The following is a 226,376-nucleotide window of genomic DNA, read 5'->3' as shown; positions in this document are numbered from 1 at the left end:
CAGCTTGCGCAGTTTCCGCAGATCGACACGATGATCGTCGAGCCCAAGCCCGGCCCGATCGAAAAGGGGCAGGCCGATGGGGTGAACACCCGCACGATGGAGATGTTTCAGGCCTTCGGCTTTGGCGAGAAGGTCAAGCGCGAGAGCTACTGGGTGAACCAAACGGCCTTCTGGTCGCCCGACCCGGCCAACCCCGGCCACATCCACCGCATCGGGCGGGTGCAGGATGTGCCCGAGGGCAGCTCCGAAATGCCCCACACCCTGCTCAACCAGGCCCGTGTGCATGAGCTGTTCCTTGATGTGATGCGCAAATCGCCCGCGCGGCTGGAGCCGGATTACTCGTGGTCGGTGAAGGATGTTCAGGTGGACCGGGAGGCCAGTGAACACCCGGTGACCGTGACGCTGGAGAACACCGGGATCAACGCGGGCGAGGTCCACGTGGTGCGGGCCAACTACGTTGTCGGCTGCGATGGTGCCCGCTCCAACGTGCGTCGCGCTATCGGCGGCAAGCTGCATGGCGACGCGGCGCATCAGGCCTGGGGCGTGATGGATATTCTCGCCAACACCGACTTTCCTGATGTGCGCCAGAAGTGCCTGATCACCTCGGCCAGCGAGGGCAACACGCTGATCCTGCCGCGTGAGGGCGGCTACCTCTTTCGCATGTATGTCGAGCTCGACAAGCTGAACCCCGATGAGCGGGTGGCGCAGCGCAACTTCACCGCCGATCACCTGATTGCCGCCGCCAACCGCATCATGGCGCCCTACAGCATCGACGTGAAAGAGGTGGTCTGGTGGTCGATCTACGAAATCGGCCACCGCCTGACCGACCGGTTCGATGACGCGAGCGAGGGCCACGGCCCCCGCGTGTTTACCGCTGGCGATGCCTGCCACACCCACAGCCCCAAGGCGGGGCAGGGGATGAACGTGTCGATGCAAGACAGCTTCAACCTTGGCTGGAAGCTGGCCCATGTGCTCACCGGGCGGGCCGGGCCGGAGCTGTTGCGCAGCTACTCCGCCGAGCGCTGGGCCGAGGCCAAGCGGCTGATCGACACCGATCACGAATGGTCGCGCATCATGTCGGCCCCGCCCGGCGAGTCCAAGCTGGACGGAGGCGACATGCCGCGCTTTCAGAAGGCCTTTATCGAGAACCTCATGTTCACCGGCGGGCTTGCGGTGAAGTATGATCCTTCCCGCCTCACTGCCGAGTCGGTGCATCAGGCCCTTGCACCCGGCTTCGAGATCGGCCGCCGGTTTCACTCCGCGCCGGTGGTGCGGGTGGCCGATGCGATGCAGATGCACCTTGGGCACGTGGCCGAGGCGGATGGGCGCTGGCGGATCTATGCCTTTGCGGGGCAAGACCCGCGCGGCCTTTACGATCTGGCGGAGTGGTTGGGCACGGCAGACACCAGCCCGGTCCTGCGCCACACCCGCGAGGGCGAAGACATTGACGCGGTGATCGACCTGCGCGGCGTGCTGCAAGGCACCTTCGATACGGTCGCCTACGACGCCGCGCCCGCGATGTTGAAGCCGGTGAAGGGGCCGCTTGGCTTGCAGGATCACGAAAAGCTCTTCTGCGTGGATCACAAGGGCGCAGGCGACATCTTCGAGATGCGCGGGCTGGACCGGGCGCAGGGCTGCATGGTGGTGGTGCGCCCCGATCAATACGTGGCCCATGTGCTGCCGCTCGACGCCCGCGCCGAGCTTGCCGCCTTCTTCGAGGGCGTGTTGCTGCCCGCCTGAGCGCTTGACGCTGGGCCTCGGTCGACCATAACGCAGGGCAACCAACGCGCCCACGCGCCCTTTCTGCCGCTCATGGAGGCTGCCGCATGCCATTCGACCGTTCCATCAAGATCGCCCCCTCGATCCTCTCTGCCGATTTCGCCAACTTCGGTGCCGAGATCCGCGCCATCGAGGGGCAGGGGGCCGATTGGGTGCATGTGGATGTGATGGATGGCCATTTCGTGCCCAACCTCACCTTCGGCCCGCCCGCGGTGAAGGCCTTTCGCCCGCACGTCAAAACCTTCATGGACGTGCACCTGATGATCGCCCCCGTCGATCCCTACATCGAGGCCTATGCAGAGGCCGGGGCCGATATGATCGTGGCCCATTGGGAGGCCGGGCCGCACCCGCACCGCACGCTTCAGGCGATCAAGGCGCAGGGCGTTAAATGCGGCATCAGCCTCAATCCCGGCACGCCCGCCAGCGTCATCTCCGAGCTGCTCGACCTTGTGGATATGGTGCTGGTGATGAGCGTGAACCCCGGCTTCGGCGGGCAAAAGTTTATCCCCTCCAGCGTGGCCAAGGTGGCGCAGGTGCGCGAGATGATCGGCGACCGCGAGGTGCATATTCAGGTTGATGGCGGGGTGGACCCGTCCACCGTTGGCCCGCTGGTCGCGGCGGGGGCAGATTGCTTTGTGGCCGGGTCGGCGGTGTTCAAGGGCGGTTCGGTGGATAAGCCGGAGGTCTATGGCCAGAACATCCGCGCCATCCGCGAGGCGGCCGAAGCGGCGCAAGCCGGCTGATGGCCCGCATCGTCTTTGATCTCGACGGCACGCTGATTGACTCCGCCCCCGACATCCACGCCGGGGCGAACGTGCTGCTGGAGGCCGAGGGCGTGGAGCCGATCACCCTTGCCGACACCCACAGCTTTATCGGGCAGGGGGCGTCGGTGTTTATCGAAAAGGTCCGCCGTGCACGCGGCATCGCGGAGAGCGAGCACGCCCGCATGCTGGCGGCCTTCGTGGCAAGCTATGAAACGCTGGTTACGCGCACAAAGGTTTATCCCGGCGTGGTGGCGGCGCTGGAGGCCCTGCGCGCGGGCGGCCATAGCCTCGGGATCTGCACCAACAAGCCGCTCGTGCCCTGCAAGGCCGTGCTCGCCCACCTCGATCTCACCCGCTTTTTCGCCACCATCCTCGGCGGCGACAGCCTGCCCACCCACAAGCCGGACCCGGCCCCGCTGGAGGCCGCCTTTGCCGCGCTGGGCGAGGGCCCCGCGATCTACGTGGGCGACAGCGAGGTGGATGCAGAAACCGCGCGCCGCGCTGGCGTGCCCTTCCTGCTCTTCACCGAAGGCTACCGGAAAGCGGAGGTGGCGGCGCTGCCCCACCGCGCGGCGTTTTCCGATTACACCAAACTGGCCGGTCTGGTGCGCAAGCTGGAGGCTGAGGCGGCGTAAGGCCGGGGTGGCCTTACGCCATTGGTTCAGGCCGGGCGCCGCAGCACAAGGATCAGCCCGCCCAACAGCGCCAGCCCCGCCAGTTCTGCCGCAAGGCTCAACGCGTCGCCGACCGGCCAGACAAGCGCCACCGTCGAAAGCGCGGCCACCGCGACGAAGCCCGCGCGATGAGCAGCCGTCAGAGGCTTTATCAACCAGCCCGTCAGCGCCGTGCCTGCGGCAAAGGTGCCCGCAAAGGCCGCCACCGTGGCCAGGGCGATGCCAGTCGGCGTGCCGATCAGCAGCAGCTCGGGCGCGTAGACAAAGAGGAAAGGCGCGACGACCTTCACGAAGCCCAGCCGGATGCTCTCCATCGCCGTCTCGTTCGGCTCCGCCCCGGCAATCGAGGCCCCCGCATAGGCGGCCAGCGCCACCGGCGGGGTGATGGCCGACAAGAGCCCGTAGTAGAAGATGAACATATGCGCCGCGATCACCGGCAGGCCGAATTGCTCCAGCGCGGGGGCGATGAGGATCGCCAGCAGCAGGTAGGCCGCCGATGTGGGCATGCCGAGCCCCAGCACGAAGCTGGCCACCATGGTCAGCAGCAGCGTCAGAAACAGCGAGCCCGCCCCGGCGGTGAGGATCAGCGAGGAGAGCTTCAGCGCCATGCCGGTGAGGGTGAGCACGCCGATGAGCATGCCCGCAATCGCCACGGCGGCGACGATGGGCAGCACGTTCTTCACGGTTTCCATCATCACCGTCAGCAGCCCCACCGGCCCGATCCGCGTGGCCTTGCCGAAGAGCGAAACAACGAGCGTGGTGGCGATGCAGAGCACGGCGGCGGCGGAGGGGGTGTAGCCCACGGCGAGGAAGACGATCAGCCCAACGAGCGGAATGAGCAGGTGGCCGCGCTTCATCAGCACCTCGCGCAGCGCCGGGATCTCGGCAGGGTCGGCGCGGCCAAGGTCAAACTTGCCCGCCTCTTCACGCACGCCCACCAGCAGGGCGAAGACGTAGAGCAACGCCGGGATCAGCGCGGCGGCGGCGATGGTGGCATAGGGCGTCTGGGTGACCTCGGCCATGAGGAAGGCGGCTGCGCCCATGACGGGGGGCATGATCTGCCCCGCCGAAGAGGCCGCCGCCTCGATCGCCCCCGCCACCTTGGGCCGGTAGCCGGTGCGCTTCATCAGCGGGATGGTGAAGGTGCCGGTGGTGACAACCCCCGCCACTGCCGAGCCGTTGATCGAAGAGAACATGGTGGAAGAGACAACCGCCGTCAGCGCCGGGCCGCCCTGAACACGGCCCGTGGCGGCATGGGCCAGATCAACGAACACCTGCCCCAGCCCGGTCTTCAGCAGCAGCGTGCCAAGCAGCGAGAACAGCAGGATATATTGCACCGCCACGCCCATCGGCAGGCCAAAGAGCCCCTCGGTGCGCAGGAACAGGTTGGAGGTGACGCGGCTCAGCGAATAGCCCGCGTGGCCATAGGTGCCCGGGATCATGTCGCCGAAAAACGCATAGGCCAGCGCCACCACGCCAAGGCCAACCATGACCCAGCCGATCAGGTAGCGCGCCAGCACCAGCACCGCGACGCTGCACAGCGAGAAAAGCACCATGTCGAGCTGGCTGGCGATGCCGCCGGAGCGCACGATGGCAAGGTAGTTGAGCCAGAGGTAGGGGCCGGGGATGAGCACGGCGGCGGCCAGCGCATAGATCACCACCCGCAGCCATCCGGGCCGCTCTGTGGCCACAACAACGAGGCCGGCGGCGACCATCAGCGAAAAGAAGGTGGAGCGCAGCACCAGCGCGGTGATGTCGCCAAACCACGCCGACCAGATGCAGAGGGCGGTGACGAGCGCAGAGAGCAGCGCCAGCGCGGCGGTAGCGGCGAGGCGTTCCCAGCGGGGCAGAGCGCTGCCGGGCAAAATATCGGTGAGTGGGGTCATTATGGGGGTGTTCCTGCCGCCATGGGGGCCAAAGAAGTGCGGGAGGGGTGGGCGGGGCCTTTCAGCGGCCCCGCCAGAGAGGCTTATTGCCCGTCGAAATAGGTCTGCGCGCCGGGGTGCAGATCAATCGGCGTGGAGGTGGCCTTTTCCTTGGTGATCTTCTTGGCCGCCGGGTGCACCGCGCCCAGCTCTCCAAGGTTGTCAAAGAGCGTGGCGGTGATGCTTTCGATCAGCGCCGGGTCGGCATCGGCGGCGGCAAAGAGAATTGCCGGGTCGCCCACGGCCACAACGGCCTCGGATTCGCCTTCATAGGTGCCGCCGGGGATTTCGACGACCTCGTAAAAGGGGAACTCCTCGATCAGCCCGGTCACGTCATCGGCCACCACGGGCACCAGCTTCACGTCTTCGGTGGTGAACAGTTCGATGAAGGCCGAGGCCGGGGTGCCTGCGAGGATCATCGAGCCCTCAAGCTGCCCGTTCTTGATTGCCCCGGTCGCCTCGCCGTAGCTCAGAAAGCTGACGTTGCCGACGTTGAACGCATCCTGCGAGGTCAGCAGGCGCTCGGAAAAGACCGAAGAGTTGGAGCCGGGAGGGCCGACGGAGATTTTCAGATCGGCGAGGTCTTTCACCCCGGCGGCGCCGCTCGCTTCGGTGGCGGCGATCTGGAGCACGGCGGGGTAGAGATAGGCGATGGCGGCCACGTTCTGGGCATCGCCGTCAAAGGCACCGCTGCCGTTCTTGGCCTCATAGAGCGTGGAGGCCGAGGAGAAGCCGATTGTCATCTCGCCGGCGGAAACGCGGCGGATGTTTTCGATGGAGGCGCCGGTAACTTCGGCATTGGCGCTCACCCCGTCGAGCTTGCGCGACAGCAGGTCTGCCATGCCCGCGCCCACGGCGTAGAACACGCCGCCGGTGCCGCCGGTGCCGATGGAAACCCGCTCTTGCGCCGCCGCCCCGAAGGCGGAGGCACCGATGAATGCGGCCGCGAGGCCGATGTGTTTGATCATGATGACCCTCCCGTCATTAGTTTTTGTTCGTCATGTTACATTCGGGGCCAACAGGCGATTGGTCCCGGGCGACACATGCTAGATGATATGCAGGGGCGTGTATCCAGTTCATTTTCCGTCGGGCCTATTCAAAAAGGGCAGGGGGAGGGGCGCTGTCAGGCCCGCAACGCCGCCCTCTGGCCACCGCGCCCGGCCCGGCATAGGCTCCCGGCACACCATCGCGGAGGCCCCCATGAGCGACGACACCCACGCCAAGACCCACGCCCTCGTTATCGGCGGCACCCAAGGGCTGGGCCGCGCCATTGCCGAGCGCCTCCGGGCCGAGGGCTGCACCAATCTCGTCATCGCGTCGCGCAATGTGGCGCGCGGCGAGGCCGTGGCCGAGGAAATCGGCGCCAGCTTCATGCCCGTCGATCTGCTGGATACCGAGGCCACCGTGGCTCTGGTCGAAAAAGCCGCCGCCCAGATGGGCCGCCTTGATGCGCTGGTGAACTCGGCGGCGCTCACCGACCGTGGCACCGTGCTCGACACCACCCCCGAGCTCTGGGACAGGCTGATGACAGCCAATGCCCGCTCGCCCTATTTCGCCCTCCAGCGCATGGCGCAACTGGCCATCGAAGCGGGGCACCCGGCGTCGATCGTCAACATCCTCTCGATCGTCGTGCACGGCGGGCAGAGCTTCCTTTCGCCTTATGCGGCCTCCAAGGCGCTCATGGTCAATGTCACCAAGAACGCGGCCAACACCCTGCGCCACAACCGCATCCGGGTGAACGGCATCAATTGCGGCTGGATGGACACGCCGGGAGAGGATGAGATTCAGCGCAAGTATCACGATGGCGGTGATGACTGGCTGGAAAAGGCCGAGGCGAAGATGCCCTTTGGGCAGTTGGTGAAGCCCGAGCATGTCGCCCATCTTGCCAGCTATCTGCTGAGCGAGAAGGCGGGTGTGATGACGGGGGCCTGCGTTGATTTCGATCAGGTCATTCCCGGCGTCTATCCCGAGTAGGGGCCGGTTGCGGGGGCTGCTCCCTTGCCCTTTCGGCGCTCCCCGCAACTGCGATGAGGGGCCAAAGCGCCCCGAAGAGCTGCCCCGTTATGGCGACCCGGGCGCCGAGCCCATGGCCCGCGCGGCCAGCGTGGCCTGTCGCTCCGGCGTCATCGCCTGTGTGCGCAGTCGCCCCTTGCCATCGCGCAAAAATCGGATCGTCGCGCCGCTGTCCGGGTCGGGGGCCCAAAAATCCGTCACCCGGGCAAACCACGGGCCGATGTCTCCCTCATCGGCCATGCGCATCATCGGCACAAAAACCCTCGGGTCGTAGTAGCGAAACAGCACCGGCTGGCCCGTCGGCAGCATCACCTGCTGGCATTTGCGCAGGCTGTGGCGCACCTCGCGCAGCGGGGCGGGGGAGAAGCAGGCGATGCCCCAGAAATCGCCCCAGCCCTCGGTCTGGAACGCCTGCTTGAACGCCGTGCCGGGGCGGATCGGCACGATCCACGGGGCGGCGGCGGCAAGGGCGGGGGCGATTTTGCCGCCAAACAGCGAGCGGGCCTCGGGCTCGCTCTGCACCAGCGGCCAGATATTTGGCGAACGGGCCGCGTCTATGAGCGCATAGCGTGGCATGGCTCAGGCGCCCGCCCCGCTGCCGGGGTAGCTGTCGCCATAGGCGCTCATCTCGGCGCCCTCCTTTTGGCGTTCCTTCTCGGCCTCCTCCTGCTGGCGGTCCTGCGCCGGGCCTGCGGCGCAGCAGGCCTCGACAAAGGGCACGCCACTTTCGGCGGCCTCGCGCAGCCTGTCGGCCTGGGCCTCCACCTCCGACATTGATGCAGCGTCAGAGGCGCTCTCGGGCACCATGCAGGCCACGCCACTTTCGCCGCTTTCAAGGCTGCCAGTGCCGATCCAGCCTTCGATCTGGTTCATCACCCATTGCGCAAAGCCTGCCAGCCCGCCCATGCCGCCGCCGCCCGCGCCGCTGGTGCCGATCAACACAGTGGGCGCGCCGGTGGTGATGACACCGCCATGAATGGTGCTATCGCCCATTCGCGCGGCGGGCATGTTGCCGATCAGCACGTTGAAGGCCCCGCTCACCACCATGTCCGGCACGCCCGCGCAGAAACAGGTGTCGCTGACCCGCGCCGCCGGAGAATAGGAGATCAACACATTGGGCTGCCCGCTCACCACCGGCCCGCCGATATGCGGCACCGGCGGCAAAAACGGCCCCGGAGGCAGCACCAGCGGGCAGGTGTGAAAGTCCATGATCCGCGCGGCAGGTTGGCTCATTGGCGAAACACCTCCACTTTGCATTTCTCCAGCGGCAGAGCGAGCTGGCTGTCGCGCAGGGTAACTGCCGCGTCGGGGAACCGCTCCGAAATTTCCACCTCCATCGCGATCCGGCCAAGCTCCGCCGGGCGGGCCTCGGCGAACCGCGAAAGGGCCTCGAAACTCTCCTGCGGATCGAAGGTGACATGGGCCATGCGCACCTCGCCGCCCGCCGTCTGCCACGAGGCCCTCAGCGCCTCGGGCGCGGACCGGTCTGGCCAGGGGTCTTCCCATTCCGGCGCGGCGTAAATCTCGCGCTCGCCGTTCAGGCCGTCGATCCACAGGTGGCGCGGCGTTTCGGGGCAGGACAGGGAGGGCGTCCAGCCAAAGCGCCGCCGCCACCGGCCCCATTGGCCCAGTGGCGGGGCGGTGTTCAGCACTCGCTCTCGTTCTGCCTCCGGCACGGCGCGTGCCCAGGCTTCGCGGCAATAGGCCTCGCGCTCGGTGCCGGGCTCGAAGCTGGCCCAATCCTTCTCCACGGGGTTGGCGGTAAAGCCGATCACCGAGCGGCACACCGCGCCATCGGTGCACCACACCGTCACGTCGCCGCCCGGCGCAGTGCCTACGGCGATGTGCAGGTAGGGCAGCCGCCCCGCTCCGAAGGCGTCTTCGATGCCCTCGCGAAAGAGCCGCGCGATGCGTGACTTCGGCAGCTTGAAGGCCCCGCTGTAAAACCGCGCTTCGGGCACGGAGAGCCAGCTGATCTCAAGCTCCACGGGTAAGGGCTTCAACGCCTCCCCGATCACGCGGGTCGAGCCGATCCGGCCCCAGCCGTTGGCCACCAGCTTGCCCGAGGGCACCCGGTGCCCGCTGCCATCTTCGAACCACAAGATGCCTTCCACGATCCGCGCCGGGTAATGGCGCGGGGCGCATTCTGTCGGGAGCCATTCATACTGCGCCATGCTGCCTAGGCCCCCCGTCCCGCGCTGGCTTCCTCATCCTGATCGACATGGGCCCCCGGTGGCCCTGCCTCGATCCCGCCCGGCCCTATCCGGCGCCGCCACCGCTTTGCGATCCGGCTGCCCTCGCGCACGAAGTAGGGCCGCATCGGAATGCCCCCGAAGCCCGGCAGGCGCTCTTCAAAGCTGTAGTTCGCCGACATGTGCAACTCGTTGTAGCGCAAGCTGAAGAAGGGCTCGCCTGTCTCGTTGATCCAGTCGTCCGGGTTCGAGGGCGCGCCGCCTTCGACCGCCACGCAATAGCTCATCAGCCGGTTGAACATTGGCTCCAGATCGGGCTGCACCTTGTTCTCGGCGTTGTTCAGTTGGGCGAGGTCATAGATCACGCCGTGGTAATCGGCGAAGACGGCCATGATGTGCAGCGGAATCCGCGAGTAGTAGCCGCGCACGTTGCTTCGCTTTCCCCGGGCCTGCTGGCCGACGTAGGTTATATCGTCCTCGCGATACCAGCCGCTTTCCACCAGCCAGTCGGTGTCGTCGACCTGCGCTTCCCAGGCCTCGTCTACCCACCAGAACTGCCGGTCAAACACGGCAACGTCTTCTGGCGTATTCACGTTGTAGCCCCCGCCTACATCCGAATGCGCGCCGGGCAGATAGGCCTCAAAGCCGTTCGCGCCGTAAAACGGGTTTAGCGAGAAGTTGATGCGATACTCTTCTGCCGCGGCCAGATGCACCACGAAATCCGCGCGCGAGATCGCGCCCAGCCCGAGCTGGTTGTAGTCGTCTGCGTGGCTGAATTTTCCGTAGGCCGCCACGGTGTCGTAGATGCCCACGAACACCGGCTTCACATCGGCCCCGCCCGCCAGCCACGCATAGAGCGTGCGGCTGACCTTCGCGCTGCCGTCAAAACAGGCATAGACCGCGTAGCGCGCCGCCGCCGCGCCCCGGCTGAAGCCGAAATAGTCGAGATGCAGCTTCGAGACGTATTCCCCGCTGCTGCGCGATTGCCCGGCCACCCAGCGCTCCATCCATAGCTTGCCCCGAAATGTCTTGCCCTTCACGCCGGTGCCGCCCTCGCCGGTGGCCGAGCCAAGCGGATCGTCCGGCCCGCCGTCAATCGTGCCGATGCCTTCCACGTAGATGGCGGTGGAGCCGTCATAGCCGATGTAGTCCATCGCCGCCCGCTCCAGCCGCTCCACGTTGGAGTAATCCGAGCCATAGCTGGCCGACCAGTCCTTGCGGCGATAGTCCTCCTCGTCCAGCCCCGCCTCCCGGTCTTCCTCGTCGGCGCGGCGCCCGGCGGTTACATTTGCGCGGTTGTTGCCAGTGCCATCGTAGTAGAGCCCCACGCGCAGGGTGATCTGCTTTTTCTCTACCGGAATATCCTGGGCGCAGTCCTGCACCGGCAGGCTTTGGCCATCGCCCGCGTTCGGATCATCCACGCTCATCTGCTCCTCGGGCGGGCTGATGCTGGATTCACCGCCGGTGAAGGGCACATCGTCGAAATAGTCGCTCAGCTCGTTTTGGGCTTTACTCACCGCGCGGCCCTCATGGCTGGCAGATCGTCTCCCATCGACACCAGTTCGGGCTGCTCGCCCGTCAGCACCGCGCGGGTCAGCCGCATCACACGCTCCTCCTCGGAAAACCCCGCGCGGCGGAGCAGGTGCGCCTGCCAGCGGGGCAGCGGGATGGCAAAGCCGGTGCGCAGTTGCAGCACCATCAGCTTTTGCACGTTGATCTCGCGAAAAACCCGGTGGCGCACTGCAAACTGGCTGATCCGGTCGATATAGCCCCTCAGCGCCGCGTCATCCTCGCGCCCGGCCGTATCGGGAAAGCTCTGCCGCAGGAACGGCAGGGTCTTCTGCACGAACCGTTCATAGGAGGCGGCCGACAGGCCGGAAAGCTGTGAGTCGGACAATCGAAACATGAGTGCGCCTTAAATCAATGGCTTGAGCTTAGGCGGCGCCCGCGTGGCGGGGCAAGTGACTTTCCCCGTCATCCAGGCGCCCCTTGCGCGTGATGCTTGACGGTGTCAGGCTTTCGGCAACAGCAAGAGAGACCCCCATGACAGATTGGCCCGCCCCCCGCATTTTCGACGGACATAACGACACGCTTCTGCGCATTCTGCGCGGGCAGGTCACACCCGAGGACGTGGCCAAGGGCCTGCCAGACGGCCATATCGACCTGCCCCGCGCCAAGCAGGGCGGGTTTGGTGGCGGTTTCTTCGCCATCTTCGTGCCCAGCCCCTCCGACAAGGCGGTGCGCTACGAGGTGATGGAGCGCCCGCCCTATGATCTGCCGTTGCCGGAGCCGATCCCGCAGCCCGAGGCCTGGGACTTCGTGATGCGCGGTTTTGAGGCGCTGACCGGGCTGGAGCAGGCCGGGGCGATCACCGTGTGTAGCACCGCGGGAGAGATCGAGGCGGCGCTGGGCGGCGAAACTATGGCCGCGGTGCCCCATATCGAGGGCGCCGAGGCGGTGAGCGAGAGCTGCGCCGAGCTGGAAGAGCTGCACGCCATGGGCCTGCGTTCGCTCGGCCCGGTCTGGTCGCGGCCCACGGTCTTTGGCGAGGGCGTGCCGTTTCGTTACCCCTCCACGGGCGACATTGGCGGCGGGCTGACCGAGGCCGGCAAGCGGCTTGTCGCCGAGTGCAATCGGCTGAAAATCATGCTCGATCTCAGTCACTTGAACGAGAAAGGCGTGGATGACATCGCGGTGCTTTCAGATGCGCCACTGGTGGCCACACACTCCAATGCCCATGCCATCACGCCCCATTCGCGCAACCTCACAGACCGGCAATTGAGCCAGATCGCCGAGAGCGGCGGCATGGTTGGCATCAACTACGCTTCCGCCTTCCTGCGCCCCGACGGAAAGATGCTTTCGGAGTTTTCGCTTGACCTGATGATGCGTCACCTTGACCATCTGATAAAATTTCTCGGTGAAGATGGCGTTGGCTTCGGGTCGGATTTCGATGGCGCGCTGGTTCCCGAAGAGATCAAGGATTGTGCAGGCATGGTCAATCTTCGGGCCGCGCTGCGCAAACATGGGGTGGATGACGCGATGATGCGCAAGCTGGCCCATGGTAACTGGTTGCGTGTGTTGCGCGCGACGTGGGGAGAGTAACCCCACGGATAAATGAGGCGGCAGGCAAATGACCGCATCAACAACAGGGAGTTCCAACTGATGACACATCGCAAATTGCTGCGAACCACGGCCATTGTGGCCGCTCTGATGGGCGGCGTGGCTGCCCCCGCGCTGGCCGAGACCCCGCCCAACATGCTGGTGATCGCCAACCGCATCGACGACATCAAAACCTTCGACCCGCAGGAGAGCTTCGAGTTCGCCGGGGCCGACGTGTCGCGCAACGTCTACCAGAAGCTTGTCAACTTCGACCCGATGGACCTCGACGCAGGCTACCAGCCCGACATCGCCGAGAGCTGGGAAGTGGCCGAGGACGGAAAGTCGATCACCTTCACCATCGCCGAGGGCAACACCTTTGCCTCCGGCAACCCGGTGACGGCGGAAGACGTGATCTTCTCGCTCCAGCGCGCGGTGAAGCTCGACAAGACCCCGAGCTTCATCCTCACCCAGTTCGGCTTCACGCCGGACAACGTGGAAGAGATGATCACCGCCGATGGCAACAAGGTGACCATCAAGCTCGACAAGGAATACGCGGTTTCCTTCGTGCTCAACTGCCTGACCGCCACCATCGGCGGCATCGTCGACAAAGAGACCGTCATGGCCAATGAGGTCGATGGCGACATGGGCAACGAGTGGCTGCGCACCAACACCGCAGGCTCCGGCCCCTACAAGGTGGTGGACTGGAAGCCCTCCGAAAGCGTGCTGATGGACCTCAACCCCAACTACGGCGGCGAGAAGCCGGCGATGGAGCGGGTGATCGTGCAGCACATTCAGGAAAGCGCCACCCAGCGCCTTCAGCTGGAGCGTGGCGACATCGACGTGGCCCGCAACCTTAGCCCCGAAGACATCGCCGGGCTGGAGGGCGTCGAGGGTGTGAAGGTCGTCGACGAGCTGCGCGGCCGCCTGATGTACTTCTCGGCCAACCAGAAAAACGAGATGCTCTCGGACCCGAAGGTGCTGGAAGCCCTCAAGCTGGCGACCGACTACGAGGGCATGGCGAACAGCTTCCTCAAGGGCCAGTACACCGTGCATCAGGCCTTCCTGCCGCTGACCTTCCTCGGCGCGCTGGAAGACAAGCCCTTCTCCTACGACATGGACGCCGCCAAGGCCGCGCTGGCCGAGTCGGGCTTTCCCGATTGCGGGCCGATCAAGATCTCGGTGCGTGAAGCGCAGGAGCGTCTCGACATCGCGCAATCGCTCCAGAACACCTGGGGCCAGCTTGGCTGCGACATCGAGCTGATCGTCGGCACCGGCGCCCAAACGCTGGACCGCTATCGCGCCCGTGAGCACGATATCTACCTCGGCGCATGGGGCCCGGATTATCCCGACCCCAACACCAACGCCGGCACCTTCGCCTACAACCCCGACAACTCCGACGAGGCAGGGGCCACCGGCCTTCTGGCGTGGCGGAACGCATGGGATGCAGGCGACATGAGCGACGCCACGCTGGCTGCCGTTCAGGAGAACGACACCGACAAGCGCCGCGAGATGTATCTGGAGATCCAGAAGGAGCACCAGCAGGTGTCGCCCTTCGGCGTGATGTTCCAGCAGATCGAGCAGAACGGCATGGGTGCCTCGGTTGAAAACTTCGTTGCCGGTGGCGCGACCACGGCTGTCTCTTACTGGGTTATCACGAAGTAAGTGGCTGACATTTCACACAATTCGGAGGACCGGCGCGGGCCGGTCCTCCCTCCTTGGCTCAAGAAGCTGGCCGCCACGATCCTGACCGTGGCCGTCACCTTGTTGGGTCTGCTTTTCGTGACCTTCATGATCGGTCGCGTCATGCCGATCGACCCGGTTCTTGCCGTCATCGGCGAGCGGGCGACGCAGGCGCAGTATGATGCGGTCTATCTGGAGCTCGGGCTCGACAAGCCGCTGATCCAGCAGTTCTTCATCTATGTCAGCGACGTGTTGCAAGGCGATTTCGGCAAATCCATCCGCACCGGGCAGGAGGTGACAACCGACATTGCCCGCGTCTTCCCCGCCACGCTGGAGCTGGCCACGCTGGGCACCATCTTCGGCATCGTGCTGGGCGTGCCGCTGGGGGTGATGGCGGCTGTTTATCGTGGCTCGTGGATCGACCAGCTGGCCCGCTTTGTCGGCCTCATCGGTTACTCCATGCCGATCTTCTGGCTCGGCCTCGTGGGGCTGCTGATCTTCTACGGCATCCTCGATTGGGTCGAGGGGCCAGGCCGCCTTGGCGTGTTCTATCAGGGCCTCGTGCCCGAGCGCACCGGCCTGCTGCTGGTGGATAGCGCCATCGCCGGCGACTGGACGGTGTTCAAGGACGCCTTCGGCCATATCATCCTGCCCGCCTCGCTGCTGGGCTATTATTCACTGGCCTATATCAGCCGGATGACCCGCTCCTTCATGCTGGAGCAGCTGAATTCGGAATATGTCACTACGGCGCGGGTGAAGGGCCTGTCGGAGCGCAAGGTGATCTGGCGCCATGCCTTCCGCAACATCCGCATTCAGCTCATCACCGTGATCGCGCTGGCCTATGCCAACCTGCTGGAGGGCTCGGTGCTGACAGAGATCATCTTCGCATGGCCCGGCCTTGGCAGCTATATCACCACCTCGCTGCTTGCGAACGACATGAACTCCGTGCTCGGTGGCACCGTGGTGATCGGCACCATCTTCGTGGGGCTCAACATCTTCTCCGACCTGCTCTACCGCTTCTTCGATCCGAGGGCCAAATGAGCGATCTGCCAACACCCCAACCCGGTGAGCAGCCAACCGACCGCCCGAGTTGGCGCGACTGGCTGATGACAGACGCCCCCGCCTCGCGCCGTCAGGCCCGGGCGGCGGCATGGTATGCTGGCTGGCTGGCGCTGCGCGGCAACACGCTGGCGATGTTCGGCCTGCTGGTGCTGATCTTCCTGATCCTCTGCGCCGCCTTTGCTCCGCTGCTGGCCACGCAAGACCCCTTTGCGCAGGATCTCGGCGCACGGCTCCTGCCGCCGGGCAGCGAGGGCTATATCTTCGGCACCGACTCGCTGGGCCGCGACATTTACTCCCGCCTGCTCTACGGCGCGCGGATCTCGCTTTATATCGTGGCGCTGGTGGCGCTGGTCGCCCCGCTGCTGGGCCTCATCATCGGCACCATCGCGGGCTATGCGGGCGGCTGGCTCGACGTGGTGCTGATGCGCTTCACCGATATCTTCCTCGCCTTCCCCCGCCTCATCCTCGCGCTCGCCTTCGTGGCGGCATTGGGCGCGGGCATCGAAAACGCGGTGCTGGCGATCTCGCTCACCGCATGGCCGCCTTATGCCCGGATCGCGCGGGCCGAGACGCTGACGATCCGCAACTCGGACTATATCCACGCCATCCGCCTGCAAGGCGCAGGCGCAATCCGCATCATCACCCGTCACGTCTGGCCGCTCTGCATTTCCAGCCTCGTGATCCGCGTCACCCTCGACATGGCTGGCATCATCCTCACCGCCGCCGGCCTCGGCTTCCTCGGCCTCGGCGCACAGCCGCCCTCGCCGGAATGGGGGGCGATGGTCTCTGAAGGGCGCAAGTACATCCTCGACCACTGGTGGGTCGCCACCATTCCGGGCCTCGCGATCTTTGCCATTTCGCTCGCCTTCAACCTGCTCGGCGACGGGCTGCGCGATGTGCTGGACCCGAAGGAGAGCAAATCGTGAGCGACGATACCCTGCTCGATGTCGAGAACCTCTGGGTCAAGTTCCCCACCCGCACCGGCATCTTCGATGCGGTGCGTGGCATCTCGTTTTCGCTCGGGCGTGAGCGGCTCGGGATCGTGGGCGAAAGCGGCTCGGGCAAGTCGATGACCGGCCGCGCCCTGCTCAAGCTCATCCGCAAGCCCGGCTTTGTAGAGGCCGACCGGATGGAAATGGGCGGCACCAACCTGCTGACCGCCAGTGAAAAGGACATGCGCGCCATTCGGGGCCGCCACGCCGCGATGATCATGCAAGACCCGAAGTTTTCGCTGAACCCGGTGATGACGGTGCAGCAGCAGATGGTCGAGGCGCTGACCACACATGAGCGGGTGAGCAAGCGGCAGGCCCGTGCCCGCGCGCTGGAGATGCTCGATGCAGTGGCCATCCGCGAGCCCGAGCGGGTGCTCAAGCTCTACCCGCATGAGGTGTCGGGCGGCATGGGCCAGCGGATCATGATCGCCATGATGCTGATCCCCGATCCCAAGATCCTCATCGCCGACGAGCCGACCTCGGCGCTCGACGTCTCGGTGCAGCTTCAGGTGCTGGAGATCATGGACAAGCTGGTGAAAGAGCGCGGCATGGGCCTCATCTTCATCAGCCATGACCTGAACCTCGTGGCCAATTTCTGCGACAGGGTGGCGGTGATGTACGCAGGCCGGATCGTGGAAGTCTGCGAAGCGGGCAAGCTGCACGAGGCGCAGCACCCCTACACCCGCGGCCTGCTCAACGCCGTGCCCAACCTCGAACACCCCCGCGAGCGGCTCGAAGTGCTGGCCCGTGACCCGGCCTGGCGCGAGGCACCCTCGGTGAGTGCGCGGGCAGGGCAGGGGGCGGCATGAGCGCGGCGCTGGACATCCGCAATCTGCACGTCTGGTTTGGCGAAGGCGCGGCTCGCAACATGGCGGTGAAGGGGGTGAACCTCGCCGTCGAGGAGGGCGAGAGCTTTGGGCTGGTGGGCGAAAGCGGCTCGGGCAAATCCACCGTGCTGCGGGCGATTGCCGGGCTGGTTGAAAGCTGGGATGGCGCGATTGACGTGGCGGGCGAAAGCCTGAAGCCCCGTGGCCGCTCCAAGCAGTTCTACAAGACCGTGCAGATGGTGTTTCAGGATCCCTACGCCTCGCTCCACCCGCGCCACACGGTCGACAGGGTGCTGGGCGAGACGCTGGCCCTGCATGGTTTTTTCGACATCGACGCCCGCATCGCCCGCCTGCTGGAAAGCGTGGGCCTCGGCACCGGCTTCCGCTTCCGCTACCCCCACCAGCTGTCTGGCGGCCAGCGCCAGCGCGTCGCCATCGCCCGCGCCCTCGCGCCCGAGCCGCGCATCCTGCTGCTGGATGAGCCGACCTCGGCGCTCGATGTGAGCGTGCAGGCCGAAATCCTCAACTTGCTCTCCGACCTGCGCAGCCAGATGGGCCTGACCTACCTGATGGTCAGCCACGACCTTGGCGTCGTCGGCCATATGTGCGGCCAGATCGCGGTGATGCAGCAGGGCGAGATCGTCGAAACGCTGGGCGTGGCCGAAATGCGCAAGCTCCAGGCCAACCACCCCTATACCCAACACCTGCTCGAAAGCTCGCTGGGCGCGATCCGCTGAACCCGCAGCGCGGGTGGCAGGCGAGGGATTGGATATTTTCAGCAAGAGAATGAGCAGGGGCGCCAAGCCTCTCGCCATGCGCGGAATGTGGGCGTTTCGCCTATCTTTTGGGCAGCCCATGGCCCCCGCCCGGCGCACGCCGCCCCCGCCCCCGCATCCTCTTGCTGCCCCCCCGTGGCCCGGCCTAGGCAGGGGCGGCCAACGCGGCCCCTTGCCAGACCGGAACGCCCTTACATGTCCGACAAGCTCTCTATCATCGTCGTCGAAGCCGACCGTGAGCGCGCCCTGCTCATCGTTGACAGCCTGCGCGAGGCGGGAGATTTCGATGTGGCGGTCATCTCCGAAGTCACCGGCCTGTCGCGCCGGATCTCCGAGAAAAACCCTGATGTGGTGCTGGTCGATGTCACCTCGCCCTCGCGCGACATGCTGGAAGAGCTCACGCTGGCCTCCGGCCCGATGGACCGGCCCGTGGCGCTCTTCGTGGACCGTGATGACAATGGGCTGACCCGCGCGGCGATCGAGGCCGGGGTTTCGGCCTATGTGGTGGACGGGCTGCGCCCCGACCGGATCAAGCCGATCATGGATGCCGCCATCGCCCGGTTTCACATGTTCTCGCAGATGCGCGCGGAGCTGATGGCCACCCGGCAGGCGTTGGAAGAGCGCAAGATCATCGACCGCGCCAAGGGCCTGCTGATGAAGGCCAAGGGGCTGGATGAGGATGCCGCCTACGCGCTGCTCCGCAAGGCGGCGATGGATCAGGGCGTCAAGCTGGCCGATGTGGCGCAAAGCCTTGTTACGGCGGCGGGGCTGCTCGCATGAGCGCGCCACTGTCGGTCGGGTTTATTCCGCTGGTGGATGCTGCGCCGCTGGTGATCGCTCATGAGATCGGATTTGCCGAAGAAGAGGGGCTGGCGCTGGACCTGAGGCCCGCCGCCTCATGGGCAACGCTGCGCGACATGGTTTCGCTCGGGCAGGTCGAGGCCGCGCATATGCTGGCCCCGGTGCCGGTGGCTATGGCACTGGGGCTGGGCGGCTCTGGCATTCGGCTGGATGTGTTGCAGGTGCTTTCGGTCAACGGCAATGCCATTGGGGTATCAACCACGCTGGCCGAGCAAATGCGCGCGGCGGGGCATCCTTTTGATTTTTTCGACGCCACCGCCGCCGGGCAGGCGCTGATGGCGGCCAAGCCCGAGGGGCTGCGCATTGGCGTGCCCTTCCCGTTCTCGGGCCATGCGGAGCTGCTCTATCATTGGTTGGGTGCGCTGGGCTTTGCCGCGCCGCAGGCGCTTTCGGTGCACACCGTGCCGCCGCCGCTGATGGCCGAGGCGCTGGCCGCAGGCGAGGTGGATGCCTTCTGCGTCGGCGCGCCCTGGGGCACGCTGGCGGTGGAGAGCGGGGTCGGGGAGTTGCTGCTGCCCGGCACGGCCATCCGCCGCTTCAGCCCTGAAAAGGTGCTGGCTGTGCGCCATGACTGGGCCGAGGCCGAGCCAGAGCTGACGGGGCGGCTGATGCGGGCGATCTGGCGGGCGAACCGCTGGCTGGGGCAGGGGCAAAACCTCACCACCGCCTCCGAGATCCTCGCCCGCAAGCCCTACCTCGACACACCCGCCGAGCTGATCGAGCGGGCGCTCTCGGGGCGGCTCATCGTGACCCAGAAGGGCGAGATGCGCACGGTGCCGCGCTACGTCACGTTCTTCGAGGGGGCAGCCACCTTCCCCTGGCGTTCCTCCGGCGCGCTGATCGCCGACCGGATCGCCGCGCGCACCGGGCTCGACAGGCCCGCCGCCCGGGCCGAGGGCGCGCGCGTCTTCCGCTCCGATCTCTACCGCCAGCACCTCGCCCGCACCACTGCCGACATGCCCGGCGCCTCCGAGCGGATCGAGGGCGCGCTCTCCGAAGACACCCCCGTCGCCTCCCCCTCGGGCCGACTCACGCTGCCTGCGGACTCGTTCTTTGATGGCTTCATTTTTGATCCTTCCGGCGAAGAGTGACGCGGAAATGGGCAGAAACCGGGGGGTTTCCTCTCGAAGGCCCATGCTGCGCTGCGGAAAATAGGAACTTCTTGACCCTCTCCGCAGGCTTGGTCAGATAGGCGGCAGATGAGGCAAGGGCGTCTCATCCGAAGAATTCACCCTCGAAGATGCGGGTAACCCGAGCACAGCCGCTCGACCCATTGCGCCTAAAACGCGCGATGTCGGTCAGCGGCTTTTTTGTTGTTTCCGGGGCTTCGAACAGCCCTCAATCCAAAGGACGACCCCAAAGATGAAACACCTCTTCGGAATCGTTGCCACCACGGCAGCCCTTCTGACCGGCACCGCCTTCGCCCAGTCGCTGGAGCTGGAAAAGGACGAGCTGACCTTCGGCTTCATCAAGCTCACCGACATGGCGCCGCTCGCCGTGGCCTACGAACAGGGCTACTTCCTCGACGAAGGGCTCTTCGTCACGCTGGAAGCCCAGGCCAACTGGAAGGTGCTGCTGGATGGCGTCATCGGCGGCCAGCTCGACGGCGCCCACATGCTTGCCGGTCAGCCGCTTGCCGCCACCATCGGCTTTGGCACCGAGGCCCATATCATCACCCCCTTCTCGATGGACCTGAACGGTAACGGCATCACCGTCAGCAACGAGGTCTGGGAGGCGATGAAGCCGAACATCCCCGTGGGCGATGACGGCAAGCCGGTCCACCCGATCTCCGCCTCCGCCATGGCGCCGGTGGTCGAGGACTACAAGGCGCAGGGCAAGCCCTTCAACATGGGCATGGTCTTCCCGGTCTCGACCCACAACTACGAGCTGCGCTACTGGCTCGCCGCCGGTGGGCTGCACCCGGGCTTCTACTCGCCCGAGAACATCTCGGGCCAGATCGGCGCCGACGTGCTGCTCTCGGTCACGCCCCCGCCGCAGATGCCCGCGACCCTGGAAGCGGGAACCATCTACGGCTACTGCGTCGGTGAGCCGTGGAACCAGCAGGCCGTGTTCAAGGGCATCGGCGTGCCGGTGATCACCGACTACGAGCTGTGGAAGAACAACCCCGAGAAGGTCTTCGGCATCACCGCCGAGTTCGCGGAAGCCAACCCGAACACGACGAAAGCGGTCGTGAAGGCGCTGATCCGCGCCGCCATCTGGCTCGACGAGAACGACAACGCCAACCGGATGGAAGCGGTGGAGATGCTCTCGAAGCCCGAATACGTGGGCGCCGACGCCGAGGTGATCGCCAACTCGATGACCGGGACCTTCGAATACGAGAAGGGCGACGTGCGCGAGGTGAGCGATTTCAACGTGTTCTTCCGCTACAACGCGACCTACCCGTTCTACTCCGACGCCGTGTGGTACCTCACCCAGATGCGCCGCTGGGGCCAGATCCCCGAGGCGAAGTCGGACGCGTGGTATGCCGAAACGGCGGCCTCGGTTTACCGCCCCGACATCTACCTCGAAGCCGCCCGCCTGCTGGTGGACGAAGGGCTGGCGAACGAGGCCGACTTTCCGTGGGACAGCGACGGCTACAAGGCCCCGACGCCCGCCGCCGACATCATCGACGGCATCCCCTACGACGGAAAAGCCCCCAACGCCTACCTCGACAGCCTGCCGATTGGCCTGAAGGCCGAGCAGAAGATCGTCGGCAATGAGGTGCAGGGCTGAGGCCCGGATGGCGGGGGGCGCTCGCGCTGCCGCGCATCGCCCCACCCGCCATCCCGCATCACCGCACGTTTCCGCCCGTCCGGGTGCGTGCTCCCCGTTAACAGGTGCCCGGTATGTCGGATGACGTCTGCACAGGTTGTGCACAGGTTGTGTACCGGATGTGCCTCTGAAGTTTTCATAGTTAACCCGGCTGCAACGGCGTGGCCTCAGCAAAAACGCACATAGCAAAGAGACCCGAAATGACCGCTATCGACCCTCAATCGCTGGACGCCGCAGCCGCCGCCAAAGAGGCCCGCCGCGCCCGGCTCTTCACCCGGATCAACAAGGCCGACAAATGGTTTTCCGTGCTTGGCCTCGCCTGGATCACCCCCATGCTGAAGGCCGCCGCCGGAGACAACCCGCGCGCGCAAGCCTCTGAAATCTGGAAACTTCTCGGCGTGCCCCTGCTCGCCATCGCCGCCTTCCTGCTGCTCTGGGGCACCCTCGCGCCCCGGGTGCAAACCTCGCTCGGCGCGGTGCCCGGCCCGGCGCAGGTCTGGGAAGAGGCCGTCAACCTGCACCAAGACGCCGTCGCCACCGCCGCAAAGCGCGCCAAGTTCGAGGCCATGGTGGCCAAGCGCAATGAGAAGCTCATCGCGGAAGGCAAGGAAGATCAGGTAAAATCAGTCGCTTACACCGGCTCGCCCAGCTACTACCAGCAGATCTGGACCTCGATCAAAACCGTGTTCTTCGGCTTCCTGATCGCCTCGCTGGTCGCCATCCCCCTCGGCATCGCCGCCGGCCTCTCCGCCACCGCCAACGCGGCGCTCAACCCGTTGATCCAAATCTTCAAACCGGTCTCCCCGCTGGCCTGGCTGCCGATCGTCACCATGATCGTTTCCGCCGTCTACGCCACCAACGACGGGCTGTTTTCCAAGTCATTCCTCGTTTCGGCCATCACCGTCACCCTCTGCTCGCTCTGGCCTACACTGATCAACACCTCGCTGGGTGTGGCAAGCATCGACAAGGATCTGGTGAACGTCTCCAAGGTGTTGAAAATGAACACCTATACCAAGATCACCAAGCTGGTGCTCCCCTCCGCTCTGCCACTTATCTTCACCGGCCTGCGGCTCTCTCTCGGGGTTGGTTGGATGGTGCTGATCGCCGCCGAAATGCTGGCGCAGAACCCGGGGCTCGGCAAATTCGTCTGGGACGAGTTCCAGAACGGCTCTTCCAGCTCACTCGCCAAGATCATGGTCGCCGTCTTCACCATCGGCATCATCGGCTTCCTTCTGGATCGGGTGATGTATGCCCTCCAGTCCCTCTTCACCTTCTCCAACAACCGGTGATCCCCATGGCCATCCTGAAATTGCAAGACGTTTCAAAGAGCTACGGCGAGGGGATCCATGAAACCCCGGTGCTGCAAAACATCAACCTCGAGGTAGAGGAGGGCGAGTTTTTGGTGCTGCTCGGCTTCTCCGGCTCGGGCAAGACCACCCTCATCAACCTGCTCGCCGGGCTCGACAGCCCGACCAAGGGCAGCGTCACCTACAAGGGCGCAAAGATCACCGAGCCCTCGCCAGAGCGCGGCGTGATCTTCCAGAGCTACTCGCTCATGCCCTGGCTCACCGTGGCGGGCAATGTGGGGCTGGCGGTCGATACCGTGTTCCCCAATCTGAGCAAGGCCGAGAAGGCCGAGAAGGTGGCGCATTACGTCAAGATGGTCGGCCTTTCCCACGCCACCGCGCGCCGCCCGGCCGAGCTTTCGGGGGGTATGCGCCAGCGGGTCAACGTGGCCCGTGCGCTGGCGATGAACCCGGAAGTTCTGCTGCTGGATGAACCGCTTAGCGCACTTGATGCGCTGACGCGGGCCAACCTTGCGGATGAGATCGAGGGGATCTGGCAGGAAGAGAAACAGACCTGCGTGCTCATCACCAACGACGTTGACGAGGCGATCATCCTTGCCGATCGGATCATCGCGCTCAACCCCGACGGCACGCTTGGCGAGGAGTTCAAGGTGAGCATTCCGCGCCCCCGCGAGAGGGGCGAGATGAACCATGACGAGACCTTCAAGAAGCTGCGCGCGCAGGTGACCAACTACCTGATGGACGTGGGCATCGAGGCTAAGGCCGAGGGCATGCGCAACCTGCCGCAAGTCACCCCGATTCACGGGGTTCCGGCGGCGCAGGCGAAGGCGCAGGAGGGGATGATTGACGAGCGCTTCCTCGATTTCTCCCAACTCCACAAGGTTTATCCGACGCCGAAGGGGCCGTTAACGGTTGTTGAAGACTTCAACCTCAAGATGGACCGTGGCGAGTTTATCTCGCTGATCGGCCATTCGGGCTGCGGCAAATCCACCGTGCTCACCATGGCGGCCGGGCTGAACGAGATCAGCAAGGGCGCGATCAAGCTCGACGGGCGCCACGTGATGGGGGCCGATCCGGAGCGCGCCGTTGTGTTCCAATCGCCCAACCTCTTCCCGTGGCTCACCGCGCGGGAAAATTGCGCCATCGGGGTCGACAAGGTTTACCCCAACGCTTCCCAAGCCGAGCGGCAGGAGGTGGTTGAATATTACCTTGAGCGCGTCGGCCTCGCTGACGCGATGGACCGTGGCGCGGCCGACATGTCCAACGGCATGAAGCAGCGCGTCGGCATCGCCCGCGCCTTCGCCCTCTCCCCCAAACTCCTCCTGCTCGATGAGCCCTTCGGCATGCTCGACAGCCTCACCCGCTGGGAGCTGCAAGAGGTGCTCATGGAGGTCTGGGACCGCACCAAGGTGACGGCCATCTGCGTCACCCACGATGTCGACGAGGCGATCCTGCTGGCCGACCGGGTGGTGATGATGACCAACGGCCCGCAGGCCACCATCGGCAAGATCGTTGACGTTGACCTGCCCCGCCCGCGCAGCCGCAAGGCCCTGCTGGAGCACCCCGATTATTATCTCTACCGCGAGCAAGTGCTTAATTTTCTTGAGGAATATGAGCGCGGCGCGAAGGGCAAGACGGAACAGAAAAGTGAGAAATCCGGCGCGAAGAAGGCGGCCTGAACGGGCTGGCGATGAGCACGCATTTCTCAGTGATCCCGGGCGGACGCAGCAGCGCGCCCATGCAGCAAAAGGGAGACGGCATCATGGATGTCGCGATCGACACACCAACCAACACCTTCATACAGGTCGCCGAAATCTGGGTGCCCGAGGGCGAGACGCTGGTGCACGGCGGGGGCAGCTACGGCGACTTTTCGGCCTTCGAGGCCGCCTCGCGCCGCGAGAGCTTTGCCAAGGGCGAGGGCCTGCCGGGCAAAGCCTGGGCCGAGGCGCGCCCGGTAGTGTTGAAGGGCTTTGACGGCAGCTATTTCAAACGCACCGAGGCCGCCACCGAGGCCGGGCTGACAACGGCGGTGGCGATCCCGGTGTTTGCGGGCAAGACCCTGAAGGCGGTGCTGGTGGTGCTTTGCGGCGACGATGAAAACCGCACCGGGGCTATCGAGGTTTGGAAAGAGGCCGAGGGCCTGCTGATGCTGGATGACGGCTACTACGGCGCCGCCAAGCACTTCGAGTGGGTCAGCCAGCACACGCATTTCCCGGCGGGGCAGGGGCTTCCCGGCGGGGTCTGGGCCTCTGAAACGCCGATGCTGATGCGCGATCTTGGCTCGGGCTACCGCTTCATCCGGGCCGACAGCGCGGGCAAGGCGGGGCTGACAACCGGCCTCGGCGTGCCGATCCCCGTGCCCGGCCAAAACACCTTCGTGCTCACGCTTCTCAGCGCCCGGGGCACCCCCATCGCCCGCCGGTTCGAGCTGTGGGATGCCCGCGCCGCCAAGGTCGGCAAAAACGGCGGCGCGGCGCTGGTGGATGGCATCTGCGCCCGCGAAGGCGCGCTTTGGGATCCGGAAAACGCCGGTAAGGAACGCCGGGCGGAGGCCTGGCAGGGGAGCATCGGCAAGGTGCTCGGCTCCGGCCTGCCGGTTGTCGAAAGCGGCGCGCCCGGCCTTGCGGCTGGCTATTCGTCGATGGTTGCGCTGCCGATCTACCTCGGCGGCGAGATGGCCCACATTGTCGCTTGGTATGTGTAAGGGGCTGACGATGCTTGATTTTCTCGCCCACCTTCTCCTCGGCCCGCCGGTGCCCCCCAGCCCGGTGCTCGTGCCTGTTGAAACGCCCTCGCAAGGAGGAACCCGCAAATGACCGAGAAACTTGTTGTCATCGGGGCCGGCATGGCCTCTGGCCGCCTGCTCGAACATCTCTTCGATGCCGCGCCCGATGCCTATGATGTGACCCTCTTCAACGCCGAGCCGCGCGGCAATTACAACCGCATCATGCTCTCGCCGGTGCTGTCGGGCGAGAAGAGCTATGACGAGATCGTCACCCATGACGAGGCTTGGTATGAGGCCAATGGCGTGACCTGCCGCTTTGGCGAGCGCGTCACCGCGATTGATCGGAACCGCAAGGTGGTGATCGCCCCCGAGGGCGAAGTGCCCTACGACAAGCTGGTGCTCGGCACCGGCTCCTCGGCCTTCATCATCCCCTGCCCGGGGCATGACCTGCCCGGCGTGGTCGCCTTCCGCGACCTTGAGGACACCGAAGCGATGATGGAGGCCTCTGGCGGGCCGGGCGCCCGAGCCGTGGTGATCGGCGGCGGGTTGCTGGGGCTGGAGGCGGCGGCGGCGCTGCGGCTGCGCGGCATGGAGGTGACGGTGCTGCACCTCGCCGGCCACCTGATGGAGCGCCAGCTTGATGAGAGCGCGGGCTACCTGCTTCAGAAAGACTTGGAAAAACGGGGCATTACCGTGCTCACCAAGGCCTCGACCAAGGCGATTGAGGGCGCGGGCAAGGTGGAGCGCGTGGTGCTGGAAGATGGCACCGTGCTGGAGGCCGATATCGTCGTCATGGCCGTTGGCATCCGCCCCGCTGTTTCGGTTGCTGCCGATGCGGGCCTTGAGATGGGGCGCGCGGTGAAGGTGGACGCGCAGATGCGCACCTCCGACCCAGACATCTTTGCCGTGGGCGAATGCGTGGAGTTCAACAGCCAGCTCTTTGGCCTCGTTGCACCGCTCTACGATCAGGCCAAGGTGCTCGCCAAGACGCTGATCGGGGAGGAGGAGGCCTTCACCCCCAAGGAGCTGTCGACCAAGTTGAAGGTGACGGGCTGCGACCTGTTCAGCGCGGGCGATTTTGCCGAGGGCGAGGGGCGCGAAGACATCGTGTTCCGCGACCCGGCGCGCGGCGTTTACAAGCGCCTCGTCATCGAGGGTGAAAAGCTGGTTGGCGCAGTGATGTATGGTGACACCGCCGACAGCAACTGGTTCTTCGGTCTCATCAAGGACGGCACGGACATCGAAGAAATGCGCGAGACGCTGATCTTCGGCCCCGCCTTTCAGGGGGGCGGCTCCGTGGACCCTATGGCGGCCGTTGCAGCCTTACCGGCTGACGCAGAAATCTGCGGCTGCAACGGCGTGTGCAAAGGCCAGATCGTGGAGGCCATCGAGGGCGGGGCAACCACCCTCGGCCAGATCAAGGCCACCACCAAGGCAAGCGCCTCCTGCGGCACCTGCACCGGCTTGGTCGAGCAGGTCATGGCGGTGACGCTGGGCGATGGTTTCGAGCTGCCCAAGGCGCAAAACATCTGCGGCTGCACCGACCTTAGCCACGAGGACGTGCGCCGGCTGATCAAGGCCAAGGAGCTGAAGAGCCAGCCCGCCGTTTGGCAGGAGCTGGGCTGGAAAACTGTGAACGGCTGCCATGTGTGCCGCCCTGCGGTGAACTTTTACCTGCTGGCTGACTGGCCGCTGGATTATCAGGACGACCCGCAGAGCCGGTTCATCAACGAGCGGGTGCATGCCAACATCCAGAAGGACGGCACCTACTCGGTCGTGCCCCGCATGTTCGGCGGCATGTGCACCCCCGACGAGCTGATCGCGGTGGCCGAGGCGGCGCGCAAATATGGCGGCACGCTGCATGTCACCGGCGGCCAGCGCGTTGATATCCTTGGCATTCGCAAGGAAGATCTGCCCGCGATCTGGGCCGATCTCAACGCTGCCGGGCTTGTCTCTGGCCACGCCTATTCCAAGGGGCTGCGCACCGTCAAAACCTGCGTCGGCACCAACTTTTGCCGCTTCGGTACGCAAGACAGCACCGGCCTTGGCATCAAGCTGGAGCAGAAGCTCTGGGGCAGCTGGACGCCGCATAAGGTCAAGCTCGCCGTCACCGGCTGCCCGCGCAACTGCGCTGAGGCGACCTGCAAGGATATCGGCGTGGTTTGCGTGGATTCAGGCTTCCAGATCGGCGTTGGCGGTGCGGCCGGGATGGACGTGAAGGAAACCGAGCGGCTGGTGGACGTGAAGACCGAGGAAGAGGTGATCGAATGGGCCACCGCCTTCCTTCAGCTTTACCGTGAGCACGGCAAATACCTCGACCGGCCCTACAAATGGCTCGCCAAAGTGGGGCTCGACTGGGTGAAGGAGGTGCTCGCTGACCCCGCTGAACGCGCGGCGCTGAACGAGCGCTTTGAGGTCTCCCAATCCGTTTACCGCAAGGATCCGTGGGCCGAATTGGCCAAACCCGAACCGGCGAAGAGCTTTTTGCCCGTCGCCGACCTGACCCAGGAGGCTGCCGAATGAGCTGGATCGACATCTGCGCCATCGAAGACATCCCCGAGCGCGGCGCGCGCATTGTGAAAACCGCCGAGGGCTGTGTCGCGGTCTTCCGCACCGGGCCTGACGAGGTCTTTGCCACCTCGAACAGCTGCGCCCACAAGGGCGGCCCGCTCTCCGAAGGCATCGTGCATGACCGCAAAGTCACCTGCCCGCTGCACAACTGGGTCTACTCGCTTGAGACTGGCGAGGCCCAGGGCGCCGATGAGGGCCGCATTGCCACCTATCCCGTCCGGATCGACGACGGGCGCGTGCTGCTGGACGCCGAGAGCCTTGCGCGGCGCTCGGCAGCCTGAATGTGAACCGGCCGCGCAACGGCGTGCGGCGACACCATCCACCGTCAACGGCGACGGCGTGAAGACCCAATGAAACCAGAACTTTAGGGGACTGCACCCATGTCTTACGTCATGCCCAAGGAATTCGCGGCCAAAATGGTTGATGCCGGCGAATCCAAGATCTTCATGTCCACCAAGGATACCCTCATCCGCGCCTTCATGGCCGGGGCCATCCTGGCGCTGGCCGCCGCCTTTGCCGTGACGATCGCCGTCAACACCGGCAACTTCCTCGTCGCCTCGCTGCTCTTCCCGGTCGGCTTTTGCATGCTCTACCTGCTCGGCTTCGATCTGCTGACCGGCGTGTTCACGCTTTGCCCGCTGGCGGTGATCGCCAAGCGCCCGGGCTGCACCTGGAACGGTGTGTTCCGCAACTGGGGCCTTGTCTTCGTGGGCAACTTCGCGGGCGCGATGACCACTGCCGTGATGATGGCGGTGATCTTCACAATGGGCTTCAGCCAAGAGCCAAATGACGTGGGCCAGCGCATTGGCGTGATCGGTGAAAGCCGCACCGTGGGCTACGCCGCCGCAGGCGCTGCGGGCATGCTGACCGTCTTCGTGCGGGCCGTGATGTGCAATTGGATGGTGTCCACCGGCGTTGTCGCGGCGATGATGTCGAGCTCGGTCTCGGGCAAGATCATGGCGATGTGGATGCCGATCCTCGTGTTCTTCTACCTCGGGTTCGAGCATTCGATCGTCAACATGTTCCTCTTCCCCTCGGGCATCATGCTGGGCGGTGAGTTCACATGGTTCGATTACCTCGCCTACAACGAGATCCCGGTGATCCTCGGCAACCTCGTGGGCGGACTGACCTTTGTTGGCGGCATGATCTACATGACCCACTTCCGCGAGAGCCCCAAGCGCAACGCGCATGTGAACGCCGACACCGGCCTGCCGGCTGAGTAACGCACCCCTGCCGGGCTCCGCGCAGCTGCGGAGCCCGAAATCCCACCCAACCCGGAGCGCATCCATGCCGAAGGACACCACAGCTCGCGAGACAATGCGCGTGAGCCTTGGCCAGTTCTCCACGGCCGGGCGCAAGCCGGTGAACCAGGATTTCCACGGCGCGAAAGTGCCCACCGGGTCCGCGCTCACGATGAAAGGCATCGTGCTGGCCGTGGCCGACGGCATCAGCTCCTCGCCCGTCAGCCGCGAGGCCTCCGAGATGGCCGTGAAGGCGCTGCTGACAGACTATTACGCCACCGCAGATGCATGGTCGGTCCAGACCGCGGCGAGCCGGGTGATCTCGGCTACCAACGCCTGGCTCCACAGCCAGAACGCCGCCGCAACGGATGACATCAACACCGGCCGCGTCTGCACCCTTTCGGCGCTGATCCTCAAGGGCAGCGAGGCGCATATTTTCCAGATCGGAGACAGCCGTGTGTCACGCCTCACGGGCGGCAGCCTCGAGCCGCTGACCCGCGATCACCGTGTCACCTGGTCAGCGGGCCAGCACCATCTTGCCCGCGCCATGGGCGCCGCAGCGGAAGTGGAGATTGATTATCACGCGCTGCCGGTGAAGGCGGGCGACATCTTCGTGCTCACCACCGATGGCGTGCACGAGCATCTCGGCTTCCACGCCCTGCGCGACAGCATGGGCCAGCCCAGCCTCGATGCTGTGGCCGAGGCGCTGGCAATGTCCGCGCTGGCAGCCGGGAGCGACGATAACCTGACCGTGCAAGTGCTGCGCATCGACGCGCTGGCTCAGGATGACGCAAGCCTCGCGCTCGACCGCGCCATGCTGCCGGTGCCCCCCTTGCCGAAGTCGGGCCAGCAGATCGACGGCTTCCGCATCGTCCGGCCCGTGCAATCCACCGCCCGCAGCCACGTGTTTCTGGCGGTAGACGAGGCGGGCCGGCAGGTGGCGCTGAAGGTGCCCACCCGCGAGATGGCCGAAGAGGGCGATTACCGCCAACGGTTCGCGCTGGAAGAATGGATCGCCCGCCGCATCCGCAGCCCCCACGTGGTGTCCGCCTCCCCCGCGCCCGACCAGCGCAGCTGGCTCTACTCCGTCACCGAATGGGTCGAGGGCGTCACCTTGCGCCAATGGATGACCGACACTCCGCAGCCCTCCCATGACGAGGTGCGCGACATCATCCGCCAGATCGCCGAAGGCCTGCGCGCCCTCCACCGGCGCGACATGCTGCACCAGGACATCCGCCCCGAGAACGTGATGATCGACGCCGAAGGCACGGTGAAGATCATCGACCTCGGCTCCACCACCGTCGCCGGGGTGGAAGAAGCGGCGCATGGGGCGCTGGGCGTGATGCCGGGCACCTTCCAGTACACCGCGCCGGAGTATCTTTCGGGCGACACCGTAAGCTGGCGGTCGGATCAATATGCGCTCGCTGTCATCGCCTACGAGATGCTCACCGGCCGGCTTCCCTATGGCACCCAGGTCGCCCGCATCCGCAACCGTACCGACCAGCGCCGCCTCAGCTACATGCCCGCCCATGATGACGTAACCGGCGTGCCGCTCTGGATGGATGCCGCCCTTGGCCGCGCGCTCCACCCCGACCCGCTGCGCCGCTACGACGCGCTCTCGGAATTCATCGCCGATCTCGCCCGCCCCGGCGCCGCCTACAAGGCGCGCCATCACGTGCCGCTGGCCGAGCGCAACCCGCTTCGTTTCTGGCAGGGCGTTTCCGCGCTTCTCGCGGTGCTCTGCGTGATCCTCACCCTGCAACTCGCAAACTGACCCCTCCGGAGGAAGACCATGAAAGACGTTATCGCCGCTGAGATCCTGACCAAGGAAGACGTGACCGCGCTGATCATCCAGTCCAAAAAACAGGCGGGCCTCACCTGGGAAGGCATCGCCGAAAAGATCGGCATGTCCCCGGTCTGGACCCACTCCGCCTGCATGGGAATGAACGCCTTCGCCCCCGAAAAGGCCGCCGCCCTCTGCGCCCTTCTCGAACTGCCCGAAGGCGCGGCGGAGGTGCTGGAAGAGAGCCCAACCAAGGTCTGGGCGCAAACCGTGCCCACCGATCCCTGCATCTACCGCTTCTACGAGATCGTCGGCGTCTATGGGCCCACGCTGAAGGCGCTGATCCACGAGGAGTTTGGCGACGGCATCATGTCGGCCATCGACTTCGACATGAAAGTCACCCGCATCCCCAACTCCAAGGGTGACCGGGTGGAGGTGACGATGTCGGGCAAATACCTCGCTTACAACGCCTGGTGATCCCATGACCATCGCGCGCCCCTGCCAAATCAAGACGACCTGCCCCTACTGCGGCGTGGGCTGCGGCGTGCTGGCCGCGCCCGATGGGGCAGGGGGGCTCAAGGTGACGGGCGACAAGGCCCACCCCGCCAACTTCGGGCGGCTCTGCTCCAAGGGCTCGGCCCTGGCCGAGACGGTGGGGCTCGATGACCGCGTGCTGACACCGCGCATCAACGGCGCCGATGCAAGCTGGGACGATGCGCTGGGCGTGGTGGCCGACCGCTTCCGCGCCACCATCGCCGAGCACGGGCCGGACTCCGTGGCCTTCTACGTGTCCGGCCAGCTCCTGACCGAAGATTACTACGTGGCCAACAAGCTGATGAAGGGCTTCATCGGCTCGGCCAACATCGACACCAACTCCCGCCTCTGCATGGCCTCCTCGGTCGCCGGCCACAAGCGCGCCTTTGGCACCGATACCGTGCCCGGCACCTATGAAGACCTCGAAGAGGCCGATCTTGTGGTGCTCACCGGCTCCAACCTCGCGTGGTGCCATCCGGTGCTCTACCAGCGGATCGTGGCGGCCAAGGCAGCGCGGCCTTCGATGAAGATCGTGGTGATCGACCCGCGCCGCACCGCCACCTGCGACGCCGCCGACATGCACCTGCCCATCGCGCCGGGGGCTGATGTGGCGCTTTTCAACGGATTGCTGCGCCGTATCCGCGATGTCGGCGCCGTGGATGCGGCCTTTGTGCGCAGCGCAGTTGACGGGTTTGACGAGGCGCTCTCGGCGGCGACCAGCAAGATCGACGCAGAGACCGGGGTGGATGGAGACCTGCTGCGCCGGTTCTACGACCTCTGGGTGCGCACCGAGAAGGTGGTGACGGTCTACTCTCAAGGCGTCAACCAATCCTCACAGGGCACCGACAAGGTGAACGCCATCCTCAACTGCCACCTTGCCACGGGCCGGATTGGCAAGCCGGGCATGGGGCCGTTTTCGGTGACCGGGCAGCCCAACGCGATGGGCGGGCGCGAGGTGGGGGGGCTGGCCAATATGCTCGCCTGCCATCTCGATATCGAGAACGCCGCCCACCGCATGACGGTGCGCGACTTCTGGCAGGCCCCCGCGATGCCCGAGAAGGCAGGGCTGAAGGCGGTGGAGATGTTTGATGCCATCGAGCGCGGCGCGATCAAGGCGCTCTGGGTCATGGCCACCAACCCCGCCGTCTCGATGCCCGAGGCCGACCGGGTGCGCGCGGCCATCGCGGGCTGCGACTTTGTGGTGGTCTCCGACATCACCGCACAAACCGACACCGCTCGCCTCGCCCATGTGCTGCTGCCCGCCACCGGCTGGGGCGAGAAGGAGGGCACAGTCACCAACTCCGAGCGCCGGATCAGCCGCCAGCGCGGGGCGCTGCCCGCCCCCGGTGCGGCCAGACATGATTGGCGCATCCTCTGCGATTTCGCCGCCCACATGGGGTGGGGCGCGGCGTTTGATTATTCCTCGCCCGCAGAGATCTTTCGCGAATATGCCACGCTATCGGGCATCGCCGCAGGCATGGGCAAGGATTTTGACATCTCAGGCCTCGCCGGGATTTCGGATGCGGAGTATGCAGACCTCGCCCCGGTGCAATGGCCCGTGAGTGCTACGCGCAGCGGCGGGCGTTTCTTTGGCGATGGCCAGTTTTTTACCGAGAGCGGGCGGGCGAAGATGCTGCCGGTGCGCACCACGGCCCCGGCCACGGCGGCGGATCGGCGATATCCGTTCCGGCTCAACACGGGCCGTGTGCGCGACCATTGGCACACCATGACGCGCACCGCCAAATCACCGCGCCTCAGCCAGCACATGGCCGAGCCTTACCTTGAAATTCACCCTGACGATGCCTCGCGCCTTGGCCTTCGGCCCGCGGGGATTGCCGATGTGGAAAGCCGCGCCGGGCGCGTGCTGGCCCGGGTGATTGTGACCGACCGGGTGCGCCCCGGCGAGGTGTTCGTGCCGATGCACTGGACGGCGGAAACGGCGGCGCTGGGGCGCGTTGATGCGCTTGTAGCCTCTGTGGTTGATCCCGTCTCGGGCCAACCCGACAGCAAGGGTGCGGTGGTGGGCATCGCGTCGTTTGCTGCCGGGTGGTTCGGCTTTGCCGTCTCGGTTGCCAAGCCGCGCCTGGATGCGCCCTATTGGGCAATGGCCAGAGCGCGCGATGGCTGGCGGCTGGAACTGGCGGGCGTGGAGGCGCCGGAGGATTGGGAGGCCTGGGGCCGCGCGGTTTTTGGGCTGCCGCCCGAGGCCGAGGCGCTTGTCGTCAGCGATGCTGCCCGCGGTGGCGCACGCCTCGCCTTTCTTTCCGAAGGCAGGTTGCAGGCCGCGCTTTTCGTGTCGGCCCAGCCTGTCGCCGTTTCGCGCAGCTTCATGGCCGGTCAACTCGGCGCGGCGGCGGCCCCCGCGCACCTCTCAGGCCAGCCGGGGCAGGACGTGCCCGATCCGGGCGCAACCGTCTGCGCCTGTTTCGACGTGGGGGTGAACACCATCCTCGCCTCGATCGAGAGCCAGCAGCTTGCCAGCGTCGAAGCCATTGGCGTGGCGCTTCAGGCGGGCACCAACTGCGGCTCCTGCCGCCCGGAGCTGGCGGCGCTGTTAACATCCACTCTCCACCGGGAGGCCGCCGAATGAGCTTTGCACCCTATGTCCGCATCCTTGGCCGTGGTCCGGGCCGCTCACGCTCGCTGACGCAGGAGGAGGCCCGCGAGGCCATGGCGCTGATCCTCTCTGGCGAGGCTGCGCCCGAGGCGGTGGGCGCGCTGTTGATGCTGATGCGGTTCCGGGGCGAGACGGCGGGGGAGGTGGCCGGCTTTGTAGAGGCTGCCCGTGCCACGCTTGCCCCTTGGCCCGGCGCGGCGCCCGCGCTCGACTGGCCGAGCTATGCCGCAGGCCGCACCCGGGGCTTGCCGTGGTTCCTGCTCTCGGCGCGCCTCGTGGCGCAGGCCGGGGCGCCGGTGTTGCTGCATGGCTGGAATTCGCACCAGAAGGCGGCCGCCTCGGTGCGGGCCGCTTTGCCAGCGGCAGGAATTGCCGAGGCAGGCTCTATGGAAGAGGCCAGCGAGGTGATCGCACGCGATGGCATTGCCTATCTGCCGTTGGAAGCCTTTGCGCCGCGCCTGCTGGAACTGCTGCGCCTGCGCGATGTGCTCGGCCTGCGCTCTGCCGTCAACACCGTGCTGCGCGTGCTCAACCCGGCCCGTGCCCCGGCGGCGGTGCAGGGCGTTTTTCACCCGCCGTACCGCGACCTTCAGGCGGATGCCTGCGACCTGCTTGGCCAGCCCGCGATGACCGTGCTCAAGGGCGGCGGCGGCGAGTTTGAGCGGCACCCCTCCAAGGAGATCGCGCTGTTCGGCACGCGGGGCGGCACCCGCTGGGAGGCTTCGGCCCCGGCGCTGGAGGAAGAGACCCGCCGCCTAGCCGATGAGGCCCCCGACCCAAGTGACCTTGCCCGCCTGTGGCGCGGCGAGAGCGAAGATGACTTTGCCCGCGCGATCGTGCTGGGCACCGCCGAACTGGCGCTGGAAACCTGTGGCTTTGCCCCCGGGCTGGCGCAGGAGCTTTGGGCCAACCGCCACGCCGCCCGCGCGGCCTGACAGGAGAGACGAAATGAAGACCTTTCCAATGTTTCTTGCCATGGCGGGCCGCCGCGTGGTGATTGCGGGGGGCGGCGAGCAGGCCGCGCAAAAGGCCCGCTTGATGCTGAAAACCGAAGCGAAGCTGGTGTTTCTGGCCGAAACGCTGGAGGACGAGCTGGCCGCGTTAGTGGCCTCGGGCCGGGCCGAACACCACGCAGGCGGGGTGAGTGTGGATGCCTTTGCAGGCGCGGCGCTGGCCTTCATCGCCACCGGCTGCCCGGGGCGTGATGCGGCCCTTGCAGGCCTCGCCCGCGCCGCCGGGGTGGTGGTGAACGTGGTTGATCAGCCAGGCCTCTGCGATGCCTACACCCCCTCCATCGTCGACCGTGACCCGTTGGTGGTGGCCATCGGCACCGAGGGCGCGGCCCCGGTGCTGGCGCGGCAGGTAAAAACCCGCATGGAAGAGATGCTGGAGCCGCGTCTGGGGGACTTTGTGGCCATGGCAGGCCGGATGCGTGAGGCCGTGGCCCGCCGCGTGCCCCGTGCCGGGCGCCGGGCCTTCTGGCGCTGGGCCTTCTCCGAAGCGCCCCGCCGGTTGCATGCCTCTGGGGCAGAGCGCGAGGCGGCCTCGGCGCTGAAGCAGGCGATTGCGGCAGGCGGCGCGCCCGATGTGCAGGGCGAGGGCCTGATAAGCCTTGTCGGTGCCGGGCCGGGCGCGCGTGATCTGCTGACGCTGCGGGCCGTTCAGCGGCTTCAGGAGGCCGATGTGATCTTTTATGACCGGCTGGTGGACCCGGAGGTGCTGGAGCTGGCCCGCCGTGATGCCGAGCGCGTGTTTGTCGGCAAAGAAGTGGGAGCCTGCGCATGGCCGCAGGAGCGGATTGACGCGGTGATCGTCGCGGCTGCCCGCAAGGGGCGCCGGGTGGTGCGGCTGAAGTCGGGTGATCCGGGCATTTTTGGCCGCGCCACCGAAGAGCTGGCCGCCGCCCGCGCGCAGGGCGTTACGGTTGAAATCGTGCCCGGTGTCACCGCCGCCTCTGCCGCCGGGGCTGCCATGGGCCGCTCGCTCACCGAGCGCGGCGAGACCGATCGCGTCGTTTTTGCCACCGGCACCTGCCGCGAGGGCGATGCCGCGCCGGACTGGGGTGCCATTTGCGCCCCGGGCACCACGCTGGCGCTCTATATGGGGGTGCGCAAGGCGGGGGAGATAGAGCACAGCTTGCTATGTGCGGGTGTGCCGGGTGGATCGGAGGTAGAGATCGTCTGCTCGGTGTCGACCGCGCAGGAGCGCCACGTGGCCTGTCGGCTGGACCGGCTGGCCAGCACCGTGGCGGGGCAGGGCGTGAAAAACCCGGCGATCATCTTCGTGCGGCACCCCAAACCGCGGGTCGAGGCGCTGGACGCCGCGCAACCGGCCCGCCGCCTCGCCGTCGCTGGCTGATCGGCTCGACAGTCGCGGCCATTCGGGCGACCGTGCCTGCATGAGCCCGCAAAAAGACCTCGCCCAAACTGCCGCCGCGCTTCTCGGGGCCCGTTGTTCGCGGGTCGAGCCGCTGCATGGAGGCGACCTGAGTGAGGTGCTGCTGCTGCACCTCGGCGATGGTCGCAAGGTGGTCGCAAAATCCGGCCCTTCTCCGGAGGCCGAGGCCCGGATGCTGGCGGAACTGGCGCGTGCCAGGGCGCCGGTGCCGGAGGTTCTGGCAGTTTGCTATAGGGCATTGGTTCTCGGCCATGTGGCGGGCAGCGGCGGGCTTGGGGCCGAGGGCTGGGGTGATCTGGGGCAGGCGTTGCGGCAGGTGCATGACTGCAAGGCCGCAGGCAATGGCTGGCCAGAGCCCTATGCCTTCGCATCGCTGGTAATCGACAACACGCCGGAGCCCACGTGGCCTGCCTTCTGGGCCAAGCGCCGCCTCCTTGCGCATAGCCAGCAACTGCCCCCGGCCCTTGCCGCACGGCTGTGCAACCTCGCCGTTGAACTCCCCGAACATCTGCCCGGGCAGGCCACGTCGCTGCTGCATGGCGACCTCTGGGCGGGCAATATCCTTGCCCGAAACGGGCGGCTCGCCGCCCTTATCGACCCGGCCAGCTATTACGGTGACGGTGAGGTTGATATTGCCATGCTGCACCTCTTTTCCACGCCCGGCCCTGCCTTTGCCGAGGGTTATGGCCCGCTGCCGTCCGGCGCCACAACGCGCCGCGCGATCTATCAGCTTTGGCCCGCCATCGTGCATGCCCGGCTTTTTGGCGCCGGGTATAACGGGCTGATCGACCGTCTCCTCACCGCAACCGGCCATTGAGACAAGGTTTGCCCATCAAACAGGCAGTTTTGACCTGTGCATCACTTGCAGCCCGCCCCTGCCTTGAAAGCGCTTTGGCTTTGATGCTTTACCTGAACCGATGCCTCCAGCCCGGACCCCCTGATGCAAAAACCGACTCCTTCAGTCAAATCCAAGACAGCGACACTGCTGGAACAGATCTATCCTGAGCATGATTGCGAGGCGCTGGCCGCCGCGGTGCAAGAGGCGTTCTGGCCGGAGGGCAGCCATGCCCGCTCGCGGGCGCGCACGGCGGGCAACAACCTGTGGAGCGAGGCGGATACCCTCGTTATCACATATGCCAACAGTCTCGTGGATGGGCATCACAAACCGCTCGATCTGCTGCGCGACTTTCTTACCCATTATCTGCAGGGGGTGATCTCGGGCGTCCATATCCTGCCCTTCTTCCCCTTCACCTCAGATGATGGTTTTGCGGTGGTCGATTACCGCGCGGTGAACCCCCAGGTTGGCGACTGGCCCGACATTCAGCGCATCGCTGAAGAGTTCAAGCTGATGTCGGATCTGGTGCTCAACCATGTTTCCAGCTTTTCCAAGTGGTTCCACGACTACCTTCAGGGGCACGAACCCTATGACAAGTTCTTCTTCGAGGCCTCGCCGGAGGATGACCTGAGCCAGGTGGTGCGCCCGCGCACCTCGTCGCTGTTGCGCGAGGTGCAAACGCCGGACGGGCCAAAGCACGTGTGGTGCACCTTCTCGCACGATCAGGTGGACCTGAACTTCGCCAACCCCGAGGTGCTGCTGGAATTTCTGCGCATCATCCGCCTGCATATCGACAATGGGGTGCGGGTGATCCGCCTCGATGCGGTGGCCTTCCTTTGGAAGGAAATCGGCACCAACTGCATCCACCTGCCGCAAACCCACGCCATCGTGCGGCTGATGCGGCTGCTGTTCGACTATGCCGTCGAACCGGTGATCCTGCTGACCGAAACCAATGTGCCCAATGCCGAGAACCTCAGCTATTTCGGCAACCGCAACGAGGCGCATGCGATCTACAACTTCTCGCTGCCGCCACTGGTGCTGCATGCCTTGCTCACCGGGTCGAGCCGCGCCCTCAACCAATGGCTCATGGCCATGCCGCCCGCCCAACTGGGCTGCGCCTACCTCAACTTTACCGCCAGCCATGACGGCATCGGGATGCGCCCGGCGGAAGGGCTGCTTTCGGAGGAGGATATCGAGGATGTCATCGGCGCGGTGAAGGCCAATGGCGGGCTGCTTTCGATGCGCACGCTGCCGGGGGGCGGCGAAAAGCCCTATGAGCTGAACATCACGTATTTCGAGGCACTGAAGGGCACGGTAAACGGGCCGGACGCGCATCAGATCATGCGCTTCCTGTGCAGCCAGACGATTGTGCTTTCGCTTGAGGGGATTCCGGCTTTTTACATCCACTCCCTGCTGGCCACGCCGAATGACCACGAAGGCGTGGAAAAGACCGGTGTGAACCGCGCGATCAACCGTCATCGCTGGCACTATCCGACGCTGCGAAAGGCGCTGGACGATCCGGAGACGATCCATGCGCAGGTTCTGTCGCGGCTCAAGCGCCGGATCAGCATCCGCACACGTCAGCCCGCCTTTCACCCCAATGCCACGCAGTTCACGTTGCAACTCGGCGAGGGGATTTTTGGCGTCTGGCGGCAAAGCCTCGACCGCTCCCAGTCTATCTTTGCGATCCACAACCTGACGGATCAGACGATCACCCTGCCGGTGTTCTCGATCAACCTGATTGGCGGCGAGAACTGGATCGACCTGCTTTCGGACGAGATCATTGATGCCGCGCGCGGTGAAATCGAGCTGGCCCCCTACCAGTGTCGGTGGATCTCAAACAGGCACTAAGGGGCGGGCGTGCATGGCAGTGCCATGAACTGTCCTCAATATGGGCCGGTTGCTCTGGCTCCAGTGCGTTTGAGAATGTCTAGCGGGGTCACGATGTGAAACAGGCAAGCGATAAGACGACCATCATTTCTGTCTGTGTCGCGGTGCTCGTTCTGTTGGGCACGATGGCGGCGGTGTTCGGCCAGTGGGTGGGCGGCGAACCGAAGACTCTTGGCGCCCAGATCGAGCAAGAGTTGGCAAAACCGGTCAACTGAGACGGCACGGGAGGGGCAGGCGCTGCACCGCACGCTCAGGCCGATGAAGCGCAGCTGAAGAGGCCCCGCCCGCCGAGCGCAGCGAGGCCACCGAGAGCCGGTTAGCTGGCTGCAAACTCCGCATTGTCTTCGCGGATGGCGGCCGCCATGTCGCGCATGAGGTCGGGATCGGCGGAGTGGACGCGGCTCCAGTTGGGGATGAAGGGCGTTTCCATCGGGTTTTCCAAAAAGATCTGCCCGGCCTCGACGATGTTGGAGGCAAAGAGCTCCACCGTCGTCTCTTCCTTGTGCCGGTCCACCGAAAGCCCGTTCATCCATGCGTCGTGGGCATAGATCTCGATCATGTCGAGCGCGGTCCGGTAGTAGGTGGCCTTCAGCGAGCGGAACATGTTGGGGGTAAACACCGTGCCATCGGCGGCCAGTTTGCGATAGAGCGCCTTGCAGATGTCGATCGACATGCGGCTTAGGCCCTTGGTCTTGTCGTCCTCGCTGACCGGCTGGTGCTTGTGGTCATAGCGGTCGGAGATTTCGGCCTGGCACACCGCCTTGGGGCTGAGGTTGCGCCAGGCTTCCGAGAGCACGCCAATCTCCAGACCCCAATCGGAGGGGATGCGCATATCGGGCAGGATGCCGGTGCGCATGGCGAATTCGCCCGCGAGCGGGTAGCGGAAGCCACGCAGGTAATCGAGATAGTCGTGATCGCCGATGACTTTCTTCAGCGCCACCAGCATCGGGCTCACCAGCAGGCGGCTCACCCGGCCATTCAGCTTACCGTCGGCAATGCGCGGGTAGAAGCCCTTGCAGAGCTGATAGGGAAAGTTGGGGTTGGCCACCGGGTAGATCAGCCGAGCCAGCATGCCGGCGTCGTAGGTGAGAATATCGCAATCGTGCAAAGCGATCACCGCGCTGTCGGCCTGAGCGAGCGCGTAGCCCATGCAAAACCACACGTTGCGGCCTTTGCCCGGCTCCTGAGGCGATAGGTTGAGGGCCTGTAGCCGCTCGTCAATCGCGGTCAGCCGGGGCCCGTCGTTCCAGAGCACGGCATGTTCTTGCGGAAGGCGCGCGAAGAACTTCTTGGCGGCGCGGTATTGCGCCTCGTCGGCGCGGTCCAGCCCGATGATGATCCGGCTGATAAAGCGCACCTTGGAGAGCTCGTCGAGGATGGCAGGCAGCGCATCGCCCTCCAGCTCGGAAAAGAGGGAGGGCAGCACCAGCACGATTTTGCGGGTGACGGCGATGGTTTCCAGCTCGCGGGCCATGGCCGCCGTGTCGAGCGTGCGCAGGTTGTGCAGGGTGGCGACGCTTCCGCTCTGATGAAAATCGGCCAATCTTCGGGCTCCTTGTGGTTTGCTCTGGTCTTCTGTGCGGTCAGTCCCGCGGCCTGTGAGTGGCCATCTTGTCAATCATTTCAAGCACTGCTTCGTTCCATCCCGTGGGGCCGGAAACTGTGGTGCGTCGGATTTTACCGCTGGATTCGCCCGGCAGTGTATCAATTCCTGGGCCATGTGGGTTGGCGATGATGATGCCCGTATCGGCGGCCTCCAGCATCCCGATGTCGTTTGGCGCATCGCCAAGCGCCATCACAGTGGCCTGCGGCGCGATCTTGTCGACCACCTCGCGCATTCTGTCGGCCTTGTCGGCGCCAAAGGAGAGGGTCAGGTAGCGCCCCCCCTGACGCGCGGTGATGCCCGCCTCGGCGAGGGCCGCAACAAACGCCTCGCGTTGCGCGGCGTCGCCGCGCCAAAGGCCCGGCTCGGAATACTCGCGCTGGGCGGCCAAGGCGGCTTGCTCGGGCGGCAGCCCGGTTTCACGCGCCACACCTTCCGGCCCCCAATCGGTGAAGCCTTCAAAACCGTTCCGAAGCGCGGGGGGCAGGGCGTTCAACGCCTCCATCAGTGCCGCATGTCGGGTGCTGGGCGCGGCATCCTGCCCGCGCCAAACCACGCCTGCGCCGTTCTCTACAATCAGAGCGGGCACGTCAGGCGGCAAATCTTGTGCCAGCGATTGCATCTCATGCGAGGTTTTGCTGCTTGCCAGCACCAATGCCACGTTTTTTCTCTTCAGCGCCTGCAATGCGCTCTGCGCTGCAGAAAAGCTGTAGGTTTCATGATCGAGAAGGGTGCCGTCCAAGTCGGAAAAGACGATCAGGCGGTGACGCAAGGTGTCGGATTCGTTGGACATCTGCTTTGAGCCTACCGGGTTCTTTTGGTCTTGGCCACAGCTGCGAGGGCCAAGGTGAGATGCGGTTTTGTGCCCCTGAACGGCGTATTTCTCGCTGCGGCGCGGCGGATAGAAGCCTTTGGGAATACAAAAAAGCGTCGTAGGATTGCCTAGTTTCTCAGTAATTTCAGTCAATAAGGTACCCGAAGCCCGCCCTGCCGTAACCAAGTGTTAGTGAGAGCCATGCAAAGTTTTGCGCCATCATTTGACTGGGAGTTCGAAGTGCAGTTCCTCAACCTAGCCATCCTTCTGGTGTTCGGCTTTGGAACCGTAGGCCTTGTTTCGCACTTTGCCTCACCCCACTGGCTTTGGCTGATCCCCGCCTATTGCGCCGGAAACCTGCTTGGCCTTGCCGTGATATGGCTAACCTACGTATGGCCTCTCCGCGCCCGCCCGCTGTGCGACACCAACGTGCAGGATACGCCGATCAAGCCCGTCGAAACCGGCTCCTGAACGCCAAGGTTCTGGCTTGCCCCTCCGTCCAAGGGCACTAGGGTGCACGGCGACTTCAGACGGCAAGGGACGATCTTCAGATGAAAATGCAAAGGCTCGGCAAGAGCGACCTTGAGGTGCCGATCTGGTGCCTCGGCACGATGACCTTCGGCAACCAGACCTCCGAGGCGGAGGGCCATGCCCAGATTGATGCGGCACTGGAGGCGGGGCTGAACTTTCTCGACACCGCCGAGATGTATCCGGTGAACCCGGCGAAGGCCGAGACGGTCGGGCGCACCGAGGAGATCATCGGCAATTGGGTGGCAAAGTCGGGCCGCGGGAGCGACGTGGTGATTGCCACCAAGATCGTGGGGCCGAGCAAGCTGGCGCGCGACGAGAAGGGTATTACAGCTGCGACCCTGCGTGAGGCGGTCGATAGCTCGCTGCGGAGGCTTCAGGTCGATGTGATTGATCTCTACCAACTTCACTGGCCCCAGCGTGGCTCCTATCACTTCCGCCAGCATTGGTCTTTCGCCCCAGAGCAGCAGGACCGCGCCGCCACCCGTGCCAATATGGAAGAGGTCATGGCCGAGATGGGCCGTCTGCGCGAGGCGGGCAAGGTGCGCCACTTCGGCACGTCGAACGAGAGTGCATGGGGCATGACCCGCTGGAACCAGTTGGCCGCAGAGCTTGGCGGCCCCCGGATGGAAACGGTGCAGAACGAATACAGCCTGCTTTGCCGGATGTATGACACCGATATGGCCGAGATGTCGCATCAGGAAGAGGTATCGCTGCTGGCTTATTCGCCGCTGGCAGCTGGGTTGCTCACTGGCAAATACGAGGGCGGTGCACGGCCCGAAGGCAGCCGCGCGTCGATCAACGGCGATCTGGGCGGGCGGATCACCGCGCGGGCCGAAGCCGCGACCGACGCCTATGTGGCCTTGGCGCGAGAGCATGGTGTGGACCCGGTGCATATGGCGTTGGCTTGGGCGGCAGAGCGGCCCTTCATGGGGTCGGTGATCTTTGGCGCAACGACGATGGCGCAGTTGCAGCACATCCTTGCCGGCACGGAGTTTACGCTCACCGAGGCGCTGCGCGAGGGGATTGCCGAGATATACCGGGCCCATCCCCTGCCGTATTGAGGATCACTTTGACGTCAGCACCCCATATCTAGCGGTTCGTGCTGGACTTTCAGCGCATATCTGGCAGTCTCCCGGCGAGATGTGAGGAGACTTTGCGTGGTGCGAAAGGTGTGGATTGGCGCGATGGGGCTGGCGCTTTGCTTGGCGCTCGGCGGCTGTCAGCTGCCGGGCGGATCTGGCGCATCCTCCGAGAGCAGCGCCGAGGACGCCAAGGCCGGGCCGGACGACCCGCGCCCCAAGCCGCGCCCGGGCAGCGAGGCTGCGAAAGCCGCAAAGGCGGCCAACTCCGCCGCCCCGCGCTCGCCGGATCTGGAGCCTCCAGCCCCGGCGCGCACGCCCGATGCGGATGACGATCTGCTGCCGCAGGCCGATGAAGCGAAGGCCGAAGCTGCTGAGGAAAAACCTTCGGCACCGGAACTCCCTGACGAGATCTATCAGGCTCCCGAGCCACCGCCCGTGCCCGCTGCGCTGACCGGGCAGGCGGCGCAATGCACCAAGACGAAGGGCCGATTTGTGCAGCGGGGCGAGGGCGGCACCTTCACCTGTGTCCGACCGACGCGCGATGCCAACAAAAGCTGCGACGACAGCTCGGATTGCGAAGGGCTGTGCTTTGCCAAGTCCCGCACCTGCGCCCCGGCGACCCCGCTCTTTGGCTGCTATGATGCGCTGGAAAGTGGCCGGGTGGTGAAAATATGCACCGAGTGATCCCGGCGCTTTTGCTGGCGGGCTGCATGGCCGCGCCTGCGCCCCAAGCCTACCGCGATACCACGGCCCCCATCAGCTCTATCGCGCTGTTTGATGTCGCCCGGTTGCAGGGTGGGGAGTGGCGCGAGGTGGCCTCCTTCCGCGAGGATGGCGCCTGCCTGATCTGCCGCGCCGGTTTTACCCCCGATGGCGGGGGGGTGAAGATGGTGAGCGGTGCAGGCACGGCGCAGCTGGTGCCCGCCGGGCCGGGGCGGCTCGCGCCGAAGGGGCTTGATGGCGCATTGGCGCAACCGTGGTGGGTGCTTTGGGTGGATGCGGATTATCGCACGCTGGTTATTGGCACCCCATCGGGCGAATTCGCCGCAGTGCTTGACCGGGGCGAGATCGGCGCAGATCGGCGCAAGGCGGCAGAGGAAATTCTGCGGTGGGCCGGGTATGATGTGGCGCGGCTGAAGCCTTCAAGACTGTAACAGGGGCCCGGCGCGGGGCGATGACCTAGGTGAAAGGGTCTTGAGGGTAATCGACGCTGCGAAGGTAGAGCCCGTAGGGCGGGCAGACGGGGCCGCAGGCAGCTCTATCTTTTGCCTCAAGCGCGGATTTCACATCTTCCGGGGCCCATGCTCCCGCGCCAACCCGCTCCAATGTGCCGACGAAGCTGCGCACCTGATTGTGCAAAAAGCTGCGGGCCGAAAGCGAAAATCGAAACTCGCGTCCACCGGGATAGGATAGCTCTTCGATGTCGAGTTGGTCGAGGGTTTTGACAGGTGATTTTGCCTGACATTCCGAGGCCCGAAAGGTGGTAAAATCATGCTGCCCAAGCAGGTGCGCGGCCCCGGCCCGCATTGCAGACAGGTTCAGCGGTTGCATCACCCGCCACGCCAACCCCGCGTCATGGGTGAGCGGGGCGCGGCGCACCACGAGGCGAAAGAGGTAGTGCCGGGCCTCAGCCGAGAACCGCGCGTGCCAGTCGTCCGCCACCCGGGCGCAGGCCACCACGCACACCGGATCGGGCTTGAGGTGGTAGTTCAGAGCTTCGGAAAGCCGAAAGGGCTGCCACTCTCGCTCCATATCGCAATGGGCGACCTGCCCAAGCGCGTGCACGCCGGTATCGGTGCGCCCTGCTGCGGCAATCGTATGCGGCCCCGGCTCCAGCTTGGCGAGCGCCGCCTCCACAGCGCCCTGAACCGAGGCCAGCGCGGCCTGTCGCTGCCACCCCGAGAAGGGGGCGCCGTTATATTCGATTTTCAGAGCGTAGCGGGGCATTGCGGCGGTTTACGGCGGTGTGCGGCTGCACGCAATCATTTGCGCGGTTTGGCCCGCAGGGTGGGATCGGCCACTGTTGGGTCTTCGGGCCATGGGTGCTTGGGGTAACGGCCCCGCATGTCTTTGCGTACATCGGCATAGGAGGTGGACCAGAAGCCGGGGATATCCATGGTGGTTTGCACCGGGCGGCCTGCGGGAGAGAGAAGAGTGACGCGCAGGGGCTGTCCCGCCACGGTCGGGTGGGTGGTTTGGCCGAACATCTCTTGCAGGCGCAGCGAGATTTCGGGGGCCTCGCCGGAGTAGTCAATTGGAATGGCCCGCCCGAGCGGCGTGGTGAAACTGGGCGGCGCGGCGCGGCCCAGCCTTTGCATCCCATCCCATCCAATGCGGGCTTTGAGCGGTTCTGTAATGTCGAATGCGGCGATATCGGCGGCGGTGCGGATTGGGCCGAGGTAGGGCAGCAGCCAATCTTCAGCTTCGGCAAGCAGGGCCTCTTCGGAGCAGTCGGGCAGTTCGGGCAGGAGCGCAATGCGGGCCAGCAGGCGGTGGGCCTTGGCGCTGATCGGCAGCCCGAGGTCGCGCACCCCGTCGAGCGCGGCGGCGGCGAGGGACTCATCGGGGGCGTCCTTCCAGTGCCGGTCATCCAGCACCAGCGCGCCCAGCCGCTCCTGCCTCCGCGCCACCACCCGGCGCTCGCGCTTCGACCACTCGGCCACGTCTTGCCATTCGGGCGTGATGCCGGGCGTGTCACGCAGCTCACTTTCGCTGATCGGCAGGGCGAGGCGGATGCGGGCATCGCGCCCCTCGCCCTCGATATCGGCCACCACAATGAGGCGTTGGCCGGCCAGATCATCCTCGGCCCAAAGTTGCGCCCCCCGTCCGCCCGAGAGCAGAAAGCGCGGTGCATCGCCGGGGCGGCGCAGGCCGATGCGGTCGGGGTAGGCGAGGGCGAGGGCTTGGGCATCTGAGAGATCAGAGGCGGGGCCTGCAAGCCGGGCAAGGCGCTTGGCCTCCTGCGAGATGCGTTTCAACGCGCCCCGCGCGGCATCTGGCGCGGAACCGGGGTTTTGCAACGCTCTCAGACGCTTGGAGAGATCGGCGCCCGCACTGCGCATTGGGTCGCGCTCGTTGAGCAGGGCGGCGAGCGGCGCGGCGGCGGGGCCTGCGAGGGCGAGCATATGGCCGAGGCGGGGATGAACGGGCAGGGCGGAGAGCGCCTTGCCATGGGCGGTGATCCGGCCACCCGACAGCGCGCCAAGGTCTTCCAGCAAGCGCTCTGCCGAGGCCATGGCCCCCTCGGGCGGCGGGGTCAGAAACTGCAAGCCATCGCCACCGCCCCAGAGGGCCAGCTCAAGCGCCAGCCCGGTGAGGTCTGCGGCCTCGATTTCGGCGGGCGGAAAGGCGGGCAGCGCGCCGTGGCCGCCCTTTGTCCAGAGGCGATAGACCCGCCCCTCTTCGACCCGCCCCGCGCGGCCCGCTCGCTGGGTGGCCTCGGCGCGGCTCACCGGCTCGGTCACAAGCCGCGACATGCCGGTGCCGGGGTCGAACTTGGCGCGTCGCGCGCGGCCGGAGTCGACCACCGTGCGAATGCCGGGAATGGTCAGGGATGTTTCGGCAATGGAGGTTGCGAGCACGAGCTTGCGGGTTTGCGGCCCGCCCGGCCGCAGAGGCTGCATAACCGCGCGTTGCTCGGCAAATGGCAGGGCACCGTAGAGCGGCATCACCGCCACCGTTTCGGGCAGGCGGAGCGCGGAGGTGAGGCGGCGGATTTCGCCCTCGCCGGGCAGGAAGGCCAGCATGTCGCCCGTGGTTTCGCCCATGGCGCGTGCGATCAGCTCGGCCATCGGGCCTTCCAGCCGGGCGCCCGCAGGCAGCGGGGCATCGGCCCAGTGCTCCTCAACCGGAAAGCTGCGGCCCTGGCTTGTGATCACCGGCGCATCGCCCATCAGTGCGGCCACGGGCGCGGCGTCGAGCGTGGCCGACATGACGAGAAGTTGCAGATCGGGCCGCAGCGCCTCGCGGGCTTCCAGCGCCAGCGCAAGGCCGAGGTCGGCCTGCAGGGAGCGTTCGTGAAATTCGTCGAAGATCACCGTGGACACGCCCGAAAGCTCTGGGTCGGACTGGATCATCCGGGTGAGAATGCCCTCTGTAACTACCTCGATGCGGGTGGCGCGGCTCACCTTGGCCTCGCCGCGCATCCGGTAGCCCACGCCCTCGCCCAGCTTTGTGCCAAGGGTCTGCGCCAGCCGCTCGGCTGCGCCGCGGGCGGCAAGGCGACGGGGCTCCAGCATCAGGATCCGGCCAGCCTCCGCCATGCCCGCCTCCCAGAGGGCCACGGGCACGCCGGTGGTTTTGCCTGCGCCGGGCGGTGCCTGAAGCACGGCCATGCCGTTTGTCCGCAGGGCGTCCAGCAGATCGGGCAGCGCTTCTTCTATCGGCAGCTGCAGGGCAAAGGGGTCGTCAACCTTCTGCATGGGCTGGACATAGCCCGCCGCGCCGGGGCAAACCATGGCAAAACGAGAGGGAGGCGGCGTGGACATCGGCGATCTGGCAGAGCGGGTGAAGGCAGGCGAGCGGCGGGCGCTGGCCCGGGCGATCACGCTGGTGGAAAGCGCGCGGGCCGATCATCGCGAGGCGGCGGCAGAGCTGGTGGCCGAGGTGGGGCAGGGCGGGCGGCAGGCGCTTCGGATCGGCCTTTCCGGCACTCCCGGCGTTGGCAAGAGCACCTTTATCGAAGCCTTTGGCCTGTTTCTGGTGGAGCGCGGGCTGAAGGTGGCGGTGCTGGCGGTGGACCCGTCTTCGGCCCGTTCGGGTGGCTCGATCTTGGGGGACAAGACCCGGATGGAGCAGCTTTCGCGCCATCCCGATGCCTTTATCCGCCCTTCGCCCAGCCAAAGCCAGCTCGGCGGCGTGGCCCGCCGCTCCCGCGAGGCGGTGGCGCTTTGCGAGGGCGCGGGGTTTGACGTGGTGCTGGTAGAAACGGTGGGCGTGGGCCAGTCGGAGACGATGGTGGCCGGGATGGTGGACCTCTTCCTGTTGCTGCTGGCGCCTGCTGGGGGCGACGAGCTACAGGGCGTCAAGCGCGGGATCATGGAGATTGCCGACATTCTGCTGGTTAACAAGGCGGACGGCCCCTTGAGAGACGTCGCCCGCCGCACCTGTGCCGATTATGCCGGGGCTCTGCGGCTGCTGCGCAAGCGCCCGCAGGATCCGGAGGGATTTCCCAAGGCGCTGCTGGTCTCTGCCGTCGAGGGCACCGGGCTGCAGGAAGCCTGGGGCGAGATGGAGGCCCTCGTGGCGTGGCGGCGGGAGCAGGGGGCATGGGCGCGCACCCGGGCCGAGCAGGCGCGGCACTGGTTTGAGGAAGAGGTGCGCCACGGGCTGCTGCGTCGGCTGACGGATGACAAGGCACTGGCCGCGCGGATGCGGGAGCTGGGTGAGGCCGTGGCCGGGGGCGAGCGCAGCCCCGGTGAGGCGGCATCGGAGATACTGGCGCGGCTTGGCTGACGCGCTTCAGCCGATGTCGTTGTATAGTTTCGGGAAGGTGATCTGGATCGCGAAGCCCTTTTCGGCTTCCAGCACCGTCAGCTTGGCCCCATGCCGCGTGGCGATGGCCCGCACCAGCGCCAGCCCCAGCCCGTGGCCTGCCACCTCGCGATCACGCTCGGCGCGGGCGAACCGCTCGAACACCGCCTCGCGCTCTTCGGCGGGCACGCCCGGCCCGGTGTCTGAGATGCTGAGGATGTGCCGCTCTGCAGTTTCCTCCAGCGATATGGTGATCGCATCGCCCTCGCGGCAAAACTTAATGGCATTGTCGACGAGGTTGGAGAGCAGCTGCGCAATCAGGTTGCGGTCTCCCAGCACCTGACAGCCCGACTCGATCACCGCGCCATAGGCCAGCGCCTTCTCCTCGGCGAGCGGCTCATAAAGCTCTGCCACCTCCCGGGTGATCTTGCTGAGAGACACCGGCACCAGCCCGGTGCCGCCACCGCTTGCGGCCTCGGCGGATGAGATTTCGAGCAGGCTGTCGAAAATGCGCACGGTGCCCCTGATTTCTGACGAGACGGCGGCAACGGCCTCCGGGTCGCCCTCTAGCTTGTCGAGCTTGCCCTGAATGCGGTTGAGCGGCGTGCGCAGCTCGTGGGCGATGGTATCGGACAGGCGGCCGTGGGCGCGGGTGAGGTGGCTGATCCGGTCGAGCATGGTGTGAATATGCCGCTCCAGCGCGCCAAACTCATCGTCGGCGCGGGGGCCGGGAAGGCGTGCCGAAAGATCGCCCGCTGCAACCTGATCCGCGAGACGATTGAGGCGGTCGATCCGGCGCATGATGAAGCGGGACGCCAGCCAGCCCGCGGCAAGCGAGAGGGCGATGAGCACAAGTGCGGTGGCGAAAATCTGTGCCCGGGTCGCGGCCAGTGCAGCCTCGGTGGGCGCGCGGGAGCGGGCGACGAGCATGGGGAAGCCCCCGCGCAATTCGCGGGCAACGCCAAGGTAATTCGTGCCGGAGAGGGTGAAGGTTACGGGGGCGGTGGCGTCTATCTCGCCGGGGATGGGGGTTACACCTTCGGGCAGAGCCTCGATATTGCCCGCCAGCCGCGTGCCGTCCTTGCCCTCCAGCAGATAAAGCATCCCGGTTTCCGGCGCGGCAGCGGAGCGGAACTCCATCGCCTGACGCAGCGCGATGATCCGGCGTTGGTCATAGAGCGCCGCAAGACCAGCGAGATCGGCCGCCAGAAGGCTGCGTTCGCGCCGGTCCAGTTCGGCGGCTGTGGCCCGATATTGCAGAGCCATTGCGCCGAGCGAGAACAGGATCAACAGAGCCGAAAGCCCAAGTGCCAGCCGCAGCGAGGCTTTGCCGCGAAGCCGCCGCACGCTTGCCTCAGGCCTCGGGCGCAAAGACGTAGCCTTCGCCCCGCGCCGTCAGGATAACGGGGCGCCCGGCTGCCGCCTCAAGTTTGCGTCGCAGCCTGCCAACGTGGACATCGACCACATTGGTTTGCGGATCGAAGTGCAGATTCCAGACATTTTCGAGCAACTGCATCCGGGTAACGGTTTCTCCGGCATTGCGGGCGAAAAAGGTAATCAACTCAAACTCTTTCGGGCTGACCGCAACGTGGGTTTGGCCAATGTGAACGGTGCGGGCCTTGAGCCTTATTTCAACATCGCCAAAGGCCATGAGGTCATTGTCGAGCACCACCATCTGGTTGCGCCGCAGCAGCGCACGCAGGCGGGCTTTCAACTCGTCGCCATCGAAGGGTTTGGCCAGATAGTCATCGGCCCCCTTCTCCAGCCCTTCGATCTTGGCGCCCGAGGTGCCAAGCGCGGAGACAACGAGCACCAGCGCCTTGGAGCCGCGCCCGCGCATCTTGGCAATCGCGTCCACCCCATCACCGCCGGGCAGCATCCTGTCCATCACGATGACGGCAAAGTCGGCCAGCTCTGCCGCCTTCAGCCCGCTCTCCCAATCGCGCATCACCACCGGCTCGCAGCCCAAGGCCTCGACGGCCTCGGTGATGGTTTCGGCTGTGGCGCGGTCATCCTCGACGATGAGAATGCGCGGGGTGGTTTCGGTTTCGGTCGTTTCCGGGGCGGTCTGTTCCATGGTCAGCATCTCAGAGCACCACCACGTCGGGGTCAAGCACGTTGCCACCGCCGACGGGGCGAAGGCGTGGGGTTTTGTCCCACGGGTCCAGATAGATATGCTCGGTGCGGCCCTCGGCGTGGCGTACCAGAAGCACCATCGGCTCGGTGATCCGCAGCCCGGCGAGCCCGCCGTCGATTTCGCTCAGGGGTTTGCCATCGACGGCGAGCACCTCGTCGCCCCGGCTGAGGCCCGCAAGATAGGCAGGCGAGTTTTCAGAGATGTAGGTAACCTCCGCCCCCGCGAGCCGCACGCCAAGGCGGGAGAAGGTGAAGGCGGGGCGGGCCGCGGGCAGGGTGGCACGATCTATGCCTGCGGTTTCGAGGTGCTCGGCACGGTCGAGCGGCATGGTGGCCAGAACGGTCTCTCCAGCCCTCAGCAGGTGCACCGCGATCCCGTCGGAGCCAAGCACGGCTTCCACCGCGAAGGCCACATCGCCCGGCTGCGCAACGTCGCGCCCTGCGACCGAGATAATCACGTCACCGGCCCGGATGCCGGCCCGGTCTGCCGGGGAGGCCTCGGCCACGCTATCGACCAGAACCCCCTTGGCGGGCACGCCCAGTGCCTCGGCAAGTGCCGAGTCTATCGGGCGGACCTGAAGGCCGAGGGTGGGCATCTCTTTCAAGGTGCCTGCCACCAGTTGCGGCACGATGCGGTCGAGATCCGAGGCGGAGATGGCATAGGCCACGCCTACGTAATGTCGGGAGCCATCGGCGATTTGGCTGTTCATTCCAAGGAGTTGCCCTGCGCCGTTTACCAGCGGGCCGCCCGAGCTGCCGGGATTGACGGCCGCATCGTGCTGCACCAGCCGGATCGGCACCGCTGCCTCAACCTGGCGGGCCATGGCGGAGATGACGCCCCGTGTCAGGGTGAACTCGATGCCAAGCGGCGCCCCGAGCGCATAGACCTGCGTGCCTAGGCTGGCGGGCGCAGGCGCAGGCTCCAGCCCCGGCCCGAAGGCGCCGTCGACCGCGAGAATGGCCACATCGCGCACCGCGTCGCGGGCCAGCACCTTCACCTTTCGCCGCTCGCCCGTGGCGCTGACCAGATAGACCTCGCGGGCGCGGCCAACGACATGGGCGTTTGTCACCGCCCATGTGCCATCGCGCCACAGAAAGGCCGAACCAAGGAAGCGTTCGTGCCCGTCGGCGGAGCGGACGATGAGCGTGGCATCCATCGCGCGGTCAAGCTCTCCGGCCCGGACGGAAACGGGCAGGGCGACCATGAAGATGAGGAAGAAAGGGAGAAAGAGGGAGCGCATTTGGGTGGTCCTTCAGGCATGTGTCGTTTGATCCATGGCTAGCAGCGGCCCTGCGCCAAGCCACGTGACAAGTCTGGTCATGAAAGGGAAATTCAGCTCGGCGCAGTTGATCGGGGGGCACGGGCGGGGCAGTCTGAGGCTCGAAAACAACGCTCTTGCTGGAGACCCGATAGATGTTGCGTGCAAGCCTTCTGGCCCTGTCCTTGGCGCTTTCTGCCGCCCCCGTGCTGGCGGATGGCGAGCTGCCGCCACTGCGCGCGATGGAGATCTCGCGCGCGCTCTTCGAGGCGGGCCGGGCGGGGCGTGATCCGTTGATGATGGCCGCCGCGGCCCAGCTGCGAAAAGCGGTGCCGCTGGAGGCCGTGGCACGGGCCGGGAGCGCGGGCAAAGCCGTGACCGGTGCCAGCCCGATGGGCTGGGAAGAGATGCTGGATGCCGCGGAAATGGCCGCAGGTGAGGATGAGGCGATGCGCGCGGTGATCGCGGATATTCGTGCCACCGCCACCAAGGGTGTATCAACCGGGCCGGTCTATTCGATCTCGCGGCTGGAAGGGAACAAGACAGACACCTACCAGCCCTTCCCCTTCGATGGAGGCAAATATGCCGAGGTCTATGTGGAGGGCGGGCGCGAGGCGGATCTGAACCTTTATGTCTATGACGCCGCAGGGATGCTGGTGTGCGCCGATACCGACCCTTCGGAGGTGGCCTATTGCGGCTGGCGCCCGGCAGAGAGCGGGGAATTTACCGTGCTTGTCGAGAACAAGGGCGCTGCCACCGACCAATATTCGCTGATGACGAACTGAGGATTTACCGATGAAACTCAAGGCTTTGTTTCTTGCCGGTGTTGCCACCCTGGCCGCTCTCCCGGCGCTTGCACGGGAAAACCACGCGCTGCTGGTCGGGGCCTCTACCTACCCGGCGCTGGATGAGAAATTTTGGCTCAAGGGCCCGGCGAACGACGTTGATCTGGTGCAGACCTATCTGCTGACCAATGAGTCGATCCCGTTTGACGCCGAGGATGTGATGGTGCTGGCGGATGGGATCGAGGGCAAGCAGGCGCCGACGCTGCAGGCGATCCGCGATGCCTTCAAGGAGCTGGCCGAGAAGGTGCAGCCGGGTGATTTTGTCTATCTCCACTTTTCCGGCCACGGCTCGCAGGCGCCGGCCAAAGACCCGGATAGTGAGCTGGACGGGTTGGATGAGCTGTTTCTGCCGGTGGACATCGGGCCGTGGAATGACTCGGTGGGCGAGGTTGAGAACGCGCTGGTCGATGACGAGATTGGCGAGCTGATCGCGATGCTCCGGGCCAAGGGCGTGGACGTTTGGGCGGTGTTTGACAGCTGCCACTCGGGCACGGTGACACGGGCCGCGCCAACGGGTGCGGACGAGGAGAAGATGCGCAAGCTGGAGCCCGGGGCGCTGGGCGTGCCGCAGGCGGCGATGACGGATGCCGAGGGCGCCTCGCGGGGGCTGGAGAGCCCGCGTGACCGGGCAGATGCGCCGGTTGCCGAGAGCGAGGAGCGTGCGGAGGGGGAGGGCAGCTTTGTGGCCTTCTTCGCGGCGCAAACCAATGAAACCACACCGGAAAAACTGATGCCGCGCTCTACCAAGGATCGGCTTCAGGGGGTGTTTACCTACACGCTCTTCGAGACATTGGCCGAACGTCCGGGGATCACCTATCGCCAGCTTGGGCAGGAGGTGCTGCGCAAGTATTCGGTGAAGAACCTCGCTCGCTCGACGCCGCTGTTTGAGGGCGATCTGGACGGGGTTGTGTTTGGCTCCGGCGAGACGGCGGATGTGCGGCAATGGCCGGTGGAGAAGGGTGAGACGAAGCTGCGGCTGAAGGCCGGGAGCCTGCATGGGCTGGCCAAGGGCGAGCGGCTGGCGGTGATGGCTTCACCGGCGGATTCTACTGATGACGCAATAGGTTATGTGACAGTTGAGACCGCGAGCACCTTTGGGGCGACTGCGGTTTTGGAAGAGGGCAAGACGCTGGAGGATGTGCCGCGGGGAGCCTTCCTGCGCAAGATCGACGCGGGTGTGGACCTGACGCTGCGGGTGGCCCTGCCGGAGGGCGAGGGTGCGGCGCAGGAGGCGATGCGCGCTGCGGCGCGAGCCATTGCAGAAAAACAACTTCTTGGTGGCCGCTTTACCTTTGTTGCGCCCGGGGAAGAGGCGGACATTCGGCTGGCGGTGATCCCCGAGAGCCCGCGCCCCGATGCGATCTGGATCCTTGATGGCTCCGGCGCGGTGCCGGTGGCGGATCGCTCCGCGCAAACCGAGGGGCAACCGCCGGTGCTGAACTTCTCAACCGTGCCCAGCGTATCCACCGGCGACAAGGACGGCGAGGCGCTGGCCGAGGTTATGGCCGAACAGTTTGCCCATATTGGCAAGGCGCTCAACGTGCTGCGCATTGGCGCGGCCAGTGTGGGCAACGGGCTGAACGTGCCGGTGGAGCTGCACCGCGCCCGGTTTGACGCCGATGCGGGCGTCATCATTGAAGAGAGCCGCGCCCCGATGGAAAGCGGCAACGTGCCCCGGATGATCCCCGGTGACACGGTGGGCGTGCGGGTGGAAAACACCACCGATCAGCCTTTGGACATAAATGTTCTCTATGTCGGGGCCGACTATTCGATTACATTCATGGGCAAGGGACGGATGCAGCCCGGCGGGATCTACAATGAAGACCTGTCGTTAATATCCGATGAATCTTTCGGCCGTGACCGTCTCGTGGTGATCCTGTCGCCTGCGGGAGAGCAGAGCGACGTGGAGGATTTGAGTTTTCTTCAGCAGAACCCGCTGGTGCGCACAAGGGCTGTGAGCGCCGGGCCCGAGGGCTTCAAGGGGCTGCTCGACGAGGCCGGTTTTGGCCAGAAAACAAGGGCTGCGCTCCCACTCGGCGGCAAGAAGAAGGGCCCCGAGCCAGTGATCCTGCAGTTCGAGATTGATACCGTGCCGGGTGAAGGTTGAGTGGTGGCAATCCGAGCCCTGAAGGCTGCGGTATCAAGCGGAGGGGTTGGGCCTGTTTGGCGGCTCGGCCCCTTCGTCTGTCAGCCATTTTGTGAGGCTGTGCTCGGGATCAAGAAGAAAGTCTATCACGTTGAAATGATGGAGATCGGGCAGCTCGGTGACCTCTGCGCCGGGCCATTGCAATGCGTGGGCCTGGGCGATGAACGAGGGCCGTTCGGCGGCGCCGACCACGGTGTGGACTGGGGTTAACGGGGCGGGCTGAAAGGCGGGGCTTTCGGATTTTGCCTCGGTTTCAGTGAGTTGCAGCGTGTCGTTCAGCGGAACCTCCCGCAGGGGGCGCAGGTCTGTCAGCGGGGAGATCGGCAGGCAGCGGGTGATGCGAGCGCGGGCTGCGCCGAGGTTGAGCGCCGGGTCGAGCATGCGCAGGGCCAGATGGCCGCCTGCAGAATGGCCGGTGATGGCAATATTTCCCTTTGTTTTCAGGGCAATGGCATTGACGGCCTTTGCCATTGAAACGGTGATTTGGGCCACGCTCACCTCGGGGCAGAGAGGATAGGAGGGCATCGCCACGGCCCAGCCTCGGGCGGTGGCTCCGGCGGCGAGGTGAGACCAGTCGCTGCGGGTGAAGGCACGCCAGAAGCCGCCGTGAATGAAGATCACGGTGCCCTTGGGCTGCGCCGTGGCTGGGAAGAAAAGATCATACTTCTCAGAGGGATGCGCCCCGTATGGCTCATTCAGGCGGGCGCGGCCGAGGGCGGTTTCGACAGAGCGGTAATCACGCGCAGCTTCGGCCCAACGGTCGGGATAGCTGGCCCCCTCCGGGATAAAAGGGGCGTTGTCGAAGGCTGTGGGGTCGGTCATGCGGAAATGCCTGTATGGCGGGGTGCGGAGGGTGTTAACCCGCAGAGGTTAACGGGCCACAAGTGATGCACAACCCATGCACATCCCATACCTATGCGTTTTTGCAAGACGGCGAGAAGTTAACGGGCCGCACGCTGCGGATTTGGGGCGCACGGCATGTTTGAGGTGCTGGTGTGGGGGGAGATCCTCGGGTCGGGGCCCGAGGATGACGTTGGGGCGGGGCCCGAGGATGACTTTTGCGGGGGAGGTGTCAGACGCCGTAGGGGATCCAAACGGTTTTGATCTCGGTGGCGGCTGCCAGCATTTCGCGCCCCTCGGTGGCCGGGTCTGTCCAGTCGGGGAAGAGCGAGAGGGTGCGTTTGAGGTTGCCCGCGCTGGCCTTTTCGATCCCGGCGGTGAGGCTTGGGGAGGAGAAGTTCCAGACGCTGTCGACTTCCATGTGCTCGGCGAGGGTTTTGGCGAGGTCGGCGTGTGGGCCGGTAACGATGTTGACCACACCGCCGGGCACATCGGAGGTGTCGAGCAGTTGGTAGAAATCGGTGGCGATGAGCGGGAAGGGCTCAGACGGGCAGGCGATGATGCGGTTGCCCATCGCGATGGCGGGGCCGATGGCGGAGACGAGACCGAGGAGGGGCTGGGCGGGAGAGCAGAGCGCGCCGATCACGCCGCAGGGCTCGTTGAGGGCGAGCGCGGTGCCGCGCAGGGGGACGGGCTTGGCGGCGCCGTCCAGCTTGTCGGCCCAGGCGGCGTAGGCGAAGAGGCGGGAGATTGCGGCCTCGACCTCGGAGGTGCCGGGTTTGCCGGTGAGGGCCTTGATCCGGTTGGCGAATTCCGCGCTGCGGGCGGAGAGGTTCTCGGCCAGGTAGAAGAGGATTTGGGCGCGCAGGTGGGCGGAGGATTTGGCCCAGCCGGTGGCTTTGGCGGCGGCTTCGACGGCGTTGCGGATGTCTTTGCGGGAGCCTGTGCCGACATGGCCGAGCAGATCGCCCTTGGGGCCGTGGATGGCGGTGGAATAGCCGGAGTCTGGCCGGGCCTGCTTGCCGCCGATGTACATTTTCGCTGTGCGGTCGAGCGGGTCGGCGGGGGCGCCGTTGCCGGTGGAGGCGGTGGGCGTGGTGGCTTTTTTCGGGGCTTTGGCGGGTTTGGAGTAGGCCAGCAGGCCCTCCCATCCGCCCTCGCGACCGAAGCCGGATTCGCGGACCCCGCCGAAGCCTGCGGCGGCGTCGAACATGTTGGTGCCGTTGATCCAGACCACGCCTGCCGCCAGTTGGGGGGCGACGTGGAGGGCGAGGTTTATGTTTTCGGACCAGAGGGTTGCGGCGAGGCCGTAGCGGGTGTTGTTGGCGAGTTGGATCGCCTCGTCGGGGGTGCGGAAGGTGCAGGAGACGAGGACGGGGCCGAAGATCTCTTCCTGCATCAGCGTCGCCGAGGGGGCGAGGCCGGTGATGAGGGTGGGCGGGTAGAAGCAGCCTTCCGGGAGGTCGGTGCTCGCCACGTAGGTTTCGCCCTCGGTGTTGGCGGCGACCATCTCGGTGATGGTTTTCAGCTGGGTCGGGTCGACGACCGCGCCCACGTCGATGCACTTGTCGAGCGGGTCTCCGATGCGCAGGCCGTCCATCCGGGCCTTGAGCTTGGCGTGGAAGGCGTCGGCGATGCCCTCCTGCACCAGAAGGCGCGAGCCAGCGCAGCAGACCTGGCCCTGGTTGAACCAGATCGCATCGACAAGGCCTTCGACGGCGGAGTCGATGTCGGCGTCTTCGAAGACGATGTAGGGGCTCTTGCCGCCCAGCTCGAGGGTGAGGGGGATGCCCTGGCCTGCAGTGGCCTCGCGGATGCGGCGGCCGACGGCGGTGGAGCCGGTGAAGGCGAGTTTGTCGACGGGCGCGGCCACGAGGGCCTCGCCGGTGGCGCCGTCGCCAGTGACCACGTTGAGCACGCCTGGCGGCAGGCCCGCCTCTTGCGTGATTTCGGCGAAGAGGAGGGCGGTGAGGGAGGTGTATTCGGCGGGTTTCAGCACCACGGTGTTGCCCATCGCTAACGCGGGCGCGACCTTCCAGGCGAGCATCAGGAGCGGGAAGTTCCACGGGATGATCTGGCCAGCGACGCCGAGGGGGGCGCGGTCTGGCAGCTCGGTCGGGGCCAGTTGGGCCATGCCGGCGTGGTAGTAGAAGTGACGCTGGGCGAGCGGCACGTCGATGTCGCGGGACTCGCGGATGGGTTTGCCGTTGTCGAGCGTTTCGAGCACGGCGAAGAGGCGGGAGTGCTTTTGCAGCAGGCGGGCGAGGGCGTAGAGATACTTGGCGCGCTCATGGCCGGTGAGGGCGGCCCATTTGGGCTGGGCCTTGCGGGCGGCTTTGACGGCCTTCTCAACGTCCTTGGCGGTGCCTTGGGTAATCGTTGCCAGCTTGTCGCCGGTGGCGGGGTTCTTCGTTGGGAAGCCTTTGGCGGGCTTGGTGAAGGCCCCGTCGATGAAGTGGCCGAACTTGCGGTTGTGCTTTTCCAGCCATGCAGAGGCCTCCGAGGCGGACTCGGGGGCGGGGCCGTAGGCGAGGGTTTCGAAGATTTCGGGGACGTTCATATCGTGAGTCTTTCCGTTGCGGCGCCGCGCGGGCGTGTCAGGGGGTTCCCTTTGGGCGTTGGGTGCATCCTCGGAGCTGTCGGCAGAGATCCTCGTTGGTCTCCGTCGGGACGCTCATTCCGGCTGCCTCGCGCAGTGTGGAGGACGTGTGGGTGGCCGATTGCAGGACACCCCGGAGCAGGGCAAAGCGGAGGAAGGTCGGGTGGATATCATAAGCTGCCAGATTACCCGTTTCGGCCAGTTTGGTTGCGTGGAAAGTCAGGAACATGTCGAGCGAAATGGCGAGGTCTCGCAACTCGTTTTCAAGCCTCCAATGCAAGGGCCATTCCCGTTCGGCCCATTTGGTCATGTGGTCAAACTCCCGCGCCACGATGGCCTGATCGTGGGTCAGAGGCGATGGTGCAGGGGCGTCGTCCATTACGGGTTCGGGTCCACAGCGTTTGTCCGGGGAGGATGGGGGAGGCTCATCCCATCGCGTGCCGGTAGGACGCCGAGTAGGCGCCGGTGAGGTGGTGTTCGAGTTGGCGCTCGATGTCGCCCAGCAGGGAGGAGGCGCCGAAGCGGAAGAGGTCGGGCTGGACCCAGCGGGGGCCGAGTTCGTCCTTGAGCAGCGCCAGATAGAGCAGCGCGTCTTTCGCCTTGGAGATGCCGCCTGCGGGCTTGTAGCCGACGCGGTGGCCGGTGGCTTCGAAATAGTCGCGGATGGCGCGGATCATCACGAGGCTGACGGGCAGGGTGGCGTTGATGTTTTCTTTACCCGTTGAGGTTTTGATGAAGTCGGCCCCGGCCATCATGCAGACCAGCGAGGCGCGGGCGACGTTTTGCAGCGTGCCCAGCTCGCCGGTGGCGAGGATTGCCTTGACGTGGGCCGGGCCGCAGGCGGCGCGGAAGGCGCGCATCTCGTCGTAGAGCGCCTGCCAGTTGCCGGTGAGCACGTGGCGGCGGGAGATGACGATGTCGATCTCTTCGGCCCCGGCCTTCACGCTCTCCTCGATCTCGGCGAGGCGGAGATGGAAGGGGGAGAGCCCGGCGGGGAAGCCGGTGGAGACGGCGGCGACGGGGATGTTGCTGCCGCGCAGGGCCTCGACGGCGGTTGGGACCATGTCGTGATAAACGCAGACGGCGCCTGTTGTGATGCCCACCTTTCCATGCCCTACCGCTTCGCTACTTGAGGGTGCCATGCCGAGCGCCTTGAGCAGGTCGGCGCGCACCGGCTGGCGGGCCTTGGCGCAGAGGCGGCGGACGCGGCCCACGGTGTCATCCCCGGCCAGGGTGGTGAGGTCGATCAGGGTGATCGCCTTGCAGAGCCATGCGGCTTGAAACGCCTTTTTGACCGAGCGGCGGCCCGGAAGCGTAACCGCGCGGCGCTCGATGGCGGAGGTGTTGGCCTGCGCCCGCATGACCCAGTCCATATCCAGCTCCAGCCCCGGATTGCGGGCGAGGGTGAGCTGGGGCAGGTGGGCCGTGTCGGCTTTGGCTTCGGTCTTGGTGGTCACGGGCGGGGCCTCCTCGGCGCAAAGCGTGGCATGGGGCGGGGGTGTTGGCAACGGGGTGAATTTTACCAGACGGTCAAATCGGCCACAAGGTTGGGCTTTGGGCGCGCTGCGGCGGGTGGCGGGCAGCGCTCGATGGGAGGCAGCGCATCGGGCAGGCCGCAAATCTCCGACGCTGGCAAAACTTCCTTAACACAGTTCTGCGACACCTTCGGCCAAAGTGAGTATGGAGACGCGAAATGGGCTTTGCAGGATTCGGTCGCAGCCGGGAGGTTGAGCGCGACCCGATGGTACTTCTTGGCGAGGCGGTTCAAGCCACCTATGCGGTGATCTGGTTTTCTCCTGACGGCACGATCCTTGATGCGAACGAAAATTTTTGCGCCGCCGTCGGGTATGGCCACGGCGAGATTGTGGGGCAGCATCACCGCATGTTCGTGCAGCGCGGCTATGCGGCGAGCGAGGATTACAAGGCTTTCTGGCAGCGCCTCGCCCGGGGCGAGAGCTTTACTGCCGTCTTCCCGCGCATTGCCAAGGGTGACCGAAATATCTGGATCGAGGCGGCCTATGTGCCGGTGCGCAATGCGGCGGGCGAGGTTGAAAAGGTTGTGAAATTTGCCACCGATGTTTCGGAGCGGGAATTTGCGGCCATCGACTCGCAACGCAAGCTGGTGGCCTTGGACAAGAGCCAGGCGGTGATCGAGTTTGAGCCTGATGGCACGATCGCCTCGGCCAACCAGAACTTCCTTGATGCGGTGGGCTATGAGCTGGACGAGATCGTTGGCCAGCATCACCGGATGTTTCTGCGCGAAGACATGCGCGAAACGGCGGAATACCAGACGTTCTGGGATGATCTGGCAAAGGGCGAGGCCAAGGTTGGCAAGTTTCGCCGCTTTGCGAAGGGCGGGCGCGAGATGTGGCTTGAGGCCACCTACAACCCGATCATCGACAATCGAGGGCAGGTGGTGAAGGTGGTGAAGGTTGCCGCCGACATCACCGAAACGCGGCTGAGGGCGATAGATTCGCAGGGCCAACTTGCCGCGCTGGGCCGAAGCCAGGCGGTGATCGAGTTTAAACCCGATGGCACGGTGGTGGAGGCGAACGACAACTTCCTGAAGACGCTGGGATACACCGCCGAAGAGATCGTGGGACAGCACCACAGCATGTTCGTGGACCCCGAAGAGGTGGAAACCGCGGCTTATGAGGCCTTTTGGCAGGATCTCGCATCGGGCACCTTCAAGGCGGCGCAGTTCAAGCGGATTGCCAAGGGCGGGCGCGAGGTGTGGATTCAGGCGAGCTACAACCCGATCTTCGACTCCGACGACAAGGTTGCGAAGGTGGTGAAGTTCGCCACCGATATCACCGCCCAGAAAGTGGCGATCAGCGCCTTCCAGAATGCGGTTTCTCGGTTGGCGAGCCATGATCTGGGGATCAGCATCAATGTTGACGTGCCCGAGGAGTTTGGCCGCCTGAAGGAAGAGTTCAACCTGTCGCTGGCGGCGCTGTCGGATGTGATTTCGGGGATCTCCGGGCGGGCCGATGCGATTTTGACCGAAACCGGGCAAATCTCGGCTGCTGCGCGCGACCTCAGCATGCGCACCGAAAAGCAGGCCGCCGCGCTGGAAGAGACAGCGGCGGCGCTTGACGAAATGACCTCGTCGGTGCGCGGCGCGGCGGGCAATGCCGATGACGCCGCGCAAACCGCGCGCTCGGCCGAGGAAAGCACGGCGAGCGGGCTTGAGATGTCACGCAAGGCTGTTGAAGCGATGAAGGAAATCGCCGCCAGTTCGGAGCAGGTTTCAAACATCACCAGCGTGATTGACGAGATTGCCTTTCAGACCAACCTGCTGGCGCTGAACGCGGGCGTCGAGGCGGCGCGGGCGGGCGAAAGCGGGCGCGGCTTTGCGGTGGTGGCCTCGGAAGTGCGGCAATTGGCGCTGCGCTCCTCGGACAGCTCGCGCGAGATTGCCGAACTGGTGGCCTCCACCTTCGAACGGATTCAGGCCGGCGTGAAGCTGGTGGACGACAGCGGCACCGCGCTGGAGCAGATCGCGGGCTACGTGCAGGACATTCGCGCCAAGGTGGCCAGCCTTGCGACCTCGGCCAAGGAGCAGTCGGTGGGGCTCGACGAGATCAACTCGGCGGTGAACGAGCTGGATCAGGGCACGCAGCAGAACGCGGCGATGTTCGAAGAAACCAGCGCGGCCACACAGGCGCTGGAGCGCGAAGCCGAGACGCTTTCGGGCAGCACGAGACAATTTCGGTTCGGGCAGGGCGGGCCTGTTCCGGAAGAGACTCGCCTGCACGCCGCCGAGGCCTGACAGCGAGGGCTCGCAGCGCGGCGCCGAGGGTGACACCATAGCGCGGGCACCGGGCGCGGCAGGCCGATGCTCCCACGGGAGTGGGTTCCGGGGGCTTTGTGCCCAGGCGTGGCAACCCGGTCTGCCGGTGGTCAGGGGCGACCGGGTGCCTGCCATCTGCGGGGCGGTTCGTCAGACTCTTGGGCCGAAGTCGGCTACGGTGATGAAGCCGTCGCCGTCACGGTCGCGCTGGGCAAACCAATCGGCAGAAATCCCCTCGAACTCCGCGCGGGTGACCACGCCGTCGCGGTTTGCATCGGCAACGGTGCGGTCCATCGAGCGGACGTATTCGCCCAGCACGCCCCCGCCGCCTTGGCCGTTGCCGTAACCATTGCCCATCGCTTGGCCTTGGCCCTGGCCCATGCCTTTGCCCTGGCCCACACCCTTGCCCTTGCCGCGACCCGGCCCCTGCGCGGGTCCATTCCCTCCGCCGTGGGCCTCCGCATTTGCCTCCATGTCGGCGGCACGGGTTTCGTCGAAGGCGTCATATTCCGTCGGGCTCAGGGCGTCGTCTTCATCCTGATCGAACATGGTGAAGATGTCGGCGCGCTTCTCGGCGGCTTCCGCGAGCGACACCTTGCCATCGCCGTCGGCGTCCCAGTTTTCCACGAAATGGAGACCGGGGGTGACCGGCTGGGCGAAGGTTGGCGCGGCGAGGGAGAGGAGCAGGGCGAGGGCGGTGAAAGTTTTGGGGGCGGACATGATGGTCTCCGTTGGTGTGATACATATGAATGTATGCATATAACGGGCGAGACGAGAAACTCCGTCGCGGAAATCTCGGCGCATGTACTGACGCATGAACTGGCGCGGGCCGGATGACAGAAGCGCCAGACAAACAAGGGGAATGCGCCGCAAGGCGCTCCATTGGATCGTGCAGGTTTGGGAAAAAGGAACGGCCCCGCCGGGTTGGGCGGGGCCGTGTTTGGTTGTGCGCCAATCGCGCCGGGCTTACTGCGGAATCTCGCCTTCCAGCCCTTCGACGTAGAAGTTCATCCCCGCCAGCGTGCCGTCATCGGCGGTCTCGCCCTCGGCCAGCCAGTCGGAGCCATCCTGCTTTTTGATCGGGCCGGTGAAGGCGTGATACTCGCCCGAGGCGATCGAAGCCTGAAGCGCCTCGGCCTCGGCTTTCACATCGGCGGGCACCTTGTCGGTGATCTCGCCGATGCCGACCATGCCCGGGCCAATGCCGTCCCATGTGTTGGTCGACTCCCATGTGCCGTCCATCACTGCCTTGGTGCGGGCGATGTAATAGGGGGCCCAATTGTCGATGATCGACGAGACGCGCGGGCCGTCCTTGTACTCGGCCATGTCGGAGGCCTGACCGAAGCCGATGACGTTGCCCGCCTCGGCAGCCGCCGCGAGAGGTGCGGTGGAGTCGGTGTGCTGGAGGATCACGTCGGCGCCCTGCTCGATCAGCACCTTTGCGGCGTCGGCCTCTTTCGCCGGGTTGAACCACTCATAGACCCAGACGATCTTGAACTGCACATCCGGGTTGACCTTCTTGGCGTGGATGAAGGCGGAGTTGATGCCGCGCACCACCTCGGGGATCGGCACCGAGCCGATGTAGCCAATCACATTGCTCTCGGTCATCCGGCCCGCGATGGTGCCCTGCACGGCGCGACCCTCGTAAAAGCGGGCGGAATAGACCGAGACGTTGGGCGCGGTCTTGTAGCCGGTGGCGTGCTCGAACTTCACATCCGGAAACTTGGCGGCCACGTTGATCGTGGGGTCCATGTAGCCGAAGGAGGTGGTGAAGATCAGGTCGGCGCCGTCGAGCGCCATCTGGGTGATGACGCGCTCAGCGTCGGGGCCTTCGGGCACGTTTTCGACATAGACGGTTTCAACCGCATCGCCGAACTCGGCCTCGACAGCCTTGCGGCCCTGATCGTGCTCATAGGTCCAGCCGCCATCGCCGACGGGGCCGACGTAAACAAAGCCGACCTTGGTTTTCTCGGCGTGGCTTTCGCCCAGCGCAGGGCCGGCGGCGAGCGCCAGCGCGGCGACGGCGCCTTTGAGGAGGGTTCTTTTCTTCATGTGGATTGCTCCCTGTTGAGTGGTTCGAAGAAGCCCCGGGTTTTCTACCCGGTGGCGTGGAAGGTCCGGCCCAGCGAGGCGGGCGCGCCGAGCGCCCCGCGGCTGCGGCCGGAAGACATGACCACCAGCACGATGATGGTGATGATGTAGGGGGACATGGACAAGTACTCGACCGGCACCTTGAGGCCCGCGGCCTGAAGGTTGAGTTGTAGCACGGTGATGCCGCCGAAGAGATAGGCCCCGATCAGCACGCGCCACGGCCGCCAGGAGGCGAAGACGACGAGGGCGAGGGCGATCCAGCCTGCGCCCGAGGTCATCCCTTCTGTCCATTGCGGCACGCGGACGAGCGACAGGTAGGCCCCGCCGAGGCCCGCGCAGGCCCCGCCGAAGGCGATGGCGGCGCAGCGGATGGCGATGACCTTGTAGCCGAGCGCATGGGCGGCCTCGTGGTTTTCGCCCACCGCGCGGAGGGTCAGCCCGGCGCGGGTGTATTTGAGGAAGGCCCATGTGGCGGCGACGATGGCGATGGCGACATAGACCATGAGGTCGTGGTTGAAGAGTACGGGGCCGAGCACGGGGATGTCGGAGAGCAGCGGGATGTCGAGCTTGGGGGTGGAGGGCGGCTTGAGGCCGACGTAACCCTGACCCATCAGTGAGGAAAGCCCGAGGCCGAAGAGGGTGAGCGCGAGGCCTGAGGCGACCTGATTGGCCAGCGCGAATTGGGTGAGCACGGCGAAGAGCATGGAGAGCAGCGCGCCCGCCACGGCGGCCCCAAGGAAGCCGAGTGCGGGGGAGCCGCTTTCGACCGCCGCCGCGAAGCCCGCGATGGCGCCGGTGATCATCATGCCTTCGACGCCGAGGTTCAGCACGCCGGCCTTTTCCACCACCAGTTCACCGATGCCCGCGAGAAGGATGGGGGTGGCGGCGACCATGAGGGAGGCGAGGAGGAGGAGCCAGTTGATCGAGGAAAGGTCCATCAGGTGAGCCCGTGGAGGATGAGGTGGATGGAGCCTGCGGTGAGGGCCGCCGCGCCGAGCATCTGCCCCGCGTGGCGCAGGCTGGGCCGGTGGACCCGGGCGGCGAGGCGGCGCAGGCGGGGCGAGAGCCGGGCGGCGAAGAAAGCGGCTGCGAGGGCGAGGGCCGCGATGGCGGCAGGGGCGGCGACGAACAGCGCCAGCGCGGCGCCGGAGCTTTCACCGGTGAGCAGGCCGTGGAGCATCATCAGCATCATCGCGCCCATGGCGGCCCCCATCAGCAGGGGCAGGGTGGTGTGGCGGGTCATGCGGCGGCTCCCTGTTTCAGGCGAATGCGGTAGTTCGTCAGCAGGTCCACTGCGAGGAGGAAGAACAGCAGCATGCCCTGAAAGAGCTGGATGGCGGCGGCGGGGAGTTGCAGTTGCGATTGGGCGATTTCACCGCCGATGTAGGTGAGCGCCATGAGCAGCCCGGCCAGCAGGATGCCGATGGGGTGGAGGCGCCCAAGGAAGGCGACGATGATGGCGGTGAAGCCGTAGCCGACGTTGAAATCGGTGGTGACCTGGCCGGCGGGGCCGGAGACTTCGAAGAGGCCTGCCAGCCCTGCCAGCGCGCCGGAGGTGCCGAGGCAGAAGAGCACGAGGCGGGTGGGGTTAACCCCCGAAAAGCGGGCGGCGCGGGGGGCTTGGCCCGCGAGGCGGATGTTGAAGCCGAGCATGTGGCGAGTCAGCAGGATATAGGCGAAGATCACCGCGATGAGAGCGAAGACGACGCCCCAGTGCATCCCGGCGTTCTGGCTGATCCAGGAGGTGGCGGAGGGGTATTGCGCGAGGTTGCGCGAGCCCGGGAAGCCGAAGCCCTCGGGGTTTTTCATCAGCCCCACGGCCATGCCGCGCAGCAGGTTTTCGGCCACGTAGACGAGCATGAGCGACACGAGGATTTCATTGGTGCCGAAACGGGTTTTCAGCAGGGCCGGGATCATCGCCCAGGCCCAGCCGCCGAGCGCCCCGGCGAGGACCATGAGCGGGAAGATAAAGAAGCTTTCCGTGGGGTAGAAGGCGAGGCCCACGCCCGCGCCGCAGAGCGCCCCGATGATGTATTGCCCCTCGGCCCCGATGTTCCAGATGCCCGCCCGGAAGCCAAGCGAGAGGCCGATGGCGATGAGCACCAGCGGCGCGGCTTTCACCATGAGTTGCGGGCGGTAGAAGAAGGCGTGTTGGCCGAAGAGCGGATCGTAGAAGATGGTGCGGATGGCAACGAAAGGGTCTTTGCCGAGCGCAGCAAAGAGCAGCCCGCCGAAGAGCATGGTGAGCAGCACCGCGAGCAGCGGGGTGGAATAGCTCCAGGCCTTGGAGGGGTTGGGGCGCTTTTCGAGGCGGATCACCGGATGGCTCCCGTGGAATGAGTATTTGCAGCAAGAAAATGAGAGCGGGCGGGAACAATTTGAATCGAATTGCGCATTTTCTTGCCGGAAATACTCCCGCCGGAGGCATGGAATCTTTTGGGAGCGACGGTCATGCCGGGGCCTCCGCGTGGTGTTCGTGGGCCACTTCCATGTCATGCGCACCGCCCATCATCAGGCCGATCCGCTCCATCGTCAGCCCTTCCACCGGCACCGGCGCGGTGAGGCGGCCGCCGTTGAGGGCGGCGAAGCTGGTGGAAATTTCCATCAGCTCGTCGAGATCCTGAGAGATGACGACGATGGCCGTGCCACCTGCCGCGAGGTCGAGCAGGGCTTGCCGGATTTGCGCTGCCGCAGAGGCATCGACGCCCCATGTGGGCTGGTTGACCACCAGCACCTCGGGGGCTTGCTCGATCTCGCGCCCCATGACGAACTTTTGCAGGTTGCCACCCGAGAGCGAGCGGGCGGCGACGTGGGCGCCGGGGGTGCGGACATCGAAGGCTTCTATGACCTTCTCGGCATAGCTCTGCGTGGCCTTCCAGTTGATGAAGTCTTTCTTTGTCAGGCCCTTGCGGATGCGGGCCGAGAGCAGGGCGTTTTCGGTCAGCGACATTTCGGGGGCGGCGGCATGGCCCAGCCGCTCTTCGGGGGCTGAGAGGAGGCCCAGTTTGCGGCGAGCCGGTGGGGCGAGTTTGCCGATCGGGTTGCCGTGAAGCTGCACGGCGTCCGGTGCGGCCAGTGCCTCGCCGGAGAGTGCGGCCAGAAGCTCGTCCTGCCCGTTGCCCGCGACGCCGCCGATGCCCAGCACCTCGCCTTTGCGGACCATGAGGGAGACATTCTTGAGAGAGGTGCCGAAGGGGTTGGCGGATTTGACGCTGAGGCTTGTCACCTCCAGCGCGATCTCGCCGGAGGGGGTGAGCTCGCGCTCGGGGCGGTGAAGGGCGCTGCCCACCATCATTTCGGCCAGTTCGGAGGCGGAGTTTTCGCGCGGGACGGCGTGGCCCACAACCTTGCCGAGCCGGAGGATTGTGGCGCGGTCGCAAAGGGCGCGGATCTCTTCGAGCTTGTGGCTGATATATAGGATCGAGGTGCCCTCGGTGCGCAGCTTCTCCAGCGTGGCGAAGAGGATTTCGACCTCCTGCGGGGTGAGCACCGAGGTGGGCTCGTCCATGATCAGCAGGCGGGGATCTTGCAGCAGGCAGCGGATGATCTCGACCCGCTGGCGCTCGCCTGCCGAAAGGTCGCCTACGGTGCGGTGCGGGTCCAGCGGCAGGCCGTATTCGTTGGAAACCTCGGTGATGCGGGCGGCAAGTTGGGCCGGTTTGGGCGGATTTTCCATGCCGAGCGCCACGTTCTCGGCCACCGAAAGCGCATCGAAGAGCGAGAAGTGCTGGAAGACCATGGCGACCCCGGCGGAGCGGGCGGCGCGGGGTTCGGGCGGCGCGAAGGGCTCGCCGCGAAAGGTCATGTGGCCTTCGTCGGGTTTGACCAGCCCGTAGATCATTTTGACCAGCGTGGACTTGCCCGCGCCATTCTCGCCCAGCAGTGCGTGAATTTCGCCTTCGTCGATTGCAAAGGACACGTCGTCGTTGGCCACGACACCGGGATAGGCCTTGCGCAGCCCATGGGTGGCAAAGAGCTCTGTCATCCCGTCATGTCCCCCTTCGTGGCAGTTGCCTGCTTTTCGAGCATGGAGAGTAGCTGCGCGGCGGTGGAAATCGCAATGGCCTGCGGGTGTTTGCCGAAGGCAGGGTCACCGATTGGGCAGCGGATGCGCAAAATTTGGGCAGCTGGGTGGCCTGCGGCGGCGAGGCGTGAGCGGAAGCGGGCCCATTTGGTGGCCGAGCCGATGAGGCCGATGGAGGCGGCAGGCCGGCGCAGGAGCGTGTCGCAGAGGGCGAAGTCGAGCGTGTGGGAGTAGGTGAGGATGATGTGGTGAGCCGTCGCGGGGGCGGTGGCGGCGAGGTGCGGCAGGTCGCCGACGGAAGGGGAGATCACCGGGGTCTCGGGGAAGCGCTCGGCGCTGGTGTCGGCCCAGGTGAGGGCGAGGTGATCGAGCGGGGCGAGGGTGGCGGCAAGGGCACGGCCGACGTGGCCCGCGCCCCAGATCCAGACGGTGGTGCGCGGGGCGGTGAGGGGCTCAAGCAGCCAGCCGTTTTCATGGGTGATATCGGGGGCGCGCGAGCCATTGCGGGCGGCCGAGAGGGCGCGGGTGATGGCGAGGGGCGGCTCGGATGGGGCGGTTTCGGCGATGGGGCGGGCGTAGGTCGGGGCGCCTGGCGGCGCTGCGGCGAAGCTCTCGATGGCGAGGGTTACCGTGCCGCCGCAGCATTGGTTCATCGCCGGGCCAAGCGGCAGCGTGACGGTGACGGGCTCTGCCCCGAGGCGCGCGCGCGCCATGGCGCAGGCCTCCCATTCCAGCGTGCCGCCGCCGATGGTGCCCTGCTGGCCGCCCGGCCAGACCAGCATTGAAGTGCCGGGGCCGCGCGGGGTGGAGCCTTGGGCGCTGACGACGACCACGCGGGCCACCTCGCCATGGGCGGCAATGGCGGCGGCGAGGCTGTCGCGGTCAAAGCTCATCCGCTCTCTCCCGCCCGGGCGCGCCCGATGGCCTCGAGCACGTGCTCGGCGGTGGCCGGGGCCTCCAGCGCCGGGTAGTACGGGCCGCAGGCGGCGCAGGCGTCCGACAGGGCCATGAGGGCGGAGATGCCCAGCATGAAGGGCGGCTCGCCGACGGCCTTGGAGCGGTAGATGGTGGGCTCGTGGTTGGCATTGGGCCAGAGCGCGACGTTGAACACCGGGGGCCGGTCGGAGCAGGCGGGGATCTTGTAGGTGGAGGGGGCGTGGGTGGTGAGGCGGCCCGTGTCGTCCCAGACCAGCTCTTCGGTGGTGAGCCAGCCAGCGCCCTGGATGAAGCCGCCTTCGACCTGGCCGATGTCGAGCGCGGGGTTCAGCGAGGTGCCGGCGTCATGCAGAATGTCGACGCGGAGCATGCGGTTTTCGCCGGTGAGCGTGTCGACCACCACCTCGGTGAGCGCCGCGCCATAGGCGAAGTAGAAGAACGGGCGGCCCTCGCCTTTGATACGGTCCCAACTGATCGAGGGGGTCTTGTAAAAGCCGGTGGCCGAGAGCGAGACGCGGCCCACATAGGCCTCGGCAATCGCCTTTTCCCAAGGGATCACATCGGCGCCCACATGCACGGCGTCACCCTCGAAACGCACCTCTGCCGGGTCGGCCTGATGCACCTCGGCGAGGAAGGCGGCGATGCGGGCCTTGATCTCGTCGCAGGCGGCGGCCACGGCCATGCCGTTGAGGTCGCTCCCGGAACTGGCGGCGGTGGCGGAGGTGTTGGGCACCTTGCCGGTGTCGGTGGCGGTGATCTTGACCCGCTCCAGCGGCACCCCGAAGCGCGAGGCCGCCACTTGGGCGACCTTCTGGAACAGCCCTTGCCCCATCTCGGTGCCGCCGTGGTTCATGTGGATCGAGCCATCCTGATAGACATGCACCAGTGCCCCGGCCTGATTGAGGTGGGTGAGGGTGAAGGAGATGCCGAACTTCACCGGGGTAAGTGCCAGCCCGCGCTTCAGCACCGGGTTTTCGGCGTTCCACTGTGCCACCGCCGCCCGCCGCCCGGCGTAATCGGCCTTCTCGCACAGCGCCGCCACCAGCTCATGCGCGACCGAATCCACCACCGGCTGCCCGTAGGGTGTGGTCTGCGCCCCAACAGGCACCACCGTCACCGCGTCCGGCTCTCCGGTCGCCACGGCGCCGCGCGAGGTCAGATCCTCCTCAACGCCTGCCGTGGAAGGCGCAACCTGTTCATTTTCTTGCTCTAAATACCTCCCGCCGGAGGCATAAAAGTTCTTCTGGCGCAGCAAAAGCGGATCGCAGCCCATCTCGGCGGCGAGGTGGTCCATCACCCGCTCGATCCCGAGCATCCCCTGCGGGCCGCCAAACCCGCGATAGGCGGTGGCGCTTTGGGTGTGGGTCTTCAGGCGGTGCGAGGTGATGCGCACGGCGGGGATGAAATAGGCGTTGTCGGCATGGAGCATCGCGCGGTCTGCGACCGGCAGGGAGAGGTCTTGCGCCCAGCCGCAGCGACAGAGCTGGTCGAATTCCACCGCCACCAGTTTGCCGGAGGCATCTACACCGGCGCGGTAGTCGATGCGGAAGTCGTGGCGCTTGCCGGTGATCATCATGTCGTCGTCACGGTCGTAGCGCATTTTGGCTGGGCGCCCGGTGAGGCGGGCGGCCACGGCGCAGGCGCAGGCGAGCGCGTTGCCCTGGCTTTCCTTGCCGCCGAAGCCGCCGCCCATGCGGCGGATCTCGACGCGCACCGCGTTCATCGGCGTGCCAAGGGCTTCGGCCACCTTGTGCTGAATCTCGGTGGGGTGCTGGGTGGAGCTGTGCACCACCATGTCGCCGCCCTCTTGCGGCAGCGCGAGGGCGGCCTGGCCTTCGAGGTAGAAGTGCTCTTGCCCGCCAAGCTCAATGGAGCCTTCGACGGTGGTGGTGGCCTGCGCCCAGCCTGCGGCGAGGTCACCGCGGGTGTATTCACGTGGGCCATCTTCGAAGCGGGAGTTGGCGGCCATGGCGTCGTCGATGGTGAGCAGGGCGGGCTTTTCTGCGTAGGTGACGGCGGCGAGCCGGGCGGCCTTGCGGGCGGCGAGGTGGCTGGTGGCGACGACGAGAAAGATCGGCTGGCCGATGTAGTAAACCTCGCCCTCGGCGAGCAGGGGCTCGTCATGGGCGGAGGGGGAGACATCATTGGCGGCGGGCAGGTCTTCTGCTGTCAGCACGGCCACCACGCCGGGGGCGGCGCGCACGGCGGCAAGGTCGAGCGCGGTGATGCTGGCGCGGGCCTTGGCAGAGGTGCCGAAGGCGAGGTGGAGGGTGTTGGCGGGCACCGGGATGTCATCAACGTAGCGGGCTTGGCCGGTGACGTGGAGCGGGGCGGCATCATGCGGGAGGGGTTTGGCCACGCTCATGGCTGCACCTCCAGCACGGAGGTGGCGGTGCCTGTGCTTTCCAGCCAGTAGCGGTGGAGCATGTTTTGCGCGGTTTTCATCCGGTAGTCGGCGGAGGCGCGCATGTCGGAGAGGGGGGTGTAGTCGGCGGTCATCGCCGTCTGTGCTTGCGTGATCGTTGCTTCCCCCCAAGCGCTGCCGATCAGTGCGGCTTCGGTGGCGGCGGCGCGTTTGGGCGTGGCCGCCATGCCGCCGAAGGCGATGCGGGCCTGCGTGACGGTGCCATCGGTGACCGTGATGGCAAAGCATCCGCAGACGGCGGAGATATCCTGGTCGAAGCGTTTGGAGAGCTTGTAGCAGCGCAGCGTATCAGGCTGGCGGGGGAGGCTGACGGCTTCGACGAATTCGCCGGGCGCGCGGTCTTGCTTGCCGTAGTCGACGAAGAACTCCTCCAGCGGGAGGCTGCGGCGGGTGTCGCCGTGGCGCAGGTGGAGGGTGGCGTTCAGCGCGATCAGGGCCGGGGGGCTGTCGCCGATGGGAGAGCCGTTGGCGATGTTGCCGCCGATCGTGGCGGCGGTGCGGACCTGCTCGGAGCCGTAGCGGCGGAAGAGTTCAGCGAGCGAAGGGTGATGCGGCGCGATGGCCCTGCGCAGGGTGGCGATGGGGGTTGTTGCGCCGATGCGGATTTCGTCTTCGGTGACGGTGACATAGTCGAGATCGGAGACACGGTGGAGGAAGGCGACCTCTTCGAGATCGGCCAGCTTTTTCGTGACCCAGAGGCCAACGTCGGTGGCACCTGCGATGAGCGTGGCCTGCGGGTGGGCGGCATACCATGCAGCCAGAGCATCGGCGCTTTCGGGGATCGCCGGCTGCGGCGTTGGCGCGAGCGAAGAGCGGGCGGTGATGTGGGCGGGCACCGGCTCTTGTGCGGCGGCCTCGGCTGCGCGGGCGATGGGCGCATAGCCGGTGCAGCGGCAGAGGTTGCCCGCCAGCTTGTCGTTATGGTCGGTTGCGCCGTTTGCGTGTGCGGCGGCCATGGAGGTGATGAAGCCTGGCGTGCAGAAACCGCATTGCGAGCCGTGGTGGGTGATCATCGCCTGTTGGACCGGGTGGAGCGTGCCATCGGGCGCGGCCACGCCTTCGACGGTGCGGATCTCGCGGCCGTGGAGGTGGGGCAGGAGCATGATGCAGGCGTTCTGCGCCGCCCAAGTGCCGGAGGGCGCGCGCGCCATCACCGTGCAGGCGCCGCAATCGCCCTCGTTGCAGCCTTCCTTGGTGCCGGTCAGCCCGCGCTGCTCGCGCAGCCAGTCGAGCACAGTGTTTGTGGGGGCGACGTCGCGCAGCTCCACGGTCTCTCCGTTGAGAAGAAACGTGATGTCCATGCAAAAACCCGCCGCGTTACCGATGTTGTCCCCGGGTGTGCGCCTTCGATGCGGCGTAGAAGGCAGCCCCCGCCGGGGGAGTTTGGAGGGCTTGGGGGCGGGGAAGCAAGGGGAAATCTGCCTGTTTGTGCGGCAGGACGTGGGGAATGCCCGGAATTTGTGCGAATGGCGGGGTGACCTGCGTGGCTTGCGCCACGACACCCCACCCGCCATCCCGTGTTCAGAGCCCTTCGGCCAGGGCTGCGAGCTGGTCGGCGGCGGTGCCCCAGCCCTGCGCGAAGCCCATTTCCTCGTGCCGCGCGCGATCTTCGGGGGTGCGGTGACGCACGGTGGCCGTGTATTCGGTGCCGCCGTCGCGGGGCGTCAGGGTGATGTCGGCCAGCATGAAGGGGGTTTCGTTGGGGATGAAACCAGCCTTGAAGAAATCGGTGAAGACGAAGCGTTTTGCAGGTTCGGCCAGCAGGATTGCGCCTTCGTTGGCCATTTCCTCGCCGTCGGGGCCTTTGAAGAGGCTGTAGAAGCGCCCGCCCGGGTGCGGCTCAATCACCGCTTCGGCGCAGGACCACGGGGCGGGGACGAACCATGCGCAGAGCAGTTCGGGGGTGGTGAAGCATCGCCAGAGGGTGGCGGGGCTGGCGTTGATCTGGCGGGTGAGGGTGAGGTCGAGTTCGGGGTTCATGGGGTTTGCCTTTCGGCGAGGCGGGCGAGGTTGGCGAGTGCGGCCGTCCAGCCCTGGGTGTAGCCCTCGGCCATCTCGTCGCCGATGAGGCTGGCGAGCTGGGCGGTGACGGTGAGGTGGGAGCCTGCGCCCTCGGCGGTGATTTCGACGGTGCAGAGGCCGCTGGAGATGGGCGCGCCTTCGATGCGGATGGTTTCGGTGAAGATCAGCAGGGCGGGGGCCTCAAGGTGGTGGAAGTCGGTGGTGACCTCGAATTCCGGATTGTCGGCGGGGCCGCAGCGCGACAGTTCGCGCCCGCCGGGGCGGATATCGGCGTCGACGATATCGAGCCGGGTGTTCTCGGTGGGGGCGCCCCATTCGGCGCGGAACTCCGGCTGGGTCATCAGCGGAAAGAGGCGCGCGGGCGGGGCCTTGATGCTGCGGGTCAGGGTGAGCGTGTCGTGCTTGAGGGCGGTCATGCGTCGCCTCCTTTTTCGAGCCGTTCTGCGAGGGCGGAGAGGCGATCCAGCCGGCCTTCCCAGAGTTTTCGTTGAGTGGTGAGCCAGTTTTCGGCGGCGGCCAGCGGCTGCGCCTCGATGTGGACGGTGCGGACGCGGCCCTTTTTGACCGAGTGGGTAAGGCCTGCGTTCTCCAGCACTTTCAGGTGCTTGAGGAAGGTGGGCAGGGCCATGTCGTGGGGGGCGTGCAGCTCGGAGACGGCGGCGGGCCCTTGGGTGAGACGCTCGATCACGGCCCGGCGGGTTGGATCTGCGATTGCGCTGAAGAAGTTGTCGAGTTGGTTAGTCATGTGGCTAAGTATTGCGATTCGGGCGAGGCGGTCAAGATGGTTAGTCAGGTGGCTAGGTATCGGTGGGGCGTCCTCGGGCTCGACCCGAGGATCTCTTTGGGGGAGGTCCTCGGGTCGAGCCCGAGGATGACGGAGCTTTCAGCCGAAGACCGACCAGCCGGTCTTTTGCGCAAGGCGCTCGATGGCCTCGGTGCCGACCTTGGAGTTGCCCCAAGCGTTGAGGCCCGGCGACCAGACGGCGATGGAGGCGACATCCGGTACAGCCACGAGGATGCCGCCGCCGACGCCGGACTTGCCGGGCAGGCCGGTGCGGAAGGCGAAGTCGCCCGAGCCGTCGTAGTGGCCGCAGGTCATCATCAGCGCGGCGATGCGGCGGCGTTTGACGGTGGAGAGCAGCAACGGTGCGCCCGGCAGCCCGGCGATGCCGCGCCCGGCGCGGGCGAGTTGCTCGGTGGTCATCTCGATCGCGCATTGGTGGAAGTAGGTGCCCAGAACCATCTCGGGCAGGTTCTTCAGGTTGTCGTAGCTCTTGAGATAGTTGGCCAGTGCGATGTTGCGGAAGCCGGTTTCGGCCTCCGATCTCGCCACCGCGGCGTCGATGTGAATGTCGTCGTCGCCCGCTGCCGCGCGGATGTAGCCCAGGATCTCGGAGAGGGCCTCCTTGGGGGCGCGGCCTGCGAGGAGTTCATCGGTTGTCACCAACGCACCGGCGTTGATGAAGGGGTTGCGGGGGCGGCCCTGCTCCTGCTCCAGCAGCAGGATGGAATCGAAGCGGTCGCCCGAGGGTTCGCGGCCCACGCGGGACCAGAGCGACTCGCCGATGCGCGAGAGGGTGCAGGCGAGGGTGAAGACCTTGGAGACGGACTGGATGGAAAAGCGCGTTTGCGCTTGCCCGGCGGAGTGAATCGTGCCGTCGGCCAGCGCGACGGAGATGGCGAATTGCGCCGGGTCCACGCGGGCCAACTCGGGGATATAAGCGGCCACTTCGCCCCAATCGGCGGCGGTGCGGGCCTCGGTGTTGAGCCGGTCGAGAAGGGCGGGCAGATCCATGGCGCGGATGCTACTTCAATCCGCCGCGTGGCCGCCATAGGGTAGCGGCATGAGCTCTCCCCGATTCATCCACCTGCGCGTTCACACCGAGTATTCCCTGCTGGAGGGCGCCGTGCCGGTGAAGAAGCTGGCGGGCCTTTGCGAGAAGGCCGAGATGCCCGCCGTGGCGGTGACCGACACCAACAACATGTTCTGTGCGCTTGAGGCCAGCGTCACGCTTTCGGGCGCGGGCATTCAGCCGATCATGGGCTGCCAGGTGGATCTTGAATACGAGCAGGCCGCGCCGGGTGGAAAGCCTGTGCCGCCCGCGCCGATTGTGCTGCTGGCCCAGAGCGAGCGGGGCTATGAAGCGCTGATGAAGCTCAACTCCTGCCTCTACCTGCGTGGTGACGGGCAGGAGGCGCATGTGACGCTGGAAGACCTGGAGGCGCATTCGGGCGATGTGATCTGCCTCAGCGGCGGGCCGGACGGGCCGGTGGGGCGGCTGCTTCGCGCCGGGCAGAGGCCCAAGGCGGAGCTGCTGGTGGATGAGTTGGCGCGGATTTTTGGCGACCGGCTTTATATCGAGTTGCAGCGGCATCCGGGCGAGGACGGGCTGCCGGAGGCAGAGGCCAAGAGCGAGCGCGGCCATGTGGAAATGGCCTATGCCAAGGGCATTCCACTGGTGGCGACCAATGATGTGTATTTCCCCAAGCCCGAGATTTACGAGGCGCATGACGCGCTGATCTGCATTGCCGAAGGCGCCTACGTCGACCAGCAGGAAGATCGGCGGCGGCTGACGGCGCAGCACTATTTCAAGAGCGCGCAGGAGATGGCGACGCTTTTTGCCGATCTTCCTGAGGCGCTGGAGAACACGGTGGAGATCGCGAAGCGCTGCGCCTTCATGGCCTACCGGCGCGACCCGATCCTGCCCAAGTTCGCGGAGAATGAGGTGGAAGAGCTGCGGCGGCAGGCCAACGAGGGCTTGCAGGCGCGGTTGGCGGTTATTCCGCATGCGGCCTCGGTGGAGGAGTATCAAGAGCGGCTCGACTTTGAGCTTGGGATCATCGAGGGCATGGGCTTTCCCGGCTACTTCTTGATCGTGGCCGACTTCATCAAGTGGTCGAAGGAGCAGGGCATTCCGGTGGGGCCGGGGCGGGGCTCCGGTGCGGGTAGCCTTGTGGCTTATGCGCTGACGATCACAGACCTTGACCCGCTGCGCTACGCGCTGCTGTTTGAGCGCTTCCTGAACCCCGAGCGGGTGAGCATGCCCGACTTCGATATCGACTTCTGCATGGACCGGCGGGAAGAGACCATTCGCTACGTGCAGGAGAAATATGGCCGCGACCGCGTGGGGCAGATCATCACCTTCGGTGCGCTGCTCTCCAAGGCGGCTGTGCGCGACGTGGGGCGGGTGCTGCAAATGCCCTATGGGCAGGTGGACCGGCTTTCCAAGATGATCCCCGTTGAAGGCGTGAAGCCGGTGAGCATCGAGAAGGCGCTGGCCACCGAGGAGCGGCTGCGCGAGGAGGCGCGCAACGAGGAGGTGGTGGACCGGCTGCTGACCTATGGCCAGCAGGTGGAGGGCTTGCTGCGCAACGCTTCGACCCACGCGGCGGGCGTGGTGATTGGCGACAGGCCGCTGGATGAGCTGGTGCCGCTTTATCAAGACCCGCGCTCCGACATGCCGGCGACCCAGTTCAACATGAAATGGGTGGAGCAGGCGGGGCTGGTGAAGTTCGACTTCCTCGGCCTGAAAACGCTGACGGTGATTCAGAACGCGGTGGACTTGATCAATGGCGGGGGCCGCGACATTCATATCGCGCCCGATGGCACCGAGCTATACGAGCCGCCCGAGGGCGCGGTGAACGAGATCAACGCGATCCCGCTGGATGACGAGCGGAGCTACAAGCTCTACGCCAGCGCCAAGACGGTTGCGGTGTTTCAGGTGGAAAGCTCGGGGATGATGGATGCGCTCAGGCGCATGAAGCCCGACTGCATCGAGGATATCGTTGCGCTGGTGGCGCTTTACCGGCCCGGCCCGATGGAGAACATCCCGACCTATTGCGAGGTGAAGAACGGGCAGCGGGAGATCGAAAGCGTTCACCCGCTTATCGACCATATCCTTGAAGAGACGCAGGGCATCATCGTTTATCAGGAACAGGTGATGCAGATCGCCCAGGTGATGGCTGGCTATTCCCTTGGCGGCGCCGACCTGCTGCGCCGCGCGATGGGCAAGAAGATCAAGGAGGCGATGGACGCCGAGCGGCCCAAGTTTGAGAAGGGCGCGGCGGAGAACGGGGTGGAGAAGAAGAAGGCCTCGGAGGTCTTCGACCTGCTGGAGAAATTCGCCAACTACGGGTTCAACAAGTCTCACGCCGCCGCCTACGCCGTGGTGAGCTATCAGACGGCCTGGCTCAAGGCGAACCATCCGGTGGAGTTCATGGCCGCCGTCATGAACTGCGATATCCACCTGACCGACAAGCTCGCGGTTTATGCCGAGGAGGTGCGGCGGGGGCTGGATATCGAGATCATTCCGCCTTGCGTAAATCGCTCGCTGGACACCTTCAGCGTGGTCGATGGCAAGGTGGTTTATGCGCTGGGCGCGCTGAAGAACGTGGGCGGCGATGCGATGCGGCTGATCGTGGAGGCGCGGGACGGCCGGGATTTTGTGTCGCTCTACGACTTTGCCCGCCGGGTGGACCTGAAGAAGATCGGCAAGCGCCCGTTGGAAATGCTGGCCCGCGCCGGGGCTTTTGACCTGCTGGATGCGAATCGGCATCGGGTGTTTGCCGCGCTCGACCCGCTGGTGAACTACTCCGCCGCGATCCACGATCAGCGGGCTTCCGCTCAGGTTTCGCTGTTTGGCGAAGCGGGCGATGACCTGCCCGAACCGCGCCTGCCGCAGGTGGATGACTGGATGGTTGGCGAGCGGTTGGGGGAGGAGCACAAGGCCATTGGCTTCTATCTCTCGGGGCATCCGCTGGACGATTATATGGGCCCGCTGAAGAAGCAGGGGGTGAAGACGCTGGAGCAGGTTTCGCTCGATGTGCAGCGCTCGCCCGCGCTGGTAAAACTGGCCGGGTCGGTTGCGGGCCGCCAAGAGCGCAAGAGCGCGCGGGGCAACCGCTTTGCCTTTGTGCAACTCTCTGATCCGACTGGACTTTATGAGGTGACCCTGTTCAGCGAGGCGCTGGAGAAATCACGCGATTTTCTTGAGGCGGGGGCCAATGTGGTGGTGACCTGCGAGGCGACGATGGAGGCGGATCAGCTCAAGCTGCTGGGCCGCTCCGTGGCGCCGATTGACGCGGTGGCGGCGCAGGCCGGGCGGAGCGATATCCGGCTCTTCCTTGATGACATCGCGGCGGCCCCTGCAGTGAAGTCTTTGCTGGAGCGGGCCGAGGCGGATGGGGCCTCGAAATCGCGTGGCGCGGTGGCCCTTTGCCTGATGGCGGCCGACCTGCCGGGGGAGGTGCATCTTGAGCTTGAGGGTGACTTTCCGGTAAATCCGCAGATCAAGAGCGCGCTCAAGTCCTTGGGCGGCGTTGTGACTGTCGAAGACATATAAGCTGCCATGCGAAACATTCTGACCTTTGCCGCGGTTGCCGCGCTCCTCTCTGCTTGTGCCTCTCTGCCCGAGAGCACCGGCCATGCCTCCTCCAAATCGCCGCAGGCGACGCTGCCCTTTGGCGCGGTGGAAGAGAGCTGTGGGGCCAAGGGCAAGGAGCTGGGCCAGCTGATCGAGAAGCGCGGCAAGTGGAAGCTCTATGACACCCGGCCTGGCGCGGTCGGCCCGCGCAACTTTTTTGTCACCGGCTTCAAGGATGGCTGCCCGCGCAAGGTGACGGGCGCCGTGGCGCTGTTTGGTAATCTGGCGCTCTATGAGCTGGTGAACTACGGCGGCGGCGGTGGGTCGCTGCGCACAGAGACGGATGCGGCCTATGCGGGCATTCGCGGGTGCGGCAAGGGGGTTTGCAGCGAGGCCAAGCTGAAGCGGCTGGAGCGGTCTACCGCCTTTGTCAGCGTTTACCCGACGCCGGGCGCGCGGCAGAGCTTTGAGTTGCTGATGCACAAGCGCAAGCTGGTGGCTGCCGCCGTTCGGTAAACCCGCTGCTCAGTAATGCGGCGGGCGCTCATCGCCCAGCACCACGCCGCCGGTGTTGCCCTCGGCCTCTGCCTCGGCGGCGCGTTTCATCAGCAGATCCACCCGGCGTTCCACGGTGTCGAGCCGTTTGCCGTGGGCCAGCACCATTTCGTGCAGGTCTTCGACCGCGCGGGTGAGGTGGGCGAGTTCTTCTTCGAGGCGGTTGGTCATGGTTCTCCTTAGCCCGGGAGGGGCCGCGCCGCCAGCCCTTGCTTGCGGGTTGGCCCCCTCTGCGCTATGCCCCGCGCGACTGGTGAGCGAGGCCTCCGAGACCATGGCGAAAGTTAAAAAGCAGCCCCGGCCCAAGGCCGTCACCCCCAAGGGCTTCCGCGACTATTTTGGCGCGGAGGTGGATGAGCGCAATGCGATGCTCGCCGAGATCGCGCGGGTTTATGCGCTTTACGGCTTTGATCCGCTGGAAACGAGCGGGGTGGAGACGGTGGAGGCGCTGGGCAAGTTCCTTCCGGATGTGGACCGGCCCAATGAGGGGGTTTTTGCCTGGGAAGAGGACGACAGCGGTTGGGTGGCGCTGCGCTATGACCTGACGGCCCCGCTGGCCCGCGTTGCCGCGCAATACCGCAATGACCTGCCCGCGCCCTACCGGCGCTATGCGATGGGGCCGGTGTGGCGGAATGAGAAGCCCGGACCGGGGCGGTTCAGGCAGTTTTATCAGTGTGATGCGGATACGGTTGGGAGCGCTTCGCCTGCGGCGGATGCCGAGATTTGCGCCATGCTGGCCGATACACTGGAGGCGGTGGGCATTCCGCGTGGGGATTATCTGGTGCGGGTGAATAACCGGAAGGTGCTGAACGGGGTGCTGGAGTGCATGGGCCTCTCGGATGAGACACAGCGCGATGCGGTTCTGCGCACCATCGACAAGTTCGACAAGGTGGGTGAGGCCGGTGTGCGAGAGCTGTTGGGACCGGGGCGCAAGGATGCCTCGGGCGCGTTCATCGACGGCGTTGGCCTTTCGTCGGAGCAGGCGGAGCCGGTTGTGGCGTTTCTGACCTCCAAGGCGGCGAGCGCCGAGGAGACCTTTGCCAACCTGCGTGCCGCCGTGGGCGAGAGCGCGATGGGGGCCGAGGGGATTGCCGAGTTGGAGCAGATCGCTTCGCTGCTGGCGGCGCAGGGCTATGGGCCGGACCGGATCGAGGTTGATCCTTCGGTGGTGCGCGGCCTTGGCTATTACACCGGCGCGGTGTTTGAAGCGGAGCTGACCTTCGAGATCATGGACGAGAAGGGGCGGCCTCGGCAGTTTGGCTCGGTTGCGGGCGGCGGGCGCTATGATGACCTCGTGAAGCGGTTCACCGGGCAGGCGGTGCCTGCGACCGGCGTTTCGATTGGCGTCGACCGGCTCTTGGCGGCGCTTCGGGCCAAGGGGCGGACCTCTGGCACGGCGCAGGGGCCGGTTGTGGTGACGGTGATGGACCGGGACCGGATGGCCGATTATCAGGCGATGGTTGGCGAGTTGCGCAATGCGGGCATTCGCGCCGAGGTTTACCTTGGTAACCCCAAGAACTTTGGCAACCAGTTGAAATACGCCGACAAACGCGCCTCACCGGTGGCCGTGATCCAGGGTGGGGACGAGGCTGAGCGGGGCGTTGTGCAGCTGAAAGACCTGGTGCTGGGCGCGAAGCTGGCCGAGGGGCTGACCCGCGAGGAATGGGCCGAGCAACCGGCGCAGGTGGAAGTGGCGCGGGCCGATCTGGTGGCCGAAGTGCGCAAGATGCTGGACCGCGCCTGATGCTGAAGGATGTGCCGCGCGAGGAGGTTTCGCGCCTCATGGGCCTGTTCGAGGCGGCGGGCGCGGTGCGCGTGGGCGCGGATGTGCTGCAACCGGCGGGCACGCTGCTGGACCTCTACGGCGAGGAAATTCGGGCGCGGGCCTATGTGACGACCGACCCGCTGCGCGGCGAGCTGATGCTGCGGCCCGACTTTACGGTGCCGGTGGTGCAGGCGCATATGGCGCAGGGGCAGGAGCCGGCGCGCTATTGCTATGCGGGCACGGTCTTTCGGATGCAGGAAGAAGACACCGGCCGCCCGAGCGAGTTTGAGCAGGTGGGCTTTGAGCTGTTTGACCGGGGCGACAGGGCGCGGGCGGATGCTGAGGTGTTTTCGCTTATGTCTCAGTGCCTTGAGGGCAGGGGGCTGCGGGCGGCGATTGGGGATATCGGGCTGCTGAGTGCAGCTGTGGCCGGGCTCTCGACCTCTGAAAAACGCCGCGCGGCGCTGATGCGCCACCTCTGGCGGCCACGGCGCTTCAAGGCGCTGCTCGACAGGTTTGGCGGGCGGGCGAAGGTGCCGGCCACGCGGGCCGCGCTGCTGGCGCGGCTGGCCGAGGCGCCTGCCGAGAAGGTGCTGGCGGGCGCGGGTGTGCAGATTGGCAAGCGGCGGCCCGAAGAGGTGCTGGAGCGGATTGCGGCGCTTCAGGCCGATGCCGCGGAGCCGCCCATCCCCGAGGCAGAGCTGGAGCTGCTGGATGATTTGCTTGCTGTGCGCGCCTCGCCGGTGGATGCGCTGGAGCATCTGCGCGATCTTGCGGTGGACATGACCGGCCTTGGCCCGGCGCTCGACACCTTTGCGGCGCGTCTGGATGCGCTGGCCGATGCGGGGGTGGACCTTGAGACGCTTGCGTTTGAAGGCTCGTTCGGGCGCACGCTGCTGGAATATTATGACGGTTTTGTCTTTGGGTTCTTCGCCCCGCAACGGCCCGATCTGCCCGCTGTGGCCAGTGGTGGGCGCTATGATGCGCTGTGCCGGGTGCTGGGGCAGGGGCGCGAGATTCCGGCGGTGGGCGCGGTGATCCGCCCTGCCTTGCTGGCCGAGTTGGAGGGCGCGTGATGCTGAAGCTGGGCGTGCCTTCGAAGGGCCGGTTGATGGACAAGACCTTTGGCTGGTTCGGCGCGCGGGGCGTGGGCCTCAAGCGCACCGGCAGCGAACGCGAATATGCGGGCGCGGTGGAGGGCGTGGCGGGCTGCGAGTTGCATCTGCTGAGCGCGGGCGAGATCCCGGCGGCGCTGGCCGAGGGGCGCATTCACCTTGGCGTCACCGGCACCGACCTTGTGCGCGAGAAGATCGCGGGCTGGGAGCAGAAGATCGAGGAGTTGGAGCCACTGGGCTTTGGGCAGGCAAACCTCGTTATTGCCGTGCCCTGCTGCTGGGCGGATGTGGACACGTTGGATGACCTGGACGCCGCCGCGAGTGCCTTTCGCGCCGCCCATGGCCACCGGCTGCGGATTGCCACCAAGTATCACCGGCTGATCCGCGAGTTCTTGCGTCAGAACGGGGTGGCCGATTATGCGCTGGTGGATAGCCAGGGCGCCACGGAAGGCACGGTGAAGAACGAAACCGCCGAGGCGGTGGCCGATATCACCTCATCGGGAGAGACGCTGCGGGCCAATCACCTGAAGATCCTTTCGGACGGGTTGGTGCACCGCAGTCAGGCAACGCTGTTTCGCGCACGTAGCGCCGATTGGGGCGCGCCGGAGCGGGAGAGCCTTGCGGCCTTGAAGGGCAAGCTCGGGCTCTGAGCGGTTTGCGCTTGGTGACGCTGGGGCATAGCATGGGCGCAACCTCAGGGGAGTGCCCGCGATGATCGAACTTTCAGGCATGTATGAAGAGGAAATCGGCCTCTTCCTCGAATGGCTCGCCCGGCGGGAGCGCTATGTGGCCTTCGAGGGCGCACGGGTGGTGAGCGAGGGCGGTTTTGGCCATATCGCGGTGCCGCTGGAGTTTGGCCCAACCTATCAGGGACGCCGGATTGCGACGGTGGGCGCGGCCTATCGGATTCCGAGGGTGGACCTTGGCAACAAGTGCTGCCCGCATTTTTCTGTTGGAAAGATAACGACCGGCGCTGAGGATATCTGCTTCGAGGATGTGCCGATCGTGATGTATGGCCATCAGGGCAGCCATTGGCCCGGTTGCGGCTCGGCAGGGGTATTCGTTGCCGAGGGCTGGCGGCGCGGGCCGTCGCCTCATGACAAGTGGACCTTTGGCCCGGCAGCGCAGACAGGCGGGTTTACCATCAACGCGGGCGACGACCCGGATGATCTGGACCTGCCGGGCAAGCCCAAAGCCCCCGAGCCGCTGCCGGGTGCCTTCGGGATGCGCGCGGGCGACGATCCGGAGGCGATGATCCGTGCGATGCAGGCGTTTACGGGGGCGCCGGGCGGCAAGGACGAGGGCTAACGCGCGGGGCGCGTCAGCCGCATTTTGAGTGCCCGCAGGAGGTGCAGGTCATGCAGCCTTCGACCATTTGCATGGTGAACTGGCCGCAGGACGGGCAGGCCTTGCCGCGGGGGGCGCCGATGGAGACGACCTCGGCTTGCGGGTCGGATTTGAGGCCCATGCCTTCGCCCGCGATGAAGCCGATGGCGATGAGGTGGCGCTCGATCACCCCGCCGATGGCGGCGAGGATTGAGGGCACGTATTTGCCCTGCATCCATGCGCCGCCGCGCGGGTCGAACACGGCCTTCAGCTCTTCGACCACGAAGGACACATCGCCGCCGCGCCGGAACACCGCCGAGATCATCCGGGTCAGCGCAACCGTCCAGGCGAAGTGCTCCATGTTCTTGGAGTTGATGAACACCTCGAAGGGGCGGCGCTGGGAGCCGACCACCACGTCGTTGACGGTGATGTAGATGGCGTGTTCGGAATCCGGCCACTTCAGCTTGTAGGTTGCGCCTTCGAGGGCTTGGGGCCGGTCGAGCGGTTCGGAGATGTAGATAACCTCGCCGTCCTCGTCGGGCTTGGCCTCCTCCTCGGTGTTCTCGGAGACCGAAAGGACGGAGCCTGTCACATCGTTCGGGCGGTAGGTGGTGCAGCCTTTGCAGCCGGTTTCATAGGCTTGCAGGTAGATATCCTTGAAGGACTCGAAGCTGATGTCTTCGGGGCAGTTGATGGTTTTGGAGATCGAGCTGTCGATCCACTTTTGCGCCGCCGCCTGCATCTTGACGTGCTCGGCGGGGGGCAGGGTCTGGGCGTTGGTGAAGTGGTCGGGCAGGGGCGCGTCACCCTTCAGGTCGCGCCACATTTGCACTGCGTAATCAACCACTTCCTCTTCGGTGCGCGATCCGTCGGGCTGGAGCACTTTGCGGGTGTAGGCATAGGCAAACACCGGCTCGATGCCGCTGGAGACGTTGCCGGCGTAGAGCGAGATGGTGCCGGTGGGGGCAATGGAGGTGACGAGCGCGTTGCGGATGCCGTGGGTGCGGATCGCCTCGCGCACGTCTTCGTCCATCGCCTGCATCGTGCCGGAGGCGAGGTAGGGCTCGGCATCGAACAGGGGGAAGGGGCCCTTCTCCATGGCCAGTTCCACGGAGGCGAGGTAGCTGGCGCGGGCGATGGCCTTGAGCCAGGCTTCGGTTTGGGCCGCGGCCTCGTCGGAGCCGTAGCGCAGGCCTGTCATCAGCAGGGCATCGGCGAGGCCGGTGACGCCAAGGCCGATGCGACGCTTGGCCTGCGCCTCGGCGGCCTGCTCGGGCAGGGGGAAGCGGGAGGTGTCGACCACGTTGTCCATCATCCGGATGGCGGTTGTGGTGAGCTTGGTCAGCGCGTCGATATCAACCTTCGCAGTGGTCTCGAAGGGGTTTGTGACCAGCTTGGCAAGGTTGATCGAGCCCAGAAGGCAGGCGCCATAGGGCGGCAGGGGCTGCTCGCCGCAGGGGTTGGTGGCGGCGATTTGCTCGCAGTAGTTGAGGTTGTTCATCGCGTTGATACGGTCGATGAAAATCACCCCCGGCTCGGCGTAGTCATAGGTGGAGCGCATGATGCGGTTCCACAGGTCGCGGGCCTGCAGGGTGTGGTAGACTTTGCCGCCGAAGGTCAGCTCCCACGGTCCATCGGCTTTGACGGCTTCCATGAAGGCGTCGGTCACCAGCACCGAGAGGTTGAACATGCGCAGGCGGGCCGGGTCGGACTTGGCGGCGATGAAATCTTCGATATCGGGGTGGTCGCAGCGCATGGTGGCCATCATCGCGCCACGGCGGGAGCCGGCGGACATGATGGTGCGGCACATTGCATCCCAGACATCCATGAAGGAGAGCGGGCCGGAAGCATCGGCGGCCACGCCGGAGACAGCCGCGCCCTTGGGGCGGATGGTGGAGAAATCATAGCCGATGCCGCCGCCCTGCTGCATGGTCAGCGCGGCCTCTTTCAACATGTCGAAGATGCCGCCCATCGAGTCGGGAACCGTGCCCATGACGAAGCAGTTGAAGAGGGTAACGGCGCGGGCGGTGCCTGCCCCGGCGAGGATGCGGCCAGCGGGGAGGTATTTGAAGTCGGACAGGGCCTCGTAGAACTCCTGCTCGCGCGCGGGGGCGTCGGATTCGCCTTCTGCCAGCGCGCGGGCGACGCGGCGCCAACTGTCTTCGACCGTCTCGTCGATGGGCGTGCCATCGGCCTGTTTGAAACGGTATTTCATATCCCAGATGGCTTCGGCGATCGGGGCAGTGAAGGCTGTCATGGCAGTGTCCTGGAGAGTCGTGAGAGGGCGGACAATAGGGCGGTGGGCGGATGGGGTCAAACGCCTGTGAGGGCGGCTGGCAGAATCAAAGGGGGAGGCATAAACTACCACATATGGGCGAACAATCAAAGAACACCATACATCTGGTAAAGCTATGTGTTGGCGTCGACACGCTGGAGCAGCTTGAGGCTTGGCGTGCGCGGCGACGCAAGGAGGCAGGTGTGGCCGAAACCCGGCATGTGACTCGGATGTGGCCCAAGCAGGAGGAGGCGCTGCTGAACGGCGGCTCGCTGTATTGGGTGATCAAGGGGGTGATTCAGGCGCGCCAGAAGGTGGTGCGGCTGGATGAGGTGATTGGCGGCGACGGGATCCGGCGTTGCGGCATCGTGCTTGCGCCCGAGCTGGTGCGGGTGGCGCCTGCGGTGCGGCGTCCGTTTCAGGGGTGGCGCTATCTGAAGCCCGAAGACGCGCCCCCGGATTTGGCCGAGCGGCGCGAGGGAGACCCGGATATGCCCGCCGAGCTGGCGGCGAAACTGGCGGAAATCGGGATCTTGTGAGGGCCGCCGGGTGGTGGGCAGATTGCCCACCCTACGGGGCGCACGGATCGTTAGGTAAACTGCACGGCGACCGAGCCGAGGGGGCCAAAATCGGCGTGGAGCGTGTCACCCTTTTGTGCGTGCACAGGCCGGGTGAAGCTGCCTGAGAGCATGTAGTCGCCCGGCTTCAACTCGGTGCCATAGGGGCCGAGCTTGTTGGCGAGCCATGCGATGGCCATTGCCGGGTGGCCGAGGACGCCTGCCGCCAGCCCGGTCTCCTCGATCTCGGAATTGCGGTAGAAGATTGCGCCGATGGTGCGCAGGTCCATCGCGTCGGGCTTGATCGGGCGACCGCCGAGGACGATGCCCGCGCCTGCGCCGTTGTCTGCCACGGTGTCGAAGATCTGGCGGGGTTCGGTGACGCGGGCGTCGATGATCTCGATGGAGGGGATCACCCATTCGGTGGCGCGCAGCACGTCGATCAGCTGCACGCCGGGGCCCTTGAGGGGGCTGTGCAGCACGAAGGTGAGCTCTGGCTCGACGCGCGGCTTGCAGAAGCTCGCGAAGGGCACCTTTGCGCCGTCGTGCAGCAGTTGATCGGAGAAGAGATAGCCGAAGTCGGGCTCGTCGATCTTGCTGGCGGCCTGCATTGCCTTGGAGGTGAGGCCAATCTTGTGGCCGACGATCTTGTGGCCCGCATCCATTCGCGCCTCGGCCACGGCGGAGGAGATCGCGTAGCTGTCGGCCAGTTCGATCTCGGGGAACATGGCCGAGGGGCGCTCGCCCTGCACTTTGGTGCGGTGGCTTTCGAGAAGCGATGCAACGGCCTTGGCGCGTTGGTCCTTGGTCAGCATGAAATGTCCTCCGTTTGGGCCTGTTCATGCCGTGCCGGAGCGGATTTGCCAAGATGAAACATGTTAACTACCTCCATTTTTATCGGTGATTTGAAAATCGTCGATAATCCGGTTGACCGGCCGTAGGCGCAGACCTAGGCTGGCGGAAACTCAGGGAGGCAGGCCATGGACGGCGGCAGCGCAGCGCGGATTTCTAGCTTTATCGGGGGCCGGGCGGTGCCTGCGGCGGGGGAGCTGTTTGACGATATCAACCCGGCGACCGGCGAGGTTGTGGCGCTGGTGCAGGCCGCGAGCGCGGCGCAGGTTGATGAGGCCGTCGCTGCGGCGCGGGCGGCGCTGCGCGGGCCTTGGGGCCAGATGACGGTGGATCAGCGGGCCAAGGCGATGCACGCGATTGCCGATGGGATTGATGCGCGGCGCGAGGCGTTTTTGCGGGCCGAGATTTTGGATACGGGCAAGCCGGTGAGCCTGGCCTCGCATCTGGATATTCCGCGCGGTGCGGCCAACTTTCGGGCCTTTGCCGAGGTGCTCAAGCACACGCCGGGCGAGGCCTTCCCTTTCGTGGCGCCGGACGGACGGGATGCGCTGAACTACAGCTTGCGCGGCCCGCGCGGCGTGATCGCGGTGATCTGTCCGTGGAACCTGCCGCTGCTGCTGATGACATGGAAGGTTGGCCCGGCGCTGGCCTGCGGCAACACGGTGGTGGTGAAGCCCTCGGAGGAAACCCCGGCCACGGCGGCGCTGCTGGCCGAAGTGATCCGCGATGCCGGGATTCCCGAGGGCGTCTACAATGTGGTGCAGGGCGGCGGGCCGGATGCGGCTGGGCAGTGGCTGACCGAGCATCAGGGCGTCGATGGCATCACCTTTACCGGTGAAACCCGCACGGGCGAGGCGATCATGTGCGCTGCGGCCAAGGGCGTGCGGCCTGTGAGCTTTGAGCTGGGGGGCAAGAACGCGGGCGTGATCTTTGCTGATGCCGATCTGGAGGCGGCGATTGAGCAGAGCGCGAGAGCGGCGTTTATGAACGGTGGGCAGGTGTGTTTGCAGACCGAGCGGCTTTATGTGCAGCGGCCGGTGTTTGAGCAGTTTGTCCAGGGGCTGAAAGCGAAGGCCGAGGCGCTGGTGGCGGGTGACCCTTTTGACACGGGCACGAGTTTTGGCCCGCTTATCCCAACGGACCACCCGGCGAAGGTGCTGGGCTATTACGACAAGGCCTGCGCGGGTGGGGCCGAGGTGATCACCGGCGGCGGACGGCTGGAGATGCCGGGCGCGTTGGCGGGGGGCAATTGGGTGCAGCCGACGATCTGGACCGGCCTCAGCGATGACAGCCCGGTGGTGCGGGAGGAGATCTTTGGGCCTTGCGTGCATATTGCGCCGTTTGACGAGGAGGAGGAGGTTGTGGCCCGCGCGAATGACACGCCCTATGGCCTTGCCTCGATGCTCTGGACGCAGGATGTGAGCCGTGCCCACCGGGTTGCCGCGCAGCTTGAGGCAGGCATCACATGGGTAAACTCGTGGTTCGTCCGCGATCTGCGCACCGCCTTCGGTGGCATGAAGGCCAGCGGGATCGGGCGCGAGGGCGGGGTGCATGGGTTGGAGTTTTATACCGAAACCCGCAATATCTGCGTGAAGCTGTGAGGCGGGAGGCTCTGTCGTGATCGAAAAGCTATCCTACGTGCGGCTCGGCGTGGCCGATCTGGCGCGCTCGGCGGAGTTTGCCGAGCGGATCGTCGGGCTGGAGCCGGTGGCGGCGGAGGAAGAGGGGCTGGCGCTGTTCCGCTCGGACTTCCGCGATCATGCGCTGGCGCTGGTGCAGCGCGACGGGGGCGATGGCGAGGGAGCCTCGCTGGGGCTGGAGCTGCGCGACGAGGCGGCGCTGGCGGCAGTTGTGGAACGGCTGGTGGCGCGGGGCCATCAGGTGTGGCGCGGATCAGAGGCCGATTGCGCCGCACGGCGGTGCCGGGAGATGGCGGGCGTGCGGCTGCGCGGCGGGCTGTCGCTGGAGCTGGTGGTGCGGCCCCTCAGCAGCGGCTGGCGCTACCACGGGCCGAGGGATGCCGGGATCACCGGCTTTGCGAGCGTGGTGATTGCGAGCACCGAGGTTGAGGCGGATATCGCGCTTTGGTGCGAGGTGCTGGGCGCTAAGGTGACGGATTACATCGGCGAGGGGGCCTATCTGGCGATTGATGGCGCGCACCACCGGGTGACGATCCTGCCGAGCGACCGGGACGGGCTGCTGGAGATGCAGTTTGAGGTGGAGGGCATGGATCAGGTGATGCAGGCCGGATACTTCATGCAATCCCATCAGGTGCCGGTGGTGGCCGGGCCCGGACGGCGGCCTGCCTCGGGGGAGTTGTTCATCGGCTTTCGGGGGCCGGATGAGATGCTGTTTGGCTATGTGGCCGAGGGCGAAGCCCGCGACGATCGGCTGGCGCGGCAGTTTGCGCCGGTGCCGGGCAGCTTTTGCGCTTGGGGCAGCCGGAGTGTGGTGCCGGAATACGGGGGGGAGCCATGATTTCGCTGAGAGATGTGAGCTATGTGCGGATGGGCACGCGCGACCTTGAGGGCGCGGAGTTTTTCGCCCGTGACTACCTTGGGCTGGAGGTGGCGGAGCGGCGGCGCGGGGCGGCCTATTTTCGCTCGGACGCGCGGGCGCATACGCTGTGCTATTTCGACGGCGACCCGACCGACCATGCGGTTGGCTTCGAGGTGGCGAGCGAGAGCGAGTTGGAAGAGGCGGCGGCCTCGCTGGAGGCGCTGGGCCATGCCGTGCATCTGGGCACGCCAGAAGAGGCGGCGCTGCGGCAGGTGCGGGCCTTCATCGGGTTTGACGACCCGACCGGAAACCGGATTGAATTGGCGGTGCGCCCCGAGATGAGCGGGCAGCGCTACCACGGCACGCGGGATGCGGGGATCACCGGGTTTTCGCATGTGGGGCTGTGCAGCACCGATCTGGCACGGGACGAGGCGTTTTGGACCAAGGTGTGCAATGCGCGGGTGAGCGACCGGATCGGCGATGCGCCCTTGCTGCGGATTGACGAGGTGCACCACACGATTGCGCTCTTCCCGGCGCAGCGGCAGGGAATTCAGCACATTAATCACCAGGTTGAGACTGCCGATGATATTCAGCGCAGTTTCAACTTTTTGCGGCAACGGAATGTGCGGATGGTCTTTGGCCCCGGGCGGCACCCGACCTCGACGGCGAAGTTCCTCTATTTCGAGGGGCCGGATGGGATGGTGTTTGAGTATTCCTCCGGCGTGGCGGAAATTGCGGACGAGTTGCTCTGGCGCGAGCGGCAGTTTCCGGCGGAGCCGAAGGGGTTTTGCAAATGGGGCGCCAAGCCGGATATTGCCGAGTTTCGCGACGATGACGACTGAGGTGAAACTGCGGCTGGCCGCCCGCGCATTGGGCCGGGCCGGTCTGGCCCATGCCTATGGGCATTGCTCGATGCGGCTTTCTGCGGATGAGTTTCTGGTCTGCGCCCCGGTGCCGATGGGGCAGGTGCCGCCGGGCGCGGCGGGCACGGTGGTGCCGGTGCAGGGGCCGCTGCCCGACGGCGTGCTGGGCGAGGTGCGGATACATCAGCAGCTTTACCGGGCGCGGCCCGAGGCGGGCGGGATCACCCGGAGCATGCCACCGAAGATCATGGCGCTATCGACGCTGGGGCGTGTGCCGCAGATGCGCCATGGGATGGGGGCCTATTTCAGGGCCGGGATGGCGCTTTGGGACTCGCCGCTGCTGATCCGCGACGATGCGCGCGCCGAAGCGCTGGCGGCACAGATGGCGGGGATGCGGGCCGGGGTGATGCGCGGCAACGGGCTGGTGACGGTGGGCGAGAGCATCGAGGAGGCCGTGGTGCTGGCGTGGTATGCCGAGGATGCCGCGCGGATCGAGCTGGAGGTGCTGGCAAGCGGGCAGGAAGGCGTGCTGGTGAGCGCCGAGGAGGCCGCGCTGCGCGACACATGGGGCGGGCGGATCATGGACCGGATGTGGGACTACCTGACCTTTGGGGATCCAGAGGGGTAGCTCTTCGGGGCGCTTCGGCCCCTCATCGCAGGTGCGAAGAGAGCCCGAAGAGGCCGATGAGCATTTCCGTGGATGGCGCCGGTTCAGGCCACGTTTTCAAGCGCTTGCTCGGGCTGCACGCCGATGGCGCGGCAGACGTCGCGGGTGAGGCCCGGGCGGTTGAGGGTGTAGAAGTGCAGGTGCTCCACCCCTTCGTCCAGCAGCTCGGAACACAGCTCGGTGGCCAGCGCGGTGGCCAGAAGCTCCTCGCGCCCGTCCCGCTCGGCGGCCTCGAAAGCCTCGACCATCCACTGGGGCACATGGGCCCCGCAACGGGCGGCGAAGCGGGCGGTGTTCTTGAAGTTTTCGATCGGCAGAACGCCCGGGATCACCGGCTTGTCGATCCCCGCCGCCGCGCAGGCATCGCGGAAACGCAGGAAGGTGTCGGCCTCGAAGAAGAACTGGGTGATCGCCTCATCGGCCCCGGCCTCGAACTTGCGCTTGAGCCAGGCCACATCGGCCCCTTCGCCCTTGGCCTCGGGGTGCGGGTCGGGGTAGGCGCCGACGCGGATTTTGAAATCGCCGGTGTCCTTGAGGGCGGCAATCAGCTCGCAGGCGTTGGCGAACCCTTCGGGATGGGCCTCGAACCCGTCGGAGCCCTTGGGCGGGTCGCCGCGCAGCGCCACGATCTCGCGCACGCCAGCCTCGTGGAAGCCGCGGGCGATTCCCAGCGTTTCTTCGCGGGTTGCATCGACGCAGGTGAGATGCGCGGCCACGTTGAGGCCCGAGGATTTGTGTAGCGTTGCCACTGCCTCGCGGGTCAGTTCACGGGTGGTGCCGCCGGCACCGTAAGTGACCGAAACGAAAGAGGGGTTCAGCGGGGCGAGCACATTCACCGTGTCCCAGAGGCGAAAAGAGGCCTCGAGGTTCTGCGGCGGGAAGAACTCGAAAGAAACGGAAGGCGCGGCGGGCATGACGGGTCTCGTGTGTTTTAGGTCGGTTTTGGTTGTCGCATTTGCGCGGATGTGAAACAAGCTCATAACTCTCAAGACGATCATGAGTTTCACATGCATATCGAATTTCGCCACCTCCGCTCGGTGCGGGCGATCCATCAGGCAGGCGGGCTGGCGCGAGCGGCAGATATGCTCAACATCACCCAGTCGGCGCTGAGCCATCAAATCAAGGGGCTTGAGGATCAGGCGGGGGTGGAGCTGTTTGTGCGCCGCTCCAAGCCGCTGAAGCTCTCGGCCGCCGGGCATCGCCTGCTGAAACTGGCCGAGAAGGTGCTGCCTGAGATCGAGGCGCTGGAGCAGGACTTCAAGGCGCTGCGCTCGGGCAAGACCGGGCGGCTGCATATCGCTATCGAATGCCATGCCTGCTTTGAGTGGCTCTTTCCGGTGCTGGAGCAGTTTCGCCGGGCCTGGCCGGATGTGGACGTCGATATCCGCCCCGGCCTTGCGTTTGACGCGCTGCCGGCGTTGAACCGCGAGGAGGTGGACCTCGTGGTATCTTCCGACCCCGAGGATCTGCCGGGCATCGCCTTTGCGCCGCTGTTCGACTACCAGCCAACCTTCGTCGCCGCCGCCAGCCACCCGCTGGCCGAGAAAGACTGGATTGCGCCGGATGATCTGCGCGACGAGGTGCTCATCACCTACCCGGTGGAGCCCGCGCGGCTGGATGTGTTCTCGCAGTTTCTGACCCCGGCCAAGGTGCAGCCCCGGCAGGTGCGCCAGAGCGAGCTGACGGCAGTGATCCTGCTGCTGGTGGCCTCGGGGCGCGGGGTGAGCGTGCTGCCCGATTGGGTGCTGCGGGCCACGGTGAAGAGCGACGATTACATCACCCGCCCGCTTACCGAATCCGGCCTGACCCGCCGCCTCTATGCCGCCACGCGGGAGGAAGAGGCGACCAAGCCCTACATGGCACATTTCCTCAAGCTCGCCCGGACCGAGCCGGTGAAGTTGCAACGCGCCGGGTGAACCCTTGGCAGCGGACGGATTCGGGCCTATACGCGCGGCCTTGAGCCGAGAAGGAGCCGGATGATGACGGGCAGTGCAAACCTCAACACCATGATCAAGGCCGCCCGCAAGGCAGGCCGCTCGCTGGTGAAGGATTTCCGCGAGGTGGAGAACCTGCAGGTCAGCTCCAAGGGACCGGGAGACTTTGTGTCGCGCGCCGACATGCGGGCCGAGGAGATCGTCAAGGAAGATCTGATGGGCGCGCGGCCCACCTACGGCTGGCTTGGCGAAGAGGGCGGCGGCGAGGATGGCGAAGACCCGACCCGCCGCTGGATCGTCGACCCGCTCGATGGCACCACCAACTTTTTGCACGGGCTGCCTCACTGGGCGGTGTCGATTGCTCTGGAGCACAAGGGCGAGGTCGTTGCCGGTGTTGTCTATGACCCGGCGAAGGACGAGTGCTTCTGGGCCGAGAAGGGCGCTGGTGCGTGGATGAACGAGACCCGGCTGCGGGTGTCGGGACGCGAGAAGATGATCGAATGCATCTTCGCCACCGGCCTGCCGTTTGGCGGCCGCCCCGAGCTGCCCGAAACGCTGCAGGCCTGCGCCCGGCTGCTGCCCACCTGCGCCGGTGTGCGCCGTTGGGGCGCTGCCGCGCTGGACTTGGCCTATGTTGCCGCAGGGCGGCTCGATGGCTACTGGGAGCGCCGCCTGAATGCGTGGGACATCGCCGCGGGCGAGCTGATCGTGCGCGAGGCGGGCGGCTTTGTGGAGCCGATGGACGAGGGCGAGCGGGTACTGGAGAGCGGTGCCATCATCGCGGCCAACCCGTCGATCTTTTCCAAGTTCGCCAAGCAGGTGCGCGGCGCCTGAGGGCGGGCCAAAAGAGATTTTGGGCCTCCGGCGGGGAGTATTTGAAGCAAGAAAATGAACAGAGGCGCGCCTCATAGGAAGTGGCGCGCTTTTGATTCAAACTGTTCCTATTGCCCGACGCGGGTTGGCCTGACGCTGTCTCGTTGCATTTTCTTGCTGCAGATATCCAATCCGAACGGACCGATCAGGCGCGGTCGCTGGGGTGGTTCACGCCGTCAGACCAGGGGATTGGCTCCAGGTCGCGGGGGTTCACCCCATCGAGGCAGCCCGCGTTTACGCCGTATTCATCGGGGTTCGAGCGGCGCTTGTGGTGAGTGTAGATGCCGCATGTGGCGCAGAACCAGTGCTTTGCGGTGTGTGTGCCCCATGTGTAGAGCGTGAGGATTTCAGCGCCTTTCACGATCTGCAGATTGGCCAGCTTGGCCGAAACGGGGGCGGCGCCACGGCGGCGGCAGAAGGAGCAGTCGCAGCGGCGGATCGAGCCGAGGCCGGCGGGCACCAGTGTGACCTTTAGTTCCACGGCGCCACAGTGGCAGGTGGCCTTTCTGGGGACTTCGGTCATTTGCGTCTCCGGACGGTGGGGATGGAGCTGGACGAGAGCTGGCCATAGTTGGTTTCAGGGTGGGGCGGGTGGCCCTCTGTCTTTTGCCACCAGCTGGCCGCGCCTTCTTTGAGGAACCACGGCAGGGTGCCGATCAGCCCGGCGACGAAGCCGCCGACGTGGGCCCAGTAGGCGACGCCTGTGCCTGCGCCGACGGTCATTGCGCCGTTTACCAGTTGCAGGCCGAACCAGACGGCCAGCACGATCCAGGCCGGGATGGGCCAGATTTTTGGGATGATGACGATGATGAAGAGCACGTCGATCTTGGCTTTGGGATAGAGCAGCAGGTAGCCGCCCATCACCCCGGCGATGGCCCCCGAAGCCCCCACCAGCGGGGCGGTGCTGCCGGGCGAGAAGACGACGTGAAGCCATGTCGCCACGACCCCTGTGGCGAGGTAGAAGCCGAGGAAGGCGAAGGGCCCCATCTCCTCTTCCAGGTTGTCGCCAAAGATCCACAAAAACAGCATGTTACCGGCAAGGTGCATGATGCCGCCATGGAGGAACATGGCGGTGATATAGTCGAGCGCCTGCGCCCGCGCGGGGGTGACGCCGAACTCGGAATAAAGCGCGTAAAGCTGGCGGTCATTCAGCGGCAAAGTCACCAGCAGAAACACCGCGACATTGATGATGATGAGCCCGAGCGTGACCCATGGGGTGGTGCGGGAGGGGTTGTGATCGCGGATCGGGAACATGGGCGATAGGTGCCCTGAGGGGCCGGTTTGGTCAAGGCGGGTCGCGTTAATCATGTTTTCGGGAGGGGAGTTGACGCAGGAAGGCCGCGCGGAGAGGCTGAGACATGGTTAGCAAAGTGTTGATATTGGCCCTCGCGGTGACCTGCGCCAGCGCCACGGCAGGCGCCGCAGAACGCTGTGAGATGGCGGTGCTGGTGGAGCCCGACAAGCGCGAGCAGGTGCTGCAATCGGTTCGTGAGGCGGGCAGCGAACAGGAGGCCCGCGCCCATACCAACGCGATGTGGGAGATCTGGGCCACCGCGCCCGACGCCCATGCGCAGGAGCTGCTCGACGAGGGGATGGACCGGCGCGAAGCCCGTGATTTTGCGGGCGCGATCAAGGCCTTCGACGCGTTGGTGGACTATTGCCCGAGCTATGCCGAAGGCTACAACCAACGCGCCTTCATCCGCTTCATCCAGCAGGATTACGCCCCCGCCCTCGCTGACCTCGACGCCGCCATCACCCGCTCCCCCGACCACTTCGCCGCCATCGCCGGAAAGGCGCTGACGCTGATGGGGCTGGGCCGCAATGGCGAGGCAAAGACGGCGCTGGAGGCCGCGCTGGAGCTGAACCCTTGGCTGCCCGAGCGTGGCTTGATGGGGATGCTGGAGAATCAGGACATCTGAGGCAGGCAGGGCCGCCGGTGGCCGTATCCGTAAACCCGCCGCACCCCGGGGCAGGAGTCTGGCGTTAACCCTGAAATTCAGGGGGCCACAAGTGATGCACATCCTATGCACAACTGATGCAGATGTCGCCTGACATAGCGAGCGTTAATCAATGCACCGTGCGCATGTCCGGCGCGTGCCAGGCCCATGAAGCAGCAAGTCTGTTTCGACGGGTTTTCCCGGCGCGATCAGGCGTCTATGGTCGCGCCGCGACCGCCCCCCGTGCCCGCGTGGTGGAATGGTAGACACTGGGGACTTAAAATCCCTTGGCTTTATGCCGTGCCGGTTCGAGTCCGGCCGCGGGCACCAGGGGTGGTGGGCAGATTGGGTGGTGGGCAAATTGGGTGGTGGGCAGATTGCCCACCCTACGGTTTGGCCTATCGCTCGTAGCCTGTCATCTCCAGGTAGCCGCGGCCCTTGTGGGTGCCGGTGATGCTGACGGGGCCTTCCCAGTATTCGAAGCTGACATCCATCCAGGCGTCATCGCGCAGGGCGTCTATTTCCACGTCCAGCGACTGGGCGGGGAGTTCTACGCGCCAGCGGGTGGGTGGGTTGGTGCCTTCGAGCGGGGTGAGGTGGAGGGCGCCGTCGCCGTAGGGGGTGGCGGTGCCGTCTGGGGCGATCCATGTGGCGGAGGTGAAGGCGGTGCCGTCGGTGGCGCGCAGGGCGAAGCCCATGAGGCGGGCGCCGGTGGTGAAGGTGAGCGAGACCCAATCCCACCCGGCCTGATTTTCGGCCAGCGGTTGGGAGGACCATTCACGGTCGAGCCAGGCGTTGCCGGTGACGGGGATCTCGCCGGTGGGCAGGGTGAGGGTGCCGGTCACCTCGTAGAAGGGTTGCGAGTAGTAGTGGCTGGCCTGCCCGGTGGGGGATTTGACCGAGTAGCCCTTGTCGCCCTGCAGGACCAGCGGGCCGGTGGCTTGCAGGTGTAGCTTGTAGGCGAAATCGGGGGCGGAGGCGGTGAGGCTGAGGGCGTCCAGCTCATCGCCGGTTCCGGAGCCGTTGGCGGCCATGTGCCAATCGTCGATCCATGCGGCGAAGGGGGCGGCGGTGACGCCGGCTTGCCCGATGCCGCCGCGCGCACGGCGCTCGGTGGAGAAATGGGCTGAGGGCGTGGTGAGCGCGGCGTGGGCCATCCAGATTTGCGGCGAGGACCAGCCTTCGGCGTCATGCGGCGCGAGGGCGGAGCGAAAGAGCGTCCACTGGATGCCATAGGGGGTGCCGTCGGGGCCTTCCAGCGTGGCGGTGAGATACCACCATTCGATGCGGAAGGCGGGGTGGGGGCCGTGATCGGCCGGAAAACGCAGGCGGGTGTCGGGGGAGGGCAGGGCGAAGCCGGACGCCTCGGTGCCCAGCCCGGCGAAGCCTTGGGCGCGGGCCGTCAGCGGTGCGGCGGCGAGGGCGGCGAGGAGGGTGCGTCTGGTGAGGCTCATCTTTCGCTCGCGAAGGTCTTGAGGAAGGCGGTGGGCTGGGTGCGGCGGAGCTTGATCACCGGCCATGCGCAGGCCAGCGCGGCGGCGGCGAGGGCGGCGGCGAAGAGCAGCGCCCATTGGCCGGGGAAGAGGAACATCGGCAGGCGCCAGCCGAAGGCCTCGGTGTTGACGACGGCAAGCAGCGCCCAAGCCAGTGCGAGGCCGAGGGGCAGGGCGAAGGCGGCGGTGAAGGCGGCGAGCGCGAGGGTGCGGATGGCCTCCAGCGCGGCGAGGCGGGCGCGGGTGCTGCCCATGGCCCAGACCGGGGCGATCTGGGGCAGGCGCATGGTGGAGAGGGTGAGCATGGCGGTGAGGATTGCCAGTGCCGCCACGCCGAGGGTGAGGGCATTGAGCGCCGCCGTCACGGCGAAGGTACGCTCGAAGATGGCGAGCGAGTAGGCCTTGATCTCGGCATTGGGCACGAGGGCGGTGGGGGGCAGGCCGAAGGTTTTGGTGAGTGCGGTGCTGAGTGCGGCGACATCGGCGGGGGCAACGCGCAGGCCGTAGCGGAGTTTGGGCACATCGGGGAAGTGGCTGGTGAGGGCCTCGATGGAGGTGATGGCCTGGGGGGCGGGGTTTCCGTAGTCGGAATAGGTGGCGATGATCTCGGCGCTCCAGTCTGGCGTGAGCTGGAGGGTGTCGCCGGGGGAGAGGGCGGCGCGGCGGGCGAGCTGTTCGTTGATCATCACCGCGTTGCCGGTGGCGAGCCTGTCCCACGGGTTTGTGGCGGCGGTGAGGAGGGGCCAGTTGTTGCGGTAGGTTTCGTGATCGGCCACGCCGTAGAGCTCGCCGGTGCCTTGGTCGGCCAGCGGAATGTCGACGTGCCAGATGGGGAGCGTGGCCTGCACCTCGGGGCGGGTTTCGAGGAAGGCGCGCAGGCGGGTGGCTTCCTCTTCGGAGCGGGCGGTGACGTAGAGCTCGGAGACGAGGCGCTGATCGAGGAAACCGGTGAAGGTGAGGCGGAAGGAGCTGACCATGGTGCCCACGCCGATGTTGGTGGCCAGTGCCAGCAGCAGGGCCATGAGGGCGAGGCGGAGGCCGGGGAGTTGCTGGCGGGCGTCGGCCCAGAGCCATTGTGACAGCGGACGGCGGGCGAGGGCTTGGGCGCCAGCGAGGAGGGCGGCGAGCAGGGCGGGCAGGGCGAGGGCGGCGCCGAGCAACAGGCCGCCGAGCAGGGCAAAGCCACCGGGCAGCCCGCCGATGAGGGGCACGGCAGCGGCCCCGGCGGCGGCCAGCGCGAGGCCAGCGGCGGCTTGCAGCGCGAGGGTGCGGGCAGAGGCGCGGGCCCAGGCGCGCGATTGGGCGGAGGAGAGGATGGGCAGCCGGGCGAGGGCGATGAGCGCCCCGGCCCCGGCGGCGAGGGTGCCTGCGAGGGCGATGGCAAGCCCGGTCACCGCCCAGGCCAGGCGGAAGGTGAGCTGGCCGGGCAGGGCTGCGCCATAGAGCCCGCGCAGGGAGGCCGAGACATCAGGCAGGAGCGCAGCGGCGGTGATATGGCCGAGGGCGAGGCCTGCGCTGCCCGCGATGAGGGCGAAGGCGGTGAGCTCGGCCAAGGTTAGCGCGGCGAGCAGGCGGGTGGAGAGGCCGAGGGCGCGCAGGGTGCGAAACATCGGGCGGCGCTGCTCGAAGGCCAGCCCGATGGCGCCATAGGCGATGAAGAGGCCGACGGCGAAGGCGAGCATGCCAAAGGCGGTGAGGTTGAGGTGGAAGCTGCGGGTGAGCCGGGCGATCTCGGCCCCGCCCTGGGGGCGGGTGCGGGTGAGGCCGGGGGCGATCTCGGACAGCGGCGGGCGGGTGAGCGGCTGCTCCGCCTCGGGGGCGAGGAGCAGGTGGGTGATGGTGCCGGAGGGCGCGCGGCTCATGGCGCCGTCGATGGTGGTGATGAGGGTGCCGGGGGGCAGGCCGGGGGCCGGGGTGGCCTCGGGCGCGAGGGCGAGGGTTTCGGGCGCGGCCCATGCGGGGGGCGGCAGGGTGATGAGGGCGGCGGGGGGCATTTGCGCGAGGGTGGGCGCAAGCGCGGGCAGGCTGCCCATGGGGAGGGTGAGAAAATCGTAGCCCTCCACGGTAAGGCCTTCGGGCGTGGTGCCTTGCCAGACCGGGGAAACCTGCCAGCCCGCGCGGCGCAGGGCGAGGAAACGCTCCATCGGGATGCGGCCTGCGGGCGAGGTGAGGTGATCGGGCGTGTCGGGCGAAAGCGCGGCCTCGGAGGCGGCGTAGGAGGCGCGGGCCTCGGCGTTGATGGCTTGGACGGCGGAGAAGAGCGCGGTGGCCAGCGCGATGCCGAGCAGCAGGGTGGCGAGCTGGCCGGGGTGGCGGCGCCAGTGGGAGAGCAGGGCGGAAAGGGCGGCGCGGGTCATGTGCAGGCGCGGAGGCACGCTGGCCGGGGGAGGCGGCTGACGGTGGGGTTTGTGCGCCGGGGTGGGCGTTGCTCGTCCGCCCTTCGAGGCGTCCTCGCGTGCGCGGGTGGCGGCGGGGAGACTGCACATGGCCACTGGTGTTGGGCGCGGGGCGGGGTCATGCCAGCTTGCCCCGGGAGAGGTGCAGGCGGCGGGACATGGCGGCGGCGATGTTTGGCGAGTGGGTGACGGTGACGAGGGCTGCGCCGGTTTCGGCGGTGAGCTCCAGCATGAGGGCGAGGACGGAGGCGGCATTGTCTTCGTCGAGGTTGCCGGTGGGCTCGTCGGCAAGGATCAGGGGCGGCTTTGCGGCCAGAGACCGGCCAATGGCGAGGCGCTGCTGCTGGCCGCCGGAGAGGGTTTCTGGCCATGCCGAGAGCAGCGGCGTGAGGCCAAGGCGGGCCGCGAGCGCCTCGCACCATTCCGGATCATGCCGCCCGGCGAGGCGGGCCTGAAAAGAGAGGTTGGCGGCCACGTCGAGGGAGGGGATCAGGTTGAACTGCTGGAAGATCAGGCCGATGTGTTTGCGCCGGGCTTCGGCGCGGGCGGCATCCGGCAGGCCGGAGAGCGCTGCGCCATTCAGCGTGACGGTGCCGCTGTTGGGGCGGTCGAGCCCGGCGAGCAGGTGGAGCAGGGTGGATTTACCAGAGCCGCTTTCACCCGTCAGGGCAAGGGTTTCGCCTGCGGCGAGGGTGAGGGAGACGCCGGAGAGCACGGGTTGTGCCTCGCCCGAGGCGAGAGGAAAGGATTTGTGGATATCTTCGGCGGTCAGCAGCATGGCCGGGAGGATGTAGGCTTGCGTCGCCAAAGGGAAGTGGGGTGCGGCGCTGGGGCGCGGGCAGGGGCTGGGCGAGAGGAGTGCGGCGGCACGCGCATTTGGGCCGAAACGGGCGCGGGGCTAGGAGGTTGGGGCCTCCAGCGCGCGGCGAATTTGGGCATCCAGCGTGCCGAGGGTGCAGGTGTAGGGGATGTGGGCGTTCATCCCCATGGCGCGCAAGTCGGACAGAGCTGGGGCCTTGCCGTCAGAGCAGGCGATCACCGGGATGTTGCGAAAGGCGCGGCCGGAGTTGCGGATTTGGGCCACGGTGGCGGGGCCGGAGAGGCCGGGCATATCGAGATCCATCACCGCAAGGTCGATCGGCCCGGCGAAGAGCGCCTCGATGGCCTCATAGCCATTGGCGACGGTGACAACCTGATGCCCGCCCGCGCGCAGAAGCTCGCGCAGGCTGTCTTGCTGGTGGGCCTCTGCGAGAGCGAGGAGCACGCGCATCGGGGCGAGGGGCAGCTGCTGTTTGGGCAGGCCCTTGGCCCCGTGCTGCCCCATCGGCGCGCTGCGCTTGCGGCGCTGGGCGAGGCTCTGTTCTGCCTCGGAGAGCACAGAGTCGAGCTGGGCCCGGAGGCTTTCGGCGGCCTTCATCACCTGCGCCAGCCGTGCGCGTTGCTCTTCGGGCAGGTCGCCTTGCTCCATCAGAGCTGCAAAGCCGAGGATGGCGCCAAGGGGTGTGCGGGTTTCATGCCCCAGTCGCTCCAGCAGCTCGCGCAGGGCCTCGCTGCCGCCCGCTTCGCGCCGGTCGCGGGCATCAAGCTCGCGCTCGGCATAGCGCGCGCGGCGGTCGTCGGTGATGACGGTCAGGCTGCGCAGGAACCGGCCCGAACTGTCTCGCATTGCCCCGGCGGAGAGCAGCACCGGAATGGGCCGCCCGTCGGCACGGATGAATTCGTAGGGGATATTGGTGACGCTGCCGCGCGAAAACAGCAGCGGCAGCCCGGTGGTGAGCGCATAGGCGCGCGATTCGGGCGACATGATATCGAGCGTGCGCTTGCCGATCAGGTCTTCGCGGCTGTAGCCGAGCAGGCGGGCCCATGCGTTGGAGACATTCAGCAGCGTGCCGTTTTCGTCAATGGAGTGCAGCAGCAGCGGCTCGGTGGAAAACAGGGCGTCGAACCCGGCATCGGGCTCGGTGGAGGCGTTCTGCAATTGTGGAAGAGGGCTCATTCCAGCCTTCCTTCATGGTGCATCATATTCTGCCCACGAGCCCTGCCCCCCGTGGTCAGTGCACGCTGCTTTGCCCCCCAAATCAAGCGAGTCTGCCAGTTTTTCACGATTTAATGCTGAAATCGGGCGCGAAAAGCCGGTTTTCTTACGACTTAAGTGTCATATGGCGCGATACTCAGCTGCGTGTGCCGGAAAACCGGGCGGCCCAATCTTCGCGCTCTTCGTCGGCGATCTTGGCGAAGAGCACATCGGGAACGGTGAAGCCATGCCCCGGTTTCAGCCTTGTAAGCGCGGCGGAAAGGTCGCCCGGCCATGAGCTGTCATCCGTGCCCATGTCTGCCAGCATCCGCTGGGCGGTGAAGGGGATGAAGGGGGCCGAGAGCACCGCGTAGAGGCGGATGAGGTTGAGCGCGAGGCGGATGTCTGCGGCTGCGGCCTCGGGATCTTCCTTGAAGGTGGTCCAGGGGGCTGCCGCTTGCAGAAATTCATTGCCCGCCACCCAGATCGAGCGGAGGGTGGAGGCCGCGCGGCGGACTTCGATGGCGTCCATCTGGGCGGTATACTCGGCAAACTTGCCTTGCAGGTCGTCGATCAGCGCGGCGCCCCGCTCGGAAAGCGCGCCCCCGGCGGGCACCTCTTCGCCCCATTTGGAGCGGCAGAACTTGGTGACGCGGGAAACGAAGTTGCCCAGCACGTCGGCGAGATCCTTGTTCACATCCTGCTGGAAGGTCTCCCAAGTGAATTCGGTATCGTTGGTTTCGGGGGCGTGGGAGAGCAGCCACCAGCGCCAGTAGTCGGCGGGGAGGATCTCCAGCGCCTGATCCTGAAACACGCCGCGGCCTTGGCTCGTGGAGAATTGGCCGCCTTCGTAGTTCAGGTAGTTGAACGATTTGATGTAGTCGACCAGCTTCCACGGCTCGCCGGAGCCGAGGATGGTGGCGGGGAAGGAGAGGGTGTGGAAGGGCACGTTGTCTTTGCCCATGAACTGGACGTAGCGGACATCATCGGCGCCCTCGTCGGTGCGCCACCACTTCCACCAGGCCTCATCCTCGGTGCCGTTGGCGTCGGACCATTCGGCCGCGCAGGCGATGTATTCGATCGGCGCGTCGAACCAGACGTAGAAGACCTTGCCTTCCATGCCCGGCCAAGGCTCTTGCCCGCGGCGCACCGGGATGCCCCAGTCGAGATCACGGGTGATGCCCCGGTCTTGCAGGCCGTCGCCGTCGTTCAGCCACTTCTTGGCGATGGAGGTGGTGAGGATGGGCCAATCGGTTTTGCTGTCGATCCATTTGGAAAGGTCGTCGCGCAGGCTCCGCTGGCGCAGGTAGAGGTGCTTGGTTTCGCGCACTTCAAGGTCGGTGGAGCCGGAGATGGCGGAGCGGGGTTCGATCAGGTCTGTCGGGTCGAGCTGCTTGGTGCAGTTTTCGCATTGGTCGCCGCGGGCCTTGTCATAGCCGCAGTTGGGGCAGGTGCCCTCGATGTAGCGATCCGGCAGGAAGCGGCCATCGGCGTTGGAATAGACCTGCTTTTCGGAAACTTCCTCGATCAGACCGTTCTCGGCCAGCGCGCCGGCGAAGTGCTGGGTGAGGCGGTGGTTTTGCGGCGAGGAGGAGCGGCCGAAGTGGTCGAAGGAGAGGCCGAATCCCTTGCCGATCTCGGCCTGCACCGCGTGCATCTCGGCGCAGAACTCGGCCACCGGCTTGCCGGCCTTGGCGGCGGCCAGCTCGGCGGGGGTGCCGTGCTCGTCGGTTGAGCAGAGAAACAGCACCTCGTCGCCGCGCGCCCGGCAATAGCGGGCGTAGAGATCGGCCGGGAGCTGGGAGCCGACGAGGTTGCCGAGGTGTTTGATGCCATTGATGTAGGGAATGGCGGAAGTGATGAGCGTGCGTGGCATGGAACGGCCTTCGTGTGCTGGGTTGGGCGGAGGGTTACAGCAGGGAAGCGTGGGGAGCAACGCCCGCGCGCGGCCAAACGGCCCACCCGCCCGCCCCCGTTTGGCCACGCGCGGGCTTGACGGGCTACGGGGTGAGGCCTAAAGGGGGGGGGCAAATTTATACCCGGGTAAAAATATGACAGACTCGCCCTACCTCTCCGCCCCCCTTTGGCCGCTCCTGCTGCGCACTGCGCTGCCAATCTCGATGGTGATGATGCTGCATGGGCTGCTCAGCGTGGTCGATGCGATCTTTCTGGGCCGCTACGTGGGGGCCGAGGCGCTGGCGGCGGTGACGCTGGTGTTTCCGGCGGTGATGCTGCTGGCGGCGCTGGGCACACTTGTCTCAAGCGGCATGGCCTCGGTGGTGGCGCGGGCGTTGGGGGCGGGTGACGAGAGCGGCGCGGCGCGGGCCTTTGGCGGGGCGCATGGGCTGGCGCTGGCGATCTGGCTAGGGGTCTGCGCACTGGGTACGCTGGCCGGGCCGGGGCTGGTGCGGCTTCTGGCCGATGGCGACGCGGCACTGGCGGGGATGGGCTGGCGTTACATTGCCATTCTGGGCGGCGGCGGGCTGATCGGGCTGGTGCTGACGCTGCAGACAGATGCGCTGCGGGTGGAGGGGCGGGTGCCCTTCATGGCGGGGATGTCGCTCACCGTGACGCTGGGCAACGGGGTGATGGACTGGCTCTTCATCGCTGTCTTCGGCTGGGGCGTCGCGGGCTCGGCACTGGCCACGCTGGCGGCGCAGGGGGCGGCTGTGCTGGTGGTGCTCTGGCTCAGGGCGCGGGGGCGGCTGGTGCTGGCGCTGCCCCGGCCCGCCCGGGCACGCTGGGGCGAGATGCTGGCGCTGGGTGCGCCGCAGAGCCTGAGCTTTCTGGGGATCGCGCTGAGCAGCGGGGCTGTGGTGGCAATGCTGCGCCTGCTGGACGGGACCGGGACAGAGGCGCTGATTGCGGCCTACGGGATTTACCTGCGGGTGATGGCCTTTGCCTTTCTGGGCATGCTGGGGCTGGGGCAGGCGCTTCAGGCGATTGCCGGCACCTGCCATGGCGCCGGGCTGCCCGCGCGGGCCAACGGGGCGTTGCGCCGGGCGATGGTGGCGGCCCTCGTCTATTGCGCGGTCATCGAGTTGGGGCTGATCGCGGCGCGTGGCACGCTGGGCGCGGTCTTTACCGAGGACGCGGCGGTGCAGGCGGCGCTTGCGGGTATTCTGCCGGTGATCCTCGCGCTTTACGTTCTGGTTGGCCCGGTCAGCATGGTGTCGACCTTCTTTCAGGCCATTGGCGATGCGCGGCGGGCGGCGCTGCTGGGGCTGTCGCGGGTGTATCTGCTGATGATCCCGCTGTCGCTGACCCTGCCGCTGGCCCTCGACGAGCGCGGGCTGTGGATGGCCCCGCCGATTGCGGATGTGGCGATGGTGGCGCTGTGCGTCACGGTGCTGTGGCGGCGCGCGCTGCGCCGGGGGCAGGGGCTGCTGGCTGTCTCGGGGTGAGGCTGCGGGGATGGCGGGGTGGGGCCGGCGCTACGGGTCCTTGCGCTGCCGCCCGGTGAGCAGGCCGATCAGGAAGCTGGTGCGCGGGGCGTAGACGTAGGGGGTGCGCTCGGCGCTGGTCGGGCGCGCGCGCATCCGGAAGGTGCCGATCACGGCGAGGGCCACATGGGCGGCGGCGATGAGCCAGAACAGCGCGGCGGGGCCGGTGGCGGCCATCAGCCATGAGGCGGTGAGGGGCGCGGCGATGGCCCCGGCGGCGAAGGCGAACATCAGCGCGGCGGAAAGCTCGACCCGTTCGTCATCCGACGCCCAATCGTGCGCGTGGGCGGCGGCGACCGAGTAGATCGGGAAGCTGGCGGCCCCGAAGATGGCCGCCGTGGCGAGGATGGCGGCGGTGGAGCCGGAGGTGGCGATGGTGGCGAGGCAGGCCAGCGTGGAGGCGATGGAGAGGGCGATGAGCACCCAGCGCCTGTCATAGCGGTCTGCGAGCCAGCCTGCGGGCCATTGCGCCAGTGCACCGCCGCCGATCCAGATGGCGAGAAACAGGCCGATCTGCTCGGGCGCGAGCCCCACGGCCTGGCCATAGACCGGGCCGACGGTGCGGAAGCTGCCCGAGGTGAGCCCGGCGGCCAGCACCGCCGCCCCGGCCAGCGGGGAGCGGGTGAAGGCGAGCGCGGGGCGCAGCCGGGGTGCGGCGGGCGTGGCGGGCTGGGCGGTGGTGGTGAGTGTCAGCGGCAGCAGGGCGGCGCAGCAGAGGATCGCCAGCAGGGTGTAGGCGGCATAGGTGGCGGGCTCCAGCATGCCAACGAGCAACTGGGCGAGCAGCGAGCCGCCCATGTCGACCAGCCGGTAGCTGCCCATCGCGCGGCCCCGGGTGGCGTTGGTCACCCGCGCCTGAAGCCAGGCTTCGATGACGGTGTAGCAACCGGCGATGCAGAGGCCCGAGGCCACCCGCATTCCGGCCCAGGCCCAGGGGGTGGTGAGCAGCATGTGGGCCAGCAGCCCGATGGCCCCCAGCGCGGTGAAGGCGGCGAAGGCGCGGGCGTGGCCGACAGAGCCCATGAGCCGGGGTGCCCACCAGCAGCCGAGGAAGAAGCCGGTGAAATGGGCCGAGCCGAGCAGGCCGATTTCGCCGGTGGAGAAGCCCAGCGTCAGCCCCGAGAGCGCGTCCATCGGCCCGAGCCCGCCCGAGGAGAGCTGGAGCAGGGCCACAGAGGCGAGCAGCGGGGCGAAGGAGAGCAGGAGGCGCATGGGGGTGGAGTAGCCCCGCTGGGCGGGGCGGGCCGGCTTGGGGGCGACGGGGGGTGTCGTTTTTTGCGGCAGGCTGTGTGGTGCTGCGGCGGTGGCTGCGGTTGCGGCGGCTTGGTTTGCGTGGAGGCACTGGCGGGGCGAGAGCTGCCCTAAGCGGTTTCTTTCAGTGCGGTGAGCGGGCTCAGCGTGAGCGCGGCGCGGGGGGCGGGCTGGGCGAGGTGCCATGCGGCGGGCGGGGCCATGCGGGCGCGCAGCCGCCGCAGCTGCCAGCGGGTGAGGCCCCGGCCATGAGCGGGGGCGGCGTGCCAGCGGCTTTCGATTCCGGGCGCGCCGCCCTTGCCGGGGGTCAGGATCAGCCCCAGCGGCGCGGGGCCTTCCGGCTCGCCCGCCGCGAGGTGCAGCCGCCGCACCGGGACCATCGCCGGTGGCGCGTCCAGTTCTGTGACCACCAGCGGAACCGCGCCCGAGCGCAGCGCCTCTTCCATGCACCAGAGCATCTCCATCGGGCGCCGGGCTCGCACCACCAGAAGCCGCCCCGGATCAATCCAGCGCACCACGCCTTCGCCGCAAAACCCGGCGTCCTGCCAGCCCGGGGTGATCCAGAGCACTGGCCCCGAAAGCCGCCCTGCCACCGCCAGCGCCAGCGTGCGGCGGGCGGAGCCGCAAAACTCGTGCACCCGCCCCGTGGCCAGCGCGAACTCTCCGGTGATTTCGCAGAGGCGGCGGGGCCGGTGGGGCATGTGAGAGAGCGGGTCATGGGGCATGGCGGCACTATAATGTTCGCTATTTGTTCCGTAAAGCCCTGTGCCACGGGGCTTGGGCCGGCCCTCGGCGCTTAGAGGTGGCGGAGCGGGACGAGGTGATTGTCCCACGCCGCATCATGGCGGGCGAGCAGCTGCGCCGTGCCGGTGGCAGAGAGCTGGAACAGCCCGCCCATGCCGTCGGAGGCCAGAAACCCTGCGCCAGAGGGGGCCAGACCGCAGATGTCGGCCCGCCGCCAATGGGCGACGAGAGCTGCCGTCTCGGCGTTGAAGAGTTGCACCTCGCCGCCGCGCGGCGAGGTGATGCCGACGAAGGCCCCGTCTCCCGAGAAGGCGACCGAACCTGCGTAGCCTTCCATCGCCAGCGCCCGCAGCGGCGGGGCCGTGCAGAGCCGTAGCGCAGCCCCGGCCTGCCAGAGGCCCAGCAGCGGCACCGGTTCGACCACGTCGCGTTGCCACTGCATGGCAAAGCCCGCCAGCCCATCGGGGCGCAGGGCGAGGTGGCGGATGGAGTTGGCGGCCAGTTCGGAGGGCAGCTCGGAGACCGTCAGCGGCCCGCGGTCGGGGGAGACCACGGCGAGGTTGGGGCGCATGTCGGTGAGGTTCAGCACCCTGCGGCTGTGGTCGGGGTGGGTTTGCAGCCCGCCGTTGGCGACCAGCAGGGTTTCGTCGCCCGGCAGGGTGAGGATTTCATGCGGGCCGATCCCGCCGGAGGGCACTTCGCCAATGCGGGCATAGCCCTCGTCAGGAGCCCAGAGGCCGATGACACCCCGGCCTGCCGCATAGTCGTTTTCGGAGGTGGCGAGCAGGGTGCCGCCGTGGAGGAAGGCCCCGTGGCCGTAGAAATGCCGCCCGTTTGGGGCCTCCAGCCGCGCGGTTTGCTGGCCGGTGGCGCAGTCGATCACCAGTGCAAAGCGGCCGGGACGGCGGGCGAAGGCAACCGCAAAGGGGCGTGTGGGGTGGGCGGCGGCGGCATGGCCCCGGTCGGGGAGCGGGATGCGAAAGCGCAGCGCCCCGGCGGGGGAGAGGCCACAGAGGCAGTAGGCGCCGGACGGGTCACGCGCGGCGGCAAGGTAGGCGGGCGCGCCTGCATCGGCCCATGAGCTGCGGGGCAGAGAGGCGGCGGCGGCGAGGCCTGCGAGGAACTGGCGACGGGGGAGCATGGGAGCCTCCGGCGGGTGGGGAATGGGCCGGTCAGTCGCCGTCGAGCGCGTTGAAGCCCTGGCCGACGTTCAGATGCGCGCCAATTTCGGCGGCGGCGGTTTCTTTCAGCAGGTCGAGGTAGGAGGTGAGGCTTTCGATCCCCATCCGGGCGACAGGATCTGCGACACCGGCGAAGGCGGGCTCATCGAGCTTGGCGAGCCAGCCTTGCGCGTCATCGAAGAGCGATGCGGTTTCGCTGGCGGTGCCATCGGCGAGCAGGTGCGCGAACTCGTCCAGCGCTGCCAGCGAGAGGGCGAGGTTGCGCTGGGATCGGCCCGAGCGCCAGGCTTCGGCGCGGGTGGGGCGGGGCCGTTCGAGCGAGCCGAGCGGGCGGGCGAGGCGGGCGTCGTCGTTGTATTCGATGCCGGTGATCAGCGCGGTGAAGAGCGCCTGCGCGGCCTCGGCGGGGGTGAGGTAGGCGCTGTTGCCCTCGGCCCCTGCCGTCAGCAGCGCATCGGCGGCACCGGGCCAGCCCGCCTGCAGGTTTTGCGCCTTGGCGGCGATGTCATGGGCGATGGCCTGCACCAGCGCGCAGGAATAGCTGCCGGGGGCATAGCCGGTGAAGGTGTCGTCGTAGAGCATCCGCTCCAGCGCCATGAAACCCTGCACAGCCACGGATTGCTGGGCGAAGCCTTCGGGCGTGGTGGTGGCCGGGTCTGCCGCCTTGGTGAGCAGGGAGAGTTGGCGGGCGGTGAAGCCCTTGGCATCGGGCCAGAACTCCAGCGCGAGGGGGCCGCCGATCTCTTGCAAGGGGCCGAGCGCGAGGTGCTGCACGCCGATCCAGCCGTCAAAGGCGGCGTGATAGGCGGGCTTCAGCGCCTCGGCGGTGCAATCGGCGCGGGCGGCCTCATCCAGCGCGGAGGCGGCCTCGGCGAAGGCGGCGTGACGGGGCTGGATGTGGCCTTCGATGGCCTCGGGCACGCCCGCCGAGAGCGGCGGCGCGGCGAGGAGGAGGAGGAGGAGCGCGGCGATCAGGAGGCGCATGTCTGTCCTTTCCGGGGGGCCGTGCCGGGCCGGCCCCCTCGTGTGGTGTTTGACGCGGGTTGTTGCCGGGGAGGCGGGCCGGGGCCTGCTCCTGGGTATCGGTTTCGTCCTTGAGCGCGGGGTGCGGGTGGAGACGATGGGACTGCTGGGGGAGTCTTAGCAGGCGGAAAACCGGATGCGCCAGCCCCGTGGAATGAGTGGATGGCGGGCGCTCACTCGCGTTTGTAGGCCTCATCCGCGCCGCGCAGCTCTGCCGGGGAGGCCAGCCCGTCGCGGTTGGCGTCCACCCGGCGGAAGGCGTAGCCGTAGGCCCCGAAGGTGACGATGGTTTTGGCGGTGGATTGCCCGGCCTTGGCCATGGCGCGCACGAAGCTGCGAAACTCCTTGCGTGTGAGCATGCCGTCCTTGTTGCGGTCGGCCCCGGTGAAGGCGTTTACCTCTGCCTTCGAGGGGTTCACCCCCTGTGCCACCAGCGGCGGGGCAGGCAGGATCAGCAGCAGGACCAGAAGCAACAGGGGCAGGATCAGGGGGGAGACCATGAGGGTGCGGGGGCGGATCATCTCAGGGCTCCTTGGGGGCCGGAACGGGGCGGTGGGGCGGCTGTTGCGGGCCGGTTTGGGGGGCGTTTTCTGGGCGGGGGGCCTCGGCTGTCCATGTCAGAAAGATGATGTGCCCGGCCTTGTTGCGCAAGTCCAGCGGGGCGAGCAGCGCGGGCACCATCTGCCGGCCCTCGCCCTGCCGCCAGAGCACCAGCGTTTGGCGCACGGCGGCCAGCAGGAGGCAGGCGCTGGAGCCGGGGGCGACGAGCAGGTCGGGTGGGGGCGTGCGGCGGTTGCTGAGGCCCTTGGGGCCGTGGTTGCTGGCGGGGTTTTCGAGGCAGATGCGGGGCGGGCAGGGCGCGGAGGTGCAATCAGGGCGGGCCGCCTCTGACATCACCACGATATCGCCAGCCGCGCTTTGCAGCCTGCTCGCCGCCAACCCCGGCGGCTCGGCATAGGCCTCGTCCGGCAGGGTCAGGGCCACGAGCAGACGCAGCAGGAGGATGGTCTTTGACAGGGGCACGGCGGCGGCTCCTCGGGCTTGGCGCGGCGGGGTGCAGCGCTTGGCCTCAAGGTAGCCGCCGGGGCCGACCGGCCCCATGGGGGGAACACCCCATTCAGAGCTCAGCTGACGGGTCCACCAGCCCTTCGCGCAGGGCGAAGGCCATGAGTTGCGGCACCGAATGCACATCGAGCTTTTGCATCATCGAGGTGCGGTGCTTGTCGACGGTCTTGGCGGAAATGCCGAGGTGACCGGCGATTTCCTTGTTGGAGTGGCCGGCGATGATCATGTTGAGGATCTGGCGCTCGCGCCCGGTGAGCTGCTCGCCTGCGGGCTTGTCCTTTAGCACCTCCATGAAGCGCGCCGCGATGTGGCGTTGGCCGCGCAGGATGCCGGGCAGCTTGGCGTAGAGCTCGGAGTTGTCGTCACCCTTGGAAAACAGCCCGTGCACGCCGCTCTCGACCAGAGACGCCACGATGCCGACGGCGCTGACGCCGGTGAGCACGACGATGCGGGTGTCGGGGCTCCAGCGTTGCACCTCCACCACCACCTCCACGCCGCCCGCCATCGGCATTTGCACGTCGAGCAGCAGCAGGTCGGGGCGGTGGGCGCGGCAGGCGGCGATGGCCTCCAGCCCGTTTTCGGCCTCTGCGACCACGGTGATGCCGCGTTCTTCGATATGGCCCGGGGTTTCTAGCGCGGAGCGCAATCCGCTGCGGACTATTGCATGATCGTCCGCGACAACCGCATGGTAGGCTCCACGCTCTTTCATCAATCCGTTCCTTTGAATGCCCTTGCCCGAAACCTGCCACGCCTGTCGGAATTTCCCCAGACTTTTCGTGCTTCTGGCCTGCATTCTGCTGGGCGGGGCGATGGCGCGGGCGGAGGGGGTGGTGCTGGCGCCGGGCGTGCAGAGCGCCGAGGTGACGCCTGCGCTGCGCTATTGGGCCTCGCTGGAAACCGAGGTGAGCGAGGCGCTTGCGCAATGGGAGGCGGGGGCGTTTGGCATTGAGCGGGTGACCACCTCTTACGGGCCCGGCTACTCGCCAGAGACATGGGCGGGCGTCACGATCACCAATGCCGCCCCGCTGGACGGGCGACCGCCTGACAGCTTTATCCTCACCTTCGATGCGCCGGTTGTCAGCGGTGTGCGGCTGTTTCTGATCCGCGAGGACGGGCTGACGGAAAACCTGATGGATTACTCCATCTTCGCCCCCTTCGACCCGCTCGATCATGCTGTCACCCGGCTGCGCGCGCCCGCCTTTGCCCTTGCGCCGGGCGAAACGGTGACGCTGCTGGCCCATGTGCAGACCGGGCCTTTTCCGACCTTCGGGATGGAGTTGCATAGCCCGGAGCACCTTGCCCAAGCGAGCTTTCTTTGGGGCATCGGGCTGACGGCCTTTTATGCCTTCGCCATTGCCTGCCTTGTCTTCTTTTTCGGCTTTCAGGTGGCGATGGGCAGTTGGACGGGCGCGATGAACTCGGCGATGTTTGCCGCATTCCTTGGGCTTGTCGCGGTGATGGACGGGCTGTTTTGGCGGTTTTTCTATCCGCAGCATCCGGAGTGGCAATCGACCGTGGGCTTCGGGATGCTCTTTGCGATCTCGGGGGCGGGCTTTTTGATTGCGGGGGCCGGGATTGGGGCGAAGGCGCCGCGTGCGGGGCGGGTGGTTTTGGCGCTGGCGCTTGTTTCGCTGGCGGGGTTTGCCATTTCTCTCGTGTCGCCGGGGCAGGGCACGGCGTTTTTGGCCTATGGGCTGATTGCGCTCATGCTGGGGTGCAACATCTTCTCGGCCCGCGCGGCGCAGGGCACCGGGCTTACACCGCCGGTGGGCGCGGTGCTGCTGGCGCGGCTGGCCACTGCCGGGGCTGTGGGCGCGATTGTGTTGATCGTTACCGGGCTGGGCGAGGCGTGGCTGGATGCGCCGCTGGCGATCCGCGCGGTGTTTTTCTTCATGCTGCTGGCCACGATGACGACGCTGACGGCCAATGTGATTGCGCTGCGCCGCCGCCATTTGAGCGCGGTGGAGGCGCGGGTGGAGGCGCTGGAGGCCGAGGCGGAGCGCAGCCGGGAGCTGCTGGAGGCCGAGCGCAACTACACCCGCGCCCGCGACTTGGCTGCGCTGCGCCAGCGCCAGCTTGCCACGGCCTCGCATGATTTGCGGCAACCGCTGATGTCGCTGAGGATGACCTTCGACACGCTGGCCGCAGAGATGAAGCCGGATGTGAAGGCGCGGTTGAATGAGGCGTTTGATTACCTCGCCTCGCTGGCCACGGGCTATGTGGATGAGAGCGTGCCGGAGGGGGGCGAAGAGGAGGGCGTCCTCGAACCGGTGGGGGAGGCCGAGGCCTATCCGCTTTCGGTGCCGCTGGGCACGGTGCGGCAGATGTTTGAGGGGGAGGCGGCGAGCAAGGGGGTGTTGCTGCGGGTGGCGGAGAGTTCGGCAGAGGTGACGGTGCCGCCGCTGGCGCTGATGCGCATTGTCACCAACCTTGTCTCCAACGCGATCAAATACACCACCGAGGGCCGGGTGGTGGTGGGGGTGCGGCGCGGTGGCGGGTTGCGGCTGGTGGTGGCGGATACCGGGCAGGGGATGAGCGCGGCGGAGGTGGCGCAGTTCAGCGAGGCCTATGCCAAGGGCGCGGCCTCGACCGGGCACGGGCTGGGGCTTTCGGTGTGCTTTGAGCTGGCGCGCGCCAACGGGCTGAGGCTGGAGGTGCGGTCAGAGCCCGGGCGCGGCACCTGCTTTACGCTGTGGCTTGAGGGTTAGGGACAAAGGCCGGTTGTGACCCTTGCGCCGCCGCGCCCGCAGATGTTGGCGCTGCCCAGCCCGGTGATGCGCCAGCCCGCACCGTCGCGCACCATCAGCACGCGCCAGGCCCTGCCGGCCACGGAGTCATCCGCCCAGCCGTGATCGAGCAGGTTGGCGGCGATGCGATCGCCCCGCTGCTCGAAAGACAGGGCCAGCCGGGGGCGGCCTTCTTCTGCGCTGGGAAAGTCCGGGCGGATGACGCCCGCGATGTCGAGCGGATCGGTGAGAAGGGTATCGGGCGCGGGCTCTTCGGTGAAGCCGTCGAGGCTGTGGGCCAGGCCGATCTCTTCCATCAGTGACGGCGCGGCGGGGGGCCAGAGCACCACCTCTTCGCCGCTGTCGAAGCTGGCCACGGCCCGCTCCAGCGTGACGCCGAAATCACCCAAGGCATGCTCGTAAACGAAGGCCCCTTGGCCGAGGCCCGGCGCGATCATGGAAGACACGGTGATGGTGCCGGTGGTGGCATCGGCGTTGAAGGTGGAGACCACGGGGGAGACGAGCACGCCGCCCCATTGCGGGTTGCGCCAATCCAGCGCGCCGTCGGCGGCATATTGAAACTGGAAGTCGGGGTTGGCGAAGAAGAGGGGCTGGAGGGTGCCTTCGCGCTCGAGGATCAGCACCGAGAGCTGGTCATGGGCGGTGGCGCGGCAGGGCACGGCGTGCAGGGTGCCGCCTGCGAAGGGCTGACTGCGGGCGGGGCCGTCTGCCGTGCATTCACCGGGCGCTGCGGCATCGCGCAGGGCGGTGAGATCGGACGGGCCAGCCGCCCCGGCGGGGGCGGCGGCGAGGCAGAGGCAGAGGGTGAAGGCGAGCGGGGCGAGGCAGAGGGCGAGAGGGGCGGCGAGGCGGGGCATGGGCTGTCCTTTCGGTTGCGGTGCCATGATGGGCGGCGGGGGGCTTTAGTGCCAGAGTTTCGTGGTGGCGTAGCTGACCGCGCCGCCGGCCCACATCGCATCGACACCGAGGCCGAGCGAGAAGCCGGTGAAATCGAAGGGAGCATCGGAGAACCACATGGCGACCGGGGCGTTGCTGGCGGGCAGGGTGGTGACGGTGCCGTAGACCGCGCCGCCGATCCGGGTGTTGCCGGGCTTGAGGACTGAGAAGACCAGCTCTTCCTCGCCTGCCAGATCGGTGGCTGCGCCGATGGCGGCGGTGGTGTACAGGCGGGGCGCCCAGGCGAAATCGAGGTCGATGGAGTAGCCGGTTTCTTGCAGGGTGCTCTCGCCGACGCGGCTTTGCAGGCCGATGGTGATGGTGTTGAAGCCCATGCGCTTGAGCGTATCGAGGCTGGCGCGGAACTCGGGGTTGGCGGCGAGGATGCGCTTGACGGCCGCGCCGTTGCGGGTTTCCAGCGCGGCGACGAGGGCGGAGGCATCGCGCTGGCCGGGCAGGGTGGCGCGCAACTCGGTGGCGGCGTCTTCGATGACGTTCAGATACTGGGTGGCGGCCCAGCGGATCTTGTCGGCGCGGTTGCCGCCGAAGATCTGGCCGAGATCGAGCTTGGCGGGGCGTGCGCTGCCTTCGCCCGGCACCACGCAGCGCCCGAAGTGGTTGGCCAGCCCGGCGCGGCAGGACATCGCGTTGCTCGGGCGCTCGCAGGCGGCCAGCCCGGCGCTGCCGCAGGGGCGGCAGGTGCCGCCCAGCTCGTGCAGCCATGCGCCGCACTGCGGGGTGGCGGGGGTTTCCAGCGCGCAGGCCTGCTGGCCGTTGCCGCCGCAGCTTTTGGCCTCGGCGCGGGAGGCGGGGGAGAGGGCGCAGAAGGCGAGCCCGAGGGCGACGAGGATCAGGGCGGTTTTGAGAAGGGTTTTCATTGGGCTGTCCTCCGGGGCTGGGGCTGTGGTTTGCGTTGCGATGACATCAACCTGCCTGAGCCGGGGGCTTGGCGGCATGGGGCCAATACCCCATTCGCAGGGCGCAGCAGGGCGCGGGGCCGTGCGCGCCCATAGCCAGCGGGCCTTGCCCTGCGGGTGGATGGCGTCTTAGGTGCTCGGGGAGGAAAGCGAATGACCCAGAAGCCTTGCATCATCTGCGTTGCCATCACCGGCAGCGTTGCGCAGAAGTCCGACAACCCGGCGGTGCCGATCAGCATCGAGGAGCAGGTGGAATCGACCCATGAGGCCTTTGAGGCGGGGGCGGCGATTGCCCATTGTCATGTGCGGATGCCGGATGGGTCGCCCAGCTCTGATCCGGAGCGCTTTGCCCGGCTTCAGGAGGGGTTGAGGGCGCATTGCCCAGGGATGATCGTGCAATTCTCGACCGGCGGGCGCTCTGGCGCGGGGCAGGCGCGGGGCGGGATGCTGCCACTGCGGCCCGAGATGGCCTCGCTTACGGTGGGCTCCAACAACTTTCCGACGCGGGTCTACGAGAACCCGCCCGATCTGGTGGATTGGCTGGCCGCCGAGATGACCCGATATGAGATCACCCCCGAGATCGAGGCCTTCGATCTGTCGCATATCCACCGCGCCGTTGCGCTGCACGAGGCCGGGCAGCTGCCGGGGAAACTTTATATCCAGTTCGTGATGGGGGTGAAAAACGCGATGCCAGTGGATCGGGATGTGTTTGACTACTACATCCGCACCGTCGAGCGGCTTGCCCCCGGCACCGAGTGGTGCGCTGCCGGGATTGGCCGCAACCAGATTGTGCTGAACGACTGGGCCATCGCGGCGGGCGGCCATGCCCGCACCGGGCTGGAAGACAACGTGCGCCTCGACAAGACCACGCTCGCCCCCTCCAACGCCGCCCTCGTGCGGCGGACGGTGGAGATTTGTGACAAGTACGAGCGCCCCGTGGCCAGCTGGCAGCAGGCGCGCGAGATACTGGGGCTGCGCGCCGCTGCGGCCTAGGCGGCGGCGCTGGCCGCCTGCCGCCGGGCGGTGAGGGTGTGCAGCACCACCAGCGCGGCGGCGAGGGCGAGGCCGACCGACATGATCACCGGGGTCTTCCAGAGCACCAGCACTGCTGCCAGCAGGCGCAGGGCGATCTCCCAGCGCGGCATTGGGCCACGGTCAAACCGGGCCAGCGCCGAGGCGATGAGGTAGAGCGCGAGGACCAGACGCAGGCCGAGCACGGCGAGTGCGCCCCAGTCCACCGTGCTGCTGTAGCCTTCGATCAGGGCCTTGCGGCCGGTGTCGTCGGTGATGGTCACCGCCTCTTCGATCAGCAGCAGCTCGGGATACCACGCGAAGATGAAGGGGATGGTGAACATGACGATCCCGACGCGCACGGCGGCGATGCCGGTGCGCATTGGCTCAGTGCGGGTGATCGAGGCGGCGGCGAAGGCGGCAATCGCCACGGGCGGGGTGATGGCCGAGGCCACGGCGAAGTAGAAGACGAACATATGCGCGGTGAAGAAGCTCACCCCGAGGTTGGCCAACAGGGGGCCGAGCAGCAGCGCCACGTTGACGTAGGCGGGCACCGTGGGCATGCCCATGCCCAGAAGGATGGCACAGAACATCGCGCAGGTGAGCGCGAGCATCAGGTAGACGCCGCCGACGATCTTGATCTCGAAGCCGAAGAGGCTGATCTGCTGGGCGTTTTCCAGCCATGTGGTGACGGCACGGGTCAGCTCGCCGGTCAGGCCGCTTTCGTTGAGGAAGGCGGCGATGATCGACACCGCGAAGAGCAGCAGGAAGAGGCGCGACAGCAGGATGCCGCCATCGGCCAGCGAGACCAGCACGCGGCGCGGCGCGGCGCGGGTGCCGGGATCGAGGAAGAGCAGCGGCAGCAGCACGATCACCGCCCACCAGCCTGCCGAGACGGCATCGCCGGTGGCGTTCTTGATCGTCTGGGTGACGCCTGCGGGAAGGATCGTGGCGAGCAGCCCGCCGTCCACCGCGTCCTTGTTGCCGAGCAGCAGGAAGAGGATGGTGAGGATCGGCACGAAGATGATGATGAGATTCAGCCAGTCTTGCCGGTTCATCACCAGATCTTCGGGGATGTCGCGCATTGGCTCTACCCGGTCGCGCCGGGCCTGAAACATCACCGCGAGGAAGATCGAGAAGAAGAAGCAGAGCGCGGGCAGGAAGGCGGCGGTGATGACCTTGGTGTAGGGCACCGCCGTCAGCGCGACGAGCACGAAGGCGGCAACGCCCATCACCGGCGGCATGATCTGCCCGCCGGAGGAGGCCGCTGCCTCGACCCCGCCTGCGAATTGCGGTGAGAAACCGTTGCGCTGCATCATCGGAATGGTCAGCCGCCCGGTGGACAGCACATTGGTCACCGGCCCGCCGGTGATGGTGCCGAACATGGCCGAGGAGACCACAGCCGCATGGGCCGGGCCGCCGCGCAGGCGGCTTGTGGTGCGCACCGCCAGCTTGATCAGCGAGGTGCCCCCCGCCGATGTGCCGAAGAGCGCGCCGAGGATCACATAGGGAAAGACCTGATTGACGACGATATCCATGAAGCGGCCCATGAAGCCGTCTGGAGAGATGAAGACATTGGTGGCCTTCTGCACCGCTGCCGCAACCACATCGCCGCCGTCGGCGCCCAGTTTGGTGAGCAGGAAGTTGTTGGACGAGAGGTCAAACACCCAGATCAGCGCGGTGCCAACGGTGTAGACCACCACGACGCTGGCGACGATCACCAGCGGCAGGCCCCAGACCCGGACGTTATAGAGGAAGAACAGCGTGATGATGGTGAAGAGCAGCGGGATCGTCCAGATGCCGAAACGGGCCTGACAGGCAGGCACTTCGGCCTCCAGCGAGATGCCCGGGATCACCCCTGCGGAGCGTTCTGCCGCCTCCTGCATCAGCCGGGCGCGCTCGCCGCTGATCTGATCGAAGAGGCAGACCGAGTCGAGCTCGACCAGGTAGCCAAGCGCCCCGAGGAAGGCGGCGAGGATCAGACCGGCATCGAGCAGAAGGCCCAGCCATGCCAGATGCGGTTTGTCTTGCTTCCAGGCCCGGTAGACGCTGGAATCGAGCGCCACGATGAGCATCATCACCAGAAAGACCGGCGGGTAGAAAAACTCGGGCGCAAAGCCCGACACGCGGAAGAACGGGCGGCCGGTGACGTCGCGGGCCCAATCTTGCAGGCCGGCGATTTCGGGCATGGTGTTGATCATGCCGACGATCACGAGGAGCAGGGCAAGAACCAGCGCAATGCGCTGTCCGAGCGGACGCGTCAGGGAAGGGTTGGTCATGTCACCGGGCCATTTGGGGGCAGGGGCGTGGCCGGGAGCCCGGCCACGCGGGAGTGTGAGTGCGGATCAGGGGCGCAGGCAGTCTGCGATGGTGTGACCTGCGTCTTCGAAGGCGCGGATGGCGCCGGGGTGCATCTTGATCTGCACCGCGCCACAGGCACCTTGGCTGACGCCGTCGATATCGCCGAAGCTCATCATCGCGTAGGGGCCGCGCGGCGAGCCCTTGATGAAGCGATCCTGACCTTCGAGGTAGGCCTTGGTGATGTCGTAGACGAGTTGCTCGTCGAGCCCGGCGGGCACGATCTGGCCGAATGCGGTGGCGAAGCTGTCGAAGGTATCATCATCGGTGACGATGGTAATGTCATTGCCGTCATAGGCGGCGCGGAAATCTTCGACCGGCACGGAATAGGGCGCATGGCCCGGTGCGGCGAGGATCTGCTGGCCGAGCTCGCTGGCGAGCAGGTCGGAGGGAACATCATGGATGGTGATGCCGCCCACGGCGGCCAGCGCGATTTCGCGGCCCGAGGGCAGGCCTTCGGGGATGGTCCAAGCGTCGGCGCCGCCGCCGGTGATGGTGGACACGGTATCGGGCCAGGGCGTCTGGATACCTTCGTAGCCTTCACCGTCCTTGAGGCCGGAGAGCAGCTGGATCATCGCGCGCCCGGAGGTGAGCGCCGCGCCGCGGGGCGGGCCGTTCCAGATGCGCTTGCCTTCGAGGTTGCGAATGTCTTCGATCGGGTTGTTGTTGTAGTAGCCGAGCATCTGCGCCGAGCCTGCGTTAAAGAAGATCACGCGGATGTTCGCGGCGAGCTCTGCGCCCTTTTCGGGGCCGACACCGGCATAGGGGCCGATGCCCTTGGAGAGCAGGAAGGGCAGGATCAGCGGGGCGGGGGCCATATCGAGCCGGCCCTCGGCCACGGCCTGCACCGAATTGGTGAGGGTGGCGCCTTCGGTGATTTGCAGCGTCGCAACGCCCGCGCTGTCGAGCACAGCGGCCAGCGTGCTGTCGATGTAATGGGGCGTGGAACCCGGGGTGGTGGTTTCGGCGGTCAGCGTGGCCTGCGCAGATGCGGCAAGCGGTGCAAGCGCCAGCGCGGCGCCCAGAAGCGTTTTTTTCATCAGATATCCTCCCTTGATGTCGCGCCGACCTCCCGGCTTGCACGAGTGCCCTTTTGGGGGCTGCTCTGAGACTGGCAAAAAATATATGACTTGTCACGCATTTATTTTTCGGGCTTTATCAGAGCCGTGGAGGAGACAGATGAGTGACCCGGAAAAGATCGACCCCGAGCGGATTCGGGACAGGCGCGCGCATGAAGAGCTGAACATCTTCTCGCGCCTCCCGGCTGTTTACGCGGCCTCGCGCAAGCAGGGGCAGCGTTTTCTTCAGATCGGTGGCGGCATCTCGATCGTGGAGTGGCGGGTGCTTTGGGATCTGTGCGAGGCGGGGCCGATGACGATCCGAGACCTTGCCGCGATCCAGCGGGCCGATCACTCGCTTCTCAGCCGCGCCCTGCCGGAGATGAAGCGCAAGGGCTTGGTAAACATGGCGCGCGCCACGCAGGACAAGCGGCAGACGATCGTGGAGATCACGCCGGAGGGCCGCGCCGCCTATGAGGAGGCCGCGCCTGTCATGGCGCTGCGCCGCGCGGCGTTGCGCGAGGTGCTGGGGGAAGAGGAGACGCGCCAGTTCATTGCGCTGCTCGACAGGGTGGAGGCGTTTTTGCGCACGCCCGCAGATGAGATTTTGAAGAAGGACATGGCGCAATGAGTGACCGCCCCAACGTGCTCTGGATCATGGCTGACCAGCTGCGTTTCGACTATCTGAGCTGTTACGGCCACCCGCATCTGCACACGCCCCATATCGACGCGCTGGCGGCGCGCGGCGTGCGTTTCAACAACGCCTATGTGCAATCGCCGGTTTGTGGCCCCTCACGGATGAGCGCCTACACCGGGCGCTATGTGCGCTCTCACGGCTCCACCTGGAACGGGATGCCGCTTCGTATTGGCGAGCCCACGCTGGGCGACCATCTGCGCAAGGCGGGGGCGCGGGCGGTGTTGGTGGGCAAGACCCATATGACCGCAGACGCCGAGGGCATGGCGTGGCTCGGCATCGACCCGAAGAGCGAGATCGGCGTGCGCCGGGGCGAATGCGGCTTTGAGCCTTTCGAGCGTGATGACGGGCTGCACCCCGACAGCCCACGGCAGAACTGGTCGGCCTATGATGACTACCTCGTGGCCCATGGCTTTGAGAGCGAGAACCCTTGGGAAGACTTCGCCAACTCGGGCGTCGATGACGATGGTGAGCTGCTTTCGGCCTGGCTGCTGAAGAACTCGCGCCTCGCGGCGAATGTGCCCGAAGAACACTCCGAAACCGCCTATATGACCGACCGCGCGATGGCCTTCATGAAGGAGGCCGATGCCGATGGCCGCCCGTGGATGTGCCACCTGAGCTACATCAAGCCGCATTGGCCCTACATCGTGCCCGCGCCCTACCACGACATGTATGGCCCCGAGCACATCATCCCGCCGGTGCGATCCGAGGAGGAGCTGGCGACGGATCACCCGCTGGTGGCCGCCTACCACAAGGCGCGGGTGTGCAAGAGCTTCTCGCGCGACCATGTGCGCGAGCATGTCATCCCGGCCTACATGGGGCTTATCAAGCAGTTGGATGACAATTTGGGGCGACTGTTTGCGTGGATGGATGAGACCGGGCGCAGCGAGAACACCATTGTTGTCGTCACCTCGGACCATGGCGATTACATGGGCGACCACTGGATGGGGGATAAGGACTTCTACCACGAGATGGCGGTGAAGGTGCCGCTCATCATCTGCGATCCGCGCCCCGGAGCGGAGGCCACGCGCGGCACGGTCAGCGATGAGCTGGTGGAGATGATCGACCTCGCCCCCACCTTCATGAACGCGCTGGGCTGCCCGGCCAAGCCGCATGTGATCGAGGGCCGTGACCTGACGCCGCTGTTGCACGGCACCGATGGATTTTCGCGGCGCTATGCGATCAGCGAGCATGATTATCACTGGTCGGATATGGCCCGCACGCTGGAGCAGCCGCAGGAAGAGGCCCACACCACGATGATCTTTGACGGGCGGTGGAAATACATCCGCTGCGAGGGCTTCCGCCCGGTGCTGTTTGATCTGGAGACGGACCCGCAGGAGCTGACGGATCTGGGCGCGTCTGAGGCCGCCGAGCATGTGGAGGTGCGCGCGAGGCTTGAAGCCGCCTTGCTGACATGGGCCACGCGGCACCACACGCGGATCACCGCCACGCCAGAGGTGCTGGCCCGCCAGAAGCGCGCCGCGGACTCCGGGATCCTGATCGGGTTTTGGGATGAGGCGGAATATGAGCAGGCGACGGGGAAGGCCTTTGACGACCTCAAGCCGATGGGGCGGCCCTGACGCTGGCGCGCGGTGCCTAGGCGCTTTTGCGCGGGACGAGGTGGCCGATAAAGGCGTTCATCTTCTTGGCGGGTTTCTTGCCTTCGAGCACCTCAACCAAGGCATGGGCCATCTCGGTCAGCGGCTGGCGATAGGTTGTAAGTTCATAGTGCGGGCTGGAGGCCTGGGGCACGTCATCGAACCCGGTGATGGCGATGTCTTCTGGCACGCGCAGGCCCAGCTCGTAGCGGATCGCGTCGATCGCGCCCATCGCCAGCGCGTCGTTCTCGCAGACCAGAACATCCGGCAGCTCTGACCTTGGCTTGTTGCGAAAGAGTTCGGTCACAAGGTCATAGGCCATTCTCGGATCATACCGCTCGACCGAGGCAAAGGCGGGGCGCTGGCCGGTGATGTCTTGCCATAGCGAAAGGAAGGTGTCCTTGCGCTGAAGGTGGGCCGACTGGGTTTGCGGACCGGCGATGAAATGGGGGTTGCGATAGCCCGCCGAAAAGACGTGCTGGGTGAGCGCTGTCATCGCCGCGCGATCATCGCAGAGGATCGAGATCGTATTGTCGTTTCTCGACATTCGGGCAAACACGATGAGCTTTTTGACCCTTCGGGCCCCGAGCGCGGTTTCGAGGCTTTGGTCATTGAAGCTGACGCCGATCAGCACCGCGGCATCGACACGCCTCTGGCTGGCGTTGAGGAGGGCGGCGGAGGCGTCTTTCTCGTCGCTGGTGTTCACCAGCAGGGTGTCATAGCCGCTTTGGCGCAAGATGCGCGTCAGCCGTTCCATCATCACCAGCTTGTGCGGGTTGGCGAAATCATCGACGAGGAGCGCCACAAGATGGGTGCGGTCTGTGGCGAGGCTGGTTGCCAGAAGGTCGGGAACATAGCCGAGCGTTTCGGCGGCTTTCATCACCTTTTCCCGCGATTTGGCGGAGATCGAGGCATCCTTCTTGAAGGCCCGGTTCACGGTCCAGCGGGAGACGCCGGCAAGGGCGGCAACGTCGTCTGCCGTGATTGAACCGTCCTGATCCTTCATCGTGTTGCTGAGCCTCTCATCGGTGAAGTGCTTGGAATCGCGTGCGACCCGGAAGCGTGGCGTTGGTTGAGGCTACACCATACCTGCACCCGCGTGCAAAAAAATCTTGCACGCGGGTGCAAAAGGGTGAATGTTGATTAGACAAACGGGAATCGGGAGGTCTCAAGATGCGGGTTGGGTTGCTCGGTGCAGGGCGCATCGGAAATGTTCACGCACAAGCCATTTCTTCGCATCCGGAGAGCGACCTTGTCGCCGTCTCCGACGCTTTCGAGAAGAATGCGCAGGCATTGGCCAAGAGCTACGGGTGCGAGGTGCGCTCTTCGGATGAGATTATTGCAGACAGCTCCATTGATGCGGTGCTGGTTGCGACATCCACCGATACGCACTCTGACCTGATCGAAGCTGCTGCCGCGGCTGGCAAGGCGGTTTTGTGCGAAAAGCCGGTGGACCTCAGCCTTGAGCGGGCGAATGAATGCCTGCGCAACGTGGGCGACAAGGCCTCCAGCATCATGATCGGCTTCAACCGCCGGTTTGACCCGAACTTCGGCACCCTGAAGGCCGCGATTGATGCGGGCGAGATTGGCAAGGCGGAGCTGCTGTCGATCACATCCTTCGACCCCGCGCCGCCGCCGGTGGAATACATCAAGGTGTCTGGCGGCCTGTTCCGCGACATGATGATCCACGATTTCGACATGGCCAACTTCATCATGGGGCAGGCGCCGGTTTCGGTTTCTGCCGTGGGCACATCGGTGGTTGATCCGGCAATCGGTGAAGCCGGTGATGTGGATACCGCCGCCGTTACGCTGACCTACGCCGATGGGCGCATTGCGGTGATCAAGAACTCGCGACGCGCGGTTTATGGCTATGACCAGCGGGTTGAGGTGCTTGGCTCGGAAGGGCTGCTTCAGGCGCAGAACATGCTGGAAAACACGGTTGTCAAATCCACGACCGCCGGTGTGAGCAGCGCCAAGCCAACCTACTTTTTCCTTGAACGCTACATGCCGGCCTACAAGGCCGAGTGGTCTGCCTTTGTTGAGGCTGTTCAGGGCAAGTCGGCGATGCCGGTCAACCTGCATGACGGGGTTGCCGCGCTGGCGATGGCGGAGGCTGCAACGCGCTCTGCCAAGGCGGGCACGCCCGTGGCGCTGGCCGACGTTTGAAGATTTCAGGCTGCGGGGAGGCAGCCTGACACGGAGCACTCGCCCGGAACGGGCGAAGCGAATTACGCGACCCGTTCGCGTGAAGAAGCTGCCGGTTTGACCGGCAAGAACGGAAACCAAGGGAGGAAACTCACATGAAAACCTTTTTGAAAGGCGCATTTGCTGCTGGTGCCATGGCCGTTGCGGCCCCGGCCGTGGCTCAGGACATCTCGGTTGTTGTCCACGGTCAGGCGAACGATGCGTTCTGGTCTGTCGTCAAGGCGGGCGTTGATCAGGCGGCTGCCGACACTGGCGCGAACGTCTCCTACAACTCGCCCGAAACCTTTGACATGGTTCTGATGTCGCAGCTGATCGACGCCGCTGTGAACGAAGAGCCCGATGGGCTGATCATCTCTTTCCCCGACCCCGACGCGCTTGGCCCGTCGGTTGAGCGTGCCATTCAGGCCGGCATTCCGGTGATCACCATCAACGCTGGTGGCGCACAGGGCAAAGAGCTGGGCACCGCGATGCACGTGGGTCAGGACGAGTATGACGCCGGTGTTGCCGCCGGTAAGGCGCTGGCCGAAATGGGCGGCTCCAACGCGATTTGTGTGAACCAGGAAGTTGGTAACCTTTCTCTCGACCAGCGTTGCGCTGGCTTTGAAGAGGGCTTTGGCGGCACCGTGACCGTTCTGCCGACCACCAATGACCCGGCCGAGATCGAATCCAAGGTTGCTGCTGCGCTGGCGTCCGACGAGAGCGTTGACACGGTGATGGCGCTGGGTGCCTCCACCGCTGGTGAGCCCTCGGTGGCTGCTGCCAAGGCCTCTGGCCGTGACGTGAACGTGGCGACCTTCGACCTTTCCGCGGGCTTCCTGCAGTCCATCGTTGATGGCGACGCGGCCTTTGCGCTCGACCAGCAGCAGTACCTGCAGGGTTACATGGGCGTCTCCATCATGGCGCTGCAAGCCAAGTACGGCCTGATGCCCGGTGGCGACATTGCCTCCGGCCCGAACCTGATCACCGCCGACAAGGCTGCTCAGGTGATCGAACTGTCCTCGCAGGGCATTCGCTAAGCTCCGACCAGCAAGACCACGGAAGCGGCACAGATCGGTGCCGCTTCCAACTCATATGGGAGAGGGCGCAATGAGTGATACCACACCAAATCCAACGACAGACGAGCGGATCAAGGCTGAGTCCCTGATATCGCGATTGATGAAGAGGCCCGAGCTGGGTGCCATTGCAGGCGTTGTGCTCGTCGCGATCTTCTTCTTGATCACCGCGGACTCCGCGATGTTCACCACCTCGGGCATTATCAACTTCCTGACCCCGGCTGCTCAGCTTGGCATTCTCGCCATCGGCGCCGCGATGCTGATGATCGGCGGAGAGTTTGACCTTTCCATCGGCTCGATGGTCGCCTTTGCCGGCCTGTTCTTCGGGGTTTGCATCATGGTCTGGGGCCTGCCTCTGATTGTTGCGATCCCGCTGACGTTTGTTTTTTCTGCGGGTGTTGGTGCGATCAACGGTGTGATCGTGATCCGCTCCGGGCTGCCGTCGTTCATCGTGACGCTGGCCTTCCTCTTCATCCTTCGCGGCCTTTCGCTTGTTGGCCTGAAATGGGCCTCTGGCGGCTCTACCCAGCTTCGCGGCATCCGTGACGCCACCGAGAACGACTGGCTGGCGCCGCTCTTTTCTGGTGATGCGTTTCCGGGTCTGTTCGCCTGGCTGGCTGAAATGGGCATGGTCGAGACCTTCAAGAACGGCACACCCAAGGTGACCGGCATTCCGGTAGAGATCCTTTGGTTCATCGCGCTGGCTCTGGTTGCGACCTACATCCTCTTGCGCACCCCGGCGGGCAACTGGATCTTTGCTGCTGGTGGCGACTCCACGGCCGCTTCCAACTCCGGTGTGCCCGTCAACAGGATCAAGATTTCCCTGTTCATGGTCACCGCCTGTTGCGCTGCCCTTGTTGCCATCATCACGGTGATCGACGCGGGTTCGACCGATGCGCGGCGCGGCTTCCAGAAGGAATTTGAAGCCATCATCGCTGCGGTGATCGGGGGCTGCCTTCTGACCGGGGGCTACGGCTCTGCGATCGGGGCGTTCTTCGGCTCCATCATCTTCGGGATGGTGGTTATCGGCCTCACCTACACCAACTTCGATCAGGATTGGTTCCAGGTGTTCCTGGGCGGCATGCTGCTGATCGCGGTTCTCTTCAACAATGCCATTCGCAAGCGCGTTACGGGGGAGCGTTGATATGACCGATGACAGCAAATTCCACCACGGCGATGTGGACGACAGCAAGGCTCCGATTGTCCAGATGAAGGACATCCAGAAGCACTTTGGCAACATCATCGCATTGGCCGGTGTCAGCTTTGATATCCGCCCCGGTGAGTGCCACTGCCTTCTGGGCGACAACGGCGCCGGCAAATCGACCTTCATCAAGACGATGTCGGGCGTGCACCAGCCAACGCACGGGGAAATCCTGTTCGAAGGCAAGCCGATGAGCTTTTCCACGCCGCGGGATTCAATGGAGGCCGGTATTGCCACCGTGTTTCAGGATCTCGCAATGATCCCGCTGATGTCGGTGGCACGCAACTTCTTCATGGGGCGCGAGCCGACGAAGGGGCGCGGGCCGACCAAGCGGTTTGACGTGGACAAGGCCAACGAGATCACCATGACCGAGATGCGCAAGATGGGTATCAACCTGCGCGGACCGGATCAGGCGGTTGGCACCCTGTCGGGCGGTGAACGGCAAACGGTTGCCATTGCCCGCGCGGTGTTTTTCGGGGCCAAGGTGTTGATCCTCGATGAGCCGACCTCGGCGCTTGGCGTGCGGCAAACCTCCAACGTGCTGGCGACCATCGACAAGGTGCGCTCGCAGGGTGTGGGTGTGGTCTTCATCAGCCACAACGTCCGGCACGCGCTGGCGGTGGGCGACAGGTTTACCGTGCTTAACCGGGGCAAGACCCTCGGCACGGCGAAACGTGGTGAGATCAGCCCGGAAGAACTGCAGGATCTCATGGCCGGTGGTCAGGAACTTGCCCAGCTGGAAGGCTCGCTGGGCGGGACCATCTGAGACGGAACCAGCAACACCGTTCACGTGCCTCCCTGTAGTCGTGAACGGTGTAGGGGCTGGCGGAAGCAATTCGGCCAGCCCCACGATGTGAACAACTAAACTGATAGGCGCTGCCATGTCGAAACTCGATCTTATCACGATTGGCCGATCCTCGGTGGATCTCTATGGAGCCCAGATTGGCGGGCGGCTGGAGGATATGGGCTCGTTCGACAAGTATATCGGCGGCTCCCCCACCAACATCGCCTGCGGCACCGCGCGGCTTGGCCTGAAATCGGCGGTCATCACCGGCGTGGGCGACGAGCACATGGGCCGCTTCATCCGCGAGCAGTTGGAGCGTGAGGGCGTCAACACAGATGGGGTGAAGACGGACCCGGACCGGCTGACGGCACTGGTGCTTCTGGGCATCCGCGACCAAGAGCAGTTTCCGCTGATCTTCTACCGCGAGAACTGCGCCGACATGGGGCTGACCGTCGATGACATCGACCCGGAGTTCATCAAGCGCGCCCGGGCCGTTGTGGCGACCGGCACGCATTTGAGCCACCCGCAGGTGGAGGCGGCGACGATCAAGGCGCTGGAGATTGCCCGGGAGGCCGGGCGGCAGACCGCGCTTGATATCGACTATCGCCCGAACCTCTGGGGCGTGGCCGGGCATGGCGACGGCGAGAGCCGCTTTGTGGAGAGCGAGGCGGTGACGGCGAAGTTGCAGACGAGCCTGCACCTGTTTGACCTGATCGTCGGCACCGAAGAAGAATTCCATATCGCGGGCGGCTCGACCGATACGATCGAGGCGCTGCGGGCGGTGCGCGCGGTGTCCAAGGCCACGCTGGTGTGCAAGCGCGGCGCGGCGGGCGCTGTGGCCTTTACCGGCGAGGTGCCGAACAGCCTTGATGACGGCGAAGCGGGCCCCGGCTTTCCGATTGAAGTGTTCAACGTGCTTGGGGCGGGTGATGGCTTCATGTCTGGCCTGCTGAAGGGCTGGCTGGATGGTGAAGATTGGCCGACAGCGCTGAAATACGCCAACGCCTGCGGCGCTTTCGCGGTGAGCCGCCACGGTTGCACCCCGGCCTATCCGAGCTGGGAAGAGCTTCAGTTTTTCTTTGAGCGCGGGATCAAGCGGCCTGACCTGCGCAATGATGTGCAGCTGGAGCAGGTGCATTGGGCCACCAACCGGCATGGCGACTGGTCGTCGGTCAAGACCTTTGCCTTCGATCACCGGCTGCAGTTGGAAGAGATGGAAGGCTACACGCTCGACAAGGGCTCGGCCTTCAAGGAGCTGTGCCTTGAGGCGGCGCTGAAGGTGCAGGACGGGCAACCGGGCTTTGGCATTTTGTGCGACAACCGCATCGGGCGCTCTGCGCTGCACAAGGCCACCGGCTCCGGGTTGTGGATTGGCCGGCCAACCGAGCTGCCGGGGTCGCGGCCCATCGAGTTTGAGCCGGAACTGGGCGAAGACCTGGGCCGTCTGCGCGAGTGGGCGCGGGAGAACGTGGTGAAACTTCTGGTCTTTGTGCATCCGGATGATGATGCCGAGATGAAGGAAAAACACCTTACGCGCGTGAAGCGCCTGTTCACCGCTGCAAGGCGCAACGGGCTGGAATTTTTGCTGGAAATCATCCCGTCGAAGGTTGGCCCGGTGGATGACGAAACATCGGCAACCCTCATTCAGTGGTTCTATGATGTGGGTGTTTACCCCGATTGGTGGAAGCTGGAGCCGTTCAAGACCGAAGCCGCATGGCACAACGCCGTGCAGGCCATCGAGCGGAACGACCCGAACACCCGGGGTATCGTGGTGCTTGGCTTGGACGCGCCCGAAGCGGAATTGGCGGCGAGCTTTGAGCTGGCAGCCAAGCAGCCTCTGGTGAAGGGGTTTGCGGTGGGGCGCACGATCTTTGGTGATGCGGCGCGGGCTTGGCTGGCGGGCAGCATCACCGATGGTGAGGCCATCGAAGAGATGACCACGAACTACACCCGCCTGTGTAAAATTTGGGACAAGGCGCGGGCCGATGCCCGCCTGAACTCGGAGTGATGCAATGAGCAAGACAATCCGACTGACAGCCGCGCAAGCCATGGTGCGCTATATCGCGGCGCAGCAGAATGACGATGGCGAACGGTTCATCGAAGGGTGCTGGGCGATCTTCGGGCACGGCAACGTGGCCGGCATTGGCGAGGCGCTGCATGCCGCCAAGGACGCCTTCCCGACATGGCGCGGCCACAACGAGCAGACCATGGCCCATGCTGCCATCGCCTACGCAAAGCAGTTGGGGCGGCGCAAGGCCATGGCGGTGACCTCCTCCATCGGCCCCGGTGCGGCCAACATGGTGACAGCGGCGGCGCTGGCCCATGTGAACCGCCTGCCGGTGTTGCTGATCCCCGGCGATGTGTTCGCCGACCGTGGCCCCGACCCGGTGCTGCAACAGGTTGAAGACTGGGGCGACGGCACTGTGACCGTGAATGACGCCTTCAAGCCGGTGACCCGCTATTTTGACCGCATCATGCGGCCCGAGCAGTTGCTGACCGCCCTGCCAAGGGCCTTCCGCATCATGACCGACCCGGCGGAATGCGGCCCGGTGTGCCTGTCGTTCTGCCAGGATGTGCAAGCCGAGGCCTATGACTACCCGGTGAGCTTCTTTGAGCCGCAGGTTTGGCGGCAGCGCCGGATCCGCCCCGACGAGGGGGAACTGGCCGATATTGCGGAGCTGATCCGCGCCGCGAAGCGCCCGGTGATCGTGGCCGGGGGCGGGGTGCATTACAGCGGCGCGACCGAGGCGCTGGCCAGTTTTGCCGAGGCGCACAACATTCCGGTGACCGAAACGCAGGCGGGAAAATCGGCGCTGCCGTGGGATCACGCGCTCAACCTCGGCCCCATCGGCGTGACCGGCGGCGAGCCGGCCAACACTGTCTGCGCGGAGGCGGATGTGGTGATTGGCGTTGGCACCCGCTTTCAGGATTTCACCACCGGCTCGTGGGGGCTGTTTGCCAACCCCGAGCGCAAGCTGATCTCGCTCAACGTGGCGGCTTATGACGCCATGAAGCACGGCGCCGCGCCGCTGCAATCGGATGCTCTGGTTGGCCTCGGGGAATTGGGCGACGCGCTGGAAGGCTTTGTTGCGCCCGGCAAGACGGAGGGGCTGAAGCCGGATTGGTTTGGCAAGGTCGACCCGCTGACCGATGCGCCTGAAGACAGCAACCAACTGCCCAGCGACATGCAGGTGATCGGCGCGGTGCAACGGGCCGCAAATGAAGAGACCGTGGTGATGTGCGCCGCTGGCACCATGCCGGGCGAACTGCACAAGCTGTGGAAGGCGGGCAAGCCCGGCTCCTACCACATGGAATACGGCTTTAGCTGCATGGGCTACGAGATTGCCGGGGCCATGGGGATCAAGATGGCCCAGCCGGAGCGCGACGTGATCTGCTTTACCGGTGACGGCACCTACATGATGGCCAACTCGGAAATGGCGACAGCGGCGATGATGAGCATTCCCTTCACCGTCGTGGTCACCGACAACCGGGGCTATGGCTGCATCAACCGGCTGCAGATGAGCACCGGCGGGGCGGAGTTTAACAACCTGCTCGATCACTCGATCGGTGGCGAGAACTCGGCCATCGACTTTGCCAAGCATGCCGAGGCCATGGGGGCGACGAGCCTCAAGGTCAGCTCGATTGCCGAGCTGGAAGAGGCGCTGGCCAAGCGGGCAGGGGCCAAGGGGCCTTATGTGATCGTCATTGATACCGATCCCTACGCGAGCACGGAGCCGGGTGGCACCTGGTGGGACGTGGGCGTGCCGGAAGTCAGCGAACGCGCGGAGGTGAAGGCCGCGCGGGCGAAGTACGAAACCAAGAAAAAGCAGCAAAGGGCAGACTGATGGCTGTGAAGATCGGCATTTCCCTGATCGCCTGGCAGAACGACGACCTGCCGGAGCTGACCAAGGATTACACCACCGAAGGCGCGATGGAGGATGCCGCGAAGATCGGCTACTCGGGCGTTGAACGCGGCCGCCGGATGCCGGCCGATACCGAGGGCCTGCGCGAATATCTGGAGCGCTATGGTGTGTCGCTGTGCGGTGGCTGGTGCTCTGGCAACCTGCTGGTGACGACGGTTGAAGAAGAGCAGGCCGCGATCCGCCAACAGGTGCAGCAGTTCGCCGCCCTGAAGGCCCCCTGCATCGTGTACGCGGAGTGCTCCAACACCATTCAGGGCATGATCAACACCCCCGTCAGCCAGCGCCCCAAGCTGAGCCGCGAGGAGGTGATGGCCTATGGCGCGAAGCTCTCGGAAGTGGCGAAATGGGCGCGCGGCGAGGGTGTGGACCTGAGCTATCACCACCACATGGGTGCGATGGTGCAGGACGCCGAAGACATTGACTGGCTGATGGAAGGCTCGAGTGACGACCTGACGCTGCTCTATGACACCGGGCACCTGCACTTTGCGGGCGCCGACCCGCTGGCCGTTTTGGACAAGTGGGGCCACCGCGTGCATCACGTTCACTTCAAGGATGTGCGCCAGCCGGTGCTTGATTGGGTCAACGGCGAAGACAAGAGCTTTCTTGATGGGGTCGCCGCCGGGGTTTACTCGGTGCCCGGCGATCCGGAAGGCTGCATCGACTTTCAGGCCATCACCGACAAGCTCAAGGCGATGGACTATGACGGCTGGATCGTCGTCGAGGCAGAGCAGGATCCGGCGAAGGCGCCGCCCTTCGAGTATTCCAAGATCGGCTTTGACCACATCACCGAAATCTGCGGCCGCTCCGGCCTTGCAATCGAGAAGTAGAGACTATGGCTGACCTTCTGAGAAAACCCTTTGGCACACGCGGCAAGGTGCACCAGATCACCCCGGAAAGCGCCGGTTGGCGCTATGTCGGCTTTTCGCTCTATCGGCTGAAGGCGGGCGACAAGGCCGCCGAGGTGACAGGCGACCGCGAGGTGATCCTCGTTATGGTCGAGGGCAAGGCCAAGATCACGGGTGCCGGGCAGGATTGGGGCGTGCTGGGCGAGCGGATGGACGTGTTCGAGAAGACCCCGCCCCACTGCCTCTACCTGCCCAATGGCTCCGAATGGGAGGCCGTGGCCGAAACCGATTGCGTGCTGGCTGTTTGCTCGGCCCCCGGTCTCGGCGGGCATGAGGCGCGGCGTATTGGCCCCGATGGGATCACCCTCGCCACGCGCGGCAAGGGCACAAACACCCGCCACATCAACAACATCGCGATGGAGAACGAGGACTATTGCGACTCGCTTCTCGTGACCGAGGTCTTCACCCCGGCGGGCCACTGGTCTTCCTACCCCAGCCACCGCCATGATGAAGACGACTACCCGCGCATCACCTATCTCGAAGAGACCTACTACCACCGCCTGAACCCCGCCGATGGCTTTGGTATCCAGCGGGTCTACACCGATGACGGGCAGTTGGATGAAACCATGGCCGTCAGCGACGGCGACGTGGTGCTGGTGCCCCGTGGCCACCACCCCTGCGGTGCGCCCTACGGATTTGAAATGTACTACCTCAACGTAATGGCCGGCCCCCTGCGCAAGTGGCGTTTTGTTCCTGCGCCGCCGGTTCAATGGATCATGGAGCGGGACGCCTGATATGACTGCACCCTTTCAACTCGCCGCCTGCGCCGAAATGCTCTGGCAGGACCAGCCGATTGCATGGCGCGCGGCGAAGCTGCACGAGATGGGCTTTGGCGTTGGTCTCTGGAACTGGCCGGAGTGGGACTTGGACGCGCTGGAAAAGACCGGCGCGAACTTCACCATCATGAACGGCTACCTTGAAGGCCGCCTGGCCGATGACGAGGGCGCCGAGATGCTGCTGAAGTCGGCGCGGGAGACGGCGCAGGTTGGCAAGCGGCTTGGCGTGGACCGGCTGAACCTGCACGGCACCGGCCTTGGCGATGGTGGCATTCCGATCTGGCAGCATGATGTAACGCCGGGTGCGATGTGGCTGAAGGCGCGCGACACGCTCAACCGCATCTGCGATCTGGCTGAGGAAGAAGGCGTTGTTTTCACGCTGGAAAACCTCAACCTGCTCGATCACCCCGGCTGCCCCTTCGGCTCGACCGAAGATGTGCTGGCCCTCGTATCGTCAGTTGACCGGCCACAGCTGCGTATCAACCTCGATCTCTACCACACGCAGATTGGCGAAGGGGATCTGGTCCGCTGGTGCGAGAAGTGTCTGCCGTGGGTTGGCGAGGTGCAGGTGGCCGACAACCCGGGCCGGTGCGAGCCGGGCACGGGCGAGATCAACTACGCCGGTGTGGCGCAGGCGCTTTCCAAGATGGGCTATTCCGGCCCGGTTGGCATGGAAGCCTTCGCGCAGGGCGACGAGGTTGCCGCGTTGGAGGCTTTCCGGGCGGCGTTTACGCTCTAGGCTTTGAAATGAGGAGCGCGGCGCCCATTGAACGGATGCCGCGCTTGTGCCCTTACGAGGGGCCAGTAGGGACAGGGGCCAAAGCGGTGCCGAGGGTGCGCTCAGCCCTGGACCATGATCGCCCGGAAATCATTTACATTGGTCAGGGTTGGCCCTGTTGTCACCAGACAGCCGAGTTGCTCGAAGGCGGTGAAGCTGTCGTGAAACTCCAGCATCCGGCGCGTGTTGATTCCGAGACGGGCTGCCTCCTTCGGGAAGCTCGCATCGACAATGGCACCTGCGGCGCTCTCGGTTCCGTCGATGCCATCGGTATCGGCTGCGACTGCGGTGATGCCGGCATGGCCATCGAGCGCGAGGGCGAGGGACAGCAGGAACTCTGTATTGCGCCCACCCCGGCCCGGCGTTCTGTCACCCACGGTTACGGTGGTTTCGCCGCCGGAGATCAGCACGGCGGGTGCGGCGGCTGGCGTGCCGTGGCGGGCGACGGCCTTGGCCATGCCCGCCATCACGGTGCCAAGCTCGCGCGACTCCCCTTCCAGCGCATCGCCGAGAAGGATGGGTGTTACCCCCGCCGCCCGCGCCACCTCTGCCGCGGCGTCGAGGGAGGCCTGCGGGGTGGCGATGAGGCGGTAGTCGGGCTGAAAATTCGCCGCGTTGGGGGAGGGGGTGCGCAGCATCTCGGCGGCGGCTTCCGGGAGGGCGGCGCCGAGCTTTTCGACCAGATAGGAAAGATCTTCCTGCGCTGTCGGGTCTGGCACGGTTGGCCCGGAAGCGATTGCCTCGGGGTCATCGCCCGGCACATCGGAGATTGCGAGGGTGACAAGCCGCGCCTGCCCGGCGGCGCGCGCAAGGCCACCGCCCTTTACCTGCGAAAGGCGACGGCGCACTTTGTTCATCTCGGAGATCGACAGGCCGGATGACAGAAGCAGCCGGTTTACGGTGATGAGGTCATCCAGCGTCAGCGGCGGTCTTGGCAGGGTGAGCAGCGCAGAGCCGCCGCCGGAGAGCAGCGCGAGCACCAGATCATCGGGCCCGGCGCTGGCGGCGGCTTCCATCACCTCAAGCGTTGCCGCCTGCGCTGCTGCGTCGGGAACCGGGTGCGCGGCTTCGCGCACGGTGGTCCTGTCTGTCGGTACGGCGTGACCGTAGCGGGTAACGACGATGCCGGAGAGGTCGACATCGGGCCAAGCCAGCTCGACCGCCCGTGCCATCGAGGCGGCAGACTTGCCACCGCCAACCACGATGCAGCGCCCGTCTGGTTTTTGGGGGAGGTGGGGCGCGAGCACCCGTGCAGGGTCTGCCGCGCCGATCGCGGCCTCCAGCATTTTCTGCAGAAGGCCGCGCGCGTTGTCATCCGTCATCGCGGAGGCTCAGATGTTTTCGCCGCGGATCGCTTCGCAGACCGCGTCGGTCACCTCTTGCGTGGTGGCCTTGCCGCCGACATCGGGCGTCAGGACGCCATCGGCGCACACCTTTTCCACCGCCCGCATCAACCGCTTTGCGGCATCAGCTTCGCCGAGGTGCTCAAGCATCTGGGAGGCGGTCCAGAAGGTGGCCACCGGGTTGGCGATGCCCTTGCCGGTGATGTCGAAAGCGGAGCCGTGGATGGGCTCGAACATCGAAGGGTAGCGGCGCTCTGGGTCGATGTTGCCAGTGGGGGCAACGCCAAGGCTGCCCGCCAGCGCACCGGCGAGATCCGAGAGGATATCGGCGTGCAGGTTGGTGGCGACGATGGTGTCGAGGCTCTTGGGATCCTTGACCATGCGCACTGTCATGGCATCAACCAGCATCTTGTCCCATGTCACATCGGGGAAGTCCTTGGAGACTTCCTCGGCGATCTCGTCCCACATCACCATGCCGTGCCGCTGGGCGTTGGACTTGGTGACGACGGTGAGGAACTTCCGGGGGCGGGACTGCGCGAGCTTGAAGGCATAGCGCATGATCCGCTCAACCCCGGTGCGGGTGAAGATGGAAACTTCGGTGGCCACCTCTTCGGGGAAGCCCTTATGTGCACGGCCGCCGACGCCTGAATACTCGCCCTCACTGTTCTCACGCACAATAACCCAGTCCAGGTCACCGGGGCCGACACCTGCGAGCGGGGAGGTTATTCCCGGCAGGATCTTGGTAGGACGGACGTTCGCATATTGGTCAAAGCCCTGGCACAGCGGCAGGCGCAGGCCCCAGAGCGTGAGGTGATCGGGCACATCCGGTGCGCCGACCGCGCCGAAGAAGATGGCGTCGAAGTCCTTGACCTGATCGCGGCCATCCTCGGGCATCAGTGCGCCGGTTTTCTTGTAGCGCTCGGAGCTCCAGTCAAATTCGGTGACGTCGAGGGTAAAGCCGCCATCGCGCCGGGCGAGCGCCTCGAGCGCCTGCAGGCCTGCTGCGATCACTTCGGGGCCGATCCCGTCTGCCGGGATAGAGGCGATCCTGTAGGTTTTCACCGCATCCGTTGCCGCTTGCGTGCCGCCGGACGGCGAGGTTGCCGTATCCCCATCGTTCAGGATCGTCATGCTATCTCCTCCTCATGAACGCTCGTTCAGTTTGAGCGCGAGCTTACAGGTGAGGGTTCGGGCTTCTCAATCGAGCACCGATTATATACGCTTTCGCAATAAACGTCGAAACGGATCCCCATCGTGAACATCACGCAACTGAAGTGTTTTCTGGCGGCGGCAGAGGTGCTGCACTTTGGGCGTGCCGCGCAGTCGCTGGATATTCTTCCGGCGACGCTTGGGCGGCATGTGAAGCAGCTGGAGGATCATCTGGGTGTGGCCCTCTTTCAGCGGACCACGCGGGCGGTGGCGCTGACCGAGGCGGGCACCCGCGTGCTGGAAGATGCGCGCGCGTTGATTGCGCAGGCAGAGACGCTGGAGGAAAAGGCCCGCGCCGTGCGCAGCGCCGAGCCGCATGTGCTGCGGGTGGGGGCCATCGACAGTGCCGCCGCCGGGCTGATTCCGCAAATCTTGCAACCGCTGCACGAGGCACGGCCAGGGCTCGAAATTCAGATCATCGAGCAGAAAACCATCTACCTTTTGCCGAAACTCCTGAGCGGTAGCCTCGACATCGCCTTCTGCCGGCCACCGGATGTGCGCGACCCGAAGCTGGTGTTTCGTACGCTATTCTATGAAACCGCCGTTGTGGCCCTGCCGAAGTCGCATCCGCTGGCGGACCGCGAATCGATCGAGATTGCCGATCTTGCCGAAGAGCCGCTGATCGTTCCGGACCGGCGGTCGAGGCCGCATTCGCATGATTTGACCATGTCGCTATTCCTCGGCGCCGGGCTGACGGCGCGTGTGGCGCAGATCGCGGAGGAAAAGCAGACCATTGTGAACCTCGTGGCCGCAGGCACCGGGCTGGCGATTGTGCCGCGTTGGACCGCGCGGCTGAGGGTTGAGGGCGTGCGCTTTTTGCCGCTGGCCAAGACGGATGCGACCTCGCAGGCGAAACTCATCCTCGCCGCCGCATGGGCAAGGGGCACCCGCGACCCGCTGAGGGATGATTTCTTGCATGTTTTGAACCTTCAGCTGGAGGCGCTGGAGGCCTCGGCCTGATTATATCAAGAGTGAATATAATCCGTGCTGAATTGAGTCCGGCACGGTCCTTCTCCCAATGTTCAAGGCGGAGGATGTGCCGTGTTCCGGTGCATCAAATGGGAATACACGGAGGAGGATACCATGAAATTTACCACAATTATTGCTGCCGCAGCATGCGCAGTGGCCTTGCCGGCCGCCGCTCAGGACAAGTCTGACTGGCCCAGCAGCCTGACCATCGGCACCGGCAGCCAGGGTGGCACCTACTTTGGCTACGGCAGCGGCTTTGGCGCGATGATCAGCGAAGAGCTGGGCGTTAACGCTGGCGTCGAGATCACCGGCGGCCCGGTGCAGAACGTGACCCTCGTGGAAAGCGGCGAGCACCAGCTTGGTTTTGTCACGCTTGGCCCCGCAGACGAGGCCCGCCGCGGTGAAAGCCCGCTGATGCCGGGTGTGCCGCATGAGAATGTGCGCGCGCTGTTCCCGATGTATCAGACCCCGCTTCAGGCGGCTGTTCTGGCATCGTCCGACATCGAAAGCTTTCAGGACATGGCCGGCAAGCGCGTTGGCGTTGGCCCGGCTGGCGGCACCTCGGCAACCTACTGGACCCGCTTCTTTGAGAACGCCGAAGGCTATGAGGGTGTGAACATCTCCAACGCTGGCGGTTCGGATACGGCCGGGCAGCTCAAGGACGGGCTGATTGACGCCTTCGTTTATGCTGCGGGCCTGCCCACCGGCGCCTATGCCCAGCTCGCCGTGGAAAACGACGTGCGGTTCATCTCGATGGATGACGAGACCCTGGCGACGATGAAGGAAATCGTTCCGGCCATGGCCGAGTTCACCATCCCGGCCAACACCTACGAGGACCAGCCTGAAGATCTGCAGACCGTTTCGCTGTGGAACTTTGCCATCGCGCATCAGGACATGCCCGAAGAGCTGGCCTATGCGATCACCGCCCTCGCCATGGAAAACCACGAGCGGATGATGACGAACCACGCGGCTGCCAAGGAAACGCTGCCGGAGAACGTTGCCAAAAACACCGTGATCCCGTTCCACCCGGGTGCTGCCCGCTGGTTCGAAGAGAACGGCTATGAGGTGCCCTCGGTCGACTAAGACCAAGGCACTGGCAACAACTCGTTGATGTCAACAAACGGGCGGAGAGGCACAAGCCCTCCGCCCGAATTTCCACCTAGCAGGCGAGCGACCCATCTCCATGAGCAACGCGCAGGATACGCATACCCAATCCGAGGCCGACGCCGCCTCGGCGCTTGAGCAGGAACTGGCCCGGGCCAACGTGGATGCCGATCCCGTTGCGCTGAACCAGAGGCTGTTTGTCGGGCCCCGCAACATGCTGATTGCGTGCCTTTGTGTTGGCTACGCGGTGTTTCACCTACTGGTGATGAACGTTTACCCGCTGGAAACCTGGGCCTACCGGCTGAGCCATGTGGGCGGCGGTTTGCTTCTTGGGTTTCTTCTGTTCGGCTCGACGCCGTTCATTCATGACCCGAACGAACCCGAAAAGGGTGGCCCGCTGTCTCTGGCGATGCTGGGCCTTGCCGGGGCGGGGATTCTCTATGGCGCGGTTGGCGTTGTGGCGATCTGGATCAATGGGCAGGTTCTGGGAGAGATGCTGCCGCCGCAATGGGCGATGTCGAGCTTCGGGATTCCGCTTTGCCTTGGCACGGTGCTGGCCATCGTTCATGGCTGGGTATTCCCGCACCGCCGCCGTGCCTTGTTTGCGCCGGGGGATGTGCTGCTTGCCGTCTCTGCCGTTGCTTTCACGGCCTATCTGATTTTCTTCGCCCGGCAGCTCCAGCTGCGCGCCGGGATGCCCATGGCGCTGCCGGGGGACATGTGGTCTGCCATCACCGGCTGCTTGCTGATCATCGAATTGACCCGCCGCCTTGCCGGGCTGGCGCTTGTCATCATTGCCGGGGTTTTCGTGGCCTATGCCTTTGCCGGGCCGTGGCTGCCGGGGATCTTCGAGCATCGCGGCTATGACGTGAAGCGGTTCTTCTCTTACATCTTCACCGACAACGGGGTGCTGGGCGCGCCGATTGCGATTTCATCGACCTATATCATCCTCTTCGTGATCTTTGCGGCCTTCCTGCAAACCACGCGGGTGGGCGAATACTTCGTCAACCTCGCCTTCGCGGCCGCCGGGCACCGGCGCGGCGGGCCGGCCAAGGTGGCGATCTTTGCCTCGGGCCTGATGGGCATGATCAACGGCACCTCGGCGGGCAACGTGGTGGCCACCGGCTCGCTGACCATTCCGATGATGAAGAAGGTGGGCTATCGCCCGCAAACTTCTGCCGCGGTTGAGGCCGCTGCCTCCACCGGCGGGCAGATCATGCCGCCGATCATGGGCGCGGGCGCCTTCATCATGGCCGAGATCACCGGCATCTCCTACATGGAGATCGTCTATGCCGCGATCATCCCCGCGGTGATCTACTTCGTCTCGGTCTACTTCATGGTCGACCTTGCCGCGAAGAAGGCAAACATGAAGGGCCTGCCGCGCGACGAGCTGCCCAAGTTTGCGAAGCTGGCCAAGCAGATTTATCTGTTCCTGCCGATCGTGGTGCTGATCTACGCGCTGTTTGCGGGCTACTCCGTGATCCGCTGTGGCACGCTGGCGATGGTGACGGCTGCCGTGGTGTCTTGGCTGACGCCGCACCGCATGGGGCCGCGACAGCTGTTTCAGGCGCTCGACAACGGTGCGCGGATGGTGCTGCAACTGGTGGCGGTCTGCGCCACGGCGGGCATCATTGTGGGCGTCATCGCGCTGACCGGCATTGGCTCGCGCTTTTCGACGGTGCTTCTGGCGCTGGCGGACCAAAGCCAGTTTCTCGCGCTGTTCTTTGCGATGGTGGTGTCGATCATTCTTGGCATGGGGATGCCGACGACGGCGGCCTATGCCGTTGCCGCGTCGGTCATCGCGCCCGGGGTTATCAACCTGGGCGTCGCGCCGCTGACCGCGCATCTGTTCATCTTCTACTTCGCGGTGATGTCGGCCATCACCCCGCCGGTGGCACTGGCCGCCTATGCGGGCTCGGCGCTGGCCGGGTCGGACCCGATCCGCACCTCGGTGGAGAGCTTCAAGATCGGGCTTGCCGCCTTTGTGGTGCCCTACATGTTCTTCTACTCGCCCGCGATGTTGCTGGACGGAAGCTGGTTTGAGATCGCCCATATCGCCGTGACGGCCTTGGTTGGCGTCTACTTGCTGTCTTGCGCTGTGCAGGGGTGGTTCTTTGGCCACGCGAACTTGGCCGTGCGTCTGGCTTTGGGCGCAGGCGGGCTGACGATGATTGCCGGTGGTTGGCTGACGGACGCAATCGGCGTGGGCATCGCGGTGCTGCTGGTTCTCTTCCAGAAGGCACGCGGGACGACCGCCGAGGCGGCTGGCGGGGCTGACTGACGCTGGGGTGAGCCGCCCAAGTGCCAGCCTCGCGCTGCTTGTGCGAGGTGGTGCGCGGATGGGTTGACGGCTTGTGTGGCAGCAGTGGCAGCGGCGCGATGGGTTATTGCGCCGCTTCCGCCCGCGCCTTGCGCCGTGCCCAGGCCTTCCAGGCCGATGAGGCCAGCACGCCGGACCAGAGCAGCAGCACCATGCAGCCCAGCACGGCGGCCACCGGACGGTCGAAGAAGCCCATGAACGCGCCACCGGACTTGATCATCGAGGTCAGGAAGGTGCGCTCCAGCATGCCCCCCAGCACGAGGCCGAGGATGATTGGCGCGACGGGAAAGCCGTTGTCTTCCAGCACCCAGCCGAGCAGCCCGATGGCCAGCATCAGGATGATGCCATAGGGGGAGTTGGTGAGGGCGAAGGAGCCGACGATGCAGAAGGTGAGGATCAGCGGCAGGAGGATGCGGCGGGGCACCGAAAGCAACCCGCGCGCCGCCTTGATGGTGACCCAGCCGAGCGGGACCATCAGGATCACCGCGATCACGAAGATCATGAACACCGCGTAGATCACCTGCGGTGTTTGCAGAAAAACCATCGGCCCGGGGTTGATGCCCTTCATGTAGAGCACGCCGATGACGATGGCGGTGACGCTATCGCCCGGGATGCCGAAGACCAGCGCGGGAATCCACGAGCCGCCCACGGCGGCGTTGTTGGCTGCCGAGGCATCGACCAGCGCTTCGGGGTGGCCCTTGCCGTAGCGCTCCGGGCTGCGCGAGAAGCGTTTGGAGACGGCATAGGAGATCCATGCCGCGATATCCGCGCCAGCCCCCGGCAGGGCGCCGATGAAGGTGCCCAGCGTTGAGCTGCGCAGGATGTTCAGCGGGTAGCGCTTGATGATGCCTCCGACCCCGGCGAAGAGCCGTCCGCCGGTGGAGGGCACTTGGGGCAGGGGGCTTGCGCCCTTCAGCCGGATCGCGCCGCGCAGGATTTCGGCCATGGCGAAGAGGCCGATCATGGCGGGCACAAACTCGATCCCGGCCAGCAGGTCGGTGCTGCCGAAGGTGAAGCGCGGGGTGCCCGAGGCCGGGTCCAGCCCGATGGTGGCGAGGGACAGGCCGATCAGCAGCGACACGCCGGCCTTCAGCGGGTTGTCGGAGGCAATGAAGATGGCGCAGGACAGGCCGAGCGCGGCGAGCCAGAAATACTCGAAGGAGGTGAACTTGAGGGCGAATTCGGCCAGCAGCGGCGCGGCGAGGATCAGCACCGCCACCCCGAACAGCCCGCCGAGGCAGGACACGATGAGGCTGGTGCCGAGCGAGAGGTTCAGCTTGCCCTCCAGAGCGAGGCGGTGGCTGTCTTCCACATAGGCGGCAGAGGCAGGCGTGCCGGGCATGCGCAGCAGGGCGCCGGGGATGTCTCCTGCGAAAATCGCCATGCCGCTTGCGGTGACGATCGCCGCCACCGCCGGGATCGGCTCCATGAAGAAGGTGACCGGCACCAGCAGCGCGGTGGCCATGGTGGCGGTGAGCCCGGGCATGGCGCCCACGAACATGCCAAAGGCCCCGGCGCAGAGCACCACCAGCAAGACCTCCCATGTGAAGGCCAGCGCGGCGGCTTGGGCGAGAACGTCGAAGGACACCATCAGACGATCCCCACCAGAAGACCGCGCGGCAGCGGAACCTCAAGGAAGATGGCGAAGAGCACCCAGCAGAGCGCGGTGCTCGCCGCCGCGATCAGCAGGGCGGGCAGCAGGCGGACGCCGAACCAGAGGAAGATGACGCAGAGGGTGACGAGCGCCACCGGGATGAAGCCGAGCCAGCCGCCGAGCAGGATATGCGCCAGCACCGTGGCGACCATCAGTGCCGCCGAGATCAACCCGTTGCGGCTGCGCAGGGCCTCATCGAAGGCGACCCACGGCGCGCCCACGCGCCCGAGCAGATCTTGCGCCGCGAGGATGCCGCCTGCGATGATGAAGCCTGCCCCAAGCAGGCCCGGCAGCAGAGAGGCACCGTAGGGCTGGCCCGGAAAGGCCGGAAACCCCGCCGCCTGAACCATCATGAAGATACCCAGGCAGGCAAAGAGCCCCCCGAGCAGCGCGTCTCGCATCTGCATCTGTCTCCCCCCTGTTCAACCTGCCGAAAAGGGCGCCGGTAAGGGCGCCCTTCCCGATTATTCATGGCCGTGCGCGCCGGTCGGACGATCAGCCCGACGTGAGGCCCGCCGCGCCAAGCGCCTGCTCCATCACGGTATCGGTATCTGCCATCATGGCGGCATGGGCGGCCGGGTCCAGATACTTGATGCCAAAGCCGCGGCTGTTCATGAACTCGACGAACTCCGGATCTTCGGCAATCTCCGCCAGCGCGCCGGAAATGGCAGAGGCAGCGGCTTCGTCCATGTCCTTCGGGCCGCAGATGCCGCGCCATGTTGACAGGGCAAACGCGCCGCCGGCCTCTTTCAGGGTTGGCACGTCGGGGTGAGAGCCGACACGCTCGTCGGCCATCAGCGCGAGGTTTACCGCGCGGCCTGCATCCACCATGGATTTGGTCTCGGCCAGCGACACGGTGATGAGGTCGACACCTCCGGCGACGAGATCCTGCAGGGCGGGCGCGGCACCTTCGGAGGGCACCCAGGTGACGTGATCGGGTGCCAGACCTTCCGACATCAGCCAGCCGATCAGCGCGAGGTGCCAGATGCCGCCTTGGCCAGTGCCCGACGCCTTGAAGGTGCCCGGCTCGGAGGCTTTGATCGCTTCGGTCAGGCTGGCGATGTCCTGATACTCGCTGTCGGCGGAGACGGTCACGCCGGGGCTGTCGGCGTTCATCAGGCCGAGCGGGGTGTAATCTTCTGCCGTCAGCTCGGTGAGGCCGACGTGGTGCATCATGGTGATTTCCACCGTGACGAGGCCGATGGTGTAGCCGTCCGGATCGGCATTGGCGATGGCGCTATGGCCGACCACGCCAGAGCCGCCGGTGCGGTTGACCACGTTGAAGCTGCCGCCGAGCTTTTTCTCCAGCCGGGCTGCGATCATCCGGCCGGTGGCATCGGTGCCGCCGCCCGCGCCCCATGGCACGACAACGGTGACGGGGCGCTCGGGGTATCCGGCGGCGAAGGCGCTGCCCGGGGCCAGAGCGAGGGCGGCGGCGGCCGTTCCCCCGGCCAGAATGGCGCGGCGGCCTAATTTGATGGGTTTGCTCATGTTGGTGTTCTCCTCCCTTAGATGAATCGTTTCAGGTGACGCTGCTCAGGGGCGTCCCGGCAGTTTCATGTTCCAAAGCCCGCTCGGCGTCGAGCAGGGCCTGTGCCACGGGTGCGACGCGCGCGCGCTCCTCTTCGGAGAGGTCCGAAGAGAGGGCGAGGACCGGGCCGCACTCTGCCAAGCCAGAGAGGCCAATGGCCTCGTGCAGCACGCGGATTTCGTTGATTTCGCTGCGCAGGGCCTCAAGCGGCAGCATGGCCTGCAAGGCGGCCTCGGCGGCCTGCCGATCCCCGGCCTGAAGCGCATGCAGGATGCGCATGGAGATGCGCGGTGCGAGGCAGACGCAGCCTGCGGTAAAGCCCGCAAGCCCGTAGTCCAGCATGTGCGCAAGGGCAGGGGGCTCGCCAAAGCCCGAGATGATCCGCTCGGCGCCGATGGCGCTGATGATCGCGTCAAGATAGGCATCGCGTGCGCCATCGGTGCGTGGCACGGCGTATTTGACGCCAAAGAGCACACCCTCGGCGGCGAGTTGCTCCAGATCGGCGGCGGGCATGTAGCCATCGGTTTTGATATAGGCCATCAGCTGGGTGCCGGTCTCGCCGTGGAACCGGCGCAGGGCCTCGGCGCTGCCGGCATCGGTGCGGGGCGGCACCATCGGCAGGAGCAGTGCCACCGGGTAGCCCCGGCCTGCCAAAATCTCTGCCTGATCCACCAGCTTGCCACCGTCGCAACCGACCGAAGGCATCAGCCAGGTGTCTTCCGCCACCAGCGACTCCAGCGCGTCCAGCCACTCTGCTGTTTTGCTGATTGGCCAGTGCTGGGCCAGCGCGTTGCCGCCGTAGAGCAGCGTATCGACGCCCCCCTGTTCCATGTGTTCGATCAGCGCCTTGTTGGCGGCCATGTCGAACGCGCCATCCGCGCTGCGGGCAAGGGGTGGCACCGCCACAACGGAGCGGGCGAGGTCGGCGGGGGTAACGGATTTGCGCATGTCTGGCCTAGATTGGTCAATATTTGTAATATTGGTAAAAACAGGTTACGCGCTTGGCAAGAGATTTTTTCTGGAGGTTCAAATGCAAGAGCTGAAAATCGTCATCGCGGGTGCAGGCGCGATCAGTGAATTCCACCTCAAGGGCTGGCAGGCGCAGGAGGGTGTGACCCTTGCCGCCATCTGCGACCCGGATGAGGGCAAAGCGCGGGCGCGGGCCGAAGAGTTCGGGATTCCGGCGGTTTACACGGACGTTGCCGAGATGTTGGAGGCCACGCAGCCCGATGCGATCGACATTATCACCCCTGTCGCCAGCCATGCACCGCTGGTGGAGATGGCCGCCGACCGGGGCGTGCATGTGATGTGCCAGAAACCGCTTACGCCCACGGTTGCCGAGGCCGAGGCGCTGATCGAAAAGGTCGGCGAGCGGGTGCGCTTCATGGTGCATGAGAACTACCGATTCCGTCCGCATTTTGCCGAAGTTGCCCAGCGGGTGCAGGCGGGCGAGGTGGGCAGGGTGCGCCATGCCCGGATGACGGTGCGTTCCAGCTCGATGTATGACTACCCCGGGAGGGTGCCCTTTTTGCTGGGGCGTCAGCCCTACATGGGCAGCTTCCGGCGGCTGGTGGTGTTTGAGGTGTTGATCCACCACCTCGATGCGCTGCGCTCGATCTTCGGGGAGATGGTGGTGGAGAGCGCCACGCTTGACCAGATCAATCCCGAGCTTGAGGGGGAGGATGTGGCGCTTGTCACGCTGCGCACGCGGGACGGGGCGCTGGTGGTGATTGATGCCAACATCTCTGCGTTGGGTTACCCGCCCCTGCCCACCGACCGGCTGGAGGTGCTTGGCGAGGCCGACAGCCTTGTGCTTGACCGCGAGGTTCTGCGCCTGATGTCGCGCGAGGAGCCGGTGACGGTGCATGACCTCAAGGCGAACTATCAGGCGTGTTTCACCGGCGCCGTCTCGGCCTTTGTCACCGGCTTGCGCGAGGGCACGCCCTTTCCGACCGACCGGCTCGACAACCTTGAGACCCTGCGCCTGATGGAGGGCATCTATGTGGCGGCAGGTGTTGCCATCTGAGCCCGCGCGTCCTTCAATGGCTCGCACCTTGGAGCAGGAGCGAAGCGAGAGAGTGGCAGACCATCCCCAAGAGCGTGAGCCAACGCTGTCGGATCACATATACGATCAACTGCTCGGTGACATCATCAAGGGCGTCTATGCCACCGGCGCACGGCTGCCCTCGGAGACGGCGATGGCCAAGGCGATGGGCGTTTCGCGCCCGGTGGTGCGGGCGGCGCTGGCGCGGCTGCGGGAGGATGGCATCATCTCCACAAGGCAGGGCTCGGGCAACTACGTGGCCCGCCGCCCCGACAGCTCGGTGCCCTCCATCGTGCCGCTCAACTCCATGTCGGACATCCAGCGGTGCTACGAGTTTCGCTTGGATTTTGAGCCTGCCTGCGCGGCATGGGCCGCGCAGCGGCGCACCGAGGAGCAGATGGCCGCGCTCAGCGAAGCGGTGCAGCATTTTGAGGAATCCTACCTCCAGCACGAGCTGGGCACCGAGGCGGATCTTGAGATTCACAAGGCCGTGGCACGCTGCACCGGCAACCCTTTCCACGTGTCGGTGATGGACATGCTCGCGCGTCAGGTTGCCTTTGGCATGCATCTGTCGCGCAGTCTTACTCTGCACTCCGCGCCGCAGCGAAACAACGTGGTTGAAGCCGAACATCGCGCCATTCTCGATGCGATCGTGGCGGCTGACCCGGAGGCGGCGCGCGATTCCATGCGGGTGCATCTTGAAGGCGCGCGGGACCGGATGTTCATCGGCGAGCAGGGCTGAGGGCCCAACAAGGCACAGGGCGGCGGTGGGGGCTTTGGCCCGCCATGGCTCGCCCGTTCAGGGCTGGTCGGCGAGCCAGGCGCGCACCACCACGGCCTGCCGCTTTGGGCGGGCCGATTGCAGGGTGCCGATGATGAGCCGCCGGTTGAGCCATGCAAAACGGCCCTCAGGGGCGGAGACTTGGATGGTCGACATCGCGTAGCGCTCGGGCGTGCGTGTTTCATCCACGATCACCCGGTTGCGCAGGCTCAGAACGGTGCCGTCCTCGGTGCGCATTTCGTAGATCGCATCCAGCTCTTTCACGCCATCGGGCCTCAGCAACTGCCGGTCTGCGCCGCCCGCCAGCACTTCGCCCTCCAGCCCGTCCATCTGTGGACCCGCGTAAAACCGCCCGCCGAGGATGGGCACCATGAAGCGATGACCGAGGGCGCTCGCCCCAAGGTCGATCCGGTCGGCCACGTCGACGATTGCCGTCCAGACGAGCTGGGTGACGGGGGGCGTTGGGGGGATTTCTGCGAGAACTTCGGAATCAATCATGCTTTCACCTAGCGGGTTTTGGGGCGTGAAAGGAGTGCGAAAGCCTTATCGCTGCCGGGCTTTGCCTATCAGGGGCGGTGATTGGGGGGGCATGTTGGGCCGCAATGTGCGGGGTGATAGAATTCGCTTATCGCTACCCTGCACAATTTATTTTAAACCTATCGCTTTGCTGGCATAGCCTGCTGCCAAGCGGCCAGTCCGCTGTCTAGGGAGGACAACATTGATGCTTAACACGTTCCGCAACCTGATCACGGCGGGCGGCACCGCTGCCGCACTGGCAGCCCTTGCCACCACCGCCCAAGCTGCTGACGAGCTGATCATCTCGTCGGCCACGCCGCCGCAGCACATTCAGACCACCACCATGACCGATTTCGCCGCCGCCCTCACCGAGCGCTCCGGCGGCGCTCTGAAGGCGAAGGTTTTCGACTCCAGCCAGCTCTACAACGCGCGCGACGTAGGCAAGGCCGTTGCTCGCGGCGATGTGGGCATGGCCACCGTGCCCTCGCCCTACCTCAGCCGGGTTGAGGCCAACATCAACGTGCTCGATCTGCCAGTGCTGAAGGGCATGTCGGCCGAGGATCGTTCGGCCATGCTCGACGGCGAGGTCGGGGCCAAGCTCAACGGGATGCTGGCCGAGAAGATGGGCATCGTGGTGCCGGGCAACTGGCCGGTGCTGGGCCGGGTTTACTACTGGTCCACCAGCAAGCCGCTGCGCAACTTCGACGAGTTCGTTGGCCTGCAGGTGCGTATCCCCGGCGGGGCTGGCCCGGCGGCTGTTGTTGAGGGCATGGGCGGCATTCCCGTGGTGATGCCCGGTTCCGATATGCCGCTGGCGCTGCAGCAGGGCACGGTGGATGCCACCATGGCCGCCATCGAGTCGGTCGTGCAGCAAAAGCTGACGGATGTGGGCGTGCAATATGGCTTCTGGGACCAGGGGATCATCGGCTACCTCATCCCCATCGTCAGCCAGGATTACTGGAGCAGCCTCACCGAAGAGGAGCAGGCGCTTTTCACCGAGGTCTGGAACGATGTTGTCACCGAGCAGCGGGTCGCCAACGAGGCGGTCGACTCCGAGATGCGGGCAACGCTCAAGGAGTGGGGCGTGACCATCTCCGATGCCGACCCGGAAGCCGCGCTTGCCGTCCGCGAAAAGATGATGGGCCAGCAGCAGGCCGTGATCGACAAGTACGAGCTTGACCCCACGCTGGTTGAGCTGGTGACCGAGGCCGCCTCCAAGTGAGCCGCGCCATCGCATTTCTCGACCGCCTGATCGGCTGGATCGCGGCGGGCGCGCTGGGCATTACCTTTGTCCTGCTCGTCTACAACGTCGCCGCGCGATACCTCATCAGCTTTGGCTGGGTATCGCCCTCGGTTCAGCTGAACTGGGTGTTCGAGATTTGTGTCTTTCTGCTGGTCTGGGCGGTCCTCCTTGGGGTCGCCCGGATCGAAAAACGCGCGCAGCACATCCGGGTGGATTTTCTCTACAACAGCTTCGGCCCGAAGGGGCAGATGGCCACCGAGGTTTTTGCCCTCGTCTTCGCGATGGGCGTGGCCGGGTTCTTCATCTACTCCGGGCACCTCGTGGTGCAGGATGCCCTGTTTTGGGACGAACGCAGCGAGACCACCCTGCGCACGCCCTTCTGGATTCTTTATGCCGCGCTGCCGGTGGCCTTTGTGGTGCACCTGCTCTTCATCATCGAGCGGTTCCGCCTGTTGGTGACAACTGGCGAGAGCGCCAAGCAAGCTCAATTCGACTGAGGCAACTGACATGACCACTCTCATCGTCCTCGCCCTCGTGGCCGTGCTGATCCTGCTTGCCATGGGCACGCCGATCTACCTCGTGCTGATGGGCGTGGCCTCGATCCTGCTGGTGGCCGAAGGGCGCACCATTGCAGGGCTGGGCCAGCATGTGCTTGATCACCTGCAATCCCCGATCCTGATCTCGGTGCCCTTCTTCATCCTCTCTGCCGTGCTGATGCAGGGCGGCGGGCTGGCGCGAATATTGTTCGACGCGGCCCTGTCATGGATCGGCTGGATCCGGGGCGGGCTGGCGATTTCGGGCGTGGCCGCGACGGCGGTGTTTGCCGCCATCACCGGCTCTTCTGCCGCCACTACGATGGCGATGGGTACGCTGCTGGTGCCGCTGATGGAGGAGAAGGGCTACAAGACCTCCTTCGCCATGGGCCTCACCGCCGCCGCCGGGACGCTGGGCATCCTGATCCCGCCGTCGCTGCCGATGATCCTTTTCGGCCTCATCGCTGAAGAGTCCATTCCGCGCCTGTTTCTCGGAGGGGTGATCCCGGGGCTGTTGCAGGCGGGGCTGTTCTGCCTGTTCATCTTCACCGTGGCCAACAAGGTGGGCGGCAAGGCCGAGCCCTTCGTTGGGCCGCGGCGGCTTGTCCGCGCCAACGTGCATGCCTTCCCGGCCTACCTGATCCCCATCGTCGTTTTGGGCGGTATTTATGGCGGCTTTGTTACGCTGACGGAGGCCGCTGTGCTGGGGGTGCTTTGCGCGCTGGTGGCGGTGCTCTGCATCTACCGCACGGCCCGCCTGCGCGACATTCCGGCCATGCTGACCTCGGCGATCGACCGGACCTCGGTGATCATCCTCATCATCATGGGGGCCACGCTCGTTAGCGCGTGGATCATCAAATCTGGCGTGCCGCAGAGCTTTGCTGCCTCCATCTTGGAGAGCGACCTGAAGCCCTGGCAGTTTTTGCTCATCATGAACGCCTGCCTGCTGATCCTCGGCATGTTCCTTGAGGGGGTGGCGATCATTCTGATCGTGCTGCCGGTGGTCTTTGTGGTGGTGCGCCAGCTCGGCATCGACATGACGCACTTCGCCGTGGTCATGGTCATCAACATCGAGCTGGCCTTGCTGTCGCCGCCCATCGGGCTGAACCTTTTCGTCATGTCTAACGTGACCGGAAGGCCGGTGAGCGAGGTGTTGCGCGGCACCATCCCGTTTTTCCTGATCATGCTCGGCCTGTTGATGCTGGTCACCTTCGTTCCGGCCGTATCGACATGGCTGCCCAACCTCGTGCTCGGGGGATGACATGCACAGTGCTCTGAAAGCAGATGCGGCCCTTCCGGCCCCGAAAACCGGCCACAGCTTTGTGCGCGATCTGCCCTATGGCGCGGGCGAGCGGAACAAGCTTGATCTCTACATCCCCGCAGGCGTCAGCAATCCGCCGCTGGTGCTCTTCATCCACGGCGGCTCGTGGTTTCGTGGCGACAAGGTGGATGTGCTGAAATACGAGCGGCTCGACCGGCTGTTGGCGCTTGGTTTTGCCGTGGCCTCGATGAATTACACCTACTCGCAGCAGGCGATCTGGCCGGCGCAACTGGTGGACCTTGAAACCGCTGTCGGCTTTCTTGCGTCGCGGGCCGGGGACTACGGGTATGACACCGCGCGCTTTACCGTTTGGGGGCAATCCTCGGGGGCGCATATGGCGCTTTGGGCCGGGGTGATCTCTGCCCGGGGCACGATCCCCGAGGTCAGGGCGCTCGTCGGGTGGTTTCCGCCTGCCAATCTCTACCAGCTCTGGCATGACCGCGAGGCCGATGAGGTGCCGCGTGGCAACGAAAACGCCGAGCTGCCCACGCCGGAGAGCCGGTTGCTGGGCTGCGATGCGCAGGCCAACCGCGCGGCGGCTGAGGCCGCCAGCCCCGATGTTGCCGCCGCTGCGCTGGAGGTGGGGCAGGTGTTTCCGCCCACGCTGCTGGTTCATGGCACCGCCGACCCGGCTGTTTCTCCGCTGCAAAGCGCCCGGGTGCGGGACGTGCTGGCCGGGCGTGGCACCGAGGTAGACCTCATCGAGGTGCCGGGCGGGCGGCATGGCGGCGAGGGCTTTGACGATACGGTGGAGCCTTGTCTGAAGTTCCTCGTGGCACAGGCGCGGGCCTGACCGCACCGGCGCAAGGGGCAGCCACTGTCGACAGGGCGCCCTTGATCGCAATATTATCGCGCCACCACGCACGATAAGGATGCCTTATATGCCGCCCAGTGCGAGCACGCTGCTCAACCGGTTTGTTGCCAAGGCCAAGTTCCGGCACCTGCAAGTTCTCATCGCGCTCTGCGAGGTGGGCAGCATGCGCCGGGCGGCGGGGGCGGTGAACATGACCCAGCCCGCCATTTCGCAGCTGATCCGCGAGTTGGAGACCCTGCTGGAAACCGAGCTGTTCTTCCGCCACGCCAAGGGGGTTGAGCCGACCGAGGCAACCAAGGAATTGCTGCCCGTGGCTCGCAGGGTGCTTGCGGCGCTGGAGGACGGCTCGGAGGGGCTGGCCAACCGCCTGCAACAGCAGGGCGGGGTGGTGCGGGTTTCTGCCAGCCCCGCAGCGCTTGGCGGCATCATTCAGGGCAGGCTCGACAGCTTTGCCACGCAGCACCCGAGCATCCAGCTGCATCTCTGGCAGACCGCCGACACGGACCCGCTGGGCGGCGTTGCCGACAATGCAATCGACGTGATCTGCACGCGGGAGCCTGCCGTTATCCCCGAGGGCTGGGCCTTTGAGCGCTGCGTCGAAGACAGGTTGATTGCCGTTTGCGGGTCCACCCATCCGCTGGCTGCGCGGGTGGAGATCAGCAGCGAGGAGCTTGGTGCCAGCAAATGGCTGCTCAACCGCGTTGGCTCGGTGGCGCGCGACAGGTTTGAGGATGTCGCCCAAGAGAACGACTGGCCGCAAGCGGCGCGCTGTCAGGTCATCATGCATATCCCCGAACTGACCAAGGACATGCTGACCAGCGGAAAATACCTCGCCGTGCTGCCCCGCAGCGTGGCCGCGCCCTGGATTGCCTCGGGGGAGATCAGGGAGTTGCCCACCGAAATCGACACCCCGCTGCGCCCACTCGGCCTGCTCTGGGCGGCCTCCCGCGCGGGGCCGGCAACAGAGGCCTTTGTTACGCATATGAGGGGCTTTGGGGGCTTGAGGTAGGGGCCGGCGTTACGCGCGGCCCCTTGTTGGGCGATTTGGCCGGGCGCAGGGAAGAAACGCGTTCTCCGTCTGCACCCGGCCTTGCCACAGCACGAAGCCCTGTGGCGTGTTCGGTCGGCCCGCTTGATCAGGCGGTCAGGCGCTCGCGGTGGGATCGCTCGCCGGATCCTTTGGTGCTGGACACCAGCTCCAGATCGAACCGGATTTTGGCAACACCATCTTCGCGGGTGATTTCCGGTGCGAGGCCATCGCGCGTGCCGAATGCAAAGTCATCATTCACAAGCGGGTCGTCGGCGATGTTGATCTGCGTTGTCAGGTGGCGATAGCCCTCTGCATCCGCGAAGAAATGCACATGCGCCGGACGGGCCGCGTGACGCCCGAGCAGGGTCATCAGCGTATCGGTGGAGCCACCCGGAGGGCAGGCATAGCCGGAGGGCATGATGGTGGTGATCTCAAACCGCCCGTCATCGCCCACGCGGATTTTACGGCGATTGTTGAAGGGGGCGTTCTGCTCTGTCGGGTCGAAGTGAGAGTAGAAGCCGCGCGTATCGGCGTGCCACACGTCGACAACCGCGCCGGGCAGGGGATCCCCGGCTTCGTTCTTGACGACACCGGTGATGATCAGACGCTCGCCTTCATCTTCGTTGTCGCTCATTGTGGCGGAGCCCTCGCTCAGGGGGGCGCCTTCAACGTAGAGCGGGCCTTCGATGGTGCGCGGTGTGCCGCCACCCATGCCGGCCTCTTCATCGCGAGCGTCCAGCACGAGATCCATGAAATGCTCAATGCCGACACCCGGCATCATGAGGCCGTATTCCTCGGCGCCCTTGCCCAGAAACGAGACCGCTCCCCAGACTTCGTCTTCGGTCAGGTCGTGGCGCTCGATAATGTGAAAGACCTGCTCCAGAAGATCGCGCACAACGGCCTTCAGGCGCGTGTCGCCTTCCTTCTGATCTAGGCCGCTGGCCCGATCCAAAAGATCCTGGATCGGTTTGCTAGGTGTGATGTTGGTCATGGCTCTGCCTCCCTTGAGTTCGATTTGACTGACGCGCGGCAAATCAAAGACATGTTTGCCAGATGTTCCGTTAGTGCCATGTGCTGCCGGTGCTTCGCTATGCCGGTGCTGGTATCAGGCAATACTCTCGCCAACTGGGGGCTGACCTTTGTAATTGGGCCTCTGGTGCCTTGGCCTTCTTGGGCGCAGCCCGGGCCAACCGCTCAGAGCTTTTTCAGATTGGAATGCAGGTGAGAGAGCTTCTGGTTGAGGGCGTCGATGTCCTTCGCCGACTGATCCGCGAACACCATGTTGAAGATCATCTGCGCCTCCTTGAAGGCTTCCTCTCGCAGCTTCTCGCCCTTTTCCGAGAGGCTCACTTCGGTGACGCGGCGATCTGTTGGCCTGACGCGCGTTGTGACGAGCCCGTCTTTGACCATGCGCTGCACCACCTTTGTTGTGGTGTTGAGCTTTTGCGCGGAGTGTTCCGAGATTTCGGAGACAGAAAGGTGGCCGTCATCGTAGATGCTCATCAAGGCGCGCCAGCGTGCGATGTCGATGCCGAGGTGCTTGAGGCGTCTTTCCAGCGCGTTTTCATAGGCTGCATTGATCTGGCTGACCCAGAAAAACGGCCATCGTTTCTTGAACTCGGGTTCATCGTTTATTCGTGATTTCACGTTGGGCCTCCTGCTCGGATCGCGATGGTATCTAACGGGCGTGTCGCGATATGTAACGTGAATATTGACGTGAATATTGGCGGGACATTCCGGTGCTGCGCTCTCCTCCGGCGCCCCCGCCGCGCATTGCGGATGCTTGCGGGGGCGCCGGTTGAGCTGCGGTCGGTCTACATCAGGTTTGGAATGAGCAGGACAAGGCCGGGGAAGGCCAAGACGATGATCAGGCGCAGAATGTCCACGAAGAGGAATGGAAACAGGCCTTTGAAGATCGTGCTCAGCTTGACGTCCTTGACCACGGATTTCAGGACAAATGCGTTCAGCCCAACCGGCGGGGTGATGTAGCTCAATTCGGTGACGATGACGACGTAGATGCCGAACCAGATCAGGTCATAGCCGAGGCCCGCGACGATTGGATAGAAGATCGGCACCGTCAGGGTGATCATCGACAGGCCTTCAAGCACGCAGCCGAGCGCGATGTAGATCAGCGTGATGACCATCAGCGCGGTCAGCGGATTGCCGATGCCTGAAACCAGCGTTTGTATCTCGCGGCTCATGCCCGAGAGGTTGACGTAATTGGCAAAGACCAGCGCGCCGAACAGGATCAGGAACATGCTGGCTGTGGTTTTTGCCGTGTCATAGAGCGTGATCAGCAAGTCCCGCCCGTTCAGCCGCCCTTGCAGCAACACCAGCAAAAACGCCCCGGCCGCCCCCATACCCGCGCTTTCGGTTGGGGTGAAAATTCCAAGGTAGATGCCGCCCATCACGAAGACGAAGAGCCCCATAGCCCCCAACACGCCTTTGAGCGCGGCAAGCCGCTGTGCCAGAGGAAGCTTTGGCTGGGTTTCCAGCTCCATGTTTCCAAGGCTGACCGAGAGCCGCACGGCGACCGTGTAGAGGATCACACCGAGGATTCCCGGGATCACGCCTGCGAGGAACAGCTTGCCGATGTCCTGCTGTGTCATGATGCCGTAGAAGACGAGGATCACCGAAGGCGGGATCAGGATACCCAGCGTGCCGCCCGCCGCGATTGCGCCGGTGGAGAGCCCGTCGGGGTAGTTATACTTCCGCATCGAGGGCATGGCGATTTTGGTCATGGTAGATGCGGTTGCCAGCGACGATCCGCAGACCGAGGAAAACCCGCCACAGGCGACCACCGTGGCCATGGCCAGGCCGCCCTTGCGATGGCGCAGCCAGGCGTTGGCCGCGGTGTAGAGATCCGTCGCGATGCCCGATTGTACCACGAAATTGCCCATCATCAGGAACAGCGGCAGGATGGAGAGATTGTAGTGCCGCGCGTTGTCAAAATAGGTCTGGCCGAGCAGGGACAACGAGGGTTCAAAGCCGATGATGGCAGCGGTGCCCACTGTGCCGACGAGTGTGAGGGCCAGGCCGATCGGCACGCCCAGCAGCAGCATTGCAAAGAGAATGCCCAGTCCGATTTGCCATTCAGCCATGCCGATTTCTCCAGTGACTGGCAGCGAGCGCCACGGTCACGATTGCTGCGAGGAGGCAAAGCACAGCGGCGCCGTAGGCCACCGGTGCAAGCGGGAGTTTGAGGGTTGGTGTTGTGCCCGCGTAGCCAGCGATCTGGTTGCCGACGATCCAGATGCGCCATGCGACAATGGCCAGCACGCAGGCCGAAACGATGGAAACCGCAATCTCCATCACGCTGGCGCGCGTGCCCGAGAAGCGAGAGGTCACCACGTCGACTGCGATATGGTCTTTGTCGATGCTGGCTGCAGGCAGGCCGATGAAAACAAAGGTTGCCAGCAGCAACTCCGTGACCTCTGCCGCGCCCGGCACCGGGGCGTTCATGATGTACCTGCCCAGAACATCCGCGACCGTCAGACACATCATGGCCAAGAGACAGACTGCACAAATGCAGGCGATGGCGAAGCGCAACCGGTGGGCCAGGCCACCGGTTGCGCCGTTCTGGGCAAACAGGCTCATTGCGCGCTCAGCTTCTCGATTTCGGCCTGCAGCATGTCGTAGGCTGCCTGACCGTCGACGCCGGTTTCGTTGACGAGGGCAATGGTGGCCTCGACCACGGGCTGAACGCGGTCTTTCAGCGCGGCGATGTCTTCGGGGGAGGCTTGGTAGGTGGTCAGGGACTCGCTCAGGGTTTCATTGGCTGCGGCATCTGCCTTGTTCCACATCTCGCCCGCACGCGCGGCAAGCGCCTCGCCCAGAAGCGGCTCGATCAGGGCGCGGTCTTCCTCGGGGATCTGGTTCCACTTGTTTTCGTTCATCACGATCATGAAGGCCGTGTTGTAGATCCCGCCTTCGGCAAGGAAGGCCGTGGACAGAAGATCGTTGAGGCGAAAGAAGTTGATGGATTCCGAGGGGAACATGATGCCATCGGCGACTTTCTGGCTCAGCAGCTCGTACGCCTTGGAAGACGGGCCTTCGACCGGGACGGCGCCAAAGGATTGCGCCAGATCATGCGCGACAACCGAGCCGGTGCGCAGCTTCTGACCGCTGAGGTCGTCGAGGCTCGAAATCTCCTTGGTCGAGAACACATGCCCCGGGCCGTGGGTGTGAACGGCCATTACCTTCACGCCCTGATACTCTCCGGCCTCGGCCAGCATCGCATCATGAACACGCTGAAACGCAACCGAGGTGACAACGGCGTCATCGCCCAGAAACGGCATTTCCGCGATGGCCGAGGTTTTGAACCGACCGGGGCTGTAGCCCTGAACGGTGTAGCCGATATCGGCAACGCCGTTCTTGACCAGATCAAAGGTGGCGGGGGGCGGGCCGAGCGGGGCGGGCAGCACGTTGACCGTGACGCGGCCTTCGGTGACCTCTTCGATGTCAGCGACCAGAGGCTCGATCAGATCGGCAATGTAGGGGTGCGACGGCGGCAACCAGCTGTTGAGCGTCAGAACTGTTTCCGAGAACCCGGCGCTTGCCGAAAGAACGGTGCTCGCGACAGCGCCCAACAGTGCGTTTGAAATGGTCTTCATGGTAGTCTCCCTGAGAGCTAGCAGCCATGCCCGGGTTGGACCGGCTGGGGTTGGTTTGTTTTTGGCTTTTGGGATTGGAAACCGGGAAGATGCGGCGGGGCATCGCGCGATGCGCCGCTAGGCCACCGGTGTTTCGGCACCTCCTGTTTCCAGCTTGTGATAATCGCGACTGAAGTAGACCAGGCCGCGATCAAGGTTCTGCGCGAGGTGCACGTCCTTGATTTCGCAGAACATGACGGAATGCGTGCTTTGTTCGAGCACCGTTCCGATCCGGCAGTCGAAGGCGACATTGGCGTCTTTCAAAACCGGGGAGCCGGTGGAAAGTGTCTTCCAGTCGCCATGCGCAAACCGGTCGACGCCTTCGACGTAGCGGGCAAAGACACCGGCCAGATCCTGATGATAAGCCGTCAGCACGTTGACGCAGAGCACGCCGTTGCGCAGCAGCTTGTCGTGCACGAAGGAGTTGCGGTTGACGCAGACAAGAAGCGTGGGCGGGGCATCCGTGACCGAGCAGACAGCCGAGGCCACCAGCCCGTGCTTGCCCATCGCACCATCGGTGGTGATCAGGTTCACGGCGGCGCCCATGCGGCTCATGCCTTCGCGGAATTCCAGCTGGATCTTGGAAAGTTCCATGTCTCCTCCTCAGATATCCAGAACCAGCTTGCCCTTGCCGCGTGAGCAGCAGGCACACATCTGGTCCATGTCTTCGCGTTCTTCCTCGGTCAGAAACTGGTCGCGGTGGTCGATCTCACCTTCGAGAACGTCGGTGATGCAGGTGCCGCAAACGCCTTCCTCGCATTTCACCTCGATCTTGATGCCATGCTTGGCGAGCGCCTTTGCGATGGTGTCTTCGGGGCCGATCTCAAGCGTCACACCGCTTTGCGCGCATTCGACTTCGAAGCTGTCGCCTGAGGCATCGACATCGGCCGAGAAATACTCGCGGTGGACGTTCGCAGGGGCATGTCCGGCATTTTCGGCCGTGCAGATCACCCAATCCATGAAGCCCTGCGGACCGCAGACATAAAGATGTGTGTCCGGGTCAGCCGCAGGCAGGTCGCGGTAGAGATCCAGCCGTTGCGCCTCGTCCTTGTTGTCATGGTGAAAGACAACCCGGTCAGCGTAGGGCGCGTTCTCCAGCTTGTCCTTGAAGGCGGTCACATCCTCGGAGCGGGTGCAGTAGTGGAAGACGAAATCCTTGCCGATGGCGTGGAGACGGTCTGCCATCGCGATCATCGGGGTCACGCCAATGCCGCCGCCCAGCAAGACGGTCTGCTTGGCCGTCTCGTCCAGCGGGAAGTGGTTGCGCGGTCCTTCGATCTGGAGACGCGCCCCTTCCACCGCCGCTTTGTGCAGCGCCTCGGAGCCGCCGCGTGAGTTGGGGTCTTTCAGCACGCCGATTTCAAGATGGTCGCTGCGCGCCGGGTCGGAACACAGGGAATATTGCCGCCACAGGTCCACCTCGGGCAGGTAGACATCCAGATGCGCCCCGGCCTCGAAGGTGGGAATTGGGCCGCCGTCCTCGGGGACCAGCCGGATACGGGCGATGTTGCCACGGTCATCTGTGCGGCCAATGACCTTGTAGAATTGCGAGTCTGTCATGGTTTTCGCCTCATCTCATGTAGAGGCCGCCGTTCACGTCCCAGCAGGCGCCGGTGACGAAGGCGGAGCGTTGAGAGCAGAGCATTGCGACCATTTCGGCCACGAACGCGGGATCACCCAGACTGCCTGTCGGGATGTTGGCCAGTGCCTTGTCGAGATTGTCGCCCAGAACGGCGCGAACCATCGGCGTATCCATCGGGCCCGGGGCGATGGCGTTGCAGGTGATCCCGAAGGGCGCCAGATCGCGGGCGAAGACCTTGGTGAGCGTCAGGATCGCGCCCTTGGAGGCGGCGTAATGCGCGCCGGTGGCGGTGCCGCCGTTCTGGCCTGCCAGCGAGGCGAGGTTGACGATCCGCCCGTATTCGCGCTCCTTGAAGTGCCGCCCAAACACCTGGCACCCGGCAAAGGTGCCCCCGGCGTTGGTGGCCATGATCTCGTTGAACCGGGCCGGCGCGATCTCCAGCGCCGATTGCGCTTCGGTCCGCGCGGCGTTGTTGACCAAAACCTCGACCGAGCCATAGCGTTCGATGCACTCGTCCAGCAGGTACTGCCAGTTTTCGGCGTCCGACACATCGAGCGTCGCGGTCATGCAGGTTTCGCCCGCAAGATCGAGTTCGCTGGCCAGCGCGGCGGCGTCTTTGCCCGGGTCGATATCGGTGATGATGACCCGGAACCCCTCTTTGTGGAGGGCGCGACAGACGGCGGCGCCAAATCCGCGCGCGCCCCCTGTCACAACGGCCGTCTGGATGGTGTCTGGCAAAGGGGCCGCCATCAGAACAGATAGCTGAAAGAATTCAGCGTCCCGTCAGAGTTCAGAAGCCGGACGACTTTTTGCTGCAGTTTGAAGCCGCTTTCCGTCCGGATCAGGGTGTAGAAGGCATTGGCGGCCCAGATGCGCTGGCGGCCAAACTTGTCTTCGACAAGGTGCTCTGCCGCGCGCACCTTGATGGTGTCGCCTTCGGCGCTGTCGATGACGATGCGGCTGATGGTGCGCACCGTAACCGCCGGCGGGGCCGAAGAGATCGAAAAGCCGCGCTCGAAGCGATCCACGCGCATACGGCGCATCTTGTCATTGTCGTAGCAGAGGTTCAGCTGGTTGGCGAAGTCATCATCATCCCCGATCGGCATGATGTAGAGGCCTTCGGGCACCCACAGATCAAGCCATGTCTGGTAGTCCGTCTGATCCAGAAGATCGGCCTCGTACCACAGGAACTCAGTGACATCGGCCAGCAGCGCTTTGGTGTCGATATTCGTCATCTCATTCATCGCTCATCATCCGTTTCCACATCTGGTAGGCCGCGCGCATACCGGTTTCCGAACTGACGTGGCCGCGTGGGCCAAGAACGCCTTCTTCTTCATCGACGATCCCGCGGTTCACGAGGATCTTGAGCTCGTCCCCGCCCCGGGTGCCGCGCTGGACACGTTCCCAGACCTCGGCATCATCCGGCGAGCCAAAGCCCATCGGGCCTTGGAAATGTTCGTGCAGGCGCATCCGGGTCTGGTTGGCGATCTCCGGGCCGCCATCCATGCCAAGCGCGATGTGGCGGATGTCGGTCTTGTCCACGGCAACCGGCGTCAGCACGCGGAAGAAGGACAGCGACAGGGAGACATTGGGAAACAGGTTCATGTTGAAGCCCGGGCCACCGACGGCCAGGACGATCTTCTTCACCTGCTCTTCGCTGAAGCCTTCCTTGCGGATCTCTTCGGCCAGCTCCTCGAAGCGCGGTTCGATCGGGTCATCCAGGCGCTCGTCAAGGTCGGCCCGGCCCGGCATCATCATCATGATGGAGTGGCCGTTGCCGAGGTCTTCGACCCAGCCTTCGTCCTTTTCCATGAAGTCGAAGAGGTCTTCGGTCTTTTCGTCCAGCGTCTGCATGAAGGACTTGTGCACAACCGGGAAATGGTAGGCGTCGGTCGTGTTCTCGAGCTGCACCTTCCAGTTCATCGGGACCGAGAACTGATGCTCGCCCAGAACCTTGACCGGAAAGCCGCCGCCCTGCTTGTTGAACAGGTGGATGTACTTGCAGACCTCGGGGCCGAGGAACTCTTCGAGCGGCTCGATGTCATCGTTGAAGGTGGCGAACACCATGCCGCCATAGGCTTCGGTGCACAGCTTCAGCAGGCCGTGCTGCGACTTGTCGAAATCGTCGCCGTATTGCTCGGGGTAGGGCAGGGCGCGCAGTGATCCGTCCAGCCCGTAGCCCCAGCCGTGGTAGGGGCACTGGAACGAGGATGTCTTGCCCTTCTTGACCTCGCAGACCGTCGCCGCCCGGTGACGGCAGCGGTTGACCATGCAGTGGATCTTGCCCTTGCGGTCACGCACCACGATCACCGGGTCGAGGCCGACGTTGGACAGTTTGAACGACCCCTTGTCGGGGAACTCGCTTTCATGGGCGACAAAGACCCATGTCCGCTTGAAGATCTTCTCCATCTCTTCCTTGAAGAGCTCCGGATCCTCGTACATCTCGGTCGCGACCTTGGAGTCCTCACTGTAGAGCGCGTCGAGATCGCTGAATTTTGGCGTATCGAGAGACATGTCTTCAGCTCCTGTGTTGCTGTGGGATTTCAAGGGCGCGGCCCATGCGGGCCTCGACGGTCATGTATTTCCAGAGCCGCTCGTTCTGGTCGCCCACTTCGATCGTGCGCAGCAGGTTGCAGGCCGCCTGAACGGTTTCACGATCGGGGAAGTCCGCCAGGATGTACCAGGTGAACGGGAAGCCCGAGGAGGCGCCGACCATCGTCTGGTCGTCATCGAAGGTGCCGACGATCTCGACGCCGTCGAGCTGGTCGATGCCCATCATGAGCGCTTGCGTGGCTTGCCAGACCGGCCCGATCTGATCGAAGGGCAGGTCGAAGAAGGTTTGGTGGTTGTTGAAGCACAACAGGGTGCGGAGGGGTGTTTTCTCGGCCATCGTCAGGTTCCTTATGGGTATCCGGGCATGGTGGGTTCGTCGAAGAAGGCGGCGCCGGCGGCGGTCCATGTGCCTTCTGACAGGAAGGCATGCTGGGCGACGCCCGCTGCGTCGATCATGCAGCGCAGAAGCGGGTGTCCTTCCTGGATCACGGTCGAGCCGCCCAGGGCAAAGGCCATCCGTGCGGCCTCGGCCCCGTCCTTCGCCGCCTTGGACGCCACGAGGCGCAGGCGGACATGGGTATCGGGCGACACGGTTTCGTTGTGCGCCAGTTCCTCGTAGGCCTCTTCGAGCGTATCGTAGAACAGCGCCTGCGCCCCGAGGTAGAGCCCCTTTGCCTTGGCAAACTCGGTTTGCAGATAGGCCCGCGCGCCGGGCTTGGGCGCACCCGTGACCGACTGGCGCGAGCCGGAGTCGTGCAGGTGTTGGAGCGCGGCACGAGCGGCGCCAAGGGCGACCACTGCCAGCACTTGCGACGCCAGCGCCATCGACGGATAGCGGAACAGGCGGTCATCCATCGCCGGCTTGGAGCCGCGGATGAAGGTCCACTCGCGCGGGACGACGACCTTGTCGGCCTTGATGTCGTGGGAGCCGGTGGCGCGCAATCCGACGGTATTCCAGGTATCGACGATCTCGATCTTGCTCTTGGGCATGACCGCGATCAGGGGCAGCGTGGTGCTCTGGTCCTCGACCTTGATGCCCGCGCCCGCCAGATCGGCCCCGACAATGCCCGAAGCCCAGGGCCACTGGCCCGACACTTCATAACCGCCATCGACGATCTCCGCCTTCTGCGGCGGGAACATCGCGCCGGCAAAGACCGTGTCGGGGTTGTCGCGGTAGATCTGCGCATAGGTCTCTTGCGGCAGCGCGCTGAGGTAGGTGGCGGACACGCCGAAGCTGGCGACCCAACCGGCCGAGGCATCTGCGGCGGCGATATCTTCGATCAGGCGGCAAAATTCGGCGGGGCTTCTCTCGTCGCCGCCGAAGCGCTTGGGCACGAAGGCGCGGTAGACGCCAAGCGATTTGAACTGATCGACGACATCCTGCGGGATGTGGCGCAGCTTCTGGAACTCGGGCGCGCGTTGCTTGATGCCGGCGAGCACTTGCTCCTTGGTGTCTGGCGCTTCAGCCAAAGCAGCTTGAGCGGTCATGCGTTCTTCTCCTCAGTGAATGCGGTCAGGGTCGAGGTCAGCCATTCGGCAACCTCGCAAAGCTCGGCGTCTTCGTTCTTGCGGCCGATGATCTGAATTCCGGCGGGCAGCTTCTCGCGTCCGACCGGCAGCGGAAGGACGATGGCCGGGTGGCCCGAAAGGTTGAATGGGCGCAGGAACCGGGTCAGCGGCAACACGGTGGAGGGATCCTGCGCCTCGTCCAACGTTGGGGGGACAAACGGCAGCGCCGGGGTCATCAGCACATCAAAGCGGGTCAGCGCCTCATCCACCTGGGCGGTGAAGTCGCGCCGGATTTTCTCTGCCTTTTCAACGGCACAGGGGGCGATCTTGAGCGCGTTTTCCAGCCGTTGGCGCACGTCGGCGCCCAGCTTTTCCGGGGCCTGCATCAATGGGGCATAGGCTTTGGCCGCCTCATGGCCGATCAGCGTCATGCCGGCCTCGAAGGCGTCTTCCATCAGCGGAAGTTCGATGTAGGACGCGGTGCCAAGCCCCTCCATGACGGCATAGATCAGCGGATCACCGACGCTTTTGTCCAAGGAACATTTTACGCGCGCCACGCGCGGGGCGGTGGCCATCGAGACGGGTTTGAAGCTCGGATCGAGCGCCTGCATCGCCTCGGTCAGGCCCTGTGCGGTGCGGGCCAAGACGCCGACGCAATCCAGCGACGAGCTGGCCGGGTGGCAGCCCTTGCGGCTGATCCGGCCATAGGTTGGCTTGATGCCGAACACGCCGCAGCAGATCGCCGGTTGCCGCACAGATCCGCCGGTATCAGTGCCGACCGCAAAATCGCACAAGCCGGCGGCAACCGCGACGGCGGAGCCGGATGACGATCCGCCCGGGATCCTGTTGGGCCATTTGGGGTTGATCGGGGTGCCGAAGGCCTCGTTGACGCCGGTCATGCCGTAGGCCAACTCGTGCATGTTGGCCTTGCCGACCAGATGACAGTTTGCGGCAAGCAGGTTTTCGACCACTTCCGCATGGGACGCTGCTGGGGCCGCGTCCATCAAGGCCGCCGAGCCGCAGGCAGACACTTCACCGGCGATATCTATGCAGTCCTTGACCACAACTCGCGGACCGTTGCCGCCGAGGTCGAGCGCTTTGACTATCGCATTGTGATCTTGAATCACCACGACCGTGCCTTCCCAGCCTGATCTACTTCCAGATTTTACAGTAATGTTACCGTAGTTTTGCCGTACAAAAATACTATTCACGTGAATATTAACGTAAAGGTATCAAGCGATACGGTGCGTGACGCCCTCACCATCGGATAGAATGCGCGCGGGTGCGTGACACCGAAGCCAATGGACATGAGGGCCGAGATGACGAGAACCACGGTAGCGGCGCTTGAGAGAAGAGTTGCAGTGCTGGAAGCGGAAGCGGACGTGCGGCGACTTCAAGCGCGCTACATGTATCTGTGCGATACGCCCAACCCCGAATACGGATGCGCCTCTGACAGCGAGCGAATCGACCTCATCATGGAGCTCTTTGCGCCCGAGGCGGTGTGGGAAGGCGTTGGCGAGTATTATGACGGCCAGTTCGGCAAGGCCGAAGGCTGGGAGGCGATCAAGGCGCACTTTCAAAAGTTCTGGGGCGAAAAGTCTGATCCTGCGCTGATCCTGAACTGTCACTACCTGACCGGTGAGCAGATCAGGGTGGATGACGATGCGATGACGGCAGAAGGCAACTGGGTGCACATGCAGCCCTGGCTCTTCTCGGACGGCAAGGCGATGCTGCGCTCGTCGCGGCTCTTCAACAAGTTTCGCAAGTGCGACGATGGCATCTGGCGTTTTACGCAGAACCGGACGGAAAACGTGTTTATCGCGCCATTGCCCGCCACATGGGCCTCGGACTACCCCGGCGCATCCGTTTTGATGAAGCCCTGACCAATAGGGGCGGCGGCGCGCAGACCGCGCCGCGCGCCTTACCAAAGCACCAGCTTTGGCAGCAGAAACGCCAGCAACAACACCCCGGCCTGAATGGCGATGAAGGGCAGCACCGAGCGATAGATCGTTCCGATTTGGACGTCTGACACCGAGTTGCTGAGGTAGAAGAGGGCCATCCCGACGGGCGGCGTCAAAAATGATGTCTGCAGGCAGATGGCCATCAGGATCGCGGCCCAGGCCGGGTCATGCCCCAGCGCAAGTAGCACCGGGAAGACCAGCGGCGCGATGATGAGGATGATCTCCATCCAGTCGAGGAAGAAGCCCATCAGGAACACGATGAACAGGATGAAGATCAGCGTGCCATCGGGCGACAGGGGCAGGGCGAAGAGCGCGCCTTCGATCAACTCATCCCCGCCGTAGCCGCGCAGCACGACCGAGAAGCAGGATGCGCCAAAGATCAGGCCGAACAAGAATGCCGTGGTCAGCGCCGCTTCATCGCAAACCTCGCGAAAGGTCGCCCAGGTCAGCTGTTTGGAGGCCAAGGCGATCAAGGTTGCGCCCGCAGCCCCGATGCCCGAGGCCTCGGTTGGGGTGGCTATGCCGAAAACGATTGAGCCCAGCACCGCAACGATCAGCAGCAAGGGGCCTATCATGGTGGTGGTCAACTCTCTGACGAGGGTTGCGAGCGGTTAATTTTCGCCGCGTTCCAGGCCGGGTGCGGCGTCGGAATTGCACAGGGCATAGATCACGACATAGACGACATAGGCCAGTTCCAGAAGGAACCCGGGCAGGATCGCGCCGCGAAACAGGTCTCCGACCGGGATCTGCAGCTGGTCGCCCATGACGATCAGCATGATCGACGGGGGGATCAGGATGCCAAGGCATCCGGTGGCCCCGACAACGCCCAGCCCGATGGTGTCTTTGTACCCGGCCGCGCGCATCGCCGGCATGGCGATGGTGGCGAGCAGCACGACAGAGGCACCGATGATCCCGGTCGATGCCGCAAGCACCACGCCGATCACGACCACCGCAACCGCCATGCCGCCGGGGACGGGGCGCAGCACCTTGTGCATCTGCGTCAGCAGTTTTTCCGCCGCGCCGGATTTATCCAGCATCAGCCCCATGAAGATGAACATCGACATCGGGATCAGCGAATAGGAGGACAGCGTGTCAAAGATCCGGTTGGCGACGAAGCCCACCATCCGCAGCGAGGCCATGTCGGCATCGACCACCGAGAAACTGTCCAGAAGGGTGCCCAGGGCAGCAAAGGCGACAGCCACGCCGCCGAGCACGAAGGCCACGGGGTAGCCGCTGAACATGACCGCGATAAAGGTGGCCGCGAGGAGGAATACGAAAAGCGCGTCCATCTTCAGTCTTTCTGTGCCGAAGCGCCGGGATGCAGCGCCTCTCGGAGGGAGGCGAGCAGGATGGCGATGGCCTGCACACCAAGCAGGGTGAGCCCGGCGGCCATGACAAACTTGACGATGTAGCGCGCGGGCAGGCCCGAGGGCATGGGGGAGCCCTCTTTCAACGCCCAGCTATAGCCAAAGATCGTCCAGGCGCTGCGGCCGACCATCCAGAGGAACGGCAGCAAGAGGAACAGCACACCGAATATCTCGATCAGCGCACGCGCACGGGGCGACATGCGGTTGTGAAGAACATCCACGCGGACGTGGCGGTCTTTCTGATAGGCCCAGGCGAGGCACGACATGACGACAATCGCGTTCAGGTGCCATTGCAGCTCTTCCAGTTCGATCGATCCGATGTTGAAGGCATAGCGCAGCGCCACGTTGAGGAGGATCGTGAGCATCAGCAGCGGCAAGACAAGCGCGCCGGTTGTGCCCACGGTGCGAACGGCGCGGTTTATGAATGCTTCGATGGTTTTCATGATGGGTGCTTGCGCCCGCGCCGCGATGGGGAGCGGCGCGGGCGCATGTTCACTCAGTTCGCTGAGCCAGCGGCGCGGAAGGCTTCAAGCGACTCCCAGACGCGTCTGAAATCCGGGTCCGCTTCGGATTGCTCGGCCACCACCTCGTCAAAGGCGGCCTCCAGCGAGGTAAGCACTTCGGGCGAGAAGCTGCGGAACTCAACACCGGCCTCCTTGAACGCGCTCAGCGCCTCGGCATTCATCGACACGGTGGACATGACAGAGGTCAGGTTCACGGCGCGGCAGCTTGCCTCGATCAGTTCTTTGCTTTCTTCCGTGAGGCTATCCCATTTCGCCATGTTGACGATCAGCTCGTTCATCGCGGCGGGCTGGTGCCAGCCGTCCGGGTAGTAGTATTTGCCGACCTGCTGCATGCCGAGCAGGGTGTCGATGGCGGGCATCGATAGCTCGGTGCCGTCGATGATGCCCTTTTCCAGCGAGGGGTAGATATCCCCGGTGGACAGCAGCACAACGGAGGCGCCCGCCTTTGCAATCGCTTCGCCCGCCAGACCGGCAAAGCGCAGTTTCTTGCCCTGCAGGTCTTCGATCGAGTTGATCTCGAAGTTGTACCAGCCGCCTGCTTCGGAGGTCATGAGGCCGCAGGGAATGGTTTTGACGCCCTGCCCGGCGTAGATCTCTTCCCAGATCTCGCGCCCGCCGCCCTCGTAGATCCAGGCCGCATGTTCAACCGGGTCCAGCCCGAAGGGGATGCCGCCAAAGAGTTGCACGGCGGGGAAGCGCCCGGCGACGTAGAGCGGCGATGTGATCCCGGCATCAAGGGTGCCCTGTTGCACCGCATCGAAAATCTGGAGCGAGGGCACAAGCTTGCCTGCGCTGTAAACGGTCACATCCAGCTCGCCGCCGGATGCGGCATTCAGGGTTTCGCCCAGAAACTCGGCATTGGCCCCGCTGGCGGGCAGGTTGAGCGGTCATGCGCTTTGAATATCCAGCCGCTCCTTTGCAAAGGCGGTGCTGGCCGCGAAGGACGATAGAAGAAGCGTGGCAGCGGTACAGGTGGTTTTCAGGTGATTGAGCATGTGCGATCCAACGTGTGACAAAGGGTTACGACGGGTGCGGGAATGCTGCGTGAGAGTGGGGCAGCCAAGACGGTCCCCCGAACCGTTTCCACGTTCGTGCAACGCTGACTGGCGCTCTGGCTTCAATGCAGGTGACGGTAATGTACAATACCTTTGACGAATAATACGTGGCATTCCACGCGGGTCGCATGCACCACAACGCGTTCAGGCCGCGCGCAGTGCCGGTTGGTTGACTAGGGTATCAGTCAAGACCCGGGCAAACATCGACAGATTGCATCGCCAATTGCATGTTCCGTCGCAACGACGGCTTGGATCGAGGGAGAGGTTGCGTGTCGAAGATTGAAAAGGTTGAGGTGGTCATTCTCGATATTCCGACGATCCGCGGACATGTCCTGTCGATGGCGACCATGCGCACCCAGTCTGCCGTTCTTGTGCGGGTGCTGTTTTCTGATGGTTCCGAGGGGATTGGCGAAGGCACCACGATTGGCGGCATCTCCTATTGCCCCGAAAGCCCGGAAAGCATTGCCTCGGTTATTCAAACCTATATCGCCCCCGTGCTTATCGGGCGGGATGGCAATGGCTTGAACGAGGCGGTCCAGCATATTGCCAAGTCGGTCAAGGGGAACTTCATTGCCAAGTCGGCGGTTGAAATTGCGCTCTGGGATGGATTGGCCAAACGCCTTGGTGTGCCGGTCTCGCAGCTGTTTGGCGGGGCGGTGCACAGCCGTCTGCCGGCGGCATGGACTTTGGCATCGGGCAACTCGGACACCGACATTGCTGAAGCCCACGAGATGATAGAGGCCGGTCGGCATAACACCTTCAAGTTGAAGATCGGCAAGCGCGCGGTGCGCGATGACGTGGCCCATGTGGCCCGCATCAAGGAGGCCGTCGGCGATGCGGCGAGCGTGCGTGTTGACGTAAACCAGGCTTGGAGCCTGCAGGATGCGCGTTGGGGGCTGAAAGGGTTGCAAGACGCGGGCTGCGAGCTTGTAGAACAGCCGGTCGAGACCCGCTTCATGGCGGAGATGGCCGAGTTGGCCGCCAGCTACGAGATCGCCGTGATGGCGGATGAGGTGCTCAATGGCCCGGAAGATGCGCTGAGGGTTGTCACCGCCCGCTCGGCGGATGTGCTCGCCGTCAAGGTGGCCCAATCCGGCGGGCTCTCCCGCGCGTCAGAGGTGGTTGCGATTGGTCAGGCCGCGGGGCTTGGTCTTTACGGCGGCACGATGCTGGAGACCGGGCTTGGCACGGCGGCGGCGCTTCAGCTGTTCTCGACCGTGGAAACGCTGGCTTGGGGAACAGAGCTGTTTGGCCCGCTCTTGCTGGTGGAAGACATTCTGGCAGAGCCGCTGACCTACAAGGATTTCCATGTAGAAATTCCGTCCGGTGCCGGTATCGGCGTTGAATTCGATTGGGAGAAGGTTGAGAAGTTTCGCCGCGACGGCTCCAAGTTTACGCGGGCCGGTGCCGCGCGCTGAGCCTCACGGCATGTTGCGTGACACCGATTGGGCGATCTGGATGAAGTTCCGGATATGGAGGCCTTGCTCATCCAGCCGGTAGTTGACCGACAGGGAGGTGTGGCCAAGGGCGGGCTCGATCTGGAGGAAGCGCAGCCCGTTGCGCTGCGAGGTGCCAACAGACCCGGGCACAATGCAGATGCCCTCGCCAATCGCCACAAGGCTGAGCGCCGTCTGAAGATCCATCGTCCAGACCCTGCGCGAGATATCAATGCCCTGTGCCTCGCAAAACCCAAGGACAACATCGGCGTAGCTCGGTCTGGGATACTCGGGGTAGAGCACGAGGTTGGGGCGGGAAAGGGAGGAGAGGTCCAGCGTTTCGCCGGAGCTTAGCGGGTGGTTGTCGGGGACCGCTGCGATCAGGGGTTCTTCTATCAGTGGCCGGGTTACAAACTCGCTGTCCTTCAGGGCTGGTCGGGCGAAAGCGATATCCAGCTCTCTTGAAACAAGCGCACGGTGCAGCCCGGCGTTGTTCATCGGAACAAGGCTCAGGTTCACCTCGGGATAGGAGGCGCGGTAGGATTTGATGATGTTCGGCAATATTCCGTAGGTGGCGGAGCCGACAAAGCCGATGCGCAGGCGCCCCTCGGCCCCCTGACCCAAGCGCCGGATCTCCAGCTGTGTGTCTTCCAGCTGCGACATGATCGACTTGCCGCGCTTGAGCAGGCGCTCCCCGGCCTGGGTCAGCGTGATTGCACTGCGCCCGCGATTGAACAGAACCGCGCCTAGCTCGGTTTCGAGTTGTTTGATCTGTCGGCTGAGCGGTGGCTGCGCAATATCCAGCCGTTCCGCCGCGCGCCCAAAGTGCAACTCCTCGGCAACCGCAAGAAAGTAGGTGAGTTGCTTGGTGTTGATCATTCTTCACTCCCTACCCGGGGTTGCGCCGGATTTCCGGGCAAAGCGTGCCGTTGCCAGCGAGTATCGTTTGATACCCGAGCGAGCATCGCGCCGCCATGTGAAACTGCGACATCTATGCGCAAATTCCAACTGCGGGGGCGAACAGAACAGCCGCCCGGTTGGAGCGCCCGGCACGGCAGGGGCGATACCGGGGATGAGAGTGGCGGCGGCCTGATGGGGCTGAACTGCGCGAAGAAAGGGAGTGGCTCACCATGCCAAATGTGAAGGTTCATGTGACGGAGACGGTTTTGAAGGACAAGCGCGCTGCGTTGGTGGCGATGTTGCCCGACCTGCGTGAAACGATCATGGCCGCGTTTTCGGCCCCGCAGTCCGTGTGCCACCTGACCATCCTGCCCTGCATCGGGCTGGAGGATCAGGCGGATATCCTTGTGGATGTTCACTATCTTGCCATGCCGGACCGGACCGCAGAGCTGGCGAGCGCGGCGGGCGACACCATCAGGCAGTTGTTCATCGACGCCACAGGCCAGAGGCCGGATGTTCGCTTGGTCTCTCTGGCAGCCGAGGACTACGTCGCCCTGCGCTGACCGGCGCCAACCCGGCCATAACGGCGGGCGGGCCGCCTTTCGCCTTCGGCAGTATCACCCGATACCTATATTCCGAATGTGACACGGATATTCTGAGCCTGTCGCCCGTCACAACAACGGGGGGCGCTTGGACTCCGGGGGAACGGGATGCAAACAGCCGCAGCCTTGCAAGGCGACACCATTGGCAGGGCTCATGTGGACGACTTTCAGCAGGCGGTCTTTGCCGCCTGTGGCAACTTCACCGTCCAGCCGCATGGCCCTGATCCCCATATTCTGGGCGGTATCACGCCTTTTGAGCGCAACATCATGGCATTTGCCAAGGTCGACATCGGCCGCTCCACCGTGCGGCGCGGGGGGCGGGAAATTCGGCAATGCTCCAAGGATCCCTATTTCCTGATCTACCAGACCAGGGGCCGGGCCGAGATGCGCCACGCCGGCGCCGTGACCTGTCTGGACCAGGGCGATATCTTCATCGTGGACAGCGAAAGGCCGTCGGAGTTCAATTTCCAGCAGGCTCATAACCAGCAGCTGTCTTTCCGGCTGCCTCGCGACGAGGTGCATCAACGGTTTGGCCGGATGCTGAAAGGCGGGCTTTTCATCTCGCACAAGTCCCGTGAAAGCCTGGTGCTGCGCTCCGCGATCTGTGCTTCGATTTCCGATGAGCCGCAGGGGCCGGGGGGTGAAGGCTTCTTTGAGCTGTTGGAATCCTACCTCTTTGCGATCGAAACCGGCGCCTGCCCCGAAGATGCCCTTCAGGGCGCGCTTTTGGCGGCGGCTCTCGGGGTCATCGGCACGCAGTTTCACGATCCGGAGTTCACGCCCTCTGAGCTTTCGGAGTCTCTGGGCGTGCCGCTTCGCAGGTTGCAGCGGGCCTTCAACAAAGCGGGCACGACCCCGCGCAAGGCCATTTTGGACACAAGGCTGCGCAGCGCCCATGCGTTGCTGCCCTTGGTCAAAACACCCCACGGGGCCAGATCTGTTACCGATCTGGTCTATAGCCACGGGTTCAACGATCTGTCCTATTTTTACCGGGAATACCGAAAGAAGTATGGCACGGCGCCGGGCAAGCAGCCTCGGTTTGCCGAAAGCCAGTTGAGCCTTGTCAGCCCACAGGGCGCGGGGGCCGCGAGCCCCTCGGTGGCGCGGCACGCGCGGTGATCTGCGGGGCCGGGAATGTGACGCTTCTGTCCAAGATTCGGGGTTAGGCATAGCGCAGACTTGTCTCAGACCGTCACGTGGAGGGTGAAATGGCTGAGAACAATGCACAAGCGGTAGCGGCACCAGAGGCTGAAATTCGCGATTATCCCATGATCATCGGAGGGCAGCCCGTTGCGGCTGAGCGCTATTTCGATGTGGTCAACCCGGCGACCGGCGGGCTTGTCGGCAGGGCGCCGATGGCCAGCGGGCGCGATCTGGACGGGGCGGTGGCGGCGGCCAACGCCGCCTTTGAGAGCTGGAGCAAGACCAGTGATGAGGCTCGTGCCGAGGCGTGCCTTGCGATTGCAAAGAAGGTTGAGGAGAACGCCGAGGAAACCGCGCGGCTTATCTCGATGGAGCAGGGTAAGCCGCTGAACGGCATCGGGTCTCGCTTTGAGATGGGCGGCGTTCAGGGCTGGGCGGCCTATACCTCCTCCCTGTCCATGCCCATCAAGGTTTTGCAGGATGACGCGCAAGGCCGGGTGGAACTGCACCGCAAGCCGGTGGGCGTTGTGGGCTCGATCACCCCGTGGAACTGGCCGGTTCTGATTGCGGCCTGGCATTTTTTGCCTGCCGTTCGCGCGGGCTGCACGGTTGTGGTCAAGCCTTCGCCGTTTACGCCGCTGTCGACCATCCGGCTGATCGAGCTGTTGAACGAGGTTCTGCCAGCCGGCGTTCTGAACGTGGTGAGCTCGGATGATGTGACCACCAACATCGGGGCTGCCATGTCGCAGCATGATGGCATCCGCAAGATCGTCTTTACCGGCTCCTGCGCAACCGGCTCCAAGATCATGCAATCGGTGGCGCCGAGCATGAAGCGCCTGACGCTTGAAATGGGCGGCAATGATGCCGGTATCGTTTTGCCGGACGTGGACCCGGCGGCCATTGCCGAAGGGCTGTTTTGGGGCGCGTTCATCAACAACGGCCAGACCTGCGCAGCTTTGAAGCGCCTCTATGTTCATGCCGATGTGTATGATGACGTCTGCAACGCGCTGGTGGATTTTGCCAAGACCATCCCCCTCGGTGATCCGCTGGACGAAAACAGCATCCTCGGGCCGATCTCCAACCAGATGCAGTTTGACAAGGTCAAGGCGCTGGTGGACGCCAGCAAGCATCAGGGACGTGTCTTGCTGGGGGGCGCTCCGGGCGAAGGCCTGTTTTATCCGCCAACGATCATTGCCGATCTGGACAATAGCGCGCCGCTGGTCGCTGAAGAGCAATTTGGCCCGGCGCTGCCGATCATCAAGTTTGAAGATGTCGAAGAGGCCATTGCGATGGCCAATGATGTCGAGGTTGGCCTTGGTGGCTCTGTCTGGACCACGGACACCGCGAAGGGGCAGGAGATTGCCTCGCGGCTCGAATGCGGCTCGGTCTGGCTGAACAGTCACGGGATGATCCAGCCCAACGCGCCCTTCGGCGGGCTCAAGAAATCGGGCTTGGGAGTCGAGTTCGGCGAAGAGGGGCTGATGGAATACACTGACATTCAGACGCAGTTCTTGGGCCCCAGATGACGCCCGGTGGCCCGAGGATCAGTGGCCGCTAGCCGGGCTGCAACGGAATGAAACCAACCGCGCTAGGCAAATAACAACAGAGGAGAAACGCGACATGAGATACACAAGCACAGCAGCCATCGCACTGGCGACGGCCTTACTGTCGCATCAGGCGACGGCGCAGACGCACCCGCTGGACGGGCTGACGGCAGATGAGTTCAACCGCGCCACGCAGATTGCCCGCGACGCCGGGATCACCACCGAGCAGTCGCTCTTTCCGATGATCGACCTGCAGGAGCCGCCCAAGTCCGAGGTGCTGGCCTTTGAACCGGGCGACGCGCTGACCCGCCGCGCCATCGTGCACCATGTGAACGACGAAGGGTTCTTTGAAGCCATCGTCAACCTGACCAGTGGCGAGGTTGAAAGCAACACGCTGGTCGACGGGCAGTCGATGGTGCTGTTCTCGGAATTCATGCAGGCGCTCGAAATCACCGTTTCGGACGAACGCGTTCAGGCCGGGCTGGCCAAGCGCGGCCTGACGCCGGACGATGTCTTCTGCCTTCCGCTCACGGCGGGCAACTTCTTTACCGATGAGTATGATGGCACCCGCCTGATGAAGGTGCCGTGCTACGTGTTGCCGGGCGAGAATTCGAACTGGTACGCCAAGCCGATCGAGGGCCTCTACACGACGATCGACCTCAAGACCCGCACCGTCATCGACGTGATAGACAAGGAGCCCATCCCGCTGGCCACCGATCACTGGGGCTACACCGAAGACGAGGTGGCCGAACGCGCGCCGCTGCGCCCCGAGACCAACCCGGTGACGATGACGCAGGAGGGCGGGCCGAACTTCACGATCGAGGGCAGCAATATTTCTTGGGATCTGTTCGACTTTAACCTGCGCACCGAAAAGCGGGCCGGGCTGGTGCTTTCCAACATCAACGTCATGGATGGCGATGTCAAACGCCCGATCATCTACCAGACGCACCTCTCCGAGGTTTTCGTGCCCTACATGGACCCGTCGGAAGGCTGGTACTGGCGCACCTACATGGACAGCGGCGAATACGGTTTCGGCCTGTTCATGACGCCGCTCGAAGCGGGCATCGACTGCCCGGCACATGCGACCTTTCTGCCGTCGGTCATCTCCGATGACTTCGGCAAACCGATCGAGATCCCCAACGCCATCTGCATCTTCGAGCGCAACATCGGCGACCCGGCCTGGCGGCACTTCGAGATCTTTGCCCAGGGCCCCGAAACCTTCGTGCCTGCGGAGGGACGGCCGGCGACCGAGCTGATCGTGCGTTCGGCCTCACAGGTGGGCAACTATGACTACCTGATCGATTATCGCTTCTACCAGAATGCCGATATCCGCATCATGGTGGGGGCCACCGGTCTGGACGGTGTGAAGGGGGCCGCAGCGGCTTCGATGAACGATCCCACGGCGGCCGAGGAAACCAAGCATGGCACGCTGATCGCGCCGCACCTCGTGGCCGCGAACCACGACCACTATTTCAACTTCAAGATCGACTTCGACATTGATCAGCCGGTCAACATGTTCGGCACGATGGATATCGTGCCCGCCGAAGTTGACCCCGATCTTCCGCGCCGCAGCCTTTGGACGGTCGAGCACAACATGCCCGACAGCGAGATGGACGCGCGTTACAAGATCAGCTCGTCGAAGCCGCGCTACTTCCACTACTCCAACCCGGCGCGCGAAGGGCACCTGGGCCACACACCCGGCTGGATGATCCACCACGGCTCCATCGCCTATGGTCCCTTCGATTACGTGAATGATCCGTCGATGAAGCGGAATGCCTATATCGAGTACTCGGTGTGGAACACGGTCTATGACCCGGAAGAGCGCTATGCCGGCGGCAGATACCCGTTCCAGAGCGATGGCACGGACACGCTTGCCGAATGGGTCAAGGAAGATCAGTCGCTGATGGGGCAGGACGTCGTGTCGTGGTTCTCGGCCGGGTTCCACCATATCCCGCGCATGGAGGACTGGCCGGTTATGTCGACGGAGTGGAAGACCATTCACCTGATGCCGCACAACTTCTTTGCCAATAACCCGGGCATGACCATCCGCAAGGGTCAGTAACGGCGGCAGTAAGGACTTGGCCCCGGCTGTAATGGCCGGGGTCGCTACTTATGGCGGTAAGGGCGGTGCCCTAGGTGAGGCGGAAGCTGGCCTTCAACGGGGAGGGCCGCGGCGCAAGAACCGCCTCACGCCCTAGGTGTCGGTTGGTGCTTCTGCGCTCTTGGCTGCAAGGGGCACCGGAACATGCACGCCGCTTCCAACGCGCTGGGCATAGTCTGCCGCGATCTCGGCGGCGAGCGCGCAGGTTAGCGCGTAGATGGGCGGGGCGGCGGCAGGCTCATACACAGCGGCAAAGCTCATTGAAGGCAAGGTCACCCCAAGGTCCAGCTCCTGCAAGGATGTGCCCTCTGCCATGATGCGCGGCAGGGTGATGACCCCAAGGCCACGCTCCCCCATCGAGCGCATCGTGAACAGTGAAGAGCACCCCGAGATCGTCGGCATCTTGGTGAGCTTGAGCTGGGTCATCCGTTGAACCACGTCGACATGGGGCCGCGAGCCGCGCGGAAAGGTGATGATATTCGCCTCAGACACCGCTTCGGGCGACAGCTTGCGGGTGCCTTCCTGCGGCTCGTTCGGCCCCATCGGTGCGCCGTAAAACGCAACATCCATCACGCAGAGCGGCACCTCGGCCAAGGCACGGTCATAGGAGGGGCCGAGCACCATGATGATATCGACGTTGCCGTGCTGGAGCTCTTGCAACAGGTCAATCGTTGGTGCCGAGATGACCTCAAGCTTGATGTTGGGAAAGCGCTTTTGTTGCAGGTCCAGAAAATCGGTCAACCAGGTGGAGATGATCGTATCAATCGCTCCGAGGCGGATCGTGCCCTGCCATTTCTCAGGCTCGTTCAAACGGTTTTGCGCTTCGTCGAACGTATCGAGGATACGCTGGAAGTAGGGCAAAAGCGCCTGTCCTGCCGCGGTCAGGCGCATGGAAGCCCCGGCACGCTCTACCAATTGGTAGCGAAAGTGCTCTTCAAGCACGCGAATGCGCTTGGAGATCGCGGGCTGTGAAATGTTCATTATATCAGCGACTTGCCGATAGTTTCCACAGCGTGCGATATTAACCAGCGTGCGAAGGGCTTCAATGTTCACGCTAAAGACGCTCCGTTACCATCGCGGAGGCCCCCGTGATCGCGCCCAGCGGTTCGCCGGCTTTGAGCCGCTCGATCAGCGTCAACTCTGCGGCCTGCATGTCGAGCGCACGATCGGCAACCTCCTCCGCGATGGCCGGGGCCAAGACGATGACGCCGCTTTCATCTGCCAGCACGGCGTCACCGGGGTTTACCGTGACGCCGCCGATGGAGACGGGAACGTTGAAGGCACCGGATTGAGCATACAACTTGGTGGTGATCGACGAGCGGCCACGGCTCCACATCGGGAAATCGTTTTGGCGGATCTCGTTTACATCCGTAACGGGCCCATCGACCACGCCTGCCTTGAACCCGCAAATCGCGGCCGCATTGGTCACGACCCCACCCCAGCAGGCATGGCGATTGTCGCCGGAGCGATCAATCAGCAGGATATCGGTTGGGCGCAGCGTTGAAATCACGTCATGCAGCAGGGTTGAATCATTGGCGGCAAGGCGCAGCGTGACGGCGGTGCCTGCGACGCGCTTGCTGGCATCGGTTGCCGAAATATCGCGGTCGACGAAGACCGAATGCATGAAATGTCCGACGGTTGCGGTTTCGACCTTTTCAAGCTTGTCGATAAGGCTCTGCGGAATGGATTGCGGCAGCGGGTTTTTTACGAAGTCTTTCACGGATTTATGCTCCGGTTTTGGTGTCTGGAAGGGCGGCGATCACGGCGTTTAGGCCCATCGAGATCACCTGATGTTCGGCAGCGATGACGCGCATCGCAACGCCGTTTTGCTGTGCAAAGCTCTGCTCTTGCGGGCGCCATGTGGGCATCCACCACGTTTTCTTTGCTGCCTGAGCGGCTGTGGCGAGGGCCTTGATATCGGCCTGATCGTCGGGCGTGAAATCATAGCCGCCACGGCCACGTGTCAGCGCAAGGTCGAACGGGCCCACGAAGATCCCATCCACGCAGGGATGCGCGAGGATGGCCTCTACATCCTCGAAGGCTTCGGCCGTTTCGATCATCGGCAGGCAAAGCACCACGCGGTTGCAACGCTCGAAGTAATCCGCTGCAGGGGGCGCGAATTTTGCCGAGCGGCCCGCCGCATAGCTGCGCTTGCCCAAGGGCGGAAACTTCGCGGCTTCGATGGCGGCGCGGGCCTCTTCAAGCCGCCCCGCGTGGGGGATGATGACCCCATCGACATCAAGATCCAGCGCGCGCTGAACCCAAACAGGCTCTGGCCCTTCGATCTTGAAGAAAATCATCATCCCGAGGGCTTTGGCCGCAACGACAAGCGCTTCGCGTCGGTCTGGCGAGAAGGCGTTGTGCTCGATATCGCAGACCACGGCCCTGAAGCCCGCGTTATGCGCCATCTCGAGAAAATCGAGATTGGGCGTGCTCATCCAGATTGCATATCCGTCCAGCATGATCAGGCCAGCACGTGGTGTTTGTTGGAGGGCAGGATCGTGCGCACATTGTCGAGCAGATCCATATCGAGATCGGCGATAATCACCCCCGGCTTGTTCGAAGCGCGGGCGACGACAGTGCCCCAAGGGTCGATGATCATGGAATTCCCGTAGCAGGCGCGCTCGCCTGCGGGCTCCTGATGCAGCCCCACCTGGCCCGGCGCGAGCACCCAGCACTGGTTTTCAATGGCGCGGGTGCGCAGGATCGGCTCCCAGTGGTCTTTCCCGGTTTCGAGGTTGAAGGCGGCGGGCACGGCAAGCACGTTACAGCCGTTCTTCATGTGTTGCTGGAACAGTTCGGAAAACCGCATGTCATAGCAGATCGAGCAGCCAACCTTCAGATCGCCAGTTTGGTAAGAGACGATCTCCTTGCCCGGATTGATGTTGTCGGATTCACGGAACACATGGCCCTGAGGCGTTTCCACATCGAATAGGTGGATCTTGCGATACCGGCCCAGCTCGTTGCCCTTGGGATCAAAGACCACGGCAGTGTTGTAATAGCCGTTGCCATCGGCTTCGATCATCGAGCCGACATGGAAGGTGACGCCATACTCAATCGCGAGGTCGCGCATGGCGCCATAGCCTTCGCCAGCGGGGAATGTTTCGCCCGCAGCCCATTGCTCCTCACGGGTGCCGCCAAGGAAGGTTGCATATTCCGGGGCCATCACAAGGTCGACGCCCTGGCCTTTGATCTTGGTTTCAAACATCTCGCGCAGGGCGGCGATATTCGCGGCCTTGTCGTGGCGGGAGTTCATTTGGATAAGCGCTACACGCATGGGGTCGTCCTTATGGATTATCGGTCTGTTTCGGCTGGGGCAGGCGCGTCATGGCGCGCCGTAAACCAGATTGGGAAGGAAGAGAGAGATCTGCGGCACGAAGGTGATCAGCAGCACGGCGATTACGATCGGGATGAGGAACGGGATCGTCGCTTTGGCCACGGCTTCAAACGGCAGCTTGGCGACGTCCATCATGATGTAGATCGCGATGCCAAGCGGCGGTGTGAGAATGCCGACCATCAGCGTAAGCACGGTGAAAATCCCGAAGTGCACCCGGTCTATCCCGAAGCCATCGACGATGGGCAACATGATGGGCACGAGGATGATCAACGCCGCCGTGGCATCGAAAACGCAGCCCAGAATGATCAGGAAAGCGAGGTAAACCAGCAGGAATTGCCATTTCGCATCAATCGAAACCAGTACGAAATCTGCCAGCCGCTGGGGCACCATATCAAAGGCCATGATCCAGCCGATGCAAGAGGAGAACCCGATCATCAACAGGGCAATCGTCGAGAGCGCGGCGGTTTCGCGGAAGGCGGTGATCAGCACTTTCACGGTGAGCGTGCGATACCAGATGCCCAGGGCCAGCGCGTAAAGGCAGGCCAGAACGCCGGCTTCTGATGCCGTGGTGAAGCCGGTGAACATGGCCACAAGGATGATGCCCGGTGCGAGGAGCGTCAGAACCCCGTCCACGGCGGAGGCAAGGATCTCGCGCAGGGGCGGCCTTGGTTCTTTCGGGTAGCCGCGCTTGAGCGACACGATATGGACGTAGCCCATCAGGACCACCAGCAAGACCAAGGCGGGGACAACGCCTGCCAAAAATAGCCGGCCCACCGATGCATTGGCGACGAAGGCAAAGAGCAGCAGCGGGATTGAGGGCGGGAAGATCGGGCCGATGATCGACGAGGCGGCGGTGACACCGGCGGCAAAAGGGGCCGGGTAGCCGCGCTCGCGCATGGCTTTCACTTCCACCGTACCAAGCGCCGCGCAATCCGCCACGGCGGCCCCCGAGATGCCCGCGAAGAGCAGGGAGGCCAAGACATTGACCTGCGCCAACCCGCCGCGAATGTGGCCGACGATATTATTGGCGAAGCGGAAGATCCTGTCGGTCAGCTTCAGCCCGTTGAGCAGGTTGCCCGCAAGGATGAAGAAAGGCACCGACAGCAAAGAGGGCGAGTTGATGCCATCGAGCATTTGCTGCGAGACGATGCCGAGCTGATCGGAAAACCCAAGAGAGATCACGCCCGCAGCGGCGGCCAGGATAATCGCCGTCAGGATCGGCACCGAGTGGAAGGCCAGCACCACGAAGACGCCAAGAACAAGGAGGCCGGTCATTGAGGTGCCTCCGCAACATCTATCTGGCCGAAGGGCTCATAGGTGCCGCCACGTAGCAGGCGCAGCGCGTCTATCGCGGCACCGATGAAGATCGGGACTGCCGAAGCAAGGAGCGGCCAGATCAGAATTTTGCGGGGCAGGCCGACGATCTCGATCGTGCCACGCAGCGAGGCAAGCCGCTCTGGGAAGGTATAGATCAAAATCCCCGCCGCGAGCATGATCGCCAGCGACACGAAGAGCCCGAGAACCCGCTGTGCCTTCAGGGGCAGATACTGGAGCACGATATAAATCGAGACATCCTTGCGCCGCTGATACAGAGGAAAGAACGCCAGCATGACCCACCCCAGAAACGCAACCATCGTCCAGGGCCAGACCCAGTTGAGCGGGGTGTCGAAGGCGCCCCGCGCAACGATGTTGAGCGCATTTATGGCGAGCATCGCGCCGAGGAGTGCGATGCAGATGTTTTCATAAAGGCTGGCCAGACGCGCAAGCGCGCCTTGGCCATTTTCGAGGAGTCGATCCATTCGAACTTCCGTTGACAGGGGGCTATTGCGAGCGATGCGCCTTAATTGCAGCTCGTGCGGGCGGCATCGACCGCGGTGAGGAAGCCAGCGGGCAGCTTGCCCTCTTCTTCATAGCCCTCATAGATGGAGGCCGCCGCCTTGATAAACGGCGCTGTGTCGAGCTCAGTATACTTGACGCCCTGCTCTTGCATGGTTTTCAGGGAAGCATCGAAGGTCGCCTGAATTTCGGTGCGCGCCTTGGCCGAGATTTCTCCGTAGGCCCGCAGAACGGCCTCTTGGTCTTCGGGCGAAATCCCGTCCCACGACCCGAGGTTGATCATATAGGCATTGGCTTGGTTGAACTCATCGGTGCGGGCGATATGCGGCGCCACCTCGTAGAACTTCATCGATTCGACCAGAATGGCGGGCGAAGTCACCGCTTCGACAATGCCGGTCTGCAGCGATTGATACACATCCGTCCAAGCCATCACCAAGGGGTCGGTGCCGAGCGCCGTCCAGACATCCACGATCATCTGGTTGTCCCAGAGGCGCAGCTTGAGGTCTTGCACATCCTCGTAGGAGGTCACCTCATCCTGAGTAATGAGAACGCGGAAGCCACGGCCAAACGGACCGACTTCACCGATCACGCCGATATTATCCTGCTCTTCGATCTTGTTCAGGATGTCGTGGAAGTAGTCGGACCCCATGAAGCATTCCCAATGCGGGCGATCATCGAAGAGGAAGGGGGCAGACGTCCATGTGATGTCTTCGTTGAAGCGGTTCAGGTAGCTGACGTCATCAACGAAAATGTCGATGATGCCGGAGCTGACCTGCTCCAAAACCGTCTGGGCATCGCCGAGTTGCTCGGAGGGGTAGACCTGAATCTCAACCTCGCCATCGGTGTATTCCGCCACCTTGTCGGCAAACTCCTGATGCAGGCGCCCTTCGAAGCTCTCGCTGGGAACCTTGGTCGACATCCGCCATGTTTCGGCCCCCGCTTGCGTGCCGATCAGGGCCGCCGTTGTGGTTAGAAGGGCGAAGGCCTTGTACACGTTTTTGGTCATGTCTTTTCCTCTCTTCCTGTTGGTTGGGCTCACTAGAGGACAGAAGAAACCGCAAAAAAAGTGATTTATTTTGAGTAAACATGATAACCTTAGGTAATGCTGCGCCGTGCACATCGCAAAAGTGATTGAATTTAGGCGGTTTCGATAAATTTTGATGTGGCGAGAGCGACGCGCGCGGCATCGCAGCATCGGCTCAAAAAGTTGAGCCACCCCTGCGCAATCGCCCCGGTCGCAAGGATGAAGCGTGCTATGGGGAAGTTTCGGTAGGGCGATCCGACTGCGACACCCAAGCCCGCACCTTGCCGCCATCAAGGCCGGGGCTTCAGAGCCGGGTAGGTGCCCCCTGTGGCCGTGCCACCCAACGCCGAAACTGATAAGCCGCGCCACCTGACCCGCGCCTCGAGAGCCATTTGGCTGCCGTATCGGCCTTCGCTTAGACAGTGTGCAGCTCAGCCCACGATATCACCTGTCTGGGAATGGGACTTCGCAGGGCTTGCCTGCGATGCCGAAATCGCAAACCGGTAGGCAGTTTTTGCGGGAGATGGAGGCGAGTACCGGAATCGAACCGGTGTACACGGATTTGCAAGAGTGGGTAACGGACTGATATAACGCGAAAAAAAGTTTAGAAAGACATCCAGAATGCCGCGAACATAGGGTGAATGTTTAGACGATGTATCGCCCGCCACATGCTGGTATTTGACCTTGCGTCAGATCGAAGCTTGGGTCACCGTCCAGCTACGTAAATTGACACTTGAAAGTTGATATGATGAAGTTTCTTTGCATAGCCGCGATGCTCCTGTTTGTAGGGGCTTGCAGCACCGAACTCACACAGGCGGGGCTTTCCGTCCGGCAAATCTCACTTGTTCAAGCCGAGCGGTGCAATTTCTTGGGCCCGGTTTCCGGTGTCGAGCAGTTCGGCATGACTGTCGCGGATGACGCACAAAGTGCGCTCAACCAAGTGCGCAACTCAGTTGCTGCAAGAGGCGGCAACGCCTTCGTGCTCACACAAACAGTCTCGGATGAAAGCGGCACCGTCTCTCATGCGGATGCTTATCGTTGCCGGTGAGCGGAGGTTGAGGTGAAACATTAAGGGTAAGCCGAAGGATTTTCGGCCCACAGCTGCCATTCGCCAAACCAGACATGCCGCGGCGCGGCTTCGCCAAACCGGACTTTCATGGCAACATGAACATCGTTCCGGCCTCATCTCTGATCATAGGTCTAGTTCAGTCCCGTAATCAAGGTTCACGGACGCTTCCTGAACTGTTAGTCAGGGGGGCCGCTGCTGTTCAACGTTTGCACTGAAACCGCCATCAGTAAGGGACCGCGATGGATTTGACGAGTAAGACGCCTGAGCAACTCGAGTTGATCATTTCTCGGCACAGAGATGCCGGAAAAATGAGTGCGGCGCTATGTAGGGAAGCGATGGCAGAACTATCTACTCGAACCGAGAAGGGCTTCGATTTGAAGAAGGCGATCGACCATCTTATCGTCGCTGCGAAATTGGGAGTTCCAACCGACTTCAAACAAATAGCGATAGCGTCTGGTGCATTCGATGAGAGCAAACAGAAGTGGGGAAACTGGGCAACTGGCGCTCTAAAACTGGATCGTCTATGTATCTATTGCTCTCACCATCATTTGCCACAACTTACAGCAATGCTGGGGAATGCAGGAGGCAAGACCAGCGATGCAGTTTGCGAAGGTTTCTTGAAGGGCCTGGATGCTGCCGGGATTGCACACAGTGGGGACGCGCGTGGCGTTTATGAAGAACATCGCAGGGCTTGCATTGATTGGGGCAAAACTGCGTAAGGATCTTTGGTGCGTGTCGGCTGCCCAAGCCAAAAACAGCGGAGATCAGGATTAGTCAGAAGCGATCTCGGGAGCGGTTCGGCCTCCTTGTGGCACGGGAGGTGGCTTTCCGAGCGGCTCGCAGCTGAGCAGGTACCGGGGCATTCAGCGAAGGGGCGGGGAAAGAGAGTGCAATGTTGGCGCCACCGCTAGCGAATATTCGACTGCGGCTCAAAGCGGAAATTGGCCGCGGCTAGAAGTTTTGCACTGCGACGTATACAAAACATCGACACAAATCACTGCCCAAGAGCATCAATAAATAGCGCAGTGCCCTTCTTTGGAAGCAATGTTAGCTTCAGCCCCAGCTCAACAGGATCTGTCGTATCTATAGTTTTTACATCTTTGTCGTTGATTTGTAGAGAAACAATCTCTGTGGTGCCAAAATTACCTCCCTTCTTCCAGTACAATTTTTGACCTAAGCTAATACTGGAGTTAGAAACTTGCGCTACCACTGCTTCTGCCCTCTCAAAAACTTCATTCGCGCTGCCGATGCGTTTCGCGCGCCCGTTTTCTAGGAGGGCCTCTACTCGCTTCCAAGAGATCAGTTGACTAAGTGAATCGGCAACAGCGGTAATAAATTCAATCATCTCCAATAGGTCTTCATGTCCAAGTATTTCATCCGGTGTCGCCAATCCATGAGAGCAGTCGTTTCGATACTGAACAAAATTGGCTAGCCTAGATTCAACTTGCTCTGCGACTTTATTGTGAACGTCTCCAATATGATTTGATACGCGGTCATTTGCATTAACCCAATCATTTAGGCTAGAAACATTGCAACGACCAAAGATCTCACAGATTTCACTCCACCTAAGATTGTTACTTCGATATGTGATTAAAGTCGGTTCAAGCCGGTAAGGATCTTTGCCACTCAGTGCCTCGTGAAAATCGTTCACTAAGTTGTTTGCAGTAAAAGTTGGAAACCTCGGGGAGGGCAATTTACCAATTACCTTAGCGAAGCCTGCCTGATATGAACTTCGCACTTTTGATGGCAGCTGATGGAACGGAAAATTGGCAGCCAAAAAGTCAACCCATTCGGCCACAGTCTCTTCGAAGAACTGCTCGAACAAGGCATATAGGTGGGTAATTGTAAGAGTGTGTTCCAGAACTCGCCAATCTACGGTGCTCGGTGATTTCATCCGCAGGTTGCTCAGTTCATGTTGAAGCCAGTCCGGTTCCGAATGCTCCTTAGAACCTGAAACAATAATGCGCAGTGAGTGCGTCGCGGAGACGAAGCGCGATAGCTGCTCACAATGCGAAACGAGTGAATTGAATGCTGGATTCATTTCTAAGCTATGCTGCGACCGCGCCGAGCATCTTCGCAAACAGGTCTATCCGGTTTTGGATGTCTTTCTTACTATTTTTTCTCCCAGTAAATGTACCGTCTTCGTGCTTCCTAAATAGTTCTTTTGTTTGTTCAATTACCTCGCCTTTGCGCTGAATCAGAATATCTCCAGCGGCCAAATTTCGTGATATTGCAACTGTAACGGCATCAAAGAATGCTTTTTGAGGACGGCCACTCCACTCGTCTTTTTTTACATCGAACGGTTGGAAAGCAAGGTCACCATAGATCCCACTTACCACTCGCATTACTTCGTCAAACAGGATGCGAAGCTCCGTTAGCGTTGATTCGCTGAGTTTAGAGGCTCTACCCATATACAGATCTAAAAATCCTTGCATGCCACGAGTGTAGTGTTCGACGTTTCGTAGAGCGAAGAAACGAAGTACAAGTTCCGCATCTTCCATTTTCCGGAAGAAGTTGCTGTCTAAAAGCTTCTTGTCTCCGCTCTTCATCTCATCAGGATGATACGCTGGAATACCCCATACCTTCCTGATCAGGTTGTGTCGGGAAAGCTCCAGCAACATCTCATTAAATGGTCCGTTATAGAGTGCGTTTCTAATTTCTTGTCGTTCGAGTTCGATACCCCCAGTATTAAGTCTCTCGAATACAATTTCACGGAGCCTTGCTGCATCTTCATCTTCTGGCGCTGATTCCTTTAGCATTACGATTGATGAGATCGATCTTCGATCAATCCCGGATCGCACGAGCCGTGGAAGCGTCTCGTAAGTACGACCATTTAGTTCTGGCCAATATTGCAAACCCTTAAGTTTCAGCTGGTTGCTGAAGAAGTCCTTGATCGCCGTAATACGTTGCTGACCATCCATTACCTCATAAGAGTTGAAGTTACGTTCATATAAGAAAATTGGCGGCACAGGTAAGTTGATCAAGAAGGACTCAATCAATCGGCTTTGACGATCTGGCTCCCAGCGGGGCCTTCTTTGATAGAAGGGGCGCAGATCCATGTATTCGCTGTCAAGCAACTGTTGATAAAAGCCTGGAAGCTTTTCACGATTGTTCTCTACGACGATACGACCTTCGCCATTGGAATACTTCTCATTGATTTCTGGGTCGCTCAGGTTGGTGGCGAGATCTTTTGGTGGGTTCTTCCAGAGGTCATGCTCTTCTTTTGTAATCATCGATTCCACCTCCGGATTGAGACCATAGAGACGCCGAAGCAGCCCCAACTAAGTCTGTTCAGTCGTAGCGTAGTTCGCCGACGCTTGCCAACTGATAAGGCTCAAGACTGTAAATGCTGAACTTGAAGGGAAAGGATAGCGATCTTGATCTCGATTACGAGGCGCCTTGGAGAATATTTCGAGGATCAGCCTATCGATTCCGCCGATGAGCCGCGCACGTTCGCGATTGCAGCGAATGTCCGCATCCCGCCCGTTGTCGCCTCCTTTCGCCGATCTGTGACTTTCAGCTGTCTGAGCGCTTAGCCGTTTCATCCGATCGCTGCCGGAAAGGGCCGCAGAGCCACGGAGGGGCGTTTAGATCGCCCAAAACGGATGAGCGGTGGCTCCGACCAGCGGAGCGGACCTTTTGAGCGCTCCAAGGGGCGCTTAGCGGTGCAGCTGTTGAAGCTCGAACCGTGGCCAGATTGACGCGCTGCCGTTAGCCTCCTCCCCCCGGAGACCTCAAATATCGGAGGGGGGAGGAGGCTGCCCACCTGGCACGACCTGGCTTCGGGGTCGTGTCGTGGCCAATGATCGGTAAATGCGCTGACGGTGGCTTGGGCGCTGTCAGCCTCGTGCGCGCGTGAGGGTTCTACCTCGCGCGCGCACGCGCGCGCCTGCTTGATCTAGAATGCATTTACTCAAACTCTTGCGCGGGCAGTCGGCCGCCGACGTTCGCGTAATTGGATGTCAAGGGAAGGTCGTCAATCTGTCGTGATGGGCGGGAAAAAAGTGAAGAGTGGTGCCTTTTTGGCACAAATGCTAGAATGCATTTACTCAAACTATTACCCCGATCCGCCGACAAAATTTTCGGAGTGCGTTGCTCGAGAATCAGCGCCTGCCTAGAATCCTTCCAACGCCCGTTTGCATGGGCGCAACGCGCGCATTCAGCCCGAAGGGATGCGCAAACACTTCGAAGTTGGAGGGCCGATAAGGCGTGAGCTATGGCAGGAGCAAAGATCGAGCAGAAGGCGCTGGACCTACTCAATGCCTTTGAGCGTGCCGGAAAATCGGTCGGTCGTGTCACGATAGAGGGCCGCAAGATCGAACTTGTTCTGTCTCGGCCCAAAGAGGGTGACGAATTTGAGGGGATAGATATGCGTCATGGCAAAACGTGAGCTGCCGAAACACGTCTACCGGCAAAGGAACGGTCTTTACTTCCAGCGGCGCGGCTGGCCATCGCGCAAGTTTGAGAGCGAGTTCGGCACGCCTGCCTTCTGGAAGGAATACGCGGATATCCTTGGGACCAAGGATCAGCCGAAGGTCATAGCGCACCGCTCCTTCGTCGCCCTCATCAAGAGCTACCGGGCGTCGCCCAGGTACCGGAACCTAAAGCCCCGCACCGGGCTGGACTACGACAAGCACCTCGATTTCTTCGCTTCGATCATGGGCGATAGAAATCCGGCAAAGATGCAGCGCAAGGATGTGATCCGATTGCGCGATGCGAATGCCGAGAAGGCGTATTTCGCCAATTACTCGCTCCGGGTGCTTCGCGTGCTCATGGAGCACTGCGTCGATCTAGGCTGGCGCGATACAAACCCCGCTCGGGGTGTGCCTGAGCTCAAGACGGAGAAGCGCGAGCGCGAGCCGTGGCCCCGGCACCTGCTGGATGCCTACCGTGAAGCCTGCCCGCTCGGCTCCCGGCAACGTCTTGTCATGGAGCTCTGTGTCTGCACCGGCCAGCGGATCGGCGATGTGCTCAACATGCGCTGGTCTGACATTCAGGACGGTGGCTTCTGCGTGAAGCAGAGCAAGACCAAGAAAGAGCTTTGGGTGCCGATCCTTCCAGAGCTGGAAGCGGCCCTCAAGGTCGCTAGCCGCAACTCGGTGTTCATTCTGACGAATGAACGGGGCACCAACAGGTGGTCTTACCGGGGCGCGTCAGCCGCCGTACGAGTGGTTCGCGAGCAAATCGGTGCCCTCGAATATGACATTCACAGCTGGCGCTACAACGCAGCCTGCGAGCTGGTCGAAGCTGGCTGCGGGGATGATCTCGTGGCCTCCATAACCGGCCAAAGCTCGGCCATGGTTCTGCACTACACCAAGAAGGTGAGGCAGAAAGTCAGAGCCATTGAAGCCCAGCGAATGAGAACGGAACAAAAACAGAATGTTTAGACAAATGTTTAGACGGCGCTGCCGCGTCGGTCTCGATTTCGTCTAAGTCATTGAAATTGTTTGGAGGCGAGTACCGGAATCGAACCGGTGTACACGGATTTGCAATCCGCTGCGTAACCACTCCGCCAACTCGCCGTCCTTGGGTGGTGCGGCGGGAGGTAGCGGGTTTCGGGGATTGATTCAAGAGGGTCTGCGTATGGGCAACGACCAGCTGGTTTGGCGTGCCGGCAGCCTTTGGGCCGCGGCGCAGAGATTGCGGGCGTGGCGGGTGTGGGGGAGGTGGGCTGGGGGCCCTCGGCTCTCAAGGCCAATGTAGCAGCCTGCCTTTGCGCTCGGGGGATCCGCGTGTCGCCCGAGCGGCCTGCGCGGCTCGGTGGTGGAGCCGCCCGGCAATGGGTGCCAGCCCGCGCGGCTGCGATGAGGGGGAGGGGCCCCGAAGAGCGGCCCAGATGGCGCGCACAGAACCGGTAACGCTCTGTGCGCCATGTGCGCATTGGCCGTGTTGCGTCACCCGTCGTTTCATGGCACTTCTAGGCAAGCGAAGCGAACCGAAGAGTTTACTTTCTATGAGCGTTTACGAAACCCGCCGCACGATGATGGTCGACAATCAGGTCCGTCCCTCCGACGTTACCAAGTTTCCCATCATCGACGCCATGTTGACCGTCCGCCGCGAGGCCTATGTGCCCGATGACAAGCGCGAGGCGGCCTATCTGGGCGAAAACCTCACGCTGGCACCGGGCCGCGTGATGCTGGAGCCGCGCACCTTTGCCAAGATGCTCGACGCTCTGGATGTGGGGCCGGGCGAGATGGTGCTGGATGTGGGCAGCGGCCTTGGCTACTCCGCCGCTGTGCTGGCCCATATGGCCGATACCGTGATTGCGCTGGAAGAAGACGAGAGCCTTGCGTCCGAGGCCGAGGCGATCCTGTCGCGTGAAGGTGTGATGAACGCCGTCGTGCTGACCGGCCCGTTGGCCGAAGGCGCGGCCAAACACGGCCCCTATGATGTGATCTGCGTGCAGGGCGGGGTGGAAGAGCTGCCCGAGGCCTTGGCCGATCAGCTCAAGGAAGATGGCCGCATCGCCTGCGTGATGATGGAAGGCAGCCTCGGCACCGTGAAGGTTGGCACCCGCCAGAACGGCCGCATTGCGTGGCGCTTCTCCTTCAATGCCACAGCCCCGGTGCTCCCCGGTTTCGAAAAGTCGCGCGACTTCGCGCTCTGAACAGGCCGCGGCCCCGGTTGTAGAACCCCGGCTGCACAACGATGACAACCGTGCCGAAGAGCGCGAGCAGGCGAGGGCCGAGATGGCAAAAGCGCAACGTATTCGCACAGGTCTGGCAACGCTTGTGCTGGCAGGGGCCACTGCCCTGGCCCCGCTCACGGCCCGGGCCGAAACCCTGACAGATGCGCTGATCACGGCCTATCGCCACAGCCATATCCTTGACCAGCAGCGCGCCCTCTTGCGGGCCGCTGATGAAGACGTGGCCATTGCTCTGGCGGATCTGCGCCCGATCATCGCCTTTTCTGCCGGGGCCACGGCCTCGGCCCAGACGAACTATGAGCTTGGCGCCACGGTCTCGCTTTCGGCCTCGATGACGCTTTATGACAACGGCGCAACCCGGCTTGGCGTGGAGGTGCAAAAGGAGGTCGTGCTGGCCACCCGCGAGGCGCTGGTGAACTACGAGCAGCAGGTGCTTCTGGCGGCGGTGCAGGCCTATATGGATGTGACCTCGGCTGCCGAGAGCCTTGCGCTGGCCCAATCCAACGTGCGGCTGACCAATCAGCAGCTTCGCGCCGCGCGCGACCGGTTTGAGGTGGGCGAGGTGACCCGCACCGAGGTGGCGCAGGCCGAGGCCCAGCTGGCCGCGGCCCGCAGCTCCGAGGCCGCCGCGCAGGGCCAGCTTGAGGTGGCCCGCGAAAGCTATCGCGTGGCTGTTGGCAGCTATCCCAAGGCGCTTGCCCCGCCGCCGTCGCCGCCCAAATTGCCAGCCTCGGTTGAGGCGGCGCAGGCGGTGGCCGTGCGCACCCATCCGCTGATCCGTCAGGCGCAGCACACGGTTTCGGCTTCCGAGCTGGGAATCAAGCAGGCGCAGGCGGCGATGAAGTTCACCATCGACGGCTCCGCTGCGCTCAGCTTTGACGACGAGGGCAATGACAGGTCCAGCTTCGGGCTTCAGCTCAACCAGCCGATCTACGCCGGTGGCAAACTTTCGGCGCAGCTGCGCACGGCCCGCAACCAGACCGAGGCCAACCGCGCCGCGCTGCTCAGCACCACGCACAACGTGCAACAGCTGGTGGGCAACGCCTGGGCCAATCTGCGCGTCGCAGTGGCTCAGCTTCAGGCGACCGATCAGCAGATCCGCGCCGCCACCGTGGCCTTCCGTGGGGTGCAGGAAGAGCAAAACCTCGGCGCGGCCACCACGCTGGATGTGCTGGACGCTCAGCAAGACCTGTTGGATGCCCGCTCGGCGCGAATTGATGCGCAGGCCCAGCAATATGTAGCACTTTATTCACTACTTTCTGCCATGGGTCTCCTGACCGTGGAGCACTTGGGATTGGGTATCCAAACCTACGATCCGGCGGCCTATTACAACGCGGTAAAAGCCGCGCCGACGCAGCGCTCCAAACAGGGGCAGCAGCTTGATCGGGTGCTGGAGCGTCTCCAGCGCCAGTGATCGGCAGCGTATGGCGATGCTGCGCCGTGGTGGTAGTTGTGCGCCGAGCTCCAAAAAGTTAACCTCAGGCCGGAGTAACGCCCGGCTCTGCCGGAACCGGCCCCGCCTTCCGCTGCGTTCCAGCGTGTCCGGCGGGCCACGGCCTGCGGAAAAGCATGAACAAAACGGCGTAAGCGCCAGCCAACCATGAGAATATGCGGGATATGGTGGGGGATGTCGCGGCGAGAGGAATAGATGTCTGATCCGATGTCGAATGTTGAAATCGAGGATGTGCTGTCTTCCATCCGCCGCCTGGTGTCGGAGAACGCCGCACGCCCCCGCACCGGAGCCGATGCCGCGCCCGAGGGCGAGGAAGGTGGCGAGGATGCGGGCGGGGCCGATGCCCTGCTGCTGACGCCCTCCCTGCGCGTGGAAGAAGACGAGGCCGCAGACGCGCCGGAAGAGGCCAGCGAGGCTGAGTCGCCCGCTCCAGAAGTGCCCGCCGCCGAAGAGGCGGCAGAGGCCGGTGAGCCCGCCGAGGGCGACAATGACGAAAATGCCCTCGATGCTTCGTGGCAAGAGGTGGCCAGCCCCGAGCGGGCGCTCTGGCGCGAGCCCGAAACTTTCGAATTTGAGACTGAGGCTGGCGAGGCTTCCGCCCAAGCGGAGGCCGTGGATGCCGAGGATCCGCTGCAATCGCGTGTGGAGGGGCTAGAGGCCGCCTTTGGTGCTGGCGACGAGTATGAGCCAGACGGCTCCGAGATGGCGCAGGGCGAAGAGGGCTTTGATTGGGAAGAGGAGGGCGATGAGGATACGGTCATTGATCTCTCCACCCCCGATATCCCCACCGGGCGCCTGCACTTCAAACCCGAGGCCGAGGAGGCCCGCCCACCCGAGGTGATCGAGCTTGGCCCTCCGGAAGAGCCCGCCCCGCTGGAGCCGGTCGAGGCACTTGTAGAACCGGAAGAAGAGCTGGCCGACGCGCCGGAAGAAGAGCAGTGGCCTGAGCCGGAAGAAGATTGGTCGGCCCCCGACCTGCCGCGCCCTGATGACCTCCCCGAACCCGAGCCGCCGCTTGTATTCCGCAGTGCCCAACGCCCGCCCGTGGCGGACGCCGCAAACGAGAATGTCGCCGGGCCCGAGCCCGTGGTGGCAGAGGCGCCCGCCACCGAAGAGCCAGACGAGTTCGACGAGGAATCTCTGGCCGCCTATATCGCCGAAGCCGATGAAGAGCCCGTCGCTGATCCGCAATTTGCACGGAGTGACGCCCGCGCAGAGGAAGGCGCGGCAGATGACATGCCGTTCGTTGAGGAAGGTGAGGGTGGTTTTGATGCCGATACGCCCGAGGCCGCAGATGAAGCGCTCGACGGCTACGTTGTGGGCACCGAGGCTGCATCCGGGGAGCGGGACATCGCGGATGACGCCGACCCTTGGGAGGATGCCGACTTTGACGAGGTCGATGGCGCGGAAGCAGGCCCCCTTACTGCAGCGCAAGGCGATGAGCATGGCGCTCCGGCCATCATTGACGAGGCCCTGTTGACCGATCTGGTGTCAGAGGTGGTGCGTGCCGAGCTACGTGGCCGCATGGGCGAGCGCATCACCCAGAACGTGCGCAAACTGGTGCGCCGCGAGATTGCCCGCGCGCTTGAAACCCGCGGCATTCGCTAGGGCAGGGCCCACAACGAAAAAGCGCCGGCACAAGGGCCGGCGCAATTTCATGGCAGCTTAACAGAAATTTGGGTGTGGATCAGGCAGCTTCGGCCTGTTCGGCAGCTTGGCGACGTTCGCTTTCTTCGCGCGACAGCGCGACAGAGGTACGAACCCCCTTGCCGACAAATTCCATGAGCCCGCCCACGACCCGTTCGTTGGGGTCGATCCCGGCGCAGCTCAGCACTTCACGGCCATCGCGCGACCGCGCCCAGCGGGCGATCTGCTCAGGGCCGTTGCCGTATTTCTTGTCATCCGCAATGGCGTCATCCAAGGCCGCAAGAACAACCGCCGCAAACAGTTTGCGAGCGCGTTGGCCCTGTTCCTGGTTGAAAGCCGTGCCGTCGACAAAGTCAATCATGCGTTTTCCTTGTTTTTCTTGGTCTTGAGGATGTGGCGTGTTCGCTGAATATGGTGGTTTTCGCGCGATTCGATATGCCGCCTAAGTCATAGCAGCTATGATCTGGGTGCATACCTGTACGTCACCTTCCACAGTATCTAGTCGGCTTGTCAGCCCAACAGCGGCAAGATATAGCTCCGGCCAAACCGCTTTCAAGATTTTGCCAAGGTTTCGCCACAATGCCGAAGATCAACGGAAATGAAATTCGCCCCGGGAACGTGCTCGAGCACAACGACGGGCTTTGGGTTGCCGTAAAGGTAGACCACGTGAAGCCCGGCAAGGGCGGGGCCTTCGCGCAGGTCGAGATGAAGAACCTGCGCAACGGCTCCAAACTCAACGAGCGCTTCCGCTCCGCCGACAAGGTCGAGCGGGTGCGGCTGGAGCAGAAAGACCAGCAATTTCTCTATGAAAACGATGGGATGCTGGTGTTTATGGACAATGACACCTTCGAGCAGATCGAGCTTCCCGCCGATATTCTGGGCGAGCGTCGGCCCTTTCTGCAGGACGGGATGACCATCCAGATCGAATATTACGAGATGGAAGCGCTGAGCGCGACGCTGCCCCAGAAGGTCACCTGCAAGGTGGTAGAAACCGAGCCGGTGGTGAAGGGCCAGACTGCGGCCAACAGCTTCAAGCCTGCGGTGCTGGACAATGGCGTCAAAGTCATGGTGCCGCCCTTCGTCGGTCAGGATGAAGACATCATCGTGAATACCGAAACCATGGAGTATTCCGAGCGCGCCTGAGCGGGCGTTCGCAACACTCTGTTTCCTAGCCTGTCAGAGAGGGGTGTGCGGATTCAGCGCACCCCGTTTCAGGGTTTCTGGCCGTCCCAGGTGAGCTTGGCCCCCTCGGCCTGCATCTCATCTGCCGCCCGATCAAAGCGCAGCCATGCCAAAGCGGCACCGCCAGACTGGGTGTAAAGCGTGCCAACCGGCTTTTCACCGGCCATGATCTGCGAGCCGACGGGCGCAGCACCCTCGATCGACACCCGCACAAGGCCCTTTTTCAGCTCGGTCTTGTGCTTCATCCGCGCCGTCACCTCCTGCCCCACGTAGCAGCCCTTCCGAAAATCCACGCCGTGGAGCCGTTCGAAGCACAGCTCCAGCGGGTAGCTTTCGCCCGGCACCAGCTCCACCCCGCTCTCGGGCACCACATGCGCTACGCGCAGGGCGTCCCAGTCGGTGTCATCGCCCGGCGCGCCGTTGTAGGCCCGCCAGCCCATCGCCGGGTCGCGCGGGTCGGGCCATGCGCCTTCGGGGGCCGGTCCGGTGCCGCGTGACACGGTCAGCTCGGTTTCTTCCAGCTCCACCTTGGCGCGCAGCTTGTACATCTTCAGCCGCTTCGCCAGATCAGCCGCCAGCGGCGTTGCCACATCAAGCAGCAGCGCCTCTTCGCCATCCGGCACCAGAAAGAAATCGGCCAGACACTTGCCTTGCGGCGTCAACAGCGCCGCCCAGACAAGGCCGTGCTCCAGCCCGCGCACATCATTGGTTACGAGGTTCTGCAAAAAGTCGATCCGGTCGGCCCCGGAGAGGCGAAAGACTGTACGTTCCATGCAGGCAGACATAGGGCCTTAGCCCTCCTCGGCGAATTGCAGGCGATAAAGCTCGGCATAGGTGCCGCCCTTGGCCAGCAGCTCGTCATGCGTACCGTCTTCCACCACACGGCCGGCCTGCATCACCACGATCCGGTCGGCATTGCGCACGGTCGAGAGCCTGTGGGCGATCACCAGCGTGGTGCGGCCCTCTGCGAGCTCATCGAGCGCGGCCTGCACCACCGCCTCGCTCTTGGTGTCGAGCGCCGAGGTGGCTTCGTCCAGCAGCAGGATAGGCGCGTCCCGCAGGAGCGCGCGGGCAATGGCGATGCGCTGGCGCTGCCCGCCCGAAAGGCTGGAGCCGCGCGGCCCGGCCGGGCTGTCGAGCCCTTCGGGGAAGTCTTTCACGAAGTCCGCCACATGGGCCCCATCGAGCGCCGCCTGCAGCCGATCCTCCGACACTTCGCTGCCGAGCAGGATATTCTCCCGCAGGCTTTCATCAAACAGCAGCGCCTCTTGGCTGACCATCGAGAATTGGCCGCGCAACTCCGGCAGGCTGATGGCGCTGATCGGGGTGCCGCCAAGGGTGATCTCGCCGGATTTTGGGTCAACAAGCCGGGTCAACAGGTTGAAAACCGTGGATTTCCCGGCACCCGAGGGGCCGACAAGCGCCGTGGTTTGCCCCGCCTTGGCAACCAGCGAGAGGCCGTTGAGCACCGGTGCCTCGCCGTAGTTGAGCCGGACGTCCGTGAAAACAATATCGCCGGTCTCCGCCTCTTTCGGGGTGGCGGGCGAAATCAGCGAGGGCTGCACGTCAAACATTTCGCGCACCCGGCCAAGGCTCACCTGCGCGGCCTGCCAGACGCCGCTGATCTGGCCCAGCCGGCGCAGCGGCTCAAAGGCCAGCGCCATGGCGGTGAAGAAGCTCATGAACTCGCCAACCGACTTCTGATCGTCGATGATTTCGCGCCCGCCGTAGATGAGCACGGCGAAAAAGCCGACGCCCGTCATTACGTCGATCAGGGCGGGAATCATGGCTCGGCCCACCTGATTGCGCACCTCGGTGCCCCTGCGCTCGAAGGCCAGCCCGTCAAACCGGCGCGATTGGTAGTCTTCCAGCCGGTTCAGCTTGATCGGGTTGATGCCGTGAAACACCTCATCCAGCCGGATCGACATGTGCTGCGCCAGCTGCCTGTCCCTGAGCGCGGTGCGGCGGATGTAGGCCTGCGCCAGCAGGGTCGGGGCCACCAGCAGGGGCGTGCCGATCAGGGCCACCAGCGTCCACTGCCAGTCGATCCAGAGCACCACCGCCAGCAGTGAGACCAGCGCCACCACGTCGCGCCCCAGCCCGGTGATCACCACATTGGCCACTTCGCGCACGGAGTTGGTATCGTTGGAAACCCGCTCGATCAGCGCGCCGGGCGGGTTTTTGCCGTGCCACGTGGTGTCGAGGCGCATCAGATGGGCGACGAGGCGGGTTTTCATCTTGTAGATGACGTTGGAGGCCACCCGGGCCAGCAGCAGCTTTTGGCCGACCGAGGTGAAGGCGCGGATGAGGAAGATGGCGAGAATACCAAGGCCCACCGTCCACAGCGCGCCGCTTTGCCCGGCGATGAAGACGCTGTCGAACATCGGCTTCATCATGTAGCTGAGGAAGCCCAGCATCGAGCCTTCCACGGCCATCAGCAGCCCGGCGGCCAGCAGCGCGGGCCAATGCGGGCGCAGGTAGTGCCGCCAGATCCAGGAAAAGGCACCGGGGCGCGCCGGGGTGGAGCGGGGCGCCTTGCTCACGCCGCCTCGCGGCGGTTGCGGGCGGCAAAGCTGCGCGCCACAGCCGCCGGGTCGTATTTCGTCAAAAACCATTCCTCCGCGCTGATGCCGGTGGCGATATGCTCGGCTTCCCACATGTCGACGATGTGGTCACAGACGCCGGTTTTCGTCCACTTCAGGTGCAGATAGCGCGGCGAGAGGTGCTTTCGGGCCTCCTCGATGGAGGATTTTTCAACAATCAGCTTGTAGAGCACCGAGGCGAGCCCGGCGCGGTCAGCGCCCGATTTGCAATGCATCACAAAGGGCTTGTCGATCGTCTTGAGGGTGTGGATCAGGTTCAACATCTCCTCGCGAGTGGCTGGCCGCCTTGCATAAATCTTCGCCACCACAAGGTTCAGCCCAAGCTCCCGGCAGGCCTCTTCCTCGAACAACCAGGGTGAAAACCCGCTTTCCTGACCGCGCAGGTTGAGCACGGTGGTGATCCCCATGGCCTTGTACTTTTTCAACCTTTCGGGGCTCGGATGGTTGGAGCGATAAACCCCATCCGCCACCTTGTCGAAATTGGTCCAGAAGGTGCGCAGCCACGCGTGGTCGAAGAGGTTGAAGTGCCACTTCGCCTGCCGCCGCTTCTCGGGCGTCGAGATATCGTCGCCAAAGGAGGTGCGAATGGCCCGCTCCTTGCTCTTCAGCCATTTCTTCAGCCCGTCCAGCATGGGGCTCCTTTCCAAGCGTTTCGCGGGGAATAGCCGCTGTGCCCTGCGCAAACAAGCACGCGCGGCACCGAAGCGGTGTTGACGCGGCGCGGGGCGGGCATAATGTGCGCAGAGAAGCCCCCCGGAGACTGCCCATGACTCTCGCCAACGGCCGCGAATACCTCGCCATCCCCGGCCCATCTGTGATGCCGGACCGTGTTTTGCAAGCCATGCACCGCGGCGCGCCGAATATCTACGAAGGCGCGCTTGCCGATATGGTAGATGCCATGGTGCCCGATCTGAAGGCCGTGGCGCGCACGCAGCACAATGCGGCGATCTATATTTGCAACGGCCACGGCGCATGGGAGGCGGCGCTGACCAACGTGCTTTCGCGTGGCGAAAAGGTGCTGGCGCTCTGCACCGGGCGCTTCACCCACGGCTGGGCCGATGTGGCCGAAAAGCTGGGGGCCGAGGCGGAGCGGCTGGATTTTGGCAGCCAAGGCACCGTTGACGAGGCCGCCTTTGCCGAAGCCATCGCTGCAGACAAGGACCACAAGATCAAGGCGGTGCTGGTCGCCCATGTCGATACCGCCACCTCTATTCGTAACGATATCAAGGCGCTGCGCGACATCCTCGACAAGGCCGGCCACCCCGCGCTGCTTTGCGTCGATTGCATCGCGTCGCTGGCCTGCGATGTTTTTGAGATGGATGCCTGGGGCGTCGACCTGATGGTTGCCGCCTCGCAGAAGGGGCTGATGACGCCGCCGGGCCTTGGCTTCGTTTTCTTCAACGACCGCGCCGCCGAGGCACGGGCCAAGGCCGACATGACAACGCTCTATTGGGATTGGACGCCGCGCGCCGATCCGCAGTTTTTCTACCAGTATTTTGGCGGCACCGCTCCCACACACCACCTGTTCGGCCTGCGCGAGGCGTTGAACATGATTCACGAGGAGGGGCTGGAGAACGTTTGGGAGCGGCACCGCCGCCTCTCTGGCGCGGTCTGGGCCGCCATCGAGGCTTGGGGCCAAGGCGGGCCGCTGCGCTTCAACGTCGAAGATCCGGGCCTGCGCAGCCATGCGGTCACCGCCCTCTCTATCGGGCGCGACCATGGCACGCGCCTGCGCCACTGGCTGGCCGAGAACACCGGGGTCACGCTGGGAATCGGCCTTGGCATGTATCGCCGCGACGATCCGGAGGGGAACGGCTTTTTCCGCATCGGTCATATGGGCCATCTCAACACCCATATGGTGCTCGGGGCGCTCGGCTCGATTGAGGCCGGGTTCTCGGCGCTTGGCATTGATCATGGCCGCGGCGCGCTTGAAGCCGCCGCGCGGGCCTGCGCCTAGCGCTTCAGCCGGGCAATCGCCCTGTCGAGCCCCGTGCTCACCAGCGCCACGCCCAGCCAGCCCCAATAGGCGGCCACGATGAGCAGGCCGGAAAACAGGGCAAAGCCCGCCGAGATGAGGAAGGGCAGGGTGTAGTCTTCAACCCGTCCGATGGGGCGATGGCGCATGGGGCGTCCTCCGGTGCTGGCTCAAGCCTACCTCCGGTCTACGCTGCGGCGAGTCTAATTTTCGTGAACAGATCAGCCGATTGCGGCAAGCGCCTCGGGCAGCACCCGTTCCAGCACGGCAAGTTCGGCCTCCGGGGCGGCAGAGATCCGAATGCAGCGGTCTTGCGGCGTGGCAAAAGGCATCCGCACAAACACGCCGCGCCGCCCCAGCTCGGCCACCAGCGCCTTGGCACGCTGCGCGCCGCCGTGGCAGTCGAGCGCGACGAAGTTGGTTGCCGAGGGCAGGGGGGTGAGCCCGTTGGCCGTGGCGATCTTGGCGATCCGCCGCCGTGCCGCCTCCACCTCGCCCTGCACCCGGGCAAGGTGGCCGGTGTCGGCCAGCGCCGCCAGCGCCCCGGCCTGCGCCACTCGCCCGAGGCCGAAATGGTTGCGGATCTTGTTGAAGGCGCTGATCAACTCGGGGTGGCCAATGCCGTAGCCCACGCGCAGCCCGGCCAGCCCGTAGGCCTTGGAAAAGGTGCGCAGCCGGATCACGCCCTTGTCGGATGGGTCCAGCTCCAGCAGGTCATCCTCCGGGGCAAACTCCACATAGGCCTCGTCGAGCACCAGCAGGCAGCCGTCGGGCAGGGCAGCACGCATCTCGGCCAGCGCGTCCGCGCCATGAAATGTGCCCATCGGGTTATCGGGGTTGGCGAGGTACACGATCTTGGCGTCGACCTCGGCGGCCTTGGCCACCAGCGCCTCGGTATCTTCGGCGTCTTCCCGGTAGGGCACCTTGTGCAGCACCCCGCCATAGCCCGCGACGTGGTAATTGAAGGTGGGGTAGGCCCCGTCGGAGGTGACGACAGTATCGCCCGGCGCCACCAGCAGCCGCGCGATATAGCCCAGCAGCCCGTCAATTCCCTCTCCGGCAATCACCGCCTCTGGCGCAACGCCAAGGTGGCTGCCGAGTGCACGGCGCAGGTCGTGAAACTCCGGGTCGCCATACATCCACGCGCCCCGCGCCGCCTCTCCGATGGCGCGAATGGCCGAGGGCGAGGGGCCAAAGCCCGACTCATTGGCCCCAAGCCGCGCGTCGAATTCGCGGCCTCTGGCACGTTCCTGGGTTTCGGGGCCGACGAAGGGCACGGTGGAAGGCAGGCCCTGGGCCAGATCGGTATAACGCGGGTATGTCATGGGGCGGGATTTGCGCCGAAAATGCGCGCCGGGGCAAGAGGGTTGATGGGGCAGGGGCCTCCGCCTACGTTGGCCGCCGACCAACAGGAGAGCCCGCCCCAATGCCCGACATGCCCGACATCCTCGAAACACCCCAAGGGCGGCGCATCGCCTATCACCGCACAGAGGGCGCGGCGCCGGGCGTGGTGTTTCTCGGCGGCTTCAAAAGCGACATGGGCGGCACCAAGGCGGTGCATCTGGAAGCATGGGCCAAGGCGCAGGGCCGGGCCTTTCTGCGGTTCGACTATTCCGGCCATGGTGAAAGCTCGGGTAGCTTCACCGAGGGCGCGATTGGCGATTGGGCCGAAGACGCCGCCGCGGCGATCACGGCGCTCACGCAGGGCCCGCAGGTGCTGGTGGGCTCTTCCATGGGCGGCTGGATCTCGCTGTTGATGACACAGCGCCTTGGCGAGAAGGTCGCCGGCCTCGTCACCATCGCCGCCGCCCCCGATTTTACCGAAGACAGCATGTGGGCGGGCTTTTCGGAAGCGCAGAAGGCCGAGCTGGCCGAGGCCGGGCAGGTCGCCCTTCCGTCCGACTATGGCGAGCCCTACATCATCACCCGGCGGCTGATCGAAGAGGGCCGCAACCAGCTTGTGCTGCGCGCGCCACTGCCTCTGCCCTTTCCGGTGCGAATGCTGCAGGGCACGGCGGATGCCGATGTGGATCTGTCGGTGGCGCTCCGCTTGCTGGAGCATGCCGAGGGCGAGGACATTCGCCTGACGCTGGTGAAGGGGGCCGATCACCGATTTTCCAACCCCGCGCAGCTGGCGCTGATCGAGCAGGCGGTGGAGCAGGTGCTCGCCGCGCTCTGAAAACCGGGTGAAGGTGAAGAGCCGGATGAAGAGCCAGATGAAGAGATTGTAAAATGCCAGCCGCCCGGTTGCGCGGCGCTCGGGCACCGACTACCTATCGAAGACCGGGAGAAATTTTCTGCTCCCGCCACCTTCGCAAATCCATTTCCCATCACCAGTGAGACATTCCATGAATCATGAAGCAAAAAAGATCATCCTGCGCACCCTGACGCAGCAGGTGGTGACCGAAACCATGAAGGTGCAGGCCGGGGCTTCGGTCAAAACCACCTCCACCACCCATGCCGACATCATGGTCAAGGTTGAGCGCTGGAAGGGCCAGTTGGAGATGATCCAGCGTGACCTGCGCTCCGCCGAGGGCTTTCTGACGGCGCGCTTCGGCAGCGCCCGCAAGCTGAGCTATCCTGAGCGCCAGTCCATGCGCTCGCACCGCAACAACATCGCCGGGCTGCGTGAGCAGGCGGTGGCGCTGGCGCAGGCCATTGCCGATCTGCTGGCCGCGCTCGTTGGCCCCGATCTGGCGTGGGAGAGCTTTGCCAAGGCGCTGGAGAAGCTGGTGGAGGGCGGCGACGATCTCGGCCTTTCGGCGGGTGACGCGCAGGAGTTCAGCGCTTCGATCCAGCAACTCGATGGCGCTGGTGCCGGCGGCAATTACACGCCTGCGCCGACGATGATCACCGATATCATCACGCTCTGCATTGCGATGTATGTCATCCTGACCCGGAAGAAGGGCTAGATGTTCACACTGTGTTCGCCTAGCCTTCGCCGAACAGCGGAAGGGAGCGACCATGGACCAGCGGATCAGCCTTATCACCCTTGGTGTGCGCGACCCGGAGGCGGCGGCCGGGTTTTATGAGGCGCTCGGATGGCGCCGGGTCGAGGCCCCGGACGGGGTGATCGCCTTCGATCTGATCGGGGCCACCCTCGGGCTTTACCCGCTGGAGATGCTGGCCCGCGACATGGGGGTAAACATCGAAAGCCTCGGCCATGGCGCGGCGACCTACTCCTACAACGTGCGCGAAAAGGAAGAGGTGGCCGCCCTTCTGGAGCAGGCCGAGGCGGCGGGGGCCAAGGTGCTGAAGCCTGCCCATGATATCTTCTGGGGTGGCCATATCGGCTATTTTGCCGATCCCGAAGGCCACATCTGGGAAATCGCGTGGAACCCCCATTCGCCGCTCGGCCCGAAGGGCGAGTTTCAGTGGAACGGAGCCGCCTGAGCCACCGGCGCGCGCATCTCACTCGCCTGCACTGCCGCTGAACGGCGGCTCTCCGCCCATGCGGGGCGGCCGTGTGCCCTTGCGGGGGCCGGGGCGGGGGAGTAGCCTTGCGCGCGAAGCCGCCCGGAGAGTGCGGCGCGAGGCAAGGACTGTCAGCACATGGCCGACCCCGTTGTTTTTCTCCCCGGTTTCCTTTGCGATGCCCGGGTTTTCTGGCCGCAGATCATGCATTTTTCCGCCAGCCGCGCGGTGCAGATCGGCTCCATTGCGCATGCCGACAGCGTGGGTGCGCTCGCCCAACGGGTGCTTGACGGCGCCCCCAAGCGCTTTGCCCTCTGCGGGGTGGATCTTGGCGGGATGGTGGCGATGGAGGTGCTCAACCGGGCGCCCGACCGGGTCAGCCGCATGGCGCTCATCTCCACCACCGCGCTCACCGAGCCGCCGCATATAGCCGCCGACCGCGAGCCGGGCATCATCGGCGTGCGCAACGGGCGGCTGGTTGAGGTGGCCAAGGGGATGATCGAGGGGGCGGGCATCGGCGAGGTGCCGCACCGCGACGAGGTGATAGACCTTGTGCTCGACATGGCCGAGGCGCTGGGGCCGGATGTGTTTGTGCGCCAATCCCGCGCGCTGCAACGCCGCCCTGATCCGCAGCGGGTGTTACGCAAGGCCAAGCAGCCGGTGCTGGTGATGTGCGGCGATGAAGACCAGCTCTATGGCCCCAAGCGTCACGAGTTTCTGGCAGAGCTCATTCCGAACGCCGAGCTAAAGGTGATCGCCGGGGGCGGGCACTACCTGACGCTGGAGCAGCCCTCAGCCGTCAACCACGCCCTCAAGGACTTTCTCGACGCACCGCTTGTGCTGAGGTGAAAGAGGCGGTGGGCAGATTGCCCACGCTACAGCCTGCGCACCCCCCGTAGGGTGGGCAATCTGCCCACCTTCCGTTTCCCTTAAGCGTGAGGTGGGTTTGCACCCACCATGCGCTACGAGGCTTTCTTCACCACGCGCGGCTTGGTCGCCTTCTTGGCATGGCGGCAGTTGGCGTCGATGAACTCAAGCACCAGCGGGCGAATGTTGTTGCGCCAGCTGCGGCCTGCAAAGATGCCGTAATGGCCTGCGCCCGGCTCAAGGTGGCTGGCCTTCAGGCTATCGGGCAGGCCGGTGCACAGCTCCAGCGCGGCAACGCATTGGCCGGGGGCGGAGATGTCATCATTCGCACCCTCAACCGTTTTAACGGCAACATCGGTGATCTTCGAGATATCCACCTGCTTGCCGTCGACCACAAAGACATTCCGCGCAATCTCGCGCTCCTTGAAGATCCGCTCCACGGTGGAGAGGTAGAACTCGGCCGTCATGTCCATCACGGCGAGGTATTCGTCGTAGAACTTGTTGTGCCGGTCGTTCTCGCTGGCCTCACCCTTGGCGGTGGCCACGATCTGATCGAAGAAGGCGGTGGAATGGGTGTCGGCGTTCATCGTGATGAAGCTCGCCAGCTGTTGCAGGCCGGGGTAAACCAGCCGCCCCGCACCGCGATGTTTGAAGCCGACGCGCTGGATCACATGCCGCTCAAGTTGGCCCATCGTGACCGAGCGTCCAAAGTCCGTCACCTCGGTGGGGGCGGCACCCGGGTCGATCGGGCCGCCGATCAGGGTCAGCGTGTTGGGCTGCGCCTCCGGGTCTTCCTCGGCGAGATATGCGGTTGCCGCCAGCGCGATGGGCGCGGGCTGGCACACGGCGATCACGTGGGTGTCGGGGCCCATCTCGCGCAGGAAATCGACGAGGTAGAGCGTGTAATCCTCCACGTCGAACTTGCCTTCGCTCACCGGAATGTCGCGCGCATTGTGCCAGTCGGTGATGTAAACTTCGCAATCGGGCAGCAGGCTGACGACCGTGGAGCGCAGCAGCGTGGCGTAGTGCCCGCTCATCGGGGCCACCAGCAAAACCTTGCGCGGTTTCTCTTCGCGGCCCATCACGTTGAAGTGGATCAGATCGCCAAAGGGCCGCTCCACCACGGTTTCGATGTCCACCAGATGGTCGCGCCCATCTTCGCCCACCACATGGCTGATGTTCCAGTCGGGCTTGGTGATCATCCTCGCAAAACTGCGCTCGGTCACTTCGCCCCAAGCGGCAGTCATCGCCACGAAGGGGTTGGTCGATAGCCCGAAGGCCGGATAGGAGTAGAGGGCCTTGGCGGAAGCGCCAAGCCATTGGTTGGTGATGCGAAGGGTCTCCATCACATCATAGCTCATCATGCTCTTCATTTCGCGCCTTTCCTTGCCCGTCAGCACCGATATGCCGGCGGGGCAACATGCCGCTTGCCCCTCCCAAGCTTGCGGCGCTACGTTTTAAAGAGAAGTTAGGGGGGAATGATTATCATGACAACTGACGAAACCGACGCACCGGTCGATCCCTCCAAGCTGGAGGAGAACCTGGCCAAGATAGAGGTGTTATCGCAACGGCTTGTCGCCGCCCTGAGCCACCAGCGGCAGGTTGCCCCTTCGCTGCAAGGCCCCAGCCCCGAGCTTTATGCCAAGGCCGCTGCCGCCTACTGGCAGGAGATGATGTCGAATCCCTCCAAGATTTTCGAGCAGCAGGTCAGCTATTGGGGCAAGACGCTCAAGCATTACATCGACAGCCAGCAGCAGCTGGCACAGGGCAAACTGGAGGCACCGGAAGACGAATCTGGCCCAGATCCTCGGTTTTCCTCCCCGCTTTGGCGCTCTCACCCCTACTTCAACTACATCAAGCAGCAGTACATGTTCTCCTCCGAGGCCATCGGAAACGCGGTGCAGGAGCTGGACGGGCTGGAGCAGGACGACAAGCGGCGGCTTGAGTATTTCTCCAAACAGATCATCGACCTGATGAGCCCCACCAACTTTCTGGCCACCAACCCCGAGGCGCTGGAGCGCGCGGTGGAAACGGATGGGCAGAGCTTGGTCGACGGGCTGGAAAACCTCGTGCGCGACCTTGAAGACCACCACGGTGACTTCGTGGTCAACCTCGCCGACAAGGATGCCTTCAAGGTCGGCGGCAACATCGGCACCACCGAGGGCGAGGTGGTGTTTCGCAACCGCATGTTCGAGCTCATCCAATATGCGCCCGCGACCGACAAGCAATATGCCACCCCGCTCATCATCTTCCCGCCGTGGATCAACAAGTTCTACATTCTCGACCTGAAGCCGCAGAACTCGCTGATCAAATGGATCACCGAGCAGGGCTACACGCTCTTTGTGGTGAGCTGGGTCAACCCCGATGCGGGCTATGCCGATGTGGGCATGAGCAACTACATCGAAGAGGGCTACCTGGCCGCGATGAAGGAGGTGAAGGCGATCACCGGCGAGAAGCAGGTGAACGTGGTTGGCTATTGCATCGCGGGCACCACGCTGGCGCTTACCCTGTCGCTGATGAAGCAGCGCGGCGATGACACGGTGAAGAGCGCCACCTTCTTTACCACCCTCACCGACTTTTCCGATCAAGGCGAGGTGGGGGTGTTTCTGACCGATGATTTTGTCGATGGCATCGAGGCGGAGGTGACGGAGCGGGGCTATCTCGACAGTTTCTACATGTCTCGCACCTTCTCCTTCCTGCGCTCGAACGACCTCATCTACCGCCCCGCCATCCGCAGCTACATGATGGGCGAGGCCCCGCCCGCCTTCGATTTGCTCTATTGGAATGGCGACAGCACCAACCTGCCAGCCAAGATGTCGGTCGAATACCTGCGCAAACTTTGCCAGAACGACGAGCTGGCCAAGGGGGAGATCGAGCTGTGCGATGCCCGCTTGGCTCTGTCGGATATCGACGTGCCGGTCTGCGCCATTGCCTGCGAGACCGATCACATCGCCGCGTGGAAATCGAGCTATCGCGGGGTGCAGCAGATGGGGTCGAAGGACAAAACCTTCATCCTCTCCGAAAGCGGCCACATCGCCGGCATCGTCAACCCGCCGTCCAAAAAGAAGTATGGCCATTACACCAACCCCGACATGACCGTCGATCCGGACGCATGGCAGGCGGCGGCGGAGTTTAACGAAGGCTCCTGGTGGCCCCGCTGGGAGAGCTGGCTGCGCAAGCGCTCCGGCAAGAAGCTGGACGCCCGCACACCCGGCGATTCCAGCCATCCTGCACTCGCAAAAGCGCCCGGCACCTATGTGGTTTCTGGTAAGTAGCTGATTTTCCGGCAAACTAATTTTTGCTGCAGTGCAGAATAAACCTTGAAATTCTGCACTGCAGCATGTATCTATCTTCTCGAAGACAACGCCCGGAAAGGTGCACAGCGCACCGAAAAACATCGGTGCCCGCCGCACCAAAAGGAGATAGACCAATGGCCAAGACCACGAACGACATGACCAAGATGATGCAAGACATGATGTCCGCTTTCCCCGTGGACGCCACTGCCATGCAGGACGCTTTCAAATCTTCCGCCGCTCTCGGCGAGAAGCTCTCCTCGGTTGCTCTCGAAGCTGCCTCCATCTCCACCGAGATCTCCTCGAAGTGGACGAAGGAAACCATCGAGAAAGCCACCGCCCTGACCAAAGTCAAAGGTGAGCCCACCGACTACACCAAAGCCATGACCGACTTCGCTTCGGCCCAAGCCGAAATGACTGCCGAAAACATGGCCGCCTTCGCCGAAGTTGCGAAGAAGGTGCAAATGGAAACCGTCGAGCTGATGCTGGCCGCCGGCAAGGACTTCTCCGAAGAAGCCACCGCCGCCGTCAAGAAAGCCACTTCCGACGTGACCACGGCTGCCAAGAAAGCCGCTGCCGCCAAGTAAGGCGCACATCAAAAGCTTCGCGCCCTTCCTCCTCCCTAAGGGCGCGCACAAGTGGGCGGACCTCCCGGGTCCGCCCATTCTTGTTTTCGGGTGCTCGTTCTAAACGCTTTCTTTTTCAGAAATGCTGCACTACGCTCACCTTCGCTGCACTGCAATATGGGGAGATTTTGCATGTCGGACGATAAGGCTCCACTGCTTATCAAGCGCTACGCAAGCCGACGGCTCTACAACACCGAGACGTCCGACTACGTGACGCTTGAAGATATCTCCAACTTCATCCGTGATGGCCGGGAGGTGCAGATCGTCGACCTGAAATCGGGCGATGACCTTACCCGGCAGTATCTGCTCCAGATCATCGCCGAGCATGAAAGCAAGGGCGACAACGTGCTGCCCACCGGCGTGCTCACCGACCTCGTGCGCAGCTACGCCAGCCAGGCCCAATCGGTGGTGCCCCAGTTCCTCGCGGCCTCTTTCGAGATGCTGCAAAACGGGCAGAGCACGATCATGGAGAACATGACCAAGATAAACCCGATGGCCTCCATGCCCGGGTTTGACGCCATGCGCGCGCAGCAAGAGGCGTTTCTCAAGGCCATGACCGGCGGGCAAACCCCCTTCGGCATGTCCGGCCCCGCCCCCGAAGGCAGCGCCCCCCCGGCCTCAGCGGCGTCTCCCGCCAAGGACGGGCAGGATCTTGACGAGATCAAGAGCCAGCTTGCCGCATTGCAGGAGCAGCTCTCCAAGTTGGGCAAGTAAGCGCCAGAGCCTTGTCCGCACCCGACCTCGCAATCCTCGCCGCCGTGCTTCTTGCCGGCGGCGTTTTGCTGTCCCCCCGCATCGCCCGCGCCGAGAGCTGGCGCGCGATCGTCACCCCGCTGGCCTCGATCATCGGCTCTGGGTTCCTCGTCCTCGGCCCGCTGCTCGATCACAAGTATGGCGCATGGGCCCCCGCCGTCATGGCCGCCCTTTGCACCCTTGCCTGGGGTTTCGGTGCCGCCATCCGTCGCAACATCGCCCGGATCGAAGAGGGCGCGCGCCCCGCGGCCGACATCCATATCGAAACGCTGGCCTCATGGGCGCTCGCCTTCGCCTATGTCATTTCGGTTGCTTACTACCTCAACCTCTTCGGCAGCTTCGCCGTCAATCTCACCCCGTTCGACAGCCCCCTCGCCGCCCGCCTGACGACCTCCGCCGCCTACGCGCTGATTCTCGCCACCGGCTGGGCCTGGGGCTTCTCGGCGCTGGAGGGGATGGAGAAATACGCCGTCACCCTCAAGCTCGCCATCATCGCCGGGCTGCTCGTCGGCCTCGCCGTCTATTTCGCGCAGAAGGCCGGGGCAGGGGGGCTCACCGTCAAACCGGTGCTGGTGGCCCCTTGGGAGGCGCTGACCCTCGGAATGGGCCTCATCGTGACCGTGCAGGGGTTTGAAACCTCGCGCTACCTCGGCCTCAGTTACAGCGCGCCGCGGCGTATCGCCTCCATGCGCCAAGCCCAGTTCATCGCCGCCGCGATCTACATGGCCTACATCCTGCTCGCCGCCTATGTCCTCCCGTCCGGCCAGATCGAAACCTCCGAAACCGCGATCATCGACATGATGCGGGTTGTCGCCCCGATCCTGCCGCCCCTGCTGGTGGCCGCCGCGCTGGCCGCGCAGTTCTCGGCCGCCGTGGCCGATACCGGCGGCTCCGGCGGCCTCGCCTCCGAGCTCACGCGCGGCCGCCTCTCCGAGCCCTTGGCCTACGCGATTCTTACCGCCGTCGGCCTCGTGCTGACTTGGGGCTTCCACGTCTTTGAAATCATCGCCTTCGCCAGCAGGGCATTCGCGCTCTACTACGCGCTGCAAAGCCTGCTCGCCGCCCGTGCCAGCACCGGCCCTCGCGCCGCGCTTTTCTATGGCCTTGCCGCCACCGGCACCGCCATCGCGATCCTTGGCCAATCCGCAGAAGCCGGTTGACCCAGAATCAAGGTTAATGCGCCGCCCCGATCAGACGCGCCGCCCTGTTCCTTGGCGTGCTCTAGATATCTCCGGGGGGTGCCCGCCTCAGGCGACCTCGGCAAACACCTTGCCCAAGGCCCCTTCCAGCTTCTCGAACATCTCCGCCATCTGCCCCTCGGTCATGATGAACGGCGGGCAGAGCACAATGCTTTGCCCCAGCGGGCGGCAGATCAGCCCCTCATCCGTGCAGGCATTCGCAATCCGCTCGCTGACCGAGAGCGACCCATCGAACGGCCGCTTCGTCTCCTTGTCGGCCACCGCTTCCAGCGCCCCCATCAGCCCGCGCCCGCGCACCTCACCGATGTTGGCATTCTCCCCGATCCGGGCCATCCCGGCCTCAAACAACGGCGTCAGCTCGCGCACCCGCTCGATCAGCCCTTCGTTCAGGATCACGTCGATTGCCTTCAGTGCAATCGCGCAGCCCACCGGATGCCCGCTTGCGGTGAACCCGTGCGGGAATTCCTCGATCGCCTCGCATGCCGCCTGCACCCGGTCGGCCAGCTCTGGCCCGAGGATCACCGCGCCCATCGGGAAGAACCCTGCCGTCAGCGCCTTCGAACTGATGATCGCATCTGGCGTGAACCCGTAGCTGTCACAGCCCCAAACCTCGCCCGTGCGTCCGAACCCGCAAATCACCTCATCCGAGATCAGCGGTATCCCGTGCCGCTTCAGCACCGCCTGAATCGCCTGAAAATATCCCTCAGGCGCCGGGATCACCCCGCCAGCCCCCAGCACCGGCTCTGCGAAGAAACCTGCAATCGTATCGGCCCCCTCGCGGGCGATCACATCCTCAAGCTCAGCCGCCAGCCGCGCGACAAACTCCGCCTCGCTCTCTCCCGGCAGCCCTTCACGCCAGTAATGCGGGCAGGTGAGGTGCAAGAATCCCTCCAGCGGCAGCCCGAAGACCTCGTTGTAAGGCTTGCCCGTCATCGACGCGCTCACCGCCGTCACCCCGTGATAGGCGCCTTTGCGGGTCAGGATCTTGCGGCGCTGCGGCTTGTCCTCGGCCCCGGCGAGGAACCAGAGCATCTTGACCATCGTGTCATTCGCCTCGCTCCCCGAGTTGGTGTAAAACACCCGCCCGCGGTCAAACGGCGAAACCTCCACCAGCTTCTCCGAGAGCATCACCGTCTGGTCGCTCATCCGCCCAAAGAAGGCGTGGTAGCCGGGGAAGCGCGCATAGGCCTCCTGCGCCGCCTGCGTCAGGCCCGGATGGTCGAAGCCGGCAACCATGTTCCAGAGGCCCGAGTTCGCATCGAGATAGCGCCGCCCGTGCACGTCCACCACATAGGGGCCTTCCCCATGGGTCAGCACCACCGTTCCGCGGTCATGGATAGTGGGCAGATCGGTGAAGCCATAAAGGGTGGCGGCCTCGGCGCGGGCCTCCCAGCTTTGCGCGGCATGTGTCATGGAGCCTCCGGAAGATGTGGTGGTGTCGCCGCGACCCTGACGCAGTTGCGCCCCCTCCGCAATGGCCATAGCGTGCGGCTCATCCAAGGAGCCCGCCATGCCCGACAAGACTGGCCGCATCACCCTCTGGCAGGTCGAGGTCTTCCTCGCCACCGCCGAGGAGGGGGCCGTTTCGGCGGCGGCGCGGCGGCTTGGGGCCTCGGCCTCCGCCGTCTCGCAGCAGCTCACCTCGCTGGAGGCCGCCCTCGGCACACCGCTGATGGATCGCAGCGCCCGCCCCGTGGCCCTTACGCCCGCCGGGGAGGCGCTCAAGCGGCGGGCGCAGAATATCCTCAACGAGGCGGCGGCGGCGCGGGCCGAGATTGCCGGCGGCGACATGGCCGCGCTGACCTCGCTGCGCCTCGGCATGATCGAGGATTTCGACGCCGATGTGACCCCCCGCCTGCTCAGCTCCATGGCCGGCGAGCTGGCCGCCTGCCAGTTTCTGCTCGAAACCGGCGCCTCCCACCATCTCTTCACCCTGCTCGATACCCGCGCGCTCGATGTGATCGTAGCGGCTGATATCGGCGTGGCAGAGGAGTGGATGGAGGTGCACCCGCTGATGAGCGAGCCCTTCGTCGTGGCCGCCCCGCCCGGTGCAGTTGATGCGGGCGGAGACGTAGCCGCGCAGCTGCAAAAGCTCCCGCTTATCCAATACACCCAGCGCCACCTGATGGGCCGCACCATCGCCGACCATCTGGCCCGGCAAAACCTGCGCCTCACCCATCGTTTCGAGCTGGATAGCTACCACGCCATTCTGGCGCTGGTGGCCGATGGCGCGGGCTGGACAATTCTGACCCCGCTGGCGCTCAGCCGCGCCCACCGGTTTCAGCACAGCGCCGATATCCTGCCGCTGCCCTTCGCGCCGCTTGCCCGCACCATCTCTCTGAACGCCCGCGCAGGTGTGCTCTCTACCATGCCTGCGCGCATGGCCACCAAGCTGCGCCCGCTGATTGACGAGTTGGTGGTGCGCCCCTCGGTCGAGCGGCACTCATGGCTCGCGGGCGATCTGAAGCTGCTGTAACCCGCGCCACCGGCCCCGATGACCGCATTTGTCACCCGCGCGGGACTCCTCTGGCCCCGCCGATCCTGCTAGCCTGCCTCCATTGATCGAACGCATTCGCCCGGTTCGGGCACCACGAATTCCTCAGGAGGCCTTTATGGCAACGCTCAACGTTCACGGCCACGCCCATGGCAGCAAGTCCGAAACTTACACCGGCGGACGGGTCATCCACTACAAATCCTTCCCGCAAAACCACCACGCCCTGCCAAAGATCCGCAACGCGATGCGGATCATGGACGAACTGGCCCGGTTGCCCGCAACCGACCAGTGCAACCTGTACTTCAAGGGGCTCGCGCTGGGGCAGACGCTTACCCAGCTCTGGCTCCACGGCGGCATCTTCATCAACCATTCGCCAGATAATCCCAGCCCCTACACAGCCGATACCCATTCCAACAATGTCGACATCGCCTTTCATGAGGCGGCGCTGCTCACTAGCAATCACTGGGTTCTGGCCGCCACGCTCTGCCATGAGCTGGCGCATTGTGGCGGGGCACCCGCAGGCACCCATGACGCAGAACGCGCGGTGCATGAGTGCCGCTTTGGCCCGGATCACTACAACCCCGGCTTTCTTGGCTTCAACGAAAGCGCGCACCGACCGCGCAAGTTCGTGGTGGCCTGAGATCGGGCCTAACCGCCTTGGCCAGCCCCGCGTTGCGCCATCCCCAAAGCAAAAGCGCCACCCGCGAGGATGGCGCTTTTCAAACGGTCAGGGCCGGTTTCACTCCGCAGCAATCGTGCCCTTGGCCTGCTGTGCTGCGCCCACCAGCGCGGCAGAGATGTAATCCAGCTCGGCATCGGTCAGACGGGCTGGCAGGCGCACATCGCAGGCCCGCATCAGCATCGCCCGGGTTTGCGGCAGCTCCGGCAGATCGCCAAGGAATTGCCAGTTCCAGAAGGCGCGCGCGTTGTCTTCGCTCATCCCGAACACCTGCACCTTAACGCCCTGCGCTGCGGCGGTGGCGGTGAACTCGTCCACCTCGGCATCGCTCATGCCCATGAGGTTGAACTGGATCGAATCCGGCGCACGCAGCTCGCCCTCCAGCGGCGCGGGCACCTCCAGCCATGTGCTCATGTTCAGCGCCTCGGCCACCCGGTCATGCCCGGCGCGGCCATCGCGCACCCGGCGGGCCACTTCGGGCAGCTGCGGGCGGATGACGGCGGCGGAGAGGTTCTGCATCCGCATGTTGTAGAGCGGCAGGCGGTTTTGCCATGTGCGGTAATGCGCCTCCAGCCCCATGTTCTTCTTCCAGGCGTGCTCATAGGCGCCGCTCATGATCACCGCGCGCGCCACCAGCTCGGCGTCATCGGTGATCAGAATGCCACCTTCACCCGCGTTCACCAGCTTGTAGCTCTGGAACGAGAAACAGCCGATCTTGCCGATGGTGCCGATCTTGCGGCCCTTCCAAACGGTGCCCAGCGAGTGGGCGGCGTCTTCCACCACCGGAATACCGGCGGCATCGGCCAGCGCCATGATCGCATCCATGTCGGAGGTGTGGCCGCGCATGTGGCTGATGAGCACGGCATCGACGCCCGGCAGCTTGGCCGCGAAATCATCCATGTCGACGCGGTAGTTCATGCCCACTTCGCAAAGCACCGCCTCGCAATCGGCGTGGACCACGGCGGAGGGCACGGCGGCGAAGGTAAAGGCCGGGATCAGCACCTTGGCGCCACGTGGCAGGCCGAGGGCCTTCAGCGACAGGAAAAGCGCGGCAGAGCAGGAGGAAACGGCCAGCGCGTATTTTGCGCCCATCAGCTCGGCAAACTCACGCTCCAACAGGGCAACGGGCGCGTTTTCGGGCGCGGTGTAGCGAAACAGGTCGCCGCTTTGCAGCAGCCGGTCAATCTCGGCGCGGGCGGCCTCGGGGATCGGCTCGGCGTCATAGACGTTGGGGGCCACGGTCATGCTCTGCTCTCCTGTTTCAGCTTTCCTGAAATGCTCTTTCAGGAATTGTGTAGCTGAAAAGCGGCGACCGCCCAAGTGAATTTTCGATAACAGACTCGTGGGTGGGAAGATGTTCTGCCAGACGCCGGGCAGCGCTGTCCCGCGGGGTGGGACGGCGCTTCCCGGTGCCTCTCGCGGTGCGCATCGGGCAGGCATTGCGCCCTACCGTTGCAAATCACCCCAACCTTACAGCCTGAGCAATCTGCACATCACCGGCTCAAACCCCGAGCCGGTCGCGCATCGCATACCACATCATCGCCGCCGTGGTGATCGGGGTGCGCAGCAGCGGCCCGCCGGGGAAGGGCGGGGCAGGGAGCCTTGCCATCAGGTCGAAATCGCCCGCATCGCCGCCCACCGCGCGGGCCATGATCTGGCCCGCCTTGGTGGCCAGCGCTACCCCGTGCCCGGAGTAGCCCCCGGCGGCCATCACCCCCGGCGCAACCCGGATGAACAGCGGCACCCGCTTCACCGTGATCCCCAGCGTGCCGCCCCACCCGTGGGTGATCTTCACGCCACGCAATTGCGGAAACACCTGCTCCAGAGGCTTCCTCACCTTGGCGGCAATATCGGCCGGGAACCTGTAGCCATAGCTCTCGCCGCCGCCAAAGATCAGCCGCCCATCGCCCGAGAGCCGGAAATAGTTGATCACAAACTTGCTGTCCGCCACCGCCACGTTCTTCGGCATCACCTCCGCCGCCCGGTCGCCCAGCGGCTCGGTCGCTACCACGTAATTGTTGATCGGCATGACCCGCGCCTGAGCTTTCGGTGCCAACCCCTCCATGTAGCCGTTGCAGCCGAGGATCACCTGATCCGCCAGCACCCGGCCCCGGTCGGTCGCCACCAGCACCTTGCCGCCCTCCGGCGCAATCCGGTGCACCTCGCTCATCTCGTGCAAGTCGGCCCCCGCCGCCTCTGCGCCCCGCGCAAGGCCGAAGGCATAGGCCAGCGGGTGGATATGCCCGGCAGTCCAATCCACCACGCCGCCCTTGTAGGCCTCGCTGGCAACAAAGCCGCGCACGGTTGTGGCGTCGAGCACCTCCTGCGTTTCATGGCCATACTCGCGGCGCAGAAACGCGGCATAGCCCGCCGCCTCCTGCGCTTCACTCTCTTGCCAGAACGAGTGCAACACGCCGGGTTGCCAATCGGCCTCGGGCGCCAGCTCTTCCACCAGAGATCGCACCAGCGAAACCGCCTCCAGCCCGATCCGCCAATAGCCCTCTGCCGCCGCGCGCCCCAGCTTAGCCTCCAGCGCGTCCTGATGCATGTTGAGCCCCGGCGCAACCTGCCCGCCGTTGCGCCCCGAGGCACCCCAACCAACCCGTTGCGCCTCCACCAGCACCACCTTGGCCCCGGCCCGCGCCAGATGCAGCGCCGCCGACAGCCCGGTAAAGCCACCGCCCACCACGGCCACATCGGCCCGCACCTCGCCCTTGAGCATCGGGTATGGCCCGGGGGCCTCGGCACTGGCGGCATACCAGCTTGCGGCATGTTCACCGCGCTTTCCATTGGCGTAGAGCAACCTCATGGCAAGGCACTTTGGGCCGGGCCCAGCTCGATATAGCCAATCACCTCCGAGGGGAGCTGGTAGGGCGTGACCGTCGCCGCGCTGAGCAACCCGTCCCGCAGGTCTGACAGCGCATATGCGGCAGGTTCGATCGTCGCAGCCTCTTCCGCCGAAAATTGCTCTCGCAGCAGCGTGGTAATGTCTTCATCCGTCAGGTCCGATGGCCCGCCGATTTGCGAAAGGCGCGGCAGGAGCGCAGTAACCTTCGGCGCATCTTCGGCATCGAGCCAGATTTGAAAGCGCGGCTGCACCAGCCCGATCATCCCCAGGCTCAGCGGGTGTCCGTGATCATCAACCGGAGTCGCGCCCATGCCGGGTTTGCGCACCAATGGCATGGATGACTGGCTCTCGCCGCCGTAGGTGTAGCCAAACCGATACTGCAGGCCGGTCTCCTTCAACGCCGCCTCAACATCGGCCCGGGCCGCCTCAGCGGCAGCTGCCCGCTCGGCATCTGTGCCGCCTTCGCGCGGCAGGATGACGGTGGACGGCAGGCGCAGCCTGACGAAGCCGTCAAACCCGGCGGCGGCCTCGGGCAGGGCAACTGCGCCGGTCAGCAAAAGGTCTGGATCGGCGGCAATTTCGGCCTCGCGGGAGCGTATCCCCGCCGGGGTGGCGGTGATCCTCTCTGTCTGCCATGTGACGCTCCGCCCTGCGTCCGGCAGGCCAGCCAACTCCAGCCCCGCCGCGGGGGATGGCGCTCCGTCCTTGGCGCAAAAGAAGATGTAGCAGGAGTAGGCCGCAAGGGGCCGCCCGCCAGAATAGAGCGTGGCCACCTTGGCGCTGGTGCCATTGGTGGGCGGGCTCATGGCGAAGATCGACAGAAGGACCATGCCCAACTCACCATCGCGGTTGTCGGAGAACCGGGCGCGGGGGGCGGCGGCGGCCAGCACGGCGGGATCGGTGATGGCAATGTCATCGCCGCCGGTGGCGAAGCGGTGCAGCACAACGGCCGTGCCGGGCGCGGCGGGGTCGAAATCCTCATGCTGGAGAAAGTGGTGGGTCACCAGGCCTGAAGGGTCTTCGGCCTCCTCCGCCGCGCCCTTCACGGCGTCCTCCGTGGCATCGCTGGTGGCGCGCGCTCCGGTCAGAAAGCGCGGCGTGCCCAGCAAGGTCAGAGACACGAAGCCGAGCACGGCGATCACCGGCAGGGCAATGAGAACTGCGGCGCGCTTGCTCATACGTTCAGCAGCAGGTGCTCACGCTCCCATGGCGAGATCACCTGCATGAAACCCTTGTATTCCAACCGTTTGACCGCAAGGTACACCTCGGCAAAGGCCTCGCCCAGCACCTCTTTCAGCGCCGTGTCGGCATCAAACAGCTCCAGCGCCTCGCCCAGCGTGGTGGGCACCTCCGCCTCAGCCGTATAGGCTTCCGAGGTGGCTTCGGCGCGCGGCTCCATCTTTTCGCGCAGGCCCAGCAGGCCGCAGGCCAGCGAGGCGGCGATGCCGAGGTAGGGGTTGCAATCCATCCCCGGCAGCCGGTTCTCGATCCGCCGCGCCTCGGGGCCGCTGACCGGCACGCGCAGGCCCGTGGTGCGGTTGTCGCGGCCCCATTCGAGGTTGATCGGCGCCGAGTAGTCCGGCACGTAGCGCCGATAGCTGTTGACGTAGGGCGCGATCACCGCAATCGCGCTGGGCATGTAGCGCTGCAACCCGCTGATGAAGTGGCCGAACGCTTTGCTCTCCGAGCCATCCGCGTTGGAAAAGATATTCTCCCCCGTTTTCGCATTCACCACCGAATGGTGAATATGCATCGCGCTGCCCGGCTCGTTCTGGATCGGCTTGGCCATGAAGGTGGCGTAGCAGTCATGCCGGAAGGCGGCCTCGCGTATCATCCGCTTGAAATAGAAGATCTCATCGGCCAGCAGCACCGGGTCGCCGTGGCGCATGTTCATCTCGATCTGGCCCGCGCCGCCCTCCTGCAGGATGCCGTCGATCTCAAAGCCCATGGCCTCGGCAAAATCATAGATGTCGTCGATCACCGTGCCGTATTCGTCGATCGCGGCCATGCTGTAGGCCTGCCGCGCCGCCGCCCGCCGACCGGTGCGGCCCATCGGCGGCTCGATCTCATGGCCGGGGTCCACGTTGGGGGCCACGAGATAAAACTCCATCTCCGGCGCAACCACCGGCGTCAGCCCCATCTCCTCGTAGAGCGCCACCACCTTTTTCAGCACGTTGCGCGGCGCCACCGGCACCGGGTTGCCCTGCTGGTCGTTGATGTCGTGGATCACCTGCAGGGTAATGTCCGCCGTCCACGGCGCAGCGGTGGCGGTGGCGTAATCGGGGGTCAGCACCATGTCGGGCTCGGTGAAGGGCTGGTCCGTCAGATCGGCCCATTCGCCGGTGATGGTCTGCTGGAAGATCGAGTTCGGCAGGTAGAAGTGGCTCTGGCGGGCAAACTTGCTGGCCGGGGCCGCCTTGCCCCGTGCCACGCCTGCGAGGTCGCCCACGATGCACTCCACCTCATCCAGCCTGCGGCCTTCCAGATAGGCCTGCGCGGCCTCGGGGATCTGATCTCTGAAATCGCTCATTCCGAGCTCTCCTGCCAGCCGCGCTTCGCCTTGAAGAAATCCGCAATGTCATTGCCCAGCCGGGCGTTATCCACCGGCGCGTCCAGCGCCTTCTGCGCATAGGCCAGCCGCGCCTCGGGCACGGCGGCACCGCGCACGTTGATGAGCCCCTGCATCATCTCGCGGCCAAACTCGGGGTGCGCCTGCACGCTCAGCACCCGGTCGCCATACATCAGCGCCGCATGGTCGCAAAACTTATTGGCCGAAATCGTGCTGGCCTCCTTCGGCGGCTCGATCACCTGGTCCTGATGCCAGGCGTTCAGCGCCACAACCTCGTTGCCCCAGGTGTATTCCATCCGGCCCACGCCCCAGCCCTTGTCGCTCTTGGCGACCTTGCCCCCAAGCGCCTGCGCGATGATCTGGTGGCCAAAGCAGATGCCCACCATCGGCTTGGGCGCAAGGTAGATCGCCCGGATGATCTGCTCCAGCGGCTCGATCCACGGGTGATCCTCATAGACCCCGTAGCGCGAGCCGGTGATCAGCCAGCCATCAGCGGCGTCGATCGAATTGGGAAACTCCATGTCGCAAACCGCCCAATTGGCGAACTCAAAGTCATGCCCCGCCAGCAGCTTTTCGAACATGGCCGGGTAGTTGCCCACATGGGGCTGAAGCTCGGGCGGGCAGTGGCCGCATTGCAGGATACCGATGAGCATGGGGGCCTCCTTGTGGCTTGGGCTGACGGTATTCCTCGGCGCGGGAGGCCGCAAGCGGTGTCGGTGCCCGCTCATCCGCCCTTCGAGGCGTCTTCGCAGGTGCGAGGCGCGCGCCGAAGGCGCCAACGAGCTGGCCAGCCTATACCGTCTCCAAGCAAAGCAATACCAGATCGTCCCGCAGCATCCCCTCGCAACGGCGCAACTCCTGCCGCTTGGTCCGGGTGAAACAGTCAATCAGCCGGGGGTGGAAGATCTCCGCCACCTCCGGGCTTTCGTCAAAGGCATCAATCGCGCTTGCCCAGTCGGTCGGCAGCTCCGGCAACTCCTGCTCATAGGCATTGCCCTTGATCGGCTCGGGCGGCACCGCGCCCGCCTCCATGCCGTTCATCGCGGCCCCCAACACGGCGGCCAGATGCAAGAACGGGTTGGCATCGCCCCCCGCAACCCGGTGCTCGATCCGCCGCGCTTTGCCCGGCCCGGCAGGGATGCGAATGGCTGCCGTGCGGTTCTCATAGGCCCAGCTGGCCTGCACCGGCGCATGGGCCCCGGGCACGAGGCGCTCGTAGCTGTTGGCATGAGGCGCGAAGATCAGCATCGAAGAGGGCAGGGCGGTAAGGCACCCGGCCACCGCACTCCGCAGCAGGTCATTGCCCTGCTCGGAGCCATCGTCGAACACGTTGCGCCCCTCTTCATCCAGCACCGAAAAATGCACGTGCAGCCCGTTGCCGGTGTCATCCTCAAACGGTTTGGCCATGAAGCTCGCCGCCATGTCATGCCGCCGCGCCAGCCCCCGGGCGAGTTGCTTGAACGCCCATGCACTCTCGGCGGCCCGGCCTGCCTCTTCATGGGTGAGCGACAGTTCGAACTGCCCCACACCGGCCTCCGAAATCGCCGCCTCGGCCGGAATGCCCATGACCTCGCAGCCATCGTAAAGATCGGTGAAAAAGTCGTCGAAGGCATCCAGCCCGAGCAGCGAGTTTACATCCGCCCGCTTGATCCGCCGCCCGGTGCGCGGGCTGATCGGCGCGGAGAGCGTGCCATCCACATCGTCGATCAGGTGAAACTCCATCTCAAAGGCCGCCTCAACCCGCCAGCCCTTGGCCTCATACCGCTCCAGCACCCGGCTCAGCGCCCGCTGCGGGCAGCCCTCGAAAGGCTCGCCGCTCTGCATATGCATCCGCATCAGCCAGAGCGCCGAGGGCCTGTCGATCCACGGCAGGGCGAGCGGGCCGCGCGGGGAGGGGCGCAGCACACCGTCCCGGTCGCCGCTCTTGAACACCAACGGGCTGTCTTCAATGTCTTCGCCCCAGAGGTCGACGTTGAGCACGCTCAGCGGCAGCCGCGCCACCCCGCTCTCCAGCTTTTCGGCATAGCTCGCAGGCACCCGCTTGCCCCGCGCCTGACCGTTCAGGTCCACGGCGCCAAACCGTATCGTCTCGCTCATCGGATCAACTGCGGCCTCAGCTTGAACTTCGCCCTCCGCTCCTGCGGCAAATGCCGGTTAAGACGCCGCCCGATCACCGTATAGACCCCAATAATGCAGAGCGTCAGCAGGATGAAATAGAAGGCGAGGATCGGGTAGGGGATGAAGGGGTTGAAGGTTTTGTCAGCAAAATAGCTGGCATAATAGAGCGCGTCCCCCGCCTGCTGGCGCGCTGGGAAGCCGCTGAAAAACACCAGCGTCGTGGTGTGAAACAGAAAGATCGCCTCATTGGTGTAGGCCGGCCACCCCAGCCGCAGCATCGTGGGGAAGGTGATGCGCCGAAACCTGTGCCAGCCGCTCAGCCCATAGGCATCCGCCGCCTCGATATCGCCCTTCGGGATCGAGCGCAGCGCACCATAGAAGATCTCACCCGAATAGGCCGAGGTGTTCAGGAACAGCACGATCACCGCCCCCAGCCAGGCCGAGGTGAAGGCATCGAAGAAGGCATATTGGCTCTTCAGCGACAGGAAGGCGAAATAGGCAAAGAAGCACTGGATGAAGAAGGGCGTGCCCCGGAACAGCAGGATGAACCACTCGGCAGGCTTGCGCAGCCACGGGTTGGCCGAGGCCTTGCCAAGCGCCACCACGATGGCAAGGAAAAACCCCGAACACAGCGCCATGATCCCGAAGTAGACGTTCCAGAACAGCCCCGAGCCGATCAGCACGAAATGCTGGCAAAGCGTGAAGTCAGAGCGCGGCAACAGCCGTTCCCCGTAGCCCAGCGAGCGGAAGGCGTAGTCGGCGATGGTTTCTGCGCAACTCATACCCGGGGCCTCCGCAAGAGGCACCGCGTGCGCGAAAGCGGTCGCGCAGCGACTGCGTGCGGCACCCATTTGAAGTTTGAGCGCCCCGTCATGCGTTTGCCTTCCTCTGCGCTTCCCCGGCGGCCGTGGCTTGCCCGCGCGACAGCCGCGCATTCAGCCGCCGCAGCACGATTTCCGACACCCGGGTAAAACACAGGTAAAACACCAGCAGCGCGAGGAAGTACCACATCCGCCAGTCGCCATGCGGGTAATCCGAAAACCGCGCCGTCTTGGTCCCGCCAAGCTCGCGTGCCCAGTAAACGATATCTTCGATCCCGAGCAAAAACAGCAGCGGCGTGGCCTTGATCAGCACCATCCACGTGTTGGAGAGGCCCGGCAACGCAAACACCCACATCTGCGGCACCATCACCCGCCAAAAGGCTTGGCGACGGGTCATGCCATAGGCCTCAGCCGTTTCCATCTGCGCACGCGGCACCGCCTTCATCGCCCCGAAAATCACGTTGGCGGCAAAAGCGCCGAAGACGATGGCAAAGGTGAGCACCGCGAGCAGAAAGCCATAGGTTTCATGCTGCCACTCGGGCGAGGTGCCCAGCGGCAGCTTGGCGGCGGGGCAAACCAGAAAGTCGCTCCCCTGCCGGATCGGCTCATCCCAATCGGGGCATTTGACCTTGTGGCGCATCCACTCGAAGCCCTGATCGAGCGCGATGACGAAAAACAGGAAGAAAGCCACATCGGGCACGCCCCGGACCACCGAGATATAGCCCTTGCCGATCCAGCGCAGTGGCGCGATCAGCGACCGGGCCGCCATGGCCCCCAGAAAGCCCATCAGCAGGGCAGAGGGCGCGGCCAGCGCGAGCAGCAGCAGCACCTTGCCGAAGGCCCAATAGAACGAGAAATGCACCCCCGTGGTGAGGTAGCAGCTCAGCCAGGTAAGTCCGGCGAGGCTTTCGGGATCGGTGCAAAATTCAAACATCAAGAAAGCCCTGAAAGGCGGGCCCCGCGAAGGAGGCCCGCCAATGGGTCAGATCATTCGTAGGTCTTGGCGTCTTCGCCAAACCACTTGGTGATCATGGTGTTCAGCGTGCCGTCTTCCTTCATCGAGGCAATGGCCGCATCGAGCTTTTCCTTCAGCTCGGTGTCGCTCTCGCGCAGGCCCACGCCAACGCCACCGCCCAGCGGCACGTCATCGCCCACGAACATCAGCTCGGCGTTCTCCTCGACCAGCGGCACGAGGTAGTCCTTGTCGGCAAAAACAGCATCGGCCTCACCGTTGCGCACGGCCGCCACGGTCTCTTCCGGCGTGGCAAACTCCAGCAGCGTGGCGCCGCCCTCGGCAATATGGGCCGCCTGAATGGTGGCGGTCTGCGCGGCAATCACGCCGCCCTCAAGGTCCACATCCTCGGACGCGGCGGCAAAGGCGCTGTCGCTCGGCGGGGTGTAGTTTTGCGTGAAGTCGATCACCTCATCACGCTCATCAGTGATGCTCATGCCGGCCATGATGATGTCGTAGTTGCCGGACACGAGGTTGGGGATGATGCTGTCCCAGTCGTTCTTGACCCATTCACAGGTCAGTTCGGCGCGCACGCAAAGCTCGTCGCCCAGCTCCTTTTCGAAGCCGTCGATCTCGCCCGCATCATTGATGAAGTTGAACGGCGCATAGGCCCCCTCGGTGCCGATCCGCACCGTCATGGCGTGGCTTTCGGCAAAGGCCGCACCAGCCGTAAGGGCCATGGCTGTGCCCAGCGTCAGGATGGATTTCAACATGGTGTTTCTCCCGTTGGTCTTTGTTTTGCTTTCTTTCATTCCGTGCCGTCTCCGGCGAGGAACCACTTGTCGGCCATCGCGGCGATGCTGCCATCGGCTAGCATCTCTTCAATGGCAGAATCGAATGTCTGGCGCAGCGCCACGTCTTCCTTGCGGAAGGCGGCGGCGGTATCGCCCGAGGGGATGCCGAAGACATCGGCAATTTCCACCTGGCCACCGCCGTTGCGCGCCACGCCCTCAAGGAAGGCTTGCGGCCCCAACACCTCGTCGACCCGGTTGGCAAACAGCGCCTCCACCGCAGCCACCAGCGTCGGGTAGGCCGTCACACGGTAGCCCATCGCGCGCGCCCAGTCTTCATGGATGGTCGCGCCCTGCACGGCCACATGAGGCGCGTCCGAGGTGGAGCCGCCGCTGCGCACCAAAACCGCAGATGCCGCGTTGCTTCCGCCCTCGTAGCCTGTCGAAAACGCCACCATCTGCGCCCGCTCGGTCGTGACGGCCATCCCGGCCATGACGACATCGTATTTCCCGGCCACGAGGTTGGGCAGGATGGATTCCCAGTCGTTCACGACCCACTCGCAGTCCAGCCGGGCGCGGCGGCAAATCTCGTTGCCGAGCTCAATGTCAAAACCGCGCAAGTCGCCCGCCCGGTCTCGGAAGGTATAGGGCGGAAAGGCCCCCTCGGTGCCAATGCGCACATCCTGCGCTGCCGCCGTCTCACCCGCGCCCAGCCCGGTCGCCAGCGCCAGCGCCACTGGCAGCGCCCATGCCACCCGCCGCATCATCAGGCCATCTCGCCGGAATGCGAAAGAAACTGCCGTAGCCTTTCCGATTTGGGCGCCCCAAACAGCTCACCCGGCGCGCCTTCCTCCTCGACCAAGCCCTTGTGCAGAAACAGCACATGGTCGCTCACGTCGCGGGCCATGCGCATATCATGGGTGACAAGGATCATCGTGCGGCCCTCTTCGGCCAGCGCCTTGATCACCTTCACCACCTCCTGCTCCAACTCCGGGTCCAGCGCGCTGGTCGGCTCGTCAAACAGCAGCGCCTCCGGCTCCATCGCCAGCGCACGGGCAATCGCGGCCCGCTGCTGCTGCCCGCCCGAAAGCTGGGCCGGGTAGACATCGGCCTTGTCGCCAATGCCAACCTTTGCCAGATAGCCCCGCGCGGCGGCCTCCACCTCTGCCTTGTCGCGCTTCAGCACCGTCACCGGCGCCTCCATCACGTTTTGCAGAATGGTCATGTGGGCCCAGAGGTTGAACTGCTGAAACACCATGCTGAGGTTGGTGCGAATGCGCAGCACCTGCTTGGCATCGGCAGGCCGCCGGCCTTGGCCCTCGCCCTTCCACCGCACCGCCTCGCCAGAAAACAGGATCTCGCCCTGCTGGCTGTCTTCCAGCAGGTTGGCGCAGCGCAGCAGGGTGGATTTGCCCGAGCCCGACGAGCCGATGAGCGAAACCACCTCGCCCTTGCGGGCACACATGCCAACGCCCTTGAGCACTTCAAGGCTGCCATAGGCCTTGTGCAGGCCTCTGATCTCGATAACGGGGTGCGGGTTGGACACGCTGTCTGGCACGGGGCCTCATATTGCCGGTTGCAAGCCCGGAGTAGGGCGCAGAATTTCTGCGATTGCAAGTTGGAAGGGCCTTGGTTTCCGCAGCGTTCGCTCGCTCAGGCGGCAGGTGCCTGCGGAATAGGCATGTCGAGATAAACCTTCGCCCCAAGCCGTACCGCCCCTTGCAACCCAAGGGTTTCGCGCGCTGGCGGGTCGAGAAGTTGCACCGCTTCCTCCACCGCCCCGGCGATTTCAGTGGCGTTTTGCCCCGGTGCGCAGATCAGCGGCAGCCCCGGCGTCGGCGCGGTGCGAAACCGCTCTTCGAGGGAGGCGGCGACCGGCTCCCAGCGCCCCAGCATCGCCCATGTCTGCGCGTCAATGCAGGCCCAGTCGGCCCGGCCTTGAGCGACAGCACGAGCCGAGTCGATATGCGCCCCGGTCGAAAGTACCCCGCTCGCCTGTGCCCGCCCGGCCTCGATCACCTCCCGTGCTGCGGCCCAGCCCGATTGCGAGTTGCGCGAGTTGTAGGCCAACACGCCCTCGGGCACGCCGCCGGGGCGGGTGACGACAACAGAGTTGTAGTAGCCCGCCGGGCAGCCGGGCAGGGCGTGGTCAAGCGTGATGACATAGTCCACCTTGCCCCTGAGCCGCCCCCGGTAGGGCAGTGAGCAGGACTGGCCGAGGATCAAATCGGGCGATTCCCACAGGCTCCACAGGCTCTCGGGGGCCTCCAGCGCCTCTGGCAGATCATCGGCCAGCGCGGCCCCCCGGGCGATGATGCCATCGCGGATGATACCCCAAAACAGGTTGAGCGCGGGCTCGGTCTCGGCCCGCAGATACATCGGCAATCCGGCGCGGAGCATTCTAGCGCCCGTCCTCCACGGATTTGCGGGCAAGGTTACTGTCGCGGTCGTTCACGCCGAGCAGGTTGGCGATGAGCCGCATCAGCGCATCTTCTTCCTTGTCGCGCCGCCCGTCGGCGAGCACCACGCGCCAGATATCCTTGATCACGCCGCGCCGCGCCTCATAGGCCACGGCATCCTTGATCGCGCGGGTAAAGCGCACCGTGTCGGCGGCCCCGGCCTCCAACTCTTCGGCCTGGCGCACCATCTCGGCGGCCTCAAAGGGCGAGCCGCCGATCCAGCGTTGGGTGATGCCCCGGATCATGGCCTTCTCGCTGTCGGCATAATCGCCATCGGCGCGGGCCACCCGCACCAATAGGGCCGGAAAGGCCACCTGCGGGTTTACATCGCTCGGGGTAGTGTCGGTTTCGCCGGTGAGGCGCCTGATGAAATCTCCAAACATGGGGTCAGATATAGCCGCCCGGGCGCGCCCTGCAAGCAGCACCTCGCGGCGGGCTCATCCAAGGGCACGCCCCTGTCTTCGCCCGCTCGTGGGCCGGGTCGCGCCGACAGCACCTGCGAGGACGCCTCGAAGGGCGGACGAGCAGGCCCCTCAGGGCAGGTAACGCGCCTCCAGCGCCGCCGCATCGGCCTCGGCCACCCCCAGCGCCCCGGACGCAAAGCCAATCATCTCGGCCTCTTCAGGCTTCTCCTCGCCGTCGGCCATCACCACCTGCCACAGCGCATCAAGCACCTCGACGCGCTCGTTGTAGCTGACGGCATCGCGGATGAGCCCGGTAAACACTTCGGTCTCCGGCGCCTGATGCTCCAGCTTCTCCGCCGTCGCCCGCAGCTTGGCCGCCTCCACCGGGTTCAGCCCGAAGCGGGCGGCAAGAAACCTGTCAATCAACCCGATCTCGCTGGCCTGATAGGCATGGTCGCTCTTGGCCATCCGCACCAGCAGCGCCGCCAGCGCCAGCCGTGCATCCAGCTCCGGCAAAACCTCGCCATTGGCCTTCGCCGTGCCGGTCAACCGTTGCAGAAATTCCGTGAACATCATCGCACTCCCTTTGCGGATTGATCCAATTGCGCGATATCTACGCGATGGGCGTTCATAGGCAGGCGGAACCCGGCAGAGCTGAGAATTTGCGGCGCTTCGAACCTGATCTCATCAACCCCGATGCCCACCGGCCCGAAGTTTTCAATCGTGATCGCCCGTATCTGTCTGCTCATGTCTTCGGTCACATACACGCGGTATTGCGGGCCTCTGGCCTCGTTGGGGGCCGGAAGTTCGTGACCATCGGAATCGAAGAACCGGACGAAACAAAATGGCTCAGGATTGTTTCGCTCGACCAAAGTGTCGATGAGGATTCCTATCGCTCTCTGCGGGTTCGTAAAGCGAATTGCTATTTGGCCGTACCCGGCCTGAAGCGTGTGACTGCTCGGAAATGCGCCGTCGTGGATGTGGCTAGAAAGAAGGATTCTCTTTTGCTCACCCGTCCCAACTTCAACGAGGTTAAGGTAGGAAATACTTTTGACCTTGCCGATTTCTAATGGCGTTGCAGGCAGACCCCAGATTGCGCCGAACGCCTGCCGTCCTGCCTTTCTCTTGATCGGCACCTGGCCGGCTAGGTAGGTGCCGGCACGCAACCCAAGGAAGGGAAGATCGTTGGATCGGTACATTGTGCCCGGAAACACGGACGCGGATGTACCTTCAAAATCGACTAGTCCGTTCAGAAGCGGTTCGATTTCGTCAGGGGCGCCGATGCGTACGCTCTGCGCGACAGCTGAGCAGGCCAGCGAAAGAAGTATCAGTGCAGAGGCAAGGCCGTGGCGGATCATACCAACCGCGAATTCTCCACCGCCGCCCGCACGAAGTCCGCAAACAGCGGGTGCGGGGCGAAGGGCTTGCTCTTCAGCTCGGGGTGAAACTGCACCCCGATAAACCACGGGTGGTCCTTCACCTCCACGATCTCGGGCAGGCGGCCATCCGGGCTCATCCCGGCAAAGGCCAGCCCGCTCTCCTCAAGCTGCTCCTTATAGGCAATGTCCACCTCGTAGCGGTGGCGGTGGCGCTCGTCGATCGCGGTCTTGCCGTAAATCTCGGCCACCTTGCTGCCGCTCTTCAGCACCGCGTCATAGGCCCCCAGCCGCATCGTGCCGCCCTTGGCGTCGGTCTTCTTGCGCTTCACCTTCTCGTTGCCCTGCACCCACTCCTTGAGGTGGTAGACAACCGGCTCAAAGCGCTTCTTCCCGGCCTCGTGGTCGAACTCTTCGCTCCCGGCCTTCTCCAGCCCGGCAAGGTTGCGCGCCGCCTCGATCACGGCCATCTGCATGCCGAGGCAAATGCCGAGGTAGGGCACCTTGCGCTCCCGGGCGAACTGCGCCGCCT

At 64.7% G+C, this 226,376-nt stretch carries 209 protein-coding genes, 2 tRNA genes and 1 pseudogene (2 of these 212 running past the window's edge); 99 read left to right on the top strand and 113 right to left on the bottom strand.

What is annotated here, in order from left to right:
* From FHY55_RS16615 to gph, 3 genes are all read left to right on the top strand, one after another.
* A protein-coding gene (locus tag FHY55_RS16615; protein WP_140015246.1) for an FAD-dependent monooxygenase crosses the window boundary here: on the top strand, nt 1–1,740 show its 3' portion. Its footprint begins 153 nt before the window's first position; 1,740 of the gene's 1,893 nt are visible here — the last part of the coding sequence; its start codon lies beyond the left edge, outside the window; it ends in the stop codon at nt 1,738–1,740.
* Nucleotides 1,741–1,826: 86 nt separating this feature from the next.
* Nucleotides 1,827–2,522 (top strand): ribulose-phosphate 3-epimerase, encoded by a 696-nt coding sequence (rpe, locus tag FHY55_RS16610; RefSeq protein WP_140015245.1) that lies wholly within the window; start codon nt 1,827–1,829, stop codon nt 2,520–2,522.
* Entirely contained in the window at nt 2,522–3,178 is a 657-nt protein-coding gene (gene gph / locus FHY55_RS16605) for a phosphoglycolate phosphatase (protein ID WP_140015244.1), read from the top strand. Before rpe ends, gph begins: the two co-directional genes overlap by 1 nt.
* 26 nt (nt 3,179–3,204) lie before the next feature.
* On the opposite strand, the gene FHY55_RS16600 is transcribed toward gph, so the two are convergent.
* Nucleotides 3,205–5,103 (bottom strand): TRAP transporter fused permease subunit, encoded by a 1,899-nt coding sequence (locus FHY55_RS16600; RefSeq protein WP_140015243.1) that lies wholly within the window; start codon nt 5,101–5,103, stop codon nt 3,205–3,207.
* Nucleotides 5,104–5,186: 83 nt separating this feature from the next.
* Complete coding sequence (locus tag FHY55_RS16595) at nt 5,187–6,110, bottom strand: TAXI family TRAP transporter solute-binding subunit (RefSeq protein ID WP_140015242.1); 924 nt, start codon at nt 6,108–6,110, stop codon at nt 5,187–5,189.
* Nucleotides 6,111–6,342: 232 nt separating this feature from the next.
* Here FHY55_RS16595 and FHY55_RS16590 point away from each other — a divergent pair, with 232 nt between their 5' ends.
* Entirely contained in the window at nt 6,343–7,116 is a 774-nt protein-coding gene (locus FHY55_RS16590; protein WP_140015241.1) for an SDR family oxidoreductase, read from the top strand.
* Nucleotides 7,117–7,203: 87 nt separating this feature from the next.
* On the opposite strand, the gene FHY55_RS16585 is transcribed toward FHY55_RS16590, so the two are convergent.
* From FHY55_RS16585 to FHY55_RS16565, 5 genes are read right to left on the bottom strand one after another with little or no spacing between them, the layout of a single operon-like run.
* The gene (locus FHY55_RS16585; protein WP_140015240.1) at nt 7,204–7,731 is read right to left on the bottom strand and encodes a DUF4123 domain-containing protein; all 528 of its coding nucleotides are present in this window, start codon (nt 7,729–7,731) and stop codon (nt 7,204–7,206) included.
* Between the two features lie 3 nt (nt 7,732–7,734).
* On the bottom strand, nt 7,735–8,388 hold the full coding sequence (locus FHY55_RS16580; protein ID WP_140015239.1) for a PAAR domain-containing protein: 654 nt from the start codon (nt 8,386–8,388) through the stop codon (nt 7,735–7,737).
* The gene (locus FHY55_RS16575) at nt 8,385–9,329 is read right to left on the bottom strand and encodes a DUF2931 family protein (protein ID WP_140015238.1); all 945 of its coding nucleotides are present in this window, start codon (nt 9,327–9,329) and stop codon (nt 8,385–8,387) included. The genes FHY55_RS16580 and FHY55_RS16575 overlap by 4 nt, the downstream gene beginning before the upstream one ends.
* 5 nt (nt 9,330–9,334) lie before the next feature.
* Nucleotides 9,335–10,864, bottom strand: coding sequence for a phospholipase effector Tle1 domain-containing protein (locus FHY55_RS16570; protein WP_140015237.1), 1,530 nt, complete (start codon nt 10,862–10,864; stop codon nt 9,335–9,337).
* A complete protein-coding gene (locus tag FHY55_RS16565) occupies nt 10,861–11,253 on the bottom strand; it encodes a hypothetical protein (protein WP_210410501.1) in 393 nt (130 codons plus the stop codon). Before FHY55_RS16565 ends, FHY55_RS16570 begins: the two co-directional genes overlap by 4 nt.
* A 137-nt stretch (nt 11,254–11,390) precedes the next feature.
* Between FHY55_RS16565 and FHY55_RS16560 the strand changes: the two genes are divergently transcribed.
* The 23 genes from FHY55_RS16560 (at nt 11,391) to FHY55_RS20585 (ending at nt 39,531) form a co-directional block, all read left to right on the top strand.
* Nucleotides 11,391–12,449 (top strand): dipeptidase, encoded by a 1,059-nt coding sequence (locus FHY55_RS16560; protein WP_140015235.1) that lies wholly within the window; start codon nt 11,391–11,393, stop codon nt 12,447–12,449.
* A gap of 60 nt (nt 12,450–12,509) precedes the next feature.
* On the top strand, nt 12,510–14,108 hold the full coding sequence (locus tag FHY55_RS16555) for an ABC transporter substrate-binding protein (RefSeq protein WP_140015234.1): 1,599 nt from the start codon (nt 12,510–12,512) through the stop codon (nt 14,106–14,108).
* Nucleotides 14,109–15,167, top strand: coding sequence for an ABC transporter permease (locus FHY55_RS16550; RefSeq protein WP_371706934.1), 1,059 nt, complete (start codon nt 14,109–14,111; stop codon nt 15,165–15,167). It begins immediately after the preceding gene.
* Entirely contained in the window at nt 15,164–16,114 is a 951-nt protein-coding gene (locus FHY55_RS16545) for an ABC transporter permease (protein ID WP_140015233.1), read from the top strand. Before FHY55_RS16550 ends, FHY55_RS16545 begins: the two co-directional genes overlap by 4 nt.
* Nucleotides 16,111–16,989 (top strand): ABC transporter ATP-binding protein, encoded by an 879-nt coding sequence (locus tag FHY55_RS16540; protein WP_140015232.1) that lies wholly within the window; start codon nt 16,111–16,113, stop codon nt 16,987–16,989. The genes FHY55_RS16545 and FHY55_RS16540 overlap by 4 nt, the downstream gene beginning before the upstream one ends.
* Nucleotides 16,986–17,744 carry an ABC transporter ATP-binding protein gene (locus FHY55_RS16535; protein WP_140015231.1) on the top strand — a complete coding sequence of 253 codons (759 nt, stop codon included), beginning with the start codon at nt 16,986–16,988 and terminating at the stop codon, nt 17,742–17,744. The genes FHY55_RS16540 and FHY55_RS16535 overlap by 4 nt, the downstream gene beginning before the upstream one ends.
* A 234-nt stretch (nt 17,745–17,978) precedes the next feature.
* The gene (locus tag FHY55_RS16530; RefSeq protein WP_140015230.1) at nt 17,979–18,563 is read left to right on the top strand and encodes an ANTAR domain-containing response regulator; all 585 of its coding nucleotides are present in this window, start codon (nt 17,979–17,981) and stop codon (nt 18,561–18,563) included.
* Nucleotides 18,560–19,735, top strand: a complete 1,176-nt coding sequence (locus tag FHY55_RS16525; RefSeq protein ID WP_140015229.1) for a CmpA/NrtA family ABC transporter substrate-binding protein — start codon at nt 18,560–18,562, stop codon at nt 19,733–19,735. The genes FHY55_RS16530 and FHY55_RS16525 overlap by 4 nt, the downstream gene beginning before the upstream one ends.
* 271 nt (nt 19,736–20,006) lie before the next feature.
* Nucleotides 20,007–21,377 (top strand): CmpA/NrtA family ABC transporter substrate-binding protein, encoded by a 1,371-nt coding sequence (locus FHY55_RS16520; RefSeq protein WP_140015228.1) that lies wholly within the window; start codon nt 20,007–20,009, stop codon nt 21,375–21,377.
* A 239-nt stretch (nt 21,378–21,616) separates the two neighbouring features.
* Nucleotides 21,617–22,705 carry an ABC transporter permease gene (locus FHY55_RS16515; RefSeq protein WP_140015227.1) on the top strand — a complete coding sequence of 363 codons (1,089 nt, stop codon included), beginning with the start codon at nt 21,617–21,619 and terminating at the stop codon, nt 22,703–22,705.
* 5 nt (nt 22,706–22,710) lie between these two features.
* A complete protein-coding gene (locus FHY55_RS16510) occupies nt 22,711–24,402 on the top strand; it encodes an ABC transporter ATP-binding protein (RefSeq protein ID WP_140015226.1) in 1,692 nt (563 codons plus the stop codon).
* Nucleotides 24,403–24,485: 83 nt separating this feature from the next.
* Nucleotides 24,486–25,427, top strand: coding sequence for a GAF domain-containing protein (locus tag FHY55_RS16505; RefSeq protein ID WP_140016165.1), 942 nt, complete (start codon nt 24,486–24,488; stop codon nt 25,425–25,427).
* 108 nt (nt 25,428–25,535) lie between these two features.
* Nucleotides 25,536–27,971, top strand: a complete 2,436-nt coding sequence (gene nirB / locus FHY55_RS16500; RefSeq protein WP_140015225.1) for a nitrite reductase large subunit NirB — start codon at nt 25,536–25,538, stop codon at nt 27,969–27,971.
* A complete protein-coding gene (gene nirD, locus FHY55_RS16495) occupies nt 27,968–28,300 on the top strand; it encodes a nitrite reductase small subunit NirD (protein ID WP_140015224.1) in 333 nt (110 codons plus the stop codon). Before nirB ends, nirD begins: the two co-directional genes overlap by 4 nt.
* 99 nt (nt 28,301–28,399) lie before the next feature.
* On the top strand, nt 28,400–29,242 hold the full coding sequence (locus FHY55_RS16490) for a formate/nitrite transporter family protein (protein ID WP_140015223.1): 843 nt from the start codon (nt 28,400–28,402) through the stop codon (nt 29,240–29,242).
* A 64-nt stretch (nt 29,243–29,306) separates the two neighbouring features.
* On the top strand, nt 29,307–31,034 hold the full coding sequence (locus tag FHY55_RS16485) for a bifunctional protein-serine/threonine kinase/phosphatase (protein WP_217524707.1): 1,728 nt from the start codon (nt 29,307–29,309) through the stop codon (nt 31,032–31,034).
* Nucleotides 31,035–31,052: 18 nt separating this feature from the next.
* The gene (gene cynS, locus FHY55_RS16480) at nt 31,053–31,520 is read left to right on the top strand and encodes a cyanase (RefSeq protein WP_140015222.1); all 468 of its coding nucleotides are present in this window, start codon (nt 31,053–31,055) and stop codon (nt 31,518–31,520) included.
* Between the two features lie 4 nt (nt 31,521–31,524).
* Complete coding sequence (locus FHY55_RS16475) at nt 31,525–34,167, top strand: nitrate reductase (protein ID WP_140015221.1); 2,643 nt, start codon at nt 31,525–31,527, stop codon at nt 34,165–34,167.
* Complete coding sequence (locus FHY55_RS16470; RefSeq protein ID WP_140015220.1) at nt 34,164–35,129, top strand: glycosyl transferase family protein; 966 nt, start codon at nt 34,164–34,166, stop codon at nt 35,127–35,129. Before FHY55_RS16475 ends, FHY55_RS16470 begins: the two co-directional genes overlap by 4 nt.
* A gap of 13 nt (nt 35,130–35,142) precedes the next feature.
* Nucleotides 35,143–36,552, top strand: a complete 1,410-nt coding sequence (gene cysG / locus FHY55_RS16465) for a siroheme synthase CysG (protein WP_140015219.1) — start codon at nt 35,143–35,145, stop codon at nt 36,550–36,552.
* A 40-nt stretch (nt 36,553–36,592) separates the two neighbouring features.
* Nucleotides 36,593–37,408, top strand: coding sequence for a fructosamine kinase family protein (locus FHY55_RS16460; RefSeq protein ID WP_140015218.1), 816 nt, complete (start codon nt 36,593–36,595; stop codon nt 37,406–37,408).
* A gap of 123 nt (nt 37,409–37,531) precedes the next feature.
* Nucleotides 37,532–39,277 (top strand): sugar phosphorylase, encoded by a 1,746-nt coding sequence (locus FHY55_RS16455; protein ID WP_140015217.1) that lies wholly within the window; start codon nt 37,532–37,534, stop codon nt 39,275–39,277.
* Nucleotides 39,278–39,372: 95 nt separating this feature from the next.
* Nucleotides 39,373–39,531, top strand: a complete 159-nt coding sequence (locus FHY55_RS20585; protein WP_168223038.1) for a hypothetical protein — start codon at nt 39,373–39,375, stop codon at nt 39,529–39,531.
* Between the two features lie 101 nt (nt 39,532–39,632).
* Here FHY55_RS20585 and FHY55_RS16450 read toward each other — a convergent pair whose 3' ends face one another.
* Together FHY55_RS16450 and FHY55_RS16445 are read right to left on the bottom strand one after the other, a co-directional pair.
* On the bottom strand, nt 39,633–40,859 hold the full coding sequence (locus FHY55_RS16450; RefSeq protein ID WP_140015216.1) for a glycosyl transferase: 1,227 nt from the start codon (nt 40,857–40,859) through the stop codon (nt 39,633–39,635).
* Between the two features lie 40 nt (nt 40,860–40,899).
* A complete protein-coding gene (locus FHY55_RS16445) occupies nt 40,900–41,919 on the bottom strand; it encodes an HAD-IIB family hydrolase (protein WP_371706933.1) in 1,020 nt (339 codons plus the stop codon).
* A gap of 15 nt (nt 41,920–41,934) precedes the next feature.
* On the opposite strand from FHY55_RS16445, the gene FHY55_RS16440 reads away from it, so the two are divergent.
* From FHY55_RS16440 to FHY55_RS16425, 4 genes are all read left to right on the top strand, one after another.
* The gene (locus FHY55_RS16440) at nt 41,935–42,204 is read left to right on the top strand and encodes a hypothetical protein (RefSeq protein WP_210410500.1); all 270 of its coding nucleotides are present in this window, start codon (nt 41,935–41,937) and stop codon (nt 42,202–42,204) included.
* An 80-nt stretch (nt 42,205–42,284) separates the two neighbouring features.
* Complete coding sequence (locus tag FHY55_RS16435) at nt 42,285–43,325, top strand: aldo/keto reductase (protein WP_140015214.1); 1,041 nt, start codon at nt 42,285–42,287, stop codon at nt 43,323–43,325.
* A gap of 96 nt (nt 43,326–43,421) precedes the next feature.
* Nucleotides 43,422–44,030, top strand: a complete 609-nt coding sequence (locus FHY55_RS16430) for a hypothetical protein (protein WP_140015213.1) — start codon at nt 43,422–43,424, stop codon at nt 44,028–44,030.
* Nucleotides 44,018–44,500 carry a lipocalin family protein gene (locus tag FHY55_RS16425; RefSeq protein WP_140015212.1) on the top strand — a complete coding sequence of 161 codons (483 nt, stop codon included), beginning with the start codon at nt 44,018–44,020 and terminating at the stop codon, nt 44,498–44,500. Before FHY55_RS16430 ends, FHY55_RS16425 begins: the two co-directional genes overlap by 13 nt.
* A 25-nt stretch (nt 44,501–44,525) precedes the next feature.
* Here FHY55_RS16425 and truA read toward each other — a convergent pair whose 3' ends face one another.
* Both truA and hrpB read right to left on the bottom strand, forming a co-directional pair.
* Nucleotides 44,526–45,293 (bottom strand): tRNA pseudouridine(38-40) synthase TruA, encoded by a 768-nt coding sequence (truA, locus tag FHY55_RS16420; protein ID WP_140015211.1) that lies wholly within the window; start codon nt 45,291–45,293, stop codon nt 44,526–44,528.
* Between the two features lie 35 nt (nt 45,294–45,328).
* Nucleotides 45,329–47,767: an ATP-dependent helicase HrpB gene (gene hrpB, locus FHY55_RS16415; RefSeq protein WP_140015210.1), complete on the bottom strand. Its 2,439-nt coding sequence runs from the start codon at nt 47,765–47,767 to the stop codon at nt 45,329–45,331.
* Nucleotides 47,768–47,825: 58 nt separating this feature from the next.
* Between hrpB and meaB the strand changes: the two genes are divergently transcribed.
* Nucleotides 47,826–48,800, top strand: coding sequence for a methylmalonyl Co-A mutase-associated GTPase MeaB (gene meaB / locus FHY55_RS16410; protein ID WP_140016162.1), 975 nt, complete (start codon nt 47,826–47,828; stop codon nt 48,798–48,800).
* Nucleotides 48,801–48,806: 6 nt separating this feature from the next.
* Here the strand turns inward: meaB and FHY55_RS16405 are convergent, their stop codons facing one another.
* The 3 genes from FHY55_RS16405 to FHY55_RS16395 are packed head-to-tail and all read right to left on the bottom strand — an operon-like array spanning nt 48,807 to nt 52,195.
* Nucleotides 48,807–50,165 carry a HAMP domain-containing sensor histidine kinase gene (locus FHY55_RS16405; RefSeq protein ID WP_140015209.1) on the bottom strand — a complete coding sequence of 453 codons (1,359 nt, stop codon included), beginning with the start codon at nt 50,163–50,165 and terminating at the stop codon, nt 48,807–48,809.
* 7 nt (nt 50,166–50,172) lie between these two features.
* Nucleotides 50,173–50,895: a response regulator transcription factor gene (locus FHY55_RS16400; protein WP_140015208.1), complete on the bottom strand. Its 723-nt coding sequence runs from the start codon at nt 50,893–50,895 to the stop codon at nt 50,173–50,175.
* Nucleotides 50,896–50,905: 10 nt separating this feature from the next.
* Nucleotides 50,906–52,195: a S1C family serine protease gene (locus FHY55_RS16395; protein WP_140015207.1), complete on the bottom strand. Its 1,290-nt coding sequence runs from the start codon at nt 52,193–52,195 to the stop codon at nt 50,906–50,908.
* Nucleotides 52,196–52,368: 173 nt separating this feature from the next.
* On the opposite strand from FHY55_RS16395, the gene FHY55_RS16390 reads away from it, so the two are divergent.
* Both FHY55_RS16390 and FHY55_RS16385 read left to right on the top strand, forming a co-directional pair.
* Nucleotides 52,369–52,998: a hypothetical protein gene (locus FHY55_RS16390; protein ID WP_140015206.1), complete on the top strand. Its 630-nt coding sequence runs from the start codon at nt 52,369–52,371 to the stop codon at nt 52,996–52,998.
* A 10-nt stretch (nt 52,999–53,008) separates the two neighbouring features.
* Nucleotides 53,009–55,165, top strand: a complete 2,157-nt coding sequence (locus tag FHY55_RS16385; RefSeq protein WP_140015205.1) for a caspase family protein — start codon at nt 53,009–53,011, stop codon at nt 55,163–55,165.
* 33 nt (nt 55,166–55,198) lie between these two features.
* On the opposite strand, the gene FHY55_RS16380 is transcribed toward FHY55_RS16385, so the two are convergent.
* The 4 genes from FHY55_RS16380 to deoC all read right to left on the bottom strand — a co-directional run bounded on the left by FHY55_RS16380 (nt 55,199) and on the right by deoC (nt 60,100).
* Nucleotides 55,199–56,026, bottom strand: coding sequence for an alpha/beta hydrolase (locus FHY55_RS16380; RefSeq protein ID WP_140015204.1), 828 nt, complete (start codon nt 56,024–56,026; stop codon nt 55,199–55,201).
* 250 nt (nt 56,027–56,276) lie between these two features.
* Nucleotides 56,277–58,604, bottom strand: coding sequence for an aldehyde dehydrogenase family protein (locus FHY55_RS16375; protein WP_140015203.1), 2,328 nt, complete (start codon nt 58,602–58,604; stop codon nt 56,277–56,279).
* A gap of 37 nt (nt 58,605–58,641) precedes the next feature.
* Nucleotides 58,642–59,022, bottom strand: coding sequence for a hypothetical protein (locus FHY55_RS16370; RefSeq protein WP_140015202.1), 381 nt, complete (start codon nt 59,020–59,022; stop codon nt 58,642–58,644).
* Between the two features lie 46 nt (nt 59,023–59,068).
* Nucleotides 59,069–60,100 carry a deoxyribose-phosphate aldolase gene (gene deoC, locus FHY55_RS16365; protein ID WP_254695350.1) on the bottom strand — a complete coding sequence of 344 codons (1,032 nt, stop codon included), beginning with the start codon at nt 60,098–60,100 and terminating at the stop codon, nt 59,069–59,071.
* 236 nt (nt 60,101–60,336) lie between these two features.
* Between deoC and FHY55_RS16360 the strand changes: the two genes are divergently transcribed.
* Nucleotides 60,337–62,415: a PAS domain S-box protein gene (locus FHY55_RS16360; protein WP_140015201.1), complete on the top strand. Its 2,079-nt coding sequence runs from the start codon at nt 60,337–60,339 to the stop codon at nt 62,413–62,415.
* A 171-nt stretch (nt 62,416–62,586) separates the two neighbouring features.
* Here the strand turns inward: FHY55_RS16360 and FHY55_RS16355 are convergent, their stop codons facing one another.
* From FHY55_RS16355 to FHY55_RS16295, 14 genes are all read right to left on the bottom strand, one after another.
* On the bottom strand, nt 62,587–63,156 hold the full coding sequence (locus FHY55_RS16355; RefSeq protein ID WP_168223037.1) for an EF-hand domain-containing protein: 570 nt from the start codon (nt 63,154–63,156) through the stop codon (nt 62,587–62,589).
* 246 nt (nt 63,157–63,402) lie between these two features.
* Nucleotides 63,403–64,488, bottom strand: a complete 1,086-nt coding sequence (locus FHY55_RS16350) for a BMP family ABC transporter substrate-binding protein (RefSeq protein WP_140015200.1) — start codon at nt 64,486–64,488, stop codon at nt 63,403–63,405.
* 44 nt (nt 64,489–64,532) lie between these two features.
* Entirely contained in the window at nt 64,533–65,465 is a 933-nt protein-coding gene (locus FHY55_RS16345; protein ID WP_140015199.1) for an ABC transporter permease, read from the bottom strand.
* Entirely contained in the window at nt 65,465–65,770 is a 306-nt protein-coding gene (locus tag FHY55_RS16340) for a hypothetical protein (protein ID WP_140015198.1), read from the bottom strand. The genes FHY55_RS16345 and FHY55_RS16340 overlap by 1 nt, the downstream gene beginning before the upstream one ends.
* A complete protein-coding gene (locus FHY55_RS16335; RefSeq protein WP_140015197.1) occupies nt 65,767–66,846 on the bottom strand; it encodes an ABC transporter permease in 1,080 nt (359 codons plus the stop codon). The genes FHY55_RS16340 and FHY55_RS16335 overlap by 4 nt, the downstream gene beginning before the upstream one ends.
* Complete coding sequence (locus FHY55_RS20580; protein ID WP_168223036.1) at nt 66,843–66,980, bottom strand: hypothetical protein; 138 nt, start codon at nt 66,978–66,980, stop codon at nt 66,843–66,845. The genes FHY55_RS16335 and FHY55_RS20580 overlap by 4 nt, the downstream gene beginning before the upstream one ends.
* A complete protein-coding gene (locus tag FHY55_RS16330; RefSeq protein ID WP_140015196.1) occupies nt 66,977–68,512 on the bottom strand; it encodes an ABC transporter ATP-binding protein in 1,536 nt (511 codons plus the stop codon). The genes FHY55_RS20580 and FHY55_RS16330 overlap by 4 nt, the downstream gene beginning before the upstream one ends.
* Entirely contained in the window at nt 68,509–69,444 is a 936-nt protein-coding gene (gene xdhC, locus FHY55_RS16325; RefSeq protein ID WP_140015195.1) for a xanthine dehydrogenase accessory protein XdhC, read from the bottom strand. Before xdhC ends, FHY55_RS16330 begins: the two co-directional genes overlap by 4 nt.
* The gene (gene xdhB / locus FHY55_RS16320) at nt 69,441–71,852 is read right to left on the bottom strand and encodes a xanthine dehydrogenase molybdopterin binding subunit (protein ID WP_140015194.1); all 2,412 of its coding nucleotides are present in this window, start codon (nt 71,850–71,852) and stop codon (nt 69,441–69,443) included. The genes xdhC and xdhB overlap by 4 nt, the downstream gene beginning before the upstream one ends.
* The gene (gene xdhA / locus FHY55_RS16315; protein ID WP_140015193.1) at nt 71,849–73,213 is read right to left on the bottom strand and encodes a xanthine dehydrogenase small subunit; all 1,365 of its coding nucleotides are present in this window, start codon (nt 73,211–73,213) and stop codon (nt 71,849–71,851) included. The genes xdhB and xdhA overlap by 4 nt, the downstream gene beginning before the upstream one ends.
* A 220-nt stretch (nt 73,214–73,433) precedes the next feature.
* The gene (locus tag FHY55_RS16310; RefSeq protein ID WP_140015192.1) at nt 73,434–73,892 is read right to left on the bottom strand and encodes an SRPBCC family protein; all 459 of its coding nucleotides are present in this window, start codon (nt 73,890–73,892) and stop codon (nt 73,434–73,436) included.
* The gene (locus FHY55_RS16305; protein WP_140015191.1) at nt 73,889–74,350 is read right to left on the bottom strand and encodes an SRPBCC domain-containing protein; all 462 of its coding nucleotides are present in this window, start codon (nt 74,348–74,350) and stop codon (nt 73,889–73,891) included. Before FHY55_RS16305 ends, FHY55_RS16310 begins: the two co-directional genes overlap by 4 nt.
* Nucleotides 74,347–74,679, bottom strand: coding sequence for a metalloregulator ArsR/SmtB family transcription factor (locus FHY55_RS16300; protein ID WP_140015190.1), 333 nt, complete (start codon nt 74,677–74,679; stop codon nt 74,347–74,349). The genes FHY55_RS16305 and FHY55_RS16300 overlap by 4 nt, the downstream gene beginning before the upstream one ends.
* Nucleotides 74,680–74,817: 138 nt before the next feature.
* Nucleotides 74,818–75,729 (bottom strand): glutaminase, encoded by a 912-nt coding sequence (locus FHY55_RS16295; protein ID WP_140015189.1) that lies wholly within the window; start codon nt 75,727–75,729, stop codon nt 74,818–74,820.
* A gap of 49 nt (nt 75,730–75,778) precedes the next feature.
* Here FHY55_RS16295 and dnaE point away from each other — a divergent pair, with 49 nt between their 5' ends.
* Nucleotides 75,779–79,276: a DNA polymerase III subunit alpha gene (gene dnaE / locus FHY55_RS16290; RefSeq protein WP_140015188.1), complete on the top strand. Its 3,498-nt coding sequence runs from the start codon at nt 75,779–75,781 to the stop codon at nt 79,274–79,276.
* 6 nt (nt 79,277–79,282) lie between these two features.
* Entirely contained in the window at nt 79,283–79,813 is a 531-nt protein-coding gene (locus FHY55_RS16285) for a hypothetical protein (RefSeq protein WP_140015187.1), read from the top strand.
* Nucleotides 79,814–79,822: 9 nt separating this feature from the next.
* Here FHY55_RS16285 and FHY55_RS16280 read toward each other — a convergent pair whose 3' ends face one another.
* A complete protein-coding gene (locus tag FHY55_RS16280; RefSeq protein WP_140015186.1) occupies nt 79,823–80,023 on the bottom strand; it encodes a SlyX family protein in 201 nt (66 codons plus the stop codon).
* 103 nt (nt 80,024–80,126) lie between these two features.
* On the opposite strand from FHY55_RS16280, the gene hisS reads away from it, so the two are divergent.
* From hisS to FHY55_RS16260, 4 genes are all read left to right on the top strand, one after another.
* Nucleotides 80,127–81,596, top strand: a complete 1,470-nt coding sequence (hisS, locus tag FHY55_RS16275) for a histidine--tRNA ligase (RefSeq protein ID WP_140015185.1) — start codon at nt 80,127–80,129, stop codon at nt 81,594–81,596.
* Nucleotides 81,596–82,693, top strand: a complete 1,098-nt coding sequence (locus FHY55_RS16270; RefSeq protein ID WP_140015184.1) for an ATP phosphoribosyltransferase regulatory subunit — start codon at nt 81,596–81,598, stop codon at nt 82,691–82,693. The genes hisS and FHY55_RS16270 overlap by 1 nt, the downstream gene beginning before the upstream one ends.
* Entirely contained in the window at nt 82,690–83,382 is a 693-nt protein-coding gene (gene hisG / locus FHY55_RS16265) for an ATP phosphoribosyltransferase (protein ID WP_140015183.1), read from the top strand. Before FHY55_RS16270 ends, hisG begins: the two co-directional genes overlap by 4 nt.
* Nucleotides 83,383–83,443: 61 nt before the next feature.
* On the top strand, nt 83,444–84,040 hold the full coding sequence (locus FHY55_RS16260; RefSeq protein ID WP_140015182.1) for a hypothetical protein: 597 nt from the start codon (nt 83,444–83,446) through the stop codon (nt 84,038–84,040).
* A 13-nt stretch (nt 84,041–84,053) separates the two neighbouring features.
* On the opposite strand, the gene FHY55_RS16255 is transcribed toward FHY55_RS16260, so the two are convergent.
* Nucleotides 84,054–86,315, bottom strand: coding sequence for an adenosylcobalamin-dependent ribonucleoside-diphosphate reductase (locus FHY55_RS16255; RefSeq protein WP_140015181.1), 2,262 nt, complete (start codon nt 86,313–86,315; stop codon nt 84,054–84,056).
* 113 nt (nt 86,316–86,428) lie between these two features.
* On the opposite strand from FHY55_RS16255, the gene FHY55_RS16250 reads away from it, so the two are divergent.
* On the top strand, nt 86,429–86,872 hold the full coding sequence (locus tag FHY55_RS16250; protein ID WP_140015180.1) for a DUF1489 family protein: 444 nt from the start codon (nt 86,429–86,431) through the stop codon (nt 86,870–86,872).
* 50 nt (nt 86,873–86,922) lie between these two features.
* Here the strand turns inward: FHY55_RS16250 and FHY55_RS16245 are convergent, their stop codons facing one another.
* Nucleotides 86,923–87,705 carry a fumarylacetoacetate hydrolase family protein gene (locus FHY55_RS16245; protein ID WP_140015179.1) on the bottom strand — a complete coding sequence of 261 codons (783 nt, stop codon included), beginning with the start codon at nt 87,703–87,705 and terminating at the stop codon, nt 86,923–86,925.
* A gap of 165 nt (nt 87,706–87,870) precedes the next feature.
* On the opposite strand from FHY55_RS16245, the gene FHY55_RS16240 reads away from it, so the two are divergent.
* From FHY55_RS16240 to FHY55_RS16225, 4 genes are read left to right on the top strand one after another with little or no spacing between them, the layout of a single operon-like run.
* Nucleotides 87,871–89,343: a 2-hydroxymuconic semialdehyde dehydrogenase gene (locus tag FHY55_RS16240; RefSeq protein WP_140015178.1), complete on the top strand. Its 1,473-nt coding sequence runs from the start codon at nt 87,871–87,873 to the stop codon at nt 89,341–89,343.
* A 16-nt stretch (nt 89,344–89,359) separates the two neighbouring features.
* Nucleotides 89,360–90,220, top strand: a complete 861-nt coding sequence (locus FHY55_RS16235) for a VOC family protein (protein ID WP_140015177.1) — start codon at nt 89,360–89,362, stop codon at nt 90,218–90,220.
* Nucleotides 90,217–91,083, top strand: a complete 867-nt coding sequence (locus FHY55_RS16230) for a VOC family protein (protein WP_140015176.1) — start codon at nt 90,217–90,219, stop codon at nt 91,081–91,083. Before FHY55_RS16235 ends, FHY55_RS16230 begins: the two co-directional genes overlap by 4 nt.
* Entirely contained in the window at nt 91,073–91,732 is a 660-nt protein-coding gene (locus tag FHY55_RS16225) for a class II aldolase/adducin family protein (protein ID WP_140015175.1), read from the top strand. Before FHY55_RS16230 ends, FHY55_RS16225 begins: the two co-directional genes overlap by 11 nt.
* 83 nt (nt 91,733–91,815) lie before the next feature.
* Here the strand turns inward: FHY55_RS16225 and metF are convergent, their stop codons facing one another.
* Nucleotides 91,816–92,685, bottom strand: coding sequence for a methylenetetrahydrofolate reductase [NAD(P)H] (gene metF, locus FHY55_RS16220; RefSeq protein ID WP_254695349.1), 870 nt, complete (start codon nt 92,683–92,685; stop codon nt 91,816–91,818).
* 93 nt (nt 92,686–92,778) lie between these two features.
* On the opposite strand from metF, the gene FHY55_RS16215 reads away from it, so the two are divergent.
* On the top strand, nt 92,779–93,687 hold the full coding sequence (locus FHY55_RS16215) for a LysR family transcriptional regulator (protein ID WP_140015173.1): 909 nt from the start codon (nt 92,779–92,781) through the stop codon (nt 93,685–93,687).
* Nucleotides 93,688–93,750: 63 nt separating this feature from the next.
* Nucleotides 93,751–94,539: an inositol monophosphatase family protein gene (locus FHY55_RS16210; RefSeq protein ID WP_140015172.1), complete on the top strand. Its 789-nt coding sequence runs from the start codon at nt 93,751–93,753 to the stop codon at nt 94,537–94,539.
* 184 nt (nt 94,540–94,723) lie between these two features.
* Here the strand turns inward: FHY55_RS16210 and FHY55_RS16205 are convergent, their stop codons facing one another.
* Together FHY55_RS16205 and FHY55_RS16200 are read right to left on the bottom strand one after the other, a co-directional pair.
* Nucleotides 94,724–95,101 (bottom strand): GFA family protein, encoded by a 378-nt coding sequence (locus FHY55_RS16205; RefSeq protein ID WP_140015171.1) that lies wholly within the window; start codon nt 95,099–95,101, stop codon nt 94,724–94,726.
* Nucleotides 95,098–95,832, bottom strand: coding sequence for a rhomboid family intramembrane serine protease (locus tag FHY55_RS16200; RefSeq protein WP_140015170.1), 735 nt, complete (start codon nt 95,830–95,832; stop codon nt 95,098–95,100). Before FHY55_RS16200 ends, FHY55_RS16205 begins: the two co-directional genes overlap by 4 nt.
* Nucleotides 95,833–95,936: 104 nt before the next feature.
* Between FHY55_RS16200 and FHY55_RS16195 the strand changes: the two genes are divergently transcribed.
* Nucleotides 95,937–96,497: a tetratricopeptide repeat protein gene (locus FHY55_RS16195; protein ID WP_168223035.1), complete on the top strand. Its 561-nt coding sequence runs from the start codon at nt 95,937–95,939 to the stop codon at nt 96,495–96,497.
* A 263-nt stretch (nt 96,498–96,760) separates the two neighbouring features.
* Nucleotides 96,761–96,845 (top strand) — tRNA-Leu (locus tag FHY55_RS16190).
* A gap of 68 nt (nt 96,846–96,913) precedes the next feature.
* Here FHY55_RS16190 and FHY55_RS16185 read toward each other — a convergent pair.
* From FHY55_RS16185 to metG, 5 genes are all read right to left on the bottom strand, one after another.
* A complete protein-coding gene (locus tag FHY55_RS16185; protein WP_140015169.1) occupies nt 96,914–97,969 on the bottom strand; it encodes a lipocalin-like domain-containing protein in 1,056 nt (351 codons plus the stop codon).
* Nucleotides 97,966–100,365: an FtsX-like permease family protein gene (locus tag FHY55_RS16180; protein ID WP_140015168.1), complete on the bottom strand. Its 2,400-nt coding sequence runs from the start codon at nt 100,363–100,365 to the stop codon at nt 97,966–97,968. The genes FHY55_RS16185 and FHY55_RS16180 overlap by 4 nt, the downstream gene beginning before the upstream one ends.
* A 157-nt stretch (nt 100,366–100,522) precedes the next feature.
* Entirely contained in the window at nt 100,523–101,182 is a 660-nt protein-coding gene (locus FHY55_RS16175) for an ABC transporter ATP-binding protein (RefSeq protein ID WP_210410499.1), read from the bottom strand.
* Nucleotides 101,183–101,302: 120 nt separating this feature from the next.
* Complete coding sequence (locus FHY55_RS16170; RefSeq protein WP_140015167.1) at nt 101,303–102,400, bottom strand: PAS domain S-box protein; 1,098 nt, start codon at nt 102,398–102,400, stop codon at nt 101,303–101,305.
* A 175-nt stretch (nt 102,401–102,575) separates the two neighbouring features.
* The gene (gene metG, locus FHY55_RS16165; protein WP_140015166.1) at nt 102,576–104,294 is read right to left on the bottom strand and encodes a methionine--tRNA ligase; all 1,719 of its coding nucleotides are present in this window, start codon (nt 104,292–104,294) and stop codon (nt 102,576–102,578) included.
* A gap of 175 nt (nt 104,295–104,469) precedes the next feature.
* Here metG and FHY55_RS16160 point away from each other — a divergent pair, with 175 nt between their 5' ends.
* Nucleotides 104,470–105,822 (top strand): MATE family efflux transporter, encoded by a 1,353-nt coding sequence (locus tag FHY55_RS16160; RefSeq protein ID WP_140015165.1) that lies wholly within the window; start codon nt 104,470–104,472, stop codon nt 105,820–105,822.
* A 30-nt stretch (nt 105,823–105,852) separates the two neighbouring features.
* Here FHY55_RS16160 and FHY55_RS16155 read toward each other — a convergent pair whose 3' ends face one another.
* The 7 genes from FHY55_RS16155 to FHY55_RS16125 all read right to left on the bottom strand — a co-directional run bounded on the left by FHY55_RS16155 (nt 105,853) and on the right by FHY55_RS16125 (nt 111,834).
* Nucleotides 105,853–107,073, bottom strand: coding sequence for an MFS transporter (locus FHY55_RS16155; protein ID WP_140015164.1), 1,221 nt, complete (start codon nt 107,071–107,073; stop codon nt 105,853–105,855).
* A 149-nt stretch (nt 107,074–107,222) separates the two neighbouring features.
* Nucleotides 107,223–107,837: an ImuA family protein gene (locus FHY55_RS16150; RefSeq protein ID WP_168223034.1), complete on the bottom strand. Its 615-nt coding sequence runs from the start codon at nt 107,835–107,837 to the stop codon at nt 107,223–107,225.
* Between the two features lie 71 nt (nt 107,838–107,908).
* The gene (locus FHY55_RS16145) at nt 107,909–108,997 is read right to left on the bottom strand and encodes a DUF1513 domain-containing protein (RefSeq protein ID WP_140015163.1); all 1,089 of its coding nucleotides are present in this window, start codon (nt 108,995–108,997) and stop codon (nt 107,909–107,911) included.
* A gap of 31 nt (nt 108,998–109,028) precedes the next feature.
* Nucleotides 109,029–110,021: an imelysin family protein gene (locus tag FHY55_RS16140; RefSeq protein ID WP_140015162.1), complete on the bottom strand. Its 993-nt coding sequence runs from the start codon at nt 110,019–110,021 to the stop codon at nt 109,029–109,031.
* Nucleotides 110,022–110,233: 212 nt separating this feature from the next.
* Entirely contained in the window at nt 110,234–110,581 is a 348-nt protein-coding gene (locus FHY55_RS16135; protein ID WP_140015161.1) for an EF-hand domain-containing protein, read from the bottom strand.
* Nucleotide 110,582: 1 nt separating this feature from the next.
* Nucleotides 110,583–111,161: a hypothetical protein gene (locus FHY55_RS16130; RefSeq protein WP_140015160.1), complete on the bottom strand. Its 579-nt coding sequence runs from the start codon at nt 111,159–111,161 to the stop codon at nt 110,583–110,585.
* Nucleotides 111,162–111,177: 16 nt separating this feature from the next.
* The gene (locus FHY55_RS16125; RefSeq protein ID WP_140015159.1) at nt 111,178–111,834 is read right to left on the bottom strand and encodes a response regulator transcription factor; all 657 of its coding nucleotides are present in this window, start codon (nt 111,832–111,834) and stop codon (nt 111,178–111,180) included.
* Nucleotides 111,835–111,850: 16 nt separating this feature from the next.
* On the opposite strand from FHY55_RS16125, the gene FHY55_RS16120 reads away from it, so the two are divergent.
* Complete coding sequence (locus FHY55_RS16120) at nt 111,851–113,833, top strand: ATP-binding protein (protein WP_140015158.1); 1,983 nt, start codon at nt 111,851–111,853, stop codon at nt 113,831–113,833.
* Here FHY55_RS16120 and FHY55_RS16115 read toward each other — a convergent pair.
* Both FHY55_RS16115 and FHY55_RS16110 read right to left on the bottom strand, forming a co-directional pair.
* The gene (locus FHY55_RS16115) at nt 113,830–114,729 is read right to left on the bottom strand and encodes a hypothetical protein (protein ID WP_140015157.1); all 900 of its coding nucleotides are present in this window, start codon (nt 114,727–114,729) and stop codon (nt 113,830–113,832) included. The two genes, FHY55_RS16120 and FHY55_RS16115, sit on opposite strands and share 4 nt — an antisense overlap.
* Nucleotides 114,730–114,774: 45 nt before the next feature.
* Nucleotides 114,775–115,686: a hypothetical protein gene (locus FHY55_RS16110; protein ID WP_140015156.1), complete on the bottom strand. Its 912-nt coding sequence runs from the start codon at nt 115,684–115,686 to the stop codon at nt 114,775–114,777.
* Nucleotides 115,687–115,878: 192 nt separating this feature from the next.
* Here FHY55_RS16110 and FHY55_RS16105 point away from each other — a divergent pair, with 192 nt between their 5' ends.
* Nucleotides 115,879–116,718, top strand: a complete 840-nt coding sequence (locus FHY55_RS16105) for a 3-keto-5-aminohexanoate cleavage protein (protein ID WP_140015155.1) — start codon at nt 115,879–115,881, stop codon at nt 116,716–116,718.
* On the opposite strand, the gene FHY55_RS16100 is transcribed toward FHY55_RS16105, so the two are convergent.
* Nucleotides 116,715–119,015 (bottom strand): TRAP transporter fused permease subunit, encoded by a 2,301-nt coding sequence (locus FHY55_RS16100; protein WP_140015154.1) that lies wholly within the window; start codon nt 119,013–119,015, stop codon nt 116,715–116,717. The two genes, FHY55_RS16105 and FHY55_RS16100, sit on opposite strands and share 4 nt — an antisense overlap.
* A 66-nt stretch (nt 119,016–119,081) precedes the next feature.
* A complete protein-coding gene (locus FHY55_RS16095) occupies nt 119,082–120,134 on the bottom strand; it encodes a TAXI family TRAP transporter solute-binding subunit (protein ID WP_140015153.1) in 1,053 nt (350 codons plus the stop codon).
* Nucleotides 120,135–120,273: 139 nt separating this feature from the next.
* Between FHY55_RS16095 and FHY55_RS16090 the strand changes: the two genes are divergently transcribed.
* A complete protein-coding gene (locus tag FHY55_RS16090) occupies nt 120,274–120,783 on the top strand; it encodes a MarR family winged helix-turn-helix transcriptional regulator (RefSeq protein ID WP_168223033.1) in 510 nt (169 codons plus the stop codon).
* A complete protein-coding gene (locus tag FHY55_RS16085) occupies nt 120,780–122,426 on the top strand; it encodes a sulfatase-like hydrolase/transferase (protein ID WP_140015151.1) in 1,647 nt (548 codons plus the stop codon). Before FHY55_RS16090 ends, FHY55_RS16085 begins: the two co-directional genes overlap by 4 nt.
* 16 nt (nt 122,427–122,442) lie before the next feature.
* On the opposite strand, the gene FHY55_RS16080 is transcribed toward FHY55_RS16085, so the two are convergent.
* On the bottom strand, nt 122,443–123,450 hold the full coding sequence (locus tag FHY55_RS16080) for a LacI family DNA-binding transcriptional regulator (protein ID WP_140015150.1): 1,008 nt from the start codon (nt 123,448–123,450) through the stop codon (nt 122,443–122,445).
* 167 nt (nt 123,451–123,617) lie between these two features.
* On the opposite strand from FHY55_RS16080, the gene iolG reads away from it, so the two are divergent.
* The 9 genes from iolG to FHY55_RS16035 all read left to right on the top strand — a co-directional run bounded on the left by iolG (nt 123,618) and on the right by FHY55_RS16035 (nt 134,029).
* A complete protein-coding gene (iolG, locus tag FHY55_RS16075; protein ID WP_140015149.1) occupies nt 123,618–124,610 on the top strand; it encodes an inositol 2-dehydrogenase in 993 nt (330 codons plus the stop codon).
* A 134-nt stretch (nt 124,611–124,744) separates the two neighbouring features.
* On the top strand, nt 124,745–125,665 hold the full coding sequence (locus FHY55_RS16070) for a sugar ABC transporter substrate-binding protein (protein WP_140015148.1): 921 nt from the start codon (nt 124,745–124,747) through the stop codon (nt 125,663–125,665).
* A gap of 70 nt (nt 125,666–125,735) precedes the next feature.
* Nucleotides 125,736–126,845, top strand: a complete 1,110-nt coding sequence (locus tag FHY55_RS16065) for an ABC transporter permease (RefSeq protein ID WP_140015147.1) — start codon at nt 125,736–125,738, stop codon at nt 126,843–126,845.
* A 1-nt stretch (nt 126,846) separates the two neighbouring features.
* Complete coding sequence (locus FHY55_RS16060; protein WP_210410498.1) at nt 126,847–127,668, top strand: ATP-binding cassette domain-containing protein; 822 nt, start codon at nt 126,847–126,849, stop codon at nt 127,666–127,668.
* Nucleotides 127,669–127,783: 115 nt separating this feature from the next.
* Nucleotides 127,784–129,694, top strand: coding sequence for a 5-dehydro-2-deoxygluconokinase (gene iolC, locus FHY55_RS16055; protein WP_140015146.1), 1,911 nt, complete (start codon nt 127,784–127,786; stop codon nt 129,692–129,694).
* 4 nt (nt 129,695–129,698) lie between these two features.
* Nucleotides 129,699–131,531 (top strand): 3D-(3,5/4)-trihydroxycyclohexane-1,2-dione acylhydrolase (decyclizing), encoded by a 1,833-nt coding sequence (iolD, locus tag FHY55_RS16050; protein ID WP_140015145.1) that lies wholly within the window; start codon nt 129,699–129,701, stop codon nt 131,529–131,531.
* Nucleotides 131,531–132,436, top strand: a complete 906-nt coding sequence (gene iolE, locus FHY55_RS16045) for a myo-inosose-2 dehydratase (RefSeq protein WP_140015144.1) — start codon at nt 131,531–131,533, stop codon at nt 132,434–132,436. The genes iolD and iolE overlap by 1 nt, the downstream gene beginning before the upstream one ends.
* A gap of 5 nt (nt 132,437–132,441) precedes the next feature.
* Nucleotides 132,442–133,248 (top strand): 5-deoxy-glucuronate isomerase, encoded by an 807-nt coding sequence (gene iolB, locus FHY55_RS16040; RefSeq protein WP_140015143.1) that lies wholly within the window; start codon nt 132,442–132,444, stop codon nt 133,246–133,248.
* A 1-nt stretch (nt 133,249) separates the two neighbouring features.
* Complete coding sequence (locus tag FHY55_RS16035) at nt 133,250–134,029, top strand: TIM barrel protein (protein WP_140015142.1); 780 nt, start codon at nt 133,250–133,252, stop codon at nt 134,027–134,029.
* A gap of 101 nt (nt 134,030–134,130) precedes the next feature.
* Here the strand turns inward: FHY55_RS16035 and FHY55_RS16030 are convergent, their stop codons facing one another.
* Nucleotides 134,131–135,390: a glycerate kinase gene (locus FHY55_RS16030; protein WP_140015141.1), complete on the bottom strand. Its 1,260-nt coding sequence runs from the start codon at nt 135,388–135,390 to the stop codon at nt 134,131–134,133.
* Nucleotides 135,391–135,399: 9 nt separating this feature from the next.
* Nucleotides 135,400–136,473: a tartrate dehydrogenase gene (locus FHY55_RS16025; RefSeq protein WP_140016155.1), complete on the bottom strand. Its 1,074-nt coding sequence runs from the start codon at nt 136,471–136,473 to the stop codon at nt 135,400–135,402.
* Between the two features lie 192 nt (nt 136,474–136,665).
* Between FHY55_RS16025 and FHY55_RS16020 the strand changes: the two genes are divergently transcribed.
* From FHY55_RS16020 to FHY55_RS16010, 3 genes are all read left to right on the top strand, one after another.
* Nucleotides 136,666–137,580, top strand: coding sequence for a LysR family transcriptional regulator (locus FHY55_RS16020; RefSeq protein ID WP_140015140.1), 915 nt, complete (start codon nt 136,666–136,668; stop codon nt 137,578–137,580).
* 123 nt (nt 137,581–137,703) lie between these two features.
* Nucleotides 137,704–138,672 (top strand): TAXI family TRAP transporter solute-binding subunit, encoded by a 969-nt coding sequence (locus FHY55_RS16015; RefSeq protein ID WP_140015139.1) that lies wholly within the window; start codon nt 137,704–137,706, stop codon nt 138,670–138,672.
* 100 nt (nt 138,673–138,772) lie between these two features.
* On the top strand, nt 138,773–140,974 hold the full coding sequence (locus FHY55_RS16010; RefSeq protein WP_140015138.1) for a TRAP transporter permease: 2,202 nt from the start codon (nt 138,773–138,775) through the stop codon (nt 140,972–140,974).
* Between the two features lie 103 nt (nt 140,975–141,077).
* Here the strand turns inward: FHY55_RS16010 and FHY55_RS16005 are convergent, their stop codons facing one another.
* The 4 genes from FHY55_RS16005 to FHY55_RS15990 form a co-directional block, all read right to left on the bottom strand.
* Nucleotides 141,078–142,604: a tripartite tricarboxylate transporter permease gene (locus FHY55_RS16005; protein WP_140015137.1), complete on the bottom strand. Its 1,527-nt coding sequence runs from the start codon at nt 142,602–142,604 to the stop codon at nt 141,078–141,080.
* A complete protein-coding gene (locus FHY55_RS16000) occupies nt 142,604–143,074 on the bottom strand; it encodes a tripartite tricarboxylate transporter TctB family protein (protein ID WP_140015136.1) in 471 nt (156 codons plus the stop codon). Before FHY55_RS16000 ends, FHY55_RS16005 begins: the two co-directional genes overlap by 1 nt.
* An 88-nt stretch (nt 143,075–143,162) precedes the next feature.
* Nucleotides 143,163–144,158, bottom strand: coding sequence for a tripartite tricarboxylate transporter substrate binding protein (locus FHY55_RS15995; RefSeq protein ID WP_140015135.1), 996 nt, complete (start codon nt 144,156–144,158; stop codon nt 143,163–143,165).
* A 31-nt stretch (nt 144,159–144,189) separates the two neighbouring features.
* On the bottom strand, nt 144,190–145,146 hold the full coding sequence (locus tag FHY55_RS15990) for a dihydrodipicolinate synthase family protein (RefSeq protein ID WP_168223032.1): 957 nt from the start codon (nt 145,144–145,146) through the stop codon (nt 144,190–144,192).
* Nucleotides 145,147–145,228: 82 nt separating this feature from the next.
* Between FHY55_RS15990 and FHY55_RS15985 the strand changes: the two genes are divergently transcribed.
* Nucleotides 145,229–146,224 (top strand): Gfo/Idh/MocA family protein, encoded by a 996-nt coding sequence (locus FHY55_RS15985; RefSeq protein WP_168223031.1) that lies wholly within the window; start codon nt 145,229–145,231, stop codon nt 146,222–146,224.
* Between the two features lie 52 nt (nt 146,225–146,276).
* A complete protein-coding gene (locus FHY55_RS15980; RefSeq protein ID WP_254695348.1) occupies nt 146,277–146,984 on the top strand; it encodes a FadR/GntR family transcriptional regulator in 708 nt (235 codons plus the stop codon).
* 57 nt (nt 146,985–147,041) lie between these two features.
* Here the strand turns inward: FHY55_RS15980 and FHY55_RS15975 are convergent, their stop codons facing one another.
* Nucleotides 147,042–147,521 (bottom strand): DUF3237 domain-containing protein, encoded by a 480-nt coding sequence (locus FHY55_RS15975; RefSeq protein WP_140015131.1) that lies wholly within the window; start codon nt 147,519–147,521, stop codon nt 147,042–147,044.
* A 223-nt stretch (nt 147,522–147,744) separates the two neighbouring features.
* On the opposite strand from FHY55_RS15975, the gene dctP reads away from it, so the two are divergent.
* From dctP to FHY55_RS15950, 5 genes are all read left to right on the top strand, one after another.
* Nucleotides 147,745–148,761 (top strand): TRAP transporter substrate-binding protein DctP, encoded by a 1,017-nt coding sequence (gene dctP / locus FHY55_RS15970; protein ID WP_140015130.1) that lies wholly within the window; start codon nt 147,745–147,747, stop codon nt 148,759–148,761.
* Nucleotides 148,758–149,279, top strand: a complete 522-nt coding sequence (locus FHY55_RS15965; RefSeq protein ID WP_140015129.1) for a TRAP transporter small permease — start codon at nt 148,758–148,760, stop codon at nt 149,277–149,279. The genes dctP and FHY55_RS15965 overlap by 4 nt, the downstream gene beginning before the upstream one ends.
* A 10-nt stretch (nt 149,280–149,289) precedes the next feature.
* Nucleotides 149,290–150,576 (top strand): TRAP transporter large permease, encoded by a 1,287-nt coding sequence (locus FHY55_RS15960; RefSeq protein WP_140015128.1) that lies wholly within the window; start codon nt 149,290–149,292, stop codon nt 150,574–150,576.
* Nucleotide 150,577: 1 nt separating this feature from the next.
* Nucleotides 150,578–151,429, top strand: a complete 852-nt coding sequence (locus FHY55_RS15955) for an alpha/beta hydrolase (protein ID WP_140015127.1) — start codon at nt 150,578–150,580, stop codon at nt 151,427–151,429.
* 88 nt (nt 151,430–151,517) lie between these two features.
* Nucleotides 151,518–152,459 (top strand): LysR family transcriptional regulator, encoded by a 942-nt coding sequence (locus FHY55_RS15950; protein ID WP_168223030.1) that lies wholly within the window; start codon nt 151,518–151,520, stop codon nt 152,457–152,459.
* A gap of 127 nt (nt 152,460–152,586) precedes the next feature.
* Here FHY55_RS15950 and FHY55_RS15945 read toward each other — a convergent pair whose 3' ends face one another.
* The 13 genes from FHY55_RS15945 to FHY55_RS15885 form a co-directional block, all read right to left on the bottom strand.
* Nucleotides 152,587–153,471 (bottom strand): dioxygenase, encoded by an 885-nt coding sequence (locus FHY55_RS15945; protein ID WP_140015125.1) that lies wholly within the window; start codon nt 153,469–153,471, stop codon nt 152,587–152,589.
* A gap of 203 nt (nt 153,472–153,674) precedes the next feature.
* Nucleotides 153,675–154,127, bottom strand: a complete 453-nt coding sequence (locus FHY55_RS15940) for a MarR family winged helix-turn-helix transcriptional regulator (protein WP_140015124.1) — start codon at nt 154,125–154,127, stop codon at nt 153,675–153,677.
* 167 nt (nt 154,128–154,294) lie between these two features.
* Nucleotides 154,295–155,581 (bottom strand): TRAP transporter large permease, encoded by a 1,287-nt coding sequence (locus FHY55_RS15935; RefSeq protein WP_140015123.1) that lies wholly within the window; start codon nt 155,579–155,581, stop codon nt 154,295–154,297.
* Entirely contained in the window at nt 155,574–156,077 is a 504-nt protein-coding gene (locus FHY55_RS15930) for a TRAP transporter small permease (protein WP_140015122.1), read from the bottom strand. The genes FHY55_RS15935 and FHY55_RS15930 overlap by 8 nt, the downstream gene beginning before the upstream one ends.
* On the bottom strand, nt 156,074–157,093 hold the full coding sequence (locus tag FHY55_RS15925) for a TRAP transporter substrate-binding protein (RefSeq protein WP_140015121.1): 1,020 nt from the start codon (nt 157,091–157,093) through the stop codon (nt 156,074–156,076). Before FHY55_RS15925 ends, FHY55_RS15930 begins: the two co-directional genes overlap by 4 nt.
* A 117-nt stretch (nt 157,094–157,210) precedes the next feature.
* Nucleotides 157,211–157,726 carry a flavin reductase gene (locus FHY55_RS15920; protein ID WP_140015120.1) on the bottom strand — a complete coding sequence of 172 codons (516 nt, stop codon included), beginning with the start codon at nt 157,724–157,726 and terminating at the stop codon, nt 157,211–157,213.
* Between the two features lie 9 nt (nt 157,727–157,735).
* Entirely contained in the window at nt 157,736–158,692 is a 957-nt protein-coding gene (locus FHY55_RS15915) for a PDR/VanB family oxidoreductase (RefSeq protein WP_140015119.1), read from the bottom strand.
* Nucleotides 158,693–158,702: 10 nt separating this feature from the next.
* A complete protein-coding gene (locus FHY55_RS15910; RefSeq protein ID WP_140015118.1) occupies nt 158,703–159,464 on the bottom strand; it encodes an SDR family NAD(P)-dependent oxidoreductase in 762 nt (253 codons plus the stop codon).
* Nucleotides 159,464–159,958, bottom strand: a complete 495-nt coding sequence (locus tag FHY55_RS15905; protein WP_140015117.1) for an aromatic-ring-hydroxylating dioxygenase subunit beta — start codon at nt 159,956–159,958, stop codon at nt 159,464–159,466. The genes FHY55_RS15910 and FHY55_RS15905 overlap by 1 nt, the downstream gene beginning before the upstream one ends.
* On the bottom strand, nt 159,951–161,228 hold the full coding sequence (locus FHY55_RS15900) for an aromatic ring-hydroxylating dioxygenase subunit alpha (RefSeq protein WP_140015116.1): 1,278 nt from the start codon (nt 161,226–161,228) through the stop codon (nt 159,951–159,953). Before FHY55_RS15900 ends, FHY55_RS15905 begins: the two co-directional genes overlap by 8 nt.
* Nucleotides 161,229–161,232: 4 nt before the next feature.
* A complete protein-coding gene (locus FHY55_RS15895) occupies nt 161,233–161,604 on the bottom strand; it encodes a hypothetical protein (protein ID WP_140015115.1) in 372 nt (123 codons plus the stop codon).
* Nucleotides 161,605–161,615: 11 nt separating this feature from the next.
* Nucleotides 161,616–162,755, bottom strand: a complete 1,140-nt coding sequence (locus FHY55_RS15890; RefSeq protein ID WP_140015114.1) for an acyl-CoA dehydrogenase family protein — start codon at nt 162,753–162,755, stop codon at nt 161,616–161,618.
* Nucleotides 162,752–163,987: an amidase gene (locus FHY55_RS15885; RefSeq protein ID WP_254695347.1), complete on the bottom strand. Its 1,236-nt coding sequence runs from the start codon at nt 163,985–163,987 to the stop codon at nt 162,752–162,754. The genes FHY55_RS15890 and FHY55_RS15885 overlap by 4 nt, the downstream gene beginning before the upstream one ends.
* 108 nt (nt 163,988–164,095) lie before the next feature.
* On the opposite strand from FHY55_RS15885, the gene FHY55_RS15880 reads away from it, so the two are divergent.
* On the top strand, nt 164,096–164,659 hold the full coding sequence (locus FHY55_RS15880; RefSeq protein WP_140015113.1) for a nuclear transport factor 2 family protein: 564 nt from the start codon (nt 164,096–164,098) through the stop codon (nt 164,657–164,659).
* A 38-nt stretch (nt 164,660–164,697) separates the two neighbouring features.
* On the opposite strand, the pseudogene FHY55_RS20800 reads toward FHY55_RS15880, so the two are convergent.
* The 3 genes and pseudogenes from FHY55_RS20800 to FHY55_RS15865 form a co-directional block, all read right to left on the bottom strand.
* Nucleotides 164,698–165,978: pseudogene (locus FHY55_RS20800) on the bottom strand (TRAP transporter large permease subunit).
* Nucleotides 165,979–166,028: 50 nt separating this feature from the next.
* On the bottom strand, nt 166,029–166,547 hold the full coding sequence (locus FHY55_RS15870) for a TRAP transporter small permease subunit (protein WP_140015112.1): 519 nt from the start codon (nt 166,545–166,547) through the stop codon (nt 166,029–166,031).
* Between the two features lie 53 nt (nt 166,548–166,600).
* Nucleotides 166,601–167,434, bottom strand: coding sequence for a TRAP transporter substrate-binding protein (locus tag FHY55_RS15865; RefSeq protein WP_254695346.1), 834 nt, complete (start codon nt 167,432–167,434; stop codon nt 166,601–166,603).
* A 518-nt stretch (nt 167,435–167,952) separates the two neighbouring features.
* On the opposite strand from FHY55_RS15865, the gene FHY55_RS15860 reads away from it, so the two are divergent.
* A complete protein-coding gene (locus FHY55_RS15860) occupies nt 167,953–169,101 on the top strand; it encodes a muconate/chloromuconate family cycloisomerase (RefSeq protein WP_254695345.1) in 1,149 nt (382 codons plus the stop codon).
* 3 nt (nt 169,102–169,104) lie between these two features.
* On the opposite strand, the gene FHY55_RS15855 is transcribed toward FHY55_RS15860, so the two are convergent.
* Nucleotides 169,105–169,995: a LysR family transcriptional regulator gene (locus tag FHY55_RS15855; RefSeq protein ID WP_140016153.1), complete on the bottom strand. Its 891-nt coding sequence runs from the start codon at nt 169,993–169,995 to the stop codon at nt 169,105–169,107.
* Nucleotides 169,996–170,249: 254 nt separating this feature from the next.
* On the opposite strand from FHY55_RS15855, the gene FHY55_RS15850 reads away from it, so the two are divergent.
* The 4 genes from FHY55_RS15850 (at nt 170,250) to FHY55_RS15835 (ending at nt 175,370) form a co-directional block, all read left to right on the top strand.
* Nucleotides 170,250–170,582, top strand: a complete 333-nt coding sequence (locus FHY55_RS15850; RefSeq protein ID WP_140015110.1) for a hypothetical protein — start codon at nt 170,250–170,252, stop codon at nt 170,580–170,582.
* Between the two features lie 147 nt (nt 170,583–170,729).
* Nucleotides 170,730–171,740, top strand: coding sequence for a helix-turn-helix domain-containing protein (locus FHY55_RS15845; RefSeq protein WP_140015109.1), 1,011 nt, complete (start codon nt 170,730–170,732; stop codon nt 171,738–171,740).
* A gap of 89 nt (nt 171,741–171,829) precedes the next feature.
* The gene (locus FHY55_RS15840; RefSeq protein WP_254695344.1) at nt 171,830–173,290 is read left to right on the top strand and encodes an aldehyde dehydrogenase family protein; all 1,461 of its coding nucleotides are present in this window, start codon (nt 171,830–171,832) and stop codon (nt 173,288–173,290) included.
* A gap of 94 nt (nt 173,291–173,384) precedes the next feature.
* Nucleotides 173,385–175,370: a tyramine oxidase gene (locus FHY55_RS15835; RefSeq protein ID WP_140015108.1), complete on the top strand. Its 1,986-nt coding sequence runs from the start codon at nt 173,385–173,387 to the stop codon at nt 175,368–175,370.
* A gap of 132 nt (nt 175,371–175,502) precedes the next feature.
* Here FHY55_RS15835 and FHY55_RS15830 read toward each other — a convergent pair whose 3' ends face one another.
* Genes FHY55_RS15830 through FHY55_RS15800 form a run of 7 tightly spaced genes read right to left on the bottom strand, consistent with a single transcriptional unit; the run spans nt 175,503 to nt 181,588 of the window.
* Nucleotides 175,503–176,462, bottom strand: a complete 960-nt coding sequence (locus FHY55_RS15830) for a LysR family transcriptional regulator (protein ID WP_140015107.1) — start codon at nt 176,460–176,462, stop codon at nt 175,503–175,505.
* Nucleotide 176,463: 1 nt separating this feature from the next.
* On the bottom strand, nt 176,464–177,129 hold the full coding sequence (locus tag FHY55_RS15825) for an RraA family protein (protein WP_140015106.1): 666 nt from the start codon (nt 177,127–177,129) through the stop codon (nt 176,464–176,466).
* A 4-nt stretch (nt 177,130–177,133) separates the two neighbouring features.
* Nucleotides 177,134–177,871 (bottom strand): aldolase/citrate lyase family protein, encoded by a 738-nt coding sequence (locus FHY55_RS15820; protein ID WP_254695343.1) that lies wholly within the window; start codon nt 177,869–177,871, stop codon nt 177,134–177,136.
* A 2-nt stretch (nt 177,872–177,873) separates the two neighbouring features.
* Nucleotides 177,874–178,686 (bottom strand): carbon-nitrogen hydrolase family protein, encoded by an 813-nt coding sequence (locus tag FHY55_RS15815; RefSeq protein ID WP_140015105.1) that lies wholly within the window; start codon nt 178,684–178,686, stop codon nt 177,874–177,876.
* A gap of 48 nt (nt 178,687–178,734) precedes the next feature.
* Entirely contained in the window at nt 178,735–180,021 is a 1,287-nt protein-coding gene (locus FHY55_RS15810) for a TRAP transporter large permease (protein WP_140015104.1), read from the bottom strand.
* The gene (locus FHY55_RS15805) at nt 180,018–180,545 is read right to left on the bottom strand and encodes a TRAP transporter small permease (RefSeq protein WP_140015103.1); all 528 of its coding nucleotides are present in this window, start codon (nt 180,543–180,545) and stop codon (nt 180,018–180,020) included. The genes FHY55_RS15810 and FHY55_RS15805 overlap by 4 nt, the downstream gene beginning before the upstream one ends.
* Before the next feature lie 41 nt (nt 180,546–180,586).
* A complete protein-coding gene (locus tag FHY55_RS15800) occupies nt 180,587–181,588 on the bottom strand; it encodes a TRAP transporter substrate-binding protein (protein WP_168223029.1) in 1,002 nt (333 codons plus the stop codon).
* A gap of 763 nt (nt 181,589–182,351) precedes the next feature.
* On the opposite strand from FHY55_RS15800, the gene FHY55_RS15795 reads away from it, so the two are divergent.
* The gene (locus tag FHY55_RS15795) at nt 182,352–182,654 is read left to right on the top strand and encodes a DUF4156 domain-containing protein (protein WP_140015101.1); all 303 of its coding nucleotides are present in this window, start codon (nt 182,352–182,354) and stop codon (nt 182,652–182,654) included.
* A gap of 260 nt (nt 182,655–182,914) precedes the next feature.
* Entirely contained in the window at nt 182,915–183,394 is a 480-nt protein-coding gene (locus tag FHY55_RS15790; RefSeq protein ID WP_140015100.1) for a hypothetical protein, read from the top strand.
* A gap of 275 nt (nt 183,395–183,669) precedes the next feature.
* Here the strand turns inward: FHY55_RS15790 and FHY55_RS15785 are convergent, their stop codons facing one another.
* Both FHY55_RS15785 and FHY55_RS15780 read right to left on the bottom strand, forming a co-directional pair.
* A complete protein-coding gene (locus FHY55_RS15785; protein ID WP_168223028.1) occupies nt 183,670–184,716 on the bottom strand; it encodes an MAE_28990/MAE_18760 family HEPN-like nuclease in 1,047 nt (348 codons plus the stop codon).
* A 7-nt stretch (nt 184,717–184,723) separates the two neighbouring features.
* Nucleotides 184,724–185,908, bottom strand: coding sequence for a DUF262 domain-containing protein (locus tag FHY55_RS15780; RefSeq protein WP_140015098.1), 1,185 nt, complete (start codon nt 185,906–185,908; stop codon nt 184,724–184,726).
* A gap of 983 nt (nt 185,909–186,891) precedes the next feature.
* Here FHY55_RS15780 and FHY55_RS20675 point away from each other — a divergent pair.
* Nucleotides 186,892–187,065 carry a hypothetical protein gene (locus FHY55_RS20675; RefSeq protein ID WP_210410496.1) on the top strand — a complete coding sequence of 58 codons (174 nt, stop codon included), beginning with the start codon at nt 186,892–186,894 and terminating at the stop codon, nt 187,063–187,065.
* Nucleotides 187,052–188,062, top strand: a complete 1,011-nt coding sequence (locus tag FHY55_RS15775) for a tyrosine-type recombinase/integrase (protein WP_140015097.1) — start codon at nt 187,052–187,054, stop codon at nt 188,060–188,062. Before FHY55_RS20675 ends, FHY55_RS15775 begins: the two co-directional genes overlap by 14 nt.
* 61 nt (nt 188,063–188,123) lie before the next feature.
* Here FHY55_RS15775 and FHY55_RS15770 read toward each other — a convergent pair.
* A tRNA-Cys gene (locus FHY55_RS15770) sits at nt 188,124–188,197 on the bottom strand.
* 431 nt (nt 188,198–188,628) lie between these two features.
* Between FHY55_RS15770 and FHY55_RS15765 the strand changes: the two genes are divergently transcribed.
* From FHY55_RS15765 to FHY55_RS15755, 3 genes are all read left to right on the top strand, one after another.
* Nucleotides 188,629–189,282 (top strand): protein-L-isoaspartate O-methyltransferase, encoded by a 654-nt coding sequence (locus FHY55_RS15765; protein ID WP_140015096.1) that lies wholly within the window; start codon nt 188,629–188,631, stop codon nt 189,280–189,282.
* 82 nt (nt 189,283–189,364) lie between these two features.
* A complete protein-coding gene (locus FHY55_RS15760) occupies nt 189,365–190,735 on the top strand; it encodes a TolC family outer membrane protein (protein ID WP_210410495.1) in 1,371 nt (456 codons plus the stop codon).
* Nucleotides 190,736–190,969: 234 nt separating this feature from the next.
* On the top strand, nt 190,970–192,382 hold the full coding sequence (locus FHY55_RS15755) for a hypothetical protein (RefSeq protein ID WP_140015095.1): 1,413 nt from the start codon (nt 190,970–190,972) through the stop codon (nt 192,380–192,382).
* Nucleotides 192,383–192,461: 79 nt separating this feature from the next.
* Here FHY55_RS15755 and FHY55_RS15750 read toward each other — a convergent pair whose 3' ends face one another.
* Entirely contained in the window at nt 192,462–192,782 is a 321-nt protein-coding gene (locus FHY55_RS15750) for a DUF6280 family protein (protein ID WP_140015094.1), read from the bottom strand.
* 218 nt (nt 192,783–193,000) lie between these two features.
* On the opposite strand from FHY55_RS15750, the gene efp reads away from it, so the two are divergent.
* Nucleotides 193,001–193,564, top strand: coding sequence for an elongation factor P (gene efp, locus FHY55_RS15745; protein WP_140015093.1), 564 nt, complete (start codon nt 193,001–193,003; stop codon nt 193,562–193,564).
* 68 nt (nt 193,565–193,632) lie between these two features.
* Here efp and FHY55_RS15740 read toward each other — a convergent pair whose 3' ends face one another.
* Genes FHY55_RS15740 through FHY55_RS15730 form a run of 3 tightly spaced genes read right to left on the bottom strand, consistent with a single transcriptional unit; the run spans nt 193,633 to nt 196,853 of the window.
* Entirely contained in the window at nt 193,633–194,376 is a 744-nt protein-coding gene (locus tag FHY55_RS15740; protein WP_140015092.1) for a folate-binding protein YgfZ, read from the bottom strand.
* Between the two features lie 18 nt (nt 194,377–194,394).
* A complete protein-coding gene (locus FHY55_RS15735) occupies nt 194,395–196,146 on the bottom strand; it encodes an ABC transporter ATP-binding protein (protein WP_254695342.1) in 1,752 nt (583 codons plus the stop codon).
* Nucleotides 196,143–196,853, bottom strand: a complete 711-nt coding sequence (locus tag FHY55_RS15730; RefSeq protein ID WP_254695341.1) for a tyrosine-protein phosphatase — start codon at nt 196,851–196,853, stop codon at nt 196,143–196,145. Before FHY55_RS15730 ends, FHY55_RS15735 begins: the two co-directional genes overlap by 4 nt.
* Nucleotides 196,854–196,972: 119 nt before the next feature.
* On the opposite strand from FHY55_RS15730, the gene FHY55_RS15725 reads away from it, so the two are divergent.
* On the top strand, nt 196,973–198,163 hold the full coding sequence (locus tag FHY55_RS15725) for an alanine--glyoxylate aminotransferase family protein (RefSeq protein WP_140015090.1): 1,191 nt from the start codon (nt 196,973–196,975) through the stop codon (nt 198,161–198,163).
* Here the strand turns inward: FHY55_RS15725 and FHY55_RS20575 are convergent.
* Both FHY55_RS20575 and FHY55_RS15720 read right to left on the bottom strand, forming a co-directional pair.
* Nucleotides 198,160–198,330 carry a hypothetical protein gene (locus FHY55_RS20575; protein WP_168223027.1) on the bottom strand — a complete coding sequence of 57 codons (171 nt, stop codon included), beginning with the start codon at nt 198,328–198,330 and terminating at the stop codon, nt 198,160–198,162. The genes FHY55_RS15725 and FHY55_RS20575 overlap by 4 nt on opposite strands.
* A 72-nt stretch (nt 198,331–198,402) precedes the next feature.
* On the bottom strand, nt 198,403–199,506 hold the full coding sequence (locus tag FHY55_RS15720; RefSeq protein ID WP_140015089.1) for a pyridoxal phosphate-dependent aminotransferase: 1,104 nt from the start codon (nt 199,504–199,506) through the stop codon (nt 198,403–198,405).
* A 110-nt stretch (nt 199,507–199,616) separates the two neighbouring features.
* On the opposite strand from FHY55_RS15720, the gene FHY55_RS15715 reads away from it, so the two are divergent.
* The 4 genes from FHY55_RS15715 to FHY55_RS15700 all read left to right on the top strand — a co-directional run bounded on the left by FHY55_RS15715 (nt 199,617) and on the right by FHY55_RS15700 (nt 202,444).
* Complete coding sequence (locus FHY55_RS15715; protein WP_140016148.1) at nt 199,617–200,360, top strand: carboxylesterase; 744 nt, start codon at nt 199,617–199,619, stop codon at nt 200,358–200,360.
* Between the two features lie 169 nt (nt 200,361–200,529).
* Nucleotides 200,530–201,093, top strand: coding sequence for a hypothetical protein (locus FHY55_RS15710; RefSeq protein WP_140015088.1), 564 nt, complete (start codon nt 200,530–200,532; stop codon nt 201,091–201,093).
* Between the two features lie 52 nt (nt 201,094–201,145).
* Nucleotides 201,146–201,574 (top strand): VOC family protein, encoded by a 429-nt coding sequence (locus tag FHY55_RS15705; RefSeq protein ID WP_140015087.1) that lies wholly within the window; start codon nt 201,146–201,148, stop codon nt 201,572–201,574.
* Nucleotides 201,575–201,733: 159 nt separating this feature from the next.
* Entirely contained in the window at nt 201,734–202,444 is a 711-nt protein-coding gene (locus FHY55_RS15700; RefSeq protein WP_140015086.1) for an alpha/beta fold hydrolase, read from the top strand.
* 113 nt (nt 202,445–202,557) lie between these two features.
* Here FHY55_RS15700 and phaZ read toward each other — a convergent pair whose 3' ends face one another.
* The gene (phaZ, locus tag FHY55_RS15695; protein WP_140015085.1) at nt 202,558–203,835 is read right to left on the bottom strand and encodes a polyhydroxyalkanoate depolymerase; all 1,278 of its coding nucleotides are present in this window, start codon (nt 203,833–203,835) and stop codon (nt 202,558–202,560) included.
* A 114-nt stretch (nt 203,836–203,949) separates the two neighbouring features.
* Here phaZ and FHY55_RS15690 point away from each other — a divergent pair, with 114 nt between their 5' ends.
* The 4 genes from FHY55_RS15690 to FHY55_RS15675 all read left to right on the top strand — a co-directional run bounded on the left by FHY55_RS15690 (nt 203,950) and on the right by FHY55_RS15675 (nt 208,294).
* Complete coding sequence (locus FHY55_RS15690) at nt 203,950–205,737, top strand: alpha/beta hydrolase (RefSeq protein WP_140016147.1); 1,788 nt, start codon at nt 203,950–203,952, stop codon at nt 205,735–205,737.
* Between the two features lie 155 nt (nt 205,738–205,892).
* Nucleotides 205,893–206,342 carry a phasin, PhaP gene (locus FHY55_RS15685; RefSeq protein ID WP_140015084.1) on the top strand — a complete coding sequence of 150 codons (450 nt, stop codon included), beginning with the start codon at nt 205,893–205,895 and terminating at the stop codon, nt 206,340–206,342.
* Between the two features lie 171 nt (nt 206,343–206,513).
* Complete coding sequence (gene phaR, locus FHY55_RS15680) at nt 206,514–207,095, top strand: polyhydroxyalkanoate synthesis repressor PhaR (RefSeq protein ID WP_140015083.1); 582 nt, start codon at nt 206,514–206,516, stop codon at nt 207,093–207,095.
* Nucleotides 207,096–207,106: 11 nt separating this feature from the next.
* Nucleotides 207,107–208,294, top strand: coding sequence for a hypothetical protein (locus tag FHY55_RS15675; RefSeq protein WP_140015082.1), 1,188 nt, complete (start codon nt 207,107–207,109; stop codon nt 208,292–208,294).
* 87 nt (nt 208,295–208,381) lie between these two features.
* On the opposite strand, the gene FHY55_RS15670 is transcribed toward FHY55_RS15675, so the two are convergent.
* The gene (locus FHY55_RS15670; RefSeq protein WP_140015081.1) at nt 208,382–209,746 is read right to left on the bottom strand and encodes an aminotransferase; all 1,365 of its coding nucleotides are present in this window, start codon (nt 209,744–209,746) and stop codon (nt 208,382–208,384) included.
* A 97-nt stretch (nt 209,747–209,843) separates the two neighbouring features.
* Between FHY55_RS15670 and FHY55_RS15665 the strand changes: the two genes are divergently transcribed.
* A complete protein-coding gene (locus FHY55_RS15665) occupies nt 209,844–210,809 on the top strand; it encodes a LysR family transcriptional regulator (RefSeq protein ID WP_140015080.1) in 966 nt (321 codons plus the stop codon).
* Between the two features lie 136 nt (nt 210,810–210,945).
* Complete coding sequence (locus tag FHY55_RS15660) at nt 210,946–211,467, top strand: hypothetical protein (protein ID WP_140015079.1); 522 nt, start codon at nt 210,946–210,948, stop codon at nt 211,465–211,467.
* A 99-nt stretch (nt 211,468–211,566) separates the two neighbouring features.
* Here FHY55_RS15660 and FHY55_RS15655 read toward each other — a convergent pair whose 3' ends face one another.
* From FHY55_RS15655 to FHY55_RS15580, 16 genes are all read right to left on the bottom strand, one after another.
* Nucleotides 211,567–212,751 carry a DegT/DnrJ/EryC1/StrS aminotransferase family protein gene (locus tag FHY55_RS15655; RefSeq protein ID WP_140015078.1) on the bottom strand — a complete coding sequence of 395 codons (1,185 nt, stop codon included), beginning with the start codon at nt 212,749–212,751 and terminating at the stop codon, nt 211,567–211,569.
* 256 nt (nt 212,752–213,007) lie between these two features.
* Nucleotides 213,008–214,315, bottom strand: a complete 1,308-nt coding sequence (locus FHY55_RS15650; RefSeq protein ID WP_140015077.1) for an FAD-binding oxidoreductase — start codon at nt 214,313–214,315, stop codon at nt 213,008–213,010.
* The gene (locus FHY55_RS15645) at nt 214,312–215,532 is read right to left on the bottom strand and encodes a hypothetical protein (RefSeq protein WP_140015076.1); all 1,221 of its coding nucleotides are present in this window, start codon (nt 215,530–215,532) and stop codon (nt 214,312–214,314) included. Before FHY55_RS15645 ends, FHY55_RS15650 begins: the two co-directional genes overlap by 4 nt.
* The gene (locus tag FHY55_RS15640; RefSeq protein ID WP_140015075.1) at nt 215,529–216,884 is read right to left on the bottom strand and encodes a glutamine synthetase family protein; all 1,356 of its coding nucleotides are present in this window, start codon (nt 216,882–216,884) and stop codon (nt 215,529–215,531) included. The genes FHY55_RS15645 and FHY55_RS15640 overlap by 4 nt, the downstream gene beginning before the upstream one ends.
* Nucleotides 216,881–217,576, bottom strand: a complete 696-nt coding sequence (locus FHY55_RS15635) for a type 1 glutamine amidotransferase (protein WP_140015074.1) — start codon at nt 217,574–217,576, stop codon at nt 216,881–216,883. Before FHY55_RS15635 ends, FHY55_RS15640 begins: the two co-directional genes overlap by 4 nt.
* A 139-nt stretch (nt 217,577–217,715) precedes the next feature.
* Complete coding sequence (locus FHY55_RS15630; RefSeq protein ID WP_140015073.1) at nt 217,716–219,020, bottom strand: glutamine synthetase family protein; 1,305 nt, start codon at nt 219,018–219,020, stop codon at nt 217,716–217,718.
* Entirely contained in the window at nt 219,017–219,823 is an 807-nt protein-coding gene (locus tag FHY55_RS15625) for an ABC transporter permease (protein WP_140015072.1), read from the bottom strand. Before FHY55_RS15625 ends, FHY55_RS15630 begins: the two co-directional genes overlap by 4 nt.
* A gap of 88 nt (nt 219,824–219,911) precedes the next feature.
* Nucleotides 219,912–220,796: an ABC transporter permease gene (locus tag FHY55_RS15620; RefSeq protein ID WP_140015071.1), complete on the bottom strand. Its 885-nt coding sequence runs from the start codon at nt 220,794–220,796 to the stop codon at nt 219,912–219,914.
* Between the two features lie 53 nt (nt 220,797–220,849).
* Nucleotides 220,850–221,587, bottom strand: a complete 738-nt coding sequence (locus FHY55_RS15615; RefSeq protein WP_168223026.1) for a transporter substrate-binding domain-containing protein — start codon at nt 221,585–221,587, stop codon at nt 220,850–220,852.
* Between the two features lie 35 nt (nt 221,588–221,622).
* The gene (locus FHY55_RS15610) at nt 221,623–222,372 is read right to left on the bottom strand and encodes a transporter substrate-binding domain-containing protein (protein ID WP_140015070.1); all 750 of its coding nucleotides are present in this window, start codon (nt 222,370–222,372) and stop codon (nt 221,623–221,625) included.
* Nucleotides 222,372–223,151, bottom strand: a complete 780-nt coding sequence (locus FHY55_RS15605; protein WP_140015069.1) for an ABC transporter ATP-binding protein — start codon at nt 223,149–223,151, stop codon at nt 222,372–222,374. The genes FHY55_RS15610 and FHY55_RS15605 overlap by 1 nt, the downstream gene beginning before the upstream one ends.
* Before the next feature lie 107 nt (nt 223,152–223,258).
* Nucleotides 223,259–224,005, bottom strand: coding sequence for a hypothetical protein (locus FHY55_RS15600; RefSeq protein WP_140015068.1), 747 nt, complete (start codon nt 224,003–224,005; stop codon nt 223,259–223,261).
* 1 nt (nt 224,006) lies between these two features.
* A complete protein-coding gene (locus tag FHY55_RS15595; protein ID WP_140015067.1) occupies nt 224,007–224,447 on the bottom strand; it encodes a TerB family tellurite resistance protein in 441 nt (146 codons plus the stop codon).
* A 150-nt stretch (nt 224,448–224,597) separates the two neighbouring features.
* Nucleotides 224,598–225,041, bottom strand: a complete 444-nt coding sequence (locus FHY55_RS15590) for a TerB family tellurite resistance protein (protein WP_140015066.1) — start codon at nt 225,039–225,041, stop codon at nt 224,598–224,600.
* On the bottom strand, nt 225,041–225,826 hold the full coding sequence (locus FHY55_RS15585) for a hypothetical protein (RefSeq protein ID WP_140015065.1): 786 nt from the start codon (nt 225,824–225,826) through the stop codon (nt 225,041–225,043). The genes FHY55_RS15590 and FHY55_RS15585 overlap by 1 nt, the downstream gene beginning before the upstream one ends.
* Nucleotides 225,823–226,376, bottom strand: partial view of a CTP synthase gene (locus FHY55_RS15580; RefSeq protein WP_140015064.1) — the 3' portion only. It continues 1,090 nt past the right edge of the window; only the last 554 of its 1,644 coding nucleotides appear in the window; its start codon lies beyond the right edge, outside the window; the stop codon is at nt 225,823–225,825. The genes FHY55_RS15585 and FHY55_RS15580 overlap by 4 nt, the downstream gene beginning before the upstream one ends.

Source organism: Oceanicola sp. D3 (genome assembly GCF_006351965.1).
Lineage (GTDB): Bacteria > Pseudomonadota > Alphaproteobacteria > Rhodobacterales > Rhodobacteraceae > Vannielia.
Note: the sequence above shows the minus strand (reverse complement) of the source record. Positions and strands in the feature narration are given on the sequence as shown.

Coding starts and splice junctions, on each gene's coding strand:
- rpe (WP_140015245.1), top strand. CDS start 1,827: ATGCCATTCGACCGTTCCATCAAGATCGCCCCCTCGATCCTCTCTGCC.
- gph (WP_140015244.1), top strand. CDS start 2,522: ATGGCCCGCATCGTCTTTGATCTCGACGGCACGCTGATTGACTCCGCC.
- FHY55_RS16600 (WP_140015243.1), bottom strand. CDS start 5,103: ATGACCCCACTCACCGATATTTTGCCCGGCAGCGCTCTGCCCCGCTGG.
- FHY55_RS16595 (WP_140015242.1), bottom strand. CDS start 6,110: ATGATCAAACACATCGGCCTCGCGGCCGCATTCATCGGTGCCTCCGCC.
- FHY55_RS16590 (WP_140015241.1), top strand. CDS start 6,343: ATGAGCGACGACACCCACGCCAAGACCCACGCCCTCGTTATCGGCGGC.
- FHY55_RS16585 (WP_140015240.1), bottom strand. CDS start 7,731: ATGCCACGCTATGCGCTCATAGACGCGGCCCGTTCGCCAAATATCTGG.
- FHY55_RS16580 (WP_140015239.1), bottom strand. CDS start 8,388: ATGAGCCAACCTGCCGCGCGGATCATGGACTTTCACACCTGCCCGCTG.
- FHY55_RS16575 (WP_140015238.1), bottom strand. CDS start 9,329: ATGGCGCAGTATGAATGGCTCCCGACAGAATGCGCCCCGCGCCATTAC.
- FHY55_RS16565 (WP_210410501.1), bottom strand. CDS start 11,253: ATGTTTCGATTGTCCGACTCACAGCTTTCCGGCCTGTCGGCCGCCTCC.
- FHY55_RS16560 (WP_140015235.1), top strand. CDS start 11,391: ATGACAGATTGGCCCGCCCCCCGCATTTTCGACGGACATAACGACACG.
- FHY55_RS16555 (WP_140015234.1), top strand. CDS start 12,510: ATGACACATCGCAAATTGCTGCGAACCACGGCCATTGTGGCCGCTCTG.
- FHY55_RS16545 (WP_140015233.1), top strand. CDS start 15,164: ATGAGCGATCTGCCAACACCCCAACCCGGTGAGCAGCCAACCGACCGC.
- FHY55_RS16535 (WP_140015231.1), top strand. CDS start 16,986: ATGAGCGCGGCGCTGGACATCCGCAATCTGCACGTCTGGTTTGGCGAA.
- FHY55_RS16530 (WP_140015230.1), top strand. CDS start 17,979: ATGTCCGACAAGCTCTCTATCATCGTCGTCGAAGCCGACCGTGAGCGC.
- FHY55_RS16525 (WP_140015229.1), top strand. CDS start 18,560: ATGAGCGCGCCACTGTCGGTCGGGTTTATTCCGCTGGTGGATGCTGCG.
- FHY55_RS16520 (WP_140015228.1), top strand. CDS start 20,007: ATGAAACACCTCTTCGGAATCGTTGCCACCACGGCAGCCCTTCTGACC.
- FHY55_RS16515 (WP_140015227.1), top strand. CDS start 21,617: ATGACCGCTATCGACCCTCAATCGCTGGACGCCGCAGCCGCCGCCAAA.
- FHY55_RS16510 (WP_140015226.1), top strand. CDS start 22,711: ATGGCCATCCTGAAATTGCAAGACGTTTCAAAGAGCTACGGCGAGGGG.
- FHY55_RS16505 (WP_140016165.1), top strand. CDS start 24,486: ATGGATGTCGCGATCGACACACCAACCAACACCTTCATACAGGTCGCC.
- nirB (WP_140015225.1), top strand. CDS start 25,536: ATGACCGAGAAACTTGTTGTCATCGGGGCCGGCATGGCCTCTGGCCGC.
- nirD (WP_140015224.1), top strand. CDS start 27,968: ATGAGCTGGATCGACATCTGCGCCATCGAAGACATCCCCGAGCGCGGC.
- FHY55_RS16490 (WP_140015223.1), top strand. CDS start 28,400: ATGTCTTACGTCATGCCCAAGGAATTCGCGGCCAAAATGGTTGATGCC.
- FHY55_RS16485 (WP_217524707.1), top strand. CDS start 29,307: ATGCCGAAGGACACCACAGCTCGCGAGACAATGCGCGTGAGCCTTGGC.
- cynS (WP_140015222.1), top strand. CDS start 31,053: ATGAAAGACGTTATCGCCGCTGAGATCCTGACCAAGGAAGACGTGACC.
- FHY55_RS16475 (WP_140015221.1), top strand. CDS start 31,525: ATGACCATCGCGCGCCCCTGCCAAATCAAGACGACCTGCCCCTACTGC.
- FHY55_RS16470 (WP_140015220.1), top strand. CDS start 34,164: ATGAGCTTTGCACCCTATGTCCGCATCCTTGGCCGTGGTCCGGGCCGC.
- cysG (WP_140015219.1), top strand. CDS start 35,143: ATGAAGACCTTTCCAATGTTTCTTGCCATGGCGGGCCGCCGCGTGGTG.
- FHY55_RS16460 (WP_140015218.1), top strand. CDS start 36,593: ATGAGCCCGCAAAAAGACCTCGCCCAAACTGCCGCCGCGCTTCTCGGG.
- FHY55_RS16455 (WP_140015217.1), top strand. CDS start 37,532: ATGCAAAAACCGACTCCTTCAGTCAAATCCAAGACAGCGACACTGCTG.
- FHY55_RS16440 (WP_210410500.1), top strand. CDS start 41,935: ATGCAAAGTTTTGCGCCATCATTTGACTGGGAGTTCGAAGTGCAGTTC.
- FHY55_RS16435 (WP_140015214.1), top strand. CDS start 42,285: ATGAAAATGCAAAGGCTCGGCAAGAGCGACCTTGAGGTGCCGATCTGG.
- FHY55_RS16425 (WP_140015212.1), top strand. CDS start 44,018: ATGCACCGAGTGATCCCGGCGCTTTTGCTGGCGGGCTGCATGGCCGCG.
- truA (WP_140015211.1), bottom strand. CDS start 45,293: ATGCCCCGCTACGCTCTGAAAATCGAATATAACGGCGCCCCCTTCTCG.
- hrpB (WP_140015210.1), bottom strand. CDS start 47,767: ATGCAGAAGGTTGACGACCCCTTTGCCCTGCAGCTGCCGATAGAAGAA.
- FHY55_RS16400 (WP_140015208.1), bottom strand. CDS start 50,895: ATGGAACAGACCGCCCCGGAAACGACCGAAACCGAAACCACCCCGCGC.
- FHY55_RS16395 (WP_140015207.1), bottom strand. CDS start 52,195: ATGCGCTCCCTCTTTCTCCCTTTCTTCCTCATCTTCATGGTCGCCCTG.
- FHY55_RS16390 (WP_140015206.1), top strand. CDS start 52,369: ATGTTGCGTGCAAGCCTTCTGGCCCTGTCCTTGGCGCTTTCTGCCGCC.
- FHY55_RS16385 (WP_140015205.1), top strand. CDS start 53,009: ATGAAACTCAAGGCTTTGTTTCTTGCCGGTGTTGCCACCCTGGCCGCT.
- FHY55_RS16380 (WP_140015204.1), bottom strand. CDS start 56,026: ATGACCGACCCCACAGCCTTCGACAACGCCCCTTTTATCCCGGAGGGG.
- FHY55_RS16375 (WP_140015203.1), bottom strand. CDS start 58,604: ATGAACGTCCCCGAAATCTTCGAAACCCTCGCCTACGGCCCCGCCCCC.
- FHY55_RS16370 (WP_140015202.1), bottom strand. CDS start 59,022: ATGGACGACGCCCCTGCACCATCGCCTCTGACCCACGATCAGGCCATC.
- FHY55_RS16360 (WP_140015201.1), top strand. CDS start 60,337: ATGGGCTTTGCAGGATTCGGTCGCAGCCGGGAGGTTGAGCGCGACCCG.
- FHY55_RS16355 (WP_168223037.1), bottom strand. CDS start 63,156: ATGTCCGCCCCCAAAACTTTCACCGCCCTCGCCCTGCTCCTCTCCCTC.
- FHY55_RS16350 (WP_140015200.1), bottom strand. CDS start 64,488: ATGAAGAAAAGAACCCTCCTCAAAGGCGCCGTCGCCGCGCTGGCGCTC.
- FHY55_RS16345 (WP_140015199.1), bottom strand. CDS start 65,465: ATGGACCTTTCCTCGATCAACTGGCTCCTCCTCCTCGCCTCCCTCATG.
- FHY55_RS16340 (WP_140015198.1), bottom strand. CDS start 65,770: ATGACCCGCCACACCACCCTGCCCCTGCTGATGGGGGCCGCCATGGGC.
- FHY55_RS20580 (WP_168223036.1), bottom strand. CDS start 66,980: ATGACCGTCGCTCCCAAAAGATTCCATGCCTCCGGCGGGAGTATTTCC.
- FHY55_RS16330 (WP_140015196.1), bottom strand. CDS start 68,512: ATGACAGAGCTCTTTGCCACCCATGGGCTGCGCAAGGCCTATCCCGGT.
- xdhC (WP_140015195.1), bottom strand. CDS start 69,444: ATGAGCTTTGACCGCGACAGCCTCGCCGCCGCCATTGCCGCCCATGGC.
- xdhB (WP_140015194.1), bottom strand. CDS start 71,852: ATGAGCGTGGCCAAACCCCTCCCGCATGATGCCGCCCCGCTCCACGTC.
- xdhA (WP_140015193.1), bottom strand. CDS start 73,213: ATGGACATCACGTTTCTTCTCAACGGAGAGACCGTGGAGCTGCGCGAC.
- FHY55_RS16310 (WP_140015192.1), bottom strand. CDS start 73,892: ATGAACCCCGAACTCGACCTCACCCTCACCCGCCAGATCAACGCCAGC.
- FHY55_RS16305 (WP_140015191.1), bottom strand. CDS start 74,350: ATGACCGCCCTCAAGCACGACACGCTCACCCTGACCCGCAGCATCAAG.
- FHY55_RS16300 (WP_140015190.1), bottom strand. CDS start 74,679: ATGACTAACCAACTCGACAACTTCTTCAGCGCAATCGCAGATCCAACC.
- FHY55_RS16295 (WP_140015189.1), bottom strand. CDS start 75,729: ATGGATCTGCCCGCCCTTCTCGACCGGCTCAACACCGAGGCCCGCACC.
- dnaE (WP_140015188.1), top strand. CDS start 75,779: ATGAGCTCTCCCCGATTCATCCACCTGCGCGTTCACACCGAGTATTCC.
- FHY55_RS16285 (WP_140015187.1), top strand. CDS start 79,283: ATGCGAAACATTCTGACCTTTGCCGCGGTTGCCGCGCTCCTCTCTGCT.
- FHY55_RS16280 (WP_140015186.1), bottom strand. CDS start 80,023: ATGACCAACCGCCTCGAAGAAGAACTCGCCCACCTCACCCGCGCGGTC.
- hisS (WP_140015185.1), top strand. CDS start 80,127: ATGGCGAAAGTTAAAAAGCAGCCCCGGCCCAAGGCCGTCACCCCCAAG.
- FHY55_RS16270 (WP_140015184.1), top strand. CDS start 81,596: ATGCTGAAGGATGTGCCGCGCGAGGAGGTTTCGCGCCTCATGGGCCTG.
- FHY55_RS16260 (WP_140015182.1), top strand. CDS start 83,444: ATGATCGAACTTTCAGGCATGTATGAAGAGGAAATCGGCCTCTTCCTC.
- FHY55_RS16255 (WP_140015181.1), bottom strand. CDS start 86,315: ATGACAGCCTTCACTGCCCCGATCGCCGAAGCCATCTGGGATATGAAA.
- FHY55_RS16250 (WP_140015180.1), top strand. CDS start 86,429: ATGGGCGAACAATCAAAGAACACCATACATCTGGTAAAGCTATGTGTT.
- FHY55_RS16245 (WP_140015179.1), bottom strand. CDS start 87,705: ATGCTGACCAAGGACCAACGCGCCAAGGCCGTTGCATCGCTTCTCGAA.
- FHY55_RS16240 (WP_140015178.1), top strand. CDS start 87,871: ATGGACGGCGGCAGCGCAGCGCGGATTTCTAGCTTTATCGGGGGCCGG.
- FHY55_RS16230 (WP_140015176.1), top strand. CDS start 90,217: ATGATTTCGCTGAGAGATGTGAGCTATGTGCGGATGGGCACGCGCGAC.
- FHY55_RS16225 (WP_140015175.1), top strand. CDS start 91,073: ATGACGACTGAGGTGAAACTGCGGCTGGCCGCCCGCGCATTGGGCCGG.
- metF (WP_254695349.1), bottom strand. CDS start 92,685: ATGCCCGCCGCGCCTTCCGTTTCTTTCGAGTTCTTCCCGCCGCAGAAC.
- FHY55_RS16215 (WP_140015173.1), top strand. CDS start 92,779: ATGCATATCGAATTTCGCCACCTCCGCTCGGTGCGGGCGATCCATCAG.
- FHY55_RS16210 (WP_140015172.1), top strand. CDS start 93,751: ATGACGGGCAGTGCAAACCTCAACACCATGATCAAGGCCGCCCGCAAG.
- FHY55_RS16205 (WP_140015171.1), bottom strand. CDS start 95,101: ATGACCGAAGTCCCCAGAAAGGCCACCTGCCACTGTGGCGCCGTGGAA.
- FHY55_RS16200 (WP_140015170.1), bottom strand. CDS start 95,832: ATGTTCCCGATCCGCGATCACAACCCCTCCCGCACCACCCCATGGGTC.
- FHY55_RS16195 (WP_168223035.1), top strand. CDS start 95,937: ATGGTTAGCAAAGTGTTGATATTGGCCCTCGCGGTGACCTGCGCCAGC.
- FHY55_RS16185 (WP_140015169.1), bottom strand. CDS start 97,969: ATGAGCCTCACCAGACGCACCCTCCTCGCCGCCCTCGCCGCCGCACCG.
- FHY55_RS16180 (WP_140015168.1), bottom strand. CDS start 100,365: ATGACCCGCGCCGCCCTTTCCGCCCTGCTCTCCCACTGGCGCCGCCAC.
- FHY55_RS16175 (WP_210410499.1), bottom strand. CDS start 101,182: ATGCTGCTGACCGCCGAAGATATCCACAAATCCTTTCCTCTCGCCTCG.
- FHY55_RS16170 (WP_140015167.1), bottom strand. CDS start 102,400: ATGAGCCCTCTTCCACAATTGCAGAACGCCTCCACCGAGCCCGATGCC.
- metG (WP_140015166.1), bottom strand. CDS start 104,294: ATGCCACGCACGCTCATCACTTCCGCCATTCCCTACATCAATGGCATC.
- FHY55_RS16160 (WP_140015165.1), top strand. CDS start 104,470: ATGACAGACTCGCCCTACCTCTCCGCCCCCCTTTGGCCGCTCCTGCTG.
- FHY55_RS16155 (WP_140015164.1), bottom strand. CDS start 107,073: ATGCGCCTCCTGCTCTCCTTCGCCCCGCTGCTCGCCTCTGTGGCCCTG.
- FHY55_RS16150 (WP_168223034.1), bottom strand. CDS start 107,837: ATGCCCCATGACCCGCTCTCTCACATGCCCCACCGGCCCCGCCGCCTC.
- FHY55_RS16145 (WP_140015163.1), bottom strand. CDS start 108,997: ATGCTCCCCCGTCGCCAGTTCCTCGCAGGCCTCGCCGCCGCCGCCTCT.
- FHY55_RS16140 (WP_140015162.1), bottom strand. CDS start 110,021: ATGCGCCTCCTGATCGCCGCGCTCCTCCTCCTCCTCCTCGCCGCGCCG.
- FHY55_RS16135 (WP_140015161.1), bottom strand. CDS start 110,581: ATGATCCGCCCCCGCACCCTCATGGTCTCCCCCCTGATCCTGCCCCTG.
- FHY55_RS16130 (WP_140015160.1), bottom strand. CDS start 111,161: ATGGGGCCGGTCGGCCCCGGCGGCTACCTTGAGGCCAAGCGCTGCACC.
- FHY55_RS16125 (WP_140015159.1), bottom strand. CDS start 111,834: ATGAAAGAGCGTGGAGCCTACCATGCGGTTGTCGCGGACGATCATGCA.
- FHY55_RS16120 (WP_140015158.1), top strand. CDS start 111,851: ATGCCCTTGCCCGAAACCTGCCACGCCTGTCGGAATTTCCCCAGACTT.
- FHY55_RS16115 (WP_140015157.1), bottom strand. CDS start 114,729: ATGCCCCGCCTCGCCGCCCCTCTCGCCCTCTGCCTCGCCCCGCTCGCC.
- FHY55_RS16110 (WP_140015156.1), bottom strand. CDS start 115,686: ATGAAAACCCTTCTCAAAACCGCCCTGATCCTCGTCGCCCTCGGGCTC.
- FHY55_RS16105 (WP_140015155.1), top strand. CDS start 115,879: ATGACCCAGAAGCCTTGCATCATCTGCGTTGCCATCACCGGCAGCGTT.
- FHY55_RS16100 (WP_140015154.1), bottom strand. CDS start 119,015: ATGACCAACCCTTCCCTGACGCGTCCGCTCGGACAGCGCATTGCGCTG.
- FHY55_RS16095 (WP_140015153.1), bottom strand. CDS start 120,134: ATGAAAAAAACGCTTCTGGGCGCCGCGCTGGCGCTTGCACCGCTTGCC.
- FHY55_RS16090 (WP_168223033.1), top strand. CDS start 120,274: ATGAGTGACCCGGAAAAGATCGACCCCGAGCGGATTCGGGACAGGCGC.
- FHY55_RS16085 (WP_140015151.1), top strand. CDS start 120,780: ATGAGTGACCGCCCCAACGTGCTCTGGATCATGGCTGACCAGCTGCGT.
- FHY55_RS16080 (WP_140015150.1), bottom strand. CDS start 123,450: ATGAAGGATCAGGACGGTTCAATCACGGCAGACGACGTTGCCGCCCTT.
- iolG (WP_140015149.1), top strand. CDS start 123,618: ATGCGGGTTGGGTTGCTCGGTGCAGGGCGCATCGGAAATGTTCACGCA.
- FHY55_RS16070 (WP_140015148.1), top strand. CDS start 124,745: ATGAAAACCTTTTTGAAAGGCGCATTTGCTGCTGGTGCCATGGCCGTT.
- FHY55_RS16065 (WP_140015147.1), top strand. CDS start 125,736: ATGAGTGATACCACACCAAATCCAACGACAGACGAGCGGATCAAGGCT.
- FHY55_RS16060 (WP_210410498.1), top strand. CDS start 126,847: ATGACCGATGACAGCAAATTCCACCACGGCGATGTGGACGACAGCAAG.
- iolC (WP_140015146.1), top strand. CDS start 127,784: ATGTCGAAACTCGATCTTATCACGATTGGCCGATCCTCGGTGGATCTC.
- iolD (WP_140015145.1), top strand. CDS start 129,699: ATGAGCAAGACAATCCGACTGACAGCCGCGCAAGCCATGGTGCGCTAT.
- iolE (WP_140015144.1), top strand. CDS start 131,531: ATGGCTGTGAAGATCGGCATTTCCCTGATCGCCTGGCAGAACGACGAC.
- iolB (WP_140015143.1), top strand. CDS start 132,442: ATGGCTGACCTTCTGAGAAAACCCTTTGGCACACGCGGCAAGGTGCAC.
- FHY55_RS16035 (WP_140015142.1), top strand. CDS start 133,250: ATGACTGCACCCTTTCAACTCGCCGCCTGCGCCGAAATGCTCTGGCAG.
- FHY55_RS16030 (WP_140015141.1), bottom strand. CDS start 135,390: ATGACGGATGACAACGCGCGCGGCCTTCTGCAGAAAATGCTGGAGGCC.
- FHY55_RS16015 (WP_140015139.1), top strand. CDS start 137,704: ATGAAATTTACCACAATTATTGCTGCCGCAGCATGCGCAGTGGCCTTG.
- FHY55_RS16010 (WP_140015138.1), top strand. CDS start 138,773: ATGAGCAACGCGCAGGATACGCATACCCAATCCGAGGCCGACGCCGCC.
- FHY55_RS16005 (WP_140015137.1), bottom strand. CDS start 142,604: ATGGTGTCCTTCGACGTTCTCGCCCAAGCCGCCGCGCTGGCCTTCACA.
- FHY55_RS16000 (WP_140015136.1), bottom strand. CDS start 143,074: ATGCAGATGCGAGACGCGCTGCTCGGGGGGCTCTTTGCCTGCCTGGGT.
- FHY55_RS15995 (WP_140015135.1), bottom strand. CDS start 144,158: ATGAGCAAACCCATCAAATTAGGCCGCCGCGCCATTCTGGCCGGGGGA.
- FHY55_RS15990 (WP_168223032.1), bottom strand. CDS start 145,146: ATGCGCAAATCCGTTACCCCCGCCGACCTCGCCCGCTCCGTTGTGGCG.
- FHY55_RS15985 (WP_168223031.1), top strand. CDS start 145,229: ATGCAAGAGCTGAAAATCGTCATCGCGGGTGCAGGCGCGATCAGTGAA.
- FHY55_RS15975 (WP_140015131.1), bottom strand. CDS start 147,521: ATGATTGATTCCGAAGTTCTCGCAGAAATCCCCCCAACGCCCCCCGTC.
- dctP (WP_140015130.1), top strand. CDS start 147,745: ATGCTTAACACGTTCCGCAACCTGATCACGGCGGGCGGCACCGCTGCC.
- FHY55_RS15960 (WP_140015128.1), top strand. CDS start 149,290: ATGACCACTCTCATCGTCCTCGCCCTCGTGGCCGTGCTGATCCTGCTT.
- FHY55_RS15955 (WP_140015127.1), top strand. CDS start 150,578: ATGCACAGTGCTCTGAAAGCAGATGCGGCCCTTCCGGCCCCGAAAACC.
- FHY55_RS15950 (WP_168223030.1), top strand. CDS start 151,518: ATGCCGCCCAGTGCGAGCACGCTGCTCAACCGGTTTGTTGCCAAGGCC.
- FHY55_RS15945 (WP_140015125.1), bottom strand. CDS start 153,471: ATGACCAACATCACACCTAGCAAACCGATCCAGGATCTTTTGGATCGG.
- FHY55_RS15935 (WP_140015123.1), bottom strand. CDS start 155,581: ATGGCTGAATGGCAAATCGGACTGGGCATTCTCTTTGCAATGCTGCTG.
- FHY55_RS15930 (WP_140015122.1), bottom strand. CDS start 156,077: ATGAGCCTGTTTGCCCAGAACGGCGCAACCGGTGGCCTGGCCCACCGG.
- FHY55_RS15925 (WP_140015121.1), bottom strand. CDS start 157,093: ATGAAGACCATTTCAAACGCACTGTTGGGCGCTGTCGCGAGCACCGTT.
- FHY55_RS15920 (WP_140015120.1), bottom strand. CDS start 157,726: ATGGAACTTTCCAAGATCCAGCTGGAATTCCGCGAAGGCATGAGCCGC.
- FHY55_RS15915 (WP_140015119.1), bottom strand. CDS start 158,692: ATGACAGACTCGCAATTCTACAAGGTCATTGGCCGCACAGATGACCGT.
- FHY55_RS15910 (WP_140015118.1), bottom strand. CDS start 159,464: ATGGCGGCCCCTTTGCCAGACACCATCCAGACGGCCGTTGTGACAGGG.
- FHY55_RS15905 (WP_140015117.1), bottom strand. CDS start 159,958: ATGAATGAGATGACGAATATCGACACCAAAGCGCTGCTGGCCGATGTC.
- FHY55_RS15900 (WP_140015116.1), bottom strand. CDS start 161,228: ATGTCTCTCGATACGCCAAAATTCAGCGATCTCGACGCGCTCTACAGT.
- FHY55_RS15895 (WP_140015115.1), bottom strand. CDS start 161,604: ATGGCCGAGAAAACACCCCTCCGCACCCTGTTGTGCTTCAACAACCAC.
- FHY55_RS15890 (WP_140015114.1), bottom strand. CDS start 162,755: ATGACCGCTCAAGCTGCTTTGGCTGAAGCGCCAGACACCAAGGAGCAA.
- FHY55_RS15880 (WP_140015113.1), top strand. CDS start 164,096: ATGACGAGAACCACGGTAGCGGCGCTTGAGAGAAGAGTTGCAGTGCTG.
- FHY55_RS15870 (WP_140015112.1), bottom strand. CDS start 166,547: ATGAAAACCATCGAAGCATTCATAAACCGCGCCGTTCGCACCGTGGGC.
- FHY55_RS15850 (WP_140015110.1), top strand. CDS start 170,250: ATGCCAAATGTGAAGGTTCATGTGACGGAGACGGTTTTGAAGGACAAG.
- FHY55_RS15845 (WP_140015109.1), top strand. CDS start 170,730: ATGCAAACAGCCGCAGCCTTGCAAGGCGACACCATTGGCAGGGCTCAT.
- FHY55_RS15840 (WP_254695344.1), top strand. CDS start 171,830: ATGGCTGAGAACAATGCACAAGCGGTAGCGGCACCAGAGGCTGAAATT.
- FHY55_RS15835 (WP_140015108.1), top strand. CDS start 173,385: ATGAGATACACAAGCACAGCAGCCATCGCACTGGCGACGGCCTTACTG.
- FHY55_RS15820 (WP_254695343.1), bottom strand. CDS start 177,871: ATGCTGGACGGATATGCAATCTGGATGAGCACGCCCAATCTCGATTTT.
- FHY55_RS15815 (WP_140015105.1), bottom strand. CDS start 178,686: ATGCGTGTAGCGCTTATCCAAATGAACTCCCGCCACGACAAGGCCGCG.
- FHY55_RS15810 (WP_140015104.1), bottom strand. CDS start 180,021: ATGACCGGCCTCCTTGTTCTTGGCGTCTTCGTGGTGCTGGCCTTCCAC.
- FHY55_RS15805 (WP_140015103.1), bottom strand. CDS start 180,545: ATGGATCGACTCCTCGAAAATGGCCAAGGCGCGCTTGCGCGTCTGGCC.
- FHY55_RS15800 (WP_168223029.1), bottom strand. CDS start 181,588: ATGACCAAAAACGTGTACAAGGCCTTCGCCCTTCTAACCACAACGGCG.
- FHY55_RS15795 (WP_140015101.1), top strand. CDS start 182,352: ATGATGAAGTTTCTTTGCATAGCCGCGATGCTCCTGTTTGTAGGGGCT.
- FHY55_RS15790 (WP_140015100.1), top strand. CDS start 182,915: ATGGATTTGACGAGTAAGACGCCTGAGCAACTCGAGTTGATCATTTCT.
- FHY55_RS15785 (WP_168223028.1), bottom strand. CDS start 184,716: ATGAATCCAGCATTCAATTCACTCGTTTCGCATTGTGAGCAGCTATCG.
- FHY55_RS15780 (WP_140015098.1), bottom strand. CDS start 185,908: ATGATTACAAAAGAAGAGCATGACCTCTGGAAGAACCCACCAAAAGAT.
- FHY55_RS20675 (WP_210410496.1), top strand. CDS start 186,892: ATGGCAGGAGCAAAGATCGAGCAGAAGGCGCTGGACCTACTCAATGCC.
- FHY55_RS15775 (WP_140015097.1), top strand. CDS start 187,052: ATGGCAAAACGTGAGCTGCCGAAACACGTCTACCGGCAAAGGAACGGT.
- FHY55_RS15765 (WP_140015096.1), top strand. CDS start 188,629: ATGAGCGTTTACGAAACCCGCCGCACGATGATGGTCGACAATCAGGTC.
- FHY55_RS15760 (WP_210410495.1), top strand. CDS start 189,365: ATGGCAAAAGCGCAACGTATTCGCACAGGTCTGGCAACGCTTGTGCTG.
- FHY55_RS15755 (WP_140015095.1), top strand. CDS start 190,970: ATGTCTGATCCGATGTCGAATGTTGAAATCGAGGATGTGCTGTCTTCC.
- FHY55_RS15750 (WP_140015094.1), bottom strand. CDS start 192,782: ATGATTGACTTTGTCGACGGCACGGCTTTCAACCAGGAACAGGGCCAA.
- efp (WP_140015093.1), top strand. CDS start 193,001: ATGCCGAAGATCAACGGAAATGAAATTCGCCCCGGGAACGTGCTCGAG.
- FHY55_RS15740 (WP_140015092.1), bottom strand. CDS start 194,376: ATGGAACGTACAGTCTTTCGCCTCTCCGGGGCCGACCGGATCGACTTT.
- FHY55_RS15725 (WP_140015090.1), top strand. CDS start 196,973: ATGACTCTCGCCAACGGCCGCGAATACCTCGCCATCCCCGGCCCATCT.
- FHY55_RS20575 (WP_168223027.1), bottom strand. CDS start 198,330: ATGCGCCATCGCCCCATCGGACGGGTTGAAGACTACACCCTGCCCTTC.
- FHY55_RS15720 (WP_140015089.1), bottom strand. CDS start 199,506: ATGACATACCCGCGTTATACCGATCTGGCCCAGGGCCTGCCTTCCACC.
- FHY55_RS15715 (WP_140016148.1), top strand. CDS start 199,617: ATGCCCGACATCCTCGAAACACCCCAAGGGCGGCGCATCGCCTATCAC.
- FHY55_RS15710 (WP_140015088.1), top strand. CDS start 200,530: ATGAATCATGAAGCAAAAAAGATCATCCTGCGCACCCTGACGCAGCAG.
- FHY55_RS15705 (WP_140015087.1), top strand. CDS start 201,146: ATGGACCAGCGGATCAGCCTTATCACCCTTGGTGTGCGCGACCCGGAG.
- FHY55_RS15700 (WP_140015086.1), top strand. CDS start 201,734: ATGGCCGACCCCGTTGTTTTTCTCCCCGGTTTCCTTTGCGATGCCCGG.
- phaZ (WP_140015085.1), bottom strand. CDS start 203,835: ATGAAGAGCATGATGAGCTATGATGTGATGGAGACCCTTCGCATCACC.
- FHY55_RS15690 (WP_140016147.1), top strand. CDS start 203,950: ATGACAACTGACGAAACCGACGCACCGGTCGATCCCTCCAAGCTGGAG.
- FHY55_RS15685 (WP_140015084.1), top strand. CDS start 205,893: ATGGCCAAGACCACGAACGACATGACCAAGATGATGCAAGACATGATG.
- phaR (WP_140015083.1), top strand. CDS start 206,514: ATGTCGGACGATAAGGCTCCACTGCTTATCAAGCGCTACGCAAGCCGA.
- FHY55_RS15670 (WP_140015081.1), bottom strand. CDS start 209,746: ATGACACATGCCGCGCAAAGCTGGGAGGCCCGCGCCGAGGCCGCCACC.
- FHY55_RS15665 (WP_140015080.1), top strand. CDS start 209,844: ATGCCCGACAAGACTGGCCGCATCACCCTCTGGCAGGTCGAGGTCTTC.
- FHY55_RS15660 (WP_140015079.1), top strand. CDS start 210,946: ATGGCAACGCTCAACGTTCACGGCCACGCCCATGGCAGCAAGTCCGAA.
- FHY55_RS15655 (WP_140015078.1), bottom strand. CDS start 212,751: ATGACCGTGGCCCCCAACGTCTATGACGCCGAGCCGATCCCCGAGGCC.
- FHY55_RS15650 (WP_140015077.1), bottom strand. CDS start 214,315: ATGAGGTTGCTCTACGCCAATGGAAAGCGCGGTGAACATGCCGCAAGC.
- FHY55_RS15645 (WP_140015076.1), bottom strand. CDS start 215,532: ATGAGCAAGCGCGCCGCAGTTCTCATTGCCCTGCCGGTGATCGCCGTG.
- FHY55_RS15640 (WP_140015075.1), bottom strand. CDS start 216,884: ATGAGCGATTTCAGAGATCAGATCCCCGAGGCCGCGCAGGCCTATCTG.
- FHY55_RS15635 (WP_140015074.1), bottom strand. CDS start 217,576: ATGCTCATCGGTATCCTGCAATGCGGCCACTGCCCGCCCGAGCTTCAG.
- FHY55_RS15630 (WP_140015073.1), bottom strand. CDS start 219,020: ATGAGCGAGACGATACGGTTTGGCGCCGTGGACCTGAACGGTCAGGCG.
- FHY55_RS15625 (WP_140015072.1), bottom strand. CDS start 219,823: ATGAGTTGCGCAGAAACCATCGCCGACTACGCCTTCCGCTCGCTGGGC.
- FHY55_RS15620 (WP_140015071.1), bottom strand. CDS start 220,796: ATGTTTGAATTTTGCACCGATCCCGAAAGCCTCGCCGGACTTACCTGG.
- FHY55_RS15615 (WP_168223026.1), bottom strand. CDS start 221,587: ATGTTGAAATCCATCCTGACGCTGGGCACAGCCATGGCCCTTACGGCT.
- FHY55_RS15610 (WP_140015070.1), bottom strand. CDS start 222,372: ATGATGCGGCGGGTGGCATGGGCGCTGCCAGTGGCGCTGGCGCTGGCG.
- FHY55_RS15600 (WP_140015068.1), bottom strand. CDS start 224,005: ATGCTCCGCGCCGGATTGCCGATGTATCTGCGGGCCGAGACCGAGCCC.
- FHY55_RS15595 (WP_140015067.1), bottom strand. CDS start 224,447: ATGTTTGGAGATTTCATCAGGCGCCTCACCGGCGAAACCGACACTACC.
- FHY55_RS15590 (WP_140015066.1), bottom strand. CDS start 225,041: ATGTTCACGGAATTTCTGCAACGGTTGACCGGCACGGCGAAGGCCAAT.
- FHY55_RS15585 (WP_140015065.1), bottom strand. CDS start 225,826: ATGATCCGCCACGGCCTTGCCTCTGCACTGATACTTCTTTCGCTGGCC.